Annotated in this window: 199 protein-coding genes, 1 tRNA gene, 1 pseudogene and 1 riboswitch (1 of these 202 only partly in view); of the genes and pseudogenes, 104 read left to right on the top strand and 97 right to left on the bottom strand. The window is 69.0% G+C overall.

Annotated features, from left to right (window positions below):
* Positions 1-947, bottom strand: the 5' portion of a protein-coding gene (locus IE302_RS24105; RefSeq protein WP_191256733.1) for a DUF445 family protein. Its footprint begins 283 nt before the window's first position; 947 of the gene's 1,230 nt are visible here — the first part of the coding sequence; it begins with the start codon at positions 945-947; the stop codon falls past the left edge of the window.
* Positions 948-1,070: 123 nt separating this feature from the next.
* Here IE302_RS24105 and IE302_RS24110 point away from each other — a divergent pair, with 123 nt between their 5' ends.
* Positions 1,071-2,054 (top strand): coiled-coil domain-containing protein, encoded by a 984-nt coding sequence (locus tag IE302_RS24110; RefSeq protein WP_191256734.1) that lies wholly within the window; start codon positions 1,071-1,073, stop codon positions 2,052-2,054.
* Between the two features lie 18 nt (positions 2,055-2,072).
* Here IE302_RS24110 and IE302_RS24115 read toward each other — a convergent pair whose 3' ends face one another.
* From IE302_RS24115 to IE302_RS24130, 4 genes are all read right to left on the bottom strand, one after another.
* The gene (locus IE302_RS24115) at positions 2,073-3,512 is read right to left on the bottom strand and encodes an FGGY-family carbohydrate kinase (protein WP_191256735.1); all 1,440 of its coding nucleotides are present in this window, start codon (positions 3,510-3,512) and stop codon (positions 2,073-2,075) included.
* Positions 3,509-4,843 carry an MFS transporter gene (locus IE302_RS24120; protein ID WP_191256736.1) on the bottom strand — a complete coding sequence of 445 codons (1,335 nt, stop codon included), beginning with the start codon at positions 4,841-4,843 and terminating at the stop codon, positions 3,509-3,511. The genes IE302_RS24115 and IE302_RS24120 overlap by 4 nt, the downstream gene beginning before the upstream one ends.
* A 316-nt stretch (positions 4,844-5,159) precedes the next feature.
* Positions 5,160-5,954, bottom strand: coding sequence for a DeoR/GlpR family DNA-binding transcription regulator (locus tag IE302_RS24125; RefSeq protein WP_191256737.1), 795 nt, complete (start codon positions 5,952-5,954; stop codon positions 5,160-5,162).
* Positions 5,955-5,959: 5 nt separating this feature from the next.
* Entirely contained in the window at positions 5,960-6,577 is a 618-nt protein-coding gene (locus IE302_RS24130) for a histidine phosphatase family protein (RefSeq protein WP_191256738.1), read from the bottom strand.
* 77 nt (positions 6,578-6,654) lie between these two features.
* Between IE302_RS24130 and IE302_RS24135 the strand changes: the two genes are divergently transcribed.
* The 6 genes from IE302_RS24135 to IE302_RS24160 all read left to right on the top strand — a co-directional run bounded on the left by IE302_RS24135 (position 6,655) and on the right by IE302_RS24160 (position 12,674).
* On the top strand, positions 6,655-7,341 hold the full coding sequence (locus IE302_RS24135; protein ID WP_191256739.1) for an HAD family hydrolase: 687 nt from the start codon (positions 6,655-6,657) through the stop codon (positions 7,339-7,341).
* A complete protein-coding gene (locus IE302_RS24140) occupies positions 7,338-9,023 on the top strand; it encodes a dihydroxyacetone kinase family protein (protein ID WP_191256740.1) in 1,686 nt (561 codons plus the stop codon). The genes IE302_RS24135 and IE302_RS24140 overlap by 4 nt, the downstream gene beginning before the upstream one ends.
* Positions 9,024-9,479 (top strand): ribose-5-phosphate isomerase, encoded by a 456-nt coding sequence (locus IE302_RS24145; RefSeq protein WP_005165292.1) that lies wholly within the window; start codon positions 9,024-9,026, stop codon positions 9,477-9,479.
* Between the two features lie 62 nt (positions 9,480-9,541).
* Entirely contained in the window at positions 9,542-10,576 is a 1,035-nt protein-coding gene (locus IE302_RS24150) for a 2-hydroxyacid dehydrogenase (protein ID WP_191256741.1), read from the top strand.
* Positions 10,573-12,021: an FGGY-family carbohydrate kinase gene (locus tag IE302_RS24155; RefSeq protein WP_191256742.1), complete on the top strand. Its 1,449-nt coding sequence runs from the start codon at positions 10,573-10,575 to the stop codon at positions 12,019-12,021. Before IE302_RS24150 ends, IE302_RS24155 begins: the two co-directional genes overlap by 4 nt.
* Positions 12,022-12,023: 2 nt before the next feature.
* Positions 12,024-12,674, top strand: coding sequence for a class II aldolase/adducin family protein (locus IE302_RS24160; RefSeq protein ID WP_191256743.1), 651 nt, complete (start codon positions 12,024-12,026; stop codon positions 12,672-12,674).
* Positions 12,675-12,696: 22 nt separating this feature from the next.
* Here IE302_RS24160 and IE302_RS24165 read toward each other — a convergent pair whose 3' ends face one another.
* The 5 genes from IE302_RS24165 to IE302_RS24185 form a co-directional block, all read right to left on the bottom strand.
* The gene (locus IE302_RS24165; RefSeq protein WP_191256744.1) at positions 12,697-13,380 is read right to left on the bottom strand and encodes an HD domain-containing protein; all 684 of its coding nucleotides are present in this window, start codon (positions 13,378-13,380) and stop codon (positions 12,697-12,699) included.
* Between the two features lie 66 nt (positions 13,381-13,446).
* Positions 13,447-14,085, bottom strand: a complete 639-nt coding sequence (locus IE302_RS24170; RefSeq protein ID WP_191256937.1) for a hypothetical protein — start codon at positions 14,083-14,085, stop codon at positions 13,447-13,449.
* A 40-nt stretch (positions 14,086-14,125) separates the two neighbouring features.
* On the bottom strand, positions 14,126-15,172 hold the full coding sequence (locus IE302_RS24175; protein WP_191256745.1) for a hypothetical protein: 1,047 nt from the start codon (positions 15,170-15,172) through the stop codon (positions 14,126-14,128).
* Positions 15,173-15,351: 179 nt separating this feature from the next.
* The gene (locus IE302_RS24180) at positions 15,352-15,927 is read right to left on the bottom strand and encodes a transglutaminase-like domain-containing protein (RefSeq protein ID WP_191256746.1); all 576 of its coding nucleotides are present in this window, start codon (positions 15,925-15,927) and stop codon (positions 15,352-15,354) included.
* The gene (locus tag IE302_RS24185) at positions 15,924-16,484 is read right to left on the bottom strand and encodes a TetR/AcrR family transcriptional regulator (RefSeq protein ID WP_191256747.1); all 561 of its coding nucleotides are present in this window, start codon (positions 16,482-16,484) and stop codon (positions 15,924-15,926) included. Before IE302_RS24185 ends, IE302_RS24180 begins: the two co-directional genes overlap by 4 nt.
* A gap of 87 nt (positions 16,485-16,571) precedes the next feature.
* On the opposite strand from IE302_RS24185, the gene IE302_RS24190 reads away from it, so the two are divergent.
* On the top strand, positions 16,572-17,273 hold the full coding sequence (locus IE302_RS24190; RefSeq protein WP_191256748.1) for an alpha/beta fold hydrolase: 702 nt from the start codon (positions 16,572-16,574) through the stop codon (positions 17,271-17,273).
* Here the strand turns inward: IE302_RS24190 and IE302_RS24195 are convergent.
* The 10 genes from IE302_RS24195 to IE302_RS24240 all read right to left on the bottom strand — a co-directional run bounded on the left by IE302_RS24195 (position 17,270) and on the right by IE302_RS24240 (position 24,917).
* The gene (locus IE302_RS24195) at positions 17,270-17,614 is read right to left on the bottom strand and encodes a hypothetical protein (RefSeq protein ID WP_191256749.1); all 345 of its coding nucleotides are present in this window, start codon (positions 17,612-17,614) and stop codon (positions 17,270-17,272) included. The genes IE302_RS24190 and IE302_RS24195 overlap by 4 nt on opposite strands.
* A 12-nt stretch (positions 17,615-17,626) precedes the next feature.
* Complete coding sequence (locus IE302_RS24200) at positions 17,627-19,060, bottom strand: MBOAT family O-acyltransferase (RefSeq protein WP_191256750.1); 1,434 nt, start codon at positions 19,058-19,060, stop codon at positions 17,627-17,629.
* A 100-nt stretch (positions 19,061-19,160) separates the two neighbouring features.
* Positions 19,161-20,117: a 23S rRNA (guanosine(2251)-2'-O)-methyltransferase RlmB gene (rlmB, locus tag IE302_RS24205; protein WP_191256751.1), complete on the bottom strand. Its 957-nt coding sequence runs from the start codon at positions 20,115-20,117 to the stop codon at positions 19,161-19,163.
* 36 nt (positions 20,118-20,153) lie between these two features.
* Entirely contained in the window at positions 20,154-21,551 is a 1,398-nt protein-coding gene (cysS, locus tag IE302_RS24210; RefSeq protein ID WP_191256752.1) for a cysteine--tRNA ligase, read from the bottom strand.
* Positions 21,552-21,597: 46 nt separating this feature from the next.
* Complete coding sequence (locus IE302_RS24215) at positions 21,598-22,284, bottom strand: HAD family hydrolase (protein WP_229907916.1); 687 nt, start codon at positions 22,282-22,284, stop codon at positions 21,598-21,600.
* A gap of 116 nt (positions 22,285-22,400) precedes the next feature.
* A complete protein-coding gene (locus IE302_RS24220; protein WP_191256753.1) occupies positions 22,401-22,796 on the bottom strand; it encodes a PPOX class F420-dependent oxidoreductase in 396 nt (131 codons plus the stop codon).
* A gap of 13 nt (positions 22,797-22,809) precedes the next feature.
* The gene (locus IE302_RS24225; protein WP_191256754.1) at positions 22,810-23,205 is read right to left on the bottom strand and encodes a PPOX class F420-dependent oxidoreductase; all 396 of its coding nucleotides are present in this window, start codon (positions 23,203-23,205) and stop codon (positions 22,810-22,812) included.
* A 28-nt stretch (positions 23,206-23,233) separates the two neighbouring features.
* The gene (ispF, locus tag IE302_RS24230) at positions 23,234-23,704 is read right to left on the bottom strand and encodes a 2-C-methyl-D-erythritol 2,4-cyclodiphosphate synthase (protein WP_191256755.1); all 471 of its coding nucleotides are present in this window, start codon (positions 23,702-23,704) and stop codon (positions 23,234-23,236) included.
* Positions 23,701-24,366: an IspD/TarI family cytidylyltransferase gene (locus tag IE302_RS24235; RefSeq protein ID WP_373308017.1), complete on the bottom strand. Its 666-nt coding sequence runs from the start codon at positions 24,364-24,366 to the stop codon at positions 23,701-23,703. Before IE302_RS24235 ends, ispF begins: the two co-directional genes overlap by 4 nt.
* Positions 24,367-24,425: 59 nt before the next feature.
* Positions 24,426-24,917, bottom strand: a complete 492-nt coding sequence (locus IE302_RS24240) for a CarD family transcriptional regulator (protein WP_005165253.1) — start codon at positions 24,915-24,917, stop codon at positions 24,426-24,428.
* A gap of 297 nt (positions 24,918-25,214) precedes the next feature.
* Here IE302_RS24240 and IE302_RS24245 point away from each other — a divergent pair, with 297 nt between their 5' ends.
* Positions 25,215-25,943, top strand: coding sequence for a copper chaperone PCu(A)C domain-containing protein (locus IE302_RS24245; RefSeq protein ID WP_191256756.1), 729 nt, complete (start codon positions 25,215-25,217; stop codon positions 25,941-25,943).
* Positions 25,944-26,052: 109 nt separating this feature from the next.
* Positions 26,053-27,411, top strand: coding sequence for a DNA repair protein RadA (gene radA, locus IE302_RS24250; RefSeq protein ID WP_191256757.1), 1,359 nt, complete (start codon positions 26,053-26,055; stop codon positions 27,409-27,411).
* On the opposite strand, the gene IE302_RS24255 is transcribed toward radA, so the two are convergent.
* Both IE302_RS24255 and IE302_RS24260 read right to left on the bottom strand, forming a co-directional pair.
* Positions 27,408-28,544, bottom strand: coding sequence for a CU044_5270 family protein (locus IE302_RS24255; protein WP_229907917.1), 1,137 nt, complete (start codon positions 28,542-28,544; stop codon positions 27,408-27,410). The genes radA and IE302_RS24255 overlap by 4 nt on opposite strands.
* A gap of 10 nt (positions 28,545-28,554) precedes the next feature.
* Positions 28,555-29,196 carry an RNA polymerase sigma factor gene (locus tag IE302_RS24260; RefSeq protein WP_191256759.1) on the bottom strand — a complete coding sequence of 214 codons (642 nt, stop codon included), beginning with the start codon at positions 29,194-29,196 and terminating at the stop codon, positions 28,555-28,557.
* A 158-nt stretch (positions 29,197-29,354) separates the two neighbouring features.
* Here IE302_RS24260 and IE302_RS24265 point away from each other — a divergent pair, with 158 nt between their 5' ends.
* Together IE302_RS24265 and IE302_RS24270 are read left to right on the top strand one after the other, a co-directional pair.
* Complete coding sequence (locus IE302_RS24265) at positions 29,355-30,020, top strand: C39 family peptidase (protein WP_191256760.1); 666 nt, start codon at positions 29,355-29,357, stop codon at positions 30,018-30,020.
* Positions 30,021-30,177: 157 nt separating this feature from the next.
* On the top strand, positions 30,178-31,134 hold the full coding sequence (locus IE302_RS24270; RefSeq protein WP_191256761.1) for a glycoside hydrolase family 6 protein: 957 nt from the start codon (positions 30,178-30,180) through the stop codon (positions 31,132-31,134).
* Positions 31,135-31,322: 188 nt separating this feature from the next.
* Here IE302_RS24270 and otsB read toward each other — a convergent pair whose 3' ends face one another.
* The 3 genes from otsB to IE302_RS24285 form a co-directional block, all read right to left on the bottom strand.
* Positions 31,323-33,851, bottom strand: coding sequence for a trehalose-phosphatase (gene otsB, locus IE302_RS24275; RefSeq protein WP_191256762.1), 2,529 nt, complete (start codon positions 33,849-33,851; stop codon positions 31,323-31,325).
* A gap of 39 nt (positions 33,852-33,890) precedes the next feature.
* Complete coding sequence (locus tag IE302_RS24280; RefSeq protein ID WP_191256940.1) at positions 33,891-35,330, bottom strand: alpha,alpha-trehalose-phosphate synthase (UDP-forming); 1,440 nt, start codon at positions 35,328-35,330, stop codon at positions 33,891-33,893.
* Positions 35,331-35,424: 94 nt separating this feature from the next.
* On the bottom strand, positions 35,425-36,990 hold the full coding sequence (locus IE302_RS24285) for a threonine/serine exporter family protein (RefSeq protein ID WP_191256763.1): 1,566 nt from the start codon (positions 36,988-36,990) through the stop codon (positions 35,425-35,427).
* Positions 36,991-37,139: 149 nt separating this feature from the next.
* On the opposite strand from IE302_RS24285, the gene IE302_RS24290 reads away from it, so the two are divergent.
* From IE302_RS24290 to IE302_RS24300, 3 genes are all read left to right on the top strand, one after another.
* On the top strand, positions 37,140-38,723 hold the full coding sequence (locus IE302_RS24290; protein WP_268246779.1) for an alkaline phosphatase D family protein: 1,584 nt from the start codon (positions 37,140-37,142) through the stop codon (positions 38,721-38,723).
* Between the two features lie 44 nt (positions 38,724-38,767).
* Positions 38,768-38,840, top strand: a tRNA-Thr gene (locus IE302_RS24295).
* Between the two features lie 835 nt (positions 38,841-39,675).
* Positions 39,676-41,103: a pentapeptide repeat-containing protein gene (locus IE302_RS24300; protein WP_191256764.1), complete on the top strand. Its 1,428-nt coding sequence runs from the start codon at positions 39,676-39,678 to the stop codon at positions 41,101-41,103.
* On the opposite strand, the gene IE302_RS24305 is transcribed toward IE302_RS24300, so the two are convergent.
* The 3 genes from IE302_RS24305 to IE302_RS43090 form a co-directional block, all read right to left on the bottom strand.
* Positions 41,045-42,103, bottom strand: coding sequence for a hypothetical protein (locus IE302_RS24305; RefSeq protein ID WP_191256765.1), 1,059 nt, complete (start codon positions 42,101-42,103; stop codon positions 41,045-41,047). The two genes, IE302_RS24300 and IE302_RS24305, sit on opposite strands and share 59 nt — an antisense overlap.
* A gap of 627 nt (positions 42,104-42,730) precedes the next feature.
* Complete coding sequence (locus IE302_RS24310) at positions 42,731-45,130, bottom strand: tetratricopeptide repeat protein (RefSeq protein ID WP_191256766.1); 2,400 nt, start codon at positions 45,128-45,130, stop codon at positions 42,731-42,733.
* A gap of 678 nt (positions 45,131-45,808) precedes the next feature.
* Entirely contained in the window at positions 45,809-46,756 is a 948-nt protein-coding gene (locus IE302_RS43090) for a cold-shock protein (protein ID WP_191256767.1), read from the bottom strand.
* A gap of 343 nt (positions 46,757-47,099) precedes the next feature.
* Between IE302_RS43090 and IE302_RS24320 the strand changes: the two genes are divergently transcribed.
* From IE302_RS24320 to IE302_RS24330, 3 genes are read left to right on the top strand one after another with little or no spacing between them, the layout of a single operon-like run.
* Positions 47,100-48,986, top strand: coding sequence for an AfsR/SARP family transcriptional regulator (locus IE302_RS24320; protein WP_191256768.1), 1,887 nt, complete (start codon positions 47,100-47,102; stop codon positions 48,984-48,986).
* Between the two features lie 3 nt (positions 48,987-48,989).
* Positions 48,990-52,148, top strand: coding sequence for a type 2 lanthipeptide synthetase LanM family protein (locus IE302_RS24325; protein ID WP_191256769.1), 3,159 nt, complete (start codon positions 48,990-48,992; stop codon positions 52,146-52,148).
* Positions 52,145-53,137 (top strand): LLM class flavin-dependent oxidoreductase, encoded by a 993-nt coding sequence (locus IE302_RS24330; RefSeq protein ID WP_191256770.1) that lies wholly within the window; start codon positions 52,145-52,147, stop codon positions 53,135-53,137. The genes IE302_RS24325 and IE302_RS24330 overlap by 4 nt, the downstream gene beginning before the upstream one ends.
* Here IE302_RS24330 and IE302_RS24335 read toward each other — a convergent pair.
* From IE302_RS24335 to IE302_RS24355, 5 genes are all read right to left on the bottom strand, one after another.
* Positions 53,116-55,302 (bottom strand): peptidase domain-containing ABC transporter, encoded by a 2,187-nt coding sequence (locus IE302_RS24335; protein ID WP_191256771.1) that lies wholly within the window; start codon positions 55,300-55,302, stop codon positions 53,116-53,118. The two genes, IE302_RS24330 and IE302_RS24335, sit on opposite strands and share 22 nt — an antisense overlap.
* On the bottom strand, positions 55,295-55,840 hold the full coding sequence (locus IE302_RS24340; protein ID WP_191256772.1) for a hypothetical protein: 546 nt from the start codon (positions 55,838-55,840) through the stop codon (positions 55,295-55,297). The genes IE302_RS24335 and IE302_RS24340 overlap by 8 nt, the downstream gene beginning before the upstream one ends.
* Positions 55,841-55,920: 80 nt before the next feature.
* Positions 55,921-56,136: a mersacidin/lichenicidin family type 2 lantibiotic gene (locus tag IE302_RS24345; RefSeq protein WP_191256773.1), complete on the bottom strand. Its 216-nt coding sequence runs from the start codon at positions 56,134-56,136 to the stop codon at positions 55,921-55,923.
* A 194-nt stretch (positions 56,137-56,330) separates the two neighbouring features.
* Positions 56,331-56,642 (bottom strand): hypothetical protein, encoded by a 312-nt coding sequence (locus tag IE302_RS24350; protein ID WP_191256774.1) that lies wholly within the window; start codon positions 56,640-56,642, stop codon positions 56,331-56,333.
* 70 nt (positions 56,643-56,712) lie between these two features.
* Complete coding sequence (locus IE302_RS24355; protein ID WP_229907919.1) at positions 56,713-56,937, bottom strand: hypothetical protein; 225 nt, start codon at positions 56,935-56,937, stop codon at positions 56,713-56,715.
* A gap of 131 nt (positions 56,938-57,068) precedes the next feature.
* Here IE302_RS24355 and IE302_RS24360 point away from each other — a divergent pair, with 131 nt between their 5' ends.
* The 3 genes from IE302_RS24360 to IE302_RS24370 all read left to right on the top strand — a co-directional run bounded on the left by IE302_RS24360 (position 57,069) and on the right by IE302_RS24370 (position 60,958).
* A complete protein-coding gene (locus IE302_RS24360) occupies positions 57,069-57,860 on the top strand; it encodes an ArsR/SmtB family transcription factor (protein ID WP_191256775.1) in 792 nt (263 codons plus the stop codon).
* A gap of 42 nt (positions 57,861-57,902) precedes the next feature.
* A complete protein-coding gene (locus IE302_RS24365; RefSeq protein WP_229907920.1) occupies positions 57,903-58,688 on the top strand; it encodes a DUF3800 domain-containing protein in 786 nt (261 codons plus the stop codon).
* A gap of 104 nt (positions 58,689-58,792) precedes the next feature.
* Positions 58,793-60,958 (top strand): terpene synthase family protein, encoded by a 2,166-nt coding sequence (locus IE302_RS24370; RefSeq protein WP_191256776.1) that lies wholly within the window; start codon positions 58,793-58,795, stop codon positions 60,956-60,958.
* Positions 60,959-61,323: 365 nt separating this feature from the next.
* Here IE302_RS24370 and IE302_RS24375 read toward each other — a convergent pair whose 3' ends face one another.
* The gene (locus tag IE302_RS24375; RefSeq protein WP_191256777.1) at positions 61,324-62,511 is read right to left on the bottom strand and encodes a beta-1,3-glucanase family protein; all 1,188 of its coding nucleotides are present in this window, start codon (positions 62,509-62,511) and stop codon (positions 61,324-61,326) included.
* A gap of 303 nt (positions 62,512-62,814) precedes the next feature.
* Here IE302_RS24375 and IE302_RS24380 point away from each other — a divergent pair, with 303 nt between their 5' ends.
* The 4 genes from IE302_RS24380 to IE302_RS24395 all read left to right on the top strand — a co-directional run bounded on the left by IE302_RS24380 (position 62,815) and on the right by IE302_RS24395 (position 65,642).
* Positions 62,815-63,438, top strand: a complete 624-nt coding sequence (locus IE302_RS24380; RefSeq protein ID WP_191256778.1) for a sigma-70 family RNA polymerase sigma factor — start codon at positions 62,815-62,817, stop codon at positions 63,436-63,438.
* Positions 63,439-63,723: 285 nt separating this feature from the next.
* Positions 63,724-63,999, top strand: a complete 276-nt coding sequence (locus IE302_RS24385) for an ANTAR domain-containing protein (RefSeq protein WP_229907921.1) — start codon at positions 63,724-63,726, stop codon at positions 63,997-63,999.
* A 30-nt stretch (positions 64,000-64,029) separates the two neighbouring features.
* A complete protein-coding gene (locus IE302_RS24390) occupies positions 64,030-64,674 on the top strand; it encodes a GAF and ANTAR domain-containing protein (RefSeq protein WP_191256779.1) in 645 nt (214 codons plus the stop codon).
* Positions 64,675-64,727: 53 nt separating this feature from the next.
* A complete protein-coding gene (locus IE302_RS24395; RefSeq protein WP_191256780.1) occupies positions 64,728-65,642 on the top strand; it encodes a LysR family transcriptional regulator in 915 nt (304 codons plus the stop codon).
* Here the strand turns inward: IE302_RS24395 and IE302_RS24400 are convergent.
* Positions 65,624-66,613 carry a small ribosomal subunit Rsm22 family protein gene (locus tag IE302_RS24400; protein WP_373308018.1) on the bottom strand — a complete coding sequence of 330 codons (990 nt, stop codon included), beginning with the start codon at positions 66,611-66,613 and terminating at the stop codon, positions 65,624-65,626. The genes IE302_RS24395 and IE302_RS24400 overlap by 19 nt on opposite strands.
* A 152-nt stretch (positions 66,614-66,765) precedes the next feature.
* Here IE302_RS24400 and IE302_RS24405 point away from each other — a divergent pair, with 152 nt between their 5' ends.
* Positions 66,766-67,182, top strand: a complete 417-nt coding sequence (locus IE302_RS24405; protein ID WP_191256782.1) for a YciI family protein — start codon at positions 66,766-66,768, stop codon at positions 67,180-67,182.
* A gap of 30 nt (positions 67,183-67,212) precedes the next feature.
* Positions 67,213-68,481, top strand: coding sequence for an RNA polymerase sigma factor (locus IE302_RS24410; protein ID WP_191256783.1), 1,269 nt, complete (start codon positions 67,213-67,215; stop codon positions 68,479-68,481).
* 97 nt (positions 68,482-68,578) lie between these two features.
* Here the strand turns inward: IE302_RS24410 and IE302_RS24415 are convergent, their stop codons facing one another.
* On the bottom strand, positions 68,579-68,974 hold the full coding sequence (locus tag IE302_RS24415) for a sigma factor-like helix-turn-helix DNA-binding protein (RefSeq protein ID WP_191256784.1): 396 nt from the start codon (positions 68,972-68,974) through the stop codon (positions 68,579-68,581).
* Between the two features lie 123 nt (positions 68,975-69,097).
* The gene (locus IE302_RS24420; RefSeq protein WP_191256785.1) at positions 69,098-69,970 is read right to left on the bottom strand and encodes a nuclease; all 873 of its coding nucleotides are present in this window, start codon (positions 69,968-69,970) and stop codon (positions 69,098-69,100) included.
* A gap of 149 nt (positions 69,971-70,119) precedes the next feature.
* Between IE302_RS24420 and IE302_RS24425 the strand changes: the two genes are divergently transcribed.
* Positions 70,120-70,530: a GNAT family N-acetyltransferase gene (locus IE302_RS24425; protein ID WP_191256786.1), complete on the top strand. Its 411-nt coding sequence runs from the start codon at positions 70,120-70,122 to the stop codon at positions 70,528-70,530.
* Here IE302_RS24425 and IE302_RS24430 read toward each other — a convergent pair.
* From IE302_RS24430 to IE302_RS24445, 4 genes are all read right to left on the bottom strand, one after another.
* A complete protein-coding gene (locus IE302_RS24430; RefSeq protein WP_191256787.1) occupies positions 70,511-72,202 on the bottom strand; it encodes an L-lactate permease in 1,692 nt (563 codons plus the stop codon). The two genes, IE302_RS24425 and IE302_RS24430, sit on opposite strands and share 20 nt — an antisense overlap.
* Position 72,203: 1 nt before the next feature.
* On the bottom strand, positions 72,204-72,986 hold the full coding sequence (locus IE302_RS24435; protein WP_005165190.1) for an IclR family transcriptional regulator: 783 nt from the start codon (positions 72,984-72,986) through the stop codon (positions 72,204-72,206).
* 280 nt (positions 72,987-73,266) lie between these two features.
* A complete protein-coding gene (locus IE302_RS24440) occupies positions 73,267-73,674 on the bottom strand; it encodes a CoA-binding protein (protein WP_191256788.1) in 408 nt (135 codons plus the stop codon).
* A gap of 34 nt (positions 73,675-73,708) precedes the next feature.
* Complete coding sequence (locus tag IE302_RS24445; protein WP_191256789.1) at positions 73,709-74,281, bottom strand: hypothetical protein; 573 nt, start codon at positions 74,279-74,281, stop codon at positions 73,709-73,711.
* A 132-nt stretch (positions 74,282-74,413) separates the two neighbouring features.
* Here IE302_RS24445 and IE302_RS24450 point away from each other — a divergent pair, with 132 nt between their 5' ends.
* Positions 74,414-75,211 (top strand): 2-keto-4-pentenoate hydratase, encoded by a 798-nt coding sequence (locus IE302_RS24450; RefSeq protein ID WP_191256790.1) that lies wholly within the window; start codon positions 74,414-74,416, stop codon positions 75,209-75,211.
* The gene (locus tag IE302_RS24455) at positions 75,208-75,969 is read left to right on the top strand and encodes a 2-keto-4-pentenoate hydratase (protein ID WP_191256791.1); all 762 of its coding nucleotides are present in this window, start codon (positions 75,208-75,210) and stop codon (positions 75,967-75,969) included. Before IE302_RS24450 ends, IE302_RS24455 begins: the two co-directional genes overlap by 4 nt.
* Here the strand turns inward: IE302_RS24455 and IE302_RS24460 are convergent.
* Positions 75,950-76,834, bottom strand: coding sequence for an alpha/beta fold hydrolase (locus tag IE302_RS24460; protein ID WP_191256792.1), 885 nt, complete (start codon positions 76,832-76,834; stop codon positions 75,950-75,952). The two genes, IE302_RS24455 and IE302_RS24460, sit on opposite strands and share 20 nt — an antisense overlap.
* Before the next feature lie 13 nt (positions 76,835-76,847).
* A complete protein-coding gene (locus IE302_RS24465) occupies positions 76,848-78,749 on the bottom strand; it encodes an ABC transporter ATP-binding protein (RefSeq protein WP_191256793.1) in 1,902 nt (633 codons plus the stop codon).
* Between the two features lie 397 nt (positions 78,750-79,146).
* Between IE302_RS24465 and IE302_RS24470 the strand changes: the two genes are divergently transcribed.
* Positions 79,147-79,575, top strand: a complete 429-nt coding sequence (locus tag IE302_RS24470) for a hypothetical protein (RefSeq protein ID WP_191256794.1) — start codon at positions 79,147-79,149, stop codon at positions 79,573-79,575.
* Here IE302_RS24470 and IE302_RS24475 read toward each other — a convergent pair.
* Positions 79,563-80,018, bottom strand: coding sequence for a cupin domain-containing protein (locus IE302_RS24475; RefSeq protein WP_191256795.1), 456 nt, complete (start codon positions 80,016-80,018; stop codon positions 79,563-79,565). The genes IE302_RS24470 and IE302_RS24475 overlap by 13 nt on opposite strands.
* Before the next feature lie 60 nt (positions 80,019-80,078).
* On the opposite strand from IE302_RS24475, the gene IE302_RS24480 reads away from it, so the two are divergent.
* The 4 genes from IE302_RS24480 to IE302_RS24495 are packed head-to-tail and all read left to right on the top strand — an operon-like array spanning position 80,079 to position 85,310.
* Positions 80,079-80,633 carry a TetR/AcrR family transcriptional regulator gene (locus IE302_RS24480; RefSeq protein WP_229907922.1) on the top strand — a complete coding sequence of 185 codons (555 nt, stop codon included), beginning with the start codon at positions 80,079-80,081 and terminating at the stop codon, positions 80,631-80,633.
* 38 nt (positions 80,634-80,671) lie between these two features.
* A complete protein-coding gene (gene boxC / locus IE302_RS24485) occupies positions 80,672-82,264 on the top strand; it encodes a 2,3-epoxybenzoyl-CoA dihydrolase (RefSeq protein WP_191256796.1) in 1,593 nt (530 codons plus the stop codon).
* A gap of 6 nt (positions 82,265-82,270) precedes the next feature.
* Positions 82,271-83,692 (top strand): benzoyl-CoA 2,3-epoxidase subunit BoxB, encoded by a 1,422-nt coding sequence (boxB, locus tag IE302_RS24490; protein WP_191256797.1) that lies wholly within the window; start codon positions 82,271-82,273, stop codon positions 83,690-83,692.
* Between the two features lie 19 nt (positions 83,693-83,711).
* Positions 83,712-85,310, top strand: a complete 1,599-nt coding sequence (locus IE302_RS24495; RefSeq protein ID WP_191256798.1) for a benzoate-CoA ligase family protein — start codon at positions 83,712-83,714, stop codon at positions 85,308-85,310.
* 94 nt (positions 85,311-85,404) lie between these two features.
* Here IE302_RS24495 and IE302_RS24500 read toward each other — a convergent pair whose 3' ends face one another.
* A complete protein-coding gene (locus IE302_RS24500) occupies positions 85,405-85,785 on the bottom strand; it encodes a VOC family protein (RefSeq protein ID WP_191256799.1) in 381 nt (126 codons plus the stop codon).
* Positions 85,786-85,831: 46 nt separating this feature from the next.
* Positions 85,832-86,293 carry a MarR family winged helix-turn-helix transcriptional regulator gene (locus IE302_RS24505; protein ID WP_191256800.1) on the bottom strand — a complete coding sequence of 154 codons (462 nt, stop codon included), beginning with the start codon at positions 86,291-86,293 and terminating at the stop codon, positions 85,832-85,834.
* Positions 86,294-86,392: 99 nt separating this feature from the next.
* Here IE302_RS24505 and IE302_RS24510 point away from each other — a divergent pair, with 99 nt between their 5' ends.
* Genes IE302_RS24510 through IE302_RS24525 form a run of 4 tightly spaced genes read left to right on the top strand, consistent with a single transcriptional unit; the run spans position 86,393 to position 89,540 of the window.
* Positions 86,393-87,352 carry a ring-cleaving dioxygenase gene (locus IE302_RS24510; protein ID WP_191256801.1) on the top strand — a complete coding sequence of 320 codons (960 nt, stop codon included), beginning with the start codon at positions 86,393-86,395 and terminating at the stop codon, positions 87,350-87,352.
* The gene (locus IE302_RS24515) at positions 87,349-87,981 is read left to right on the top strand and encodes an alpha/beta hydrolase (RefSeq protein WP_191256802.1); all 633 of its coding nucleotides are present in this window, start codon (positions 87,349-87,351) and stop codon (positions 87,979-87,981) included. Before IE302_RS24510 ends, IE302_RS24515 begins: the two co-directional genes overlap by 4 nt.
* A gap of 9 nt (positions 87,982-87,990) precedes the next feature.
* Positions 87,991-89,139 (top strand): dipeptidase, encoded by a 1,149-nt coding sequence (locus tag IE302_RS24520; RefSeq protein ID WP_191256803.1) that lies wholly within the window; start codon positions 87,991-87,993, stop codon positions 89,137-89,139.
* Positions 89,140-89,177: 38 nt separating this feature from the next.
* Positions 89,178-89,540 (top strand): LapA family protein, encoded by a 363-nt coding sequence (locus IE302_RS24525; protein ID WP_191256804.1) that lies wholly within the window; start codon positions 89,178-89,180, stop codon positions 89,538-89,540.
* Here the strand turns inward: IE302_RS24525 and IE302_RS24530 are convergent.
* Positions 89,528-90,460 carry an AraC family transcriptional regulator gene (locus tag IE302_RS24530; RefSeq protein ID WP_191256805.1) on the bottom strand — a complete coding sequence of 311 codons (933 nt, stop codon included), beginning with the start codon at positions 90,458-90,460 and terminating at the stop codon, positions 89,528-89,530. The two genes, IE302_RS24525 and IE302_RS24530, sit on opposite strands and share 13 nt — an antisense overlap.
* An 82-nt stretch (positions 90,461-90,542) precedes the next feature.
* Between IE302_RS24530 and IE302_RS24535 the strand changes: the two genes are divergently transcribed.
* Positions 90,543-90,941, top strand: a complete 399-nt coding sequence (locus IE302_RS24535) for a pyridoxamine 5'-phosphate oxidase family protein (RefSeq protein WP_191256806.1) — start codon at positions 90,543-90,545, stop codon at positions 90,939-90,941.
* On the opposite strand, the gene IE302_RS24540 is transcribed toward IE302_RS24535, so the two are convergent.
* Complete coding sequence (locus IE302_RS24540; RefSeq protein ID WP_191256807.1) at positions 90,922-91,764, bottom strand: maleylpyruvate isomerase family mycothiol-dependent enzyme; 843 nt, start codon at positions 91,762-91,764, stop codon at positions 90,922-90,924. The genes IE302_RS24535 and IE302_RS24540 overlap by 20 nt on opposite strands.
* Before the next feature lie 88 nt (positions 91,765-91,852).
* On the opposite strand from IE302_RS24540, the gene IE302_RS24545 reads away from it, so the two are divergent.
* The 8 genes from IE302_RS24545 (at position 91,853) to IE302_RS24580 (ending at position 104,269) form a co-directional block, all read left to right on the top strand.
* Positions 91,853-92,635 (top strand): Abi-alpha family protein, encoded by a 783-nt coding sequence (locus tag IE302_RS24545; protein WP_191256808.1) that lies wholly within the window; start codon positions 91,853-91,855, stop codon positions 92,633-92,635.
* Between the two features lie 7 nt (positions 92,636-92,642).
* Positions 92,643-93,887 (top strand): DUF445 domain-containing protein, encoded by a 1,245-nt coding sequence (locus IE302_RS24550; RefSeq protein ID WP_191256809.1) that lies wholly within the window; start codon positions 92,643-92,645, stop codon positions 93,885-93,887.
* A 269-nt stretch (positions 93,888-94,156) separates the two neighbouring features.
* Positions 94,157-97,129, top strand: coding sequence for a patatin-like protein (locus IE302_RS24555; protein ID WP_191256810.1), 2,973 nt, complete (start codon positions 94,157-94,159; stop codon positions 97,127-97,129).
* A gap of 223 nt (positions 97,130-97,352) precedes the next feature.
* The gene (gene ectA / locus IE302_RS24560; RefSeq protein WP_191256811.1) at positions 97,353-97,844 is read left to right on the top strand and encodes a diaminobutyrate acetyltransferase; all 492 of its coding nucleotides are present in this window, start codon (positions 97,353-97,355) and stop codon (positions 97,842-97,844) included.
* Positions 97,845-97,882: 38 nt separating this feature from the next.
* The gene (ectB, locus tag IE302_RS24565; protein ID WP_191256812.1) at positions 97,883-99,133 is read left to right on the top strand and encodes a diaminobutyrate--2-oxoglutarate transaminase; all 1,251 of its coding nucleotides are present in this window, start codon (positions 97,883-97,885) and stop codon (positions 99,131-99,133) included.
* A 44-nt stretch (positions 99,134-99,177) separates the two neighbouring features.
* Complete coding sequence (locus IE302_RS24570; RefSeq protein ID WP_191256813.1) at positions 99,178-99,567, top strand: ectoine synthase; 390 nt, start codon at positions 99,178-99,180, stop codon at positions 99,565-99,567.
* A gap of 24 nt (positions 99,568-99,591) precedes the next feature.
* Positions 99,592-100,491 (top strand): ectoine hydroxylase, encoded by a 900-nt coding sequence (thpD, locus tag IE302_RS24575; protein ID WP_191256814.1) that lies wholly within the window; start codon positions 99,592-99,594, stop codon positions 100,489-100,491.
* 988 nt (positions 100,492-101,479) lie between these two features.
* Entirely contained in the window at positions 101,480-104,269 is a 2,790-nt protein-coding gene (locus IE302_RS24580) for an AfsR/SARP family transcriptional regulator (protein ID WP_191256815.1), read from the top strand.
* A gap of 277 nt (positions 104,270-104,546) precedes the next feature.
* Here IE302_RS24580 and IE302_RS24585 read toward each other — a convergent pair whose 3' ends face one another.
* The 6 genes from IE302_RS24585 to IE302_RS24610 all read right to left on the bottom strand — a co-directional run bounded on the left by IE302_RS24585 (position 104,547) and on the right by IE302_RS24610 (position 108,961).
* Positions 104,547-105,197 carry a DUF4190 domain-containing protein gene (locus tag IE302_RS24585; protein ID WP_191256816.1) on the bottom strand — a complete coding sequence of 217 codons (651 nt, stop codon included), beginning with the start codon at positions 105,195-105,197 and terminating at the stop codon, positions 104,547-104,549.
* A gap of 162 nt (positions 105,198-105,359) precedes the next feature.
* A complete protein-coding gene (locus IE302_RS24590; RefSeq protein ID WP_093936499.1) occupies positions 105,360-106,244 on the bottom strand; it encodes a hypothetical protein in 885 nt (294 codons plus the stop codon).
* Positions 106,241-106,717, bottom strand: coding sequence for a DUF6932 family protein (locus IE302_RS24595; protein ID WP_093936498.1), 477 nt, complete (start codon positions 106,715-106,717; stop codon positions 106,241-106,243). Before IE302_RS24595 ends, IE302_RS24590 begins: the two co-directional genes overlap by 4 nt.
* Positions 106,718-106,809: 92 nt before the next feature.
* Positions 106,810-107,250 (bottom strand): hypothetical protein, encoded by a 441-nt coding sequence (locus IE302_RS24600; protein WP_191256817.1) that lies wholly within the window; start codon positions 107,248-107,250, stop codon positions 106,810-106,812.
* Between the two features lie 7 nt (positions 107,251-107,257).
* Complete coding sequence (locus IE302_RS24605; protein WP_229907923.1) at positions 107,258-107,974, bottom strand: OmpA family protein; 717 nt, start codon at positions 107,972-107,974, stop codon at positions 107,258-107,260.
* 147 nt (positions 107,975-108,121) lie between these two features.
* Positions 108,122-108,961 (bottom strand): SGNH/GDSL hydrolase family protein, encoded by an 840-nt coding sequence (locus tag IE302_RS24610; RefSeq protein ID WP_191256818.1) that lies wholly within the window; start codon positions 108,959-108,961, stop codon positions 108,122-108,124.
* Positions 108,962-109,233: 272 nt separating this feature from the next.
* On the opposite strand from IE302_RS24610, the gene IE302_RS24615 reads away from it, so the two are divergent.
* A complete protein-coding gene (locus IE302_RS24615; RefSeq protein ID WP_191256819.1) occupies positions 109,234-109,917 on the top strand; it encodes a DUF3159 domain-containing protein in 684 nt (227 codons plus the stop codon).
* Positions 109,918-110,001: 84 nt separating this feature from the next.
* Here the strand turns inward: IE302_RS24615 and IE302_RS24620 are convergent, their stop codons facing one another.
* Together IE302_RS24620 and IE302_RS24625 are read right to left on the bottom strand one after the other, a co-directional pair.
* Positions 110,002-110,976, bottom strand: a complete 975-nt coding sequence (locus IE302_RS24620) for an N-acetylglucosamine kinase (protein WP_191256820.1) — start codon at positions 110,974-110,976, stop codon at positions 110,002-110,004.
* Complete coding sequence (locus IE302_RS24625) at positions 110,973-112,016, bottom strand: SIS domain-containing protein (protein ID WP_039918896.1); 1,044 nt, start codon at positions 112,014-112,016, stop codon at positions 110,973-110,975. Before IE302_RS24625 ends, IE302_RS24620 begins: the two co-directional genes overlap by 4 nt.
* Positions 112,017-112,156: 140 nt before the next feature.
* Between IE302_RS24625 and IE302_RS24630 the strand changes: the two genes are divergently transcribed.
* Entirely contained in the window at positions 112,157-112,912 is a 756-nt protein-coding gene (locus tag IE302_RS24630) for a GntR family transcriptional regulator (RefSeq protein ID WP_005160527.1), read from the top strand.
* 290 nt (positions 112,913-113,202) lie between these two features.
* On the top strand, positions 113,203-114,714 hold the full coding sequence (locus tag IE302_RS24635) for an MFS transporter (protein WP_191256821.1): 1,512 nt from the start codon (positions 113,203-113,205) through the stop codon (positions 114,712-114,714).
* Positions 114,715-115,011: 297 nt separating this feature from the next.
* Here the strand turns inward: IE302_RS24635 and IE302_RS24640 are convergent, their stop codons facing one another.
* Positions 115,012-115,950, bottom strand: coding sequence for a threonine ammonia-lyase (locus tag IE302_RS24640; protein WP_191256822.1), 939 nt, complete (start codon positions 115,948-115,950; stop codon positions 115,012-115,014).
* A gap of 150 nt (positions 115,951-116,100) precedes the next feature.
* Here IE302_RS24640 and IE302_RS24645 point away from each other — a divergent pair, with 150 nt between their 5' ends.
* Complete coding sequence (locus IE302_RS24645; RefSeq protein WP_191256823.1) at positions 116,101-116,826, top strand: hypothetical protein; 726 nt, start codon at positions 116,101-116,103, stop codon at positions 116,824-116,826.
* Positions 116,827-116,961: 135 nt separating this feature from the next.
* On the opposite strand, the gene thiE is transcribed toward IE302_RS24645, so the two are convergent.
* Positions 116,962-117,627 carry a thiamine phosphate synthase gene (gene thiE / locus IE302_RS24650; protein WP_191256824.1) on the bottom strand — a complete coding sequence of 222 codons (666 nt, stop codon included), beginning with the start codon at positions 117,625-117,627 and terminating at the stop codon, positions 116,962-116,964.
* 30 nt (positions 117,628-117,657) lie between these two features.
* Positions 117,658-117,765: riboswitch (TPP riboswitch) on the top strand.
* On the opposite strand from thiE, the gene thiO reads away from it, so the two are divergent.
* The 4 genes from thiO (at position 117,759) to IE302_RS24670 (ending at position 120,345) form a co-directional block, all read left to right on the top strand.
* The gene (gene thiO, locus IE302_RS24655) at positions 117,759-118,832 is read left to right on the top strand and encodes a glycine oxidase ThiO (protein ID WP_191256825.1); all 1,074 of its coding nucleotides are present in this window, start codon (positions 117,759-117,761) and stop codon (positions 118,830-118,832) included. (Overlaps the previous riboswitch by 7 nt.)
* Positions 118,832-119,032: a sulfur carrier protein ThiS gene (gene thiS / locus IE302_RS24660; protein ID WP_005160548.1), complete on the top strand. Its 201-nt coding sequence runs from the start codon at positions 118,832-118,834 to the stop codon at positions 119,030-119,032. The genes thiO and thiS overlap by 1 nt, the downstream gene beginning before the upstream one ends.
* A 10-nt stretch (positions 119,033-119,042) precedes the next feature.
* Complete coding sequence (locus IE302_RS24665; RefSeq protein WP_191256945.1) at positions 119,043-119,801, top strand: thiazole synthase; 759 nt, start codon at positions 119,043-119,045, stop codon at positions 119,799-119,801.
* Between the two features lie 109 nt (positions 119,802-119,910).
* On the top strand, positions 119,911-120,345 hold the full coding sequence (locus IE302_RS24670) for a MarR family winged helix-turn-helix transcriptional regulator (protein WP_191256826.1): 435 nt from the start codon (positions 119,911-119,913) through the stop codon (positions 120,343-120,345).
* On the opposite strand, the gene IE302_RS24675 is transcribed toward IE302_RS24670, so the two are convergent.
* Together IE302_RS24675 and thiD (IE302_RS24680) are read right to left on the bottom strand one after the other, a co-directional pair.
* Positions 120,342-121,142 (bottom strand): ion transporter, encoded by an 801-nt coding sequence (locus tag IE302_RS24675; RefSeq protein ID WP_191256827.1) that lies wholly within the window; start codon positions 121,140-121,142, stop codon positions 120,342-120,344. The genes IE302_RS24670 and IE302_RS24675 overlap by 4 nt on opposite strands.
* A gap of 53 nt (positions 121,143-121,195) precedes the next feature.
* Positions 121,196-122,026: a bifunctional hydroxymethylpyrimidine kinase/phosphomethylpyrimidine kinase gene (gene thiD, locus IE302_RS24680; protein ID WP_191256828.1), complete on the bottom strand. Its 831-nt coding sequence runs from the start codon at positions 122,024-122,026 to the stop codon at positions 121,196-121,198.
* 141 nt (positions 122,027-122,167) lie between these two features.
* Between thiD (IE302_RS24680) and IE302_RS24685 the strand changes: the two genes are divergently transcribed.
* Complete coding sequence (locus IE302_RS24685) at positions 122,168-123,154, top strand: phosphatidylinositol-specific phospholipase C domain-containing protein (protein WP_229907924.1); 987 nt, start codon at positions 122,168-122,170, stop codon at positions 123,152-123,154.
* Positions 123,155-123,246: 92 nt separating this feature from the next.
* Here the strand turns inward: IE302_RS24685 and IE302_RS24690 are convergent, their stop codons facing one another.
* Positions 123,247-124,170 (bottom strand): NADP-dependent oxidoreductase, encoded by a 924-nt coding sequence (locus tag IE302_RS24690; protein WP_191256830.1) that lies wholly within the window; start codon positions 124,168-124,170, stop codon positions 123,247-123,249.
* Between the two features lie 88 nt (positions 124,171-124,258).
* On the opposite strand from IE302_RS24690, the gene IE302_RS24695 reads away from it, so the two are divergent.
* Positions 124,259-124,657, top strand: coding sequence for a winged helix-turn-helix transcriptional regulator (locus IE302_RS24695; protein WP_191256831.1), 399 nt, complete (start codon positions 124,259-124,261; stop codon positions 124,655-124,657).
* Positions 124,658-124,721: 64 nt separating this feature from the next.
* Here IE302_RS24695 and thiD (IE302_RS24700) read toward each other — a convergent pair whose 3' ends face one another.
* Both thiD (IE302_RS24700) and thiC read right to left on the bottom strand, forming a co-directional pair.
* A complete protein-coding gene (thiD, locus tag IE302_RS24700) occupies positions 124,722-125,537 on the bottom strand; it encodes a bifunctional hydroxymethylpyrimidine kinase/phosphomethylpyrimidine kinase (protein WP_191256832.1) in 816 nt (271 codons plus the stop codon).
* Positions 125,534-127,177: a phosphomethylpyrimidine synthase ThiC gene (gene thiC / locus IE302_RS24705; protein ID WP_167406268.1), complete on the bottom strand. Its 1,644-nt coding sequence runs from the start codon at positions 127,175-127,177 to the stop codon at positions 125,534-125,536. Before thiC ends, thiD (IE302_RS24700) begins: the two co-directional genes overlap by 4 nt.
* 294 nt (positions 127,178-127,471) lie before the next feature.
* Between thiC and IE302_RS24710 the strand changes: the two genes are divergently transcribed.
* Positions 127,472-129,640 (top strand): glycoside hydrolase family 15 protein, encoded by a 2,169-nt coding sequence (locus IE302_RS24710; RefSeq protein WP_191256946.1) that lies wholly within the window; start codon positions 127,472-127,474, stop codon positions 129,638-129,640.
* Between the two features lie 92 nt (positions 129,641-129,732).
* On the opposite strand, the gene IE302_RS24715 is transcribed toward IE302_RS24710, so the two are convergent.
* Positions 129,733-130,305, bottom strand: coding sequence for a peptide deformylase (locus IE302_RS24715; protein WP_191256833.1), 573 nt, complete (start codon positions 130,303-130,305; stop codon positions 129,733-129,735).
* A gap of 158 nt (positions 130,306-130,463) precedes the next feature.
* On the opposite strand from IE302_RS24715, the gene IE302_RS24720 reads away from it, so the two are divergent.
* The gene (locus tag IE302_RS24720; RefSeq protein WP_005160574.1) at positions 130,464-130,775 is read left to right on the top strand and encodes a DUF3263 domain-containing protein; all 312 of its coding nucleotides are present in this window, start codon (positions 130,464-130,466) and stop codon (positions 130,773-130,775) included.
* The gene (locus IE302_RS24725; RefSeq protein WP_191256834.1) at positions 130,772-131,416 is read left to right on the top strand and encodes a LytR C-terminal domain-containing protein; all 645 of its coding nucleotides are present in this window, start codon (positions 130,772-130,774) and stop codon (positions 131,414-131,416) included. The genes IE302_RS24720 and IE302_RS24725 overlap by 4 nt, the downstream gene beginning before the upstream one ends.
* A 58-nt stretch (positions 131,417-131,474) precedes the next feature.
* Here IE302_RS24725 and IE302_RS24730 read toward each other — a convergent pair whose 3' ends face one another.
* The 4 genes from IE302_RS24730 to IE302_RS24745 all read right to left on the bottom strand — a co-directional run bounded on the left by IE302_RS24730 (position 131,475) and on the right by IE302_RS24745 (position 136,604).
* On the bottom strand, positions 131,475-133,754 hold the full coding sequence (locus IE302_RS24730) for an AAA family ATPase (protein ID WP_191256835.1): 2,280 nt from the start codon (positions 133,752-133,754) through the stop codon (positions 131,475-131,477).
* 387 nt (positions 133,755-134,141) lie between these two features.
* Positions 134,142-135,113, bottom strand: coding sequence for a CDP-diacylglycerol--serine O-phosphatidyltransferase (gene pssA / locus IE302_RS24735; protein WP_191256836.1), 972 nt, complete (start codon positions 135,111-135,113; stop codon positions 134,142-134,144).
* A gap of 3 nt (positions 135,114-135,116) precedes the next feature.
* Complete coding sequence (locus tag IE302_RS24740) at positions 135,117-135,845, bottom strand: phosphatidylserine decarboxylase (RefSeq protein ID WP_191256837.1); 729 nt, start codon at positions 135,843-135,845, stop codon at positions 135,117-135,119.
* Positions 135,846-136,322: 477 nt separating this feature from the next.
* Positions 136,323-136,604, bottom strand: a complete 282-nt coding sequence (locus IE302_RS24745; protein WP_191256838.1) for a GlsB/YeaQ/YmgE family stress response membrane protein — start codon at positions 136,602-136,604, stop codon at positions 136,323-136,325.
* Between the two features lie 80 nt (positions 136,605-136,684).
* On the opposite strand from IE302_RS24745, the gene IE302_RS24750 reads away from it, so the two are divergent.
* Both IE302_RS24750 and IE302_RS24755 read left to right on the top strand, forming a co-directional pair.
* The gene (locus IE302_RS24750; protein WP_191256839.1) at positions 136,685-137,248 is read left to right on the top strand and encodes an ArsR/SmtB family transcription factor; all 564 of its coding nucleotides are present in this window, start codon (positions 136,685-136,687) and stop codon (positions 137,246-137,248) included.
* A complete protein-coding gene (locus tag IE302_RS24755) occupies positions 137,245-138,489 on the top strand; it encodes an MFS transporter (RefSeq protein WP_191256840.1) in 1,245 nt (414 codons plus the stop codon). Before IE302_RS24750 ends, IE302_RS24755 begins: the two co-directional genes overlap by 4 nt.
* 15 nt (positions 138,490-138,504) lie before the next feature.
* Here the strand turns inward: IE302_RS24755 and moeA are convergent, their stop codons facing one another.
* Entirely contained in the window at positions 138,505-139,698 is a 1,194-nt protein-coding gene (gene moeA, locus IE302_RS24760) for a molybdopterin molybdotransferase MoeA (RefSeq protein WP_191256841.1), read from the bottom strand.
* Positions 139,699-139,773: 75 nt separating this feature from the next.
* On the opposite strand from moeA, the gene IE302_RS24765 reads away from it, so the two are divergent.
* The 5 genes from IE302_RS24765 to groL all read left to right on the top strand — a co-directional run bounded on the left by IE302_RS24765 (position 139,774) and on the right by groL (position 144,797).
* Entirely contained in the window at positions 139,774-140,451 is a 678-nt protein-coding gene (locus IE302_RS24765) for a TIGR00266 family protein (RefSeq protein WP_184896357.1), read from the top strand.
* A 4-nt stretch (positions 140,452-140,455) separates the two neighbouring features.
* Positions 140,456-141,079 (top strand): AIM24 family protein, encoded by a 624-nt coding sequence (locus IE302_RS24770; RefSeq protein ID WP_005164264.1) that lies wholly within the window; start codon positions 140,456-140,458, stop codon positions 141,077-141,079.
* 114 nt (positions 141,080-141,193) lie between these two features.
* Positions 141,194-141,400: a cold-shock protein gene (locus tag IE302_RS24775; protein WP_005164266.1), complete on the top strand. Its 207-nt coding sequence runs from the start codon at positions 141,194-141,196 to the stop codon at positions 141,398-141,400.
* 56 nt (positions 141,401-141,456) lie between these two features.
* The gene (locus IE302_RS24780; protein WP_191256842.1) at positions 141,457-142,917 is read left to right on the top strand and encodes a serine/threonine-protein kinase; all 1,461 of its coding nucleotides are present in this window, start codon (positions 141,457-141,459) and stop codon (positions 142,915-142,917) included.
* Positions 142,918-143,168: 251 nt separating this feature from the next.
* On the top strand, positions 143,169-144,797 hold the full coding sequence (gene groL / locus IE302_RS24785) for a chaperonin GroEL (protein ID WP_005164277.1): 1,629 nt from the start codon (positions 143,169-143,171) through the stop codon (positions 144,795-144,797).
* Between the two features lie 380 nt (positions 144,798-145,177).
* On the opposite strand, the gene IE302_RS24790 is transcribed toward groL, so the two are convergent.
* A complete protein-coding gene (locus tag IE302_RS24790) occupies positions 145,178-145,402 on the bottom strand; it encodes a PspC domain-containing protein (RefSeq protein WP_007033414.1) in 225 nt (74 codons plus the stop codon).
* Between the two features lie 128 nt (positions 145,403-145,530).
* Here IE302_RS24790 and IE302_RS24795 point away from each other — a divergent pair, with 128 nt between their 5' ends.
* The 4 genes from IE302_RS24795 (at position 145,531) to IE302_RS24810 (ending at position 148,931) form a co-directional block, all read left to right on the top strand.
* Positions 145,531-146,301, top strand: a complete 771-nt coding sequence (locus IE302_RS24795) for a nucleotidyltransferase domain-containing protein (RefSeq protein ID WP_191256843.1) — start codon at positions 145,531-145,533, stop codon at positions 146,299-146,301.
* On the top strand, positions 146,301-147,095 hold the full coding sequence (locus IE302_RS24800) for a transporter substrate-binding domain-containing protein (RefSeq protein WP_191256844.1): 795 nt from the start codon (positions 146,301-146,303) through the stop codon (positions 147,093-147,095). The genes IE302_RS24795 and IE302_RS24800 overlap by 1 nt, the downstream gene beginning before the upstream one ends.
* 77 nt (positions 147,096-147,172) lie before the next feature.
* The gene (locus IE302_RS24805; RefSeq protein ID WP_191256845.1) at positions 147,173-147,865 is read left to right on the top strand and encodes an SCO2207 family protein; all 693 of its coding nucleotides are present in this window, start codon (positions 147,173-147,175) and stop codon (positions 147,863-147,865) included.
* Between the two features lie 157 nt (positions 147,866-148,022).
* Positions 148,023-148,931 carry a M23 family metallopeptidase gene (locus tag IE302_RS24810; protein WP_229907925.1) on the top strand — a complete coding sequence of 303 codons (909 nt, stop codon included), beginning with the start codon at positions 148,023-148,025 and terminating at the stop codon, positions 148,929-148,931.
* Positions 148,932-148,997: 66 nt separating this feature from the next.
* Here the strand turns inward: IE302_RS24810 and IE302_RS24815 are convergent, their stop codons facing one another.
* On the bottom strand, positions 148,998-149,936 hold the full coding sequence (locus IE302_RS24815; protein ID WP_191256846.1) for an o-succinylbenzoate synthase: 939 nt from the start codon (positions 149,934-149,936) through the stop codon (positions 148,998-149,000).
* 57 nt (positions 149,937-149,993) lie between these two features.
* On the opposite strand from IE302_RS24815, the gene IE302_RS24820 reads away from it, so the two are divergent.
* Positions 149,994-152,822, top strand: a complete 2,829-nt coding sequence (locus tag IE302_RS24820; protein ID WP_191256847.1) for an AfsR/SARP family transcriptional regulator — start codon at positions 149,994-149,996, stop codon at positions 152,820-152,822.
* Between the two features lie 120 nt (positions 152,823-152,942).
* Here IE302_RS24820 and IE302_RS24825 read toward each other — a convergent pair whose 3' ends face one another.
* The 3 genes from IE302_RS24825 to IE302_RS24835 all read right to left on the bottom strand — a co-directional run bounded on the left by IE302_RS24825 (position 152,943) and on the right by IE302_RS24835 (position 156,452).
* Positions 152,943-153,758, bottom strand: a complete 816-nt coding sequence (locus IE302_RS24825) for a DUF72 domain-containing protein (RefSeq protein WP_191256848.1) — start codon at positions 153,756-153,758, stop codon at positions 152,943-152,945.
* A gap of 49 nt (positions 153,759-153,807) precedes the next feature.
* Complete coding sequence (locus IE302_RS24830) at positions 153,808-154,563, bottom strand: DUF4253 domain-containing protein (protein WP_191256849.1); 756 nt, start codon at positions 154,561-154,563, stop codon at positions 153,808-153,810.
* A 242-nt stretch (positions 154,564-154,805) separates the two neighbouring features.
* Positions 154,806-156,452 (bottom strand): DNA repair helicase XPB, encoded by a 1,647-nt coding sequence (locus IE302_RS24835; protein ID WP_191256850.1) that lies wholly within the window; start codon positions 156,450-156,452, stop codon positions 154,806-154,808.
* An 85-nt stretch (positions 156,453-156,537) separates the two neighbouring features.
* On the opposite strand from IE302_RS24835, the gene IE302_RS24840 reads away from it, so the two are divergent.
* Positions 156,538-157,173 carry an LppU/SCO3897 family protein gene (locus tag IE302_RS24840; protein ID WP_191256851.1) on the top strand — a complete coding sequence of 212 codons (636 nt, stop codon included), beginning with the start codon at positions 156,538-156,540 and terminating at the stop codon, positions 157,171-157,173.
* Between the two features lie 10 nt (positions 157,174-157,183).
* On the opposite strand, the gene IE302_RS24845 is transcribed toward IE302_RS24840, so the two are convergent.
* Positions 157,184-158,143, bottom strand: coding sequence for an ABC transporter substrate-binding protein (locus tag IE302_RS24845; protein ID WP_191256852.1), 960 nt, complete (start codon positions 158,141-158,143; stop codon positions 157,184-157,186).
* Between the two features lie 191 nt (positions 158,144-158,334).
* Between IE302_RS24845 and IE302_RS24850 the strand changes: the two genes are divergently transcribed.
* The 3 genes from IE302_RS24850 to mdlC all read left to right on the top strand — a co-directional run bounded on the left by IE302_RS24850 (position 158,335) and on the right by mdlC (position 163,423).
* The gene (locus tag IE302_RS24850) at positions 158,335-161,055 is read left to right on the top strand and encodes a sensor histidine kinase (protein WP_191256853.1); all 2,721 of its coding nucleotides are present in this window, start codon (positions 158,335-158,337) and stop codon (positions 161,053-161,055) included.
* Positions 161,056-161,071: 16 nt separating this feature from the next.
* Positions 161,072-161,749 carry a copper homeostasis protein CutC gene (locus tag IE302_RS24855; RefSeq protein WP_191256854.1) on the top strand — a complete coding sequence of 226 codons (678 nt, stop codon included), beginning with the start codon at positions 161,072-161,074 and terminating at the stop codon, positions 161,747-161,749.
* A gap of 90 nt (positions 161,750-161,839) precedes the next feature.
* Positions 161,840-163,423, top strand: a complete 1,584-nt coding sequence (gene mdlC, locus IE302_RS24860; RefSeq protein ID WP_191256855.1) for a benzoylformate decarboxylase — start codon at positions 161,840-161,842, stop codon at positions 163,421-163,423.
* A gap of 83 nt (positions 163,424-163,506) precedes the next feature.
* Here the strand turns inward: mdlC and IE302_RS24865 are convergent, their stop codons facing one another.
* The 5 genes from IE302_RS24865 to IE302_RS24885 all read right to left on the bottom strand — a co-directional run bounded on the left by IE302_RS24865 (position 163,507) and on the right by IE302_RS24885 (position 168,280).
* Entirely contained in the window at positions 163,507-164,379 is an 873-nt protein-coding gene (locus tag IE302_RS24865; RefSeq protein WP_191256856.1) for an ABC transporter ATP-binding protein, read from the bottom strand.
* Positions 164,380-164,401: 22 nt separating this feature from the next.
* On the bottom strand, positions 164,402-165,235 hold the full coding sequence (locus IE302_RS24870; RefSeq protein ID WP_191256857.1) for an ABC transporter permease: 834 nt from the start codon (positions 165,233-165,235) through the stop codon (positions 164,402-164,404).
* Positions 165,232-166,002, bottom strand: a complete 771-nt coding sequence (locus tag IE302_RS24875) for an ABC transporter permease (RefSeq protein ID WP_191256858.1) — start codon at positions 166,000-166,002, stop codon at positions 165,232-165,234. Before IE302_RS24875 ends, IE302_RS24870 begins: the two co-directional genes overlap by 4 nt.
* Positions 166,003-166,010: 8 nt before the next feature.
* Entirely contained in the window at positions 166,011-167,015 is a 1,005-nt protein-coding gene (locus IE302_RS24880) for an ABC transporter substrate-binding protein (RefSeq protein WP_373308019.1), read from the bottom strand.
* Between the two features lie 248 nt (positions 167,016-167,263).
* Positions 167,264-168,280, bottom strand: a complete 1,017-nt coding sequence (locus IE302_RS24885) for an ABC transporter substrate-binding protein (RefSeq protein ID WP_191256859.1) — start codon at positions 168,278-168,280, stop codon at positions 167,264-167,266.
* A 674-nt stretch (positions 168,281-168,954) separates the two neighbouring features.
* Here IE302_RS24885 and IE302_RS24890 point away from each other — a divergent pair.
* The 7 genes from IE302_RS24890 (at position 168,955) to IE302_RS24920 (ending at position 175,975) form a co-directional block, all read left to right on the top strand.
* Positions 168,955-172,071: a sensor histidine kinase gene (locus tag IE302_RS24890; protein WP_191256949.1), complete on the top strand. Its 3,117-nt coding sequence runs from the start codon at positions 168,955-168,957 to the stop codon at positions 172,069-172,071.
* Between the two features lie 20 nt (positions 172,072-172,091).
* Positions 172,092-172,550: a roadblock/LC7 domain-containing protein gene (locus IE302_RS24895; protein WP_085939650.1), complete on the top strand. Its 459-nt coding sequence runs from the start codon at positions 172,092-172,094 to the stop codon at positions 172,548-172,550.
* 25 nt (positions 172,551-172,575) lie between these two features.
* On the top strand, positions 172,576-173,361 hold the full coding sequence (locus IE302_RS24900; RefSeq protein WP_191256860.1) for a DUF742 domain-containing protein: 786 nt from the start codon (positions 172,576-172,578) through the stop codon (positions 173,359-173,361).
* Positions 173,342-173,950: a GTP-binding protein gene (locus IE302_RS24905; RefSeq protein WP_007033392.1), complete on the top strand. Its 609-nt coding sequence runs from the start codon at positions 173,342-173,344 to the stop codon at positions 173,948-173,950. The genes IE302_RS24900 and IE302_RS24905 overlap by 20 nt, the downstream gene beginning before the upstream one ends.
* A 429-nt stretch (positions 173,951-174,379) precedes the next feature.
* Complete coding sequence (locus IE302_RS24910) at positions 174,380-174,799, top strand: roadblock/LC7 domain-containing protein (RefSeq protein ID WP_005156190.1); 420 nt, start codon at positions 174,380-174,382, stop codon at positions 174,797-174,799.
* Positions 174,800-174,805: 6 nt separating this feature from the next.
* Complete coding sequence (locus IE302_RS24915; protein ID WP_191256861.1) at positions 174,806-175,417, top strand: DUF742 domain-containing protein; 612 nt, start codon at positions 174,806-174,808, stop codon at positions 175,415-175,417.
* A 96-nt stretch (positions 175,418-175,513) separates the two neighbouring features.
* Positions 175,514-175,975 (top strand): hypothetical protein, encoded by a 462-nt coding sequence (locus IE302_RS24920; RefSeq protein ID WP_191256862.1) that lies wholly within the window; start codon positions 175,514-175,516, stop codon positions 175,973-175,975.
* A 131-nt stretch (positions 175,976-176,106) separates the two neighbouring features.
* Here IE302_RS24920 and IE302_RS24925 read toward each other — a convergent pair whose 3' ends face one another.
* On the bottom strand, positions 176,107-178,350 hold the full coding sequence (locus IE302_RS24925; RefSeq protein WP_191256863.1) for a helicase-associated domain-containing protein: 2,244 nt from the start codon (positions 178,348-178,350) through the stop codon (positions 176,107-176,109).
* A gap of 95 nt (positions 178,351-178,445) precedes the next feature.
* Between IE302_RS24925 and IE302_RS24930 the strand changes: the two genes are divergently transcribed.
* The 5 genes and pseudogenes from IE302_RS24930 to IE302_RS43195 all read left to right on the top strand — a co-directional run bounded on the left by IE302_RS24930 (position 178,446) and on the right by IE302_RS43195 (position 183,210).
* The gene (locus IE302_RS24930) at positions 178,446-178,628 is read left to right on the top strand and encodes a hypothetical protein (RefSeq protein WP_191256864.1); all 183 of its coding nucleotides are present in this window, start codon (positions 178,446-178,448) and stop codon (positions 178,626-178,628) included.
* Positions 178,629-178,729: 101 nt separating this feature from the next.
* Positions 178,730-180,121 (top strand): NAD-dependent malic enzyme, encoded by a 1,392-nt coding sequence (locus tag IE302_RS24935; RefSeq protein WP_191256865.1) that lies wholly within the window; start codon positions 178,730-178,732, stop codon positions 180,119-180,121.
* Between the two features lie 149 nt (positions 180,122-180,270).
* A complete protein-coding gene (locus tag IE302_RS24940; RefSeq protein ID WP_191256866.1) occupies positions 180,271-181,809 on the top strand; it encodes an alpha/beta hydrolase in 1,539 nt (512 codons plus the stop codon).
* 17 nt (positions 181,810-181,826) lie between these two features.
* A complete protein-coding gene (moaC, locus tag IE302_RS24945; protein ID WP_039917570.1) occupies positions 181,827-182,297 on the top strand; it encodes a cyclic pyranopterin monophosphate synthase MoaC in 471 nt (156 codons plus the stop codon).
* A pseudogene (locus IE302_RS43195) lies at positions 182,294-183,210 on the top strand (molybdenum cofactor biosynthesis protein MoaE). Before moaC ends, IE302_RS43195 begins: the two are co-directional and overlap by 4 nt.
* 214 nt (positions 183,211-183,424) lie before the next feature.
* On the opposite strand, the gene IE302_RS24960 reads toward IE302_RS43195, so the two are convergent.
* From IE302_RS24960 to moaA, 4 genes are all read right to left on the bottom strand, one after another.
* The gene (locus IE302_RS24960) at positions 183,425-184,060 is read right to left on the bottom strand and encodes a transglycosylase family protein (protein WP_191256869.1); all 636 of its coding nucleotides are present in this window, start codon (positions 184,058-184,060) and stop codon (positions 183,425-183,427) included.
* Positions 184,061-184,514: 454 nt separating this feature from the next.
* Positions 184,515-185,366, bottom strand: a complete 852-nt coding sequence (locus IE302_RS24965; RefSeq protein WP_191256870.1) for a phosphatidylinositol-specific phospholipase C/glycerophosphodiester phosphodiesterase family protein — start codon at positions 185,364-185,366, stop codon at positions 184,515-184,517.
* Between the two features lie 45 nt (positions 185,367-185,411).
* Entirely contained in the window at positions 185,412-185,666 is a 255-nt protein-coding gene (locus tag IE302_RS24970; protein WP_191256871.1) for a MoaD/ThiS family protein, read from the bottom strand.
* A gap of 1 nt (position 185,667) precedes the next feature.
* Positions 185,668-186,732, bottom strand: coding sequence for a GTP 3',8-cyclase MoaA (gene moaA / locus IE302_RS24975; protein ID WP_191256872.1), 1,065 nt, complete (start codon positions 186,730-186,732; stop codon positions 185,668-185,670).
* Positions 186,733-186,873: 141 nt separating this feature from the next.
* Here moaA and IE302_RS24980 point away from each other — a divergent pair, with 141 nt between their 5' ends.
* The 7 genes from IE302_RS24980 to IE302_RS25010 all read left to right on the top strand — a co-directional run bounded on the left by IE302_RS24980 (position 186,874) and on the right by IE302_RS25010 (position 192,118).
* Positions 186,874-187,347: a MarR family transcriptional regulator gene (locus tag IE302_RS24980; protein ID WP_191256873.1), complete on the top strand. Its 474-nt coding sequence runs from the start codon at positions 186,874-186,876 to the stop codon at positions 187,345-187,347.
* A 33-nt stretch (positions 187,348-187,380) separates the two neighbouring features.
* On the top strand, positions 187,381-187,785 hold the full coding sequence (locus tag IE302_RS24985) for a TOBE domain-containing protein (RefSeq protein WP_191256874.1): 405 nt from the start codon (positions 187,381-187,383) through the stop codon (positions 187,783-187,785).
* Positions 187,782-188,543: a molybdate ABC transporter substrate-binding protein gene (modA, locus tag IE302_RS24990; RefSeq protein ID WP_191256875.1), complete on the top strand. Its 762-nt coding sequence runs from the start codon at positions 187,782-187,784 to the stop codon at positions 188,541-188,543. The genes IE302_RS24985 and modA overlap by 4 nt, the downstream gene beginning before the upstream one ends.
* Before the next feature lie 85 nt (positions 188,544-188,628).
* Positions 188,629-189,396 carry an ABC transporter permease gene (locus IE302_RS24995; protein ID WP_191256876.1) on the top strand — a complete coding sequence of 256 codons (768 nt, stop codon included), beginning with the start codon at positions 188,629-188,631 and terminating at the stop codon, positions 189,394-189,396.
* Entirely contained in the window at positions 189,393-190,460 is a 1,068-nt protein-coding gene (locus IE302_RS25000) for a sulfate/molybdate ABC transporter ATP-binding protein (RefSeq protein WP_191256877.1), read from the top strand. The genes IE302_RS24995 and IE302_RS25000 overlap by 4 nt, the downstream gene beginning before the upstream one ends.
* Positions 190,461-190,470: 10 nt before the next feature.
* Entirely contained in the window at positions 190,471-191,265 is a 795-nt protein-coding gene (locus IE302_RS25005; protein WP_020631842.1) for an HAD-IIA family hydrolase, read from the top strand.
* A gap of 37 nt (positions 191,266-191,302) precedes the next feature.
* Positions 191,303-192,118, top strand: coding sequence for a metallophosphoesterase (locus IE302_RS25010; protein WP_191256878.1), 816 nt, complete (start codon positions 191,303-191,305; stop codon positions 192,116-192,118).
* 99 nt (positions 192,119-192,217) lie between these two features.
* On the opposite strand, the gene IE302_RS25015 is transcribed toward IE302_RS25010, so the two are convergent.
* The 5 genes from IE302_RS25015 to IE302_RS25035 form a co-directional block, all read right to left on the bottom strand.
* Complete coding sequence (locus IE302_RS25015; protein ID WP_191256879.1) at positions 192,218-192,592, bottom strand: YccF domain-containing protein; 375 nt, start codon at positions 192,590-192,592, stop codon at positions 192,218-192,220.
* Entirely contained in the window at positions 192,592-193,353 is a 762-nt protein-coding gene (locus tag IE302_RS25020) for a PhzF family phenazine biosynthesis protein (RefSeq protein WP_191256880.1), read from the bottom strand. The genes IE302_RS25015 and IE302_RS25020 overlap by 1 nt, the downstream gene beginning before the upstream one ends.
* Before the next feature lie 79 nt (positions 193,354-193,432).
* Entirely contained in the window at positions 193,433-193,780 is a 348-nt protein-coding gene (locus IE302_RS25025; RefSeq protein WP_191256881.1) for a hypothetical protein, read from the bottom strand.
* Complete coding sequence (locus IE302_RS25030; RefSeq protein ID WP_191256882.1) at positions 193,777-195,129, bottom strand: tetratricopeptide repeat protein; 1,353 nt, start codon at positions 195,127-195,129, stop codon at positions 193,777-193,779. Before IE302_RS25030 ends, IE302_RS25025 begins: the two co-directional genes overlap by 4 nt.
* A gap of 74 nt (positions 195,130-195,203) precedes the next feature.
* The gene (locus IE302_RS25035; protein ID WP_191256883.1) at positions 195,204-196,664 is read right to left on the bottom strand and encodes a DUF4331 domain-containing protein; all 1,461 of its coding nucleotides are present in this window, start codon (positions 196,662-196,664) and stop codon (positions 195,204-195,206) included.
* 197 nt (positions 196,665-196,861) lie between these two features.
* Between IE302_RS25035 and IE302_RS25040 the strand changes: the two genes are divergently transcribed.
* The 3 genes from IE302_RS25040 (at position 196,862) to IE302_RS25050 (ending at position 200,390) form a co-directional block, all read left to right on the top strand.
* Positions 196,862-198,520, top strand: coding sequence for an AMP-binding protein (locus IE302_RS25040; RefSeq protein WP_191256884.1), 1,659 nt, complete (start codon positions 196,862-196,864; stop codon positions 198,518-198,520).
* Between the two features lie 164 nt (positions 198,521-198,684).
* The gene (locus IE302_RS25045; RefSeq protein WP_191256885.1) at positions 198,685-199,065 is read left to right on the top strand and encodes a hypothetical protein; all 381 of its coding nucleotides are present in this window, start codon (positions 198,685-198,687) and stop codon (positions 199,063-199,065) included.
* 176 nt (positions 199,066-199,241) lie between these two features.
* Positions 199,242-200,390, top strand: coding sequence for a hypothetical protein (locus IE302_RS25050; protein WP_191256886.1), 1,149 nt, complete (start codon positions 199,242-199,244; stop codon positions 200,388-200,390).
* A gap of 57 nt (positions 200,391-200,447) precedes the next feature.
* Here IE302_RS25050 and IE302_RS25055 read toward each other — a convergent pair whose 3' ends face one another.
* Positions 200,448-201,419 (bottom strand): R2-like ligand-binding oxidase, encoded by a 972-nt coding sequence (locus IE302_RS25055; protein WP_191256887.1) that lies wholly within the window; start codon positions 201,417-201,419, stop codon positions 200,448-200,450.
* Positions 201,420-201,434: 15 nt separating this feature from the next.
* Complete coding sequence (locus IE302_RS25060) at positions 201,435-202,046, bottom strand: TetR/AcrR family transcriptional regulator (RefSeq protein WP_191256888.1); 612 nt, start codon at positions 202,044-202,046, stop codon at positions 201,435-201,437.
* A gap of 94 nt (positions 202,047-202,140) precedes the next feature.
* Between IE302_RS25060 and IE302_RS25065 the strand changes: the two genes are divergently transcribed.
* Positions 202,141-202,794, top strand: a complete 654-nt coding sequence (locus tag IE302_RS25065) for an HAD family hydrolase (protein WP_191256889.1) — start codon at positions 202,141-202,143, stop codon at positions 202,792-202,794.
* Here the strand turns inward: IE302_RS25065 and IE302_RS25070 are convergent.
* On the bottom strand, positions 202,730-202,975 hold the full coding sequence (locus IE302_RS25070; RefSeq protein WP_077241208.1) for a hypothetical protein: 246 nt from the start codon (positions 202,973-202,975) through the stop codon (positions 202,730-202,732). The two genes, IE302_RS25065 and IE302_RS25070, sit on opposite strands and share 65 nt — an antisense overlap.
* 131 nt (positions 202,976-203,106) lie before the next feature.
* On the opposite strand from IE302_RS25070, the gene IE302_RS25075 reads away from it, so the two are divergent.
* Entirely contained in the window at positions 203,107-203,493 is a 387-nt protein-coding gene (locus IE302_RS25075; protein WP_007033367.1) for a cold-shock protein, read from the top strand.
* Between the two features lie 85 nt (positions 203,494-203,578).
* On the opposite strand, the gene IE302_RS25080 is transcribed toward IE302_RS25075, so the two are convergent.
* From IE302_RS25080 to IE302_RS25090, 3 genes are read right to left on the bottom strand one after another with little or no spacing between them, the layout of a single operon-like run.
* Positions 203,579-204,043: a DUF2771 family protein gene (locus IE302_RS25080; RefSeq protein ID WP_191256950.1), complete on the bottom strand. Its 465-nt coding sequence runs from the start codon at positions 204,041-204,043 to the stop codon at positions 203,579-203,581.
* 53 nt (positions 204,044-204,096) lie between these two features.
* A complete protein-coding gene (locus tag IE302_RS25085) occupies positions 204,097-206,034 on the bottom strand; it encodes an MFS transporter (RefSeq protein ID WP_191256890.1) in 1,938 nt (645 codons plus the stop codon).
* Between the two features lie 51 nt (positions 206,035-206,085).
* Positions 206,086-206,856 carry a glutaminyl-peptide cyclotransferase gene (locus tag IE302_RS25090; RefSeq protein WP_191256891.1) on the bottom strand — a complete coding sequence of 257 codons (771 nt, stop codon included), beginning with the start codon at positions 206,854-206,856 and terminating at the stop codon, positions 206,086-206,088.
* 49 nt (positions 206,857-206,905) lie between these two features.
* Between IE302_RS25090 and IE302_RS25095 the strand changes: the two genes are divergently transcribed.
* Together IE302_RS25095 and IE302_RS25100 are read left to right on the top strand one after the other, a co-directional pair.
* Positions 206,906-207,988, top strand: a complete 1,083-nt coding sequence (locus IE302_RS25095) for a DUF3027 domain-containing protein (protein ID WP_191256892.1) — start codon at positions 206,906-206,908, stop codon at positions 207,986-207,988.
* Entirely contained in the window at positions 207,978-210,788 is a 2,811-nt protein-coding gene (locus tag IE302_RS25100; protein WP_191256893.1) for a sacsin N-terminal ATP-binding-like domain-containing protein, read from the top strand. The genes IE302_RS25095 and IE302_RS25100 overlap by 11 nt, the downstream gene beginning before the upstream one ends.
* Before the next feature lie 88 nt (positions 210,789-210,876).
* On the opposite strand, the gene IE302_RS25105 is transcribed toward IE302_RS25100, so the two are convergent.
* Positions 210,877-211,104 (bottom strand): DUF2530 domain-containing protein, encoded by a 228-nt coding sequence (locus tag IE302_RS25105; RefSeq protein WP_191256951.1) that lies wholly within the window; start codon positions 211,102-211,104, stop codon positions 210,877-210,879.
* A gap of 80 nt (positions 211,105-211,184) precedes the next feature.
* Here IE302_RS25105 and IE302_RS25110 point away from each other — a divergent pair.
* A partial coding sequence (locus tag IE302_RS25110) for a solute carrier family 23 protein (RefSeq protein WP_191256894.1) occupies positions 211,185-211,804 on the top strand: 620 nt, incomplete at its 3' end.

Consider the following 211,804-nt stretch of genomic DNA (forward strand, 5'->3'; position numbering starts at 1 on the left):
ACCAACGGTTTCGCGATGCTCGCCTGCGCGTCGATGGTCCGCTGCACCTCGCGGGTGATCATCGCGAACAGCTTGTCCGACTTCGGTCCGGTGAGGACGGCCTCCATCACGTTCCGGACGGTGAGGACCTCGTCCGCGATCAGCGCGCCGTAGTCCTTGGCGACCGCCTGGCGGCGCTTCTGGAACATGCCCTGCCAGCTGAAGAACAGGAACCGGCGCGGCTCACGAGGGTAGAAGATCATCTTCAGGGCCAGCCAGTCCGTGACGAACCCCGTGACGAAACCGAAGATCGGCATGATCAACGGCTGCTTCGTCAGCGCCCACGCGACGAACTGGACGAGACCGATCACGAACCCGAACCAGATGCCGGACCGGGCGATGAACCGGAGCTCCGGGGTCGCGACCTCCTTGATCAGGCGGCAGGTCAGTGATTTGTCCCGGACCATCGCGTTGATCAGCATCCCGTTGACGTCGAGGACCTCGTCGATGTTCGTCGACACCTCGCGCATCAGCCGCGCGACGACCTTCGGGGCCTGCGCGCGGACCTGGTCGACCAGCATCCGCTGCGCCCGCGTCGGCAGCAGCTCCCACAACCGGGGCTGGTACTGCTCCATCACCTCGCGGGTGACGTCCTCGACGGCTTTGAGGAGTGGCTCCTCCAGTTCCTTGACCACTTCGTCGGGATCCAGCCGGGAGAAGATCTCCTGCGGATCGACGAGGTTCTTGGTCAGCAGGTCGACGGCGGTGGTCGCCATCCGGCGAGAGTTGGCCGGGATGACCCCCTGCCAGCCGAGGAACGGTTTGATCCCGACGAACTCCAGCGGCCGGAACATCATCTCGATGGCCACGCGTTTCGTGATGTAGCCGATGAGCGCGGCGATGAAAGGCATCGTGGCGTAGACGTGCCAGTGCTCGCGGATGTCTTCGAGGATCGCCGAGATGTCCAACCGGGCCTCCTCTGCTTACGACCTGTCAACAATGCAGGATGCCATGTGACCTGCCCACCGCACGCCGAGTGCAGCCGTTTGGCGGTACTGCCTGACGGGTCCAAGCTCATTAAGGTGTCCGCCATGGTCGCTCCTGAGAAGACGGCGCCTCAGGCGCCCTCAGCGAAATCGTCCCAGTTCGCGGTCGCTGTCCGCGGTTACGACAAGCGTCAGGTCGACGAGCGTCTCGTCGAGCTGGCGGCCGAACTCAAGCAGACCTCGCGCAACCGCGACGAGGCCGTGGCGACCGCCGGTGAACTCACCAAGGCGCTCGGCCACGCCCAGAAGGAACTGGACGAGACCAAGGCCGCCCTCGTACGGATGAGCTCCAGCCCGTCCGGCGCCGGCGCGATGGCCGAACGCGTCCGCATGATGATGCAGCTCGCCGAGGAGGAGATCGCCGACCTCAAGGCCGCCGCGGAGGCCGACGCCAAGTCGACCCGGACCGAGGCGGACAAGTACGCCCACGAGACGCAGCGCGCGATCGAGAAAGCGGCCAAGGACGCGCAGACCGAGCGGGAGAAACTGCTCGCGGACGCCAAGGCCGAGATCGAACGGCTGAATTCCGAGGCGGCGCAGAAGCGTAAGGAAATGGACCTGGAAAGCGTCCGGACCCGCGCCGCCGCGGACAAGAAGGCCGAGGAGGCTTCGGCCGCCCGTCGCTCGGAAGCGGAGAAGGCGTCCGCGGACAAGATCGCGGAAGCCGACCGGGTGTCGGCGGAAAAGCGCACCGAAGCGGAGCGGATCTCGGCGGAGAAGATCGCCAAGTCGGAGAAGTCTTCGGCGGAGGACATCGCCGCGAAGCAGGAGCAGGTCGCGGAGGCTCTCACCGACGCGAAGACCCAGCAGGCCGAGGCTCAGCAGGCCCGGAAGCTCGCGCTGGAACTCCGGTCGAAGGTCGCCGCTCGGCTTTCCGCCACGGACGTCGCCGTCCAGGAGGCCATCCGGTTGCTGGCTCCTGCACCCGACGCCGCCACGGACGCTGCTCCGGACGCCGGGGCGGCCAAGCCAGAAGCGGCCGCGCCGAAGCCTGCACCTACCAAGTCCAATGGCCCACGCCCTTCCTGATCCCTCAGCCGTGTTCTCTCAACGCCGGACAACGGCGAACAGCTCGTCGTCGATCCAGCCCCTGGTGTGCAGTTCGGTGCAGAACCGCAGGTAGGACTCGGTGAGCGCGGTACTTTCGCGCTCGTCGGGTTCGACCAGCGTTCCCTTGCCGAGCCCTTCGGACGCTTCGGTGAGCCCGCCCGGCAGGATCCCGGCCGCGGCGAGCAGCGCGGCGCCGTAACCCGTCTCGGCCTGCGGTGACACCCGCAGGCCGAGACCGGTGACGGTCGCCCTGATCCGCGTCCACAAAGGACTCTTGCTGCCGCCGCCCGCCGCCAGCAATGGTTCGGTGATCGTGACACCGAGCCGGCGCAGATGGTCCAGAGCCAGCCGTTCGAGGAAGGCGACCCCCTCCAGCCTGGCCCGGTGCAGCTCCACCTCGTCGGCTTCGCCGGACACGAAGCCCTCGGCGTCCGCGCCGGCGAACGGGAAGCGTTCGCCCTTGCGCCGCAACGGATACGCGATCACCTTGGCCGGGCCCAGCGCGGCCGCCGCCGCGTCGAGTCCGGCAAGGTTCCGCTGCCCGGCGACGGCCTCGCCGCCGGTGTTCGACGCGCCACCGGGCAGCCACCAGCCGTCCGGATGGCGGTGGCTGTACATCGCCCCTGTCGGATCCGGCACCAGTTCTTCGGTGACCCCCTTGAGCACGTACGTCGTGCCGAGAATCCCGACGAAACTCCCGGGGGTGACCGCCCCGGCCGCGAGCTGACCCGCGCAGCCGTCGGTCATCCCGGCCACGACCGCGCAGCCCGCCGGGAGTCCGGCGATCGGTTCGGCGACCGTGCCGAGCACAGTGGCCGGCGCGACCACCGGCGGAAGCAGGCCCTCTGGCACGGCCAAGGCCTCGAAGACCTCGTGCGACCACTCGCGGGCGAGCGGGTCGTAGCCGCTCTTCAAGGCATGCGACCAGTCGCTCGCCACCGGTCCGCCGGTGAGCTTCGCGGCGATCAGATCGGGTGTGTGCCGGACCCCGGCGACGCCGGGGACGTGTTCGGACAGCCAGGCGATCCGGCCCAGCGCGGCCGTGGCGGACACACCGAAACCGAGTCGCCGCCAGCGATCCTCGCCGAGCTCGGTGGCCTTGCGGTTGAGCTCGGCGCCGCGCCTGTCGTCGTACATCAGCGCGGGCGTGACCGGCTCACCCGAGGTGCCGACCCCGACGATCGTCCCCGACGTCGCTGCGACGGCCACCGCGGCGACCTCGCCGCCCCTGCCCGGCAGCTCGCCGGTGACCTTCGCCAGCACCGTCTCCACCGCGGGCCACCAGGACCGGGCGTCCTGCTCGCTGTGCCCGCGCTCGTCGCGGACCGGCGCGGGCAGCGGCCCGGCGGCTGAAGCGAGGACGGTGCCGCCGCGCACCGCGAGGGCGCGGACCCCCGCGGTGGCGACGTCGATGCCGATCGTGACGGGTTGGTTCACGTGGTGACGACCTTCCCTCCGACTTCCTGCAGGCTCTTGTCCTCTTCGATCGCCTTCGCCGTCTCTTCGGGCAGCTTCAGGTAGCGCACCATGACCGCGGCGACCAGGTACAGCGCGGCGAAGACGATCACCACTCCGGCCGCGCCCAGCGGGCCGAGGAACACGCTGACGATCGCCGGCCCGACGAACGCCGCCGCGCCCGCGCCCAGGTTCAGCAGGGCCATCGCGCCGCCCTTGTTCTCCGGTGCGAGCGAGGGGAGCAGCGCCGAGATCGGCACGAACCCGGCGAGGGTGGCGCCGTACAGCGCGCCGACGAGCAGGGCGAGCCAGTAGTACTCCGCGCCCATCGCGATCGGGACGAAGTAGAGCAGCAGGATCGAGATCGCGCAGCCGATCGCGCCGAACCAGAAGATCGTGGTGCGCCAGCCGATCCGGTCGCTCAGCACGCCGAAGATCAGGTTGAAGAAGATGTTCGTGCCGTAGATGACCGAGACCAGCAGCAGCCAGCGGCTCTCCCCGAACCCGATGCCCTCGATGAAGATCGTCGGGAAGAACACGAGCATGCCGAACTCCGGCGCGGTGTTGATGACGCGGACGAGCATCCCGACGCCGACGCGGGGTTTCTTCCACGCGATCGACACGCTGGAAACCAGGCTCTGCACCGGTTTCACGTCCGGCGGCGCGAGCCGGGTGTACCCCGTCCGCTGCCGGACCCCGAAGATCGCCAGCAACCCGCCGAGCGCGAGCAGTGCCACCGACACCCAGAGCGTGCCGTACTGGCCCAGCACCGGGTTCGTGAAGCTCGCGACCAGCGCGCCCAGCGTCGGCAGGCCGCCGGTGAAGGCGAAGTAGAACCAGCCCACGGCCGCGCCCAGCCTGGCGACCGGCGCCACCGCGGTGATCCAGACCAGGAACCCGAACGCGAACATCGGATAGCCGAACCCGCGGAGGCCGTAGAACACCAGCATCAGCGCGTAGTTCTCACCGGAGACCGCGACCGCGAGGAACAGCACGTCGAACACCAGCCAGATGGCCAGGCCGATCATCATCACGCGACGCGGCCCCCAAAGGTCCGACAACGCGCCCGACAGCCACGACGCCAGCATCACGGCGACGCCGTACACCGTGATCACATACGAGGCCTTGATCTCGGTGCCCGCTCCGTTGTCCGCCATGAACGGCGCGATGAAGCCCGACTCGACCCCGTCGCCGATCATGAACAGCAGCAGCCCGGCGTAGCCGAGGAACAGCGGGGCGGGCAGGCCCCAGCGGTTCAGCACGCGGGCGAAGCCGCCCCTGGATCGCGATAACGGCGGTGTTACCTGGTTCATGCACGCCTCCATGACGTCGTGTTCAGCGTATCATGGATCGTGTTAACTTAACTTTCAAGATGTTACATCGGTGGATTTTCGTGTTAGCCTCGCGCGCCCGGGCCGGGCGAAGGGGACTTTCCCCTCATTGCACGAGTGGAAAGTCCCCTTCACTCCGGGTCTTGAGGTCCTCGTGGGTGTGGAGGCTCGAAGGTGTTGCGAAGGTGGCTTTCACAACGTTGAAGGTTGTGAAAGCCACCTTCGCAACGCGTTTCGGCAGGACCGCGTGCCTGGCGAGCTGTGATTCAGGTACTTCGGCGAGAGGTCGGCTCACCCCTCAGAGCTCCGCGACGTCCACTTCCACCTGGCTCCGCATCTCCTCGGCCAGGTGGTCTTCGACGCCGTCGTCGACGATCAGCACGTCGAAATCGCTCAGCGGCGCCAGCCGGTGCAGCGCGGCGCGTTCGGTCTTGCTGTGGTCCATCAGCAGCACCTTCGTCCGGGCGCTGGCCAGCATCGCGCGCTTCAGCATCACGATCTCCGGCTCCTGGTGGAAGGTCATCCGCGTGTTCATCGCGGAGGTCGAAACGAAGGTCGCGTCGACGTTGATCCGTTCGATCGCTTCGAGGCTCTGCATGCCGAGGAACGAGTCGTGGGTCGCCGAGTAGTCGCCGCCGATGCAGATGAGCCGCAGGTCGGGAACGCCTTTGAGGAGTTCGATGGCGCCGAGGTAGTTCGTCGCGACGGTCAGCGGCGTGACGCGGTGCAGCATTTTCGCCAGCGCGAGCGCGCTCGTCGAGTCGTCGAGCAGGATCGACATCCCCGGTTCGACGCGGGCGAGCGCGTGCGCGGCGATCGCCGCCTTCTCCTCCGAATGCACGTTCATCCGGTAGTCGGCGTTGCTTTCGAACACCGTCGACGGCATGGCGGACACGCCGCCCCGGTACTTCCGCAGCAGGCCCTGCCTGGCCAGTTCGTCGACGTCCCGGTGCACGGTCATGGTGCTGACGCCGGTGAGTTCCACCAGGTCGGAGATGGTGGCGGAGCCGGACGCGAAGACGTGTTCGGTGATCTGCCGCTGCCGCGTGTTACGAGAGTGTGCGCTCGCACCGGCCGTCTTCTCATCGCTCATGGGGTTCAGTATCGCGTGCGGGCCGGCTGATTGAGGCGCAGCAGGCCGGTGCGTGTGCCGTCGATCGCGATCTCGGTGACGGCCGCGTTGTCCAGCCGCGGGAACACCGTGCGGTAGGTCTCGAGCGGGATGCCGAGCAGTGCGCACAAGGTCAGCCTGATCAGGGTGTTGTGCGCGACGACCAGCACGGTCTCGCCCGGCGCTTCGGCGGCGATCCCGCGCAGGGCCTTCGCTCCGCGGGCGGCCGCGTCCGCCGTGGGCTCCGAACCGGGGAAGGCGCCGGTCACGGGATCGGCGAGAAACCTCGCGACCGCATCGGGATCCGTCGCCGCCAGTTCGTCCCTGGTGCGTCCCTCCATCAGTCCGAAGTGGACTTCACGCAATTCGTCGACCACTCGTAGCGGCAGGCCCAGGGCCTTGGCCGACGGCTCCGCCGTGCGACGCGCCCGGCTCTGCGGTGAGCAGAACACCGCGGTCGGCCGGGCCGCCGCGGCGAATCCGGCGAGCTCGTCCGCCTGCTTGAGTCCTTCCTCGGTCAGCGCGACGTCGCTGCTGCCCGCGTACCGGTTCTCGGCATGCCATTCGGTCTGGCCGTGCCGTGCCACTAACAACCGTGCGAACACGGGATCCCTCCTCGGGGCTTGTCCAGATCACATCATCGATGTTAACTTAACAGCATCGATGTGAAAGGAGATGCCGGATGGCACTCGCCGCGGTGGTGTTCGACCTGGACGGTGTCCTCGTCGACAGTGAACACCTCTGGGAGGAGAACTGGGTGGCGTACGCCGCCCGGCACCGGACCGAATGGACCGCTGAGGACACCGCGTCCGTACAGGGGATGAGCGCGCCCGAATGGGCCGCGTACCTCGCGAAGCGGTCCGGCACGCCGGAAAGCGCGGCCGACGTCGAGCGGGCCGTGGTGGACGGCATGATCGCCGCGATCGAGGCGGGAGAGGCGCCCCTGCTGCCGGGCGCCGGCGAAATGGTCCGCGAGGTGAGCGCGAAGTTCCCGGTCGCGCTGGCGTCGTCGGCCGCCCGCCGCGTGATCGACGCGGTCCTCGACAAACACGGCCTCACCGGCGAGTTCAGCGCGACCGTGTCCAGTGCCGAGGTCGCCAGGGGCAAACCGAGTCCGGACGTCTATCTCGAAGCCGCCGCCAGGCTCGGTCGGTCCGGCGAGGAGTGCCTCGGCGTCGAAGACTCCAGCAACGGCATCCGCGCCGCCGCCGCGGCCGGGCTCACCGTGATCGCGCTGCCGAATCCGGTGTACCCGCCGAAGCCGGACGCGCTGGAACTGGCCGCCGCGGTCGCGGAGAACAACGACGACGTGCGTCGCAAGCTGCTCGCGTACCTGTCCGGTGAACTCGCGGAGGCGAGCGGGCGATGACGGTCCTGGGTGCCGCGGAGACGTTCAAACGCGACTGGCTGGACGGGTTCGTCACCGCCTACGGGCGTTCGGTGCGCAAGGTCCCCGGCGCCTATGGAGTACTGCGTCGAGAAGAAGCCGAACGCAAGGTCGCGGTGGTGATCGGCGGTGGCTGCGGGCACTATCCCGCGTTCGCCGGCCTGGTCGGTCCCGGTCTCGCCGACGGCGCGGTGGTGGGTGACGTGTTCACCAGCCCGAGCGCTGAGCAGGTCTACCGCACCGCGCGAGCCGCCGAGAGCGGCGCCGGAGTGCTCTTCGGTTACGGCAACTACCAAGGCGACGTCCTGCACTTCGGGCTCGCCGCGCGCAGGCTGGCGGCCGAGGGCGTCGAGAGCCGCACGATCCTGGTCACCGACGACATCGCCAGCGGTCCCGCCGACGCGCCGGAACGGCGTCGCGGTGTCGCGGGCGACTTCCTGGTCTTCAAGATCGCTGGTGCCGCCGCCGAACGCGGTGACGACCTGGCCGCCGTGCACGCGGTGGCGGAGAAGGCGAACGCGAACACCCGGACCTTCGGGGTGGCTTTCGGTGGGTGCACCCTGCCCGGCGCGTCCGCCCCGCTGTTCACCGTCGGCGAGAGCGAGATGGAACTGGGGCTCGGTATCCACGGCGAACCCGGCGTGCGCACCGTCGGCAGGCTGAGCGCCCGCGAGCTGGCCGACGAGCTGGTCGACGGCCTCCTCCCGGAACTGCCGGAGGGCGACGGACGCGTCGTGGTCCTGCTGAACGGGCTGGGCCGCACCAAATACGAAGAGATGTTCGCGACCTACACCCGGGTGCACGAGCGGCTCGCCGAGGCGGGGCTCAGCCCGCTGCACACCGAGGTCGGCGAATTCGTCACGTCGCTCGACATGGCCGGAGTCTCGCTGTCGATCCTGGTGCTCGACGACGAACTCGCCGAGCTCTACGCCGCACCCTGTGACACCCCGGGCTACCGGAGCACCGGTGCGGCGCTGGCCCAGATCCCACTGGAGTCCACAGTGGACTCGTTGCTGGCGGAGACCGAGCCAGGGCAAGGCATCGTGGACCGGGCGCTGACGGCGGCTCTGCACGTCATCGAAGCCAGCGAAGCCGAACTCGGCCGGTTGGACGCGGTCGCCGCCGACGGTGACCACGGCCTGGGCATGACCAGGGGGATACGGGCCGCGGTGGCCGCCGCGAGGCGAGACGGGGATTCGCCGTCGACAGCGCTCTTGGCGGCGGGGACGGCGTTCGCCGACGCGGCGGGCGGCGCTTCCGGGGCGCTGTACGGAGTCCTGCTGGCCGAGACCGGCGCCGGAATCCAGGGCCGGTCCGGAGACGAGGTCACCGCGGAAGTGCTCGCGGACGCCGTGGACGGTGCCGTGGCGGCCTTCGTCGAACTGGGCAAGGCCGAGCCCGGAGAGAAGACCATGCTCGACGCCATCGAGCCGTTCCGGCTGGCGTTGCGCGCACAGGCCGAGGCGGGCGCCGATGTCCCGCAGGCCTGGCAGAAAGCGGCCCAGGTCGCGGTGAGCGCGGCCGAGGCCACGGCGGACCTGCTGCCCGCCAAGGGACGGGCGGCGCGGTTGGCGCAGCGGAGCAAAGGGCACCCCGATCCCGGGGCCACCTCGTTCGCGCTGCTCGTCACCGCGGTCGGCCAGGCGCTGGGAAAGGAAGACTGAATGCGGATCGTGGTGGCGGCGGACAACGCCGGGGTGGCACTCAAGGACCAGCTGCGTGACCTGCTCCTCGCCGACGACAGGGTGGACGAGGTCACCGACCTGGGTGTCGCCGACGGATCGGACGACAAGGCGTACCCGTTGCTCGGGCTCGCGGCGGCGGAAACGATCGCGCGAGGCGAGGCGGATCGCGGAGTCCTGGTCTGTGGCACCGGGATCGGGATGGCCATCTCGGCGAACAAGGTTCCCGGTGTCCGGGCCACGGTCGCGCACGACTCTTACTCGGCCGAGCGTTCGGTCAAGTCGAACGACTGCCAGGTGATCACCTTCGGCGCGCGGGCGATCGGCCCGGAACTGGCGAAGAAGATCGTCGCCGAATGGGTCGGCTACCGCTTCGACCCGGCCTCGGCCAGCGCGAGCAAGGTCGCGCACATCACCGAATACGAGCAAGCTCACTAGAGCCGAGCACGAGCAAGTTCATCAGAACTGCCCGAGTGCGGGCACGGAGAGAGGACGCAGAGTTGCGGATACTCGCTGCGGGAGACCATTTCGTCGGCACCGGCCTGCTGGCCGACGCCGTCCGTGCCGAGATCGGCGCCGGGCACCAGTTCTCGGAACTGACCCTGCCGTGGCCGGTGGAGCCGTTCGGCCCGGTCGCGAACGTGCACGAGGCCAGCGGCACCGAGGAGCAGGTGATCGAGGCCCTGGCCGGCGCCGAGGTCGCGGTGACTCAGATGGCGCCCTTCACCAAGCAGGTGTTCGCGGCCGCGCCGGGCCTCAAGCTCGTGTCGGTGTGCCGGGGTGGCCCGGTCAACGTCGACCTCGCCGCGGCCACCGAGGCAGGTGTCGCGGTGACCTACGCGCCCGGCCGCAACGCCGGTGCCGCCGCCGAATTCGCGGTCGGGATGATCCTGGCCGCGATGCGCCGGATCTCGACGTCCTCCGCCGAATTGCTGGGCGGGACCTGGCGCGGCGACTACTACGCCTACGACCAGACCGGCCTCGAACTCGACGGGACCACGGTCGGCCTGGTCGGCTACGGCGCGATCGGCGCGCGAGTGGCCAAGGTGCTCGTCGCGTTCGGTGCGAAGGTGCTGGTCTCGGACCCGTTCGCCGACCCCGCTCGCATCAGTGCCGACGGCGCGGAGCTCGTCGGACTGGACGAGCTGCTGCGCCGCAGTTTCGTGGTGAGCCTGCACGCCCGGCTCACCGAAGAGACCCGCCACCTGATCGACGCCGCCAAACTCGCGCTGCTGCCCCGAGGCGCGGTCCTGGTCAACACCGCGCGCGGCGGCCTCCTCGACTACTCCCCGCTGCCGGAGGCTCTGCGCTCGGGACGGCTCGGCGCGCTCGCGCTCGACGTGTACGACGTCGAGCCGCCGCCCGCCGACTGGGCCCTGCGGGACGCGCCGAACGTGATCGCGACCCCGCATCTCGCCGGTGCCAGCAGGCAGACGGCGGAGCGGGCGGCGAGCATCGTCGCCGCCGAGGTCGGCCGGTACTCCCGCGGGGAGGCACTCGCGAATCTGGCGAATCCCGAGGTTCTGCGGCCATGATCATCGGCGTCGACATCGGCACGTCACTGACCAAGGCGGTCGTCTTCGACAAGGCCGGGATGTCCGTGGCGAGCGCGTGCACCACGTCCGAGGTGCACCACCTGCCGGGAGGGCTGGTCGAACAAGACCTCGACCAGGTACTCGGCACCGTGGCGACGGTGGTGCGCGAGGTCGCCGCCGGACTCGACGGTCCGGTCACCGCGCTGGCGCTCACCGGCCAGGGTGACGGCCTGTGGCTGCGCGACGAAGCCGGAGAGGCCGTCCGGCCCGCGATCTCCTGGCTCGACGGGCGGGCGAACTCCCTGCTGGCCGAATGGCAGGCAGCCGGGGTGACCAGGGAAGTGTTCCGCCGCACCGCGTCGGGCATGTTCCCCGGCAGCGCGGCGGCGATCATGTCCTTTTTGGACACTCGCGAGCCGGAGTCGCTCGACAGGGCCGCGGTGGCGGGCTACTGCGTCGACGCGGTGCTCCAACGGCTGACCGGCGAGATCACCGTCGACGCGTCGGACGCTTCACTGCCTTTCCTCAACCCGGCCACCCGGCACTACGACGAAGGCGCCATCGCGGCCGTCGGTCTCTCCCATCGCCGAAGTCTCTTCGCGGAGCCGGCGGCGCCGAAGACCGTGTTCCGTCTGGACGAGCGCGGGGCCGGGCTGCTCGGTCTTCCCGTCGGGCTGCCGGTCACGGCGGGGCCGTTCGACCTGCCCGCGAGCGCCATCGGCGCCGGTGTGCGACGGGCGGGCGACGGCATCCTCACCGCCGGGACCACGCTCGCCTGCCAGGTCCTGACGGACTCGGCGGTGTTCGATCCGGAGGGCGAGCCCGCGGGGATGTTCCTCTGCACCCCGGAAGAAGGCGAGTTCCTCCGGGCGATGCCGGCGATGGTCGGCACCGCGGGAATCGACTGGGTGTGCCGTCTGTTCGGGATCGCGGTCGAGGAGATCGGCTCCCTGCTCGACACCAGTAAACCCGGCGCGGGAGGTGTTCGCGCACTGCCGTTCCTCTCCGCGTCCGGAGAGCGAGCGCCGTTCGTCGACGCCTCGGCGAGGGCGCAGTTCTCTGGGCTGAGCCTGGAGAGCGAACGTGGCGACGTCGTCCGCGCGCTGTGCGAGTCGATCGCCTACGCGGCGAAGCACTGCTTCGACGCGGCCGGGCTCACCGGCACGTTGTACGCCTGCGGAGGCGGGGTCCGCTCACTTGAGTGGACTCGCATCTTCGCCGACGTTCTCGGCCGTCCCATCGTGATCCCCGGCGATCCCGGGGTCGGCGCCCGGGGCGCGGTGATCGTCGCCGCGGACGCGCTCGGCGAACCGGTCGACAGGGAACTGTGGGCGGAGAGCGCCCGCGTCGTCGAGGTCAGGCCCGGGAACGTAAGTTTCTACGAGCAGGGCTACGCCGACTACCAGGCCTCACTGGCCGCGGCTCGTGGACTGTGGAGGTTGTGAGGGTGATCCTGGCCAAGGAGCGTTTGGCGGTCTGCGAATTCGCCCGTCGGATGACCGCCGACGGACTCGTGGTCGGCACGTCCGGGAACGTCTCCGCGAGGCAAGGCGAGCTCGTCGCGGTGACCCCGACCGGGGTCGACTACGCCGGGCTGCGTCCGGAGGACGTGCCGGTGGTCCGCCTCGACGGCGAGATCGTCGAAGGCTCCCTCAAACCCACCAGCGAACTCCCGATGCACCTCACGGTGTACCGGGACGCGGTGGATCCGGAAGGCAAGGCGATCTCCGCCGTGGTGCACACGCATTCCGTGCACGCCACGGCCGTCTCCACTCTCGTCACCGAGGTGCCGCCGATCCACTACATGCTCGCTGCGATCGGCCCGACGGCCCGCGTCGCGTCCTACGCGACGTACGGCACCGAAGAGCTCGCCAAAGCCATGCTGGAAGCCCTGGAGGGCCGCCGAGGCTGTCTCCTGGCCAACCACGGCACCACGACGTTCGGCGAGAGTCTCAGCGCCGCGTACAGCCGGGCACAGCAGCTCGAATGGGTCTGCCAGGTCTGGCTGACGGCCCGGGCGGCGGGAACCCCGAACCTGCTCCCGCCCGCCGAGATCGAGCACGTCGTGGAGAAGCTCCGCGGCTACGGCCAGCGCTAGACCGCCGGCCAGGAGACAGCGCCTATGAGGCCGCGGGCTCGGCTTCGAGATCCACGGCGTGCACCGCGTCGAGGAGTTCGACGACCGTCGGGTCGTCGACCGCTTCCTTGATGCACTGCCACAACTGAAGATTCGCCAACGCCCATCGTGAGTAGTTCTCCGCGGCCTTGGGGTTGTAGAAGTAGTAGCCGCTGTCGTGGACATCGCGTTGCTCACCGACGATCTTGTGTGCGAGCTCGCGGAGGCTCAGCCCGTTTTCCCGCAGATAGCGGTGGGCGAGGACGACAGGCGTCACCGGCAGCGCCTTGAACAGCGTGTCGGCGTCGCTCAACGCCTGTGCTTCGAGCGAGATGTGCCGGCCTCTGGTGGCCATTTCGGCCTCGTCGACGAGTTCGTCGATCCACCGGGCGACGGTGTCCTCGACCCCGCATTCCCGCAGGATGCCCATCCGGAGGTCTCGCCCGGCGGCCGCGGGGGAGTTCCGGAGCACGATGTAGTTCACGTCGTGCACCAGTGCCGCCACCTCGACGACGGTGCGGTCCGCACCGTTGTGTTCGGCGAACCCCGCGGCCTTGGCCCGGACGAAACTCACGTGGTGCCAGCCGTGGAACTGCAGTTTGTCCGCATAACGCCAGCAGAGTTGCCGGACGCGATGCTCGACGGCGTCGATGGTCTGGGAAGGAATCGTGCTCTTTCGCGCGCGCATACACCTCTCCGATCCCGTTTACAGACGGGTGGAGTAATGGTATGCGCCTTCGACGGCGGTGTGTAGTTAGATGCGCCCGGCCAGATCCCCCAATCGGACCTCCACCGGAACGTGACGGTGCCCTATTCCGGTCTTCGGGTCATAGGAAAGACTGAACTCGCTTACGGGGCGTGATTTCACCAAAAACGTCATAGTCCCTTCGGTGGCTTCGGGAATGCGGTGGAACTCGTCCGCGTACATGACGCCTACCGACCCCGTCTGACACAGCGTGCTACGTCGTAACCGAACCGATGTGATCAATCCGGAAAGTTGGTCACGCAAGGTCGAGTACCGCTCGTGGACATAGTTGCCGCGGAGGATCGTGGTGCAGAAGTGATACCTGTGGTTGTGCACGGAATCGGCGTAACCCTCACGCCAGTCCGCCGGTGCCTTGTACTCGTGCAACCAGACCGAAAAGGGGTCCGTCGGGGAATCGAGCAGGCACCAGGCGAAATGGGTGGTGGTCTCCCGGGATCGTTCGAGTACCGCGCTCGCCTCGTCCGGGCTCAGCGAATCCAGGTGACGGCGGAGATCGTCGCGCAGGTCGGGTCTTGACGTCCAGTCCCGGAAGATCTCGTCGACGATCTGCCAGTGCTGCGCCAGTGGCAGGTCCGTGGTCCGGAGCAGCGCGGAGAGCCGGGTGAGGGGGGACAAGCGAGTGAGCAACATCAGCTCCTCAAATCTAGTGCTCTGCGACGCCGAGAAGTCAGGGGTTCAACTCGGCGAGTTTGGTGAACTCCTTCCGGAAGGCGTGGAATTTCCCTTCCAGCTCCAGGAAGTTCTCTTCGGAAAGTGGAGATCCGGTGATTTTTTCGTACAGGGCGAGGAAATCCGTCCTCGTCGTGGTGGTGGAGATGCGGAAGTGCCGTCCGGAACGGGATTGGGAAATCCGCAGGAACTCGGACCGTTCCTTGTTGTACAGAAAGGAACCTTCGCTGAACCGCAGCGTTCGCGGATACAGCGTGGTCGCGCCGCGGATGTCGCTGTACAAGGTCACCCATACGCTCTCGTCGAACACTTCGAGGCGGTCCAGCGGCGGATCGGCGACGACGGTGATGTCCACCAGCGAGCACCGGCCACGCGCCAGGAACAGTCCGACCAGGCCGATGCTGATCTCGTCGTCGAGCCTGGCCTGGATCGTCTCGTAGTCCATTCCCGCTTCCTCGCTGCGGAGGAGATAGCGCGCCCTGCCACTGATGGCGCCCTCGTCCCGCGGGTCGGCGATGACCACGCGAAGCTCCCTTTCGGTGCGGGACAACAGCAAACGGGCCGCGGCGTGCCTGGCGGAGAACCCTCGGAAGAAGTAGTGCCTGGTCACGTCGAGGTCTTCGGTCATGACCCGGTTGAACAGCGGATCCGGATCGGTGGTCGCCTCGAAGACGTGGGTGGGGAAGAATTCCTTGTTGAGCGAACGGTATTCGGCGCTGAGCGCTTCCAGCGCGCGGCGGCTTTCCTCGATCACGGGGGTCACCATCGCGCGCTGTGACGCGGTGGCGGTGATCAGGGTCTGGCCGAAGCCGACCACCGCGGAGATCAGCGTGCCGGTGCCCAGCGAAGTGAGCAGCGTCTTGCCGGCGCCGGGATCCATCGTGCTGGAGATCCACAGGCTGAGGCCCGCGACGACGATCAGTACGGTGAGCAGCAGGCTTGTCCTGGTCCAGAAGATCTCTTGCAGTGGGGTACGGCGGAGCCGGTCGGCTTCCGCGGGCACGGGGTTCACCTCCTTGATCCGCACTCGAACGGACGAACGCATTGCGTATCTGTTCGAGTGCGGGGAGTTACTCTACGCGCATCGTGACAATGTCGAAATAAGAAATTCGGGGGAAAGGTACCAACAGCGAACGTGACGCACGGCTATACCTTATTCGGCACCGGGGTTTCCCCGAAACAGGAGAAAACCGCTCACGGAGAGTGCGGGAGGATCCCTTCATATCAAGCGGGGCCGGGCTTCGCCGACGACAGTGTTTCGACAACCGCCGAAGACGGCGCGGTGTACACCGTGGGGAAGTCGATCTCGCCCTCGGCGGGATCCAGGGTCCAGGCGAGCCGCTCATCCTCCGGCGAATTCCGTTGCAAGAAAGGAAAGTGGGCGTCCGCGCCGTTGTTGTTGCCCCTAGGGTCGAGCCGGATCCACCGGTCGAGGCCGGCGAGGTACACGCCGTTGAGCCCGTGCAGAACGCCGATCCGCTGATGGCAGAACCCGGCAGGGATGCCTTGGCTGCGCAGCAAAGCGGCCAGCAGGTGGGCCTTCGCGTAGCAAAGACCGACCCGCTCCCTTAGCGTCTCGGAGGCCAGAAGGGTGACCCGGGCATCGGCGGCGTCCACCGTATGGGCGATCTCGTCGCGCACGAAGTGAAACATCGAACGAATCACGTCGACTTCGGTGCCGCCGGTCGGTGACAGTCTGTCAGCCGTTTCGCGGATCAGCGGATGGTCGTGATCGATCACCGCGTCGGCGACGAGATAGTCTTCGAGGCGCTCGGATTCGATCTTCAGCGGGATTTTCACGCGACTCCGTCCAGCACGGCGTCGACGGCGTCTTCGAGGAATTCCGGGCCGGCTTCGCCGCCGCGCAGCAGCAGCCGGAACCAGATCGCCCCCGCGAGCAGATCCATCACCAGGACCGGATCGACGCCGTCGCGCAGTTCGCCCCGCGCGGTCGCGCGGGCGAAGATCGGCTCCTCGCGCGCCATGCGATCGGCGAAGAAACTCCGTGCGACCTCGCCGAGTTCCGGACGGCGTGGCCCGGCGGTGAGGGTCGCGACGACGGCGGGCGAGGTCTGTTCCGAAGTCAGCAGCCGCAGGATGTGTGCCGACACGGCGAGCAGATCGCCGCGCAGGCTCCCGGTGTCCGGGACGTCGAGGGCGAACAGTCCCGAATCGCGCAGCGCCGCCGCCAGTAGCGCGTCCTTTGAAGGCCACCACCGATACAGCGTCGTCTTGTTGACGCCGGACCGGGCGGCGACGGCCTCGATGGCGAGCTTGTCGTAGCCGTGCTCGGCCAGCAGTTCGAGGGTGGCGGCGAAGATCGCCTCGGCCTTGCGCGGACCGTTCTGCGTGCTCACGACCAGAGAATACAACGCACCGTTGCGTTGCATTCTGAAGAGGGCTACTTTGCAACGCAACGGTGCGTTGCATTCAGGAGGTCGTCCATGGTCCCCGTCGTCTTCGTCCACGGCATCCGGCTCAGCGGTGCCGCCTGGTCCGAACAACTCGAACTGCTGGGTCATCCCGCGAAAGCGGTCGATCTGCCGGGCCACGGCAGCCGCCGGGGCGAGCGGTTCACCCTGGACGGCGCGGTCGACGCCGTCGCCGAGGCCATCGACGAGCCCGCCCTGGTCGTCGGGCATTCCCTCGGCGGATACGTCGCGATGGCCGCGGCCGCGCGGCACCCGGAAAGGGTGGCCGGGCTCGTCGTCGCGGGCTCCACGTATCTGCCGGACAAGACGCTGGAGGTGCTCTTCGGTCTCGCGCACAAGGTCCTGATGCGGCTCCCGGATCGCGGCGAAGGACTCAGCCGCCGTCAGTTCCGGACCGCGCTGCCGCCGAAGATCGCCGAGGCCGTGATCGGCGGTGGCATCGCGACCGAGGTGATCCCGGGCGTCGCCGAGGCCCTCGCCGGTTTCGACGTGCTCGCCGAACTCGGTACCTACCCGGGCCCGGTCTGGCTGATCAACGGCTCACGCGACCACTTCCGCCGCCACCAACGCCGCTTCCTCGCCGCCTGCGCCGACGGCAGGCTGATCACCGTTCCCCAGGCTGGCCACTACCTGCCGATGGTGCGCGGCAAGGAATTCGCTCAGCTGGTGCTCGACGCGGCCCGCGGCCTTCCGTCGGTCATCCGCCCGAGCTAGCCGACCGGCAGGATCGAACCGCCTTGGCTGGTGAGCTGGGTGGCCAGCCGGACCGGTCCCTGATGCGGAGCCAAGACGATCGAGGCGAAGGAGGTCGCACTGGACCCGGCCCCGTAGTTGGTCTGGAGATGCACGCTGACGTGGACGTTCCGGTCGGCGGGAACCTCGAACGTGACCGAACCCCACGAGACCACGTACTGCCTGCCGTCGATGCTCACGAAAGGCACATAGGTCTGCCTCATGGTGGGGAACGGACGTACGTCGACGGTGAGCAGGCGGCGCTCGCCGTCGTGGTTGTCGACGTAGGGGATCACCCCGGGCTGGCTGGCTAGATCGGACATTCGCGGGCTCCCTCAGAACTGGTAGTAGAGGAACGGGCTGAACGTCCCGGTCGCGATCAGGATGGCCGCGTACACCAGCCCGACGGTCATCACGCCGATCCGCAGCGCCGTCGCCGGGCGGCTACGGGACGACTCCAGCAGCGGCCCGGTCACCGGATGCGCGGGCAGGAACACGATCGCCAGCGCGCACAGCAGGATGAGCAGCCGCTGGTTGGTCACCGCGCTTTCGACGACGTCGGTGAGGCCGGTGAAGTCCGGCAGCACCATGTGCCCGATCATGCCGAGCGCGTGCGGCAGATCCTTGGCGCGGAAGAACACCCAGCCGAACACCACCAGCACGAGCGTCAGCGCGCGGCGGCCGATGCGGGCGGCCTGGGTCTTCGGGGTGACGTCGTAGCCGAAAGCGCGTTCCACGATCAGCAGCGCGCCGTGGTAGACGCCCCAGATCAGGAACGTCCACTGCGCGCCGTGCCAGAACCCGGTCAGCACGAACACGATGCACAGGTTCCGGTACGTGTGCCCGGCGCCGGTGCGGTTGCCGCCCAGCGGGATGTAGACGTAGTCGCGGAACCAGCGCGACAGCGACATGTGCCAGCGCCGCCAGAACTCGGTGATGGTCACCGACGAGTACGGCCGCGCGAAGTTCTCCGGGAGCCGGAAACCGAGCATCCTCCCGAGCCCGATCGCCATGTCGGAGTATCCGGAGAAGTCGAAGAACAGCTGGAGCGTGTACCCGATCGCGCCGAGCCAGGCGATCGCGAAGGTCATCTGATCCGGTGGCGTGTTGAAGCAGGCGTCCACCATCGGGCTGAGCGAGTCCGCGATGATCGTCTTCTTGCACAGCCCGAGCGCGAAACGCGGGAAACCGGCGGCGATGTCGTCGAGGCGGTGTGACCGCTGCTGCGGCAGCTGGTCGGCGATCTCGCGGTACCGCACGATCGGCCCGGCCACCAGCTGCGGGAACATCGCGATGTACGCGGCGAACGCCACCGGGTTGCGCAGCGCGCGGCGTTCACCGCGGTAGATGTCCACCACGTACGAGATGTGGTGGAACGTGTAGAACGAGATGCCGATCGGGATGACCAGGTCGGCCACCGGGAATCCGCCGCCGAACCAGTGCGTCACGGCCGCGATCTGCTGCGTCGCGAACCCCGCGTACTTCCAGATCAGCAGCATGCCGACGTTGAGGCCGATGACCCCGAGCAGCAGCCGCTTGCGCCGCTTGTTCTGCAGGTCCCACGCGTTCGGCTCCAGCGCGGGCCCGGCCAGGTAGTTGACCACCATGCAGCCCAGCAGCACCAGCGTGTACGGACCGGCGCCGGTGGCGTAGAAGATCAGGCTGCCGACCGCGACGATGCCGTTCCGCCAGCTGCGTGGGCACAGCAGCACGGCGAGCAGTACCGCCGGCATGAAGTACCACAGGAACAGTGGCGAAATGAACGACATCGGTGCGGGGTCCCCCAGGGCGGTTACGCGTTATCCGCTGGTGACCTTAGCCTGAGACCCCCGCCCGGTGTCGATGAACTGCGTGTGACGAAGTGCGGGGTCAGACACGTCCCGCGATACGGCGGCGCCGCGCCACCTCGGCCAGCAGCACCCCGGCCGCGACCGAAGCGTTGAGCGACTCGACACCGGCGGACATCGGGATCGACACCGTGGCGTCGCAGGTCTCGCGCACGAGCCGGGAAAGCCCGCGGCCTTCCGAGCCGAGCACGATGACCAGCGGATCCGCCGCGAGGTCCAGTTCGTCGATGTCGACCGAGCCGTCCGCGTCGAGGCCGACGACCATCAGACCGGCCTCCTTCCACGCCTTCAGCTGACGGGTCAGGTTGGTCGCGACGGCGATCGGCAGCTTGGCGGCGGTGCCGGCGGAGGTCCGCCACGCGACCGCGGTCATCCCCGCGCTGCGCCGTTCCGGTAGGAGGACACCTTGCGCGCCGAACGCGGCGGCCGACCGGATCACCGCGCCGAGGTTGCGCGGGTCGGTGACGCCGTCGAGCGCGACGAACAGCGGGGTCTGGCCCGAGTCCTTCGCCACCGCCATCAGGTCGTGCGGGTCGGCGTACTGGAAGGGCGGCACCTGCAGGCCCAGGCCCTGGTGCATGGCCCGGTTGGTCTTGCGGTCGAGTTCCTCGCGCGGGATCTCCAGGATCGAGATGCCCTTGTCGCCCGCGAGCCGGACGGCCTCGTTGACGCGGTCGTCGATCTCGATGTTGATCGCGACGTACAGCGCGGTGGCCGGGACGTCGGCGCGCAGCGCCTCGACCACCGGGTTGCGCCCGGCGATCAGCTCCGGCTTGTCGGCCTTCTTCTGCCGGGCCTGTTCCTTGCGGTCACGCGCGTTGGCGGTGCGGTACGCCTTGTGCCCGGGCCGGTCCTCGGCCTTGGGCGTCGGGCCCTTGCCTTCGAGGCCCTTCCGGCGCTGGCCGCCGGAGCCGACGACCTGACCCTTCTTCGTGCCGGGCTTGCGAATAGCGCCCTGGCGCCGGGAGTTGCCTGCCATGAGTGAGAATTCCTTGAGCTAGAAACCGAGTAAGTGTCAGACGTCCTTGACGGTCCACTGTGGACCGTTCGGGGTGTCTTCCACCACGATGCCCGCCTGCTGGAGGCGGTCACGCGCGGCGTCCGCACGGGCGAAGTCCTTCTCGGCGCGGGCCTGCTGCCGTTCGGTGAGCAGCCCTTCCACGAGATCGGACAGTGCCTGCCGGGTGGGCGTTTCGTTGCCGCCCGCCTCGGACCAGCGCGCGGAGAGCGGGTCGAGGCCGAGCACGTCGGTCATCGCGCGCACGGAGGCGGCGATTTCGCGTGCCTTGGAATTGTCGGCCGCGTCGAGGGCCGCGTTACCGTCGCGGACCGTGTTGTGCAGCACTGCGAACGCCTGCGGGGTGGCCAGGTCGTCGTCGAGCGCGGCGGCGAATCCGGCCGGGATCTCGCCGAGGTGCACCGCGCCCGCGATGCCGGCCGTGCGCCGGAGGAACTGCTCGATCCGCCGGTAGCCCTGCGCGGCCTCGGCGACGGCTCCGTCCGAGTACTCGACCGTCGACCGGTAGTGCGGCTGGACCAGGTAGTACCGCAGTTCGGGCGCCCGGTAGTGCTTGAGCATCTCCGGGATCGACACCGTGTTGCCCAGCGACTTGGCCATCTTCTCGCCGGCCATGGTCACCCACGCGTTGTGCAGCCAGAACCGCGCGAATCCATCGCCCGCCGCGTTGGACTGGGCGCGCTCGTTCTCGTGGTGTGGGAACACCAGGTCGACGCCGCCGCCATGGATGTCGAACTCCGCGCCGAGGTACGCCGTCGCCATCGCCGAGCATTCGAGGTGCCAGCCGGGACGGCCGGAGCCCCACGGCGTCGGCCAAGACGGCTCGCCCGGCTTCGCGCTCTTCCACAGCGTGAAGTCGCGTGGATCGCGCTTGGCCTCGCCGCCGCGCTTGTCTTCACCCTGCTGGACCTCGTCGAGCTTCTGGCCGGACAGCTCGCCGTAGCCGTCGAACGCCTTGACCGAGAAGTACACGTTGCCGTCCGCGGCGTACGCGTGCCCGCCGTCGATCAGCCGCTGCATCAGCTCGACCATCTGCGTCACGTGCCCCGTCGCCCGGGGGGCGATCGAAGGCGGGAGGCAGCCCAGCGACTCGTACGCCGATTCGAAGGCGCGCTCGTGCGTGGCCGCCCACTCCCACCAAGGGCGATCCGCGGCGGCGGCCTTGACGAGGATCTTGTCGTCGATGTCGGTGACGTTGCGGACCATCAGCACGTCGAGTCCACTGTGGACGAGCCAGCGACGGAGGACGTCGTAGTTCAGCGCGCCGCGGATGTGGCCGATGTGGGGGATGCCCTGCACGGTGGCACCACACACGTACATGGACGCCGTTCCGCTACGGGCAGGGTGGAATTCCCGCACGCTCCGGGTCGCGGTGTCATAGAGGTGTAGTGCCACCCCAAAAGGGTACGGGGTCGGCGTGAGCGGCGTCGCAGTGACCGTATTACAGCACGTTATGGGTACGCAGGGCGTTGAGGAGAGCGTCCGGGCGCTCCGTCGTCGGCAACGGCTCTACCAGCGCGAACGCGCAGCCGATCTCGCGCGCGGCGCCGTCGGCCTCTTCGCTGTCGCCGACCATGAGCGTCTCGGCCGGGTCGACGCCGAGCCGCTCGATCGCCGTCCGGAAGATCTCCGGCTCCGGCTTCACCGCTCCGACCTCGAACGACAGGATGAACTCGTCGACGAAGGCGTCCCAGCCGCGGCGGCCGAAGGCGGGCCGGATGTCGAAGGCGATGTTGCTCAGCACCCCGACCTGGACGCCCTTGCCCGAGAGGCCCTTGAGGGCGGCTTCGGTGTCCGGGTACGGCGTCCACTGGGTGGGATCGATCAGCCGGGTGTAGAGCGCGACGGCCTGGTCGGCGTGCGGCACCCCGGACTGCTTCAGGACCTCCAGGTACACCTTGCGGTGGAGCACCGGGTCGCGGTCGCGGTTGTGCCAGGCGTGCAGATGCTCCTCGTCGAGATCGACGACCTGGCCGACCGGCGCGGTCATCCGGCGCATCAGTTCGGTCTGGGCTTCGAGGTCGAGCCGCTCGCCGTCGTGGTCGGTGAGGTCGGCGAGCCAGGTCTCGTCCTGCTCGAGCCGGAAGACCGTGCCGGAGAAATCGAACAACACAGCGCGAAAGGTCACGAGGTCCACATTAGCCACGATCGTGGGACCTTCGCCTCTCTTCGCGTGTGAGATGAAAGGCCCCTTCATTGCGAAATTTGCAATGAAGGGGCCTTTCATGTCACGCCGCGACAGGATCAGGCCGCGTTGCCGGTGATCTTGGTGGGCGTGATCCGGACCAGCACGCGGACGACCTCGGCGGGCTCGTCCGGGTAGTCCTTGTCGAGGTACTTGTGCGAGAGCTCGTTGATCAGCTCGCGCCCGCCCTCGTCGGTCATCTCCACGGTCCCGCGGATCTCGACGTAGTTGTACGGGTTCTCCTGCTCGAAGACCGAGACGGACACCCGCGGGTCCCTGGCCATGTTCCGCTCCTTGAGACGGCCGCGGACGGTCGCGAAGATCAGCGTGTCGCCGTCCCGCTTCGCCCACAGCACGGACGTCTGCGCGGAGCCGTCGGCGTTGATGGTCGCGAGGACCGGGAAGTTGTTGCCGTCGAGGAGTTTCTTGGTCGCGTCGTTGAAAGTCACACCCATGAAGGAAGCCTAATCAACGAACGTTCCCGGCGACCCGTTCGACCCGCAGGCGGACGATCACCCGTTCGACTTCCGGGCCCTCCGGCGGGGCGTCTTTGCCGAGGTACTTGTGGCTGAGCGTCTTCGGCAACGTCTTCTCGGGATCCGGGGTGATCGTGACCGTGCCGCGCAGCTGCGTGTGCCGGTACGGGTTCTCCGCGTCGGTGATCGACACGCTCGCGCGAGGATCGCGACGGAGGTTTCGCACCTTCAGCCTGTCTTCGGTGGCGCTGAAGACCAGATCGCCGTCGTCGAGGCCCACCCAGATGACCGAGGTCTGCGGGCCGCCGTCGGCGTCCAGCGTGGCCACGGTCGCGAAGTTCTTGCCGTCCACCAGTTCGCGGACCGGTTCGGGAAGTGTGACTGCCATGACAGCCCGAACCGGCTCCCGGCGCGGGCTATTCCTGCGACGGCAGCAGCAACGCCGTCGCGAACGCCGCGATGCCCTCGCCGCGTCCGGTCAGGCCGAGCCCGTCGGTCGTCGTCCCGGAGACGCTCACCGGTCCGCCGACGGCCTCGCTCAGCACCTTCTGCGCCTCTTCGCGGCGCTTGCCGACGCGCGGCGCGTTGCCGACGATCTGGACGGTCGCGTTCCCGACGGTCCAGCCGCCCGCCTCGACCAGGCGGCGCGCTTCGGCGAGGAACTCGACGCCGTGCTTGCCCGCCCACTTCGGATCACCGGTGCCGAACACCGCGCCGAGATCGCCGAGCCCGGCCGCGGACAGCAGCGCGTCGCACAACGCGTGCGCCGCGACGTCGCCGTCGGAATGCCCCGCGCAGCCGTCGACGCCGGGCCAGAGGAGACCGGCGATCCAGCACTCGCGGCCCGTTTCGATCGGATGGACGTCGACCCCGTTGCCGATCCTCAAAGCGTTTCCTCTTCTTCTCCGGCCACGGCGATCGCTTCGGCCAGCTTGAGTTCGAACGAAGTGGTGACGCGCATCGCGTCGGGGTGCCCGGCGATGGTGTGCGCGCCGTCGAGAGACGGTTTATCGGCATACGAGAGAAAAGTCTCACGAGTGAAGCCGAGCGGGGTTTGCGCCGTACGCAGGTGTGCGCGGTCTTCGGTTCCCGTGATCACCTTCGCCGCCTCGGTCACCTTCACGGTGTCCGCCATCGGCAGAACGGGAACCACGAAAGAAGAACCCGCACGGACAGCGTCCGCGACGGCACGGACCGTGTCCGCGGGAGTGAAAGCGCGCAAGGCGTCGTGCACGAGGATGACCGGATCCTCGGCGATTTCCGTTGCGACGGTGTCGAATACGTGCCGGAGTGACTGTCCGGGTACTATCCGGCATCGCTTGTCGAATCCGCTGTTCCCCAGACCGCCGAGAGCGGCCGAAAACAAATCAGCACACCGCTCGGGGGCCGCTACGACCACCAGATCGAGATCCGGCAGAGCGAGCAGCCCCCGCACAGTGTGCGTGAGTAGAGCTTCACCATTGACCGGCGCGAGAGCGAGCTCCGCGTCGGAGGCATGGTGTCGAACGACAGTGACGAACACGATTGTGCTCATATGGACGGTGCTCATATGTGCGCGATCGTAGTGGTATCCCGCGCAGCCTCACCTGGCGTGGGACATCCGCCGGTTCAGACTGCCGCGGTTTCCAGAACTTCGTCGAGGAGGACTTCAGCCTTGTCCTCGTCGGTGCCCTCCGCGAGCGCGAGCTCGCTGACCAGAATTTGCCGCGCCTTCGCCAGCATGCGCTTCTCGCCGGCTGAAAGTCCGCGGTCCTTCTCTCGCCGCCAGAGGTCGCGCACCACTTCGGCCACCTTGTTCACATCGCCGGAGGCGAGCTTCTCAAGGTTGGCCTTGTACCGACGAGACCAGTTGGTGGGCTCTTCGGTGTGCGGAGCACGCAGAACGTCGAAAACCTTGTCCAGTCCTTCTTGCCCGACGACATCACGAACACCGACGATCTCGGCGTTGTCAGCGGGCACGCGAACCGTAAGATCCCCTTGCGCGACTTTGAGGACGAGGTACTTCTTCTCCTCGCCCTTGATCACGCGGGTCTCGATGGCTTCGATGAGTGCGGCACCGTGGTGCGGGTAGACGACGGTCTCTCCGACCTTGAAAACCATGTGTCCTCTGCCCCTTTCGCTGAATTCATCTTAGCACGTGCCGACGAGGCCCACCTAGCGGCCCGCGATCGTCGTCGCAGGTCAGCGGCCTGACGGTGGTCCGCCCGGGGGTTGACAAACCCAATTCGCCCGTGCTCATGCAGGTGAGAAGCGAACGATTTCCAAATCCTTTGTGGACGGTTGATCTTGGGCACGTCACCGCATTGGTGGCGTGTCAACACGCACCGGGTTCTCCGCCCGCGAAGCCGCCCGGCTAGTCTTCGCGGTGAAGAGGCCGTGAGATGGAAGGACTCCGACGTGAGGCTGCAGAATCGTCGCGTGTTCGGCGCAGGTGTGCTGGCGCTCGGCGCCGCGCTCGTGCTCGCCGGCTGCGGTGCTGGTCAGATCACCCAGACCGACTCGCAGCAGCCCGCGGTCAACGGGACGTACGCGCAGGCGAAGGACCTGGTGCTGCGGAACGCCGCGCTCCAGTTCCCGACCGAGGGGCAGGCGTACCCGGCCGGTTCCGCCGCGCCGCTGACGCTGACCATCGTGAACCAGGGCAAGCAGGACGACGAGCTCGTCTCGGTCTCCTCCGAGGCCGCCACCGGTGACGCCAAGATCACCGGCGCCAAGGCCGTCGTCGCGAGCCACGCGCTCGTGATCGGCCCGTCCGACGCGGTCGAGTCGACGAAGGAGGTCGCTCCGACGAGCGCCCCGTCCTCCGCGCCGGCGTCCTCGGGTGCCCCGTCGTCCTCCGGTGCTCCTTCGAACAGCGAGTCCGGCGCCCCGTCGTCGAGCGTCGCCGGGACGGTCACGCCGTCCGCGGGCCCCGAGTCGTCCGCGGCGCCGGGCGAGGTGGGCAAGGCCACGATCGTGCTGCAGGGCCTGAAGCAGCCGGTGTGGGCGGGCCAGACGATCAAGGTCACCTTCGTCTTCAAGAACTCCGGTTCGATCACGCTGGAACTGCCGGTCGCCGCGCCGTCGCACCCGGGCAGCCGGGCCCCGGCGCCGGAGAAGCCCAAGGCCGAGGGCGGCGGGCACTAAGTCTCGTAAGTACATGAAGGCCCCCTTCCTTGCGCCTAGGTACAGGAAGGGGGCCTTCATGTACTTGTCGCTCCCCGGGTTTGTCGGTGGTGGCCGCTAGCCTCGCGGAGTGGTCAAGAAAGGCAGTACCTACCGCTGCGGCGAGTGCGGGTACGAGGCGCCGAAGTGGGTCGGGCGCTGTCCTGAATGTCAGGCGTGGGGAACCCTCGAAGAACGCGGCGACGCCCGTCCCGCGATAGCCAGGGTCGCCGCCGGCGCACCCAGCGCTCCCGCGCGCCCGATCGGCGAGGTCGACGTCGAGACGGCGCGGGCCAAGCCCACCGGAGTCTCCGAACTGGACCGGGTGCTCGGCGGCGGGTTCGTGCCGGGCGCGGTCATCCTGCTCGCCGGGGAGCCCGGTGTCGGCAAGTCGACCCTCCTGCTGGAGGTCGCCTATCAATGGGCGGCCACCGCGGGCCGCGCGCTGTACGTCACCGGTGAGGAGTCGGCCGGGCAGGTGCGCCTGCGCGCCGAACGCACCGGCAACGTCCACGACGAGATGTTCCTCGCGGCCGAGAGCGACCTCTCGGCGATCCTGGGCCACGTCGACGCGGTCAAGCCGGGCGTGCTGATCGTCGACTCGGTCCAGACCATGGCCTCGCCACAGGTGGAGGGCGCGCCGGGCGGGGTCACCCAGGTCCGCGCGGTCACCTCCGGGCTGGTCGCGCTGGCCAAGGAACGCGGACTGCCGATCGTCCTGGTCGGCCACGTCACGAAGGACGGTTCGGTCGCCGGGCCTCGCGTGTTGGAGCACCTCGTCGACGTCGTCCTCCAGTTCGAGGGCGACAAGCATTCGACGCTGCGGATGCTGCGCGGGATCAAGAACCGCTTCGGCGCCGCCGACGAGATCGGCTGCTTCGAACTCGTCGAGGAGGGCATCGTCGGCGTGCCCGACCCGTCGGGCCTGTTCCTCAGCCACACCTCCGAGCCGGTCGCCGGCACCGCCGTCACGGTGACCATGGAGGGCAAGCGGCCGCTGCTGGGCGAGGTCCAGGCGCTGGTCTCGGCGACCCAGTCGCCCCAGCCCCGGCGCGCGGTGAGCGGGCTCGATTCGGCGCGTGTCGCGATGGTGCTGGCCGTGGTCGAGAAGCGCGCGAACATCAAGGTCGGCGACAAGGACGTCTACGTGGCGACGGTCGGCGGAATGAAGATCACCGAGCCCGGCATCGACCTCGCGGTGGTGCTGGCCCTGATCTCGTCCGCCAGGGACACCCCGCTCTCGCCCAAACTCGTCGCGATGGGCGAGGTCGGGCTGTCGGGCGAGGTCCGGCGGGTACCGAGCGTCGGGCGGCGGCTCGCGGAGGCCGCCCGGCTCGGCTTCACCTACGCGCTGGTGCCGCCGGACTCCGGCAAGATCCCGCCCGGGATCCGGGTACTGGAGGTGGCCGACGTCGGAAGCGCGCTGAACGCCGCCAAGCACGCTCGTTAGGGCGGCCCGCCGTCGTCGGTGACCACGACCGACATCGCCGTGTCGAACGAGGCCGTCTCCGGCCCGCCCGGCTCGGCCGGGTTCGGGGTGGCACGGTTCCGCACGACCTGCGCCGTCGCGAGGTCGACGACGAACGTCCTGGTCCGGTCGGGCAGCGTGATGGAGAAGGAAACGCCAGGACGGTTGTCGGGTGTGGTCACGCTCGTGTCGACCGTGACACCCGGAACCCGCGCGAGCGCCTTGCACAGGGCCACCCGGAGATCGCCGAAACCGTGCCCCAGCCGCAGGGCGCCGAACACCATCTCGAAGATCTCGGGTGCCGTGTTCGCCTCGTCGAGGCGCTGCCCGGAGCGGTTGTCGTGGCGGAGCCGGTCGAGCAGTTTCGTCGGGTCGGCGGGGAGCTCGGCGAGGAACTCCTTCGACGGGTTCGTCCAGCCGCTTCCCGGTGGGTTCCGCCGGGTCGAGACCGGCGGCTCCGGCACATTCGGCGTGGTCGTGGTCGATAGGGGCGGGGCCATCGGGCTCGAGGTGGTTTGAGGCGTGGGCGGTCCCCAGGAGCCTTCCCAGCCCGTTTCGATCGTCGCGCCCGGGATCAGGTCGCCGTGTGACTTCGCCATCTCGTAGTTGCCCTTGATCCAGCGGATCTCGCCGGTCCGGGTGAACCGCGTCCGGGTCCCCCGGTCTCTCGCCGACGGAAACCATCGCTCGAGGATCTCGTGGGTCTGATAGACCACTCCGCTCCTCTTGCCGAATCGCGTCGTCCAGACCGACTCGGTGAGCAGCCGGTACTGACCGTCGGCCAGGGGGACATCGGCGCCGCGGAGGTACTTGAGCACGTCATCGTCCGACGCGACGGTCGCCGGGGCCGCGGGGTCCTGGCCGGTGCCGCCGATGAAGGCGTTCGTGGCGACGATCCCGCCGCCGGACACCAGCGCCGCGGCGGCCGCGGCCGCGATCCATCGCCACGCGCCGGTGCGTTTTTTTGCCGGGGGCGCCGTGACCGGGAACTCCGCCTCGGGCTCGCCCGCCGCGCGCAGGAGCGTGGCCCTGGCACGGGCCAACTCGTCCTGCCGGGTTTCCGGCCCGGAATGGAGGTCGGCCAGCGCCTCGTCGAGTTCGGCTTCGGACCACACCTTCCTGATGCTATCGCCGTGCACTTTCGCCCTCCTCCTCATGCCTCGAATCGTCCTTTGTGGACTTTGTGGTCATCTCCGGTGCGTTGGCGCGCAACCATCTTCTGATCCGGTGCAGTCTTGATCTGACGGTCCCGGCGGGAATCCCGAGCGCCTCGGCCACCTCGCCGGGGTCCAGGCCCGCCCAGGAGACCAGCAGCAGGGTGTCGCGGTCCGCGACGCTCAGTTCGGCCAGCGCGCCCGCCAGCTGGGCCGCGCGGGACTGCGCGTCGACCCGCTCGGCGACGCGGCCGTCGTGCCCGGCCGAGACCACCTGGTCGGTGGCCGCGAGCCGTGCCGTCGCGTTGAGCGCGCGGGTCTCGGTGCGGACGTGGTGCCTGAGCAGGTTGGTCGCGATGCCGTAGAGCCACGCCCGGGCCGTCCCGGCCTCCGGGCGGTACGTCTCCCGCCGCCGGAGCGCCACGAGGAACGTCTCGGCGACGAGGTCGTGCGCGGTCTCGGTGCCGACGCGGCGCGCGAGATAGCGCTGGAGCGGGGCCGCGTGGGCGTCGAAGAGCATGCCGAAGACGGGCGCGGGGTCGGGACCGCCGAGATCCGGCCTGTCCGGCCCGTGCGAGCCGGCCTGCTCGTGATCGTTCTTCATCACCTGCACGATCGCTATTGCCCGAAGGCCCCCAGAGCGTTCATCCGATCCTACTTTCGTCGTGGGCCGATCAGGGCAGGCACGGGTCGAGATCAAGACAAAAGTGTCCGGACGGGCAATCCTGTTCACTATTCACCATTGAAAAGTGAAACTGGGGAAGGATTACCATGCGTCGACTCAGGACCGCGGTCGTCGCCGCTCTCGCGGTGTCCGCACTGATCACCGCTCCGGCGGTGGCCGTCGCTCAATCCGAAAATGTCGTACCCGCGCCTGACTTCGTGAAGGCGATGGCGCCGCCCGCCAAGGTCGAAGGGGTCAGGGCGGCCGCCGAACTCAACATCCAGTACCAGATCCAGGAGACCGGGTACTGGTGCGGCCCGGCCGCCACCCGGATCGCCATCTCGGCCAAGAACGGCAATCCGCCGAGCCAGCAGCAGCTCGCGAACGAGCTCCCGACCACCACCAACGGCACCGACTGGATCGGCCAGGTCACCCGCGTCCTCAACGCCCACATCGGCGGCGGCTGGTACGAGACCAAGGAGATGCCGAACGACCCGCCGACCCAGGCGCAGCGTGACCTGCTCTGGCGCGACATCGTGCTGGACGTCGACAAGGGCTACGCGATCGTCGCGAACATCGTCGCCCCGGCGAACAACCACCCGCCGGGCTACCCGAACTACACGATCTACCACTACTTCACGATCATCGGCTACAACAGCGACAACATGACCGTGAAGATCGCCGACCCGGCCAACTTCGGCGGCAACCAGATCTACTGGCTCACCTTCAACCAGCTCGCCACCCTGATCCCGCCGAAGGGTTACTCGGCCTGATCCTCGTCGCGTTTCGTCCTCTGCTTGCGGTACTTGCGTGTGCAAGGACCGCAAGCAGAGGACTGATTGCGGTAGTCGGGTAAGCGAACTACCGCAAGCAGAGGACGAAATGTCGGGTTGTACGAATCTTGTACGAGGGGGCGGGAGGGTGCCCGACATGCGCATCAAGACGCTCGGTCTGCTGGCCGCCTCGCTGCTGGCCCTCATCGCCGCGCCGGCCCAGGCCGCCGACGGCAACCCCCTTGAGAAGACCAACGGCTTCTACGTCGACCCGAACTCCAACCCCGCGGTCTGGGTGAAGGACCACCCGGGCGGCACCGCCGACAAGATCAAGGCCGCCATCTCCACGAAGGCGGGCGCGCGCTGGTTCGGCAACTGGAGCGGCGACGTCAAGAAGGCCGTCGACGGCTACACCTACGCCGCCGACGTGGCCGACAAGCTGCCGATCCTGGTCGCCTACAACATCCCCGGCCGTGACTGCGGCGGTCACTCCGGCGGCGGCGCGGGCAGCCCGGAGGCGTACCGGACCTGGATCTCGAACTTCGCCGACGGCATCGGCGGCAAGCCCGCGGTCGTCGTCATCGAGCCGGACGCGCTCGCGCAGGTCGACTGCCTGCCCACCGGTGAGCGCCAGACCCGCCTCGACCTGCTCAAGTACGCCGCGGAGCAGTTCGCGGCCAAGGCCCCGAACACCTGGGCGTACATGGACGGCGGCAACTCGACCTGGATCCCCGCCGCCACCATGGCCGACCGGCTCAACGCCGTCGGGGTGAAGTCGATCCGCGGTCTCGCGATCAACGTGTCGAACTACAAGACCACCACCGACTCGGCGAACTACGGCAAGGCGGTCAGCGCCGCGCTGTCGAGCAAGTACGGCTACACCAAGCCGTTCGTCATCGACACGAGCCGCAACGGCAACGGCCCGCTCGGCTCCGAGTGGTGCAACCCGGCCGGTCGCAAGCTCGGGACGCCCTCGCAGACCGGTGGCGGCGCCGAGATGCTGCTCTGGGTCAAGGTGCCCGGTGACTCCGACGGCAAGTGCGGGATCGCGCCGAACGTCGAAGCCGGTCAGTTCAGCTCCGATCTGGCCCTGCGCCTGATCAGCGGGACCTGACCCGCCTCCAGCCCGTCGCGCCGGCTGTTCGTCTGTGACTTTCGTTCTCCCGAGAAGGCGAAGGCCACGACCCCTTGGACAGCAGCCGGCGCGACGCCTCCACTACGGCCGAAGGGGCCCTTCACCGCATGCCATGCGGTGAAGGGCCCCTTCGTGGCGTCTGACGCGGGGAAAGTCCCCTTCAGCCCCTATTGGGCGAGCAGGTTCGCGCAGCGGATCAGCCCGATGTGCGAGTACGCCTGCGGGTGGTTGCCCAGCGAGCGCTCCGCGATCGGGTCGTACTGCTCCGGCAGCAGACCGGTCGGGCCAGCGGCGTCGACGATCTGCGTGAACAGTTCCTCGGCCTCGGTGCGCCGCCCGGTGAGCAGGTACGCCTCGATGAGCCAGGCCGCGCAGATGTGGAAACCGCCCTCGCCGCCGGGAAGGCCGTCGTCGCGGCGGTACCGGTACACAGTGGACCCACTGCGCAGTTCCGCCTCGATCGCGGTCACCGTCGACTGGAAGCGCGGGTCGGCCGGATCGATCAGCCCGGTCAGCCCGACGAACAGCGACGCGGCGTCGAGGTCCGTCCCGTCGTAGGCGGTGGTGAAGGCCTGTACCTCTTCGTTCCAGCCCTTCTCCAGCACGTCGGCGGAGATCTCGTCCCGCAGCGACGGCCACGCGCCCGGCACCGCCCGGCCGTAGACGTCGCCGAGCTTGATCGCCCTGTCGATGGTCACCCAGCACATCACCCGCGAGTACACCCGATGGCGCGGCACGTGCCGCTCCTCCCAGATGCCGTGGTCCGGCTCGTTCCAGCGCCGCGTGACGGCCTCGGCCATCGCGCGCACCAGCTGCCAGTCCTCGTCGCGCAGCTCGCCGCGCGCCTCGGCGAGGGTCTTGACCAGTTCGACGACCGGGCCGAAGACGTCCAGCTGCACCTGGTGGTTCGCCAGGTTGCCGACGCGGACCGGCCGCGAACCGGCGTACCCGGGCAGCGACTCGATGACCGCTTCGGCGCCGATCACGCTGCCCGCCAAGGTGTACAGCGGGTGCAGCCGTTCCGGACCGGCCAAAGTGGACAGCACGCCGTGCAGCCAGCGGAGGTAGCCTTCCGCCTCTTCGGTCGAGCCGAGGTGGACCAGCTCGCGCACGGTCATGGCCGCGTCGCGGATCCAGCAGTAGCGGTAGTCCCAGTTGCGGACGCCGCCGATCTCCTCCGGCAGCGACGACGTCGCCGCCGCGAGCACGCCGCCGGTGTCGGTGTTGACCAGCCCGCGCAGCGTCAGCGCCGAACGGCCGACGAGGTCGGTCTGGACGCTGGGCAGTTTGAGCGTCTGCGCCCAGGTGCTCCAGTAGTCGCCCGCCCGTGCGCGTCGTTCCACTTCGGACAGTTCGTGTTCGCCGAGATCCGAGGTGCCGCAACGGAGTTCGAGCACCACCGGGTTCTCCGGGGAGGGTGTGACGAGCGCGGACGCGGTGTCGTGCAGGCCGTCGGTGGTGATCTCCCACTGCACGCCCGGCGAGCGCAGCGCGAACGGCTCCGAGGTGCCCTGCACCAGGATGCCGTCGCCCTCGGCGACCAGTTTCACCGGCACGCCACCGAATTCGGGCCGCGGCGCGAACACGATCTCCGCCGCCGTCTCGCCCGCGATCACCCGGACGAGATCCGTGCGGTGCGCCGGGCTTTCCGGTTCGAGGTAGTCGGTGACGAGCAGCCGGGACCAGCGGGTCTCGACCGTCATCGTGTTCGGCAGGTAGCGCTGCCCGAGCGGCAGGCCGTTGCGGTGCGGTTTGATCGAGAAGTGTCCCGCGCCGGCGCCGCCGAGCAGGTCCGCGAACACCGCGGGCGCGTCGGGGCCTGGGTGGCACAGCCAGGTCAGGCGGGCGTCCGGCGTGACGAGCGCGACCGAACGTTCGTTGGCCAGCAGGGAAAGCCGCTCGATCGGCGGCGCTTGCTCGCCGTAGAGCCAGTTGCGCCGCTCTTCGAGCAGGAAGGCGAGCGCCATCGCGACGTCGACGGTGTCCGGGACCCGGTACTGCGCGAGGCTCTCGCCCTCGCCGACCTTCACCCCGAGGTCCGGCCCGGAGATCCGGGCGAACGCCTTCTCGTCGGTGACGTCGTCGCCGAGGAAGATCGCCGCCGTCGCGCCGACCTGGTGGCGAAGGGTGTCCAGCGCGCGGCCCTTGTCCGTCTGGACGACCGCGAGCTCGACGACCTCCTTGCCGTCGGTCGTGGACACGCCCTCCCACGTCGAGGGTCCATTGTGGACGTCGCGCAGGACGCGGCGGCCCGCCTCGTGCTCGGCGCGGCGGACGTGCACCGCGATGCTCGCGGGTTTGACTTCGAGCGAGACGCCGGGCACGTCGAGCACCAGGTTCTCCAGCTCGGCTTCGAGCCGTCTGTGGAGCTCGCGGGCCTTGTCGTCGAGCGCGTGGATGAAGCCGATGTCGAACTCGGATCCGTGGCTGCCGACCAGGTTCACCTCGGCAGGGAGACGGGACAGGGTGGCGAGATCGCGCAACGCGCGGCCGGAGATGACCGCGGTGGTCGTCTCGTGCAGGCCGGCCAGCGACCTGAGTGCGCCTACCGATTCGGGCAGCGGCCGGGCTTCGTCCGGGTTGGCCGTGATCGGAGCCAGCGTGCCGTCGTAGTCGCAGGCGACCAGCAGCCGCGGCGTGCGGGCGACCTGAACGATCGCTCGCCGCAGCTCGGCGGGCAGTGCCTCGGCGGTCAACGATTCTCCTCGAGAGCTATGCGGGGTATGGGGGAAGTCTCAGTCGGCCGGTTCGGCACCGAGCGCCTGGAGGAACGAGCGCGCCCATCGGTCGACATCGTGCGTGAGGACTTGGCGACGCATGGCGCGCATACGGCGGCGGCCCTCTGCGGGGTCGAGCGTAATGGCAGTCTCCAAGGCGTTCTTCACCCCGTCCAGATCATGCGGGTTGACCAGTAGCGCACTGGTCAGCTCCGCCGCGGCGCCGGCGAACTCCGAAAGCACGAGCGAGCCGCCAAGATCGTGGCGGCAGGCGACGTACTCCTTGCAGACGAGGTTCATCCCGTCACGCAGGGGGGTCACCACCATGACATCGGCCGCCGAAAAGAACGCGGCCAGCTCCGTCCGGTTCACGGACTGGTGCAGATAATGCACGACCGGGTGACCCACGCGGGCGAATTCGCCGTTGATCCTCCCGACCATCTGCTCGATGTCGCCGCGCATCCGCTGGTAATGCTCGACGCGTTCGCGGCTCGGTGTGGCCAGCTGGACGAACGTGACGTCCTCCGGGCGGACCCGGCCTTCGTGCAGCAGCTCGTGCAGCGCCTGCAACCGCAGGTCGATGCCCTTGGTGTAGTCGAGCCTGTCGACGCCGAGCAGGACCTTCTTCGGATTGCCCAGGTCGTGCCGCAGCTGGGCGGCGCGTTCGGCGACGCCCTTGGTCTTGGCGAGTTTGTCGAGGCCGATGGCGTCGATGGAGATCGGGAACGCGCCGACCCGCACCGTGCGGTCGCCGACCTGCATCAGGCCGGGGCGGGTGCGGATGCCGACCGCGCCGCGGCTGGACTCGAGACCGGCCAGCTGCCGCGCCAGCCAGAGGAAGTTCTGCGCGCCACCCGGCCGGTGGAAACCGACGAGGTCGGCCCCGACCAGGCCGCGGACGATCTCGGTCCGCCACGGCATCTGCATGAACAACTCGACCGGGGGAAACGGGATGTGCAGGAAGAACCCGATCCGGAGGTCGGGCCGCAGCTCGCGGAGCATCGCCGGGACCAGCTGCAGCTGGTAGTCCTGGATCCACACGGTCGCGCCCTCGGCGGCGACCTTCGCGCTCGCCTCGGCGAAGCGTCGGTTCACCCGGACGTAGGACTCCCACCAGCTCCGGTCGAACACCGGCCGCGCCACCACGTCGTGGTACAGCGGCCAGAGCGTCGCGTTCGAGAAGCCCTCGTAGTAGTCGCGGACGTCGTCCGAGGTCAGGGAGACCGGGTGCAGGACCAGACCGTCGTCGTCGAACTCCTCGACCTCGACGTCGGGCACACCCGGCCAGCCGACCCAGGCGCCTTTGCGGGATCGAAGGAACGGTTCGAGCGCCGACACCAGTCCGCCGGGGCTCGCCGTCCAGCGCCTGCTCCCGTCGGCGGTCCGTTCGAGGTCCACCGGGAGCCGGTTCGCCACCACCACGAAATCCGCGGAGGCCGTCCTGCTCGTCTCGGCCATTGCTTCGTCCACCAGCCGCTCCCTCAAACTCGCGGGTCGCTGCCCTAAGGGGAAACCCTATCGCGCGAGGAGGTCGCGGCCGGTCGACGAGCGATCACTCCAAGCGTCGTTCGGCGGGTTCCATCGGCCCCGCCATCCGCGGCCCGGCGAATTTGCGTTCCAGCCTGCCGAGTCCCGTGCGCACCGGCTGCGCGAGGTATTCGCCGAGCACGACGCCCGCTGCCAGGGCGAGGCCCACGGCGACGGCCGTCATGAGCGTCGAGATGTTGCCGCCGGGCTCGACGCCCAATTGGTATAGACCACGATAGGTGGAGAGACCGGGGAGAAGGGGCGTGATGCCGGACACAGCCACCACGAGCGGCGTCACCTTGAGCCGCCTGGCGAGCACGCCGCCGCAGAATCCGACCAGCGTGGCGGCGATCGCGGACGAGCTGACCGCTTCGAAATCGGTCAGCATCAAGGCGCCGTAGACCGCGCCGCCGATCGCGCCCGCCGCTCCCGCGACGAGCATCGCGCGCATCGTCGAGTACGAGGCGAGCGCGAAGCAGGCCGAAGCGCCGACGCTGCCGATGACGATGATCGGCAGGTCCTGCGGCGTCGAGGAGACGACCTCGGGCAGCGGGGTGAGCGGCATCTTGAGCAGCAGCGCGATCTTCAGCGCGAGCACCACGCCCGCGATCAGCCCGGCACTCATCAGCGCGGTTTCCATCGTGCGCCCGGCCGCCGTGACGTAATAGCCGGTGATGGCGTCCTGCACGGCGGAAACCGTGGAAAGACCGGACAGCAGCACGGTGACGGCCGCCGCGACGACCAGCGTGGGTTTGTCCGTGGTGAGCAGGCCGCTGCTGACTATCGCCATCGCCGACAGGGTCGCGACCAGGCCGCCGATCACCTGCTGGAAGAAGAACGGCAGCGCGTAGCGGTTGAGGAAGCGGCCGAGCCGGTCGATGACGGCGCTGATCACCATCGCGACCAGCGCGACGTCGATGCTGCCGCCGAGGATCAGGGTGATGAACCCGGCCAGCCCGCCCCAGGCGGCCGTGGCCACCCAGCGGGGGTACGGGTGCGGCGCGGTGGTGATCCGCTGGAGTTCCTGCTGGGCCTCTTCGGCGCCGATGTTCCCGCGGACGATCCGGCGGACCAGCGTCTCCGTCTGGGTGAGCCGCGTGTAGTCGAGGCTGCGTGAACGGACCACACGCAGGGCCGTCACCGGTGCCATGTCGGTGCCGCGGTGGCAGGTCACCGTGATCGACGTGAAGATCACGTCGACCTCGCAGTGCGGGAGACCGAGCGCGGAGGTCAGCGCGATGATCGTCGCCGTGACGTCGGAGGCGCCGGCGCCGCTGGACATCTGGACCTCGCCGATGCGCAGGACGAGATCCAGGACGAAGTTGACCGTCGTGTCGTCGGGCGGCTTCGGCCCCATCGTCTCTTCGCCGTCGACGGCGGGCTGCTCGGCCGTCGGGGCTTCGAGGATCTGCCAGGCGCGGCGGCGCAGCAGGTTCGGCCGGTGCGAGCGAGCCTGGTGGATCGATCGCTCTCCGTCACGTTGGCGTGGTGCTTCCAGCAGCCATTCGCCGCGTTCGGGTGTTTCGTCCTGGTTCTTTCCGACACCGCGTTCGCCGCGCTGGGCCTTCTTGGTGTGCTCGTTGATCTTCATGATCGATCCACCTCCTCACTCGTCTCATAGGGACTTTCCCGAGGACCATCGGGGCCGGTGGCCCGACTGTTGCAGGAAACCCGAAGTGGCGTCCGCCACGTCCGAGGAAGATCATCGCGACGTCGTCGGTCTGCGGCACACTGCAAGGTATGGCGTCCTCTGTGAGCAGGCGATCCGTTCTTCGTGCGGCCGGTGTCACCGCGGCCGGGACAGCGGCGACATTCACCCTTTCGGGGGCATCTAGCGGGGCGGAGAGCCCGGTTTTCGCGCATGGGGTGGCGTCGGGTGACCCCATGCCCGATTCGGTGCTCCTCTGGACCCGGATCACGCCCTCGCCCGAGGCCGTTCCGGGATCCGGAAAAGGCGCGGTGGCAGACGTCCGGTGGGAGGTGGCTAAGGACGCCGGGTTCGCGGACGTCGTCGCTCGCGGTCACCTCCGGACCGGGCCGGACCGTGACCACACGGTGAAGGTGACGGCCGGCGGGCTGTGCCCGTCGACCGCGTATTGGTACCGGTTCACCTCCCGGGGGACGGTGTCGCCGACCGGGCGGACGCGCACCGCGCCTTCGCACGACGACGACGTCGCGAGGCTGCGGTTCGGCGTGGTCTCTTGTGCGAACTGGGCTGTCGGTCACTTCGCCCCCTACGGCTATCTGTCCGGCCGCGACGATCTTGACGCCTTCCTCCACCTGGGTGACTACCTCTACGAGGGAAACCCCAACCCTGCTGGCGATCTCCGGCCCTCGGTACCGCCCAACGAGTTGATCACCCTCGCGGATTACCGGCAACGTCACGCGATGTACAAGACCGATGAGCAGCTGCGGCGGCTGCACGCCCGCCATCCGATGATCGCCACCTGGGACGACCACGAGGCGGCCGACAACGCCTGGTCCGGCGGTTCGCCGTCACACGACCCGGCGACCGAGGGCAGCTGGCTCGACCGGATGCGGGCGGCGCACCAGGCGTACTTCGAATGGATGCCCGTGCGGCATCGCGGTGACCGGCTGTACCGGCGGCTGAAGTTCGGGAAGCTGGCCGATCTCACCATGCTGGACCTGCGGACGTACCGGACCCGGCAGCCCGGTCAGGGGGAGCCGACGGACGGCACGATCCTCGGCGCCGAGCAGCGGCAGTGGTTCCTGGAGGGCCTCGCGCGCGGGACGGCGTCGTGGAACCTGATCGGGAACTCGGTGATGGTCACGCCGATCAAGGTCCCCGCGCTGCCCGCTCGCGAGAAGCTCGCGCTGGACGGCCTGCTCGACGGCCAGCCGACCACCGTGAACACGGATCAGTGGGACGGCTACACCGCCGACCGCCGCCGGGTCCTCGACACCATCGCCGCGCAGGGGCGGGGCAACACGGTGTTCCTGACCGGCGACGTCCACTCTTCGTGGGCGAACGACGTGCCGCGGGACGGTTCTCTGGATGGGACCAGCGTCGCGGTGGAGTTCGTCTGCCCGTCGGTCACCTCGGACAACATCGACGAACAGCTCGGCGTCCCGCCGCGAACCGGCTCGCTGAAGGTCGAAGCCGCGCTCCGCGCGCTGAACCCTCACGTGCGCTTCGTGGAACTGGACTCGCACGGCCCCTGCGTCCTCGAAGTGACCCCGGAAGCCGTCCGGATGAACTGGCACTACGTCGCCGACCGCCGCGACCCGGCGACCGCGGTGACGTTCGCGCACGCCTTCCGGACGGTGGCCGGGGAGCCCTGGGTGCGGCCTGCGGACGGCTGAGGAGGCGCCGATATACTGGGCTCGCCCGGGCTGTCCTGGGCAAGGCCGCTATAGCTCAGCTGGTAGAGCATCTGTCTTGTAAACAGAAGGTCAGGGGTTCGAGCCCCCTTGGCGGCTCAAGATCAAATATAGCCCCGAGCAGTACGTTTCTTCTGAAAAGACGGTGACGAACCGCCGCGAAGTGGATCTTGATCCACATTCTGATCCACCAACCCTGCTAGCTTGAGTTCCGTGGCGACCACGGACTCGATCGAAGGCGGGCGGCAGCGCGGCAGTGTTCGCCGTTTTCGTGACGCGTTCCAGGTGGTCCCATTGCATGATGCGGCTGACTGGTTGTTGAGCGCCCCCTTCAGGCTGGGGTAAGTGACCGTCCGATGGTTGGCGGAGAGGATGCTCTGGGCCTGTCTCGTCTGGGGCGTTGGGCTCGACTGGCTGCCGGTTCGTGACAGGGGGCCTTCCCAGTCGGGATGGCAGGGTCAGGGAGGGGTTGTCGGCACGCCGTGGCCGCAACGCCTCCGCTAGGATCCATTGCGCGTGTCGCGCTCCGCCGTGGTCGATGTCGCCGATCGTGAAGACCACCCAGCCGACCCAGTGTCCGGTGGTGGTCGCCTGCCACATGCCGAGAAACCCAGGAACCGTGGCCTCAAGATCAAGCTCGTCCGGCAGGGTAGGTCGGCATTCGCTGACCTGGTAGACCTTGCTCAAGTCGACCCAGACAGGGCGGCTCAGCCGCACCATGTGCAGGTACGGCGGCCCTGGTGAGGTCGTGCCGCCGGTATCGAGCATGTGTTCGATTATGTATCTCTCGGTGCTGATCTCCAGTCTGCGAGGTGCACCTGAGACAGTCGCGAGTTGCTGCTGTCCGGAGAGGAATGGCCCCTGGTCAGGCCGAGCGGGCTCGGCCTGACATGTGACGATGTAGCGGTCGCCGGGGTTCGGCAAACTACGAGGCGTGAAGTCGAAGAAGCTGGACGCGTCGAAGACCGTGCTGACGCGGCGGTGGCGGAATCGCGGGGGTACATGGTGGTGGGCGATCGTCGTTATCGTCGTCCCGGTCGCGTTGATCGCGGCCGCGGCTCTGACCATGCTGCTGATGTTCGTCGACCCCGGCAGCGACGTGAAGAACAAGATCGAGCTGATCAAGGTCGGCCTCGCAGTCGCTGCTGGTACTGGCGGCGTGGTCGCACTGGTGCTCACTGGGCGCCGGCAATGGTCCACCGAGCACGACGCTACTGAACGACGGCTCACCGATTTGTACGTCAAGGCCGTTGACCAGCTGGGGTCCGACAAAGCTGCCGTCCGTCACGGCGGGCTTTACGCGCTGGAACGGGTGGCCCAGGACAACCCGGATCACCGCCAAGTTGTGGTCGACGTGATCTGCGCCTACCTTCGTGCCCCATTTCAAGTACCCGGTTTCCGAAGGCCCCGTAAGCGACCAGGGATCCACCGCCCTCTGGTACCCAGAAGGGGGCCTTCCCTGCAAAACACCGCTAGTGGAGACCGGACCGAGTCGCCGAACGTGGCCGAACTCGAAGACGACGCCAAGGATGAACTGGAAGTCCGCCTGACAGCCCAGCGCATCCTTGCCAAACATCTGAGACCAGGCGACGATCCGAAACATCCCACAAAAGCCTTCTGGAAAGACATCAATCTCGACCTGGCCGGTGCCACACTCATCGACTTCAACCTGGAGTGCTGCCAGATCAACGAGGCCAGCTTCATCAGGGTGACCTTCGTCGGCGACGTCCAGTTCCGCGAGGCGACGTTCACAGGCACCGCCTGCTTCGACAGTGCGGCCTTCGCAGGCACCGCCTGCTTCGCCGGGGCGGCCTTTAACGGCGCGGCCTGGTTCCGCGAAGTGATTTTCATCGGTACTGCCTGGTTCGACGAGATGGCCTTCACCAGCGACACCGACTTCAACAAGGCGACCTTTGCCAGTACCGCATACTTTCGTGGGACAGACTTCGGCGGGTTCACCCAGTTCGACGAAGTGACCTTCGCCAGCGATGCCGACTTCGATAGTGCGACCTTCATGGGCGACGCCTCGTTCGCCATGGCGACTTTTACCCGCGACGCCGGTTTCCACGTCGTGACCTTCGCTCGCGATGCGCGGTTCTACGAGGCAACCTTCGAAGCCGGACCGGGTGCCTTCCTGGCGCGTATCCGCCCGAACAACCTAGACTTTTGGGGCTCATCATGGCCGCTCGGGTGGACTGTCGAACTAACAGACGATGCGGAACAGGAGTGGCTACTGCTGGTTCCCGTGCCAGTGGTTCTCGATCAGGAGCAACCTCAGGAAAGACACCGAAGCAGTCGGGACATCACCTGGTCGGGTTTTGACCGTCCAGCACTCGGCTGGCCTGGAAGCGGGTGCCCGTAGCTGGTGAAACGAGCGCGACGGAGTCTTTCGGCAGGGTCGCCGAGCCGGGCCGATAGCCGTTGAACGTGACATCTCGTGGAGGTTTGTTCGGCCACTGGCCAGATGGTTGCACTATCTGGTCTGGATGATCTCGTCGATAGGCCCAGAGCTGTTCGCAGGCAACGAATGTGCCAACGACCGCACTGTTCAGGGAGTCGACAATCCCGGCAAGTGTGTCGAGTGAGTCCTCTTCGAGGAAGAGTTTACGGGGATCGCTGGCCGTGCGGTAGGCGTGCGCCTCGGGGTAGTCGGGCTGCCTTGGCAGCGGCCGCGCGATCTTGTCTTTCTGGATGTAGTTGACCGCAATGCGCGCGCCGCGATGAACGCGGTCGTTGCGGCTCCATCTCGTCCAGTCCAGCCATCCTTCGGGTCCCGCGTGGTGAAGCGAGGATCTAGCAGCGCGGAGAAGAGTTCCCTGCTTGTCGGTCGGGTCGAGGACCTTCTTCTGCAGCTTGAGCTGTCCTCGGACGTCCGGTCCCGGATAGTCCGCCCCGTCGGTCAGCGGGAGTAGCTTGCCGAGGTCAGCCTTCACGAGTTCCATGTCAAACCCGCCAACGGCAATGATGATGCCCGCCAGGTTGTCCAGTGTGGATCCAGCCGCTCGAAGAACGCCCGCGGTGTGCGCGTCGATGCGCGCTTCGCGGCGTGCTTCTTGGTCGCCTCGGATGAGGCTTTTGCTTCGGCCAGCGCCGTTCTTGAACTGTGCGATGGTCCAACGGTCGTCGCTGAACCGGCATTCACGCAAGTCGTAGAGGTGGATCGCCCCAATGCGAAGGTTCTCTCCGACGCCGAGGACGAGGCCGTAGAGGTAGTCCATGATTCCGGTAACCGCGTCGATATCGAGGCCGTAGTCGTGCCACCAGGCGCATCCTCCTCGCGTGGTGTCGAAGTCGGCCTGGATAAGGGCTGTCAGGTCGTCGGCAGCCTTGAGTGCTTTGTGGACTGGCTCGTGGTAGCGCATGGTCGGTCCTACCTTCGGCGTGGTGCCGGTCAGCGGAACATTGTATCGGTCGAAACCGTTCCAAGTCTCCCGATTTCAACGCTGGCCGCGCGAGCCGCACTTGACCGCCTTGGCGGGCCGGGCTCGTCCGGGCGGTAGGGTGCCTACCTAATCGGGGGTGTTGCTTCCTGCGCTTGCGGCAAATCGTGATACTTGAGCAAAGGCTGCGACTCAGGAAAGAAATTGAACTGATTACAACAAGTACGGCAAGGACGACGACGCCTTCGCGACGTTCCCCGAGGACGAGCTGCCGCTCGACGAGGACCCTGACGAGGAACAGGACGACGAGGAGGAGTACGACTTGGACGACGAGGACGCCTGATCCTGCGCTGAACGTGCCACCCGACGGCGGGCACGCGATCACCCATAGCGTGTCTAAGGTGCCTGGTCTGTCGACAAGGCGAAGCAGCCAAGGTCGCCGACAGGATGGTCGGTGAGTCCACCTCAGGGAGAGGCGATGCCTACGAACCCCGAGTTCTTCGGCCTTACCGCGTTAAGCACGATGGTCGCGGTGTTCGCCTTCATAGTTGCCCTGACCATCAGGCCGTGGCTAGCTAGCAAGCGTGACCACATACCGCTCACACAAGACTATCGGCCATCAGAAGCTCCCTCCCAGTAGGCGAGGTTGTTTCGGGTCATGTGGGTGTCGGGGTGGTCGGGGCCGAGTACGCGTAGTCGGTCGGCGAGAAGTTCTTCGTATGCGGTGGCGGCGCCGGCGGGGTCGCCGGCCTCGCCCCGCCAGTAGGCGAGGTTGCTTCGGGTAGTGAGGGTGCGAGGGTGGTTGGGCCCGAGTATGCGCAGGTAGTCGGTGACGAGCTTTTCGTATGCGGTGGCGGCGCCGGCGGGGTCGCCGATGTGGCCCCGCCAGGAGGCGAGGTTGTTTCGGGTGGTGAGGGTGTCGGGGTGGTCGGGGCCGAGTAGGCGTAGTCGGTCGGTAAGGAGTTCTTCGGTAGCGGTGGCAGCGCTGGCGGGGTCACCAGCACTGCCTCGCCAGGAGGCGAGGTTGTTTCGGGTGGTGAGGGTGTCGGGGTGGTCGGGGCCGAGTACGCGTAGTCGGTCGGCGAGAAGTTCTTCGTGAGCGGTGGCGGCGCCGGCGGGGTCGCCGGCCTCGCCCCGCCAGGTTGCGTGGTTGCTTCGGGCGGCAAGGGTGTCGGGGTGGTCGGGCCCGAGTACGCGTAGTCGGTCGGCGAGAAGTTCTTCGTATGCGGTGGCGGCGCCGGCGGGGTCGCCGATGTGGCCTCGCCAGGTTGCGAGGTAGCTTCGGGCGGAGAGAGTGTCGGGGTGGTCGGGGCCCAAGTAGTTATTTGCTTCTTCGTGGAGTCGAGTGCTCTCGGTAGTAGCAGAGTTCAGAAGTCCCGCGTTGCCTAAGCTCATTGCGTTGAGAAACAGCAAAGGGTGCCCATCAGGTTGCCAGAGGTATTGCTCGGCAACGTCATGTAGGACGACCGCGTTTGCTCGTAGCGCCTGGACCAGTTCGCGGTCGGTTTCAACGTCCGGCCACATGGACGAGAAGGCTTCCGCAGTTGTACGAGCGAGCTCTCCGAGCGAGTCAGCGGAGAGCGTGTCGCGGACGGCGCGCTGGACCAGGCCGTGCACTCGGACTCCCCGGTGAGTTTCGGTAAGGTCAAGTGTGAGCAGACTGAACCTGCTTAAGCACTCCAGCCCGCCTGTCGTAACACTGGCACTGACTGCTTGGCCCAAGCGGTCAGAGAGATATCGAGTGATGGCTTCAGTTGTGAAAATTGCTGCGGGGATACCCGCGGGGTCGAGCAGTGACGCCAACTCCAGCATGGGACGTGCTACGCCTACAGGGTCCAGCTGGTCTGCCGCGTCGATCGATACAGCCCAGGTGGCCGCTACCGTTTGCTCGTGTCCGTCTGGGAGATCTTGTTCCTTGGGAAAAACTTCGCGCAACGCGGTTCGGTGCTTGCCTACTTGGTCGAGGTAGCCGGTAGTGCTGAGTAGCGGTTTGTTCGATAAGTAGGCGGTAGCCTGTGCCAGCGCTAGTGGCAGATACCCAAGGTCTTTCGCCAGCGCCGCCAGGTCCCGCTGCTCTTCTTCGGTACGCGCACGATCGGGGAGCTTTTCGAGCAGATAGGTCGAGGCTTCGTCGATGGTGAAGAGGTCGACGTCGACAGTCTGGCGGCGATACCCGTGGAGAGCAGCATCGCGTCGGCGAGTGGTGACGATGACCTGTCCCGCGGCGGAGTGTGGTGGCCAGAGTCCGGATAGGTGGTCGGGGTGTTGCAGATCGTCGAGGACGATCAGCCATCGACATGAGGTTTCAGCCAACCATTCCAGTAGCCGGCGCCAGGCGCGCTCCGGTTTGTCCGGTGCCTGGCCCAGCATCTCCACGGCCACTTCGATGTAGGAGGCGATGATGGCGTCGCGGCTGCGGGCGGGAATCCACACCAACAGGTCCACATCCTCGGTGTCCCAGCGCGTGTGTGCGTGATCCGCTGCGATCTGGGTCTTGCCGACTCCGCCCAGCCCGATCAGCAGGCTCGTGGGGCTGGCCCCGGTGACAACCACGGTGCCCCCGTCCCCGGCCGACCGGGCAAGCCGGTCGGACACGGCACGGCGTTGGTACGCGTGTGCCAGTACTGGCACGGAGCCGAACAACCGCGGTTCAGGCTGGCCAGTGACCGTTCGCGAGCGCGGCGCTTCAGAGGGGGATCTCCGAGCGGAGGTTTCGAGCATCTGCGTGAGCGTGCCGTGATGGCCGCGCATCTCCGTGAGAATCTCGTCCCTGCGAAGCCCGATACCTTTGGTCCCTGCCGCCTGGATACAGGCGATCGCGTAGACCGCGACTCGCTCCCACGGCGGCGCCTTGACGAACTTGCCCTTCAGCAGGTCCGAGAGAGAAGACTTCGTCAGCTTCTCTCCGGCCTTCCTGGCATGGTCCACGAGTTCAGACTGCTGCGGGTTCCCAGCCTTCGCGCGCAGCTGCTGCAACTGGCTGACGAACCAGTCCTGCGGACTCGTCACCGCGCGTCCTCCCACCCCTATCTCCGGATTCCGGAACCGTCCGGATTCCGGATCTCGGAACCTACTGGATCCAGCAGACCGACCCGTGCTGATCCGGGCTCCGCCGAGAACAGCACCCCCGAACGGCCCAACACCTCATCGTTGTCCTCAGCAGGCCTGCGACCCCAACCTTCACCGACACCTGCGAGGAGCAACCTTCATGTCCCACACACGCAACCGGCAGCCCCGGCCCCTGGTCCGTACGGTTCTCAGCGGCGTGATCTCCGGCCTCACCCGCACCATCCTGGACTGGCTGATCAACCAACTCCACCTGTGACCGGATAAAACGGCCGCCAGCCGGTACTCGTTACAGAGTGCCGGCTGGCCCGGCCGCGGAGATAACGTCGAGCCGTGGATCCTGATCCACACTCTGAGCCACGAACTGATGCCCACCCATGCCAACGGAGCCCAATTTCGTCCAACTGGCGCCGCTCGTGACCAGGGGATCCACGTATCAGCACAGGAGCGCTGGAACTTGTAAACAGAAGGTCAGGGGTTCGAGCCCCCCTTGGCGGCTCCCTTCTAAAGGCACCCCTGAGCAGGGATTTTCATTTCGGAAAGATCCGTGGACTCGTACTGAAGTGGATCTTGGTCCACGGATCTCGCCGGGAAGTGATCGGCCATCGGTGGGCCGCCTCTTCAGAGGCGTTCGACGCGGTCGGCCTGCGGGCCCCGGTCGCTCTGACGCACCGCGTACCGGACCCGGTCACCCTTCTGCAGCGGCTCCGACCCCATGATCACGGACGCGTGGGCGAAGAGATCGTCGCCGCCCGCGTCCGGGGTGATGAAGCCGAAGCCGCGGTCGCCGTCGTAGCGCGCGACGACGCCCTCGCCGCCTCGTACGGGCACGTCCCGCGACGCCGGCCCTGCGGCCGCGGCAGGTGCCGGCCGCTGCGGCGCCGTCTGGGGCTCGGCGCCCCGGACCAGGTGCACGTCGCGGGCCTGCGGGCCCTTGTCTCCACTGGTCACCTCGTAGGCGACGCGGTCGCCCTCCGCGAGCCACGTCAGCCCCTCGGCCAGGGCCCGGGCGTGAACGAAGACGTCCCCGGCGCCGGAGTCGGGGTTGATGAAGCCGAAGCCCTTGTCCTCGTCGTACCAGGCCACCGTGCCGTCGGCACCGTCCGCGACACCGGCCGCAGCGGGTGAGCCGGCCCCTGCTCCCAGCGGGATCACGTGCCCGGCCTGCGGGCCGCGCTCGCCTTCGACGATCACGAAGGCCACCCGCTGCCCCTCGGTGACCACGCCGCCGGTCACGATGGCGGAGCTGTGCACGAAGATGTCGGCGCCGCCGCCGTCCGGCGACGCGAAGCCGTACCCCTTGCCCGGCTCGTACCAGTTGACGGTGCCGAGCAGGCCCACGGCGCTGCCGGCGGCCGCATCGGCGGTGACGCGAACGCGCAGCGCCTGGGGCCCGCGGTCGTTCTCGCCGACCTCGAACACGACGGCCTGACCCTCGCGGAGCACTTTCCCGCCGCCGTCCCCGACGATCTCGGAGGCGTGCACGAACACGTCCGGCGAGCCGTCCTCGGGCGCGAGGAAGCCGAAACCCCGTTCGGCGTCGAACCAACGGACGGTCCCTTGCGGCATAAAAGGCTCCAGGTCGAGAGGGCGGGCACTGGCCCCCAGTCTCTCTGACCGACCTCCGGTCCGTCAGGCCGGGCCCACCGGCGGGCGGTGCGGAGCCAGGGGCGGGCCTTCGGTTCACCTAGCGACACACCGAGTTTTGAGTCATCGGCCGTTCGAGCCGGTGGCCGCCGCAAGGTGAAGCGGGTATTTCGGTCACCACAACACAATCACAACATTTCCCCCGGCGGTGCCGGTAAGAATTCCTCCCATTGCGGGGGGAACAGCAGAAAGAGCCGGTATTCGGTCGCCGGCTGACGGGGGCCCCGTGTCCGAAGGGGCGGGTTGGTCGTGAGCGGGGAACGGGATGAGATTCGGGATTTTGGGTCCGCTGGAGGTGTGGGAAGGCGGTGAGCGGCTTTCCCTTGGGGGACCACAGCAGCGGACCCTGCTCGCCGTGCTCCTGCTCAACGCCAACTCGGTCGTGTCGGCCGACCGGCTGATCGACGAGTTGTGGGGGCAGGGCGCGCCGCCGTCCGCCCGCGGTCTGCTGAAGGGGTGCGTCGCCATGCTGCGGCGGGCGCTGGGGGTCGGGCGTGACGAGCGGCTGCTGACCCGGTCTCCGGGCTATCTGCTTCAGGTCGGGCCCGGCGAGTGCGATCTGGACCGGGTCGAGGAACTGGCCGGAGCCGCGACGACCCGGTCCGCTTCGGAAGCGGACCAAGCCGCCGCCCTGCTGCGCGAGGCGCTTTCCTACTGGCGCGGGCCCGCGCTCGACGGTCTCGAGGCCGAGGTCTGCCGCGCGGAGGCCGCCCGGCTGGACGAACTGCGGCTTGCGCTGCTCGAAGAGCGGATCGCCGTGGAACTGCGGATGGGCCGGTTCGCGGAGCTGGTCACCGAGTTGCAACCGTTGGTACGCAAGCATCCGCTGCGGGAACGGATGTGGGCGCAGCTGATGCTGGCGCTGCACGGCTGCGATCGGCGGGCCGACGCCCTCGCGGTGTACCAGCGGGTCCGGCGTTCGCTGGTGTCGGAACTCGGTGTCGAACCGAGCGCCGGCCTCCGCCAGGCGCACCGGCTCGTGCTCGTGGGCGCGGATCCCGCACCGGAGAGAAAGCCCGTGCGCCGGGCGGTACCCGCGCAGTTGCCGTCGGCCGTCCGCGGCTTCACCGGACGGGAAGCCGAACTCGCCGAACTGGGTCGCCTCCTTACCGCGTCCGAATCGCCGGGGACGGATATCGCCGTGGTTTCGGGCACCGCCGGCGTCGGCAAGACCGCGTTGGTACTCCGATGGTCGCATCTGGTCCGCGAGCGGTTTCCCGACGGACAGCTCTACGCGGACCTCGGTGGCCACGGCCCGGACGAGCCGGTGCGCCCGGGCGCCACGCTGGCCGCTTTCCTCGGCGCGCTGGGGCTCGGCGAGCGGGAGATCCCCCGCGATCCGGCCGAGCGGGCGGCCCGCTTCCGGACGGAGGTGGCCGGCCGCCGGATCCTGATCGTGCTGGACAACGCGGCCTCGGCCGGGCAGATCCGCCCGCTGCTGCCCGGTGCCTCCTCCTGCGCGGTGCTGGTGACGAGCCGGGATTCGATGGCCGGTCTGGTCGCCTTGCATGGCGCCCGGCGGCTCGGTCTCGGCCGTCTGCCCCGGTCCGACGCGGTCACCCTGCTGCGTGTGCTGATCGGTGACCGGGCCGACGCGGATCCGCGTTCGACGGCCGCGCTGGCCGAACTGTGCGCCCGGCTCCCGTTGGCCCTGCGGGTCGTCTCGGAACTCGCCGCCGCGCATCCGGACGGCACGCTCGCCGAACTCGTCGACGTCCTCGGCGCGCCACAGGACCGGCTCGAACTGCTGGAGGCGGGTGACTATCCGCACGCGTCGGTGCGCACCGGGCTGTCCTGGTCCTATCGGCGGCTCCCGCCCGAGGCGGCCCGGGTGTTCCGGCTGGCCGGACGACAGGCCGGTGCGGAACTCGACGTCCGGACGACCGCCGCGATCGCCGGGCTCAGCGTCCGCGAGGCGCGCCGCGCACTCGACGTGCTCGCCAGGGCGAACCTGGTGGACGCTGTCGCTCCCGGCCGCTATGTCATGCACGGCCTCCTGCGCGATTACGCCGTCTGCCAGGCAGGCGACGAGCCTTACCACGCGGCCGCCACGCTGGGCCTCCTGCCGACCGCCGCCCACCGGCCGCCCACCGGATACCGACCGCCGGGCCTCACCGTGGTCCCCGTAAGTACTGGGGAGAACGGAGACTGACCGGTGCGACTCGACGATTCCTCTTGGTATCGCGCGCTTTCCCTCACCGAGCGGCTGCCGGCCGACAGCGCCGGGCCCAGCGGTGACCACGGGCCGCGCAGGCTCGACCGCTGGCGGGCACAACGGCCGTTCGACCGCGAAGACTGGTTCGCCCGGCGGCTGGCGTCGGACGGGATCACCGAAGCGGAACTCGGCGCGCTGCTCGGCGAAGACGACGACGGACTGCGCGACCGCTTGCCGATCCCGCCGTGGCTGGCCGATCTGGGGGTGTACACCGACGCGGATCGCGGCGACGACGAAGAGCCCCGCGGGTTCGCGGTACTGGCGGAGCCGCTGTTGCGTGACGCCCGGGTGCGGGTGAGGGCGGAACTCGACAGGCTGGCGGCGGACGGCGGCCCGGTCGACCCCGGGAGCGCGGCGGAGCTGGTGCGGACGAACGTCGAACACGGCGTCGCCGCCCTCGTCGAGCGGACACTGGTGCTCGAACTCAACGTAGCCCGGGTGCGGGGCGAACTGGACGGCGACACCGCGGCGGACCGCTATCGCGCCTTCCTCCGGCGGCTGCGCGAACCGGCCACGATCGACGCGCTGTTCACCGAGTACCCCTTGCTCGGCAGGCTGCTCAGCGAACATGTCGAGCGCCGGGCCTTGGTGCTGCTCGAATTCCTTCGCAGGCTGACCGAGGACTGGCCCGACATCAGGGAGCTGTTCTTCGCGGACGATCCGGGCACGTTGACCGCGTTGGCGGGCGATGTCGGTGACCGGCATCGAGGTGGACGGGCGGTGCTCATCGCGTCGTTCACCGGCGGGGACCGGCTGGTCTACAAGCCCAAGTCCCTGGCGATCGACTGGCGTTTCCAGCAGCTGCTCCGCTGGCTGAACACCAAGGTCGACCGGCTGGAGCTGCGCGCCTTCGCCGTACTGGACCGAGGCGAGTACGGCTGGACCGAATTCGTCGAGCACCAGCCGTGTCCGGACGAACGGCAGGTGGCGAGGTTCTACCGGCGGCTCGGCGGGCAGCTGGCACTGGTGTACGCCCTGGGCGGCACGGACCTGCACCACGAGAACCTCATCGCGTCGGGGGAACACCCGATGGTGGTCGACCTCGAATCGTTGTTCCAGCCCGATCTGTCCCAGCTGGTCGACGCGTCCGCGGCGGATCTGGGCAAGCAGGTGGCGCTGGACTCGGTGCTTCGAGTCGGTCTGTTGCCGCAGCGGGCCTGGGGGTACGAGGACGCGCCCGGCGTCGACATCTCCGGCCTCGGCAACGCCGAGGAGCAGTTGACGCCCCGTGCTTCGCCGTACTGGGCGGCCGCGGGCACCGACGAGATGCGCATCGAACGCAAGCGCATGAAGGTCGGCGGCGGGCGCAACCGGCCGACACTGCGGGGCGCCGCGGTCGACGTGCTCGACCACGCCGAGGATCTGCTCGGCGGGTTCCGTGACACCTATCGCGCGCTCAGCGCCGATCGCGACGAGCTGATCGAGGCGGGCGGCTGGCTGGACCGGTTCGCCGACGACGAGATCCGGGTGATCCTGCGGCCGACCCATCTCTACAGCCTGCTGCTGCGCGAAAGCGTCCATCCCGATCTGCTGCGGGACGGCTTGGACCGCGAACGGTTCTTCGACAAGTTGTGGGTGCCCGTCGAATACTCCGGCTTCCTGCGTGCCGTGATCGCGGCCGAACGGGCGGAGCTGTGGCGTGGCGACGTCCCGATGTTCGTCGCCCGGCCGTCGTCGCGCGACGTCTGGAGCGGTTCGGGAGAGCGGCTCCCCGATCTGCTCGACCGCCCGGGTCTCGACCGGGTCAGGGAACGGATCGCGGGGTTCTCCGAAGGGGATCTCGAATGGCAGAGCTGGGTCATCCGGGGCTCGCTCACCGCGCTGGCCATCGGCGATCCCGCTGCCAAGACGGCCCGGCCCGGCGGAGGTGAGCGCAGCCGGATCGGGAGCACGGGAGACCACCGCGCGGCCGCCGAGGCCGTCGGCGACCGGCTGGAACGGCTCGCGATCCGGCACACCGAGGGCGTTTCCTGGCTGGGGCTGACCGCTTTCCGTGAGAAATACTGGGATCTCGCCCCGCTGGGTGCCGATCTGTACAGCGGGTTGTCCGGAATCGCGTTGTTCCTCGCGTATCTCGGTGACACCGTCGGCGAAGATCGCTACACCGAGCTGGCGGAGGGTGCCCTGGCGTCGGTGCGCTACCGGCTCGACCGCCGAGAGGTGGAGCCCGGACAGCTGGGCGCCTACTCGGGCTGGAGCAGCACGGTCTACCTGTACACCCACCTCGGCGTCCTCTGGCGGCGGCCCGAATTGCTGGACGAGGCGGTCGGCCTGGCCGCCTGGCTGGACGGGCTGATCGACGAGGACGACCAGCTGGACGTGCTCGGTGGCGCCGCGGGCTGTATCGCCGCCCTCGCCGGGCTGTACCGGCATCGGCCGGACGAGAGACTGCTCGAGGTCATCCGGCACTGTGGTGCCCACCTGCTGGGGAAGGCGCGCCCGATATGGGCCGACCTGCCCGCGTCGGTAGGCACCGAACGGCGAGAGGAAGCCCGGCTGGCCTTGGGCTGGGTGACGCCGCTGGCACCCCGGCCGCTGACCGGATTCGCGCACGGCTCGGCCGGAATCGGCTGGGCGCTGGCCATCGCCGCCGAGGCGACCGGGAACGTCCGGTTCACCGACGCCGCGGTCGCGGCGTTCGCCCACGAGCGCGCGCTGTATCAACCGGCGCGGGGGAACTGGCCGGACCTGCGCGAGGACGGCACGGGGGAGCCGATGACCGCGTGGTGCCACGGGGCCGTCGGTATCGGGCTGGGACGGCTGGCGTTGCCCGCCGCGCTCCGCGATCCCGAAACGAGCGTCGAAATCGCCCATGCGGCGGAAACGACGGTGGACCGCGGTTTCGGCGCGAATCATTCACTGTGTCACGGCGACCTCGGTGGTCTCGAACTGCTGATGGCCGCCGGTCACGCCGCGGCGGGCGAACGGAGCGCCACCGTGCTGAAAGACATCGAGACCAACGGCCGGCGGTGCGGCGTCCCGAACCACGCCGAGACACCCGGCCTCATGACGGGGCTCGCCGGTATCGGCTACGGCCTGCTGCGAGCCGCGGATCCCACCCGGATTCCCTCAGTACTCACCTTGGAGCCACCGGCATGACCATTCCGTTGTCCGTGCTCGACCTCGCCGTCCTCGGCACCGAAGCCACCAGCGCCGGCGCACTGGCCGACACCACCGCGCTCGCCCGCTGCGCCGACACGTTCGGCTACCGGCGCTTCTGGGTGGCCGAACACCACAACATGCGCAGTGTCGCGGCGACTTCGCCGCCGGTGCTGATCGCCCACCTCGCCGCCGCCACGCGGCGGATCAGAGTCGGCTCGGGCGGCGTGATGCTGCCCAATCACTCACCGCTCGTGGTCGCCGAGCAGTTCGCGACGCTCGAGGCGCTGTATCCCGGCCGGATCGATCTCGGGATCGGCCGTGCGCCCGGCGCCGACCCGGCCATCGCCGCCGCGCTCCGGCGTTCGGACACCACCGACTTCTCCGGTCAGCTGCTGGACGTCATGGGCCTGCTCGGCGATCCGCGGTCGAGCGAAGGGATCTGGGACCACTTCTCGGCGACACCGGCGCCGGTCAGCGCGCCCGGCATCACGTTGCTCGGCTCGGGGGACCGGGGCGCGCGGCTGGCCGGGGAACTCGGCATCCCGTTCGCGTTCGCGTATCACCTCCGGACGGCCGGCAGTTCCTTCGAGCCGCTTCAGGTGTACCGCGACGCCTTCACCCCGTCCGCCGCGCTGGCGAAGCCGTACGTCATCGTTTCGGTCAGCGTGCTCGTGGCGGGCACCGACGACGAGGCGGACCGGCTGGCCGATCCGCACCGGCTCCGGATGCTGGAGATGGTGACCGGGGTGCCTCCGCTGCTCCTGCGGTCACCGGAGGAGGCCGCCGCGCATCCGCATCTCGGCAGGGCCCGGCGCCTTCCGCTCAGCCTGGTCATCGGCGCGCCCCCCACCGTCGCCGCGGCACTGGCGGAGCTCGCGGACGTCACCGGGGCCGACGAGTTCATGGTGGCCCCGGTGACCCGGGGCGAAGCCGCCGTCCGGAGCCTCAGCCTGCTCGCGGGCACTCAGCTCCTGGGCGCCAGCTGAGTGCGGACGAGATCCGCGTAGCGCCCACCGAGTTCCAGCAGTTCCTCGTGCCGCCCGCGCTCGACGATCCGCCCGTGTTCCAGCACCAGGATCAGGTCGGCGTTCCGCACCGTGCTGAGCCGATGCGCGATGACGATCCGCGTGCACGGCAGCGCGCTGAGATTCGCGTCCACGAGGGCTTCGGTGGCCATGTCCAGATGGCTGGTCGCCTCGTCGAGCAGCAGGAAGGTCGGCTCCGTCGCCAGCGCGCGGGCGAGCGCCAGCCGCTGCCGCTGGCCACCGGACAGCCCACCGCCGCCCTCGCCGAGCAGGGTGTCGTACCGCATCGGCATACGTTCGACGTCTTCGTGGATTCCGGCGAGCCTGGCCGCTTCGGTGACCCGGTCCAGGCTCATCCCCGGGTCGTTGAGCGAGATGTTGGCCTTGATGGAACCGTTGAACAGGAACGGTTCCTGCAGCACCACGCCGAAATGCCCGCGCACCTGCCGCAGGTTGAGGTCCGTCAGCGGCCGCCCGTCGTAGCGGACGACGCCGCTCGTGGGCTGATACAGGCCCAGCATCAGCATGGCCAGCGTGCTCTTGCTGGCCCCGGTCCGGCCGACGAGGGCGACCTTCTGCCCTGGTTCGACGGAGAACGACAGGTCTTCCAGCACCCGCGGCCCGTTCGGGTCGTAGGCGAACGAAACGCCGGACAACTCCAGCCTGCCGCCCAGCCTCGTCGGCGTGTCCGGTGGGTCGTCGGGCTCCGGCGTCGCCTCGATCACGTCGACGATCCGGCGGAAGTGCACACCGGCGAGATGGAGTTGCTGCCCCGTGGTCACCAGTGAGGCCAACGGGGACAGAAAGGCGACGGCGATCCCGTTCAAGGCCAGCATGGTGCCCAGCCGCATCGATCCGTCGAGCACGCTCATCGTGCCGACCGCGAGCAGCAGCAGGGGAGCGAAGGTGCGCAACGCGTGCAACACGGTGTTGACGACGGCCGTGAGCCGGTTCCGGCGAAGCGAGGCCTGCAGTTCTTCGAGGAAGAGCGAGGACCAGTAGTCCAGGATCTGGCTCTCGGAGCCGGAAGCCTTGAGCGTGCCGATACCCCTGATCACCTGGACGCCGAAACTCTGCGATTCCGCCTGTGCCATCAGATACCGCTGGGTCAGCTCACGCAGCGGCCGGGCGGTGAGCAGCAGCGCCAGTACCTGGGCGGCGCCGATCGCCAGGGCCAGCGACCCGAACAGCGGGCTCTGACTGAACAGCACCACCAGGAAGACCACCACGAACCCGCCGTCGAGCAGGACCGACAGGGTCTGGTTGGTGAGCATTTCGCGGATCATTCCCGAACTGCTCAGGCGGAGCAGGAGGTCGCCGCTGGTCCGCTGCGCGAAGAAGCCGTAGGGGAGACTCAGCAAATGCCCGAAGAGACCCAGCATGATCTGGGTGTCGAACCGGCCTTGCAGATGGATCAGGATGGACGCCCGCAGATACCCCGCGACGAGATCGGTCGCGACGATGACCACGATGCCGAAGACGACGATGCCCAGCACGTCGGTCAGGTGCAGGGGAATGACGTGATCGACGATCACCTTGGTGAACGCCGGTATCGCGAGAACGGACAGCTGGATGATCAGGGAGACCGCGAAAACCTGGGTGAGCAGCCTCCGCCAGCCCGGCAGGCGGAGCACCTGCCGCAGATACGCCATCACCGGTGATCGCGAGCGCCGTCTTCGGGAGAACGCGGGGCCCGGGGTCATGGTCATCGCCACGCCGGTGAACTCCCTGGCGAATTCCGCGTCGCCGACCCGTCGCCTGCCGCTCGCGGGATCGATGATCTGGTAACCGTTTCTCCGCCGTTTCTCCACCACGACGAAATGGTTGAACGACCAATGCGCGATCAGCGGCAACCGCAGTCCGCTGAATCCGGCCAGTTCGACGGAGAACGCCTTGACGTGCAGGCCGAACGCCCGAGCCGCCTGCACCAGTGCCCGTGCGGTGATCCCGTCCCGGGTCACCCCGAACAGGTCGCGGCATTCGGAGACCCGGGTACCGCGGCCGTGGAAGCCGAGCATCATGGCCAGACAGGCGGCTCCGCATTCGGTCGTGGTCAACTGCAGGACCACCGGCACCCGGCGCCACAGCCGGGCGAGTCTTCGACGGCGGCTCTCCGGCTCACTCATCGGTCCGCCCGGTGAAATGGTCGAGCAAGGAGGCCGTGCCCACCTCGACCCAGGCGGGGTGGTGGCCGCCCGGCTGAACGACCCCGGTGTCGAGCCGCACGATCGCCACGGTCGCCGGATCCGGCAGCTCGCCGGTCACCGGGATCCCGAACCGAGCGGTGAGCGCACCGCGGGACACGCCGCCGAAACGCTGGATCACCCGGCCACGCACCGTGCCCTCTCGAAGAACGACCGCCGCCCCCTCGGCAGGCCCGCCCGCGCGGGACACCGGCATGACGACGACGAGCGACATCGGCTCGGCCGTCCGGGCCACCGCGGTTCCCTGCCGATGGACCGGCACCGGCATCGTCGCCACCCCGATGGCCAGAACCGCGGCCAGAGTTCCCAGGACGGCCCACGGCCGCCGAAATGTGGTGGGTGGCGCCTCCTCGGGCAGAGCCGGCTTCTCCTCCCGGCCGAGCCGGTGGTGGGCCACCGCCTCGGCCCGGAAGATCGGTGGCTGTTCCCGTTGTCGTGCCGCGTTGATCGGCTCGCCCACTACGTCCTCCCGAACCTGGATGGGACCCGGGCGACGTACGGGGTTCGGTCGCCCGTCCCGTACGCCGCCCGGGCTCGGTACTACTGGATGTCGGCTGTCGGTTCCTTGACGACGAAGCAGCTGACGACCACGCACGAGCCCAGCACCATTTCCGCGCCGGCACCGGCGACGAGCGAGTCGAGCGCCTCGTCGGTGAGTTCGATGATTCCGGCGGGGTTCGCGGGCAGCAGGCTGCCGCCCACCGCGGACCGGTAGTTCTCGTCCTTCCAGTAACGGACGACGTCGTAATCGGACATTCGTTTGTCTCCCTTGGTGTTCGGTGACGACCGGGATGACCGGCCTTGGCCCACCGTGCGGTGCGCCGGTGGGCGGCCGGTGTGCACGCGGTAGAAGTCCGGTGGGGCGTGGCCGGCGGAAAAGCCACCGGCATCGACGTTTTCGGCCGCATCGAACAGACGCACGCGATCTCCGGTGCCGTCAAGGGGGTCGATCAGCCCACACTGCCCGGCGGATTCGTCGGATATTTTCGGAGAAACGCCGCTGCCGCCGGCGCACCGCCTCCTGGTCCGCCACCGTTTCCCGGACCATGGGCGGTATCGGTCACCGGGTTCCGGATCGCCATCACGATTCCGACGTTGTACGAGGTCGCTCCGGAATCGTGGAAATGACCCGAGAAATTGTAGTTCCCGTTGGGATAGACCGTCAGATTCGCCCAGCCGCCGACCAGTACCCCGTTGTCGAAGTTGATCCGCGCGGGAAATGACGATGTGATCGCGTACCAGGCGGCCGCCTGCCTGGGCATTGTCCTCTTTGGCTTGATCTCGCCGCGCGACGACACAGACGCGGTCGTTCGCGACGGTTGAGCGAGGCCGTCAGGCCGTCACCGTTCCGGCCACTTCCCGGGCCGGGCGAATGCGGGTCAGCTGCACGAGGCTGAAGCCGAAAAGCAGTACGCCGAGCGGGACGTGGACCGCCGTCACGTGCGCGATGCCGAGAAACACCTGCGCCAGCGTGAGTCCGAGGAACACGACCGCGGGCAGGATCGGCTTGGCCGAGGCGCCGCCCGGGCGCCACACGAGGATCGCGGACAGCGTCAACGAACGCCGAGTTCGAGCAAGGCGCCCAGTGGACGCCGTCCTGGGGCCGATTCGCACTGAGCTTGACATGTAGCCGTCCGGCTGCCTAATCTGCAAAGGCAGCCGGGAGGCTGCATATCAGGGAGAGCGACATGGACGAGGTGTTCAAGGCGCTGGCCGACGCCAGCCGCCGCAGGTTGCTCGACGACCTGAACGCCCGCAACGGGCAGACCCTGCGCGAGCTGTGCGCGGGGCTGGACATGGCGCGGCAGTCGGTCAGCAAACATCTGGCCGTGCTGGAGGCCGCCAACCTGGTGACCACGGTGTGGCGTGGTCGCGAGAAGTTGCACTACGTGAACGCGGAGCCGATCAACGCGATCGCCGAGCGCTGGATCGACCGGTACCACCAGGGCCGGGTCGACGCGCTGTCCGACCTCAAGAAGGCATTGGAGCAGGAAACCGTGGCTACCGGCGAATTCGTCTACACCAGCTACATCAGGACGACACCCGAGCGGCTCTGGAAGGCGCTGACCGATCCGGCCTTCACCAAGCGGTACTGGGGCTGTGAGTTCACTTCGGACTGGAAGCCCGGGTCGGCGATGGCCTGGGAACAGCTCGGCGTGAAGCTGGAGGATCCCGAGCAGGTCGTGCTCGAGTCCGATCCGTACCGGCGGCTGTCCTACACGTGGCACACCTTCACCCCGGAGTTCGGCAAGTCGGTGGGGCTCGACGACGACGTGTCGGCGAAGCTCCAGGCCGAGTCGAGGTCGAAGGTGACGTTCGACCTCGAGCCCGTCGGCGACACGGTGAAACTGACCGTGGTCCACGACGGATTCGACGAGGGCAGCACCGCGCTGGAGATGGTCAAGGGCGGCTGGCCGTCGATCCTGTCGAGCCTCAAGACGCTGCTGGAGACCGGCGAACCGCTGCCCGAACCCGCGTAAACCAGGTCGACCGCGCCGCCGTGATCGGGCACGATCAGCATCGTGCCCCTGGAGATCGCCTGCGACGAGTCCGGGTCCGAGGGCGAGAAACTGATCGGCGGGCAGACCGACGTCTTCGCGCACGCGGGGGTCCGGCTGAGCGTGGAAGAGGCCGCGGGCTGCCTGGCGGAACTGCGGCGCAGGATCCGCTCGCCGGCGGTCGAATACAAGGCCAACCATCTGCTCCGCGCGAAGCACCGGCGGGTCCTCGAATGGTTCCTCGGCCCGCGCGGTCCGGTCCACGGACGGGCGCAGGTGTACCTCGTGGACAAGAAACTGTTGCTGGCGAACGAACTCCGCGCGCTCGCCGGACCCGGTGTCCCGCCGGACGACGAGGTCCTTGCCGCGTTCAACGACGTGCTGCGGACCCGTAACCGGCGGGATCCGGTGGCGGGATCCTTCTTCGCGATGGCCGCGGACACGATCGCCGGGGACATCACGGAACTGCGGGCGAAGGTCGCCGAGCTGCGCGAGGCCAAGGTCCTCGATCCGCTCGTGCCCGCGATCCTTCGCGCCGTCGAGCACTGGAGCGCGGGCGGGGAACAGGTCTTCCTCGTTCACGACGAACAGCCGTCGCTCAAGGGAGAACGGCTCGCCCGGATCGAATCGAGTCCGGGGCTGGCCGGGATGGAATTCGTGGATTCGCGGACGGACCCCCGGGTCCAGGTCGCCGATTTCCTGGTCGGTGTCGCCCGCCGGATCGCCGAAGACGAACTGAACGGAAAAGGCGACGCGATATTGACCGCATTGCTCGCACCGTATATCGACCAGGCGTCACTCTGGGGCTGATTCACCCTTTGGCACACCGAATCGCTCGGGTGGCCGTAGCCCCGCGTGGCGCCGGGCTGGAAACGTCGAGGCGTATCCGACACCGGCCCGGGAGGCAGTCGCAGATGCAGGCTTTCACCTTGCCCGAGTTCTACGTGCCGCATCCGGCCAGGATGAATCCGCACCTCGAAGCGGCGCGGGCGCACAGTATGGCCTGGGCCAGGCAGATGGGCATGCTCGATTCGCCCGCCCCGTCCGGTGACGTCGTCTGGACCGAGCAGGCGCTGGCGAAAATGGATTACGCGCTGCTCTGCGCGCACACCCATCCGGACTGTGACGGGCCGTCCCTCGATCTGGTCACGGATTGGTACGTGTGGGTGTTCTTCTTCGACGACGATTTCCTCGCGCAATTCAAGTACACGCGGAACACCGAAGGCGCGAAGGCTTATCTGGACCGGCTGGAACTGTTCATGACCGGGCCGGGTGAAACGTCACCGGAACCGGGTAATCCCGCCGAGGCCGGGCTCAAGGATCTCTGGGCGCGCACCATTCCCTCGATGTCGGAAGCCTGGCGACGGCGTTTCGTCACCAGCACCCACAACCTGATGGTCGAATCGCTCTGGGAACTGGACAACATCGACCGCGGCCGGATCGCGAATCCCATCGAGTACATCCAAATGCGCCGTCGCGTCGGCGGGGCGCCGTGGTCGGCGAACCTGATCGAGTACGCCGTCGGCGCCGAAGTACCGGACCGGATCGCGGTGACCAGGCCGATGGAGGTCCTGCGCGACACCTTCGCCGACGCCGTCCACCTTCGCAACGATCTCTTTTCCTACCAACGTGAAGTGCGTGAGGAAGGCGAGAACTCCAACGCCGTCCTCGTCTTCGAGGAATTCCTCGACCGCTCGACGCAGGAGGCCGCCGACCTCACCAACGACCTGCTGACCTCGCGGTTGCAGCAGTTCGAGAACACCGCGCTCGTCGAGGTGCCCGCGTTGCTGGCCGAGTACGACGTCTCGCTGCCCGAGCAGATCGCGGTCGGCCTGTACGTCAAGGGCCTGCAGGACTGGCAATCCGGCGGCCACGAATGGCACACCCGGTCGAGCCGGTACATGAACGAGAGCCCGGACGGCACCGAATCGCGGCTGCTTTCGCCGAACCGGCTGGGGCTGGTCCAGCGGGCGAGACAGCAGGCGCCCGCGCCGTTCGCGAAGGTGGGATCGCTGCCGCTGCCGGAATTCCGGATGCCGTACCCCGTCCGCACCAGCCCTCACCTCGCCGCCGCGCGCGAGTACGCGCCGGAGTGGGCGCGGGAGATGGGGATGTTCGAGGAGGGGGTCTGGGACGAGCGCCGATGCCGAAGTCTCGACCCGGCGCACTGCGCCGCGATGATCGACGCGGACGCGGACCTCGAACGGCTGAAACTGTCGACCGACTGGCTCACCTGGGGCACCTACGGCGACGACTACTTCCCGCTGATGTTCGGGCTGAAGCGGGACCCGGTGGCCGCGAAGCTGAGCAGCGACCGGCTTTCCCTGTTCATGCCGCTCGACGGCGAGCCGGTGCCGAAGCCCGCGAATCCGTTCGAACGGGGGCTCGTGGACCTGTGGAACCGCACCACCGGACCGCTGACCCCACACGCGCGGGCGGGGTTCCGGCGGGCGATCGAGAGCATGACCGCGAGCTGGGTCTGGGAGGTGGCGAACCGGGCGCAGAACCGCGTCCCGGACCCGGTCGACTACGTGGAGATGCGCCGCCGGACGTTCGGGTCGGACCTGACGAAGAGCCTCGCCCTCCTCGAAATCGGCGACGTCGTGCCGCCCGAGCTCCATCAGAACCGTGTGCTGTCCGAGCTCGACACCGCGGCGCAGGACTACGCGGCCTTCTCCAACGACCTGTTCTCGTATCAGAAAGAGATCGAGTACGAGGGCGAGACGCACAACCTGGTCCACGTCGTCGAACGGTTCCTCGCCGTGGACCGGGACGAGGCCCGCGACATCACCGCCCGGCTGATGAACGCGCGGATGGACCAGTTCCGGCAGCTCGCCGACGAGGACCTGCCGCGGATGTGCGACGACCTCGGGCTCGACGACGAGGTCCGCGTGGCTGTGACGAGGTACGCGGATCATCTTAAGGACTGGATGGCCGGGATCCTGGAATGGCACCGGAACTGCGCGCGGTACACGCCTGAGGAACTGGAACGCGCCCACGCTCCCGAGCCGCCGTCGTTCTCCCGTGTGCCGAGCGGGCTCGGGATGTCCGCGTGGCGGATCGGGAGCGGGGCGCGCTAGATCGGAGCGACGCCGCGTGAAGGCCCCCTTCACGCGGCTCAGCCGAGGGAACTCGACCTTCACGGACTGGCCGGCGCTCGGCGGCGAGAGACGCGGCGAAGGGGACTTTCCGCTCGTGCGATGTGGGGAAAGCTCCCTTCACCACGCGTTTCGCCGACCGGTCAGGCACCTGACACGACACGTTTGCCTTACCTCTCGAGAGAACCCGTATCGCCACTCACGACCCCGATCTCCTGGACCGATGTGGTCTGGCGGCAGGGCGATGGTGCGAAGGTGGCTTTCACAACCTTCAACGTTGTGAAAGCCACCTTCGCAACATCCGAGGCCGACCCAATGCCCTTGGCGGCCTTGTCGCGAGCCTGGACTCAGAAAGCCGTCAGGGTGATCTTCGCGGTCTTCGGGTCCCCGTCGTGCACCAGCGACTCGAAGTGCCCGACGTCGTCGAACGCGAAGCCGTACGCCTTCCCGTCGACCATCTGCTCGTGCACGATCCGCGAGTAGTGGTCGGTCACGGGCTGCTTGTAGAACGGGCCGGCGTCGTAGGTCGGCTGGGTGTGCAGGGTGCCGAGGGTCGACCGGTGCAGCGCCGCGCACAGCGTCCGCGCGATCGGGCCGACGACCTGGTCGTTCGGTGCCTGCAGCCGCCCGTCGCAGTTGAAGACGTCGCGAGTGCTCGGCTTGCTGAACGACGCCACCTCGGCGCCCGAGGGGTTCGTGAACCGCATGACGTCGTCCCCGCCGGTCTTGCCGGTGAACTTCTTGCCGGGTTCGGCCTCGAACGGGACCACGGTCAGCGGTGTCGACTTGTAGGTGTTCCAGGCGCTCGTGACGTAGCCGTCGAGGTAGGTCCCGCTGAACTTGCCCGTGTCCAGCCCCTTGCCCGGAGCGAGGACCCGCAGGTCGTTGTACACCAGGTTCGCGAAGCCGGACTGTCCCTTGACGCCGTTGAAGATGTTCGCGCGGCCGCCCGGCTTGAGGCGTCCCGCCTCCTTGTTCTGGCCGGCGCCGTTGGTCAGCCCGACGGCGTGCGGCACGCTGAACATGTCCACCTGCGAGCTGTTGATGAACAACCCGCCGTTGTCGTAGGTGAACTCGCTCCAGTCGAACAGGATGTCGCGGTTCGGGTCGCCGTCGGCCCACGGTGCCGGCTGCACCAGGCCGTCCGGGGTCAGGAAGAACTTGATCTTCTGCCCGAACGACATGTAGACGCGGCCCGAGAGCATCCGCGGGATCTTCAGTGTGGTCGAACCGCCGTTGCCGGGGCCCGCGATCGAGACGTCCGGCGCGGGGCTCGGCGGGTTCGCGCCCGGCGGCCACGGGGTGAAGGCACCGGCGGCGTTGACGTAGCCGAGCTTGCCGGTGTTGAGGTTCGTGCCGAGCACGTAGAGGTGGACCGCGTCGGAGCGGCCCGAATCGTTGGTGACGGTCAGCGGCAGCGGGTCGGGACCGGCGGCGACGGCGGCAGGAGCCGAAAGCGCCGAAACTCCGGTGACCAGGGGGAGGGTGACCGCCAGCGCGGTCAAAACGCGCCGGATTTTCTTACGGATGCGCACAGTTCACTCCTCGGCGGAATCCCGCCGCGGAACGCGAACGCGCCGCGGCGGTGCTTGCGGATGTCGGCCGGGGGCGCGTTCCCGGCCTGGGTGTGACCTTGGCGAGGGGTCTCAGCACGGGAAGTTACGGTCCGGTGGGCAACGTGTCCAGACCACTGGTGAGAATCTGTCCGATTCCTTGCCCGTATGGACATTTGGTCGCGGACTTTCGTCGATTGAGGTGGCCGGATATCTCGACTACCGTGGTCCGCGTTCCGTCCTGGACCCCGGCGGCCGGGTTTTTTCATCCGTGGGGAGCGGGGCATGGACGGCGATGGGTTTCCGGTGCGAAGAACCGGCGGCGGTGAGACGTGGATTTCTCCTGCCTGCTGGGACGATCTGGCCAGGACGGCGGCCGAGGGGGCGCCGCACGGGATGGACGACCTCATGGCCGTCCTCGTGCCGTGGGCGCGGCAGTACACCGAAGCCCGTCTTCGCGGCCATGACCTGACTTATCTCGAACCCGCGGACGTCGCGCAGGAGATCTGCCTCGCGGTCTTCATCGCGGTTCCCGGTTACGGCCTGCGCGGCGGGTCCTTCCTGTTCCTCATGCGCGCCATCGCGGCGAACAAGGTCGCGGACGTCTTCCGTAAGGCGGCGCGGAGCAGGCAGGTACTGACCGGTGAACTCCCCGAGCGCCCGGCGGTGGCCGCGGAAGAACCGGAACAGCGGGCACTGCAGACCGATCTCGGGGTCCGGCTCGGCAGGCTGATGCGGATGTTGCCGGTGTCCCACCGGGAAGTGCTGGGAATGCGGGTGATCGGCGAGCTGTCGTCGAACGAGACCGCGGCGGCGCTCGGGACGACGTCGTCACGCGTGCGGGTGACCAAACACCGGGCGATCAGCAGGCTGCGCGCGTGCGCTCAGCGCCAGGACGCCTTCAGCTGAATACGGACCAGTAGCCGGAGTAATCGATTCTCCCGCTTGGCCCGGGTCTCGAGAATGCGAACGCACATGGCCCCTCCAGAGCTCGCCGACGAGCGCCGTCACCGAGGGCCAGGGCGAGCGGTCGCGGGTTCCACCCTAGGCGCGGAACGGGGACCCGGAACCGGCTGAACGGAGGATCGGCGATCGAGTGGGCCGTTCCGACGATCATCGCTCGGCTCTTCGGGCTACTGCATTGGTGCGTAAGAAGCCTTCGCGGGCAACGTAAAGCGATGGAAACATGCGAGAATGAGCGGTGGCCCGGCCGCTGAAGCCGCGATCACTCTCGCCGTCGCCGCTATCGACGTCGGCAAGCCCGGTCTGGCCGAATTGATCGATCTCGAATTCACCGAACACCGTGCACAGGTGCATCAAGCCACCGGCATGGTGTCGGTCCAGCTCGACATCGGGCTCCCGGATGCGCTCGTCCGCCTGCGTGCCCGTGCCTATGCCAGCGACCGGAGGCTCGACGAGGTCGCCCAGGACATGGTGTTAGGCAGGCTCACGTTCCGGCCCGATTCGTGATGGGTCGTGTGCCAAGGAGATATTCGAACGATGACCGACCCGGCGACCGTCCTGCGGGAAACCTTCGTGCAGCTGGCGGACACCCTTGTCGACGACTTCGATCTCATCGAGTTCCTCGATCAGCTCGTGCTCGGATGCGTGGAACTGCTCGACGTCTGTACCGCCGGGCTGTTGCTCGCCGACGCTCGCGGCAGCCTCACCATGGTGGCCGCGTCCGACGAACAGACCCGGCTGCTGGAATTGTTCCAGTCGCAGAACTCGGAAGGCCCGTGCCTGGACTGCTATCGGAGCGCGGAGCCGGTCGTCTGCCCGGATCTGGTGCGTGCGCGCGGAAGATGGCCGAAGTTCGTGCGGGAGGCGGAGGGCGCGGGGTTCCGGTCCGTGTACGCCGTGCCGATGCGACTGCGGCTGGGGCAGGCGCTCGTGGACGTCGCCACGATCGGCATCCTGCACAACCGCCTGGTGCAGCGGCAGGAAATAATCACCGCGCAGCTGCAGACCGCGTTGAACAGCAGAGTGCTCATCGAGCAGGCGAAGGGCGTGCTCGCCGAACGGCTGCGGGTTTCGGTGGACCAGGCGTTCGGCGTATTGCGCGCCCACGCGCGGAGCAACAACCTCAAGATCCTCGCGGTGGCGACCGGAATCATAGACCGCACAGTGGAAATCCCGCGCTGAACGATACCGCTTCGGCGCTTGTCCGCCCTTTGGTGATACCCAAAACTGGGTGGGTGTTCTCCCTGGAGCAGCTGGTGAGTTTCGTCGCGGTGGCCGAGGAACTGCACTACGGCCGGGCGGCGGAGCGGCTCTCGATGACCCAGCCGCCGCTGAGCAGGCGGATCCAGTTGCTGGAGCGCGAACTGGGCGTCGAACTTTTCGACCGTACGCACCGCACCGTCCGGCTGACCCCGGCCGGACGGGTTTTTCTCGCCGAGGCAAGAAAAATACTGCGTTCGTCGCAAGAGGCGACGCTGTATGTCCGCCGGGCGAAGAAGGGCGAGGTCGGGGCCGTCACGCTCGGATTCACCGCCACCGCGGCGTATTCGTATCTCGAACGCGTCCTCGCCGCGGTGAACGCCGAGATGCCCGGCGTCGATCTGGTGCTGCGGGAACTGGTGACGGCCGCGCAGGTGGAGGAGCTGCTGACGGGCGGGGTCGACCTCGGCATGGTCCGGCCGCCGGTGACCGGCGGCGACATCGTGACCCTGCCGCTGTGGCGGGAACCGTTGCTGGCGGCGCTGCCGTCGTCGCATCCTTTGGCGCGGCGCAAGAGGAATCCCGACGTCCGCGACTTCGACCGCGAGCCGTTCATCATGTACTCGCCGTCGGAGTGCCGGTACTTCCACGACATGCTCGTGACGGTCTTCCGCGTGGCGCGGGTGCTGCCGGAGTACACGCAATACGCCGGTCAGGCGCATACCGTGCTCGCGCTGGTCAAGGCGGAGCTCGGGGTCGCGCTGGTCCCGGCCGCGGCCGCCGCGCTGCGGTTCGAGGGCGTCGTGCTCCGGCCGGTGGACGGGATCGAGGGCCGTCCGGTGGAACTGGAACTGATGTGGCGGCGGGGCAACGACAATCCGGCGCTCGGCGCGTTGCTCACCGTCATCGGCAACCTCGCGCGGCGGGCACGTCAGTCCACAGTGGACTGACTGGTCCAGCCGTCGCCCCATTCGGCGTCCCTGGCCGCGCGGTAGGCGCTGCCGTGCCGTTTGGTGACGATCGTTTCGGTGAGCCCGGAGCCGGCGCACAGGGACAGGCTGACCATGCCCTTGCGTTTGGCCGGATGCCGCAGGATCCGGCTCCCGGCCCGCTCCGGTGTCGTGCGCGAGGCGACGACGTAGGAGAACTTCTCGTCCTCGAAGCCGAGCGTCCCGGACTTGAGCTGGCGATGCAGGCCGGTGCGCGGGAGCCGCGCGGAGAAATGGCACCAGTCCTTGCCGCGCGGGATCGGGCAGGCGCCTTCGTGCGGGCAGGGCGCGACCAGGGAGAGGCCGAGCTCGACGAGCTGATCCCGCGCCTCGACGATCCGTTCGTAGCCCGCGGGAGTGCCCGGCTCGATCAGCACCAGCATCCCGGCCTTCGCCGACAGCCAGTGGACGACGTCGGCCCGGCGGGCATCGGGCAGCTCGCCGAGGACATAGGAGAGGGTCACCAGGTCCGCGTCCGGCGCGGGGGCGGTCGGGTCGATCAGGCCGCGCCGCCAGGTCGAGTCGCGGACGGCCTGGTCGCCGGCGTTGCCCGCGAGCCGCCGTCCCAGCGCGATCGCGCCCGGGACCTGCTCGACGACGGTGCTTTCCTCCAGCGACCGCCAGACGTCGGCCGCCGCCCAGATCGCGGCCCCGGTCCCGCCGCCGATGTCGATCTGCGTGCGTGGAGCGAACCCGGGAGTGCGGAGGGCGGCTTCGGTGAGAACGGCGTGTACGGCCGCGTAGGTGGCCGGCATCCGGTAGCCCGCGTACGCCGCGATGTCGGCTTCGGAGGCGAGGATGGGCGCGCTCGCGGGGGCGTTCTCGCGGTAGCGCGTGCTGAGCCGCTCGACGGACTGGGTCAGCCTGTTCTGCGGGTACTTGCCCAGCTCCTCGTCGAGGGCGGAGCGGAGGGTTTCGGGGAGAGGCGACACGGGGGAACACTCTCTCATGGGTGGTTGACCTGGGGTTTTCCGGCTGCTCGAATACTCGCGGAAAAAAGTTCGGGGACCGTGTCGAAACCCGGGGTGCCCGATCGACGCGTAGATGTGGCAGGGACGAGCCCCGCCGGGAACGGAGACTTCTGATGCGGTTCATGGTGATTGTCAAGAGCGACGAGAAGAGCGACGTGGCCGGTGCGCAGCCGAGCGCCGAGGACCTCCAGGAGATGGGGAAGTTCAACGAGGAGCTGGTGAAGGCCGGCGTCATGCTCGCGGGTGAAGGCCTGCTGCCCAGCGCCCAGGGCTTCCGTATCCAGTACTCCGGTGACACCGAGGCCAGGGTCGTCGACGGTCCCTTCGCCGAGAGCAAGGAACTCATCGCGGGTTTCTGGATCCTGCAGGTCAAGGACCGGGCCGAGGTCGTCGAGTGGATGAAGCGCGCGCCGTTCCGCGAGGGTGAGATCGAGATCCGCCAGATCGCCGAGATGGAGGACTTCGACAACGCCACCCCGGAGATCGTCGAGCACGAGAAGAAGCTGCGGGAACAGGCCGAGGGGAACTAGTGGTTGCGGTCGTCGCGCCGACGATGTTGATTGGTCGGCGTGACGGCTACAGCAGACCCCCGTTCGGCGATCGACGCGGTGTGGCGGATCGAATCGGCCCGCCTCATCGCCGGCCTCGCGCGGATGACGCGCGACGTCGGGCTCGCGGAGGAACTGGCGCAGGACGCGCTGGTCGCCGCGCTCGAACAGTGGCCTGAGTCGGGCGTCCCGAGGAATCCGGGCGCCTGGCTCATGACCACGGCCAAGCGCCGGGCGGTCGACACCTTCCGCCGCAACGAGCGGTACGAGAAGAAACTCGGCGAGATCGGCCGCGAGCAGGAGACCGAGGAAGAGCCCGACTTCACCGCGGGCCTCGACGACCACATCGAGGACGATCTGCTGCGGCTGGTGTTCACCGCCTGCCACCCGGTGCTGTCGACCGAGGCCAGGGTGGCGCTGACGCTGAAGATGATCGGCGGGCTGCAGACCCACGAGATCGCACGGGCGTTCCTCGCCAAGGAAACCGCCATCGCGCAGCGGATCGTCCGGGCGAAGAAGACGCTCGGCGACGCCAAGGTGCCGTTCGAGGTGCCGGAAGGCGCGGACCGGGTCGCCCGTCTTTCTTCGGTCCTCGAAGTCATCTACCTGATCTTCAACGAGGGGTATTCGGCGACGGCGGGCGAGGACTGGATGCGCCCGGCGTTGTGCGAGGAGGCGCTGCGGCTCGGCCGGATCCTGGCCGGGCTCATGCCGCGGGAACCCGAAGTGCACGGGCTCGTCGCGCTGATGGAGATCCAGGCGTCGCGGTCCGCCGCGCGCGTCGGGCCGAACGGCGAACCCGTGCTGCTGATGGACCAGGACCGGACCAAATGGAACCGGCTCTTGATCGGCCGCGGCCTCGCCGCCCTGGAGCTCGCCGAGTCGCTCACCGGCGGCGCTTTCGGCGTCTACGCGGCACAGGCCGCCATCGCCGCCTGCCACGCGCGGGCACGGACGGGCGAGGAAACCGACTGGGGACGCATCGCCGTTCTGTACGAAGGGCTCGGGAAGCTGAACCCGTCGCCGGTGATCGAACTGAACCGCGCGGTGGCGCTGTCGATGGCAGTCGGGCCGGAGGCGGGGCTGGAGATCGTCGACAAGCTGACGTCGGAGCCCGCGCTGAAGGCGTATCACCTGCTGCCGAGCGTCCGGGGCGACTTCCTGGCGAAGCTCGGCCGTCTCGACGAGGCCCGCGCCGAGTTCGAGCGCGCGGCGGAGATGACCGGGAACGACCGGGAGCGCACCCTCCTGCTCGGCCGCGCCGCGGAGTGCACCCCCTGACCCCCCCGCGTTTCGTCCTCTGAATGCGGTAGTTCGTAGCGCGAACCACCGCATTCAGAGGACGAAACGCGAAAGGGGCGGGAGCGGCGGGGCGCGGTCAGGCGGGGGCGGGGCGCAGGGTGGTCAGGGCCCGGTGCTGCGCCAGCCGGACGGCCTGCACGGAGCAGCCGAGCGCGAGCGCGGTGTCGTCGGCCGAAAGCCCGACGAGCGACCGCAGCACCATGATCTCGCGCTGCTGCCCCGGCAGCCCCGAAAGCGGGTTCGGCAGTTCCGCGGCGGACCGGTGGAACTCGTCGACCAGACCGCGCGTGACGTCGTAGGCGTACGTGAGCAGCGCCGGCGCCCCGGCGGCTCCGGCGATGATCTCGCGGCAACTGTTCTTCGCGACCGCGTCCGCGGTGTCGTAACTGCCCGAACGGCGTCCGATCCGCGCCCGGCAGTAACGCACGACCAAGACGCGGACGGCGTCGACGATCTTCGAACCTGTCTCCATCCGCCCGCCGGCCTCCTCCGACCGCCGCGAACCGTGTCCTTGCATCGGCTCCCTCTCCCACCTTTCAGATGAGCACGGCGGAAGGGGAGGGAGGTACGGTCTTTTTGCCCACAAGGGGCACGGTCAGGCCTCGATGAACACGATCCGTTCCGGCTCGATCGTCAGGCTCACGGTCTGCCGCTTCACGCTCACCAGCGTCTCGAATTCCGTGGCGTGCCCGTCCGGGACGGTGAACAGGCGGTCGTTGCGGGAATCGAGGAAGTCGGAGAAGCCGGTCAGCGACACCCCGCCGGTTTCGTCGAGCGCGAGATAGTCGACGAGCCTGCGGAACAGTTTCGGCAGGATCACCAGTTCGTCGGCGAGCTGCCGCCGGGACGAGAGCTTGAAACCGGAGTTCGTGACGTCGCTCGGCCACAGCCCGAGCCCGTCCTGGCGCGCCTGGACGGCGGCCTCGGCCAAGGCGTCACGGAGATCCGGATAAAGCAGTGAATAGAACGTCGGGTAGACGAGTCCGTCCGCGATCTGCCGGTAGTTCGCGGAGTTCTTCAGCGTTTTGACGTCGAGATGGACCTTCGAAAGGTCCGCCGACCGTCCCGGCCGTTGCCCGGGAAAGGCGAACGCCACCGCCCGTCCGTATTTGTCGGCGAAACGCGTCAGTATGTGACCCGGTACCTTGATCGGGGTCGACGAAGTGACCGTTCCCCGGTCGTTCCGTTCGACGGTTTTGAAGCCGAGGATCTTCAGCAGGTTCGCCGCCGCGGCGTCGGCGAATTCCGCGGGCTGGTGCCACATCCCGCCGGTTCCCCTGGCCTGGTAGTGCGTTTCGAGCGCGTCGATCGCGTCGAGCCGCAACTGCATCCCGCCCCGCGAATTGAGCCGGACCTTCAAGCCCGCCTTCTTGGTCGCCTGGGGATCTTCGGGATAGAACCGCACCGAATCGCCGTCCGGCGAAGCGCCGACAAGCTGGAAAGTACCTTTGATCAGCGTCATGGGCATGAGGACAACGGTAGTTCTCATTCCGGTGAACGAACCATGTGTTCATCCATCCAGACCAGTCGCCGGTTAAGATCGGATGACCATTGTGGACATTCTCGGAGATCTTCCGACGATTGACGTGAAATGATCACATCGGGGATGCTGACCGGATGACCGACTTCTCCTATCGCTGGCGTGACCCGGTCACCGACGACGAGATGTCCGATCTCGTCCGTTCGCACGGCGGGCAACCCGAGCCCGGCTGGTGGAACGGCATCCGGCGGTTCAGCCTCGGCTGGGTCACCGCCCGCGACACCGCCGGGACGCTGGTCGGCTTCGTGAACGTCGCCTGGGACGGCGGGGATCACGCGTTCCTGCTCGACACGAAGACCCGCGGGACCCATCAGCGCCGGGGGATCGCGACCGCCGTCGTCCGGCTCGCCGTGACCCACGCGCGAGCGGCGGGCTGCGAATGGCTGCACGTCGACTTCGTGCCCGGACTGCGTTCCTTCTACTTCGACGCCTGCGGTTTCCGGCCCACCGAAGCAGGCCTGATCCGGCTCACGGGCTCGGGATCATGAAGCTCAGCACGGTCGCCTGAAGCAGCGAGATCACCCCGACCACGGCGGTCAGCACGACCGACCACAGGAACGTCTGCCGCAGCAGCGCGCCTTCCTGGCCGGACTGTCCGATCGCGGTGGCGCCGATGGACAGGTTCTGCGGCGAGATCATCTTGCCCATCACGCCACCGGAAGTGTTCGTGGCGCCGGCGAGGATCGGGTCGACGTGCAGTTGCTGCGCCGAGATCACCTGCATCGGCCCGAAGAGACTGTTCGTCGAAGCGTCCGAACCGGTGAGGAAGACGCCCAGCCAGCCGATGTAGGCGGAGAACAACGGGAACAGCACGCCGGTGGTCGCCAGCGCGAGACCGAGGGTCTGCGTCGCGCCCGAGTAGTTCATGACGAACGCGATCGCGAGGATCATGAAGATCGTCGCCAGCGCCCACCGCATCTGGTGCAGTGTCCGGCGATAGGTCGCCAGCAGCAGCCGGGGTTTCGCGCCCATCGCGAAACCCGCCACGATCGCCGCGATCAGGGCCACGGTTCCGGGTGAGTAAAGGAAATCGACGGTCAAAGTCGCCGCGTACGGGGTGTCCTTCGGCGTGATCGGCGCGTGCTGGACGACCTCTTTGTGCAGTCCCGGCCACGCGAACACCCAGTCGGCCTTGTGCAGCAGCTTCGTCAGGTCCAGCCAGTCCGGCAGGTTCTTGAAGATCGTGCCGATCCGGGAAAGGAAGATCGCGGCGATCAGGACGATGTACGGCGCCCACGCGTACAGCGCGCCGCGTCCGGCCTTCGCGGCACCGAGACTCGCCCCGGCCCTCACCGGTTCTTCGCCGTCGAAACGCCAAACCGCCGCCGGCTGCCAGAACCGCGTCAGGATCCACAGCGACGCCATCGCGGCGAGCGCGGCGACGACGTCGACGAGGCTCGGGCTGATGAAGTTCGAGGTGACGAATTGCATGACCGCGAACGACAGACCGGCCGTCAGGACCGCGGGCCAGACCTCGATCATCCGTTTCCAGCCCGCGAGGACGACGATCAGGAAACCGGGGACGATCAGCGCCAGCACCGGGAGCTGGCGGCCGACCATCGACGAGAACAGATCCGTCGCCTGTTCCTGTTTCATGCCGAGGATCGGCGCGGTCAGCCTGCCCAGCACGATCAGCGGGTTGCCGAGGCCGCCGAACGCGACCGGCGCGGTGTTCGCCAGCAGCGCGAGCACGACCGCCTTCACCGGCGGGAAGCCGAGCGCGGCCATCATCGCCGCGGTGATCGCGATCGGCGAGCCGCCGCCCGCGATCCCTTCCAGCAGCGCCCCGAACCCGAACGCGATCAGCAGCGCCTGGAGGCGGCGGTCCTCGCTGAACCCGGCGAGGACCGCCTTGATGCTGTCGAACCGTCCGGTCGCGACGGTGACGTTGTGGAAGTACACGGCGTGGAACGCGATCCAGGCCACCGACCACACCCCGAACACCAGCCCCATGGCCGCGGAGTCGAGGGCGAGCCCGGCAGGCATGCGGTACAGCAGGACCGCGACCAGCAGCGCGGTGATCAGCGCCAGCGCGGCCGAGAGGTGCGCCGACCGGCGCAGGACACCCAGTGCCACCAGCAGCACGATGATCGGGAGCGCGGCGAGCGCCGCGGACAGCCACAGCCCGCCGGCCGGCTGGTAGTCCTGGATCCAGCCCACTTCAGCCCCTTTGCGCGCGGACGTAACCCAGCCGCAGCGACAGCGCGGCGGCGGTCCCGGCCACCGTCGCGCCCAGTTCGTCGGTGCGGCGGAGCACGCGTCCGGCAGGGCCCGCGATGCTGATCGCGGCGATCGGCCGTCCGGTGTGGTCGCGGACGGCGGCGGCCACGCAGCCCACGTCCGGTTCGTTCTCGACGTCGTCCACGGCCCAGCCGCGACGGCTCGTCCTGGCCAGGTCGTCGAGCAGCCGGGCCGGATCGTTGATCGTCTTGAGCGTGAGGCTGTCGAGTTTCATCCGGCGGATGCGTTCGACGCGGTCCTGTTCGGGCAGTGCCGCCAGCCACGCCTTGCCCAGCGACGTCGCGTGCTGCGGACGGCGGGTGCCGAGACGGCAGGCCAGCGTGACGGCGTTGGCGCTGCGTTCGGTGGCGACGTAGACCATCGTGTCGTTGTCCGGGACCGCGAGGTACGTCGTCTCGCCGCTGCGCTCGGCGAGCGACGCGAGATAGCGCGGCGCGCAGCGGTGGAGGTCGGTCGCCGCCATCGCGCGGGCGCCGAGTTCGACCAGCCGGGTACCGAGCCGCACGCGGCCGGTGGCGCGATCGGCTTCGAGGTATTCGAGATTCTTGAGGGTGCCGACGATGCGGTACGCGGCGCTCCGGGAGAGACCCAGTTGCCTGGCGATCGCGTTGGTGGAAATCTCCTGGTTCTGGCCGACGTGCTCGAGAACCGCGAGCCCGCGCTCGAGAGTGCCACTGGAATCCAGGCCGCGTGGTGTGCCCACTTCGCCCTCCGTTGGACCGGGGTACCGATGACCGGCACCTGTTTCCGTTAAGCGGATTCGGACGTTAACAGCTCCGCCGACCCTTGGGAAGGTTTCTTAACAAACTGTCGACCGGACAAGTTTTCCCAGCTCGGGGGCTTCCGGTCAAGATCACCGGTTTGGACCAATCCTTTCGGCGGTTCCGATTCGGCGTATGACTTCAGGGGTCATTTTTCTGTTCACGGATATGAAAGGACCCCCGCCGGAAAATCGCGGCGAGGGTCTTGCCCGGAGTCTGTTTCTAACGGACCGAGAGGTTTCCGACCGCTCGGACGACCGCCGTGCAGCGGTCCTCGACGTAGTCAAGACCGCCTTCTTCGGCGATCCGGCGGGACTCGGCGGAGACGATGCCCTGCTGCAGCCAGAGCGCCTTCGCGCCGATCGCGACGGCCTGTTCGGCGATCGGCGGGGTGTCGGCGGACGGGCGGAAGACGTCGACGAGGTCGACGGGCTCCGGGATGTCGGTGAGCGAGCGATAGACCTTCTCGCCCAGCAGCTCGTCGGCCGAAGGATGGACGGGGATGATCCGGAAGCCGTGTTCCTGCAACACGGCGGCGACCCCGTGCGAGGCCTTGGCCGGATCGCGGCTCAGCCCCACGACGGCGATCGTCTTCGATCCGGCGAGGATCTCGGTGGCGCGATCGGTCATACCGGGTTCAACCGCGCCGGGCCCCGGGGAATTCCTAGAGCTTCCACAGCCGCAGGCCGCGTACCCGGTACACCGGCCAGACGACGTGCCAGGCGCGGCGCCGCAGGAAGACCGCGGAACAGGTCAGGACGCTGCGCGCGGACGTCGTCGCGACGTCGTGCCGGTCCGGCCAGATCTCGCCGTGCCGCCCGGCCGCGATCCGGAAGACGTTGACCAGGCCGCGGCCCTGCAGGTCGAACTTCGCGCCGGTGTCGCCGGAATCCGGGGTGAGGGAAGCGATCTCCGGGCCGAACGCGGCCGCGGGCGCCGGCCCCGCGTCGGCGGGGAGGTCGCCGACGGTCGCCGAGATCGCCTTGCCGTAGAGGCGGCGGGTGTAGCGCGCGAGCAGCAGCCGTTCCCACAGCGGCAGGACACGGCGGTGCTTCAGCAACGCCGAACACTCCGCGTGGCCGATGGCGAAGATGTCGGTCAGCTCGTCGTAGGCGTTGTGCGCGGCGGGCTCGTTGAGGTGCACCCGGACCTCGTACCGGATGCGCGCGGTGAGCTCGTCGAGCTCCTCGCGGCGGTCGATCCTGGTCTTCGCCCGTGAGAGCGTCCAATCGGACATGGGAAGCAGGCTAGGTGATGATCGGGGCCGTGCGAGACCCTTTCGGCCTAATCTGGTCGTACCGGCCAGTGGAACGGGCGTCTTGTGCGGCCCCTGCCGACGGGGCAGAGTTCGGCTGGTCGGAAGGAGCCCATGGACGCCAGCACGCTGCAGGAGGCCGCGGCCGCGCTGCTCAGCGCGTACGAGACCGGCAAGCCGATCGCGCCCCTCATCGAGACCTATCCCGCCGCGACGCTGGAGGACGCGTACCGCATCCAGCAGCGGCTCGTCCGCCATTGGGCCGAACGCGGCGACGGTGTGCGCGGGCACAAGGTCGGCCTCGCGTCCGCCGCCATGCAGCGGCAGATGGGCGTCGACCAGCCCGACTACGGCCACCTGACCGCTTCGATGTTCCATCTCGAACATCAGCCGATCCCGATCGGCGACTTCCTGCAGCCGAAGATCGAACCGGAGATCGGGTTCGTGCTCGGCTCGCGGCTGCGCGGCCCCGGGGTCACGGTGGCGGACGCGCTGCGGGCGGTGGACTTCGTCGTCCCGGCGCTGGAGATCGTCGATTCCCGTATCCAGGACTGGAAGATCAGCATCGTCGACACCATCGCGGACAACGCGTCCTCGGGTGGTGTCGTGCTCGGCAGCAGGCCCACCGCGATCGGTGACCTCGACCTGCGGCTGGTGGGCTGTGTCCTGCACCAGAACGGCGAGATCGCGGCGACCGGCGCCGGTGGCGCGGTGCTGGGCTCGCCGGTGAACGCGCTGGTGTGGCTCGCGAACACGGTCGGGCCGCTCGGTGTCGCGCTCGAACCGGGGCACGTCGTGCTGCCGGGCTCGATGACGCGCGCGATCCCGGTGAGCCCCGGCGACACCGTCGTCGCGACGATGGCGAGGCTCGGCAGTGTCACCGCGAAGTTCTCCGGGGAGGAGCGGCCGTGAGCCTTGACCTGCGTGAGGCGGCGGAAGCGCTGCTGTCCGGGGAAGAACGCGATCCGCTGACCGACGCGTGGCCCGCTTTGGACGTCGAAACCGCGTACGCGATCCAGGACGAGGCGCTCCGGATCCGGCAGGAACGCGGCGAGACACTGATCGGCGTCAAGCTGGGCCTGACGTCGCGGGCGAAGCAGCAACGGATGGGCATCGACTCGCCGTTGCTCGCGTGGCTGACCGACGCGATGGTGCTTCCCGCCGGTGTCCCCGTTCCCTCGCTGATCCACCCGCGTGCCGAACCGGAGCTGGTTTTCGTGCTGGGACAACGGCTTGCGGGTCCTGGCGTGACCTCGGCGACGGCGCTGGCGGCGGTCGAGCGGGTCCACGGCGGCGTCGAGATCATCGACAGCCGGTACCGGGACTATCGCTTCTCCCTGCCGGACGCCGTGGCGGACAACGGTTCTTCCGCGTACTTCACGCTCGGCCCGGTGGGCGCCGAGCCGGCTTCGCTGGACCTCTCGCTGGAGGCGGCGCTGCTGGAGGTCGACGGCGCCATCGTCGACACCGCCACCGGCGCGGCCGTGCAGGGACATCCGGCGGAAGCGCTGGCGCTGGCGGCCAACGCCCTCGGCGCGCGCGGGCTCGCGCTGGAGCCGGGCTGGATCGTGCTCACCGGCGGGATGACCGACGCCGTCGACGTCCGCCCGGGTTCACGGGTGGCGGCGCATTTCTCGCATCTGGGCTCGATCACGCTCGCCGGTTCGTGATCTCGGCGCGGTCGGCCGTCCGGAGCAGACCGCGGGTCAGCCGCGGCCAGATCGCGCGCGGGAGGTCGTGCCCCATGCCGGGGACGACGTCCAACTCGGACTCCCGCAGCGCGCGGGCCGTGGCCCGGCCGCCGGAAACGTGCACGAGCGGATCCTTCGAACCGTGCACGACGAGGGCGGGAACCTGGAGTTTCCGCAACGCGCGGAAGCGATCGCGGCCCGACATGATCGCCGCCAGCTGCCGTGCCGTGCCGCCGGGGTCGACGCCGCGGTCGTAGGACCGTTCCGCGCGCTCGCGCATCCGGGTCTCGTCGAAGGGATAACCCGGCGAGCCGATGACGCGGAACGTGCGCACGAGGTAGTCGACGTACTCCTCGCGATCACGCGGAGGAGCCGAAAGCAGCATCGCCAGCGCCTTGGCGCTCGGCCGCCCGACGAACCGGTTCCCGGTGGTCGACATGATCGACGTCAGCGAGCGCACCCGTGAGGGATACTCGATGGCCAGCGTCTGCGCGACCATCCCGCCCATCGACGCGCCCACGACGTGCGCGCTCCCGACGCCGAGTTCGGTCAGCAGCGCGGCGGCGTCGCCCGCCATGTCCGCCAGGGAGTACGGCGCCGCGCGCAGGGTGTACGCGAGCGGCAGGTTCACCCGCCCGGTCATCCGGCTGGAGCGGCCGGCGTCCCGGTTGTCGTAGCGGATGACGAAGAACCCCTCGGCCGCGAGGTTCTCGCAGAGTTCGTCGTCCCACCAGATCATCTGCGAGGCCAGGCCCATGATCATCAGCAGTGGCCTGCCGTCCGGCGGGCCGAACGTCTCGTGGCACAACTCGATGCCGTTCACCGCGGCGATCGTCTCCGGCATTCCGACAGTGTGACTACTCGCCGCGATACGCGCGAGCCTGGATCTCGTAGAGCTCGTGGTAGAGGCCTCCTTCCTCGATGAGTTCGGCGTGCGTGCCCTGTTCGATCAGCCGCCCTTTCTCCAGTACCAGGATCCGGTCCGCGGAGCGGATGTTGGCCAGCCGGTGGGTCACCAGGATCGTCGTGCGCCTGCCCGCCCCGGAGACACTCGCGTGCCGGAGCCCGGCGAAGACCCGCGCCTCGGCCTTGGCGTCGAGCGCGGCCGTCGGCTCGTCGGCGACCAGGACGGCGGCGTCGCGGTAGATCCCGCGGGCGATGCCCATCCGCTGCCACTGCCCGCCCGAGAGGTCCTGCCCGTCGTCGAACTTCTTCGACAGCACCGTTTTCTCCTTGGCGGGCAGGGATTCGATCACCTCGTCGGCGCCGGAGGAGGTGATCGCGTCGAGCCAGGCGACGCTGTCCGGGTCCTCGCGGCCGAGCCTGCCGACGATCACGTTGTGCTCCGCGGTCATCGGCCATTCGGCGGGATCCTGCGCGATCACGGCGATGTTCGTGTGCACCGACTCGTGATCGGCGCCCGCGAGATCGACGCCGTCCCAGTACACCTTCCCTTCCGAGGGTGGATAGAGCCCGGTGAGCAGCTTGCCCAGCGTGGTCTTGCCCGAACCGTTCTCGCCGACGAGGGCGACCACCTCGCCGCGCCGGATGGTCAGCGAAACCTCGCGCAGGGCGGGGTTTTCCTGACCGGGATAGCTGAAAGTGACGTTGTCGAGCCGGATCTCCGCCGGATCCGGCGGGGCGGCGACGCCGTCCTTCAGCGGGCCGCGTTTCCCGGATTCCACGAGCAGCTTGTGGAAGAAGGCGATGTAGAACGACTCCTCGTACAGGGAGTTCACCGCGTGCATCGTGATGGACAGCGAGTTCGACGCCGTCCGCATGGCGAGCGCGGCCGTCCCGGCGAGGGCGAGTTCCATCTGGCCGCTGTAGAGCAGGAGACCGAGTACGAGGTACGCGATCGCGGTGCCCACCCCGGCGGCCGCGCGGCCGGTCAGCCGGACCAGGTTGCTGCGATGCGCGAGCCGGACCTCCTCGCGCATCAGGCTTTCGGTGATCCGCCGGTACTCCTGGAGCAACGGCTCCTGCAGGGTGAGGGCGTGCCGTTCGAGGGCGAATTCGCGGTACGTGGCGACCTCCTCGACGATCCCCTTCCGGATGTTCCGGCCGACGGTGTCGAGATAGTGCCGGTAGTTCAGCCGCGCGACCTTGGCCGCGGCCCAGCCGTCGGCCGCCGCGGCGAGCAGCAGCACCGGCGCGAGCCACGGGTTGAGCAGGCCCGCCGCCACCAACGCGGCGATCAGCGAGATCAGCGCCGACGTCAGATCCGCGAGCCAGCGCAGGCTCATCTCGATAGAGCGGACGCCGTACCGCGCGCCCTGCCTGGCCAGTTCGCGGAAATCGGCGTCCTCGAAGGCCAGCAGCCGGACCCGGACCATCGCGGCGGTGACCTCGTCACCCGCCGAGGTCACGATCCGCGGCCGGAGCGCGCCCTCGACCGCGGCCACCGCCGTGTCGAGCAGCGCGCGCACCGCATACGTGCCGACGACGATCACCAGCGCGGGCAACGATTCCAGCACCCTTTCCGGCGTCGGCCCGCTTTCCAGCAACGCGACGAACACGTTGGCCGTCGCCAGCAGGCCGAACGCGGTGACACAACCGGACAGGACGTGGACGACGCCGGCGAGCAGGGTCAGCCGCGGCGACGTCCGCCAGGCCAGCCGCAGCACGATGGCCACGGCCGACGGGAGCGCGCGGATGGCCTCGGCCATCCCCGCCTCGGCCACGGTCTCGTCGACCGCGGCCCATTCGGGCATCTTCAGGTTCTCGACCCCGATCAGGGGCACCGGCGCTTCGGGCACTCCTTCTTCTCTACGCGCCCCCACCGACATTTCCGAGAGCCGATGGGGCTGCGGTGACGCGTCGGCCGGGTGGGTCGTGAGTGGTAAGTGACGTTAGAACGTCACTTACCACTCACGACCACCTCGACCCGAGGCGATCCGTCGGGATGGCGGCGTTTGCGGAAGCCACTTTCCGTGAAGGCCCCCTTCCCTCGGCTCAGCCGAGGAAACTCGACCTTCACACGTTCCCAAGTACATGAAGGCCCCCTTCCTTGCGCCAGGCGCAAGGAAGGGGGCCTTCATGTACTGCAGGTGGGCATGCCGCCTGTACCGATGCCTCACCGCGGTCCCTTCAGCTCCAGCCCGCCATGGGCTACCCTCTCGCTAGAGCGATCTATCAAGTCGCAAGGGGGCGAACATGGAAGCTCTGCGAAACCAAGGGCTCACCGCGCTACGGCTGATCCTGGCCTTCACGCTGCTGTCCACCACGCTGCACTACGCGCACAACGTGATCAGAGCGGCGGACTACCCGCAGATCGAAGGGATCCCGGTCGGCGTCGCCGCCACCTTGGTCGCCATCGTGTACTTCGTCCTGACCGCGATCGGCCTGCTCGGCTACCGCGACTACCTGCGCGGACGGTACTGGCGGGCGCTCGGGTTCCTGATGGTCTTCTCGCTGTCGGGGCTGGCGAGTCTCGGCCACTTCCTGGTCGGCGTTCCGCAGGTCCCGGCGTTCTGGTTCGCCACGATCTTCACCGACGGCGCTTCGGCGCTGATGCTGTGGGGCTTCGTGATCTGGGCGTCGGCGAAGCTCAATCGGGTGCCCACGCCCGCTTATACGCCGTAAGTGATGTGGTGGGGCGCGGCGACCTTGTTGATCTTCTCGGGATCGATCGCGCCCTGGGTGAAGACGGCGGGCCCGGCCTCGAACAGGTCCTCCAGGTAGTGCTCCCAGCCGCCGGGGGACGAGATCTGGAGGACCCGGGGCGGCTCGGAGACGCGGCGCAGTGCGTGCGGGACACCGCGCGGCAGCAGGACGAAAGTGCCCTTGGCCGCGACGTGGCTCTCGTCGTCGAAGTCGATCCCGAGCTCGCCTTCGAGTACGTAGATGCACTCGTCGGCCTCGTGGTGCACGTGCCGCGGGATGTCCATGGCCAGGGTGACCTCGAGCAACGAGAACCTCGTCTCGGTGTCCTCGGTCATCGCCTTGACGCTGAACGCGGGCGGTAGCGGCACGCGGCCGGGCCGTGCCTCGCCGGGTTTGAGCAGCAGAAAACGATCCTTCGGCATGCTATGCTCTCCTTCATACGGAAGTGGATTCCGTTTCCACTTAATCGCGAGGGAGGCAGGTTGTCAATCAAGCCGCGAGCGGACGCGGAGCGCAATCGGGCACGGGTGACGGAGGCCGCGCGGGCGTTGTTCGCCGAACGCGGGGACGACGTGCAGATGCCGGAGATCGCCCGCGCGGCCGGTGTCGGCGTGGGGACCGTGTACCGCCATTTCCCCGATCGCCAGGCGCTGGTCGAGGCGGCCGCGGAGTATCGGTTCGCGGAGATCGAGGAGTACGCCCGGGCGCACTGCTTCGGCGAAGATTCCGGTCTGGAGCGCTACTTCCGGTATGTCGGCGAGCTGCTGTCCGGCGACCGAGGTCTCACTGCCGCCATCGACTCGGCTCGCGGGCGGCCTGGAAGCGAGCCCCGAGGTACCGCGCGCGGGCGCCTCGAAAGTGTGGTCGCGGAGATCATCGCCCACGATCAGGCGGCTGGTCTCGTTCGCCGGGACTGCACCGTCGCCGACGTCTATCTGCTGGTCGGCGCGCTTTCGTCCGTCATCCGTACGGGTTCCGACTGGGGTCGCTTCCTCGAACTGACGCTTTCCGCGCTCCGTGACCAACTTTCTACATAACATTGACGGTAGTTAGTGCAATGTAGACAATCGATGGGGTGACGCGGACCACATCGGTGACGTTCGAACGTCATCCCAGCGGCTACCGGCACTGGAAACTGTCCACCGACGGCGACGTCGCGTGGCTCGAACTCGACGTCGATGCCGGCGGAGGGCTCGTACCGGGTTACGAGCTCAAGCTCAACTCGTACGACCTCGGCGTCGACATCGAGTTGTACGACGCCACGCAGCGGCTGCGGTTCGAGCATCCCGAGGTCCGCGTGGTCATCGTGACCAGCGCGAAGGACAACGTCTTCTGCGCCGGGGCGAACATCCGCATGCTGGCGTCGTCGACGCACGAGTGGAAGGTGAACTTCTGCAAATTCACCAATGAGACCCGCAACGCCATGGAAGACGCCACCGCGCATTCCGGGCAGCTCTACGTCGCCGCGGTCAACGGCACGTGCGCCGGCGGTGGCTACGAAATCGCGCTCGCCTGCGACAGGATCCTGCTGGTCGACGACAACTCCTCGACCGTCGCGCTGCCGGAGGTCCCGCTCCTCGGCGTCCTCCCCGGCACCGGCGGGCTCACCCGGGTGGTCGACAAACGCGGCGTGCGGCGGGACCTCGCCGACGTCTTCGCCACCCGCCCGGACGGGGTCAAGGGGCGGACCGCCGTCGGCTGGCGGCTCGTCGACGAACTCGTGCCGCGCCAGGGTTTCCGCGAAGCCGTGCTGGCCAGGGCGAAAGAACTCGCGCGGACGACCGGGCGGCTCGACGGCGAAGGCGTCGAACTGACGCCGCTGAAACATCGTTATGTCGACATCGTCCAGGGCGAGACCGAAGCGACCATCACCGTCAAGGGGCCCGAAGACGACGACGGCTGGTTACTGGACGTCACCCGCGAACTGGACGACGCGATCCTCCGCCTGCGCACCAACGAACCCGGACTCGGCACGTGGGTGCTCCGCACCGAGGGTGATCCCGCGAAGGTCCTGGAGCACGAACGAGCCGTTTTCGACGCGAAAGACTGTCTGAGCAACGAAATCGTCCACTACTTCAAGCGGACGCTGAAACGCCTGGACGTCACCAGCCGCAGCCTGATCGCCCTCATCGAGCCGGGTGGCTGCTACGCCGGGCTCCTGCTGGAACTCGCGTTCGCCGCGGACCGCCAGTACATCTTGGACGGGCCTCCGATCGACGACGAAGAAAGTGACGAACGTGCGTCGATCACGTTGTCCGAAGCCAACTTCGGCCGCTTCCCGATGGGCAACGGCTTGACCCGTCTGGAGTCTCGCTTCTTCGGCGACCCGGACCACGTCACGAAGCTGGCGGAACGACGCGGCGAACCGCTGAGCCCGGTGGAGGTGAACGAACTCGGCCTGGTCACCGACGCTCCGGACGACCTCGATTGGGAGGACGAGATCCGGATCGCGCTGGAAGGACGGGCTTCGCTCAGCCCGGACGCCCTGACCGGAATGGAGGCGAACCACCGGTTCGTCGGTCCCGAAACGACGGAAAGCAAGATCTTCGGCAGGCTCGCCGCCTGGCAGAACTGGATCTTCACTCGTCCGAACGCATCCGGTCCCGAAGGCGCGCTGCGTCGCTACGGTACTGGTCAGAAGGCCGTCTTCGACAGGAAGCGGGTTTGAAAGTCCATGCCCACCAAGATCGATTACGACGCCAAGATCCCCAACAACGTCGATCTCTCCGGGGACCGGCGGCTCCAGCGGGCGCTGGAGGGCTGGCAGCCGAAGTTCCTGGACTGGTGGGGCGAAATGGGCCCCACGCTGCGGACCCAGGGCGTCTACCTGCGCACCGCGGTCAGCGTCGGCCGGGACGGCTGGGCGCATTTCGACCACGTCAACGTGCCCGACTACCGCTGGGGGATCTTCCTCGCGGAGCCCGGCCCGGACCGCGTCATCGGCTTCGGCGAGCACAAGGGCGAGCCCGCCTGGCAGCAGGTCCCCGGCGAATACCGCGCCGACCTGCAACGGCTCATCGTCATCCAGGGCGACACCGAACCCGCGTCGGTCGAGCAGCAGAAACTGCTGGGGCTCACCGCGCCGAGCCTCTACGACCTGCGGAACCTTTTCCAGGTCAACGTCGAAGAAGGCCGTCATCTGTGGGCGATGGTGTATCTGCTGCACGCCTACTTCGGCCGGGAAGGCCGCGACGAAGCGGAAGGCCTGCTGCTCCGGAATTCCGGAAGTCCGGACGCCCCGCGCATCCTCGGCGCCTTCAATGAGGAGACCGCGGATTGGCTCGCCTTCTACATGTTCACCTATTTCACCGATCGCGATGGCAAATATCAGCTGGGCACCCTCAAGGAAAGCGGCTTCGACCCGCTTTCCCGCACTTGTGAATTCATGCTCAAGGAAGAGGCGCACCACATGTTCGTCGGCACCACGGGGGTCGACCGCGTGGTCACCCGCAGTGCCGAACTGATCCGTGAGCACGACACCTTCGACATCGCCGGGCACGGCGGGATTCCCCTGGAAGTCATCCAGCGTTATCTCAACTTCCACTACACCGTTTCCCTCGATCTGTTCGGCAGCGAGACCTCGACCAACGCGGCGAACTACTACACGGCCGGGCTGAAAGGCCGCTGGCAGGAGACCCGCCGCAAGGACGACCACCGGCTCACCGACGCCGCCGGGTCGCTGTCGCGGCCGCGAGCGGACGGCACCTGGGAGACCGAGGAACACCAGGCCATCCTGCTGCTGAACCTTGATCTGCGGGAGGAGTACCGCGCCGACTGCCAGACCGGGGTCAACCGGTGGAACAAGATCCTGGACGAGGCCGGTATCGACTTTCGATTCGTCCTCCCGCACCCTGGATTCAACCGCGAAGTGGGCATAAACTCCGGCCACCATGTGACGCCCGACGGCACGGTTGTCGACGAGCGGACCTGGCTGGCCGGCAAACGCAAGTGGCTGCCCACTCCCGAAGACCTGACCTTCGTCCGATCGCTGATGCACCCGGTGTACGAGCGAGGAAAGATCGCGAGCTGGGTGGCGCCGCCACGCCAGGGCATCAATGGGAAACCGTTCGATTACGAATACGTTTACCTGAGCTGAGCCGATAGAAGGTGGCCCCGTGACCGCTGCTGCTACCGGGTTCAACGCGGCGAGCTATCTGCTCGACCGGCATCTGGCGGAAGGTCGCGGGGCGAAGCCCGCCGTCGTCTCCCCGCGGCGAAGTCTCACGTACGCGGAGCTCGCGGCGGAAACCCGCCGTGTCGCGGCCGGGCTGAAGGCGATCGGCGTCCGGCCCGAGGAACGGGTCCTGTTCTGCATGGTCGACGACGTCGAGCTGCTCACCGGGATCCTCGGCGCGATGCTGGCCGGAGCGGTCGCGGTGCCGGTGTCCACCATGGTCACCGGGATGGACCTCGGCAAGGTGCTCGCCGATTCGCGGGCCAGGGTGCTGTGCGTCTCCGGCGAGTTCGCCGCGCAGGCGACGATCGCGCTGGGGCTGGCGCCGGAGGTCACCGACGTCGTGCTGGACCGGGCCAAGGCCGCCGAACTCCCGGCACGGGTACGCGCGCACCAGTGGAGTGATCTGTCCACAGTGGACGACGTTGGTTTCGCGCCGGCGCCGACTTGGGAGGATTCGCCCGCGCTCTGGCTGTACACCTCGGGGACCACCGGCAAGCCGAAGGGCGCGATGCACCGGCACGCCGGCATTCGCGCGGTCTGCGAGACGTACGCGCGCGGCGTGCTGGACATCGGACCGAACGACCGTTTCCTTTCCGTTCCGAAGCTGTTCTTCGCCTACGGCTTGGGTAATTCGGCGTTCTTCCCGCTCGCTTCCGGCGGGACGGCGCTGCTCGAACCGGCGCGGCCGACCCCGGGGCTGATCGCGGCCAGGGCCCGCGCGGAGCGGCCGACGTTGTTCTTCGCCGTCCCGACGTTCTACGCGGCGCTGCTTGCCAGCGACATCCCCGACGACACGTTCGCCTCGGTACGCCAAGCGATTTCGGCGGGCGAACCGCTGCCCGCCGTGCTGTACGAACGGTTTCGCGACCGGTTCGGCGTCGAGATCCTCGACGGGATCGGCTCGACGGAGGCGCTGCACATCTTCCTGTCCAACCGGCCGCGTCAGGTGCGTCCCGGCAGCACCGGCGTCCCGGTACCCGGCTACGAGGTCGTGCTGCGCGACGAGCACGGCGACCCGGTGCCGGACGGGCAGCCCGGTGAGCTGTTCGTCGCCGGGCCGTCGATCGCGACCGGGTACTGGGCGCGGTACGAGACGACGAAGCAGGTCTTCCAGGGGGAATGGCTGCGGACGGGCGACAGTTTCGTGTGCAACGCGGACGGCAGCTACACCTGTCTCGGGCGTTTCAACGACATGCTGAAACCGGGCGGGATCTGGGTTTCGCCCGCCGAGGTCGAGGACAGGCTGCTGCAGCATCCGGCGGTCGCCGAGGTCGCGGTCGTGGCCGCCTTCGACGCCGACGGCATCGAGAAACCGGTCGCGTGCGTGGTCGGCGTCCCCGGGCACCGGCTGGACGCGGACGAGCTGATCGACTTCTGCCGGGCCGGGCTGGCGTCGTTCAAACGGCCGCGGGGCGTCGTCGAGCTGGGCGAACTGCCGAAGACGGCGACCGGGAAGATCCGGCGCAACGTCATCCGGGAGCTGGTGCGGGACATGTACGAGGTCCGGGCCCCCGCCCCGCCGCATTTAGTCCTCTGAACGCGGTCCTTGCACACGCAAGTACCGCATCCAGAGGACGAAATGCGGTCTTTCGCTCGCTCGAATGACCGCGTTCAGAGGACGAAACGCGGGGTCAGCCGACCACCTCGTGCAGGCACAGGACGTTCCCCTCGCTGTCGGAGAACCAGGCCGCGCGTTCCTTGCCGAGGTCGGCGATGTGGCCGACGGTCTTGATGCCGTCCGCCTCGAAGTCCTGGAACCGCACCCCCCGGCCTTCCAGGGCCTGCACCTCGGCGGCCAGGTCGCCGACCTCGAAACTCAGCGCGGTGTTCTCGCTCTGCGATCCGGCGGGCATCGGGCGCAGGCCGATCACGCCCGCGCCCGCCTCGAAGTAGACGGTCCCGTCCTCGCCGGTGGAAGTCCGGCGCAGGCCAAGGGAATCCGCGTAGAAGCGGCCGGCGCGTTCGGCGTCGGTCACCGGGAGCATCGTCGTGATCGTCGACTCGGTGAGCATCCCCAAAGCTTGCGCTTCGAGGAAGCCGCGGGCCAGCGCGGGTTTTTCAAGAACCGTTGACGGTGCGCAGCGTCCGCATGGCTTCGGCCAGGCCGGGCGCGCCGTCACCGAGCGGAGCCAGGACGATGCGCCGCAGGATCTCCGCGCACGCCTCCCGTGCCCGCTCCGCGACGTCGAGACCGTGTTCGGTGAGCGCCGCGAACGTGACGCGGCGATCGTCCGGGCTGGGCACGCGGCAGATCAGGTCCGCGGCGACCAGCCGGTCCGCGACCTTGGTGAACCCGCCGCTGGACAGCGCCGCCTCGACCGCCAGCCGCGTCATCGGCATCCGGTGCTCGGGTGACCGCACGAGCCGCAGCAGGATGTCGAACGACGCCGGCGCCAGGCCGAACCGTTCGGCGATCTCGCCCATCAGCTTGTTCTGCGTGGCCAGGTAGCCCTCGATCACCAGGCCCCACCACGTGACCACTTCGTCGTCGTTCGGTACTTCCGATTTCGCCACAGTCACGCGAGCGAGGGTACACCCAAAACTCTTCCAGGAATATATCTTGCGCGCGAGAGGTTTCCGGGTTAGCTTGATTTCACCGGCTACCGGAGGAGGGGCACCATGTCGATCAAGACCTCGGGCCTGCATCACGTCACCGCCATCGGTGGCGATCCCCAGCGCAACGTGGACTTCTACACCCGGGCCCTCGGCTTGCGGCTGGTGAAGACCACCGTCAACTTCGACGACCCAGGCACCTTTCACCTCTACTACGGCGACGAGCACGGCAAGCCCGGCTCGCTGATGACCTTCTTCCCGTGGCGGGACGCGCCGAAGGGCCGTCATGGCACCGGCCAAGCGACCACGACGTCGTTTTCCGTGCCGGAAACCTCCCTCGGCTGGTGGAAGCGGCACCTCTCCGAGAACCGCGTCGAGACCAGCCAGATCCGCAATTCCGACGGCGAGGAGACGCTCACCTTCGCCGACCCGGACGGCTTGAAGCTCGCCCTCGTCGCGCATCCGCAGGGCGACCCGCGCGACCCTTGGGACACGAAGCTCGTCCCCGCCGAGCACGCGATCCGCGGCCTGCACTCCGTCACGCTTTCGGTGTCCAAAGAGGACGCGACCGCCGGGATGCTGACCGACGGGCTCGGCCTGACCTTCGTGGGCCAGGAGGAGAATCGCCTACGGTTCTCGGCCGGTGAAGGCGGCCCCGGCGCGCTCGTCGACGTCCTCGTGACGCCCGACGCCCCGCGCGGGCTGGTGGCGGCGGGCACCGTGCACCACGTCGCGTGGCGCGCGCCGGACGAGGCGACCCAGGCCGCGTGGCGCGACGAGCTGATCGACGACGGCGTGAACGTGACGTCCATCCTGGACCGTCAGTACTTCCGCTCGATCTACTTCCGCGAGCCGGGCGGCACCCTGCTCGAAGTCGCGACGGACGAACCCGGGTTCGCGATCGACGAGCCGCTGCTCGAACTCGGCCGCGCGCTGAAGCTGCCGCCGTGGCTGGAGCCCAAGCGCGAGGACATCGAGGCCATGCTGCCGAAGCTGGACCTCCCGAGCGAGAACAACCCGCGATGAGCGCCTTGGAACACCAGTACGTCGAGGGGGCGCCGGACGAGCCGGTGCTGCTGCTCCTGCACGGCACCGGCGGCGGTCCGGACGATCTCGTGCCGCTCGCCCGGCGGCTGAGCCCGGATTCGGCGCTGCTCGCGCCGGCCGGGCCGGTGTCGGAAAACGGTGCGGCGCGGTGGTTCCGGCGGCTGGCGGAGGGCGTTTTCGATCACGAGGACGTCGTCTTCCGCGCGAACCAGCTGGCCGATTTCGTGGTCGCTTCGCGTGCGGAGTACGGCTTCGGGGACCGGCGGCTGGTCGCCGTCGGGTTCTCCAACGGCGCCAACATCGCCGCCGCGGTGACCCTGCTCCGCCCGGACGCCGTCCGGGAGGCCGCGCTGTTCGCGGCGATGTCGCCGCTTCCGGAGCCGCCGCGGCACGAGCTGACCGGTACCCGGGTCTTCCTGTCGAACGGCGAACACGATCCGATGGCGCCCCTGGCGTCGGCCGAAGCGCTCGTCCGTGACCTGCGCGAACGCTCCGCGGACGTCGTCGCCCACCGGCATCCCGGCGGGCATCAAGTGACCGGTGACGGTTTGGCGTCGGCCGCGGAGTGGCTCGACGGTGGGCGGGGAGAGCAAAGCACGCGAACGTAGCATCGTCGGATGACTAACGGGGATCTCGTCCGGGCCCAGGCCCTGCTCGAACGGGTGCTGCTCGCGGACGGGCACAACGATCTGCCATGGGAACTGCGGGTCACCACCGGGCCGGACCCGGTCGAGGCCGTCGCCGGTACGGATCTCACGGTCCGTCAGCCGCATCTGCACACCGACTTCCCGAAGCTCGCCGAAGGCAGGCTCGGGATGCAGTTCTGGTCCGTCTACGTGCCCTGCCAGTTCGAGGGGCACAGCGCGGTGACGGCGGTGCTCGAACAGATCGAGATCGTGCACCAGATGGCCGAGCGCTACCCCGATCGCCTGGCCCTCGTGGACACCGCCGACGAAGCCGAAGCCGCCTTCCGCGACGGCAAGATCGCGTCGCTGCTGGGTGCCGAGGGCGGCCACAGCATCGCCGAATCCCTTGGCGTGCTGAGGATCCTGCGCCGCCTCGGCGTCCGCTACATGACGCTGACGCACAACTACAACACCACCTGGGCCGACTCCGGCACCGACGAACCCGCGCACAACGGGCTCACGGACTTCGGCCGTGACGTCGTCCGCGAGATGAACAAGATCGGCATGCTGGTCGACCTCTCGCACGTCGCGCCGAGCACGATGCGCGACGCGCTGGAGGTCAGCTCCGCGCCGGTGATCTTCAGCCACTCCTCGTGCGTCGCGGTCAACGACCATGCCCGCAACATCCCCGACGACGTCCTGGAAATCCTCGCGGCCAAGGACGGCGTCGCGATGGTGACGTTCGTGCCGGGCTTCATCTCCCCGAAGGTCTCCGAGTGGGACGACCGGCTGCGCCAGGACATGGAAGCCGCGGGCCGGGACTACCGGAACATCGACCAGCGCACGAAGTTCACCGCGGAGCGCGGTGGCCCCGAGAAGCCGAAGGCCTCCATCGACGACGTCGTCGCGCACATCGAGCACGCGCGTGAGGTGGCCGGTGTCGACCACATCGGTCTCGGCGGGGACTACGACGGAGTCGCGACGCTGCCCGAAGGCCTCGAAGACGTTTCGAAGTACCCGGTGCTGTTCGCCGCGCTGCTGGAACGCGGCTGGAGCGAAGAGGATTGCGCGAAGCTGGCCGGTAAGAACACCTTGCGCGTGCTGCGCGCCGCGGACGAGGTCACCCGTTCGGACGCTTGAGGGCGCGAGAGCGCGGACTTCGGCGGACACTGTCCTGCATGACGCAGCCGCAGGAGGGTGCCGCCGAGGTTCCGGTCGAGCCCGCTTCGCCGCCGGAAACCGGCGGTGCGCGCCACAGCGGGAAATTCGAGGCCGGTCCGAAGCTCAAACGGACCCGGGTGAGCGGCACGTGGATCGCCGTCGTCGTGGCGCTGATCGTGCTGGTGTTCCTGCTCGTGTTCATCCTGCAGAACCAGGACACGGCCACCGTCCACTTCCTGGGCACGTCCGGCAGCATGCCGCTGGCCGTCGCGATGCTGTTCTCCGTGATCGCCGGCGGCGCGCTGGTCGCGCTCGTCGGCGGTGCCCGGATCCTGCAACTGCGCAAGCAGGCCAAGAAGTCCCGGCATCAACTGCGCTGAAGGGTCCCGCGCCGGAACTCGCTCGGGTTGACGCCGCGCACGCGTTTGAACGCCGCGCTGAACCCGAAGGGATCGGAGTAGCCGACGGTGCGGGCGATGTCCGAGATGGTCGCGGATTCCTTGCCGGTCAGCAGATCCGCCGCGAGGGTCATCCGCCAGCGGGTGAGGTAGGTCAGCGGCGGTTCCCCGACGAGATCGGCGAACCGCTTGGCCAGCGTCGACCGGGACACCCCGGTCCGTCCGGCCAGCGAGCCGACCGTCCACGGCGCCGCCGGTTCCGCGTGCAGCAGGCGCAACGCGTCGCCGACCACCGGATCCCGCTGGGCCGCCCACCACGCCGGTGGCTCGCCGCCGGGCCGGTCGAACCATTCGCGCAGGGAACAGACCAGCATCCAGTCCAGCAGCCGGTCGAGGACGACCTGCTGACCCGGCGCGTCGACGGCGACCTCGGCAGCGAGATGGTCCAGCACGGGATCGCCCGCGCCCCCGGCGTCCACCCGCAGCACGACGGGCAGCGCGTCCAGCAGCGGGCGGCCGATCTCGCCGCGCACCGGATACGCGCCGACGATCAAGGTCGTCTCGCCGCCGCCGGCGTCGTCGACCCAGCCCAGACGATGCCTGGTCCCGCCCTGTTCGGGCGTCGCGCAGTGCTCGCCGCACGCGATCGGCTCGGCCGCGGTGCCGACCTCGTCGACGAAGGTGAACGTCGCCGGTCCGCGCACGATGATCGTCTCGCCCGCGCGAAGCGGCTCGGGCGGACCGTCCTCCGGCACGATCCAGCCCCCGCCGGTGAGCACGGCGCACAGGGTCAGCGGCGCGCCGTCCACGAAGTGCAGTGACCAGGGCGGGGACAGCGTCGAGCTGCCGAAAAGCGAGCCGTGGGAGCGCACCCCGCGGATCAGGTCACTGAAGACGTCCACGCCCCCGACATTAGACGAATACACAGGCGATCCGGCTTCTCGCCTATGGGCACGTCCAGGCTCGCCGGGTTGAATCGAGCCCATGCTGACCGCCGAAGACCTCGAATTCCTCCGCCGCCCCCTGCACGGCTTCCTGACCGTGGCCGACGGTCCGGTCCGGCCGGTGTGGTTCGAAGCCACCGACGACGGCACCGTCCAGCTGTTCACGCCCAAGGACTCGCCCAAGGTCCGGAAGCTGGACGGCGATCCCCGCGCGTCGATCGTCGTCGCCGCGCCGGTCGGTGAACGCGAACGCTGGGTGTCGGTCGCCGGGAGCGCCACGGTGGAGCCCGACGGGGCGCACGAACTGGCCGCCCGCCTCGCCGAGCGTTATTGGGACCTTGAGGACCCGGCCCACGCGGGCGAACTCGCCGGGATCCAGAACTTGGATCTCGTCCGGCTCGTCCTCCGTCCGGAGAAGGTCAGCCGTTACTCGATGTGATGATCGACGTCATCCCGAGCACGGCGGCGCAAACGTTTTCGTCGCCCTTGGCGGTGACCCGATCCCGGTCTGCCGGGTTTCGGGTGCACAGCCGCCAGAAGGTGTCCGCGTCCGTCGTCACTGAGGCCAAAGGTGCCCGTGACGTCGGCGCGACGCGATCGATCGCCCAGCCGTCCGCGGTCCGCTGCGCCGTCCACTTCCCGCCGCCCTGGCCGGTGACGGTGTAGGCGACCTGCCGCCCTGTCCGCGTTTCGATGTCACGCAGGGTATGCGGCAGCGCCCGCATGAAGGTGTCGATGACCGGCCCGCGGAACTCGCTCTCGTCGAGCATCCGCGCCCCGACGGCTTCACGGATCTGCTGCTGGTGCACCCAGAACTCGGTGTACTCGCGGGCGACGTCGAGCCAGACCGGCGCCCGTTCGTCACCGGCCCAGCTCACCGGATCGCCGACGGCGTCGAGGTCGGCGCGGCCGAACATCTCCGCGATCTGCGAGGTGCTGTCCACCAGCATCGCGAACAGCACCTCGGGAGACAGCCGTCGGCAAGCGACCACCCATTCGTCGTTGATCCGGTCGATGAAGTCGCCGAACCGCTCGCCCTCGCGCGGCGCCGTCGTCCGGTAGTCGTCGCGATCGCGCGACAGCCTGCCGAGTTTGTCGCCCAGGATGTGGGCGGCGAGATCGTGCACCGTCCAGCCCGCGCACACCGTCGGCGCGGCCCACTGCTGGCCGTCCAGACCGGTGAGGACGTCCATCAAGGCCTGCTCCTCCCGCGCGAACAACGGGAGGACGTCGATCGGCGGACCCCAGCGCGTGAAGCTCATGAAGCCATCCAAACACCCTCGTCGATCACAATTTCGGCCGTTCGGCCTACTCGCAGGTAGCATCAGCGCGAACGTGAGGGGAGTGCCCGTGAGCAACGATCGACCCGCCGGTGACGACCTGGCCGCTTTCGCCAAACGCGCGGGGCAGCTGGCGGGCTGGGCCGCCCGCACGGGGTTCGAGTTCACCCGCAAGCTCCCCGGCGTCGAAATCGCGGAGCAGGTCATCAAACAGGGTGAGCGGCAGCTGCTTTCGGAGCTGCGCCGCCGTCTCGACGAGGTCGACGATCCGTACCACGCGGCGCTCACCGCGGCGTCCGCGATGAACCGGCCCGACACCAGCGGTGCGCGCCCGGTCGAAGCGACCATCACCCTCGTGCACACGCGCGCCCAGCTCGAACCACTCCGCGCGGCGATGGCCGAACTGCTCAACCACTCGATCGGCTTCGGCCGCGAGCGGGCGCGCGAGTACCTCTACGCGATCATCCTGCGGCAGCTGACGCCGGACGAGGCCCGCATCCTTTCCGCGCTCTCCGACGGCTCGCCGTTCCCCGCCGTCGACGTCGCCGAGCGGACCAACCTCGGTGGTGCCGGGCGGTTCGTGCTGCGCAACGCCTCCACCGTCGGCAAGGCAGCCGGGGTGTCGCTGCCCGACCAGGTGCCCGGCTACCTGACCCGGCTGATCGGGCTCGGCCTGGTCGAGCTGGACGAAGAGGTGCCCGCGCTGGAGACGCAGTACGAGATCCTGCTGACCGACGAGACCGTCCGCGAGGCGGAGAAGTCGGTCAAGCGGGCCAAGTTCGTCAAGCGGACGGTCCACATCTCCCGGCTCGGCGCCCAGTTCTGGCAGGCCTGCGACCCGAGCGCCGGCTGACCCCGGCATGGGTGCGTTCCTCGACGGGATCCTCGCCGATTTCGGCCGCCACTGGCCGATCTACGTCTCCATCCCGATCGTCGCCGCCCTGATCGGCTACACCACCAAACTCGTCGCGATCCGGATGATGTTCCAGCCGGTCGAGTTCATCGGGATCAAACCCTTCCTCGGCTGGCAGGGCATCGTGCCCAAACGCGCCGCGCGGATGGCGAGCATCGCCTGCGACACGATGACCGAACAGCTGATCAAACCGGCGGAGATCGTCGCCCGGCTCGATCCGCAGAGAATCGCGCGGGAGATCGAAAAACCGCTCCAGGCCGCCGTCGAGGACATCGTGCGCGACGTCGCGGCCCAGTACCAGCCGGGGCTGTGGGAATCGCTGCCGGTGGGGATGCAGCGGCTGGTGATCCAGCGCGTCCAGGCCGAGACGCCGAAGATGGTCGCGGCCGTGCTGGAACTGATCAAGTCCGATGTGGACAGTGTGTTCGACCTCAAGGGCATGGTGGTCACCGCCCTGGTCAAGGACAAACGGCTGCTGAACCGGATCTTCCAGGAGGCGGGCGACAAGGAGTTCAAGTTCATCGCCCGCTCCGGCATCGTCTTCGGCGGGCTGATCGGCGTCATCCAGATGGTCGCGTGGGTGCTGTTCAAGTTCCCGCTGATCATGCCGCTGTTCGGCCTCTTCACCGGCTGGTTCACCGACTGGCTGGCGCTGCGCATGATCTTCTACCCGATCGAAGAGCGCCGGTACTTCGGCGTGCGCTGGCAGGGCCTGTTCCTGAAGCGGCGCGGTGAGGTCGCGGAGGCGTACGGCGCGCTGATCGCGAAAGAGATCATCACCCCGCACAACGTGATCGAGGCGGTGCTGCACGGGCCGCTGTCGGACCGGGTGCTCGGGCTCATCCAGCGTCAGCTCGACGAACAGCTCGGACGCCGCGTCGGCGTCGGGAAACCGCTGGTGGTGTTCGCCGTCGGCAGCAGGCGGTATCAGGACATGAAGCTGAACATCGCCGAGAAGATCATGGACAAGCTGCCGGAGACCATGCGCTACATCGAGGACTACGCCAACGACGCGATGGACATCCGGAACGTCCTGGTGACCAAGATGAAGGAGCTGTCGCCGCGCGAGTTCGAGGGCCTGCTGCGGCCGGCTTTCCAGCAGGACGAATGGATCCTGATCGCCACCGGCGCCGTCCTCGGCTTCGCCGTCGGTGAGGCCCAAGTGCTCCTCCTGGAACACTTCGCCGCCTGACGCCCACCCTCTCTCCGCTCCTCGCACCCTCTCCGCTCCTCGCACCCTCTCCGCATTTCGTCCTCTGAATGCGGTAGTTCGCTTACCCAACTACCGCGTTTCGTCCTCTAAATGCGGTCCTTGCGTGGGCAACTACCGCATCCAGAGGACGAAACGCGGGAAGGTGAAATTGCCCTTACGGGTGAACGAATTTCGGCACCAACGGCGGTACACCGGTTCCCCCGTCCGGTCTACAGTGCTCGTGCACTTAAGCCTTGGGGAGGGCGCACATGGCCGACGCGGGGAGCCCGTGGCCGCAGGAGATCCGGCTGGCGATGACCATGGTGGGCGGGGCGAGCCTCGCGGTCTGGATGGGCGGGGTCGCCACCGAGACCTCGCATCTGCTCCAGGCGTCGAGAGCGCCGGAATCCGAAGGGCCGTACCGGGCCCTGCTCGATCTGCTCAACGCCACCGTCTCGCTCGACGTGCTCACCGGCACGAGCGCGGGCGGCATCAACGCGGCCTGTCTCGGGCTGGCGGAGGCGTTCCGATCGAGTCCGCAGGTACTGCGCGACACGTGGATCAGCACGGGATCGCTCGACAACCTGATCCGCGATCCCGGTGAGAAGGAACCGCGCTCGCTGCTCGACGGCGACAAAGTCCTGCTGGGGGACCTGAAGGACGCGCTGCACCGGATCACCGACAAGGCGACGGTGAAACCCGACTGTCCCGACATCACCGTGCTGCTCACCGGCACGATGATCGACGGCGAGACGACCAGGTTCGACGACGCGCTCGGGAACCTGGTGCGGGACACCGAACATCGCCTGCTCTTCCGTTTCGACGGTCCGTTGTGGACGGATGACGTGGTGGGACCGCTCGCGCTCGCGGCCCGGTCCACCGCGTCGTTCCCCGGCGCGTTCGAACTCTCGCGGATGCCGATCGGCGAGAAGACCGGGCCGCTGCATCCGGACATGACCAAGTACACCGACGTCTCGCGGTCGCATTGGCTCACCGACGGCGGTGTGCTGTTGAACAAGCCGTTGCGCCCGGCGCTGCGGGAGATTTTCGAACGGCAGTCGCATTCGGACGTCCGGCGCCTGCTGCTGTACGTGGTGCCGACGGCGGAACGCGAAGCCGAGCGGCTCGAGGTCGATCCGGAACGGCCGCCGTTGCTCGGCAGCGCGATGAGCAAGGTCGTCGGCACCGTGCTGAGCCAGACGATCAGCGCCGAACTCGAAGACCTGACCCGGCACAACGACGCTGTCGTCCGCACCAGGGGGACCCGCGTTTCCCTTGCCGCGATGGGGGTTCGCGGTGGTCCGGACACCTTGGTCGACCAGCGGCTGATGAACGACTACCGCGACAGGCGGGTCCAGGAGGACGCCACCGCGCTGGTCCGCGAGGCGACCCGCAGGCTTTCACTGTCCGATGTGGAGGATCAGGGGCGCCAGTGGGCGTCCGGTACGGCGGCGCAGCTGCGCGCGGCCGCGGCGGCGGGACTGCGTGACGGCCTGCCCGCCGAACCGCCGGAGGACACCTGCGAACTCGACGATCTGATCGCCTTCCGCACCACCGCGCTCGACGATTCCGTCGCGACCGGCCTGCAACTGGTGAACGCCGGCTTCCGGCTGGACCCGTCGCCGGAGCAGGCGGCCCAGCTCAACCGGTGCCGGGTGCTGCTCCACGAAGCCCGGCACAAAGCCGCCCGGGGCAACCGGATCGCGGGCTGGGTCACCCAGCAGGAGCCGCCGAAGTCCGAGGACACGCTGGCGGCCTGGATCGAGGGGCTCGCCAGGAAATGGGCCGGGCTCGGCCGGTCGGACACGCTGAAGGAGGCGTGGCCGCGGGTGGTCGCCGCGCTCCGGCAGGCGACGCCGATCCTTTTGCCGCTGGCGCAAGGGAAACCCGACACCGAGGCCGCCGACACGGTCAGCACCCTGCTGGCGTGGACGGGGCTCACGTCCGACGACGAGAGCGCCGGTGACGCGGTCGTCTCCTCGCGTCTGGTCCGGCTGCACATCGCGACGCGGGGGCTGCTGGCGCAACCGCCGTCGGTCGATCAGCGCGTCGACCTCGTCCAGGTGAGCGCCGATTCCCGGACGCTGCTGGACATGAAACGACGCCGGTCGTGGAGCAAGCTCACCGGTATGCAGGCCGACTACTTCGGCGCGTTCTACAAGGCGTCCTGGCGCGCCAACGACTGGATGTGGGGCCGGGTCGACGGCGCGGGCTGGCTGGTCCAGTGCCTGCTCGACCCGAAACGCCTGCGGCTGCTGCGCGACGTCGTCGGGCGGGAGGCGTTCCGGACACAGGTGCGGGACACTTTCACGAAGATCGGCTGGCGCCGCCCCGGGACGGAAGACGGGCTGTCCCAAGAGGAAGCGGACGCCCTGTGCGCGCAACTGGCCGAGGAGCTGGCTTTCCTCGGCCTCGACGGCGAACTCGCCGACGTGGAAGGCGAAGCCGCACTTCCGATCAGCATGCCGGTGACGGCGATGGTGCTCGCGCGGGTCCGGCAGCTGGAGATCGCGCGCGAGGAACTGCCCTGCGTCGGCCTCCACAGCGGACACGACGCGAAAACGGCCAAGGGGAACGGGAAACCGTCGGAACGGTTCAGGAAACTCGTCGAGAACGAGCCGGAAACTGACGAACAGACCCAGCGCGCGTTCCAGGCCTGCCAGGTCTCCGGTGAGCGGTTCGAACACGAACGCGGGACCATGCTGCTGACGAAGACGCTGGTCAAGGCGGGTGCCGCCGGGCTCAACGCGGCCGCGGGGGCCACCAGGGTGCCGAAATCGGTCCAGCCCGCCGCGACCTTCGCCCAGGCCGCCGGGCGCAGCGCCTGGTGGATCACGCGCGGCGCGGCCGCCTTGCCGTCGCCGTGGAACGTGCTCGTCGCGCTGATCACCGTGCTGGCCGGTTTCGTCATCGGCGGACAGGGCGGCCCCGTCCTGCAGTGGGTCGGCGTCCCGGTGGCCGCGGGCGCCGTGGTGTTCCTGGTGGTCAGCCTGATGACGTTGCGCAAGACGTGGCGGATGGTGCTCACGGTGCTGGCCGTGCTGGTGGGAGCGGCCCTGCTGTTCGCCGCCTTTCTGCCACCGGTCCGTGACCCGCTGTTCGGCTGGCTCGGCGACGTCGTCGCGGGGTGGCGGCGCGGCGAGGCGCCGGTCTGGTGGCTGATCGTCTGCCTGCTGCTCGTGCTGCCCGCTGTCTGGACGCCGCTCGGTTCGCTCACCCGTCGCAGGCGAGGTCGTAAATAGCGGAATCGAGCCCCGAATCGCGCCCTGACCGTGCGACGAAGTGGTAACGGTTGGTATCGTCACATGCAGTGAGACCGCGTCGAAGCGGCCTTACCCACGCGTGCTGCGTTTCAAACGTTACCGTTACCTTTGTCACGTGTGTTTCGGGGTTGTTGCAGGTAGCCGCGTTGCCGCCGCCGCGCTGATCTGACCGCGCCCGAATCCTCCGGTACGTTTCTTGAACATGTCCGGAAAGCACTTGATCGAAAATCCGACCAAGGCAGACGGTGCCGCGCTCTGGAGAATCGCCCGCGATTCGAAGAAGCTCGATCTCAACACGCCTTATGCCTATTTGCTGTGGTGCCACGATTTCGCAGACACCTCGGTCGTCGCGAAAGTCGACGGCGAGCCGGTCGGGTTCGTGATCGGGTATCGGAAGCAGGACACCGGCTTCGTCTGGCAGGTCGCGGTCGACGCGTCCCAGCGCGGAAAAGGGCTGGCCGGGGCACTGCTCGACGATCTGTTCGGCAGGCTCGCCGCCCAGGGTGTGCGGTACCTCGAAACGACGATCACCCCGGACAACGAGGCTTCGATCCGGTTGTTCGCCTCGTTCGCCAAGCGATGGGACGCCACCTTGGAACGCCAGGATCTGTTCTCCGCGACGGATTTCCCGGCCGAGGAAGGAACGCATGAGCAGGAGGACCTGTACCGAATCGGTCCGCTCAGCAACAACTAGGACGTAAAACCGGGGATCCCAGGGAGAAAGAAAACGTGATGAGTATTTTCGAGGAACTCGAATCCGAAGTACGCAGTTACAGCCGTGGCTGGCCCGTGGTGTTCGACCGGGCCCAGGGCAGCTACCTGTACGACGAAGACGGCAAGGCCTATCTCGACTTCTTCGCCGGTGCGGGCGCGCTCAACTACGGGCACAACAACCCGGCGCTCAAGCGGGCCCTGATCGACTACATCGCCCGTGACGGCGTCACGCACGCGCTCGACATGTTCACCGTGGCCAAGCGGGACTTCCTGGAGACGTTGCAGGAGAAGATCCTCCGGCCGCGCGACCTCGACTACAAGGTCGTCTTCCCCGGCCCCGGTGGCGCGAACGCGGTCGAGGCCGCGCTGAAGCTCGCGCGCAAGGTGACCGGCAAGGAATCGGTCATCAACTTCACCAACGCCTTCCACGGGATGACACTGGGCGCCCTTTCGGTGACCGGCAACTCGATGAAGCGCGGCGGCGCCGGTGTCCCGCTGGTGCACGCCACGCCGATGCCGTACGACAACTACTTCGACGGCTCCATCCCGGACTTCCTCTACTTCGAGAAGCTGCTCGAAGACTCCGGCAGCGGCCTGAACGAGCCCGCCGCCGTCATCGTCGAGGGCGTCCAGGGCGAGGGCGGCATCAACGCCGCGCGCATCGAATGGCTCAAGGCGCTGGACGACCTGTGCAAGAAGCACGGCATCCTGCTGATCCTCGACGACGTCCAGATGGGCTGCGGCCGCACCGGCCCGTTCTTCAGCTTCGAGGACGCGGGCATCAAGCCCGACATCGTCTGCCTGTCGAAGTCCATCGGCGGCTACGGCATCCCGATGGCGCTGACGCTGATCCGCCCCGACCTCGACGTCTGGGAGCCGGGCGAGCACAACGGCACCTTCCGCGGCATCAGCCCGGCCTTCGTCACCGCGACCGAGGCGCTGCGCGTCTACTGGAGCGACGACGAGCTGGAGAAGTCGACCAAGGCCAAGGGCGAGCGCATCGCCGCCGCCTTCCAGGGCATCGTCGAGGCGTACCCGGACGCGAACCTGTTCGCGAAGGGCCGCGGCCTGGCCCGCGGCATCGAGTTCGCCAACGGCGACCTCGCGGGCAAGGTCTGCGCCGCCGCGTTCGAGCGCGGGCTCCTGATGGAGACCTCCGGCCCCGACGGCGAGGTCATGAAGGTGCTCCCGCCGCTCACCCTGACCGAGGACGAGCTCACGAAGGGCCTGTCGATCATCGACGAGGCCGTCGCCACCGTCCTCAGCTGACCCGAACCGACCGCCCACAACCAAGAACGCGAAGGAGTTTTCCGTTGCTTGTCAGAACTCTCGACGAGATCACCGACACCGACGCCGACATCAAAACCCCGAACTGGCGCAGCAAACGCATCATCCTCGCCAAGGAGGGTGTCGGATTCTCGGTGCACGAGACCACGCTCTACGCCGGGACGGTCAACGACTTCTGGTACGCGAACCACATCGAAGCGGTCTTCATCACCTCCGGTGAGGGAGAGCTCGAAAACACCGCGACCGGCGAGGTCTTCCAGCTGAAGCCGGGCACGTTGTACCTGCTCAACGACCACGACAAGCACCAGGTCCGGCCCCGGACCGAGATCAAGTGCGTCTGCGTGTTCAACCCGCCCGTCACCGGCCGTGAGGTCCACGACGAGAACGGCGTGTACCCGCTCGTAACCGAACCCTAGGAATCGCTCGAGGAGGCGACCGCTTTGACGCTGACCGACACCCGAGTCGACGACAGTTACCCGACCCGCATCACGGGTAAGCCCGAACACCTGCCCAGGACGCACCCCACCGTCTGGGGCGGCGAGGCCGACGGACCGCTCGACGCGGCCACCCTCGCCAACCACGAGACCCGTGGTTACACCGTCGTCGACCAGTTGTTGTCGCCTGGCGAGATCCAGACGTACTGGCAGGAACTCGTGCGGATGTCGTCGGGGGACCACCGCGACGACGAGCGCGTCATCACCGAAGCCAAGACCGGTGAGGTCCGCTCCATCTTCGACGTCCACGAGACCAGCGAACTGATCGCGGAACTCGTCCGCGATCCGCGCGTGCTCGACCGCGCCCGGCAGATCCTCGGCTCCGAGGTGTACATCCACCAGAGCCGCGTGAACTACATGCCCGGCTTCAAGGGCACCGGGTTCTACTGGCACTCGGACTTCGAGACCTGGCACGCCGAGGACGGCATGCCGGCGCCGCGGGCGGTCAGCTGCTCCATCGCGCTCACCGACAACTACCCGTTCAACGGCGGGCTGATGGTGATGCCGGGATCGCAGCGGACCTTCGTCCAATGCGCCGGGCAAACCCCCGAGGACAACTACAAGAGTTCACTGAAAGAGCAGCGAGTCGGCGTTCCCAGTGAGGATGACATCACCAAACTCGCCGCCGAATACGGAATCGACCAATTCACCGGACAGGCCGGTTCCGCGCTCTGGTTCGATTCGAATGTGATGCACGGTTCCTCGAACAACATCACGCCGTACCCGAGGTCGAACATCTTCGTCGTGTTCAACAGCGTCGAGAACGCGCTGCAGGAGCCGTACTCGGCGATCGAACGCCGCCCCGCGTTCATCGCCGGTCGCGACTCGACCCCGCTCACGCGCTGACGAAACCGCAGGTAGCGAAGGCCATACCGGGGCGCCTGTAGCCACCAGTGTGCGCCCTGTTACGTTGTCGCCACGTGAGCGGGCCAGTGGGCTCGCTCACGTAGGTGTTGTCGACGGTCGAACGGGTTCTTCGCTCGGGGTGAGCCCACCCGGACGGACGTGGACGCCGATGTCCGGTGTGGGTCGCGCCCCCAGGCGGCCCAAATCGGACATCCCCCGGCTCCGTGCCATCAGATCGGGACTGATGGCACGGAGCCTTTTATTTTTCCGCGCGCTGACGAAGACGTTTCGCAGGGCGCTGGACCGAAGATCGCCGGCGGTTGACAGGTGAGGGCGCCCTACAAAACGTCTTCGTGGGCCTTCGGCCCGAAAGAGGGCGCGCGGGGTGAAGTCTCACCGTCGCGCTGGCGCGCTTCCGGGGAGACGGTCCGCCGGTTCCATGCCCAAGTGCGGCAGGTGGGCGGGCGCCAGTACCGCGCCGGTCCAGGTGGTCGTGAGTGGTGAGTGTCGTTCTAACGTCACTTGCCACTCACGACCAACCCGGCCGTGCGGGGTCCTGTGCGGTCGGTCCGTGAAGGGCCCCTTGCCTACCCTGAAGGTAGTGAAGGAGGCCTTCGCGGACTCGGTATCGCCACGTTCGCCACAGGCGCACCAGAGGTTACAGAGAGAGCGCGGGAAGGCCCCCTTTCCTCGGCTCAGCCGAGTGAAGGGGGCCTTCGCGGACAGCCAAGAAGGACTGCGGAGATGGGCCCTCGGTCCAGGTGGTCGTGAGTGGTGAGTGTCGTTCTAACGTCACTTGCCACTCACGACCAACCCGACCGAGCTGGGTCCGCGCCGGCCCGCGAAACCGTGACGACTTTGGTCATTTTCGGTTGGTCGCTTCTGCCCTGCTATGTCTCTCTTTCCTCGTGTTTTCTGGTTGGCGGCGTCTTCGCGCGGTAGGTTGGCTACTCCGGTAAGGGGAGAGATCGGAGGAGGGGTGCTTGCCATGGGCGAAAACGGTTCCCCTGCCCGTTTCCAGCTCCTCGGTCCCGTACGCCTCCTCGACGGCGGACGGCCGGTACCCGTCGGCGGCCCCGGCGTCCGCGGCCTGCTCGCGCTGCTGGCGCTGAAGGTCAACAAGGTCGTCGCGCTCGACGAGATCATCGACGCGCTCTGGGGTCACGACCCGCCCGCCACCGCCCGCACCATCGTCCACGGCAACGTCTCCCATCTGCGGCGCGTGCTGCGCGACATCCAGGGCGACCATCCGCGCGGCGCCCGGATCCTCACCGCCCCGCCCGGCTACCAGCTCACCGTCGAACCCGGCCGGATCGACGTCCACCGCGCCCGGTCGCTGCTCGACCGGGCTTCCACGGAAGACCCGGAGAAGGCGTCCGAGCTGCTCGCCGAGGCGCTCGCGCTCTGGCAGGGACCCGCGCTGGCCGGGGTGCCGGGTTCGGTCCGCGCCCCCGAACTGGAGGATCTGCGGCTCGCCGTCCACGGCGCCCGGGTCGACGCGGACCTCGAACTAGGCAGGCACGCGGAACTGATCGTCGAACTCAGCCCGCTGGTCCGGGCGGCCCCGCTCGCCGAGCGCACGGCCGGACAGCTGATGCGCGCGCTCTACCACGCCGGGCGCCGCGGCGACGCGCTGGAGCTCTACCGCACGGTGTCCCGGGCGACGCTGCGGACCCTCGGCGTCGAACCCGGCGCGGACCTGCGCTGGCTGCACGAACGCGTCCTGAACGACGACCTGCCGGTCAAGGTCGTCGAGGAGGCGAAGGCCGACACGACACCCGTGCAGCAGCTGCCGCCGGCCGTGCCGAGCCTCGCCGGACGCGAGGCCGATCTGGCCTGGCTCGACGAACTCGCCGAGCGGGCCGAAGCGGGCGAGACCGCGGTCGGCGTCGTCACCGGAACCGCCGGGATCGGCAAGAGCAGCCTGGTGGTGTGGTGGGCGCATCGCGCCGCCCGCCGCTTTCCCGACGGCATCCTTTTCGCCTCACTGCGGGGTTTCGACCCGCATCACCCGCCGCTGGAGCCCGCCGATCTGCTCACCCAGTTCCTGCTCGGGCTCGGCGTACCCGCCGAGGGCGTCCCGGAGCAGGTCCACGAACGCGTCGCGCTCTATCGCTCGATGATCGCCGGCCGCCGGATGCTGGTGATCCTCGACAACGCCCGCTCAGCCGAACAGGTCCGGCCGCTGCTGCCGCCCGGTTCGCGGTCGATGACGCTGGTGACCAGCCGGTCGCGGCTCGACGGGCTCGCCGTGTCCAACGCGGCCAAACTGCGTGTCCTCGGCACGCTCGCGCCCGGCGACGCCGTCCGGCTGATCGAGGAACTCGCCGGACCCGCGGGCTTCGACCTCAACCACGCGCTCGCCCGGCTCTGCGGCTATCTCCCGCTGGCGCTGCGGATCGCGGGTGCCCGGCTCGCCGCGAGCGCGCAGTGGTCCGCACAGGACCTGGTCGACGAACTCGGCAACGAACGCACCAGGCTGGCCGCGCTCGACGTCGAGGGACCGGACGACGGGGTCCGCGCCGCGTTCGACGTTTCGTTCCGCGGGCTGCCGTCCGAGGTCGCGAACACGTTCCTGCGGCTCGGTGTCGTCCCGGTCGTCTCGGCCGGTTCCCATCTGACGGCCGCGGTCGCCGGGATCACCGTCGCCGAGGCGCGGCGGCATCTGCGGGTGCTCACGGCGCACAACCTGCTCTCAGAAACCGGCCGCGACTCTTTCGTCCCGCACGACCTCGTCCGCTTGTTCCTGCGCGAGCTGGCGGAGAACGAGCTCGACGAGAACGACCGGCAGGACGTGCTGACCCTGTCCGTGCGGTACTACCAGGCCGTCGCCGACCGGGCCCGGCGGAAGATGCTGCGGATCGTCGATCCCCTCGACTTCACCGGTGTGCTGACCGACGCGCAGACCCCGCCGCTGAGCTCCTTCACCGAGGCGCAGGACTGGTTCACCGCGGAATGGGAGAACCTCGTCGAAGTCCTCGAAGCGGCCGGTGCCGGCGGACGCCACGACGACGTCTGGCGGCTGGCCAGGGTCGCGCACACCTACCGCGCGGTGTACCCGCTGCTGGACGAATGGACGAGGCTGGTCGAGATCGGGCTGGAGGCCGCCGAGCGGGCCGGTGACGTCCTCGGCCGGTGCTGGATGCTGATCTCCCGCTGCGCGATCGCGCTCACCTTCGAACTGCCGCAGGGCTGCCTGGCCGACGCCGAACTCGCGCTGGAACTCGCGAGCGCGATCGGGGACAACCGGCTGGTGGTCTCGGCGAACATCCACCTCGGCTCCGCGCTGACCCTGCTGGGGCGGCACGACGACGCCATCAGGACGTTGCGGCAGGCGGTCGAGGAGACCGACCGGACCGGCGACCTCGAACTGCGCGGCCAGGCGCTCAACAACTGCGCGGAGGCCGAAAAACGGGCCGGACGGTTCATCGAGGCGATCGGCCACCAGGTCGCGTCGCTGGAGATCGACCGCACCCTCGGCGACGACAGCTACGTCGTCGTCTCGCTGAACAACCTCGCCGAGCTGAGCATGCGGATCGGCGAACTCGCCGCCGCCGAACACTACGTTTGGGAAGCCGTCGACCTGACGATCAGCCGCCGCTTCGTCCTCCAGGAAGGCGTGCTGCGGCTGACCCTGGGCAGGATCCTGCGGGCCGGGTCGGATGTGGACGGTGCCCGCGAGCAGTTCGCGATCGCGTTGAAAATCCTGGCGGACGCGAATCCGAAGCTCGCCGCCCTGGTCCGTGCGGAACTCACGGACCTCGGCGAAGGTCCGTGAGTGATCCTTAGCGGATTCTTAGTGGCCTCGCCGTTCACGCGCGTAGGGTCCCGTTCAGCGTCGATCGAGCCCTAGGGGAGGGGCGCGCGACAGGGATCGGCGCTCGGGCGGCCCGAAAGGGCCGTCTGAAGAGTCGCCAGGAGCGGCTCGTGGCGGTCCGGCCGGTGGAGGTGGGGGCGATACCGGCCGGCCGCCAGGCGGGAATCCGCCTTTCGTCCTCTGAATGCGGTACTTGCGCGTGCAACTACCGCATTCAGAGGACGAAACACGTCGAGGGTCAGCCGGTGCTCGCGGTGCACAGGGCGATGGTCTGGCCCTTGTTCTCCGCCACCTTCTGGCCGTTGACCAGGATCGTGCAGGAGATCTGGTTGCTGACCGACGCGTTCCGGGTGTCCGCGGTGACGGTGAGCAGGTAGTCGCCCGAGTTGAACGACGCCGTGCCGCGCCATTCGTCGGTACTGGCCGGGGTCGTCTCGCTCCGCTGGTCGTTGAGCGAACCGAACCGGACGGTCGCCCCGCCGGAAGCGCTGACGACGAACTCGACGGTGTTCTTGTCGCCGGCGACCGCCGGGATGTGCAGTCCCGACTGACCGGTAGCAAAGAAGTTGGTGTAGACCAGTAACCCGCCCGCGGCCAGCAAACCGGCGACGGAAAGCGCGAGGCCCGCGATCCCCATTCCCTTCTTGTCTGCTTCACCCTTCTTGATTTTGGTAAGACCGATCACGGAAAGAACCAAGCCGGTCACGGCGAGCGGCCACGCGGCTATCCCGGCGACCGGGACGAAGGCGACCCCGAGTGCCGCCAGTCCGACCAGGAAACCGGCGATGACCAGGCCGTTCTTGGGCTTCCGATGACGGGTTCCATGCGCGGCGAACCCAGGTCCGTAGCGGGTAGCCGGCGGGTGCGGGAGAGGTGGATCGGTCGGCATGCGTGCCCTTTCGGAGGCTTCCGTCCGAAGACGTTAACCCATCGTTCGGGGCAATGGCCGAAATTGTTACCTGCCGGAAAAAGTCATCATTCCACGATGATCATGCGGTCATCGATATTTTCTGACGGGAAATGTGGCATCACCGAAATATCGGAAACCCGATCACTGATCGAACAGGCTGACTTCCGGCGTGATCTCCAGCAGTTCGTGCACCGGGCGGCCGCGGCGGCCGTCGATGGTCGTGGTCCGCACGACACGCAGCCGGGCGGTCACCGGCCGGTCCAGGTTCTCCTTGATCTCGTCGAGCAGATCCGGCGCGACCGCGCCCTGGATCGTGCCGCCCGATTCGCGTTCGAGATAGAAGATCCGGCGCCGGGTGCGGACGCCGTCCAGCCTGCCGCTGACCGTCTCGTAGCCGACGGCCTCCCGCGACTCGCGCAGGCTCCCGGACAGGATCCGCGCCTGTTCGGTGGTCATGCTGCGGGTCAGCTCGTCGCCGGCCGTCGGGGTCAGCGCCATGCCGATCCCGGCGTGTTTGCTGACCGCGTTGACGATGTCGCTGACCGCGTTGCGGACGGTGTCGCGCTGCAGCAGCACCGCGTCCAGCGCGCCGTCGTCGGAACCGTTGGCGGGCAGGAAGTCGCACAGTTCCTTGACGGCGCGTTCGGACAGCGACTCGATCCCGTCGTGGATGAGCGCGTCGTCGAGCGCCGGTTCGGGGAAGCCGAAGAAGATCGCGTTGCCCGCCTGGCCGCGCTGGATCAGCGGGGCCTTCTCGCGGTCCGCCGGCTGGACGAAGGTCACCTCGCCCGACGGGTTGCGGATGATGTGCCCGATCTTCGCCGTCGCGTCCTGCAGCGCGCGGCTGATGTCCGAGAACGTGTACGCGTCGAGATGCGACTCGCCGATCACGGACACGCGAAGCAGCGGAGAGCGCGACGTCCGCTCGAACTTCGCGTACGCGGCCATCGCCGAAGCGCGGGCGAGGTCGTCGAGCCAGGTGCCGCCGGGAATCTCGTCGGCGATACGCCGGAATTCGTTCCTCACCAGATCACTTCCGGAATCCCTCTGCCACCGGCTGCCCACACTTCCTCCCAGATCTCCTCGTCGCCGGGGCGGCAGAGGAAGCCGTCGAGCATGCCGCCGACGGGCTGGACCTGGTCGAGATACATGGCGGGCTGGCCGACGATGACCCCGCGCAGCGTCAACAGTCCGTACAGTGCCGAGCGGCCCGCGTCGTCGAGCCGTTTGAGCGCGCCCCATTCGTCCGGGATCAGCACCACGTCGAGCCCGAGCGGCGCGTGCGGGGTCCTGGCGGTCAGGCCGCCGCCGATCCACGCGCGGCCGGTCGGCATGATCCGCCGGGCGACCCCCAGGTAGCTGTTCAGCGCGCTGAACAGGATCTCCCGGTCGTTCTGATGCGGCGCGTCGAACACCAGCCGCTCGTAGACGTCGGCCAGGTCGGCGGGATGGCGGCCCGGAGGCAGCAGGTTGTGCGGCGTCCAATAGGGGAGCGCCAAATCGGAGCCTCCTTCGTGTGCCGGAGCTCCCGAACGAAGAAACGTACCCGGCGTCACGCTCACAGTGCGTAGCCGAATTTACCAGGCGAGTGTCAGCCGCTCTGCCCCGGCCGGTGCCCGGCGGGCGGCCAGTCCTCGTCGCTCGGCCAGACCGGCTCGGGTTCGTGCCCGCTCTCGCCGTTGCGGGCGGCGGGTTCGGGCTGCTCCGGGCGGTAGGCCCGTACCGGTTCCGGGGTCAGCTGACCCTCGCGGTGGCCCTCCGCCTCCTGGTCGTACGGCTCGTCGTCGTCCGGGATCCGCGCGGGCGGGAGGAACTGCGTCTGTTCGGACGAGAGCAGTTCGGGCACCGGCTCGGGATCGGGCTCGGCGTAGGCGACGGCGTCGACGGGGACGGCGCGTTCCGGCTCGCGGACGGCAGGCTCGGACGCGGTGCGCTCACTTCGTTCGCCGCGCATCAGCAGCCACGTGACCCCGCAGCCGAGGGCGAAGGAGATGAGCAGCCAGAGCCAGATCTGCCCGAAGAGCCAGAGCATTGAGCCATCACCTCTGTTCTGCCGTGATGTCGACGCGGCGGCCCTCGCCGCTCGCGCCGTCGGAGGTCCTGCGTTGGGTGGAGTACGCCTGGTCGCGCTTGACCCCGTTGCGCTCCAGCAGCCGCTCCACCGTCAGCGCCCGGTTCAGGGAGAGCTTCTTGTCCGAACCGGTCGCCACCGTGCCGGTGATCCGGAATCGCAGCTCGCGCGGCGCGTCCGTCAGGAGCTTCGCGATCTCCAGCGCACCGCGTTCACCGTCCGCGGTGAGATCGGTGGTGTCCGGTTCGAAGGTGATCGGCGTCGCGGCCAGCAGGCGGTCGATCTCGGCCTGGAAACCGGCCTTGTCCGTCGGCTTGGCCGGAGCCGTGGGGCTGGGCGGCGGGCTCGGTGGAGCGGGCGGGCTCGACGGTTCGCCGCTGGTCGTCACCGGCCCGGCGGGCGGCGCGGTGTCACCGGAGATCTCGACCGTGCGGACCCCGTCGATCCGCTGGATGGCGTCCATCGCCTGCGCGGCCTTGTCGGGCGGGAAGCCGGTGAGGTTCGCGTCGCGGCCGGAGAAGGTCACCTCGCCGCCGGAGACGCCCATGTCGGCGAGGGCGTCTTTCGCGCGCGCGGTCAGGCCGGCCTCGATGTCGTCCGAGGTCGACCAGACGGAGATCGCCGTCAAGGCGAGCGTGACCAGCAGCGCTGTAGGCAGCAAGCGGCTCCAGCGTGTACCGGGCATGAAGGGACTGTAAGCCGCGTACGGCGCGGGTGCACTGGACGATCAGGACATAACCCGGTCGGGTGACGTAGACGCCGAAGGGGCCCTTCCCCGCTTCTCAAGCGGTGAAGGGCCCCTTCGTGGCGCCAGATGAGGGGAAAGTCCCCTTCAGCTCGCGTGGTGGTGGATCTCCCGCAGGTCCTTGGCCGGGAGCGAGACGCCTGTCGACTCGATCTGCTCCAGCGGGAGCAGCGGCGCGAGCTCGGGACGCTTCGGGGACAGGCCGTCCCCCATGGACTCGCCCTTGAGCTGACGCCGGATCCACGGCAGCAGATGCGCCTTCGTCCACTCCAGGTCGGAGCGGCGCGAGGTGATCCAGGTGCTCGGCTGCTCGGACGCCGGCCACGGCTCGCGCCAGTCGTCGGCGACTGGGACGCCGAGGACCTCGGCCGCGCGCAGCGCGATCCGCCGGTGGGCCTCGGGGGTGAAGTGCAGCCTGTCGTCGCTCCAGGCGCGGCGGTCGTGCAGCGGGGCCATCGCCCACATGTCGACCATCTTGGCGCCGTGCCGGTCGGCGATCGCCCACAGATGCGCGTTGTAGATGCCGACCTTCCCCCGGAGGACGTGCATCACGGACAGGTACTTGGTGTCCGGGCCGTTGAAGATGAGCACCGGGATCCCGGCCTCGCGCAGCTTGGCGACCCCCGCCTCCAGCCGCGCGGCGACGGCGTCCACGTCCGCGCCGGGCACGATGATGTCGTTCCCGCCCGCGCACAGGGTGACCAGGTCCGGCTTCACCGCGAGCGCGATCGGCAACTGCTCTTCGAGGATCTCGTCGAGCATCTTCCCGCGGAGGGCGAGGTTCGCGTACTGGAAATCGTGCCTGCCTTCGGCGAGGATCTCCGCCAGCCTGTCCGCCCAGCCCCTGAAGGTGCCGTCGGGCAGATCATCGTTGAGTCCTTCGGTGAAGCTGTCACCGATCGCCACGTAGCTGTCGAATCCGTACACGTTGGGTCCCCTTCCGTCCGTGTGCCCCCGGTTGGTACTTGTACACCACAACTAACAGCTGAGAGCGCCCCTGCAATCCCACTGGCCGAAACCCGTGGTTCAGCCCGCTGACACAGTCTCTTATTTTGTCGGACGTCCATGCATCTCCATTACTGGGATGTACACTCCTGGGCTGCGCAGATTCACCTCAAGCAGGTGTGAAACGGACACGGTATGTGGCGAACGTCTCCCCGCCCGGGTGTCCGGGGTCATGGATCCGGCAGGCTGTAAGGGTGACCTCACGACCCCCGCGCGAGTCGCTCGCCCAGATCCTCGGCGGGCGGCGTGGCGCCATCGACGCGAGTATCCCGCCCGCGGCCTTCGTCCTGGGCTGGCTGATCGCGGGCCAGTCGATCGCCTGGGGTGCCGGGGTGGCCATCGGGGTGGCGGTGCTGCTCGGCGCGTACCGGGTCGCGCGCGGCGACAAGGCGCGCGCGGTCGTGGTGAGTCTCGCCGCGGTGATCGCGGCCGCGCTGATCGCGCTGCACACCGGCCGCGCCGAGGACTTCTTCCTCATCCAGCTGCTGTCCAATGTGGCCAGCGCGCTGCTGTGGGCGGCCAGCATCGTGGTCCGGTGGCCGTTGCTCGGCGTCGTGGTCGGGCTCGTCATCGGGCAGAAGACCCGCTGGCGCCGCGATCCCGCGCTGCTGCGCGCTTATTCGCGGGCCAGCTGGGTGTGGGTCTTCCTGCAGTACACGCTGCGCGTGGTCGTGTACGGCTCGCTGTGGTGGAGCGGGCAGGTGGTCGCGCTCGGCATCGCGCGGACGGTGCTCTCCTGGCCGCTGGTCGCGGTGACCGTCGCCGTGAGCGGCTGGGTGCTGTACCGGACACTGCCGCCGGAACATCCCGGTCTGCGGGTCGTGGAGGAGAACGGAGACCCCTCGGATTCGGAGCCCGACGGGCTACCCAGGACATAAGGCGGCCCCCGGCGAGGGGGGAGGGTCCGGGGGCCGGGTCCTACGGTACCCGGAGTTCGCCCCCGGAGTCGATGGTTTGGTCTTTTAGGGCGCGTTTTTGGTGTTTTCCGCTGCTGACACCGGTCGTGGCGCCCCTTCTCCGTACGCGTCGACGGCGGCGAGCCACGCCGCCCCCAGAACACCGTCGGTGCTGGTCAGGACCTCGACCCCGGCGAGTTCGGCGCGGACTTTCGCCCCGACCGGGCCTTCCGGTGACAGCACGCTGCCCACGAGGACGATCGGCGTGGTCTCGCCGGGATCCCGCGCGGCCATGACGTTCGTCACCAGATGGGCCGCCGCACGGGTGGTGATCCCGTCCGCCGCCGGGTCGCCTTCGCGGTCGGCCTCGCTGACGAACGGGGCGAACCTGGCGAGCCGGATCGGTGCCTCGGAGTTGGCGCTCGTGATGAGCGCGCGCCACAGCGCACCCCGGTCGCCCGGGGAGTCCACAGCGGACGGACCGAGCGCTTCGGCGAGCACGGCGCGCGCGAGCGGACCGGGTTCGCTGCCGAGGCTCAGAACATCCAATGTGGAGCGAACGGCCTCACGGCCCAGCCAGTACGCCGAACCTTCGTCACCCAGCAACCAGCCGTAGCCGCCGGCGGTGGAAACCACGCGCCTGCCGCGGACCCGGCCCGCGATCGACCCGGTGCCCGCCACGAGGACCGAACCGTCCGGCGAGGAAGTGGCCGACGCGTAGGCGACCTCGGAGTCGGGGACCGTCCGCACTGGACTGATCCCCGCGTCCTTCCACGCGGTTTCGAAGATCCCCGCGATCGCCGGATCGCTCAGCTTGCTGACCCCGGCCATGCCGACGACGCACGCCGCGGTCGCGGCCGGGTCCAGCCCGCCCAGCGCCGCGGTGATCGCGCTCGCGATCCGTGCCGCCGCTTCCGACGGCGGATGGGAGTTGGGGTTCGCCCCGCCCGCGCGCCCGGCGCCGAGCACGACGCCGGAGGCGTCGACGGCGATCGCTCGCGTCGACGTGCCCCCGGCGTCCACCCCGATGACGTGAGTCACCGGGTCTTGGTCACCTTGAGCAGCCCGCGAGGGCTGTCCGGGTCACCGCCGCGCGCCAGCGAAAGGCCGAGCGCGATCCGCTGGATGGGCAGGATCTCCAGGATCGGGGCGACCTCTTCGGCGGACGGCGCGACACCGATCCGCAGCGCCGCGGGGACGTCGGCCGAAGCCGAGCCGACCGCGAGCACGTCCGCGCCGCGCTTGCCGACGGCCTCCAGGACCTCCTGCATCGCGCCCACGCCGTGTCCCTGGCTCGTCACCGCGAGCACCGCGGTCTCGCCGTCGACCGCGGCGACCGGGCCGTGCAACAGGTCCGCGCCGCTGTACGCGCGGGCCGCGAGGTAGCTCGTTTCGGCCAGCTTCAACGAACCTTCCAGCGCCGAGGCGTAGGAGTAGCCGCGGCCGGTGGTGAGCACCCGGTCGACGAAGCGGTAGCGGTCCACCGCGCGCTGGACGCCTTCGTCCGCGCCGTCGAGGGTCTGCTGCGCGAGTTCGCCCAGCTTTTCCGCGTCTTCGCCCTTGCCGCCGCGGACCGCGTCGATCAGCAGGTAAAGGGAGAGCAAGGTGGCCGAGTACGTCTTCGTGGCGGCCACGGCCTTTTCCAGCCCCGCGCCGATGTCGACGCCGAGTTCGGCGGCGGCGCGCAGCGGCGACTCCGGGGTGTTGGTGACCGAGACGGTCAGCGCTCCCTGGCGACGCGCGGTTTCGGTGACCTCGATGAGATCCGGCGAACCGCCGCTTTGGCTTACTGTGATGAAGAGAACGTCCCGCAGATCGGGACGGGCGCCGTACAAAGTCGCGGTGGAGGGCGAGACGAGACCGCAGGGGAGACCGAGGAGTACTTCGATCAGGTACTTCGCATACAGGGCGGCGTGGTCGCTGGAGCCGCGGGCGGCGAGCAGTGCGAACCTGGGCGGGCGCTTGGAGATGGCTTCGGCCACCTCGGCGATTTCGGCCTGTCGCTCCACGATTCCTGCCAGAATGGCGGGTTGCTGGGAGATCTCCGCGGCCATGTGCTCGCCGGGGCGCTGTTCGGTCATCTCGTTCCCTTCCACCGGGACGTCCTTCGTCCCCCGAGTAGGTCTAGACCAATGCTAGCCCGAATGGACGTTTGTGGTGAAGGGTACGTTTCCTAGCGGGGACGGTGCGCGTTTGAGTGGGAAGGCTTAGGGAGTCGGTCATGTTGGAGACAACCACCGCGAGTGAGGCGGGCGCTACGGCTGGGATGCGCGGGCAGCGCGAACCCAAGTACTGGGCGCTGAAACAGCATCTGCTCGATCTGCTCGACGCGTTGCCGCCCGGGTCGCCGATCCCGACGGAACGGGCGCTCGCGGGGGAATTCACCGTTTCGCGCACCACGGTCCGCCAGGCGCTCGCCGACCTCACCGCCGAGGGCAGGCTCCACCGCGTGCAGGGCAAAGGCACCTTCGCCGCCGAGCCGAAGCTCGCCCAGCGCCTGCAGTTGTCGTCCTACACCGAGGACATGCGCAAGCAGGGCCTCAAACCGTCGTCCAAGCTGCTGGAGATCGACGAACTCCCGGTCGAGGCCGATCTGGCGAAACTCCTCGGAATCCGGGTCGGCGCGAAGATTCTTCGTCTTCGCCGCCTCCGGCTGGCCGATTCGCAGCCGATGGCACTGGAGACCACGCATCTCCCACTCGGCCGCTTCCGCGGTTTGCGCAAACACGTTTCCGCAGGTGGTTCGCTGTACGCCGTGCTGAGGGAGCACTACGGCGTCGAGCTGGAAAGGGCCGAGGAAACGATCGAAACCGCGCTCGCCGGACCACACGAGGCCGAGATGCTCGGCGCCGACGTCGGAATGCCGATGTTGCTCCTTTCGAGGCATTCTTTCGCCACGGACGGAAAACCGGTCGAGTTCGCGAGGGCGATCTACCGAGGCGACCGTTACAAATTCGTCACCACGCTGCTTCCTTGAGGCGCGCTGACGGAAACGTTTCGCAGGGCGCTGGACCGAAGAGAACTCGCGTGATCTTGTAAGGCGCCCTACAAAACGTTTCCGTGGCCTTCGGCCGAAAGAGGGCGCGCCTGTGCGGACTCCCCGTCGCGCTGACGCGCGTTCGGGGAGTCGGGTCCGCCGTTTCCATTGTTTCGGTCCCGAAATCTCTGACGTGTCAGGTATCTCTGGGTGTCGGAAGAGATCGTTTTTCCGGGGAAAGTGCCGGTTTCGCGGTGGCTTGGGGCGGGGTGGCGTGCTTCAGTCGACTTATGACTGACGGGGCGGGAATCCGCTGGGGGACGCCGGTGGCGCGCGGTGTGCTCGCGACGACCATCGTGGGCTCGGGCATGGCGATGCTCGACGGGACGATCATCAACGTCGCGCTCCCGAGGATCGGCGAAGAACTCGAAGCCTCCGTCGCGGGCCTGCAATGGATCCTCGACGGCTACCTGCTCGCGCTCGCCGCGCTGATCCTCGTCGCCGGTTCGCTCGGCGACCGCTACGGCCGCCGCCGGATGTTCCTCGTCGGCGTCGTCTGGTTCGGGATCGCCTCCGGGCTGTGCGCCGCCGCGACGACGACCGAGATGCTCGTCGCGACCCGGATCCTCCAGGGGATCGGGGGAGCTTTGCTCACGCCGGGCTCGCTCGCGATCCTCCAGGCCTCCTTCACCCACGACGACCGGGCCCGCGCGATCGGCGCCTGGTCCGGGCTCGGCGGCATCGCGGCGGCGGTCGGCCCGCTGCTCGGCGGCGTCCTGGTGCAGGTGTGGTCCTGGCGGCTGGCGTTCCTGATCAACCTGCCGCTCGCCGCCGTCTGCGTCCTGCTCGCCCGGCGCTACGTGCCCGAGTCCCGCGACGAGGAGGCGACCGGGCATCCGGACTTCACCGCGGCCGCCGTCGGCGCGATCGGCCTCGCCGGCCTCACCGGCGCGCTCGTCGAGGCGCCCGGACGCGGCATCGGCGACGTCGTCGTCCTGGTGGCCATCGTGCTCGGCGTCGCGGGGCTCGGGGCGTTCCTGGTCATCCAGCACCGCTCGGCCGATCCGCTGGTGCCGCCGAAACTGTTCCGCGACCGGACGTTCAGCCTCGCCAACGCGCTGACCTTCGTCGTCTACGCGGCGCTCGGCGGCGTGATGATGCTGATGGTGATGCAACTCCAGGTGTCGCTGGGCTATTCGCCGACCGCGGCCGGGCTGGCCGGGCTGCCGATCACCGTCATCATGCTGCTGTTCTCCGGCCGGTCGGGCGCGCTCGCGCAAAGGATCGGGCCGCGCGCGCAGCTGGTCATCGGCCCGATCCTGGTCGGCGTCGGCATGCTCCTGCTGATGCGCGTCGGGCCGGGGTCTACGTACCTCGGGTCGGTGCTGCCCGCCGTCGTCGTGTTCGGCGCCGGGCTGGCGACCGTCGTCGCGCCGGTGACCGCGACGGTGCTGGCCGCCGCGCCGGACCGGTACGCCGGCGTCGCCTCCGGGGTCAACAACGCCATCGCCCGGTCCGGCGGCCTGCTCGCGATCGCCGTGCTGCCCGCCGTCGCCGGGCTCTCCGGCGCCGCCTACACCGATCCGGTCGCGCTGACCGCGGGCTGGCGGACGGCGTTGCTGGTGTGCGCGGCGCTGGCGATCGGGGGCGGGCTGATCGCGCTCGGCATCCACAACGGCGTCCTCGACGCGCCTTCCGCCCCGGAAGCCGAGCCCGACGAGTCACCGCATCCGGGTGAATGTCTCCATTGCGGGGTCGACTCGCCGCCGACGCACGTGCGGCCCGCCGGTCACCCGAGCTAGCCGGTGCGGGTTGCCCACCTGCTTGCAGTACATGAAGGCCCCCTTCCTTGCGCCAGGCGCAAGGAAGGGGGCCTTCATGTACTTGGGAACGTGGCGATAGCGACCCCGAGCCACAGCTCGCCAGGCACGCGGCCCTGCCGAAACGTGTTGTGAAAGCCACTTTCGCAACCTTGAACGTTGTGAAAGTGGCGTTCACAACGCTGCCTTGCCGACGGATCGCATCGGGTCGAGGGGGTCGTGAGTGGTAAGTGACGTTAGAACGTCACTTACCACTCACGACCACCTGGACCGAACGCGTCAGGCCAGCAGGTCGGCCAGCGTCGCCGGGTCCAGGTTGCCGCCCGAAACGACCGAAACGACCTTTCCCGGCGGCAGCGCGTCGCGGTGGGAGAGGAAAGCGGCGGTCGCGGTGGCCCCACTCGGTTCGGCGATCAGGCGGGCACGGTGCGCGAGCGTCCGGACGGCGTCCCGGATCTCGGCCTCGGAGACGGTGATGACGTCGTCGAGCACCGTCTGTAGGTGGGCGAAGGTCAGGTCCGACGGCTGGGCGCGCAGACCGTCCGCGCTGGTGCGTGCCCGCAGGTCCATCGGCCACTCGATCCGCCTGCCCGCGCGCAGGCCCTCGGCGGTGTCGGCCGCGAGCTCGGGTTCGACGCCGATGACCTTCGCGCCGGGGAGCAGCGCCTTGATCGCCGTGCCGACGCCCGAGGCCAGCCCGCCGCCGCTGAGCGGCACGAGCACCACGCCGGCGTCCGGCAGGTCTTCGGCGATCTCCAGGCCGACGGTGCCCTGTCCGGCGATGACGTCGCGGTGGTCGAACGGCGGGATCATGGTGAGCGCCCGCTCTTCGGCGACGGCGAGCGCGGAGGACTCCTGGCGGTCGATCGGGACCTCGATGACCTCGGCGCCGAGCGCCTTGGTGGCTTCGACCTTGGCGCGCGGCGCGACGTCCGGGACGATGATCGTCGCGGGGATCCCGAATCGCTTCGCCGAGTAGGCGACCGCTTGCGCGTGGTTGCCACTGGAGAACGCGCAGACGCCGCGAGCGCGCCGATCCTCGTCCAGCGCGGCGATCGCGTTGTAGGCGCCGCGCACCTTGAAAGCGCCGATCGGCTGGAGACTCTCCGGTTTGAGCCACAACGGCGCCCAGGATTGTTCCAGTAACGGTGTGCGCACCGCGGCGCCTTTGACACGGCTCGCCGCGTCGCGGATTTCCTCGATCGAAACCAGGTCCATACGTCCTATTATGTCAAGGAGTTGTGAACCATGGACAGTCCTTTTTGGACGGACGGCGTGGCGCTCCTCACGTGTGGACAACGAAGGGAGCATCCCGCGCGCCTTAATCGTTGGAACCGGGTGAGGACCGACTAGCTGCAGAACGGGATCATGACCAAGGAGACCTCCGAAAAGGACGCCGAGAAGACCGAAAAGACGGAAAAGCAGGGCAGGATCGTCCAGGTGACGGCGGCCGCGATGGCCGCGATCACCGCGGCGCTGCTGGGTTCCACGCTGGGTGTGGCGGGAACGGTGGCGGGCGCCGGGCTGGCGAGTGTGATCACCACGCTCGGCGGCGAGTTGTACCTGCGTTCGCTGCAGCGGACGAAGGACGCGGCGCTCAAGGCGGGGATGGTGCTGACCGTTCCCGGACGCCGCAAGGTGATCGACCCGGCGGAGCAGGAGACCGTCCGGCTCACCCCTGCGGAGGAGGAAGAGCCTGCCGGGCGGAAGTTCAAGCCGCGCTGGGCGGTGATCGCCGGGGTCAGCGTGGTGGCCTTCGTGGTGGCGCTCGTCGCGATCACCGGGTTCGAGGGCGCGACCGGGAAGACCTTCGGCGGCGGGACCGGCACGACCCTCGGGAAGATCGTCGGCGGCGGGCAGGACCAGGAGCGGCAGGACAAGCACGACACCCCGCCCGCGACGTCCCCCTCGGAGACCCAGGACAACCAGCCCGACACGACGCCGTCGACCACGCCGACCCCCTCGACGACGCCGACCGCGCCGACGACCACCCAGGCGCCCCCGACGACGCCGTCCACGACGCCTTCGACCTCTCAAGCGCCCTCGACGACCCCCTCGGCCCCGGCCCAGGCCTCGGGTACCCCCGCGCCCTGACCCTCCGGGACCCCTGATTCCCCGCATTTCGTCCTCTGGATGCGGTAGTTCGCATCCCCGACTACCGCATCCAGAGGACGAAACGCGGTAGTTGCGCGCGCAAGGACCGCATTCAGAGGACGAAATGCGTGGGCGTCAGGCGAGGGCGGAGCGAAGTGCGCGAGCGGCCGCCTCGGGGTCTTCGGCCTCGGTGATCGCCCGGACGACGACGATCCGCGACGCCCCCGCGTCCAGCACCTCGGGCAGCCGGACGGCGTCGATCCCGCCGATCGCGAACCACGGCCGTGACGTGCCGAACGCGGCCGTCGCGCGCACCAGGTCGAGCCCGGGAGCGGAACGACCCGGCTTCGTCGGCGTCGGCCAGCACGGGCCGGTGCAGAAGTAGTCCACGCCGGGTTCCCCGGCGGCGGCCTCGGCCTGTTCGGCCGAATGGGTGGAGCGGCCGATCACCACGTCGTCGCCGAGGATCCGCCGGGCCAGCGTCACCGGGATGTCGTCCTGACCCAGGTGCAGCACGTGCGCGCCGACGGCCAGCGCGACGTCCGCGCGGTCGTTCACCGCCAGCAGTTTGCCGTGCTTCTCGCACGCCTCCGCCAGCACTTCCAGTGCGGCGATCTCGTGTTTCGCCTCGATCGGCGCACCGCCGGTCTTGTCCCGCAACTGGATGATGTCGACCCCACCGGACAGGGCCGCGTCGGCGAATTCGGCGAGATCGCCGCGACCGGACCGGGCGTCGGTGCAGAGGTACAGGCGGGCGTCCGTGAGGGCGGCGCGGAGCTGAGGACCAGACAGGGTGGGCATGGCGGCGACGGTACCCGCGCGCTACGGTGGGGTGGTCCGCACGGGAGCCCGAGGACGGGCTGAGAGGGAGCCGAAACCGCTCCGACCGTGGAACCTGATCCGGGTCATGCCGGCGCAGGGAGCGTGATCGCATGAACGAACTTTCGGTTGTCGGCGGCGGGGTCATCGGCCTCTCGGTCGCTTGGCGCGCGTCCGCGCGCGGTCGTCGCGTCACCGTGTACGACCCCGAGCCGGGACGCGGCGCGTCGTGGCTCGCGGGCGGCATGCTCGCGCCGGTCACCGAGGCCTGGCCCGGCGAGGAGGACGTCCTCACCCTCGGCGAGGCGTCGCTGCGGCGCTGGCCGGATTTCGCCCGTGACCTGGCCGAAGAGGGTGCCGACCCGGGCCTTTCGCCGCACGGCACGCTCGTCGCCGCGCTGGACAGCGCCGACGCGGGCAACCTCGAAATGCTCGCCGCGTACCTCACCGAACTCGGCCGCGAGGTCGAGCAGCTGACCGGTCGCGAGGCCCGCCGCGCCGAACCCGGTCTCGCCGGGTCCGTCCGAAGTGGACTCTTGGTGCCCGGCGATCTGGCCGTGGACAACAGAAGGCTGCTGAACGCCCTCAAACAGGCTTGCGGCAAGCACGGCGTCGAGTTCCGCCACGAGACGGTCACCGCTCTCGAACACCTCGATGGTGACGTCGTCCTCGCCGCCGGCGCCTGGACCGGACGCCTGCACCCCGCGCTCGCGGACGCCGTCCGCCCGCTGAAGGGCGAGATCCTCCGGCTGCGGCCGCGCCGGGGCTGCCTGCCGCCGCCGACCCGGACCGTCCGCGCCATGGTCGAGGGCCGTCCGATCTACCTCGTCCCGCGTGACGACGGCGGGCTGGTGCTCGGCGCGACCCAGTACGAGGCCGGTTTCGACGAGACCGTCACCGTCCGGGGCGTTCGTGAGCTGCTCGAAGGCGCGGAGCGCGTCTTCCCGGGCATCACCGAGTACGAACTCGTCGAGACCGCCGCCGGGCTTCGCGCGGCGAGTGTCGACACGATGCCTTTCATCGGTGAGCTGGGCGAAGGTGTCTTCGCCGCTACGGGTCACCATCGCAACGGTCTCCTGATGGCCCCGGTCACCGCGGACGCCGCGGTCGCCTGGCTGGACGGCGGGCCGTTGCCGGACGAGGTCGCGGCGGCCGCGCCGTCGCGGCGCAGCGAGGAGCGAGTGTGATGGAGATCCAGGTCAACGGCCAGTGGCGTGAGTTCCCCGACGGGACCACCGTCGAGGGGGTACTGGAGGCGCTCGGCACGGCGACGAAGGGCGTCGCGGTCGCGGTGGACGGCGTCGTCGTCCGGCGCGGCGAATGGCCGGAAGCCGTGGTGCGCAAGGGCGCCAGCGTCGACATCCTCACCGCGGTCCAAGGAGGCTGAAATGTCCGGCATGGACGGCGACCACCTCGTCATCGGCGAGCACAAGCTCTCGTCGCGGCTGATCATCGGCACCGGCGGCGCGGCGAACCTCGCCGTGCTGGAACGCGCGCTCGTCGCGTCGGGCACGGAACTGACCACCGTCGCGATGCGCAAGGCCGACGCCGAAGGCGGCTCCGGTGTGCTCGAACTGCTCCGGCGGCTCGGCATCCGGCTGCTGCCCAACACCGCGGGCTGCCGGACGGCCGCCGAAGCGGTTCTCACCGCCCGGCTCGCCCGCGAAGCCCTCGAAACTGACCTCGTCAAGCTTGAGGTCCACGCGGACGACCGCACGCTCCTGCCGGACCCGTTCGAGACCCTCGAAGCGGCCGAGCAGCTCACCGCGGACGGCTTCACCGTGCTCGCCTACACCAACGACGACCCGGTGCTGGCGCTGCGGCTGGAGGAGGCGGGCTGCGCGGCCGTGATGCCGCTCGGCGCGCCCATCGGCACCGGTCTCGGCATCCGGAACCCGCACAACATCGAGCTGATCGTGTCGCGCGCGGGCGTCCCGGTGATCCTCGACGCCGGGATCGGCACGGCTTCCGACGCGACGCTCGCGATGGAGCTCGGCTGCGACGCCGTCCTGCTCTCGACCGCCGTGACCAGGGCCGCGGATCCGGAGCGGATGGCTTCGGCGATGCGCGCCGCCGTCACCGCGGGCCGGCTGGCCGCCGGCGCGGGCCGGATCCCCCAGCGGTTCTGGGCACACGCTTCGAGTCCGCCTCGATAACCCTTTTGTACGGTTCACGGCCTTAACCGGGAGTACGCACGGGGAGCCCGTATGGTTGACGGCACTCTCCGGCGGCGTACCCGCCGCCGTGTACCCAGAGGAGCCAGTGGTGACCACGTCAGCGGTCCAGGATGTTTCGGGCAGGTTGTTCCTGGCGGTGGGCCGATTGTCACGGTCACTGCGCCAGGCGGGTGTGCCCGGACCGGGCCATGGTGCGATCTCCGCGCTCGCGACGCTCGTGAACTACGGACAGCTCCGTCTGGGTGATCTCGCGGCGAAGGAAGGCGTCGCCGCGGCCACCATGTCGAGGATCGTCGCTTCGCTGGTCGAAGCGGGCTACGTCAGCCGTGAATCGGACCCGATCGACAGGCGGGCCTGGCTCGCGAAGGCCACCGAAGAGGGCGAGCGGCTGGTTTCCGGCGTCCGTTCGACGCGGGTACGCGAACTGGGCACGCGCCTCGACCGGCTGACCCCGGAGCACCAGGCGGCGCTCGCGGCGGCCCTGCCCGCCCTCGAAGCCCTTATCGCGGACGACGATCGCTAGACGTTCTGACGTAGCTCCGCGACTTCCGCACGAAGGGCGCGGAGCTCGTCCAGGATCTCCGTGTTCGCCCGAGCCTGGGCTTCGGTCTGCTTCGCCTCTTCCTCGCGGATGTCCTGGCGAAGCTCGTCCTCCATCCCGCTGACCACGACGGCGATGAAGAGGTTCAGCACCGCGAAGCTGGACACGAGGATGTAGACCACGAAGAACACCCAGGCCATGGGTGCTTCCTTCATGATCTCCTTGGCGATGTCCGGCCACGCCTCGCCGGTCATCACCTGGAACAGCGTGAACAGCGACGTGCCGAGATCCCCGAAGTTCTCCGGCGAGATCGCGCCGAACAGCTTCGTCGCCATCACGCCCGCGACGAAGATGATCAGCGCGAGGAGCGCGGCGATCGACGCCATCCCGGGGATCGACGCGAGCAGACCGGTGACGACCTTCCGCATCGACGGCACGACCGAGATCAGCCGCAGCACCCGCAGGACCCGCAACGCCCGCAGCACCGCGAACGGACCGGTCGTGGGGATCACCGCGATGCCGACCACGAGCAGGTCGAAGATGTTCCACGGATCGCGGAAGAACTTCCCGCGATAGGCGTAGAACTTCGCGGCGAGTTCGAGCACGAAGATCGTGAGCGCGACGTAGTCGACCGTATGCAGCAGCCGCCCGTACTCCGCGAGCATTCTCGTCGAGGTCTCCAGGCCGAGCGTGACGGCGTTGAAGACGATCACCGCGATGATGAAATTCTGGAATGCGCGGGCCTCGACGAATTTGGCCACCCGCTCGCGTCCGGACACGCCCCACCCTTGTTCGTTGGCCCGTTTCGGGCAGATCGTAACCGGCCGGGTACTCAGTGCTCCGGTGCAAGCCGCCAAAACGCCGAAACCGGACCGACCTTCGCGCCCATGGGGTAGGCGTTTTCGACCGCCTGTGAGACGAACCACTTGCCGTAGCGGGCGGCCTCCACGACGGACATCCCTTTCGCGAGACCGGCCGTCAGCGCCGACGCCATGGTGTCCCCGGCGCCGTGCGTGTGCTGCGTCGCGAACCGCTCGCCCGGCAGTTCGACGAACGTAGAGCCGTCGAAGAGCACGTCGACGCATTCGGGGTCGGAGACGAGATGGCCGCTCTTCACGAGCACGTACTTCGGCCCGAGCCGGTGCAGGACGACCGCGGCCTGGTGCATCTGTTCGCGGGTGGTCACGGTCATGCCGGTCAGCAGGCGGACCTCGTCGAGGTTCGGCGTGAGGACGGTCGCGCGCGGCAGGAGCTCGTCGCGCAGCGCCACCAGCCCGGCCTCGTCGAACAGCGGATGCCCGTGCATCGACGCCGCGACCGGGTCGACCACGAAGGGCACCTTGGCGTCGCGGCCGATCTCGGCCTTGTCGCAGGCCGCGGCGACGGCGTGGATGATCTCCGCCGACGCGAGCATGCCGGTCTTGGCCGCGTTGACGCCCATGTCGGCGGCGACGGCCTCGATCTGCCCGGCGACGATATGCGCCGGGATGTCGGTGCGGTCGTGCACGCCGAGGGTGTTCTGGACGGTCACGGCGGTGACCGCGACCAGGCCGTGCACGCCACAGGTGAGGAACGTGCGCAGGTCCGCCTGCAGGCCGGCGGCGCCGCCGGAGTCGGACCCCGCGATGGTCAGCGCCGACGGCGGGCTCGGGTTCTCGCTCATGAGTTCATTTTCCCGACTGGTCCTTTTGGATCAACAGGGGTTCGGCCGCACCTGATCACGGTGGCACAGTGTGTGAGCCAGTGCACTTCCCGCGTGCGAAAGGGCTCGGATGAAACTCCTCCCGCGGTATCCCTCGCCGTCGTGATCGTGGCGGCTTCGCTGTCCGGAACGGTCGCGAACGCCGAGGCCGCCAAGGTCTCCCACGTGACCACGGTCGGCGTCCACAACACCTACGAGACCGGCGCCTACGACTATCTGGCGCGCTCGCTGGACGCCGGTACCTCGCTGATCGAGCTCGACGTCTGGCCGAACATCATCACTCGCGAATGGAAAGTGAGTCACTCGAACCCGTTGGGGAACAACAACAACTGCGTCGCGGCGAGTACGCCGTCGCAGCTGTACTCCGGTGGGCGGAACAAGAACCTCGAACACTGCCTCGACGACATCCGCGTCTGGCTGGGCGCGCATCCGGACAGCGAACCGGTCACGCTCAAACTGGAGATGAAGACCGGGTTCGCGGACAACCGCGGCCTCGGCCCGGACGAACTCGACGCGTCCATCCGGGCACATCTCGGCAGCGCGGTCTTCCGTCCGGCGGACCTGCTCGGCGGCTACGCGACACTCGACGACCCGGCCAAAGCGGACAACTGGCCTTCGCTGGACGCGTTGCGGGGCAAGGTGATCATCGAGGTCATCCCCGGCACGGTCGAAGAGGGCAATCCGACGGACACGCTCAAGACCGACGTCGAGTACGCGCGGTACCTGCGGTCGCTCAAGGACGCGGGCCGCGTCGGAGAGGCGCAGATCTTCCCGACGGTGCACGGCGCGGCGCCCGGTGACCCGCGGACGAAGTACGCCGACACCGGGCTGCGGCCGTGGTTCGTGGTCTTCGACGGCGACGCGAACACGTTCCTCACGCAGACCGGGCCAGGTTGGTACGACGACAACCACTACTACGTGGTGATGACCGACGCGCACAAGGTCGCGCCGGCCATCGATTCCCGTGCGCCGTCCGTGGAGGAGGCGAGCGCGCGGGCGGCTCTGCTGGCGAAGAACCACGCGTCGGTGCTGACCTCGGACTGGACGGGGCTGACCACTGTGCTTCCGCTGGTCCTTCCGCGCGGCTAGTTCACTATCCGCACGTGAAGCCCCGCATTTAGTCCTCTGGATGCGGTAGTCGCGCACGCAAGGACCGCATCCAGAGGACTAAATGCGTGGGGTCAGACGGTCAAGACGAGCTTCCCGGTGACACGGCCGCCTTCGCCGACTTCGTGCGCCTTGGCGACGTCCGCCAGCGGGAAGGTCTGCTCGACGTGGACGCGCAGTTCGCCCTTCTCGATCAGTTCGGTCAGCGCCAGCAGGCCGAGCTGATCGGGTTCGGCGAGCATCCCCGACGTCCGCACGCCGAGCTTTCCGGCCTTGGCGGCGACGGCCTCGCTCACGCCACCGGGGACCGCGATGAGCAGGCCGCCCGGCTTCACCGCGTCCAGCCAGCGGAGGTCGCTCTCCTCGCCGACCAGCCCGAACACGACGTCCACGCCGGACGCCGTCGCGTTCTCGTCGCGGTAGTCGATCGGCTCGTCGACGCCGAGCTCGCGGAGGAAGTCGTGCTTCCCGGCGCTCGCCGTGCCGAGGACGTACGCGCCGCGCGCCTTCGCCACCTGGACGGCGAGGTGCCCGACGCCGCCCGCGGCCGCGTCGATCAGCACGCGCTGCCCTGGCCGGACGTCGGCGATGTCCACCAGGCCCTGCCACGCGGTGAGCCCGGCGAGCGGCAGCCCGGCGGCCTGCTCGTGGCTCAACGCGGTGGGTTTGCGCACGAACTGGCGGGCGGGCGCGGTCACGTATTCGCCGTAACCACCGGCCTGCCGGGGGAACCACGGGAAGCCGAGGACCTCGTCGCCCACGGCGAAGTGGGTCGTGCCGACGCCGAGTTCTTCCACGACCCCGGAGACGTCCCAGCCGAGGACGAACGGCGGCTCGCCCATGAAGACGCCGTACGCCCGGGTCTTCCAGTCGACCGGGTTGATCCCGGCGGCGCGCACCCGCACGAGCACCTCCGTCGGACCGGGGGCCGGACGGTCGGTCTCGGTCACCTCCAGCACTTCAGGGCCACCAAGCCGCTGCTGGGTCACGACGCGCATCGAAAGCTCCTCCGTTGTTGGTGCTTTCCATGTTCGGCTGCATGGTCACTTTTCGCCAGAAGGCACTTAAAGGTAAACTAGGTACCTGATGGAAACTACCTGTGAAGTGCCGGAATCGCCGTGGGACATCTATCTGCGGAACTGTCCGTGCCGCGACGTCCTCGATCTGCTCGCCAACAAGTGGACCGCGCTGGTGCTCGGCGCGCTGTCCCGGCGGCCGCACCGGTTCGGTGAACTGCGCCGCGCGGTCGGCGGGATCAGCCAGAAGATACTGACCCAGAACCTGCGTGCCCTCGAACGCGACGGCCTGGTCACGCGCACGGTCTTCCCGACCACGCCGCCGACCGTCGAGTACGCGCTGACCGAACGCGGTTCGAGCGCGAGCACGCTGCTCATGGCGGTCAGCGAATGGTCGGTCGCCAACTTCGACGGGATCCTCGAATCCCGGAAGGGCTACGACTCGCGGGTGATGGAGCCCGTCGGCTGACGCATTTAGTCCTCTGAATGCGATCGTTGCTCACGCAAGGACCGCATTCAGAGGACGAAATGCGTTACTTCAGGCGCCAGAAGGGCGAGACGGGGCCGACGCCCGCGCCCAGCGGGTACGACTCCGCCACACACCGCTCGATGAACCGTTTCCCCTCGGCGACCGCCGTCGGCACATCGGCCCCCTTCGCCAGCGAAGACGTGATCGCCGAAGCCATCGTGTCCCCGCCGCCGTGCGTGTTCCGCGTGTCGAACCGCGGCCCGCTCAGCTCGACCCAGGAAGTGCCGTCGGACAACAGGTCCACGCAATCCTGAGCCGCGTCGAGATGCCCGCCCTTGACCAGCACCCACTCCGAACCGAACTCCAGCAGCGCTTCCGCCGCCTCCCGCTGGGACGCCGGGCCGGTCACGTCGACGCCGGTCAGCAGTCGCACCTCGTCGAGGTTCGGCGTGATCAGCGTGGCGCGCGGGAACAACTCGGTGCGGATCGCCTCCAGCGCCTCCTCGCGCAGCAGCGCGTGCCCGGTCATCGAAGCAGCGACGGGATCCACGACGAACGGCGTGCCCGAAGGCCGTCCGATGTGGACTTCGTCGAGCGTCTTGGCGACGGCGTTGATGATCTCGGCCGTCGCGAGCATCCCGGTCTTCGCCGCGTCGACGCCCATGTCCCCGGCGACGGCCTTGATCTGGCCGGTGACGACGTCGACCGGGATCTCGCTGAAGCCCTGCACGCCCAGCGAGTTCTGCACGGTGACCGCGGTGAGCGCGACCATCCCGTGCACCCCGTTGGCGAAGAAGGTCCGCAGGTCGGCCTGGATGCCCGCACCACCACCGGAATCCGATCCGGCGATGGTGAGGGCGGTCCGGGGTGTCGCTGTCACTGATTGACCACCGGCAGGTACACCTTGTTGCCCTGCTCGGCGAACTCGGTCGACTTCTCCGACATGCCCGCCTCGATGGCCTCCACAGTGGACAGTCCGTGTTCCTCGGCGTACTTGCGGACGTCCTGGGTGATGCGCATCGAGCAGAACTTCGGCCCGCACATCGAGCAGAAGTGCGCCGTCTTCGCCGGTTCCGCGGGCAGGGTCTCGTCGTGGTACGCGCGGGCGGTGTCCGGGTCCAGCGACAGGTTGAACTGGTCGTTCCAGCGGAATTCGAAGCGGGCCTTGGAAAGCTCGTCGTCCCACTCCTGCGCGTACTGGTGCCCCTTGGCGAGGTCGGCGGCGTGCGCGGCGATCTTGTAGGTGATGACGCCGGTCTTGACGTCGTCGCGGTTCGGCAGGCCCAGGTGCTCCTTGGGCGTGACGTAGCAGAGCATCGCCGTGCCGTACCAGCCGATCTGCGCCGCGCCGATGGCCGAGGTGATGTGGTCGTACGCCGGCGCGATGTCGGTCGCGAGCGGGCCGAGGGTGTAGAACGGCGCCTCGCCGGTCAGCTTCTCCTCGAGTTCGACGTTCTCCTTGATCTTGTGCATCGGCACGTGGCCGGGGCCCTCGATCATCACCTGGACGTCGTGCTCGCGGGCGATGTGCGTGAGCTCGCCCAGGGTCTCCAGTTCGGCGAACTGCGCGCGGTCGTTCGCGTCGGCGATCGAGCCGGGACGCAGGCCGTCGCCGAGGGAGAATGTGACGTCGTACTCGCGCAGGATTTCGCAGAGCTCCGCGAAATTGGTGTACAGGAAGGATTCCTTGTGGTGCGCGAGGCACCACGCAGCCATGATCGAGCCGCCGCGCGAGACGATGCCGGTGACCCGGCGCGCGGTCAGCGGGATGTAGCGCAGCAGCACCCCGGCGTGCACGGTGACGTAGTCGACACCCTGTTCACACTGCTCGATGATGGTGTCGCGGTAGACCTCCCACGACAGCTTTTCCGGCTCCCCGTTGACCTTTTCCAGCGCCTGGTAGATCGGCACGGTGCCGACCGGGACCGGCGAGTTGCGGACGATCCATTCGCGCGTCTCGTGGATCCGCTTGCCGGTGGAGAGGTCCATGATCGTGTCGGCGCCCCAGCGGGTGGCCCACACCATCTTGTCGACCTCTTCCTCCACCGAGGACCAGACGGCCGAGTTGCCCATGTTGGCGTTGATCTTCACCAGGAAGTTCTTGCCGATGATCATCGGCTCGGTCTCCGGGTGCTTGCGGTTGGCGGGGATCACCGCGCGGCCACGCGCGACCTCGTCCCGCACGAATTCCGGCGAGCAGCGCTCGCGTGCCGCGACGTACTCCATCTCGCGGGTGATGACGCCCTGTTTCGCCCAGCCCAGCTGGGTATTGTGCTCACGACCGTCGGCCCAGCCGGCGCGCAGCCGGTGCAGTCCACTGTGGACATCGATCTGCGCGTCGTCGTCGGTGTACGGGCCGGAAGTGTCGTAAACGTCGAAATGCTCGCCGTTCGAAAGATCGATCCGCCTCGCGGGGACCCGGAGACCGGATTCCGTCTGGTGGTAGACCTTCCGCGAACCGGTGATCGGTCCGGTGGTGACGGTCGGCGTGATGGCAGACTCGTTCTCAAGAGTCGTCAACGACGTTCACTCCCTACGCCGGCATTACCCGGTCAGGTTCATGCGGTCGGCGGCGCCGGGTCTTCTAGAAAGACTCCAGCCGCCCTCTCAGCCCGCCATGGCGCGAGCTCCCGCGGTTGTTTGGTTGTGCCCCGACCATGCCACGCCGGGGCCGCCGCAATCAACCCGCCTCGGGGTGGATCGTGTGACGACAAGTCGACAGCGTTGATGGTTCACCGGTTCGGGTCCTGTGCCTGCACGGGATTCACGACAGAATCCGGAGGTTCTGCACCGTTACAGAAGTCTGGGGTGAAGATGCGAAAACTCATGCTCCCGGCGTTGGCGGGCGTGCTGATCGCGGGGCTGGTCCCTGCGGTGGCCGCGGCCCAGGGCAGTGAGGCGCCAGGAGCGCCCGGCGCCCATCCGAGCTGGCTCCCGGCGGACAAGACGGGTTTCGGCACCGCTCGCGAACGGGCGAGCAACGTCTGGTTCACCCTGCAGGGCGGCCGGATGTCCGAGGTCTACTACCCGGATCTGTCCACGCCGGGCGTCCGGGCGCTCGACCTCGTCGTCACCGACGGGAAGAGCTTCGCGACCGTCGATTCCTCGGCCAAGGCACAGCGGGTGCGCCGCACCGAGGGCCTCACCTACGAACAGACGATCACCGACGACCAGCGCCGCTGGAAGCTCCGCAAGACCTACGTCACCGACCCGGCGCGCGCGAGCGTGCTGATCGACGTCGACTTCGTTTCGCTGACCGGCAGCCCGTACCAGGTGTACGCGGTCGCGGATCCCGATCTCACCAACGAGGGTTCCGACGACTCCGCGCGCACCGACGGCACGAGCGCGGTGTCCTCCGACGCGAAGACGGCGGCCGCGCTGACCGCGGAACCGGCGTTCTCGCGGACTTCCGTCGGCTACTCGGGTTCCTCCGACGGCATCACGCAGTTGACGAAGTCCTTCACCCTCAAGGACTACGCGACCGCGGCCAAGGGCAACGTGCTGGTCACCGGGCAGACCTCCGCCGACGGGGTCCGGTCGCGGGACTTCACGCTTTCGCTCGGAATGGGCGCGAAGGGGTCCGACGCGCTCACGAACGCGAAAGCCTCGCTGCGACGCGGATTCGCCGACACGGCCCGCGCGTACGACCGCGGCTGGAAGCAGTACCTCCGCCAGGTGAAGGACGCGCCGTCGTCGCTCAAGACCAAGCAGGAGCGGGACCTCTACCAGGCGTCCGTGCTCATGCTCGCGGCGAGCGAGGACAAGATCCACCAGGGGGCGCTCATCGCGTCGCCGAGCATGCCGTGGCGGTTCGGGAACAACGACCCCGAGTGGTCGCCGTCGGGCACGTATCACCTGGTCTGGCCGCGTGACCTCTATCAGATCGCGACCGGCCTGCTCGCCGCCGGCGATCGCGCCGCCGCCGACCGGTCGGTCGACTACATGTTCGGCACGCAGCAGCTGCCGGACGGGCATCTGCCGCAGAACAGCCACGTCGACGGCACGCCGTACTGGACGTCCATCCAGCTCGACGAGACCGCGCTGCCGATCGTGCTCGCGCAGCAGCTCGGCCGCACCGACGCCAAAACCTGGCAAGGTGTGCGCAAGGCAGCGGAATTCCTGTTGTCCTACAAGGCCGAAAACGGGCACGCGTCGCCGTACAGCCAGCAGGAACGCTGGGAGGAACAGGACGGCTACTCGCCTTCGACGATCGCCGCCGTGATCGCCGGGCTGGTCTGCGCGGCGGATCTCGCCAAGGCGAACGGCGCCGCCGCCGACGCGAAGCGCTATCTCGACACTGCCGACGCGTTCAAGGCGAAACTCGCCCGCTGGACGGTGACCACGAACGGTCCGCTGTCGAAGGACCCGTACTTCGTCCGGCTGACCAAGGACGGCAACGCGGACAACGGCACGAAGTACAACCTCGGCAACTCCAGTGTGACCATGGACCAGCGTGCCGTGACGGACGCCGGTTTTCTCGAACTGGTGAGGCTGGGCATCTACCGGGCCGACGATCCGGTGATCCTCAACAGCATCAAGGTCACCGACGCCGACATCGCGTTCACCACCCCGACGGGGCAGTTCTGGCACCGCTACACGAAGGACGGGTACGGCGAGAAGGCCGACGGCTCACCCTGGGACTACACGTTCCCGGCCGAGAGCCGGACCACCTACGGGCGGCTGTGGCCGCTGCTCGCGGGCGAACGCGGCGAGTACGACCTGGCCGCCGGTGACCGGGGTACGGCCGCGAAGCGCCTTCGCGACCTGGGGCGCGTCAGCAGCTCCGGGGACACCATGCCGGAGCAGGTCTGGGACGAGAACGCGCCTTCGGGACAGCCGGGCTTCCCGGCGGGCACTCCGACGGCGTCCGCGACGCCGCTGGCGTGGACGCACGCGCAGTACCTGCGGCTGGCTTGGTCGGTGCAGGCCGGGAAGGTGATCGAGCAGCCTCGGGTCGTGCGCTGTCACTTCCTGGGTTGCTGACCCTCGCGTACGCGACTGCAATGAAGGGGCCTTTCATAGCAAAATTTGCTATGAAAGGCCCCTTCATTGCAGTGGGGGCAGGTGCGAGAGGGTCAGTCGTCGGCGGACTCGGGCTGCGCCTCCGGCAGCCACGAGTTGCCCGGAACGCCCCACTTGTTCGCCTTGAGCATCTTCTTCGCCGCGCGCGCGTGCCGCCCGACCAGCCGGTCGAGGTAGATGAAGCCGTCCAGGTGGTCGGTCTCGTGCTGCAGGCAGCGCGCGAAGTACCCGGTGCCTTCGACCTCGATCGGATTGCCGTCGACGTCGAAGCCGGTGACCTTCGCCCACGAAGCGCGTCCGGTCGGGTACGACTCGCCGGGAGCCGACAGGCAGCCTTCCCAGTCGTCGTCCGGATCCGGCATGGTCTCCGGGATCTCCGACGTCTCGAGCTTCGGGTTCACCACGACGCCCTTGTGGCGCGTGCCCTCGTCGTCGGGGCAGTCGTAGACGAACACGCGCTGGTCGAGGCCGATCTGGTTGGCCGCGAGGCCGACCCCTTCGGCGGCGTACATGGTCTCGAACATGTCGTCGATGAGCGTGCGCAGCTTGTCGTCGAACTCGGTGATCTCCCGAGTCGGGTTGTGCAGCACGGGCTCGCCTGCGATCACGATGGGATGGACGGTCACGCGCGCAGTTTAGTCGGACCCTTCTGGTAGACCCTTACCCATGACGCGCCGACGCCGATACCGAGGCCGGGCGCCGCATCCGTGGTCTAATGGCGCCGCGGAATGACAAGCCTGTGGTTTCACGCCCGCCGAGCACTGACCTGATTGCGAGGAGTCGGATGGACGCCGCGGAGTCGATGGCTGAGCCCGACCAGCCGTCCCCGTCGGAGACCGTGAACGGCCTCAGCGAGCGCGAGCTCGACATGCTCGCGTTCGAACGTCAGTGGTGGAAGTACGCCGGCGCGAAGGAACAGGCCATCCGCGAACGCTTCTCGATGTCGTCGACACGCTACTACCAATTGCTGAACCGGCTGCTCGAGAAGACCGAAGCCATGCAGGCCGATCCGATGCTGGTGAAGCGCCTGCGCAAGACGCGAGCGGCCCGGCAGCGCAACCGCGCGGCCCGGCGACTGGGGATCGATCTCTCATGAGTCTGTTTTCGGGTCTGTCCCGGCCGATGAAGGCCGCCGGACTGGCCTTGGTCGGTGTCGCCGTGATCGCCGCCGTGATCGGCGGGATCACCCTGACCAGCGGCGGCGGTGACTCGGACACCGCCACGCCGCCCGGTACGCCCCCCGCGACCTCGGACGGCGCCACCCCGCCGTCACCCCAGCCGTCGGGCACGCCTCCGGCCAGCTCACCGCCCGCCTCGTCGGCACCGCCGTCGAGCGCGCCCGCGAGCTCCGCGCCGCCCGGGAGCCAGCCGGGTCAGCCCGGCCAGACCGGTCAGCCGGGCCCGGGGCAGCCCGGTGGCGACCAGCAGGCATCGCACAAGTGGGTGACCGTGCGCGTCTACAACAACAGCATGATCACGGGGCTCGCCGAGCGGGCTGCGAACGACTTCCGCGCCTCCGGCTGGAACGTCACCGAGGTCGGCCCGTACAAGGGTGCGCTCCCGAAGTCCGCGGCCTATTACCGGCCGAACACCGACGAGGAGGCCGCGGCGAAGGCGCTGGCGCTGGAGTTCGGCATCGAAGCCCAGCCGAGGTTCAAGGAGATTCAAGACGCCGCGCAAGGCTTGATCGTTATCCTCACCAAGGACTACGACGCCAACGACAAAGACGGCTCCTAGCAGTACATGAAGGCCCCCTTCCTTGCGCCAGGCGCAAGGAAGGGGGCCTTCATGTACCTCAGACCTGAGCCTGCGCGTAGGACTCCAGGGCCGCGAGCTGCGCCGGGTCGAGCGACGGCCGCACCGTCTCCGCCGCCTTCGTCAGATGCGCGGCGGTGACCTCCTTGGCCTCCAGCGACTCCCGCATCGCGGTCAGCGCGGCCTCCCTGATCAGCGCCGCGCAGTCCGCCGCCGAGTAACCGTCCAAAGTGGCCGCATACGCCGCCAAGTCCACATCGGACGCTAGCGGCGTGTTCTTGGCGCTGGCGGCCAGGATCGCCTCACGCGCGTGCGCGTCCGGCGGCGGGACGTAGACGCGGCGCTCCAGCCGTCCCGGCCGCAGCAGGGCCGGGTCGACCAGCTCAGGGCGGTTCGTCGCGCCGAGCACGACGACCTCGCGCATCGGCTCGACCCCGTCCAGCTCGGTCAGCAGGGCCGCGACGACCCGGTCCGACACGCCGGAGTCCGAGGACTGGCCGCGGCGCGGGGCGAGCGCGTCGATCTCGTCGAGGAAGATCAGCGACGGCGCGGCCTCGGCGGCGCGGCGGAACAGCTCCCGCACCGCGCGCTCGGATTCGCCGACCCATTTGTCCATCAGTTCGGCGCCCTTGACCGCGAAGACGTTCAGCGCGCCGGTGCCCGCGAGCGCGCGGACCAGGAACGTTTTGCCGCCACCGGGCGGCCCGTACAGCAGCACGCCGCGCGGTGGATCGACGCCGAGGCGGGCGAACGAGTCCGGGTAGCGCAGCGGCCACAGCACCGCCTCGGTGAGCGACTGCTTGACGTCGGTCATGTTGCCGACGTCGTCGAGGGTCAGCCCGCCGGTGGCCAGATTGTCCGAAGTGGACATCGAGATGGGGCGGACGGTGGTCAGCGCGTCGAGCAGGTCCTGCTGGGAGATCCGCGGCTCGTCGGCCTCACGCTGCCGCAGCGCGGCGCGGAGGGCGGCGTCCCGGCGGAGCGCGATGAGGTCGGCGGCCACGAAGCCGGGGGTGCGTTCGGCGATCGGGCCCACGTCGACGCCGGACTCCAGCGGGGCTTCGCGCAGGAGTACGCGCAGCAGTTCCGTGCGGGTCTTCGCGTCCGGGAGCGGGAGGCCGAGTTCTCGGTCGAGCAGGTCGGCGGCGCGCAGCCTCGGATCGGCCGACTCGGCCCGCCCGGTGGTGGCGACGACGGCGAAACCCTTGTTGCGCAAGGCTTTGCGCAGGTCGTCGAGGACGACCGTCGCGAGCGGTGGCGGCTGGGACGCGGGGAGCAGTGAGTCGATGTCGGTGATCATCAGGACGGCGGGATCGTCGTCGCGGGTGGCCTGCTCGATCGCTTCCCGCAGCCGCGCGGCGGCCACGTTCGGGTCGAGGACGGCGATGTTCGGCGCCGCGATCGACACCACCCGCACCTTCTCGGCCTGGGCCACGGCGCGGACCAGCGTCGCCTTCCCGACGCCCTCCGGTCCGGACAGCAGGACCCCGAGATGCGCCGACGTCCCGAGCTTGGCCAGCAGTTCCGGGCGGTGGAACGCCAGGTCGAACCACTCCGCGAGCTTGCGCGCGGCCGATTCGGATCCGGCGAGATCCGACAGGGGCGGCACGGCCTCCTCGGCGACCTCGTCGATCTGCTCGTCTTCGACGATCTCGGCGTCGATGAAATCCTCGTGCGGGGTGGCGGGTGTGCTGCGGACCAGCGTCGTCCCGGCACGGGCCGGGGCGGTGGCGGGCTCGGCCTCGCCGGTGCGGGCGCCGTCGCGCCAGCTGACCACAGTGGACGGTCCGACGGCGACCGGGCCCGACGGCTCGGTCGCGGTGACGGTGAGCAGCTCGTTCGTCCACGTCATGCCGATGGCGCGGGAAAGCTGGCCGCGGACGGCGGGGACGTCGGAGCCCGGAGGGGGCGCGAGGTCCTGGGGGAGCAGGGAAACCGCGTCGCCGACGGTCAGCACCTTGCCGATCAGGGCGAGCCGCAGGGTGTGCGGGGAGAGCGACACGCTCGCGATCCGCGAGCCGGCCACGGTGACCGTCTTCGCGGCCGACACCTCCGCCGGCGCGACGACCACCTCCGAGCCCTCGGTCACGCCGAGGTTCGACATCGTGACGTCGTCGAGGAGGATCACGCCCGGGATCCCCGCCGCGTCCGACGGGGCGGCCAGCGCCGAGCTGACCCGCGCGCCGGTGACGCGGACCGCGTCCCAGGCCATCAGGCCGAGCGCGTCGAGGACTTCGGGGTGCAGCCGGACGACGCCGCGGCGGGAGTCCAAGGCGGACGGGGTGTGCCGGACGGTCAGCGTGATCTGGGGTGCGCTCACCCCGCCACCCTATCTACGCGGACCGTTCCCAGCGGTCGAAGGACAGGATCTCGCGGGCGGGTCGCCGGGGCGGCCGGGGCGAAGTCGCGCTGGGTCGTGTACGCGACGGCAGATGTCGCGCTCTGGGCGCGTTGCGAAAGCCACGTTCGCAACCTTCAACGTTGCGAACGTGGCTTTCGCAACGTCCGGGACCCGGCGGGCGGGTGAGCGATATTCGCGTTTGCCCCCAGGTTGTCCACAGGTTCACCCACTTGTGGACAAGTCCCGCTCCCCGCCCCCGTTTCCCCAGGCCCCGTCGGATACCCCCGATACGCTGGGCGCGGGGCCGTCCCCCAGGGACGGGCGGGGGGGCTGGGGGTGTGGGCTCGGCGGGAAATCGGCCGGGGATCAGCGTTTCCGGAGGCCGATTCGCCGCCATGAGCGGCGTCGCGGGCCCCGGCTGCCGTCCCGGTCCTTGTCGCTGGTGAGGGTGCGCGGAGCCCGCGCGACGTGCTGTTCGCCCCGCTGCAGCCGGACACGCTGAGCGGCACCGGCCACCACGCGCCGCAGCGGCGGGCGCAGGCCCAGCCGCCGCCTGCTCGAAGAACGCCGGATCGCGCGCCGTTCCCGCGGCGGCGCCATCCACGCCTCCGGGTGGCTGGCCAGCCAGCGCTGCCGGTACACCGAGTACGGGATGTGCGCCAGGTACAGCACCAGCGCGATCGCCAGCGCCACCAACGGGAACTGGATGATCGCGGCGGCCAGCAGGCCCACCCCGACCAGCAGCGGCGCGATCGCCTTCGGCGGCGCTTTCACGGTCTTCAGCGAAAGCGTCGGGATCCGGCTGATCAGCAGCGCGGCGACGGCGATCGTCCACACCCACACCGTGTACTGGTGCGACCACCAGCCCTGCCCGAACTGCAGCTCCAGGATCAGCGGCAGCATCGCCAGCAGGCCACCGGCGGGCGCGGGCACGCCCACGAAGAACTCACCCGCGTACGGCGGCTGCTCGGTGTCCTCGATCAGCGTGTTGAACCGCGCCAGCCGCAGGATCATGCAGACCGCGAAGATCAGCGACGCCACCCAGCCGATCCGCTCGCCCTCCGCGTGCCACACGTACAGCACCAGCGCGGGCGCGACACCGAACGAGATGCCGTCGGACAGCGAGTCGAGCTCCTGCCCCATCTTCGACGTCGCGTCCAGCAGCCGCGCGATCCGGCCGTCCAGGCTGTCGAGCACCGCGGCGATCCCGATCGACGCGATCGCCATCGGATAGTTGCCGATCAGCGCGAACTGCACCGACGACAGACCGGCGCACAGGGCGAGCACCGTGATGGCGTTCGGCAGCAGCCGGACACCGGGAGTGGTCACGCGGACCATGGATCAGCCTTCCGGGTGCGGCGCCGCGGGCAGCTCCGCGATCGGGGTCTCGCCGCCGATCGTGCGCTGGCCCTTCGAGACGAGCACCTTGCTGCCCGGCGGCAGGTACAGGTCGACTCGCGAGCCGAAGCGGATGATGCCGTACGTCGCGCCGACGACGGCCTTGTCACCCTCGCGGATCTCGCAGAGGATGCGCCGCGCCACCAGGCCGGCGATCTGCACCACGACGAGCTCGTGGCCGTCTTCGGTGCGCATGAGCACGGAGTTGCGCTCGTTGTCCTCGCTCGCCTTGTCCAGGTCCGCGGACAGGAACTTCCCGGGCCGGTACGCGACCCGTTCGATCACGCCCGACGCCGGGATCCGCTGGACGTGCACGTCGAACACCGACAGGAACACGCTCACCCGCATCCGCGGTTCGGCGGGCAGCCCCAGCTCGGGCGGCGGCACGGCCTCCTCGATCAGCGAGACCAGACCGTCGGCCGACGCGACCGCGAGGCCGGACTGGGCGGGCGGGACGCGCTTGGGCTCACGGAAGAACGCGGCCGTGGCGGCCGTCGCGAGCGCGCCGACGACACCGAGGCGCTTGGAGAACTTCCGCAGCACCAGTGTCGCGGCGAGACCGCCGAACACGAACGGCCTGCCGGCCGGGTGCATCGGCGGAACGGTCTCGCGGGCCAGCTTCACGGCGTGCGCGAGGGGGTTACCAGTGGCTTCCGGCCGGTTGCCGCTCATTGGTCGGGTTCACCGCAGTTCGTGTCGGGGGGTCGGGACAGGAAGAGCCACCACGCTACCGCCCTGTCCGGGGCCGGGCCGTGGCCTCCCCCGGAAGGGTTTCCCCGGGCCGGGTGGGAGGGACCACATCCCGGTAACGGAAGGTGGAAATAAGCGATAACTCTAGGTAATTGATGCCGATAGCCGACCTTGAGGACCCGCGAATGCCCGCCAGCCCGGACCCCGCAGGCGAGCGACTCGCCGAGCTGTTCCGAGCCTGGAAGAGGGACATTTCGGCGGCGCCCATGCCTTCACTCGTCGACCCCGTCCGCGCCGCCTCGCTGATCGCCGAAGCGCGGGCGTCCGGACGCATATGCCCCCCGACGGCACATGCGCCCGGCCGCGGCCGCTGGAACTGAGCGAACGTCCCACTCTAGTGCGCCGAACGCCGATGATCACCGGTCGCGAGTAAACCGTTACCAACGGTTACTCCGCTGGTCATCGGCGATATGAGTCGTTCCGCCCGGAGCCGCGCACCAGCCGCAGCAGGGCGAGCAGCACGATCGAACCGAGAATGGCGACGCCGAAGCTGGGGAAGTCGAATTCGAAGGACCGCTCGGTGCCCGTCGCGAGCCGATAGAGGAAACCGCCCAGCGCCGCGCCGAGCACGCCGACCAGGATGCTGAACAGGCAGCCGCCCCGCCGGTCCGGGCCGCCCACCACGACGTTGGCCAGCCATCCGGCGATGGCGCCGAACACGATCCACGAGAAGAAACCCATACCCCGAGGCTACCGACCCGGATGGAGTAGCGCACAACGACACTTGTACAAGAACTCTTGTGCAACTACTGTTGTGCGTCATGGCCGACCGTGAAGTCCACGAAATCCACGATTCCAAGGTGCTCGCCGCGATGTCGCACCCGCTGCGCCGCCGCCTGCTCGACGTCCTCCGCCTCGACGGCCCGTGCACGGCGTCCGTGCTCGCCGAGCGGACCGGGCAGGCGGTCGGGAACGTCAGTCACCACCTGAAGGTGCTGGCCGCCAGTGATCTGGTCGAAGAAGCTCCGGAGCTCGCCCGCGACCGGCGTGAGCGCTGGTGGCGCCGGGTGGGATACGCGGTTTCCTGGTCGCCGTCGGACTTCCCCGACGACCCGGTCGCGGCCGCCGCCGAATCCCTTGCCCTCGAACGCCAGGTTTCCATGGCGCGCCAATGGTTCGCGGAGCGCGAGACCTACCCCGAGGAGTGGCATCGCGCCGCCTTCGCCACCGACAGCTGGGCGAAGATGTCCGTCGCCGAACTGGCCGAACTGGAGCAGAAGGTCCATGAGCTGATCAAGTCCTACAGCGGTCGTGAGCTCCCCGACGACGGCCAGGAACGCCGTCCCGTCTTCATCTCCACCCGAGCCGTCCCGGCCCGGCCGTGAGCGTCCGCGAACGCGGCGGATTGCTGCGTTCCCGCGACTTCCGGCTGCTGTGGACCGGCGAGACGACCAGCGTGCTCGGCAGCTCCATCGCCGTCGTCGCGTTGCCGCTCGTCGCGGTGGTGGCCCTCCAGGCGAGCACGTTCGCCGTCGGCCTGCTGACCGCGGCCGCCTGGCTGCCGTGGCTGCTGATCGGCCTGCCCGCCGGCGCCTGGGTCGACCGGTGGCCGAAACGGCCGATCATGCTGGCGTGCAACACCTTCTCCATGCTGGTGTTCCTGAGCGTCCCGGTCGCCGCGTGGTTCGGCCTGCTCACGATGACCCAGCTGCTCGTCGTCGCGTTGGCGGGCGGCGCCGCGAAGGTGTTCTTCAATGTCGCGTACCGCGCGTACCTGCCTTCGCTGGTCGACAAGGAACAGCTTCAGGAAGCCAACGAAAAGCTGCAGGGCAGCGAATCCGCCGCGCAGATCGGCGGACCGGGGCTGGCCGGTCTGCTGGCGCAGGGGTTCGGCGCGGTCACCGGGGTGCTCGCCGACGCCGTCAGTTTCGGGATCTCGGCGCTGTGCCTGCGATCCATCCGGTACCGCGAGCCCGAACGCCCGGCGAAGACGCGTTCGCGGCTGCGGGACGAGATCCGCGACGGCCTCGCTTTCGTCGTCCGCGACCCGTACTTGCGTGTCTTCGCGGTCTTCGGCGCTGTCTCGAACGTCGCGCTCATGGGCTACCAGTCGATCGAGGTCGTGTTCCTCGTCCGCGATCTCGGCGTGGGAGAGGGGACCGCCGGGCTCGTGCTCGCGCTCGTCGGCGCGGGCGGCATCTTCGGCGCCGCGTTGTCGGGCAAACTCGCCGCGCGGATCGGCACCGCGCGCGCCTTCGTGCTCTGCGAGGGCGCCGGATCGCTGATGATGGTGCTGGGCCCGCTGGCGAACGGCGGCTGGGGACTCGCCTTCTTCGTCGTCGCCGGATTCTCGATCAGCGCCGGGGTCGTCGGCTCGAACGTCCTCAACGCCACCTTCAAACAGCGCTACGTCCCGGCGGAGATGTTCGGCCGGGTCACCGCGAGCATGTCCATGCTGAGCCTCGGCGCGATCGCGCTGGGCGGTCTGCTCGGCGGGCTCCTGGGGGAGATCGCCGGCGTACGGCAGACGCTCGCACTGATGGCCGGACTGGAGGTCGTCGCCGTCTTCGCCCTGCTGTTCACGCCGGTCGGCCGTCGCCGCGATTTCCCGGAGGATCGCGTTTAGCCCGCTAAACGCAGGTCAGAGCAGGAGGACGTCGACCTCGTCGCCCTGCTCCGCCGAGTCGACGTCCTCCGGCAGCACGATCAGGCAGTTCGCCTGCGTGAACGACGCCAGCAGATGCGAGCCCGGCCCGCCGCGCGGTCCGACGATCCCGGTGACCTCGCCCTCGGAATGCGTGTAGAAGCCCCGCCGGAACTGCCGCCGTCCGGCGGGGGACTTCATCGCCTCGGTCAGCCGGGCCCGCACCTTCTGCCGGTCCACGCCCGTATGCCCCATCGCCGCGAGCAACGCCGGCCGCAGGAACGCTTCGAACGAGACGAGCACGCTCACCGGGTTTCCGGGCAGCGTCACCACCGGCACGCCGTTCCACCGGCCGCAGCCCTGCGGCCCGCCCGGCTGCATCGCGACCTTCCGGAACTCCACGCCCTGCCCGGTCAGCGCGTCCTTCACCACTTCGTACGCGCCCGCGCTGACCCCGCCCGAGGTCACCAGCAGATCGACGTCCGCCAGCCGCGGCTCGATCGCCGCGCGGAACTCGTCCACGTCGTCGACGACACTGCGCACGACCTCCGCCTCGCAGCCGAGCGAGCGGATCGCGGACGCCAGCATGATGCTGTTCGACTCGTAGATCTGCCCGTGCCGCAACGGTTCCGGCGCGTCGACGAGTTCGGTACCGGTGGACACGACGAGCACCTTCAACGGCCTGCGCACGGGGACCTCGGCGAGTCCGACGGCCGCCGCGAGCCCCAGTTGCGCCGGGCCCAGCACCGTCCCGGCCGAAAGCGCCAACGTGCCCTCGACGACGTCTTCGCCCTTGCGCCGGATGTGCGCGCCCAGGACGGCTGTCCTGAGAATCCGGACGTCTGTCACACCGCCGTCCGTGTGCTCCACCATCACCACCGCGTCGGCGCCGGGCGGCAACGGGGCGCCGGTCATGATCCGGTGAGCGGTACCCGGCTCCAGCTTCGCGATCTCGACCCGGCCCGCAGGGATGTCGTCGGCGACCGGCAGCGTCACCGGAGCGTTCGAGACGTCCTCGGCGCGGACGGCGTACCCGTCCATCGCGGAGTTGTCGAACGGCGGCAGCGAAACCCCCGCGAGGACGTCCTCGGCCAGGACGAGCCCGGCGGCGGAGGCGAGCGGGAGGCGGATGACGGGGGCGTTTCCGAGCAGGCCGGTGACGGTCTCACGGTGGGCGTCGACGGAGATCACCGGACCATCCTCCCGCCTCGGGCCCCGCGTGCAACACTCTGCGCGTCACAACGAACCACCCGGGGAGAAGAAGACATGCAGGTTCAGATTCGTCACCAGCCGTCGTTCGCGGTGGCGAGGCTCATGCTCGCGCCCGGCGAGCCGGCGCAGGTCGAGTCCGGCGCGATGATGGCGACGAGCTATGGCGTGCAGGTCCAGTCCCAGGCGCAGGGCGGCATCATGAAGGGCCTCGGCCGCGCCTTCCTCTCCGGCGAGTCCTTCTTCATCTCCACCTACACCGCCCCACAGAACGGCGGCTGGGTCGACGTCGCCGCGAACCTGCCGGGCGACATGCAGGTCATCAACCTCGACGGCCGCACCGGCTGGTGCGTCACCCGCGGCTCGTGGCTCGCGTCCTCCCACAGCGTGCAGACCGAGACCAAATGGGGTGGGCTCAAGAACCTCGTCGGCGGCGAGGGCGGCTTCCTGACCCACGCGACGGGACAGGGCCCGCTGGTCGTGGCCTGCTACGGCGCGCTGGAGACGGTCACCCTCCAGCAGGGCGAGGTGATCACCATCGACACCGGGCACGTCGTCGCGTTCGCCGACACCGTCCAGTACCAGATCCGCAAGGTCGCCACCGGCGTCATCCAGTCGATGAAGAGCGGTGAAGGCCTCGTCTTCGACTTCGCCGGGCCGGGCCAGTTGCTCACCCAGACCCGCAACCCGTCGGCGCTGTCCGCCTGGGTGATCGCCCAGGTCCCCGCCCGCTGAGCGCATGCGCGTCCAGACGAGGCACACCCCGAACTTCGGGGTCGCACGCGTGCTGTTGTCCCCCGGCGAGGCCGTCCAGGCCGCCGGGGACACCATGCTGGCCAGCAGTTTCGGCATCACCGAAACCGTGCCCGCGCGCGGCGGCTCCCGGGCGGGCAAGGCGGCCCCGTCGGTGTTCAACGCGCCCGAGGGCGGCGGCTGGATCGACTTCGCGCCGCTGACCGCCGGGGACGTCTACCCGCTGGAATTCACCGGCGGCGCGGGCTGGTGCGTGAGCCGGGACGCGATCCTCGCCCGGCCGGCGACCATCCGGCAGGACCCCGGCTGGGCACCGCTGCAGAAGCTCTTCGGCGCGGACTCCGGCTTCCTGGAGCACTACAGCGGGAGCGGTCCGCTCGTCCTGGCCGCGCAAGGCCCGGTCGACGCCTTCGAACTCACCGCGGGCGAACTCGTCACCGTGCGGCCGGACTTCCTGCTCGCGTATCCGGACACCGTGCAGTGCCGTCTCCGCGCCGTCGACCAGTCCGGACCGCAGTCGGTCCGGACCGGCGAGGGGCTCGCGCTCGACTTCGCAGGACCAGGACGCGTCCTCGTGCAAGCGCGCAATAGGCGGCTTTCTCGCGGGTGACCTTGGGACGAATTGAGCATTGCCGACGCCGGTAATTCGGGTAGCGTGAACTGCACTTCAAACCGCCGACCGGGGCAGACGAGGGCGGCGGGTCCCGTGCTGAGGGAGGGCGCCGTGGCAGTCGGCACCGTCAAGTGGTTCAACTCGGAAAAGGGCTACGGATTCATCGAATCCACTGAAGGGCCCGACGTCTTCGTCCACTACTCGGCCATTCAGGCCGATGGATTCCGGACGCTCGACGAGGGGGATCGCGTGGAATTCGAAGTCCAATCCGGCCGTGACGGGCGGAGTCAGGCTGCGGACGTACGCAAGGTCTCATAAGAGGACTTCGGGCGACCCCCGGCGGCCTCGGGAACTGGCGCGTTAGGCTGCGCTGCGTGACAGGCGATGAGTCGGGGGACCTGACCGGTCGCCGGCTGGGCAACTACCGCATCGACGGTGTGCTCGGCAAGGGCGGCATGAGCGTGACCTACAAGGCCACGGACGTGCGGCTCGGACGCAAGGTGGCACTGAAGGTCATCGGTGATCACCTCGGGGCCGACGCCGAGTTCCGCGAACGCTTCGTCGACGAAGCGCGGAACACGTCCGCGATCGACCATGCCAACGTCGTGCCCTTGTACGACTTCGGCGAGCTCGAAGGCATGCTCTACATCGCCATGCGGATGGTCGACGGCGGGGACCTCGCCGGGCTGATCTCCGGTGGACCGATCGCGCCCGCCCGCGCGCTGACCATGCTCGACCAGGTCGCCGACGCGCTCGACACCCTGCACAACCGGGGTCTCGTGCACCTCGACGTCAAACCGGCGAACGTCCTGGTCACCAGCAAGGAGACCTCACGCGAGCACGTCTACGTCGCCGACTTCGGCCTGACCCGCCGCGGCGCCACCGGCCACCGCACCCGCGGCGGCGACTTCCTCGGCTCGCCGACCTACGCGGCCCCCGAGCACCTGCGCGGTGAGCCGCTCGACGGCCGCACCGACCAGTACGCGCTCACCTGTGTCCTCTACGCCTGCCTGACCGGCAGCCCGCCCTTCAAGGGCGACGTGCAGACCGTCATCAAGGGGCATCTGAACGGCGAGCCCCCGGCCATCTCGCGGATCGTCGGCCTGCCCGCCGGGATCGACGAGGTCGTCCGGAAGGGAATGGCGAAGAATCCCGCCGATCGCTACCCGAACTGTGTTGAGATGATCGCGGCCGCCAGGCGTGCCCTGGGTCCGCTCGCGACGTCGAACGAGCCCCCGGGCCCGCCCGGGCAGGCGGCGGCCGCGACCGTCCAGCAGGCGGTACCGCAGCAAGCGCCACGGCAGAACACGCCGCCACAGGGAGAGGGGGGCCCCGTGCACCCGTACGGAGGACAGCAGCCCGGCTACGGCCAGCAGGGACCGCAGGGTCCCCCGCCGCAAGGCCCGCCCCCGCAGGGCCCGCCGCCCGGCTACGGCCCGCCGCCCCAGCAGGGTGGCTTCCAGCAGGGCGGGTTCCAGCAAGGCCCGCCCCCGGGGTACGGCCCGCCGCCGCAGCAAGGCGGTTTCCAGCAGCAGGGTGGCTTCCAGCAGGGCCCGCCGCCGGGGTACGGCCCGCCGCCGCAACAGCAGGGCGGTTTCCAGCAGCAGCCCAAGAAGGGCGGCGGCGCCAAGTGGATCTGGATCATCGTCGGCGTCCTCGTGGTCGCGGGCGCGATCGTGGCGGCGATCTTCATCTTCGGTGATTCGAGCAGCGGCAACGGCCCGCAGACCACCGCGCCGAACATCCCGGTCGGTCCCGGCAACTCGCAGTCGCAGGCCCCGGGTACGTCGGGGAAGGCTCCGCCGACGTCCATCTCGATCAAACCGAGCAGCTGACACGTCACCCCCTCTCACCTGCGGTTCTTGCACTCGACCCTGGAGAGTGCTAAACACGGCATTGGCACTCGACGCCGTCGAGTGCCAGGCAGGCGGTCACCGACCGCCCGCCTGAAGGTCGGGACGGTGAGGCCGCACCCTGAGAACGGGTGGGTCGTCCGTCGCGGGCACCGAGCCTGGCCGAGGAAGAGTCCTGCCGCCGCGCTGTAGTAGGCGTGCGGCGGCGCCCAATACCGGAGGACCACACCGCAATGGCCAAACTGATCGCGTTCGACGAGGACGCCCGCCGCGGTCTCGAGCGCGGCTTGAACACCCTCGCCGAAGCCGTCAAGGTGACCCTCGGCCCGCGGGGCCGGAACGTCGTGCTCGAAAAGAAGTGGGGCGCGCCGACGATCACCAACGACGGTGTCTCCATCGCCAAGGAGATCGAGCTCGAGGACCCGTGGGAGAAGATCGGGGCCGAGCTCGTCAAGGAAGTTGCCAAGAAGACCGACGACGTCGCGGGTGACGGCACCACCACCGCCACCGTGCTCGCCCAGGCTCTCGTCCGCGAGGGTCTGCGCAACGTCGCCGCCGGGGCCGACCCCATCAGCCTGAAGCGTGGCATCGAGGCGGCCGTCGAGGCCATCACCGAGCAGCTGCACAAGGCCGCCGTCCAGATCGAGACCAAGGAGCAGATCGCCGCCACCGCGTCGATCTCCGCCGCAGACCGCACCATCGGCGAGCTCATCGCCGAGGCGCTGGACAAGGTCGGCAAGGAAGGCGTCGTCACCGTCGAGGAGAGCAACACCTTCGGGCTCGAGCTGGAGCTCACCGAGGGCATGCGCTTCGACAAGGGCTACATCTCCGGTTACTTCGTGACCGACCCGGAGCGTCAGGAAGCCGAGCTCGAGGACCCGTACGTCCTGCTGTTCGGTTCCAAGATCTCCACCGTCAAGGACGTCCTGCCGCTGCTGGAGAAGGTCATCCAGTCCGGCAAGCCGCTGCTGATCATCGCCGAGGACGTCGAGGGCGAGGCCCTGGCCACCCTCATCGTCAACAAGATGCGCGGCACCTTCAAGTCCGTCGCCGTCAAGGCCCCGGGCTTCGGTGACCGCCGCAAGGCGATCCTGCAGGACATCGCGATCCTGACCGGTGGCCAGGTCATCTCCGAGGACGTCGGCCTCAAGCTGGAGAACGCGGACCTTTCCCTCCTGGGCAAGGCGCGCAAGGCCGTCATCACCAAGGACGAGACCACCATCGTCGAGGGTGCGGGCGACGCCGACCAGATCCAGGGTCGCGTCAACCAGATCCGCGCCGAGATCGACAACTCGGACTCGGACTACGACCGCGAGAAGCTCCAGGAGCGTCTGGCGAAGCTGGCCGGCGGCGTGGCCGTCATCAAGGCCGGTGCCGCCACCGAGGTCGAGCTGAAGGAGCGCAAGCACCGCATCGAGGACGCGGTGCGCAACGCCAAGGCCGCCGTCGAAGAGGGCATCGTCGCCGGTGGTGGCGTCGCTCTCATCCAGGCCGCCGAGGCCGCCTTCGCCGGTCTGAAGCTCGAGGGCGACGAGGCCACTGGTGCCAACATCGTCAAGGTCGCCGTCGAGGCGCCGCTCAAGCAGATCGCGATCAACGCCGGCCTCGAAGGCGGCGTCGTGGCGGAGAAGGTCAAGTCCCTCCCGCAGGGACACGGCCTCAACGCCGCCACCGGTGTCTACGAGGACCTGCTCGCCGCCGGCGTGCCGGACCCCACGAAGGTCACCCGCTCCGCGCTGCAGAACGCCGCTTCCATCGCGGCGCTGTTCCTGACCACCGAAGCCGTCGTGGCGGACAAGCCGGAGAAGGCCTCGGCCGCTCCCGCCGACCCGTCCGGTGGCATGGGCGGCATGGACTTCTGAGTTCGAGCCCGTAACACCGGAAAGCCCGGACGCGCCTCGCGCGTCCGGGCTTTTCCTTTGTGGAGGTGGGTGTGTGGGCGCCGGTACCGCATCGGCCGGGGTGGTCGTGAGTGGTAAGTGTCGTTCTAACGTCACTTACCACTCACGACCACCTTGCCCGACGCGGTACCGCCGCTTGCCTGCTCGCTGTCCGTGAAGGTCGAGTTTCCTCGGCTGAGCCGCGTGAAGGGGGCCTTCACGCGCACCCGTCGTGACGTGCCCTCCTGCGGTCGGTGAAGGCAAAGCGAAAGGCCCGGACATCCCCATGTCCGGGCCTTTCGTCCATCCCCCTGCCCCCTTGGGCGGACGCCGCGTCCCCTGCGCGCGACGTCCGCCCTCGATCAGGATTCGCCCGGTTGCTCCGGAGTCAGGAGCCAAGCGGCGGCGTAGAGCGGGATCGCGAAACCGGCGGTGAAGAACACGCCCGCCACGAGGGCGATGCGCAGGATCGCGGCGTCGACGCCGAGGTAGGCGGCCCAGCCGCCGGCGACGCCCGCGAGCATCTTGTCGGTCCGGCTGCGGTAGAGCTTCTTGGTGGCCTGAGGGGTGTACACGCTGTTCGTCATGGATCGATGTTCGCCCGGGACCGACCCTCGGCACATCGGGGAACGGCCCTGGGGCGACCCTGGAATCCGACCCTGAGGAGCCGAAAATCGGATGCCCGGCGCGTGTCCCCGCGGGTATGACTTCTGGGGTGAAACACGACAGCCCCGAATTCGCCGCCATCGCCGAGCAGGGCACGATCCTGCGCTGCCAGGTCGGGTCCGGGCTGCACGGCACCGCCGTGCTCGGCCAGGACGACCGGGACGAGCTCGGCATCTGCGTCGAGCCGCCCAGCCACGTGATCGGCCTGAAGCGGTTCGAGCAGTACATCTTCCGCACGCAGCCGGAAGGCGTCCGGTCCGGTCCCGGCGACCTCGACCTGACCGTCTACTCGCTGCGCAAGTGGATGCGCCTGGCGCTCAACGGGAACCCGACCGTCCTGTTGCCGTTGTTCGTGCCGGAGAGCGAGATCGTCGCGATCGACGAGCTCGGCGCCGAACTGCGCGAGAACGCGCACCGGATCGTCTCGCGCGTCGCGGGCCTGAGGTTCCTCGGCTACTCCCGCGCCCAGCGCGACCGGATGCTGGGGTTGCGCGGCAAGGCGGGAAGGGCGGAGCTGATCGAGAAGTACGGCTTCGACACGAAGTTCGCCATGCACATGGTGCGCCTCGGCGTGCAGGGTGTGGAGCTGCTGGAGACCGGGCGGATCACGCTCCCGGTGCCGGAACCGTGGCTGGGCTGGCTTCGTGACCTGCGACAGGGCAGGAAGACCCGCGACGAAGCGCTGGAGGCCGTCGAGTCTCTTGAGCACCGGCTCGACGAGCTGGTGCGCGGGGCGTCGCCGCTGCCGGAGGAGCCGGACACCGGCTGGGTCGACGCTTGGCTCGTGCAGGCCTACGTAAGGGCGTGGAAGATGCCTTGATGACGATCAAGGCGAAAACGCTCACGTTCGGTATCGCGGTGCTGACCGTGCTGGGAATCGGCACGGCCAGTGCCGCGCCCGAGGACCATGGCGCGCGGAGCAGGCTCGACGTCGTCCAGGCGCGCGGGGAGATCCGCGTGTGCTCGACGGGGGACTACCGCCCCTTCACCTATCGCGACGCGGCAGGCGTGTGGAGCGGGATCGACATCGAGCTCGCGGGCGACCTGGCCGGGCGGCTCGGCGTCCGGCTTCAGCTGGTCCAGACCACTTGGAAGGCCATTGCCGACGACATCGGGCGGAAGTGCGACCTCGCGATGGGTGGTGTGTCGGTGACCCTGGACCGGGCGAAGAAGGGGTTCTACACCGTTCCCTACCTTCGGGACGGCAAGACGCCGATCACCTTGTGCGAGAACGAAAAACGATTCCGGACGCTGGAGCAGATCGATCAGCCCGGCGTCCGGGCGATCGTGAATCCGGGTGGTACCAACGAACAGTTCGCCGATGCCAACCTCAAGCGGGCGACCATCATGCGGCATCCTGACAACAACACGATCTTCGCCGAGATCATGGCCGGGCGGGCCGACCTGATGATCACGGACGCGACCGAAACCCGTTGGCAGGCAAAGCAAAATCCGCGGTTGTGCGCTGTGCATCCCGAAGAGCCGTTCACTTTCTCGGAGAAGGCGTACCTGCTGCCGCGGGACGTCGTGTTCAAGGAATGGACCGACCAGTGGCTGCATCTCGCGCTGAACGACGGCACCTACGCGCGGATCGCGAAGCCGTGGCTCGGCTGAAATCGGTTTGAACCACTTTCGTTATCCGGCCGTATCCCTGGATGTGGGTGAGGAGGAACCAGACCGGAGGAACACGGATGATGAACAGCGCCGGGAAACACCGCAAGCGAGCGACGATCGGCATCGCGTCCGTCCTCGGGGTGGCCGCGATCGCCGCGGCGATGTTCGCGGTCAGCACACCGGACGGGCAGGCCGCGGAAAGCTGCCAGGGACTCGACACCGCCCTCCGGAACAACCTCAACTTCATCGCCGGTCAGCAAGCGAAGCCGGACGCACTTTCCGAAGCGCGGATCGCGAACCGGCAGGCCGTCGTCGACCTCATCCAGCAGCGCCGCCAGACCGCCGGGTGCACCGAGGACGTGCAAGCCGATGGCGGGAAGCAGGAGCGGAACCAGGCCGCCGACGAGGCCGAGAAGGCCGCCGAAAAGGACGCCGGGATGAACGATGCCATGGCGGGCGAGGACGAGGCGGCCGAGCAGAAGGACGAAGCGGCCGGGGAGGACGCGGCCGCGGGTGGGGGCGGCGAGGTCGTTTGCCAGGGCTCCACGGTGACGCTCTCCGGCGAGGGCGGCGCGCCCGCCGCGTCCAGCGGTGAGTTCCCCGCGGGCACCAAGCTGAAGGTGACGAACCTGGACAACGACAAGTCCACGACCGTCGAGGTCACCGGCACTTCCGGCAGTTGCGCGCTGCTGAACAACGCGGCCTTCGAACAGGTCCGCGAACCGGGGAAGTTCCTGATCCGCCGGGCCACCATCGAGCGGGTCGGCTGAACCACCCGCACCGGAACGGGGAAGGCGCGGACGTATCCGGTGCGGCGACGACACGAGTCCTCCCGGTCCCCTCGGCCGGGAGGGCTCGTGGCCGTTTGTATCTCGCTTGTACGCCCTTTCGGGACGCTTCTCGCGAAACGCCGAGAAAGGACATCCGATGAGATTCAGACGAGTGGTCACCGCGGCCGCCACCGCCTTGCTGGGCATGGCCGGGCTGGCGATCACCGCGACGTCGGCCGAAGCCGCCGTCGGGCCGCGTCCCAACTTCCAGCTCCCGTTCCCCTGCAACCAGGTGTGGAACGGCGACAACGACAACAGCAGCGCGCACAAGGCCTACGAAATCGACTTCAACCGCGGCAGTTCCGCCGGAGCGGACCTCGGTGACACCGTCGTCGCGGCGGCCGCGGGCAAGGTGGTCATCTCGGCACACCAGGGTTCGGACAACGGCTTCGGCAACCTGGTGAAGATCGACCACGGTGGGGGATGGTCGACCTACTACGCGCATCTGAAGGTCCGCTCGGTCGCGCTCAACGCGCAGGTCGCGCAGGGGCAGAAGATCGGCGAGGTCGGCAACACCTCCAAGCCGGGCAACAACATCAGCCCGCACCTGCACTACGAGGTCCGCACCAACGACTCCTCGTGGCCGAGCAACATCAAGCCCGCGTACTTCAACGGCGTGAAGTTCGGCTACCCCAACGCCAACGTGACCTCCAAGAACACGTGCAGCGGCAGCGGGAACCCCAACCCGTACGACGCCGTCGAGGTGTGCGGCGACGGCTACAAGGTGATCGACTCGCAGGCGCTCGGCAGCGCCGCGACCACGTACCTGCTGTACAACAGCACGAACAAGAACAACTGCGTCACCACCATCAAGTCCACCTCGGTGGGTGCGGCCAGCGCGGTTTCGGCCTTCCTCGAAGTGGAAGGCTCGGCCAGGAAGACCGACTCGGGCAGCTTCGAGTACTACGCGGGTCCGGTGAGCGCGGCCGCCGGCGCGAAGTGCGTCAGGTGGGGCGGCTCGGCGGGTTCGTCCAGCTACGAATCACCGCTTGAACACTGCGGCTGACCCTGTCCCCAACGCGCAATGAAGGACGCTTTCATAGCAAAATTTGCTATGAAAGCGTCCTTCATTTCACGAGAGGTGGGCGCGGACGCGGGTGAAGCGGTCTTCCCAAGCCGCCCGGACGTCCGGGGCGGCGGCGTGAGCGGCCAACAGATCGGGAGCAGGAGCCTGACGCGGCACCGGCAGTCGTCCGTCCACAGGGGACAGTGAGTCGGCGCAGACGTCCCCCGTCAGCAAGGACATCGTGCCCAGTCCGCAGGCGAAGTCCAAAGTGGGCAGTGCGCCCGCGAGCGCCAGCCCGGCGGCGAGCCCGACGCTCGTCTCGACGGCGGAGGACACCACGCACGGCAGGCCGCAGGCTTCGGCGACCTCCAGCGCGCGCCGGACCCCGCCCAGCGGCGCGACCTTCAGCACGGCGACGTCGGCCGCTCCCGCCACGGCCACCTTGAGCGGGTCTTCGGCCCGGCGGATCGATTCATCCGCGGCGATCCGCACCCCGACCCGGCGCCGGACGTCGGCCAGTTCTCCGATCGACGGGCACGGCTGCTCGGCGTACTCGAGCCCGCCCGCCGCGCGGTCCAGTTCGCCGATGGCCTTGACCGCGGTGTCCACGTCCCAGGCCATGTTCGCGTCGACGCGGATCGCGCCCGCGGGCCCCAGCGCCGCCCGCACCGCCTCCACCCGGGCGCAGTCCTCGGCGAGGCTCACCCGGGGGTCGGCGACCTTGACCTTCGCCGTGCGGCAGCCCGACGCGGACACGAGTTCGTACGCCTTCTCCGGCGACACCACCGGGACGGTCGCGTTCACCTCGACGCTCTCCCGCACCGGCGACGGCCACCCGCGCTCGCTCGCTTCCAGCGCGGACGTGAGCCACGGCGCGCTTTCGGCGTCCGAGTAGTCGGAGAACGGGCAGAATTCGCCCCAGCCCGCTTCGCCGCGGATCAGCAGTCCTTCACGGACCGTGATGCCGCGGAAGCGCGTGCGCAAGGGGATCGAGTAGACGTCCATCGACACCGATCATGCCACCGGCGGAATCACGTGCCGTTTCACCCGATTACGGACAGAATGAGCGGCGTGGCACTCGACTTTCGCGTGCTGGGACCCACCGAGGTCACGGCGGACGGGCTGCCGGTGCCCTTGGGCGGCAGCAGGCCGCTCATCGTGCTGGCGGGCTTGTTGCTGCGCGCGAACACGGTCGTGTCGGTCGAGGAGCTGGGCCGCTGGCTGTGGCCGGACGATCGGCGGCGCTCCAAGGGCGCCCTGCAGACCTACGTCCTGCGGGTCCGGCGCGCGCTCGGCGACGAGGTCGTCCTCCGCACCGAACGCGGCGGCTACCTGCTCGAACTCGACGAAAACCTGCTGGACCTCGCCCGTTTCCGCGCGCTCGCCGCGGCGGGAGCGGAGGCCGCGGGGGACGGTGACCTCCGCCAGGCGGCCGATCGGTTCGCCGCCGCGCTGTCCGAATGGCGCGGCCCGGCGCTGCAGAACGTTCACTCCGAAGCGCTGCTCCGGGACGAAGCCGACCAGCTGGGCGAGGAGCGGCTACGCGTGCGCGAGCAGTGGGCGGACGCGCTCATCGCCCTCGGCGACCACGCCACCGTCATCCCCGAGCTGACCCGGTTGTGCCGGGAGAACCCGCTTCGGGAGCGGCTGCACGAGCAGCTCATGCTCGCGCTCTACCGCTCCGGCAGACAGGCCGAGGCGCTGAACGTCTACCGCCGGATCGGCGCGGTGCTGGCCGAAGAACTCGGCCTCGACCCCGGCGCGTCGCTGCAGCGGGCGCACCAGGCGATCCTGACCGGCGAAGAGTCCGTCGAGACCACATTGGACTCCGAGCTGACGCGGTACCGGCTCGGCACCGAACCGCTGATCCCGCGTCAGCTCCCGGCGGATCTCCGGGTGTTCTCCGGCCGTCAGCGCGATCTCAAGGCCCTGCACGGACTCGTCCCGGAGGCGCTGGACACCGAGCGGTCGACGTCCATCGCGTCGATCGAGGGCATGGGCGGCATCGGCAAGACGACCCTCGCCGTCCATTTCGCGCACGAGGTCGGGGACCGCTTCCCCGGCGGCCAGGTGTACCTCAACCTGCGCGGATACGGTCCCGGAGAACCCGTCGAAGCCGCCACGGCGCTGGAGACCATGCTCGTTTCCGTCGGCGTCCCCGCCGACCGGATCCCCGCCGACGTCGACGGCCGCGCGGCCACCTGGCGCAGCTACAGCGCGGGCCGCCGGATGCTGATCCTGCTCGACAACGCCGCGAGCACCGAGCAGATCCGGCCGCTGCTGCCCGGCCCCGGGTGCCTGGTGGTGGTGACCAGCCGCTGGCAGCTGCAGGCGCTCGTGGCGACCCACGGCGCGCGGCGTGTCGCACTGGAGGAACTGCCGGACGAGGACGCGATCGCCCTCGTCGCTTCGACGATCGGGCTGGACCGGGTCGCCGAGGATCCCGAGGCCACCGAACGATTCGTCCGGTACTGCGGCGGGCTGCCGCTGGCCATCCGGATCCTCGCGGTGCGGGCGGCGCAATTCCCGGACCTCCCGCTGCGGGAGTTCGTCCGGCTGCTGGAAGCCGAACAGGACAGGCTGGGGTCGTTCGACCTCGCCGACGGCGACGAGACGAACATCCGGGCCGTCTTCTCGTACTCGTACCGGGCGCTCGACGAACGGGCCGCGCGGATGCTGCGGCTGCTCGGCCTGCCCACCGGTGGCGATTTCAGCGTGCCTGCGGCCGCGGCGGTGGCCGGGGTCGACATCGCCGAAGCGCACGCGGACCTGGCGAAACTGACCTCCGCGCATCTGATCGCGCGGTCCAGACCAGGCCGCTACCAGTTCCACGACCTGATCCGCGCGTACGCGGCCGAGCTGTCGGCGAAGGTCGACGGGCCCGAGGCGCGGACGGGGGTGCTGGACAGGCTGCTCCACGCGTCGCTGGCGTCCGCGCTGAACGCGTCGAGACTCTTGCGTTCGGACCGGCACTACCGGCTCGTCGAGCCGGAGCGGTTCGACGGCGCGGGCCTGAAGTTCGGGCACTACGAACAGGCGCTGGACTGGTTCGACGAGGAGGCGGGAAACCTCATCGCCGCGGTGAACGTCGCCTACCGCGAGCGGCGGTTCCGGGAGTGCTGGCAGCTGGCGTGGCTGCTCCAGTCGTACTTCATCGTGCGGGCCCGGCTGGAGGACTGGCGTTCGGTGTTCGGCGTGGCGCTCCGCGCGGCTCGCGATCTGGAGGACCGCCCGGGCGAGGCCGCCATCCTCAGTGGACTCGGCGTGGCCTGCGGGGTCGCCCGCCAGTACGACGACAGCATCGTCTACCTCAAGCAGGTCGTCGAACTGCAGCGGCAGGTCGGGGACCGGCAGGGGGAAGCGCGGGCTCTCTACAACCTGACGCTGGCAACCCAGGACCCCGACACGGGGTGGGAGTACGGGACGCGCGCCTTGCGGCTCATCCGGGAGAGCAACGTCGGCGCCGGTATGGAGGCCAGCGCGTTGCAGGCCCTCGGTGACATCTGCACCCAGGCCGGCCGCTTCGAGCAGGCGCTCGACTTCGCCGACCAGGCCTTGGCGCTGGAGTCGCACGCGCTCCCCGACGAAGCCCGCTTCACCTTGCACACCAAGGGGACCGCACTGGTCGGGCTCGGCCGCCAGGACGAGGGCATCGCCTGCATGCGGCGGGCCGTCGAGATGTTCTTCGCCCACGGCGAGCTTTACGAGGCGGCCGACGTGCTGGCCCAGCTCGGCGGAATCCATCTGCGGTTCGGCGATCCCTCGTCGGCGCGGGAATGCTGGCTGCGTTCGGTGCGGGTGCTGACCGAACTCTCGCATCCGGACGCCGAGGACGTCCGGACGAAGCTCGCGTCGCTCGTCGGTGAAGCCGTCAGAGCCGAGCAGGCGTGAGTGAGGCCACGGGCGCCCGGCGTGCCGACCCCCAGTCGCAGCACGCGAGTACGCCCGTGACCTCGCGCGCCACTTAACAGGACACCGCTCACTGTGCGCTGACTGTGCAGCTCGCGCGGTTCACGACAGGAGTTTCGCGAGCGCGATCGCGTTCTTCGGGGCCTCGGCCTCGACGTCGTTGTCGAAGTAGACGTACGTGTCGCGACCCCAGCCTTCGATTCTGCGGGCCCACCGCTTGAGCGCCTTCTCGCCGTAGCCGCTGACGTACAACTCCTCCGCACCGTGCAGGCGGACGTACGCGAAGTCTTCGCTCGTCATCTCGTCGACGAACGGGAACTTCCCGGCTGTGTCGGCGACCACGAGCGCGATGCCGTGCTCGCGGAACAGCTCGATGCTCTCGGGTTCGGCGAAGCTCGGATGCCGTACTTCGAGGGCGTGCCGGAGCTTCCGGCGAGGCTTCGCGTCGGTGTGCGCTTCGGCCTTCAGCTTGTCGTCGTGCCCGCTCGCGAGCTTGGCCGCGGCGTGACTGGTGCGCGGGAGGAGCTTGAAGAACGCCTCGACGCGCTCGGCGTCGAACTCCAGCCGCGGCGGCAGCTGCCAGAGGATCGGCCCCAGTTTCCGGCCGAGCGCCAGCACGCCGGACGCGAAAAAGTTCGACAGCGGCGTTTCGACGTCGCGCAGTCGCTTCTGATGCGTGATGAAACGGCCGCCCTTGACGGCGAAGACGAAGTCGTCCGGTGTCTGCCCGGCCCACGCCCGGTATCGCTCGGGACGCTGCAAGGAGTAGAACGTGCCGTTGATCTCGGCCGAGTTCATCCTGCTCGCCAGGTACTCCAGCTCGCGCCGCTGCACCAGCCCGCGGGGATAGAAGTCCCCGCGCCAGGACGGGTAGCGCCAGCCCGAAGTGCCGATCCTCAGCTCCGCGACGTCGATCACCGCCTTCCGGTGCCCTGATTCCCCCTCTCGCTCCGGCGCAAACGCCCGCTCACGCCCACGAGAACCGCCACCGGCGGGTCTGGACCAGGCTGGAGGCGAACTCGCGCAGATTGCCCGGCTGACCGGCGAACGACGACAGACAGAACGAACGGTGCTCGGCGGCGACGGTGAGCGCCCGGCCCTGGGTGCGCGGCGGCGCGGCCACCGACAGCTCCATCGAGTCGAAGCCCAGCACCGTGAGCGTGGCGCCGAAGCGGTCTTCCCAGCTGCGCAGGACCGCGGACAGCTCGTGGACCTGATCGGTCGCCTTGATCATGCCCGTCCAGCCGAGGATCGCCGGGATGTCGGCGGGCCGCTCGGTCTGCACCAGCGCGAGCCGGTGCTGCCCGCGCGCGGCCAGGATCGACCCGGTGTTGCCCGCCTCGGCCAGCGGATCCGCCCGGCGCGACGGACGACGCGCGAGACCGGGGAACTTCGCGCCGAACGGGCGCAGGCAGGCGCCGTCGCAGCACGAGGTGTCCCACCAGCGGGCCAGTACCTCGGCCGGGTCCACCGAGGAGATCCGGTGGTCGGCCGGGGCGAGCCTGCCGCGGTCGTCGATCCAGTCCTCGCCGTTGGCCGCGAACCGCTGGTCGTGCGGGATCAGCACCGGCCACAGCCCGGACCGGTCGAACTCGGCGACACAGCCGGTGTAGCGCTCCGGCCTGGCCAACGGCAGGTCGGAAACCCAGATCCGGCCGTGCCAGCGGCCGGGCGGCAGGGTCTGGACGGGCGGCGTGCCTGGTCGGAACGGTGCGATCGTCATCGGCTTCCCCTCGAACTGGTGTTCGGTCAACTCTACCCGAACACTAGTTCGAAGCACTGACAGTTTTCGATACCCCGTTTGCGGGATCTCGCGGTCGGCGTCCCACCCGTCCCTGGTGTCACATCGGTCCCGGCAGCACCGTCCACAGTGGAGCTTGAGCGTTGACGCTCCCCGCGTTTCGTCCTCTGAATGCGGTTTTTCGCGTGCGCAAGAACCGCATCCAGAGGACGAAACGCGCGGGGCTACATCGGGCGCAGCAGGTCGTCCGCGTCCACGATCCGGTACGCGTAGCCCTGTTCGGCCAGGAACCGCTGCCGGTGCGCCGCGTACTCGGTGTCGACGGTGTCCCGCGAGACGACCGAGTAGAAGTGCGCCTGCCGCCCGTCTCCCTTGGGGCGCAGCAGCCGTCCGAGCCGCTGGGCCTCCTCCTGCCGCGAGCCGAACGTCCCGGAGATCTGGATCGCGACCGAGGCCTCCGGCAGGTCGATCGAGAAGTTGGCGACCTTCGAAACGACCAGCGTCCTGATCTCGCCGCGCCGGAACGCGTCGAACAGTTCCTCGCGTTCCTTGTTCCGCGTGGCACCCTGGATCACCGGCGCGTCCAGTTCGTCGCCGATCATCTCCAGCTGGTCGAGATAGGCCCCGATGACCAGCGTCGGCTCGCCCGGATGCCGGTCCACCAGGGATTTGATCACCTTGGTCTTGGTGTCCGCGGTCGCCGCCAGTTTGTACCGCTCCTCGGCTTCGGCCGTCGCGTACGCGAGCCTCTCGGCGTCGGTCAGCGTCACCCGGACCTCGGTGCATTCCGCCGGCGCGATCCAGCCCTGCGCCTCGATGTCGCGCCACGGGACGTCGTACCGCTTCGGGCCGATCAGGGAGAACACGTCGCCTTCGCGGCCGTCCTCGCGCACCAGGGTCGCGGTCAGCCCCAGCCGCCGCCGCGACTGCAGGTCCGCGGTCATCCGGAACACCGGCGCGGGCAGCAGGTGGACCTCGTCGTAGACGACCAGGCCCCAGTCGCGCGAGTCGAACAGGTCCAGATGCTTGTACTCGCCCTTGGTCTTGCGCGTGACCACCTGGTAGGTCGCGATGGTGACCGGCCGGATCTCCTTCTTCTCCCCGGAGTACTCGCCGATCTCCTCCTCGGTGAGCGAGGTCCGCGCGACCAGCTCCCGCTTCCACTGCCGTCCGGCGACGGTGTTCGTCACCAGGATCAGCGTCGTCGCCTTCGCGTGCGCCATGGCCGCGGCGCCGACCAGGGTCTTGCCCGCGCCGCACGGCAGCACGACGACGCCGGACCCGCCCGCCCAGAACGCCTCCGCGGCCTTGCGCTGGTAGTCGCGCAGCTCCCAGTCGTCCTCGGCGAGGTCGATCGGATGCGCCTCACCGTCCACGTAACCGGCGAGGTCTTCCGCGGGCCAGCCGACCTTCAGCAGCGCCTGCTTGAGCCGTCCGCGTTCGGAGGGGTGCACGATGACGGTGTCCTCGTCGATGCGCGCGCCCAGCATCGGGCTGATCTTCTTGTGCCGGAGGATCTCCTCCAGCACCGCGCGGTCGATGGTCGACATGACCAGGCCGTGCGCCGGGTGGTTGGCGATCTGCAGGCGCCCGAACCGGCCCATCGTGTCCACGATGTCGATGAGCAGCGGCTGGGGCACGGGGAACCGCGAGTACGTCGTCAGCGCGTCGACGACCTGTTCGGCGTCGTGGCCGGCCGCGCGGGCGTTCCACAACGCCAGCGGCGTGATCCGGTAGGTGTGGACGTGCTCGGGCGCGCGTTCCAGCTCGGCGAACGGCGCGATGGCGATCCGCGCGTCGTCGGCCTGGCTGTTGTCGACCTCGAGCAGGACGGTCTTATCGGACTGGACGATCAGCGGGCCATCGGTCACATCCTCCTTTATACGTTCCGGCCCCACCGGCTCCCGTCGCGGCACCGCTGGTGGAAGGATGTGCGGCAGGTGACTGGAGGGGACCTTGACGACTACACCGACCGGCGGGACACCCGAGTACGACCCGTTCAACGCGCCGGCCCCGATGCCCGCGATGCCGGAGGCGGGGCCGCCGACGCCGTTCCCGAAGCCGGCGCCGCTGAGCGTCCTGGCCAGGGTCTCGATCGTGCTGGGCGTCGTCGTCGCGCTGGGCGTGGGGAGCCTGGTCGCCTGGGGGATCTCGCAGGCGGGCAAATTCGCCACGGTCGAGGCGGGGAAGTGCCTGTACCTGAGCGACGAGGCGGGCGGTGCCCAGAGCTACACGACCGCCAGCTGCACGTCGAACCGCGCGACCTTCCGCATCGACGAGGTGCGCACGGGCTCGTCGGAATGCCGCGATCCGGACTACGTCCAGTTCGAGCTGTACGGGAGTTCGTCCGCCAAGCGGGCCGAAAAGACGCTCTGCCTCGCGCTGAACGTCGAGACCGGGGACTGCCTGCGCGACGTCGTGCACGAGACGCGGATCGCGAAGGTCCGCTGCACCGACATCAGCGCGGAGGCGCGGGCCGTGGTGACGCGGGGAGCGTCGGAGGCCGCGTGTGCGTCGGACGACACCGAGCTGCACTACACCGGGCCGCCCGAGCGCACGGTGTGCCTGAGGCCGACCGGTGAGAACATCTAGGCGAGAACAGCTAGGAGCGCGGCACCATCGACTGGACGTCGAGCCGGGCGCCGATCATGCCGGAGTTGTGCATCAGGTCGGCGACCCGCTGCAGCCGGATGCCGTTGAGGGAGACCGGGTAGGACCCGAGCGAGATCAGGGACGCCGTGGTCCGGTCGATGTCGGAGAACGACGGCAGCGCGTCGCGGACGGTGACCGGGTCCGCGGCCCGCACCTGCGCCTCGCCGAGCACTTCCCGGAAGGCCGCGAGCGTGCGGGCGTTGCCCTGGCCGAAGGCGCCGGTCGAAACGTAGGACGACATCGGGAAGTCGAGCGTCGCGCCGCGGGCGCCGTCGGCGAGGATGCTCGCCCCGAGTTCCTTCTCGGCCCTGGTGATGTACGGCTCGACCATCCACGCGGCGTCGACCTCGCCCGCCTGGAGCGCCTGCGGCATCCGGTCGAACGGGTTCTGCTTGAACTGGATCCGGTTCACGTCGACGCCCGCGGTCCCGAGTACCGAGCGGGCCACGAGCACGCCGGTGTCGTCGAGCATGTTCACCGCGATCTTCGGTGACTTCTTGAGCGTCGGCTCGGTGTAGTCGGAACCGGGAAGTGTGACGAGCGCCATGGTGTTGCGGCCGGCGGTGTAGGCCTCGCCCTGCAACTGCAGCGCGGTCCCGGCCGCGGCGGCGCGGAAGATGGAGACGTCGCTCGCGAACGCCAGGTCGATCTCGCCCGCGGAAAGCTTGCCGATCGCCTGGTCGGCGGGGACGTCGACGAGGGTCACGGACAGGCCGGCGGCGGTGAATTTCCCGGCGGCCACGGCGACCCGCAAAGGCGCCGTGTCGATGGGGCTCCCGACACCGATGCGCAGTTCCGTCCGTTCGAGTGGCGCGTCGGTGCTTGCGTCACCATCGGAAAACACTCCGCAACCGGCCGTCGCCAGCAGAGCCGCTACCAGCGGAATCGCCAAGACGCGCATCTTCGTCACCGCTCACCTACCGAGAGAATGTGCTCCTCCTTCTGGATCGTATGGTCCGGGCCCCATACGATCGCGTGCGGGAGACGCCGGATTGCGCGGCTTTCGATCGTTCTCGAACCTTGTTACTCTACAGTAGGTTCGGGCTCTCGTCCCCGATATCAGCCATGGGAAAGGGTCCCGTGGTGGGAAAAGGAAACCAGGTGGCCCGTCGCGACAAGCGTCCCCGTGGGGGCGACGCGACGGAACGGCACCCTCGCGTCGGCGGCCGCTGGCGGCTGCGGAACTGGCACCTGCGTACCAAACTCTTCGTGGTACTCCTGATTCCCGCGCTCGCGGTGGTCGCCCTCGTCGGGCTCCGGGTCGACTCGGATCTGCGGGATGCCCGGCAGCTGGCCGAATTCGCCACCCGGGGCCGGGTCGACAGCACCGTCGCCGAGGCCGTGCACCAGCTTCAGCGCGAACGGGACCTCACCGTCCGGTTCGTCGCGGGCGATCGCAAGGGCGACCTGTCCGAATTGATCGAGCAGCGCAAGCGCGTCGACACGGCCATCGGCACGTTCGACCGCACGCTCGGCGAGAGCAAGAGCAGGCTCGGCGACAAGGCCGCGACCAGTCTCCAGCTGACGAGTGACCGGCTGCGCGTGCTGACCGGGCTCAGGTTTTCCGCGGAACACTCGGCTTTTCCCGCCGACGCGGTGCTGCGCTCCTACAGCGAACTGATCTCCGGCCTGCTCGACATCAGCGATTCCACCGCCGCCGACGTGTCCGATCCGGATCTGGGGAAGCTCCGCCTCGCGGGCAACGCGCTCGCGCGGGTCAAAGACCAGATGTCGGTCAAGCGCGCGATCCTGGCGGCCGCGCTCGCCCAGGGCGGCCTGAACCGGGACAGGACCCGCGCGCTGCTCGGCGCCGAGGCCGAACTCGCCGCCGCCCGCAACGACTACCGCACCTTCGCGACGCCCGAACAGCAGCGGATGTACGACGACACGGTCATCGGCCTGATCGTCGACATCGGCAACGACATGGTGGAGTCGGCGCTCATCCGCGCCGAGAACGACCAGGGGCTCGGCGGCCTGGACCCGAACCAGTGGGACACCTCGGCCACCTACACGGTCAATCTGGCCCACCAGGTGCAGCAGGCGCTGCTCGTGCAGCTGCAAGAACGTACGGACACCCTTGCGGCACAAGCGAGAACGTCCGCGATCTGGGACGGCGGCATCGTGCTCGGCGTCCTGCTGGTCGCCGGGGTGCTCTCCGTGATCATCGCGCGTTCGCTGCTGCGGCCGCTGCGGATCCTGCGCCGCAGCGCGCTCCAGGTCGCCGAGCACCAGCTCCCGGCGGCCGTCGAGGGCCTGCTCAGCGATCCCGAGCCGCAGCCGGAGAACCTGCGGCGACGGCTGGCCGTCGCGCCGGTCCCGGTGTTCAGCCGCGAGGAACTCGGCCAGGTGGCGCGGGCGTTCGACGCGGTGCACGGCGAAGCGGTCCGGCTCGCCGGGGAACAGGCCATGCTGCGGGAGAACATCAACGCGATGTTCGTGAACCTGTCCCAGCGGAGCCAGGATCTCGTCGAGCGCCAGCTTTCCGTGCTGGACCGCATGGAGGCCGACGAACAGGATCCCGACACGCTCGCCGGGCTCTTCGAACTCGACCACCTCGCGACGCGGATGCGGCGCAACAGCGAGAACCTGCTGGTGCTCTCCGGGACCGACGTCGTCCGCGAGGACGGCGGTTCCGTCGTCGCGGACGAGATCATCGGCGCCGCGCTTTCGGAGGTCGAGCACTACCAGCGCATCGAACTCGGTGCGGCGCCGCGGATCGCGGTGCGCGGCGAGGCGGTCAACGACCTCGTGCACGTGGTGTCCGAGCTGCTGGAGAACGCGACCCGGTATTCGGACCAGAGCACGATGGTGCAGGTCGAGGGGCACGAGACCGACCGCGGCGAATGGCAGATCGAGATCACCGACCACGGTGCCGGGATGCCGCAGGCGGAGATCGACCGGACCAACACGCGGCTGGCGAACCCGCCGGACGTCGACGTCGAAGTCTCCCGGCGGATGGGCCTGTTCGTGGTCGCGACGCTGGCCGTCCGGCACCGCATCGACGTCCGCCTGCGGTCCGCCGACGGCGGCGGGATCACCGCCGTGGTCGTCGTGCCCGCCGGGCTCATCGTCGAAGCGCCCCGGCCCGCCCCGATGCCGGAACCCCCGCCCGTCGTCGTCGCCCCCGAACCGGAACCCGAACCGCCGCTGGAAGTCCCGCCGCTGGCCGAACCGGAGGAGAGCGCGGAGGAGTCGCGGTTCGCGCCCGTGCTGGACCCCGGGCCGCTGCGGCGCGCGCCCGTCGTCGAGCGGGAGACCCAGCCGGAGTGGCCGTCGGCGGACGACGACGCCGTCAACCATCTCGAACTGGACTCGCCGACCGAGCGGATGCCCAAGTACCAGAGCGTGCTCTCGCAGTGGTTCGACCACGGCGGCCCGCGCGAGGGACCTTCGCCCGCCGAGCCCGGCCCGCCTTCTTTGCCGTCGTTCGAACCGGTGAAGGCGGCGGAAGCGGCTGAAGCGAGCGCCTCGGGCGAGAAGCCCGCGGAGGATCCGGACGAGCCGACCGAACCGACGCTGAAGCCGCTGGAGCCGAAGGCTCTGGAGTCGCAGGAAAAGGCGCCGGAGCCCGAGCCCGCGCCCGAGCCCGCCTGGCCGACGTCCGCCGAGCTGGAACAGGAGGACGGCGCGGAGGACACGTGGCCGTTCCTGCCCGCCGTCGTCCCGGAAGCCCGGTCGCAGGACGACAGGCCGGAGAAGCCGCGAGGGGAGAGGCCGATACTCTCACTTTCCCCCGAAGCGGTCCGTGAACGGATGACCAGCCTGCAAGGCGGATTCCGGCGCGGTCGCCACGCCAGGGGTGAAGACAACCCCTCGGCTTAAGCGAATTGGAAGGTCCATGAGTTCGAAAACCGGCCTGCTGGAAGTGATCGCGCTGACCGCGGCGGACGCGGAGCGCGCACAGGAGGGCGGGGCCGATCGCCTCGAACTGGTCAGCGACATGGCCAGCGACGGTCTTTCGCCGTCGGTCGGGACGCTGCGCGAAGTACTCGCCGCCACCGATCTCCCGGTGCGGGTCATGGTGCGCGACAACATGTCCTTCGCCGCCGGCGACCTCGACGGGCTGCGCGCGGACGCCGTACGGCTGATCGAAGCGGGCGCGCGGGAGTTCGTCTTCGGCTTCCTGGACCTGGACAGCGAAATCGACGTCGACGCCTGCGAGACGCTGGTCAAAGAGCTCGACGGACTGCCCTGGACCTTCCACCGGGCCATCGACCGCGCGCGGGACCCGTTGCGCGCCTACGACCAGCTGGCCGCGCTCGGCTGCGACACGGTGCTCGCGGCCGGGCATCCGCACGGTGTGGCGCACGGGCTGTCGGTCCTGCAGCGGCTCGCCCGGCGTGAGGACGGGCCCCGGCTGCTGGTCGGTGGCGGCCTGCGGGCGCAGCAGGTGCATCTGCTGCGGGCAGGCGGGGTGCGCGCGTTCCACGTCGGCAGCGCGGTCCGGCCCGGCGGCTGGGAGTCCGATGTGGACGTCGCCGCCGTTCGCGAATGGGCCGCCCTGGTCAAGGAGTAGGCCGCGAACACCGGGTCAGGTCCAGACCACACACGGTGATATAAGGTTGCATCTTCAACTATCGCCATCCGACCAGATACCGTGTGCGCCATGGCTACCCGCACCGTACGTGACGCGACCAGGGAACTGCTGCGCGAACTGGGCCTGACCACGGTTTTCGGCAACCCCGGTACGACCGAGATCGCCTTCCTCACGGAATGGCCGGACGACTTCACCTACGTGCTAGCGCTCCACGAGGCGTCCGTCGTCGCGATGGCCGACGGGTACGCCCGCGCCGCGCGACGGCCGGCGCTGGTGAACCTGCATTCCGCGGGCGGCGTCGGCCACGCGCTCGGGCACATCTTCACCGCCTACCGCAACAACGCGCCGCTGATCATCCTGGCCGGTCAGCAGACCAGGTCGCTGCTGCCGGACGACCCGTTCCTCGGCGCCGTCGAGGCGACGAACTTCCCCAAGCCGTACGTGAAGTGGAGCTGCGAGCCCGCCAGGGCCGAGGACGTCCCGGCGGCGCTGGCGCGGGCGTATCACATCGCGACGCAGGCACCCATGGGTCCGGTGTTCGTCTCGGTACCGGTGGACGACTGGGACGTCGAGACCTCCAAGCCGATCGTCTCCCGGCCGCCGATCCGCGGCTTCGCGCCCGATCCGTCCGCTGTGGACGAACTGGTGTCCGCCCTGGACGCCGCCGAGCGCCCGGCGATCGTGGTCGGCCCCGGCATCGACGGTGAAGGCGCCGTGCCGGACGTCGTTGCGCTGGCCGAGAAGGTGGGCGCCGGGGTCTGGGCGCCGCCGATGGGCGCGCGCTGCTCCTTCCCCGAGGACCACCCGCAGTTCTTCGGTTTCCTTCAGCCGGAACGGAAAATGCTCGCGAGCGCGCTGGTCGAGCACGATCTCGTGGTCGTCATCGGTGCCCCGGCGTTCACCTACCACGTGTACCGGGGCGAGTCGGAAACCGCGCTGCCGCCGCTGTTCCTGATCAGCGACGACGAGCAGATCCTCGCCAGGGCCGCCGAGGGTACCGGGATCCGGGCGACGCCGAAGCTCGCGATCCGCGCACTGCTGGACCGCGTCGCGCCCCGGGAGGCGCCGAAGGCCCGCACCCGGCTGGAGAAGCCCGCCGCGGCCACGCCGATCACGCCCGGCTTCGCCTACGCCACGATCGCGGAGGTCCTGCCGGACGACGCGATCGTCGTCGAGGAGACACCGAGCCACCGCAACGAACTGCACGATCACCTGCCGATCAAGTCCACCGACTCCGGCTTCCTCACCGTCGCCAGCGGCACCCTGGGCTACGGCCTCCCGGCCGCCGTCGGCGCCGCGCTGGCCCGGCCGGACCGCAAGGTCGTCGCCATCCTCGGCGACGGTTCGAGCATGTACTGCGTCCAGGCACTGTGGACGGCGGCGCAGCACAACCTGCCGGTGACGTTCGTGATCTTCGACAACTCGGAGTACGCCGCCGTGCGCATCCTCGGCGAGGCGGCCGGTGGCGAGAAGGTGCCGGGCGTCGACCTCGGCGGCATCGATTTCCCCGCGCTGGCGAAGAGCCTGGGGCTGGGGACTTCGGTCGTCGAGAAGGCCGAGGACCTCAAGCCGACGCTGGAAGCCGCGCTGCCGGACGAGCGGCCGCATCTGGTGCACGTCCGCATCGACGCGAACCCGCGCACGCTCTACTGACGAGCCTCCGGAAGTACCTGAAGGCCCCCTTCCTTGCGCTAGGCGCAAGGAAGGGGGCCTTCATGTACCAAGGCGGAAGAGCGTCAGCTCTTGGCGCGGACTTCGGCCTCAGCGGCGTCGGCGGCGGCTTCCTGCTGCGCCAGTTCGTACTCGGCCGCGTCCGAAGCCGCGGTGACGGCCTCAGGCGCGCCACCGTGCAGCAGCCGCGCCACCTCACCGCGCAGCGTCACGAACTCGGCGGATTCGCGCGTGGTGATCTGGTCCCGTTCCGCGGGCAGCCCGACCGGCAGGTCCGCGACGATCTTGGCGGGCGACTTCGACAGCACCAGCACCCGGTCCGACAGGTAGACGCTCTCGTCGATGTCGTGCGTGACCACGAGAACCGTGCTCCCGTTCTCGCGCTGCACGCGCCGGGTCAGGTCCTCCAGCTCGAACCGCGTCTGGGCGTCGACCGACGCGAACGGCTCGTCCATCAGCAGCAGCGCCGGCCGGCTGGCCAGCGCCCGCGCGATCGACACACGCTGCTGCATACCGCCCGAGAGCTGCCACGGGAACTTCGAGCCGACCCCGGACAGGCCGACGGACTCCAGTGCCTCCTGCGCCCGCGTACGGCGCTCGGAGCGGCTCAAGTTACGCCACCGCAAGGGGAACTCGACGTTCTTCGCGACCGAGAGCCACGGGAACAGCGAGCGGCTGTAGTCCTGGAACACCACGGCCAGGTCCTCCGGCACACCGGAAGAGACGTCGTCGCCGTGCAGGCTGACCCGGCCGGACGTCGGCTTGATCAGCCCGGCGATACAGCGCAGCAGCGTCGACTTGCCGCAGCCCGACGGGCCGACGATGCTCGCGAGCTGTCCCGCTTCCACGGTGAACGACAGGTCGTTGACCGCGACGTGTGCCTTTTCTCCCGCGCCGTACCGGTGGTTCAGCCCGGAGACTTCGAGCATGGTTGACATCTTTGCTGACCCTTCGAAAGAACTAGATACGGCCGTTGCGGGTGGGCTGCCAGCGAAGCACTCTCTGCTCCACCGCCAGGAAGGCCGCGTTGAACCCGAAGCCGAGGAGCCCGAGCAGGACCAGCCACGACCACATGAGCGGGAAGTCGAACGCCTGCTGGGCGTCCATCAGGGACCGGCCGATGCCGTTGTAGGAGCCGACCAGTTCCGAGATCACCATCAGCAGCAGCGAAATGGAGAGGCTCAGCCGCAGGCCCGCGAAGATCTTCGGCCCGGCGGCGGGCAGCACGATCGAGCGCACCCAGTACGACCGCGGCGTCCGGAACGACTTCGCGGTGTCGATCTTCACCTGGTCCACCGAGCGGACGCCGTCCACGGTGTTGAGCAGCACCGGCCAGATCGCGCCGAAGATGATCGACCCGGTCTGCATACCCGGTCCGAGTCCGAAGAGGACGATGAACACCGGGATCAGCGCGGGCGGCGGAACCGAGCGGAAGAAGGCGAAAAGCGGGCCGACGTAGTCCATTCCGTGCTTCGACCGGCCCAACGCGACACCCAGCGCGACACCGAGAACGCCGGCCAGCAGCCAGCCGCCCAGTGTCCGGCCGAGGCTGGGGAGGACGTTGTCGAACACGGTGTCGGTCAGGAACAGCTGCGAGGCCGGACCGGTGAACCAGAGCTTGGCCGAGCTGGCCACGATTTCGGTCGGCGGCGGGAAGAACGGGCTTTCCGCGAGCCGGGTCCCGAGCTCCCAGAGCCCGAGCAGGGCGAAGAACAGCAGCCAGTTGCGGACCAGGATGCCGAGGCCCCGGCCCACGCGCCTGCCGACGCGGCTGGTCAGCGTGAGGGTCGTCACGAGACCGCCTCCCGGTCGACCGTGCTCCAGCGGAACGCCCGCCTGCCGATCATTTCGAGTCCGCCGTTGATGAGGAAGCCGAGCGCGCCGACCACCACGGTGCCGGCGAGCACGAGGTCGAACCTGGTCGAACCGGTACTGGCCTGCATGATGAAGTTGCCGATGCCGAGTTTGGCGCCCGCCAGGAACTCGGTACTGACCACCGCGATCAGCGCGATGTTGGCGGACAGCCGGACCCCGGTGAACACGAACGGCGCGGTGTGCGGCAGCGCCACCGAGGTGAGCGTCCGGAACTTGCCGGTGCCGCAGGCCTTCGCGGTCTCCAGCAGCACGGGGTCGATCTCGCCGAGGGCGTAGATCGTGTTGAACATGATGGGCCACAGCGACGCGTACACGGCCAGCGTGATCTTCGCTTCGGGACCGCCGCCGATCAGCAGGAGCACCAGCGGGATCAGCGCCACGGCGGGGATCGGCCGCAGGAACTCGACGATCACCGCGGTCGCGGTGCGCAGGCCGGGGATGCTGCCCAGCAGCAGACCGGCGGGCACGGCGATGGCGACGGCGATCAGCAGCGCGATCGCCCACGCGAGGAACGTGGCGACCAGGTCCCGGATGAACTGCGTCTCCCCGAACTGTTCGACGATCGTCACCAGGACGACGGACGGCGGGGGGAGGAACTCTTTACGGACCAGGCCGGCCTGGACGATCACTTCCCACAGGAGGAAGAAACCGGCCAGACCGGCCAGGGCACGGAGAAGTCGTGGCACCTTGACCTTTATCCAGCTTGAGGGGCGAGCATCGGGGCGGCGTCGAGCTTGGCCGTCAGCACACCGGTCTGCTGCAACAGGTCCGGCACGCGCTGCAGGCGACGCGGGTCCAGAGTGGATCCGAACGTCGGCAGCGTGAGCAGTGACGCTGTTTCGGCGTCGACCTTGGCGTACTTGACGATCAGCGGCTCGATCTTGGAGCGGTCGGCCGAGTCGCGCACGGCCTTGCCCAGGGCGCGTTGGAACGCGGCCAGGGTCTTGGGGTTCTTGTCCACGAATGACCCGAGCGAGCCGAAGCCCGCCAGGGGGAAGTCCTGCGTGGCGCCGGTCGCGATGTCGACGACCGGGGTCGCGCCGACGACCTTGGAGGCCTGGGTCAGGAACGGCTCGGGCAGGTAGCCCGCGTCGACCTGGCCCGCAGCCAGCGCGGCGCCGATGTTCGGCAGCGCCATCGGCACCCACGTGACCTTGCTGGTGTCGACGCCGTGGTCCTTCATCACCGAGACGGTCAGCAGGTGGGAGGCGGTGTTCTTGTCGGTGATCGCGATCTTCTTGCCCGCGAGGTCGTTGATCGTCTTGACCGACGACGTCGGCACCGTGACGACCGCGTTGCTCTTGGGGCTCGCGGAGACCGCGTCGGCGACGAGCCGGATGTCGGCCGCGCCCTTGCTCTTCGCGACGAAGAAGGGCATATAGGTGGAGAAGGCGATGTCGACCTCGCCACCGATCATCTTGGTCATCGACGCCTGACCACTGGGGGCGTCGACCGCTTCGACCTCGAGACCCTCGGCCTTGAAGTAGCCGCCCTCCTGCGCCAGCCGCAGCGGCGCGAGGTCGACGACGGGCAGCAGGGAAACCTTGATCTTCGGCTTCTCCAGGCCACCGTCACCACCGGCCGCCTTGGACGTGTCTTCGCCGCCGAGGGCGCCACAGGCGCCCAACGTGGCCAGCATGAGCGCGCTCAGGGCGACGCCGATGGCACCCCGGCCTCTACGTGCACCACTCCTGCTCATGGCGTTTCGAAACAAAGCCAGCTCCTCGGAAACAATGAATCACCGTTGGGGTTTTTTCATCCGTGTCGTGGCTCCATTTCGCCAGGCACGCGGTCACCTTAGAGATTTGCCCACCTGCTCACAATGGGTGTCGTGTGCGGGTGATCATTTTAGGCCATTCGCCCGATACCATGATCACCCGCTTGGACAACATTACTTTCAGTGAGCGAATTCCGCGTGGAACGGCTATTCGGAGTAACCGCGCGTCATCAACTCGTGGCCTGGGCCGCGATCATCGGGCCGACGTCGATCTTGGTCGGGATCGCACCCATCTGCAGGAGCAGATCCGGCACCCGCTGGATGCGGCGGGGGTCCAGGGTGGACTGGAAGGTCAGCAGCGTGGTCAGCGCGGCGGTGTCCTGGTCGATCTTGGCGTACTTGACCAGCAGCGGCTCGATCTTGGAGCGGTCCGCCGCGTCACGGGTGGCCTTCTGCATGGCGCGCTGGAAGGCGGCCACGGTCTTCGGGTTCTCCGTCACGAACTTGCCGAGCGAGCCGTAGCCCGCGGTGGGGAAGTCCTGGGTGGCGCCGGTGGCGGTGTCCACGACCGGGACGGTGCCCGCCTGCTTCGCGGTCTGCGTGATGAACGGCTCGGTCAGGAAGCCGGCGTCGATGTCGCCGTTCTTGAGCGCGGCGCCGACGTTCGGCAGCTGGATCGGCACCCACGTGACCTTGCTGGTGTCGACGCCGTGGTCCTTCATGACCGATTTGGACAGCGTGTCGGACACGGTGTTCGGCGCGGTGATGCCGATCTTCTTGCCGGCCAGGTCGGCGACACTCTTCACCGACGACGTCGGCAGCGTGACCAGCATCGTGCTCTTCGGACCGGCGGAGGAGGCGTCCGCGACCAGCTTGATGTCGGCGGTGTTCTTGCTCATCGCGATGAAGAAGGGTGTGTAGCTCGCGTACGCGATGTCGACCTCGCCGCCGATCAGCTTGGTCAGCGAGATCTGGCCGGTACCCGCCTCGATCGCCTCGACATCGAGGCCTTCGTTCTTGAAGTAGCCGCCGTCCTGGGCGAGACGCAGGGGCGCGAGGTCGATGGTCGACATCACGGCGACCTTGATCTTCGACTTCTCGAGGTTCCCGGAGCCGCCGGAGGAGGACGACTCGTCCCCGCCGAGCAGGCCGCAGCCACCGACCGACGTCGTGACGACGGCCGCCATCGCGAGCGCGATCGCCCCGCGCCGTCCCAGGCGGGCGCTCAAGGCCTTCTTCGAAAGCAAGTGGTGCTCCTGATCGAGGGAAGGTCACGTGATGACGTGGCCTGGTACGGAATTCGGAAGTGACTCTTTGTCCGGAGTCACGGGCCCACTGTAGAGAACGGACAACGCGCTCACAATGGGTGGTCATCCCATGATCCCAAGTGGTAACAATCACCCGAACAGGCTGTTTGTCAGAAGTGAACACAACTCGGCGTGTTCGCGACGGGGACTTGTTGACAACTGAGCGCGGACAGGTCAAGACCCGTCCGGTGTCTTCTTGGAGGTCTTGTCCAAAGGGTTACATCTGGGCCTACCGTTCGCTACCCTCATGCACCGGTAGTGAGGTGTGGACCACTGATGTAGTGAAAGAGAGTGCCTTGGATGGCCGAACGCTCTGGACCTTTCCCGAGGTGCAAGGCACTCTGTGTTGAACAAGAACCCGGTGTTGAACACTTCGGACACGTCCGTGCTTCACTGGTGCGCGCCCGTGCACTGGCGGGTTAGGCCGAACAGACCAATGACGCAAGGCGGGAATTCGGCCAAGTGCACTTGAGAGACCGCGTCGAAGACGACTTCCTCATTCGCCAGGGTGAGCACTCGCGTCAAGCATCCGCCTGCCCGACGGCAGGAGAGTGCGGGTAGTGGTCTCAGACAACCGGCCCAGACAGCAGCAGTACGGCCAGTACGAGAACGGCATGTCCAAAATGGGCTTTCCCGGCCCGGATGAAGATGATGGTGGTGCGGCGGTGCCGAACGAAGACACCGCGGGGGTGGGAGGGGCCCCTGCGCGGGAAACCGGAGACGGTCCTGGCGGGAAGGCCGGGTCGTTCCTGGGCCTGCGTAACTGGCGTCTGCGATCCAAACTCGCGGCCGTCCTGATCATTCCGACGCTGACCGCGCTCGCACTCGGCACGCTGCGCGTGATCGACGACAGCAGCGAGGCCGCCCGGTTCCAGGACACCGCCGACCAGGTCGCGTTCGCCGACAAGATCACGCTCGTGGTCCACGAGCTGCAGAGCGAACGCGCGCTGGCCGTCGCCTCGAAGGCTTCGGACGACCCGTCGCGCCAGGCCGGTCTCGACGCGCAGATCGCCAAGGTCGACCGCGCCATCGACGACCTGCGGGCTTCGGCGAACCAGATCAACCCGGACGACCAGGACACGAGGGACCGCTACGCGCGGGGTCTGCAGCGGCTCGACGGCCTGCGCCCGCTGCGCGGCGCGATGAACACCTCGCTGCTGAGCGACACCCCGGTCCTGATCGCCTACACCGGCATCCTCGACTCGCTGGTCCAGCTCGGCCGCGAGGTGACCACCGCGGTGGCGAACCGCGACGTGCTCCGGCTCGGCGTCACCGTGCAGGCCATCAGTGAGAGCAAGGAGTTCATCGCCCGCGGTGACGCGGCGCTGCTGATCGCCTCCTTCCGCTCGTCGTTCCCCGGCGACCTGTTCGACCAGGCCCGTTCGGCGGTCGCGAGCGGCGACGCCTCGACGGCGGCCTTCCTCGCCAACGCCAGCCCCGAACAGCGGCAGCTCTACTCGGACACCTTCTCCGGTCCCGAGGTCGACGACCGCCGCCGGATCACCACGATGGCGTTCTCGCTGTACCAGCAGAACCAGACGCCGTCGATCGACAACGTCGCGCTCGGCAACGACAGCCGGGTCGCGCTGGACAAGCTGCGCGCGGTCGAGACCAACCTGCTCGGCCAGCTGCGGGCCCAGGCCGACGACCTGGCCACCGACGCGATCAACTCCGCCTGGATCGGCGGCGCGATCGTGCTGCTGGCCCTGCTCGCGGCGCTGTTCCTGATGCTCGTCATCGCCCGCCTGATGCTGCGCCCGCTGCGGGTGCTGCGGAAGACGGCGCTCGACGTCGCCTACACACGACTGCCGGAAACCGTGCAAGCGATCCTGGACGACCCGGATCCGGTCAACGCCTCGAAGCGGTCGGTCGAGCCGGTGCCCGTCACTTCGCGTGACGAGATCGGTGAAGTGGCGCGCTCGTTCGACGTCGTCCACGAACAGGCCGTCAAGATGGCCGCCGAGCAGGCCCTCCTGCGCGAGAACGTCAACGGCATCTTCGTGAACCTGTCCCGCCGGTCGCAGCGGCTGGTGGAACGCCAGCTCGGCGTCATCGACCGGCTGGAGGCCGACGAGCAGGACCCGGACCACTTGGCCAGCCTGTTCGAGCTCGACCACCTCGCCACGCGGCTGCGCCGCAACGGTGAAAGCCTCCTGGTGCTCTCGGGCGCCGGTCTCGCGAAGTCGGTGCCCAAGCCGGTGCCCGCCGCCGACGTCATCGGCGCCGCGGTCTCGGAGATCGAGCAGTACGCCCGGATCGAGATCGGGATCGTCCCCGAGGTCGCCGTCCAGGGCCTGACGATCCACGACCTCGTGCACGTGCTCGCGGAGCTGCTCGACAACGCCACCTACTTCTCCGAGCCGGAGACGAAGGTGACCGTCCGCGCGGTGATCACCCGCAAGAAGGCGCTCGCCATCCAGGTCACCGACCACGGTGTCGGCATGACCGACGAGCGGCTCGCCGAGGTCAACCAGCGGCTGGCCGACCCGCCGGACCTGGACGTCTCGGTGACCCGGCGGATGGGCCTGTACGTGGTCGCGCGCCTGGCGCGCCGCCACGGCATCGAGGTCCGGCTCCGGGAGAACGAGGACATCGAGGGCGGCGTGATCGCGCGGGTCGTCGTGCCCGCCGAGCTGCTCACGCAGATGCGGCCCGGCGCGCGGAACACCCCGCCCCCGCCGAACCGTTCGGAAACGTCGATGCCTTCGATGCCGTCGGTCTCGGAGATGTCGAGCTCGCTGCCGAACATCCCGGCCTCCGACCGCGGCCTGGAGATGACCCCGCCGCCGCCGTCGAAGCCCCCGGCGCCGCAGCCGGTCGCGCAACAGGGCGGGCTCGTCCCGCTCGACCAGCCGATCAGCCTCGACGACCTGGTCGCGGGCAAGAACGCGGCGGGGCCGTTCCTCAGCCCCGCGGCCCCCGCCGAGGAGACCCCGGCGTGGCCGACGGCCGACGACCTCCCGTCGTCGAACGGCGACGGCGCCTCCAGTGACACGGACACCCAGTTCGCGCCGCTCGTGCTGCCGAAGCGGGAGCCGAGGTACGTCCCGGTGACCCCGCCGGAGCCGCCGCGGCAGCCCGAGGAGCCCGTGGACGCCGGCAAGTCGGCGCTCGAGGACGACGTCCCCACCCGGCGGCTGCCGATCTACCAGTCGGTGCTCTCTCGCTGGTTCAGCGAGGGCGACGAGGCCGGGTCGGACACCCCGACCACGTACACCGAGCCGGTCGATTCCGACGTGCCCGAGCAGACCCGCAACGGCGGCGGCGAAGCGGCGGAATCCGCCGTCGAGGACGCCCCCGAAGAGGCATTGCCCACTCGGACGCCGCAGAGTGTTCCGCCGGAGACGGTGCTCCAGGACAATGGCTGGCGCAGCGCGTCGGACGACGGCTGGCAAGCGGCACAGGTCCTGTACGAAGATCGGAACGACGAGATCACCCCGGCGGGCCTGCCGAAACGGGTGCCGAACCAGTACCTCGTCCCCGGCTCGATCGGCGGGAACGAGCCGAAGAAGGAAGACTCGTTCGCCGACAAGACTTCCGGGATGCCCGGAACGGGTGCGATCGCCCGCTCGGCGACGGCGGCCCGGAGTCGGATGGCAAGCTTCCAGAAGGGCTACACGTCGGGACGGCACGCGTTGAAGGAACGCCCGCTCGATGCGCTGGATGACAACGGCGTTCCGGTGACTGGCAGGGGTGCGGGTTCCCCTGCCGATGACAGCAGTAAGGAGTGACAGTGACACGGGCGGGTGCGATGCAGCCGGGTGGTCCGGCGCAGCCTGGCGGCCAGGCGCAGGGTAAAGGACACACGAGCAGCTTTGCCTGGCTGATCACGGATTTCGTGCACCGGGTCCCGGGCGCGGCGCATGCCGTGGTGGTGTCGGCGGACGGTTTGCTGCTGGCCTCCTCGAAGGGGCTTCCCAAGGACAGGGCCGATCAGCTGGCCGCTGTCGCGTCGGGGCTCACCAGCCTCGCGCGCGGTGCGGCCAAGGTGTTCGAAGGCGGCACGGTCGCGCAGACGGTGGTCGAGATGGCCAATGGCTTCCTCTTCCTGATGTCGGTGTCCGACGGTTCCTGTCTGGCGGTCCTCGGGTCGCCGGAGAGCGACATCGGCCTGGTCGTCTACGAGATGACCTTGCTGGTGGAACGGGTGGGGCAACAGCTGACACCGGAGATGCGCGCGCAGCTGCAGGGCGCGTCGGTCCGCCGCTGAGCGACCGGGAACCGAGGAGATTGCCGTGGACGACGGGCGCTTGAGGGGCGATGGCCGGCTCGGTGACGACTTCAACGGCGGGTGGTCGGAACGTGACGACGGCCGGGAGGACTGGACGTCCTTCCGGGACCGGGTCGACCGCGAATGGCGATCGCGCCGGGCACAGGGGTCGGACAACGACCCCGTGTCCTCCGACGATGCCTCCCGCTGGCTGACCGATTCGAACGCGGGACAGGGACCCGCCGATTTCAGCGTCTCCGACTACCGGGAACGTCTCCTCGGTGGCCCCGGGGCGGAACTGTTCGGTGGTGGCAGTGGTCCGCTCTACGACTCGGGCGAGTTCGCCCGGTTCTCCTTCGACAAGGAGGAGGAGCGGAGGGCGGCGGCGGCCGCCGCCGACCCGCTCGCCGCGGCCTTGCCGCAGCAGGCGCAGAACGAGTTCGTCGACGAGCAGTACACCACCGACGTCGAATCCTCCGGCTTGGTCCGGCCGTACTTCCGTACGCGTGGCCGGACCAAGCCGACGTACGACCTTGCCATCGAGGCGTTGATCTCGACCAGCGAACAGGGACGCGTGCTCGACCGGGTGCGCGTCCCCGAACACCGGTCGATCTGCGACCTTTGCCTGGACACCCGTTCCGTCGCCGAAGTCGCGGCGCTGCTGCGCCTGCCGCTCGGCGTGGTCCGGGTGCTGATCGGAGACGTGGCCGGCCTCGGCCTGGTCCTGGTGCACACTGCCAGCCAGAACGTGGGTGACCGGCCCAGTATCGAGTTCATGGAGAGGGTGCTCAGTGGGCTTCGGAGAATTTGACTCCGACGCGAATGCGCCGCAGGTGACCGGACCGACTTCGTCGGCCAAGATCGTGGTCGCTGGCGGATTCGGCTCGGGGAAGACCACGCTGGTCGGGGCGGTATCGGAGATCGATCCGCTGACCACCGAGGCCATGATGACCGAGGCCAGTACCGGCGTCGACGACAATTCGGCCACCCCGAACAAGTCGACGACGACCGTGGCCATGGACTTCGGCCGGATTTCGCTGGACTCGGACCTGGTGCTGTACGTGTTCGGTACGCCGGGCCAGCACCGGTTCTGGTTCATGTGGGACGACCTCGCGGTCGGCGCCATCGGTGCCGTCGTGCTGGTCGACACGCGGCGGCTCGCCGACGCGTTCCCGTCGATCGACTTCTTCGAGAACCGGAAGCTGCCGTACGTCGTGGCGATCAACTGCTTCGACCGGCTGCTGCACCACCAGATCGAGGACGTCCGGCACGCGCTGACGATCTCACCGTCCGTGCCGATCATGGCGTGTGACGCGCGGGAACGTGAGTCCGCCAAGCAGGTGTTGATCTCGGTCGTGCAGCACGCCATCGCACACGATTCGGCGTTGCGCGCGGGATAAAACAGGACAAAAGCCCGGAGCGGATGCGGCCGTTGGAGTGAACTCGGCAGGCTTCACCCGCTTCGGGGAGCAGCGCCACCTGCCGGATTGAACGCGGGGCGATCCCTTTCACGCGATCCGGTGCCGGTAGTGCCGGATCGGGTGAGCGGAAAGCCGGTGACCTGCGTGGACACCGATTCACGCCTGGTCGCACCAGGCCACCACGGGGTGACCCACGAATGCGTGGTTCGCGATGTGTCGACGCGGTGAGCGGCTGGACGTTCACGTTCGGTTAACACCCTCGGCCGGGTGGCGGGCTCGACACGATCGGCGGGACGAATACGCTGGGTGGAGGCGTCTTTGGGCTCGGCGGTACCGGATCGGTGCTGGTCGGCGGGAGACGCCCGGACCACGCCGCCCAGGTGGTCTTGACGCAGCGAGGAGGGACTTGTGACGGCATCCGGGCAGCAGAGCTCGTTCGGCTGGCTCATCACGGATTTCGCGCGCCGGGTTCCCGGTGCGGCGCACGCCGTGCTGGTCTCCGCGGACGGGCTTCTCCTCGCGCCGTCGGACGGGCTGCCGCAGGAGCGCGCCGAACAGCTGTCCGCGGTCGCCTCCGGACTGATCAGCCTCACCGCCGGCGCGGCACGCTGCTTCGACGCGGGCGGGGTCAACCAGACCGTCGTCGAGATGGAACGCGGGTACCTCTTCCTCATGTCGGTCGCCGACGGCTCGTCACTCGCCGTCCTGGCGGCGCCGACCTGCGACATCGGCACCGTGGCCTACGAGATGACGCTGCTCGTCGAGCGGGTCGGGCAGCAGATCACCCCCGAACTGAGGGCGCAGCTGCAGGGCGGCGTACGTGGGTAGCCGCCGATGAAGATCACCGGATTCACCGAACCGGACCCCTCCGGCTGGGACTCGCTCTATCAGGGCACCGAACGCGAGGCTTTCGATTCACCGGGCCGGTTCGAACTGAGCTCGATCAGCACGATCATGCCGCGGCGCCCGGCCAAGCCGCCGGAGCCCGTCCCTTCGCCGGTGTCGCCGCCTCCGCTGCCCGCGTCGATGCCCTCGCCGATCCGCCAGTCGCCGCCGCCGTCCAGGACGGAGAGCGCCGCCGCGCCCGCTTCGGTCTACCTTCCGTCTTCGGGCTCCCGGGTCCGGCCCTACACGCGCACCGGCGGGCGCACCCGCACCGCGCACGACCTGGCGCTGGAGGCACTGGTTTCGACCAGTGACGACGGCCGCCGGTATCGCGGCGTGCGGACCATGGAGCACCGGCAGATCTGCGACCTCTGCCTGGACACCCGGTCGATCGCGGAGATCGCCGCGCACCTGCGGCTGCCACTGGGCGTCGTGAAGGTGCTCGTCGGCGACATGGCGGACGCGGGCCTGGTGCTGATCCACCAGACCGAGCTGATCCTGGGCGACTCCTCCTCGCGCGCTTTCATGGAGCGCGTCCTTCAGGGCCTCCGGGCCCTCTGACCGCCTGCATTTCGTCCTCTGAATGCGGGCTTCGCTGCCTCGTAGCTGGCAGCCGCGGTCTTCGACCGAGCGGTCCACGACGAGGTCCGTCTGGTCATGTCGGAGCTTCGAGGCAGGCGGCGCATCCCGAAACTCCACTGGAACGAGATGGATCCGGCGGAACAGGAGGCTGCTGTCAAGACACTCGCCGGCCTCGACGGCTTTCACCTCGTCGCGATCGGATCCCCGGTACCCCGGCGACGGCAGGAACGTGCCCGTGCCCGCTGTCTCCGGCGGTTGGTTCTCGAACTCTCCGCGTTCGACGTCGAGCTGCTCGTCCTCGAGTCACGCACAGCCACGTTGAACGCTCGGGACGTCGAAACGGTCAAAGGCGCCCGGTTCGACCTTCCGAAGGGCACCGCTTTCCGGGTCGCCCACGAGCCGGGCAAAGACGAACCTTTGCTTTGGGCGGCGGACATCGTCGCCGGTGCGATCAAGGCAGGGAAGGACGGGCGCCTCGGCTACCGCCGGTTGATCGAGGATCTCGTGTACGAGATAGCCGTCGAGACGGACTGCTAGCGGACATGCGTAAGGCCAGGGTCCCGGTCTGCCCCGGGTGCACCTGGCCTTGCGACTCGCCTGACGTCCGCGACGTCACGCTCCGAACACAGTTTAGACCAGTCGTCGCGGCAAAGCACGCCACCGCGAAGTCAGTCTTCGACGAGGGCGGCCGAAGTGATCCGGTGCAGCGGGTACCGCTCGTTGTCGGTCCCTTCGAGCACTCCGCCGCCGACCCGCATCGGCCGCACGACCCGCTGGCTCGCCGTCCCGCGTGAGTCGACGAATCCGATCCACACCTCGCGGCGCTCCATGGTCGCTTGGGAAAGCAGCGCCAGCGTCGCGGACGTGTCCCCGGCACCACCGCCCTGTGGCGCGCGCACCGTCTCGCCGCGACGACGCGCCGAAGCGGCGTCACCGGCCCGGACGTGCGCGACGATCTTGCCGACCTGATCGTCCGTCAGCCCGGCTGGCTCTCCAGGGGCCCGACGCGCGGCACGCGCCTTCGCGGGCAGGCGACGTCCGGACGGCCTGATGTCCATGACACGTCCGTCGGGGCCTTCGGCGGCCGGAGCGAACCCGGCGGCGCGAAGGGCGTCGAGGACTTCGGCGAGCGGGTACGCGCTGATGAGCACCGTCGGCGCGATCATGCGCAAGCCGTACTCGGTCGCGACAGGGCTGCCCATGACCTCCGCGAGCAGCGACGCGTCGTCACAGCGCAGGAAAGACTCGGCGGCCCCGCCGCGCAGCCGCCCGTGCCGCCGGGCGACGTCGTCGATCAGGTAGCTCAACGACTGGGGTACCGGCGTCGCCGACTTCGCGGTGAACAGCTGGTGCAGTTCGCCCGCGGTCCGCCCGGTGTCGAGCGCGCGCCGCACGGAGGTCTCGGTGATCCGGTAGACGGTCGCGTGCCCGGCCGATTCGATGTCGGCGACGGCGATCATCTCGGCCGCGAGGTCGGCTTCCAGCGGTCCCGGCGCGACCACCGTCAGGTCGGCCTGGACCAGGACGTGGTCCACCGGCCGCGGCAGCGCGTCCAGCATCGCCTCGACGGCGCCGGGCCGGTCCTCGGCCAGCAGGGCCCGCGTCGCCGTGGTCAGCCCGCCGAGCCCGATCAGGCCGAGCGCGGCCCCCTCGGCCATCGTCCAGCGCACGGTCTCGTCCCGCAGCCGCCCGCCTCGCCGCGGCGCGCGCCAGGCGAGCGACGCGACCAGTTCGTCGGTGCTCTTCACCCCGGCGCCTTCGGGCAGCGCGGCCAGGGCGAGCAGGATCCGCCGCCGCGACGTGGGCGCCAGCGGACGGCGCAAGTCCTCCGAAAGCGGCGCGATCGGCTTGTCCTTCGCGTCCCGCCCGCCGGCGAGACCGGGCAGCCGGGGCAGTTCGAGCCAGGCCTGCGCGACCGTCATCCAGCGCTGCGCCGTCGGCGAGGCGAGCCACGAATCCGTGAGCGTCGTCGGCACCCATTCCGGCGCGGTCGCCTCGCTGTCGGCCACCAGCCCGGCGCCGACGGCGATCTCCGCCAGCAGGGTCACCCGCGTCTCGTCGACGTCGAGATCCTTGGCGAGCTTCTTCAGTTCGCGGACCCCGAGCCCGCCGGACTTCAGCACCGGCGGCGGCGTCTCCGACCAAGAGCGGAGCATGGTTTCGGTCTGGCGCAGGAACTCCATCGCCTCGCCCGCCGCCGTCGAGTCCACTGTGGATGACTGATGCGGGTGGACGGGGAGTTCTGGTTCGCGCAGCGACGCACGATCGAACACCGACCCGCCGCGCAGGGCGATCCCGATCTCGCGCGGCAGTTCGACGGTCTGATCGTCCCGGCGCAGCAACAGCCCCCGGGCGAGCAGGCGCTGGACCGGGTTCTGCGCCCGCTCCAGCGGGACGTCGGCCGACGCGTCGCGGGTGCGGCCGATCGGCGGTCCGGCGGCCAGCGTCGTCAGCAGGGCTCGCTCGTCCTCGCCGACCTCCGCGAGCGCGGCCTCGATGTCCGTCCCGGCGAGCGAGGGCGAAGACGATCCCAATCCGGCGGGGAAGGGGCCGAGCGCGTCTCGGGCCGACGGCGGGACGCGCAGCGCGTCGTCCTCGCCCCAGACCAGCGCGCGTGCGCGCAGCAGGGCCAGCGCCTCGCCGATCTCGGTGCCGGTGAGCCGCGCGACCTCGGCCGCGGCGACCGGATCGGTGTCCGCTCCGGCGAGCAGCAGCGCGTCGAGCACGGCGAGGGTGAAGGTGTCGAGGTCTTCGCAGGCGCGCGCGACGGAACCCGGCGTGCCGGCCCGGGTGGCGAGCACGATGGTGTCGGACGGGGGCGGCGTGGACAGGTCGCGACGCGTGCGCAGCAGTGCGGCGAGGGCGTCGTCGGACTCCTGGCGCAGCCAGTCCGCCAGGGAGGGCGCGGGCATAGAGGACCAGGATACCGGGCGGGTGCGGGCCCGGCAGCCACGTTCGGGCAGACTGTGCCGGAGAGAACGGCTTTGACCATGCTCGGGAGGACGTTGTGGCGAAGGGCGAGAACAAGAAGCGCGCGGGGATCGACCCGACGTGGCCCGGTGAGGACGGGGAGCACCCCGTCACCGAGCTCGCATCGGATCGGCAGGGCGCCCTGTCCCCGTTCGGCGACGTGACCTTCCCGCTCGACGCGGTGCCCTACGTGCACCCCGAGACCGAGATCAACCGGTAGAAAGCTACTGATCAGTTACCCCCTGCGAGGGTTCGTGGCGGTCGTCACGGGAGTAGGTTTTCGATCGACCTATTCGAGCGTTCCTCAGCGGGGGTAGTGCCATGCCGGTTCCCGGTCCCGGATATTCGATCACCGTCCGGGTGGAGGCCCCCGCGTCGTCCACCGCGGCGGGTGACCTGACCACCGCCGTCGGCCGGGTCGGCGGCGTGCTGACCGCGTTCGACGTCGTCGAGTCGCACCCCGACTCGATCGTCGTCGACATCAGCGCCAACGCCCTGTCGGAGAACCACGCGCAGGACATCACGCAGACCCTGGACTCGATGCCGGGCGTCCGCGTCCGCAAGGTCTCCGACCGGACGTTCCTGATCCACCTCGGCGGCAAGATCGAGGTCAGCCCCAAGGTCGCGCTCCGCAACCGTGACGACCTCTCCCGCGCGTACACGCCGGGCGTCGCCCGCGTCTGCCAGGCGATCGCGGCGAACCCCGAGGACGCGCGCCGCCTGACCATCAAGCGCAACACGGTCGCGGTGCTCACCGACGGTTCCGCGGTGCTCGGGCTGGGCAACATCGGCCCGGCCGCCGCGCTCCCGGTGATGGAGGGCAAGGCGGCGCTGTTCAAGAAGTTCGCCGACGTCGACGCGTGGCCGGTCTGCCTGGACACCCAGGACACCGAAGAGATCATCATGATCGCGAAGGCGCTCGCGCCGGTCTACGCGGGCATCAACCTCGAGGACATCGCCGCGCCGCGCTGTTTCGAGATCGAGAAGCGCCTGCGTGAGCAGCTCGACATCCCGGTGTTCCACGACGACCAGCACGGCACCGCGATCGTCGTGGTCGCCGCGCTGCGCAACGCCCTGCGCGTGGTCGGGAAGAACATCGAGGACTGCAAGATCGTCGTCAGCGGCGTCGGCGCGGCGGGCTCGGCGATCATCCGCCTGCTGCTGCGCAAGAACCCGGGCGACATCGTGGCCGCCGACATCGATGGCATCGTGCACTCCGCGCGCGGCAACCTCGACGAGAACCTGACCTGGATCGCCGAGCACACCAACTCCGAGCAGCAGGCGGGCACGCTGCACGAGGCGCTCGTCGGCGCCGACGTGTTCATCGGTGTCTCCGCGCCGAACCTGTTCGGGGCCGAGCAGGTCGCGACCATGAAGTCCGACGCCGTCGTGTTCGCGCTGGCCAACCCGGACCCGGAGATCGACCCCCTCGAAGCGGGGAAGCACGCCGCCGTGGTCGCCACCGGCCGCAGCGACTTCCCGAACCAGATCAACAACGTGCTCGCGTTCCCCGGTGTCTTCCGCGGTCTGCTCGACGCGCAGGCACACCACATCGACGACTCGATGCTGCTCGCGGCGGCCGACGCCATCGCCGACGTCGTGGACAACGGCAAGCTGAACGCCTCGTTCATCGTGCCGAGCGTGTTCGACAGCGCCGTCGCCCCCGCCGTCGCCGACGCGGTCAAAAAGGCTGCCAAAGCAGGTCAGCAGTAGGGCGCGATAGCAAATCTCCCTTGCTCCATTCGGCCGCATCGTCATCACTGAGGCCGACCCCGGGGGCCGACTCCAGGGTGACGACTCCGCACATGCCCCGCTCCTAGGCTCGATTTCGACCAAGAAGTCGATCATGACAGGGGTTGGGGATGAATCGCTCTGTCCTGAGCAGAATCGGGACACTGACGGCCGCGGTGGTCACCACGGCGGTACTCGTACCGGCCTCGGCGTCCGCCGCGGCCGGTGCGCTGGACTGGGAAGCCTGTCCGGACGCGCCCACACTGCAGTGCACCACCTTGAAGGTCCCGCTCGACTACCGGAACCCGGGCGGGCCGACCATCGACGTCGCCGTGTCGAAGCTCGCCAGCACCAAGCCGGCGAAGCGGCGCGGCGTCATGCTGACGAATCCGGGCGGCCCCGGTGGCCCGGGGCTGACGATGCCGGAATCCCTGCGCGCCGCGGGTATGCCGGCGAGTGTGCTCGACGCGTACGACATCATCGGGTTCGACCCGCGGGGGATCGGGCACAGCACGCCGGTCACCTGCGATCTCAAGCCCGAGCAGCTGGTCAGCAACGTCCCGCCGTACGCGCGTGACGCGGCGGCGGTGGCGGATCGGGCGACGCAAGTGGCCGGTGTCGCGAAGCAGTGCGGTGAGTCGAAGACCGCGGGGATCCTGCCGTACATCACCACGGCCAACACCGCCCGCGACATGGACCGGATCCGGGAAGCCCTGGGCGAGAAGAAACTCTCGTACTACGGCGTCTCGTACGGCAGCTATCTCGGCGCCGTGTATTCGACGCTGTTCCCGCAGCGGACCGACCGCATCGTGCTCGACAGCGTGGTCGGCCCGGGCGGGCTCGACCCGTCGACCTCGCGCCGGCTCGCGGAGGGTTTCCAGGACCGCTTCCCGGACTTCGCGAAGTGGGCGGCGGCACGGCACGCCAGCTACGGGCTCGGCAGCACTCCGCGGCAGGTGACGGCGAAGTTCTACGAACTCGCCGCCAAGCTCGACGGCGGCGCGGTCCCCGGCGTGGACGGCGCGGCGTTCCGGATGGGCACGTTCGGCGCGCTGTATTCGACCGGGTCCTTCCCCACGCTGGCGCAGCAGTGGCAGGCGCTCGACGGCGAAGGCGTGCTGAAGCAGTCCGCTCAGGCCGCGCAGATCGACATGGGCAACGTGCTGTCCGGCCAGCTGCACGTGGTCTGCAACGACGCGAACTGGCCCGAGAACGTCGGGACCTACCAGCGCAACGTCGAGAAGGACCGGGTCAAGTACCCGATGTTCGGCGCCGCCGGGGCCAACATCTGGGCGTGCGCGTACTGGCCGTCCGAGTCGATCGAGCCTGCCGTGCGGATCGGCGACCGTGGCCCGTCGAACATCCTGGTGGTGCAGAACCTGCGTGACCCCGCCACTCCGCTCAGCGGGGCCAAGGAGACACGGCGCGCGCTGGGTGACCGCGCGCGGATGGTGTCGGTCGACGACGGCGGGCACGGGGTGTGGCTGAGCTCGGAGAACGCTTGCGGCAACAACGCCGTCAACCGGTTCCTCGTGGACGGCAAGCGTCCCGCGCACGACACGGCCTGCGCCGCGGACAACGGCGGGTACTTCGGTTCGATGTCGCCGGAGCGGCGCCAGGAACGCGAGAAGGCGCTCGACGAGGTTCGCTCGAAGCAACTGATGTTCTGAGGACTAGCCTGCTGGGCGTGAGTGAACTCAGCCACGTCGACCATACGGGCGCCGCCCGTATGGTCGACGTTTCCGGCAAGACGCCCACCGCCCGCACCGCGCTGGCGGGCGGCACCGTGCACACCACGGCCGAGGTGCTCGGCCTGCTGGCGACGGACGGGCTCCCCAAGGGCGACGCCCTCGCGACCGCCCGGATCGCGGGCATCATGGGCGCGAAGAAGGTGCCTGAGCTGATCCCGCTCTGCCACCAGATCGCGCTGTCCGGGGTGAAGGTCGAGTTCGCCCTCGACGAGACCGCCGTCCACATCACCGCGACGGCGAAGACGAACGACCGCACCGGCGTCGAGATGGAGGCGCTGACCGCCGTCGCCGTCGCCGGGCTGACCTTGCACGACATGATCAAGGCCGTCGATCCGGCGGCGACCCTCGACGACGTCCGCCTGATCCGCAAGGACGGCGGCAAGACCGGGACCTGGGAGCGGCCGTGAACCGGGTCGCGAGGGTGATCGTGGCGTCGAACCGCGCCGCGAAGGGTGTCTACGAGGACACGACCGGTCCGGTCATCACGGCCTGGCTCGCCGAACGGGGCTGGGACGTGCCGGAACCCGTGGTCGTCGAGGACGGGGAACCGGTCGGCGAGGCCCTGCGGGGCGCCGTCGCGGCCCGGGTCCAGGTGATCGTGACCACCGGCGGCACCGGCATCTCGCCGACGGACCGCACCCCGGACGTCACGCGCGCCGTCCTCGACTACGAACTCCCCGGCGTCGCGGACGCGATCCGGGCCGCCGGACTGCCCAAGGTGCCCACGGCCGTGCTCTCGCGCGGGGTCGCCGGCGTCGCCGGGCGGACCCTGGTGGTGAACCTGCCCGGCTCACGCGGCGGCGTGAAGGACGGCCTGGGCGTATTGGACGGGATCCTCGACCACGCCGTCGACCAGCTGGCGGGCGGCGACCACCCACGGGAGGCACAGCAGTGAGCGTTCGGGTCGCACGGACCGCGGTGGTCGACGAGCCGCTTTCGGTCGAGGAGCACGCCCGGCTGGTGGACGACGCGGCCGCGGGCGCCGTCGTCACCTTCGGTGGGGTCGTGCGGGACCACGACGGCGGCCGGTCGGTGGAACGGCTCGCCTACGAGGGCCACCCCTCCGCCTCGGAGGTGCTCGCGGAGGTCGTCGCGGATCTCTCCAGGAAGTGGGAGGGCGTGCGGGCGGTCGCGGTGAGCCACCGGCTGGGCGCGCTGGCCATCGGGGACGTCGCGCTGGCGTGCGCAGTGGCGGCCGAGCACCGGGGCCAGGCGTTCGCCGCCTGCTCGGAGCTGGTCGACGAGGTCAAGGCGCGGCTGCCGGTGTGGAAGCACCAGCACTTCAGCGACGGCAGCGACGAGTGGGTCAACTCGCCGTAGCGGGTGACCGGGTGTCGCGCCGGTCGTGAGCGACTGCAATGAAGGGGCCTTTCATAGCAAAATTTGCTATGAAAGGCCCCTTCATTGCACGCGGGAGCCCTCGAGACACGACAAAGCCCCACCGCCGGGGGAATGGCGCGGTGGGGCCTTGTCAGCCGTGACGTGGCCACGCGGGGAATCCCGCGGGCATCACGACTTACCGGTGCTCAAGAGCTCACTTGGTGGCGAGCTTCTGACCGACGACGATGAAGTCGGCGTTCGGCACGTATTCCTTGTTCAGCTCCTGCAGCTTCTGGAAGCCGCCCTGGACGTTGAACTTGGAGGCGATCTTGGACAGCGTGTCGCCGGCCACGACGGTGTAGTCACCCGCCGGGTTGGAGTTCGCGACATTGGCGGCCGGAGCCGGCGCCTGCTGCTGCTTCTGGACCGGAGCGGTCGACTTCTTCGGGGTCACCTTCTTGGTGGCCTTCGGGGCGGTCGACTTGGCCTTGGCGGGGCTGGCGGAGCCGCCCTTCTTGCCGCAGTGCGGCCACGCGCCGATGCCCTGGCCCTGGAGGACCCGCTCGGCGACGGCGATCTGCTGCTCGCGCGAGGCGTTGTGCGCGCTGCCGGTGCCACCGTAGGCACGCCAGGTGCTCTGCGAGAACTGCAGACCACCGTAGTAGCCGTTACCGGTGTTGGTGTTCCAGTTGCCGCTGCTCTCGCACTGCGCGATGGCGTCCCAGTTGGTCGCCGACGCGGGGGTCGCGGCGATCGCGAGGGGAGCGCCGACCGCGACGCCCGCAATGGCAACGCGAGCGATGTGACGGGTGGCGGCGGACATCTTGCGGTGCTTGCCTCGGTAAGACATGTGAGTAAATCTCGCTCCCTGCGCCTACGAGCCGGTGCTGAGGGAAGACCCGTGGGTCTGGCCGGCCGTTTCAGGCCGGCTGACTTCGCCTGACGCACGACGCGTCGGCTCGGTCCCCTCGTCCCTGTCCGGAAATGCTTTCGCTCGGGGTTGGGTCCGGGAATCCGTCGGACAGGGCTAGGCGCTACGGGTTCCCGGTGTTGCGCGGTCGGTCGGGGCCAACCGAAAAGCGACGGTACGTAACGAACGAGCCCAACGGAAATTATTCGAGCCGTGACCTACGTCACAGTAACAGCACGCAACCTCTGGCGATTCGACTGTTTGTGCAGGTCAGATGGCCGTTACCGGACCGTTTCCTGGCCGAGATAATTCACGGATCGTGAGGCTTGCATCACGTGGATTAAGGGATGACTGGCCCATTCGTGCGCCTTCGCGCGCGAATGGGCCGCGCACTTTAGCGAGCCCTCAAGAAGTTCGCCAGCCCTGACAGGTCATCCGTATTCAGGTGGTCGACTCCGGCGGCGGCCAGTACCTTCCAAAGCGCCTCACGCGCAGGTCCAGGCGCATCCGGCGTCGCCCAGAAACGGACCCGCTGGCCCGCCTTGTGCGCCCGTTCGACGATTTCGCGCAGCTTCGCGCGCTCGGCGGCCGGGAATTCACCGGCGCCGGTCCAGGTGAACAGTCCCGTCCACGAGTCGGAGACCAGCGGGGTCACCCGGCGGTCCGAGCCGATGCCGAGGTCGTTCTCGTCCTTGACGCGGCCGTCGTAGAAGGCGAGCCGGAACTTCTGCCCGAGCATCACGTCCTTGGGCCGCCCGCCGGAGATCACCGCGGTGACGGCCCGCTTCTGGACGTGCCCGAACGCGTACAGAGAGAAGAGGAAGGAGTAGCGCGGGTCGTACAGCCGCTTCTCCAGGGCCGCGTAGGTGCTGTTCGCGTCCCCCTTGACGTCGATCAGCAGCTGGAACTCCGCTCGCTGCCGGTAGACGCCCACGCCGTGGTTGGCGAGGACCCGCTTGCGCAGCGGCTCCAGGTAGAGCGACTCCAGGGTGCGGTCCGGCCGGGTGTCCGCGAGGTCGTGGGCGACCAGCAGCTGCCCGTCCACCAGGTAGATGTCGGCCTCGACACTGGTGAAGCCCTGGTCGAGCGCGTCCTGGAGCGGACGCGTGTGCTCGTAGTCGTTGTGGCTGTGCGCCTGCGGCAGCGGCCGGACACCGCGTTCGTGGGCGGAGGCCGGCGCGGTGGCCAGGCTCGTGGCGGCGACCGCGACGAGCAGCGCGGCGAGGATACGGCGGGGAGTGATCACTGGCGCATCCTCGGTGGCTTCGGCGTCCGGACGGTGAACTCCGGGTCAGCCTCCGGCGAACGGGGGCAGGACGTCCAGTTCGGACGCGTCGCTCAGGGGCTTGGTGAGATCCCGCACCGCGACGCCGTCCAAGAGATAGGAGACCGCGTCGAGCAGCTTCGCCAGCTTCTCCGGGTGGAGTTCGCGCAGGTGGGCGACGGCGTCGGCGACGCGGGCGCCGTCCGGCAGGGCCACCTTCTCCTCGTCGAGGCCCACGGCCGCGCGGGCCGAGGCGAAGTACCGCACCACGATGGTCACCATGTCAGCCGCCGATCGCGCTCATGGGCCGGATCGGCTGCGCGAAGCCGGCCTCGTTGATCTCGTGCCCGGCGAGCTTGCCCCACATGGTCGCCCGCCAGGCGTCCGCCACCTCTTCTTCGCGCGCGCCCGCGCGCACGAGGGCTCGCAGATCGGTCTCGTCGTTGCTGAACAGGCAGGAGCGCACCGCGCCGTCGGCCGTCAGCCTCGTCCGCTCGCAGGCGCCGCAGAACGGCCGCGTCACCGACGCGATCACGCCGACGTCGCCGGGGCCGCCGTCGACCAGCCAGCGTTCGGCGGGCGCCCCGCCCCGCGCGGCGGGGAACGGCGACAGCGAGAACTCCTCGCCGAGCATGCCGAGGATCTCCTCGGCGGTGATCATGTCGCGCCGGTTCCAGCCGTGCTGCGCGTCCAGCGGCATCTGCTCGATGAATCGCAGGTGGTAGCCCTCGGCGAGGCAGAACTTCAGCAGCGGCACGGCCTGGTCCTCGTTCAGCCCGCGCATCAGCACCGCGTTGACCTTCACCGGGTCCAGTCCGGCCTCACGCGCGGCGGCCATGCCCGCCAGTACGTGCGACAGCCTGTCGCGGCGCGTGATCGTCTCGAACAGCGCGCGGTCGACGGTGTCCAGTGACACGTTGATCCGGTCCAGCCCGGCGTCGGCGAGCGGTTTCGCGCGCTTCGCGAGCCCGATCCCGTTGGTGGTCATGGAAAGCCGCGGCCGCGGTTCGAGCGACGCGATCCGCTCGACGATCTTCTCCAGTCCCTGCCGCAGCAGCGGTTCGCCGCCGGTGAGCCGGATGTCGGTGATCCCGAGCCGTTCGACGGCGATCCGCAGCAGGAGCACGAGTTCGTCGTCGGTCAGCACGTCCGCGCTCGGCATCCACTCCAGCCCTTCGGCGGGCATGCAGTAGGTGCAGCGCAGATTGCACTTGTCGGTGAGCGACACCCGCAGGTCGGTCGCCACGCGGCCGAAGGTGTCGATCAGAGCGGGGTTGTCCGGCCTGGGCACGCTGGGGCGGCCGCGTGTACCGGGGACACGGGGAAACCCGAGATCGACTGCTGTCATTACCACCAGACTAACCCCGAAGCGGGCGAAAGCCGACTGTCCATCCATGCCCCCGCCGCCACCCTCAAAGGAGAAGCTTCGCTTCGCCTCGATATTCTGCCCCATTCGCAGCGAATCGGTTTCTTCCCGAAGGGTTTCCGGATGGTGAAATATCCGCTTTCGGCGGAGGAATTGGCCCGGTTCGCCCACCTCGGCAGGGAAAGCAGCACCTTGACCGTGCTCCGGCACGCCAGGATCGCCGAGCGGATGGGGCTGTCGGCCACCGATCACAAGGTGCTCGAACTGGCGGGCCAGACGCCGGGACCGTTGACAGCGGGCAGGATCGCCGAACTGACCGGGTTGTCGACAGGCGCTGTGACCGGCGTCATGGACAGGCTGGAGAAGGCGGGTCTCGCCCGCCGCGTCCGCGACACCGCCGACCGCCGGAAAGTCCTGATAGAGGTCGTTCCCGGTGCCATGGAGCGCCACGCGCCGCTGTTCGAATCCGCGTACACGAACATGAAGACGGTGCTTGAGGAGTTCTCTCCCGAGGAACGGAAAGTGCTCGAACGTTTCCAGAGCGCGGTGCTGGATGGCCTCCGGGACGAACTGCCCGGCAATTCCTCTCGTCCGTAGCTTTTCCGCATCTGCGGAAGTAACCTTCCGGTCATGCCGCAATTCCGGTTGTCTGAAGCCGCTCGTCTGCTCGGCGTCAGCGACGACACCGTCCGCCGCTGGGTCCGCGCCGGCCAGTTGACCGCGTTCGACGACTCGGCGGGCCGCAAGGTCGTCGACGGCGCCGAACTCGCCGCGTTCGCCAAGACGCAGGCCGAACAGCCCGAGGATCCTTCGAACGTCGGCCGCTCCGCGCGCAACCGGTTCGTCGGCCTGGTCACCGAGGTCGTCACGGACAAGGTGATGGCACAGGTCGAACTGCAATGCGGCCCGCATCGCGTGGTCTCCCTGATGAGCGCCGAAGCCGTCCGTGAACTCGGGCTGCGGCCCGGGGTGCTCGCGGTCGCCGTCGTCAAGGCGACCACCGTCGTGATCGAAACCCCGGAAGGAAGCCGATGAGGAGACTCGTCCCTGTCCTGTTCGCGCTGGCACTGGCCGCGACGGCCTGTGGTTCCGAGGAGCCCGCCGCCCGGCAGGCGGAGGCCAAGACGCTGACCGTGTTCGCCGCGGCGTCGCTGACCGAGTCCTTCGGCGCGCTGGGCAAGCAGTTCGAGGCGCAGCACGCCGGGGTGACGGTGAAGTTCAGCTTCGAGGGCTCCTCGGCCCTGGTCCAGAAGCTGACCCAGGGCGCGAAAGCGGACGTGTTCGCCTCCGCCGATCAGGCCAATATGGACAAAGCCACGAAGGGTGAGGTGATCGACGGGCAGTCTTCGGTGTTCGCCACCAACCGGCTCGCCATCGCCGTCGGCAAGGGCAACCCCAAGGGCATCAAGGGGCTGGCGGATCTCGCGAAGGACGGGCTGACCGTGGTCGTCTGCGCGCCGCAGGTGCCGTGCGGGTCGGCGACGAAGAAGGTCCAGCAGTCGTCCGGGGTCACGCTGAAGCCCGCGAGCGAGGAGCAGGACGTCAAGTCGGTGCTCGCGAAGGTGCAGACGGGCGACGCCGACGCCGGACTCGTCTATGTCACCGACGCGACGTCCGCGGCGGCGAAGGTGGACAAAGTGGACTTCCCCGAGTCGGCGGGCGCGATCAATGACTATCCGATCGCGGTGGTGAAGGACGCTCCCCAGGCGGCTCTGGCGAAGCAGTTCACCGACTTCATCCTCGGCGCCGAGGGCAAGAAGGAACTGGCGAAGGTCGGTTTTGGCGCGCCCTGATCCCGCATTTCGTCCTCTGGATGCGGTAGATGTACGCGCAAGTACCGCATCCAGAGGACTGAACGCGGGAGGCGGGGTCCCGTGGGTGCTCTGGCCGCCGGCGATCTGCGCGCTGGCGCTGGTGGTGCTGCCGGTCGTCGGCCTGCTGGCGCGTTCGGACCTGACCCGCTTCCCGAGCCTCATCACCTCGACGTCCTCGCTGAACGCGCTCAAGCTCTCCCTGATCACCGCGGGACTGTCCACTGTGGCCTGCGTGCTGCTCGGCGTCCCGCTCGCCGTGGTGCTCGCGCGGTCGGGGGCGCGCGGCGTCCGCGTGCTGCGCGCGGTGGTCCTGCTGCCGCTGGTCCTGCCGCCGGTGGTCGGCGGCCTGGCGTTGCTGTACCTGCTGGGCCGCAAGGGTTTCCTGGGTGTCCTGGTGACCGCCCTGACCGGCGAGCAGGTGCCGTTCACCACGGCCGCGGTGGTCATCGCGCAGACGTTCGTCGCGATGCCGTTCCTCGTGGTCAGCCTCGAAGGAGCCCTCCGTGGCGCCGGTGACCGGTACGAACGGGTCGCGTCGACACTGGGCGCGAAGCCGTGGACGGTGTTCCGCCGGGTCACGCTGCCGCTGCTGCTGCCCGCGCTCGGTTCGGGCATCGTGCTGAGCTTCGCGCGGGCGCTGGGCGAGTTCGGCGCGACGATCACCTTCGCCGGCAGTCTGGAAGGTGTCACCCGGACGCTGCCGCTGGAGGTCTACACCCAGGCCGAGGTCGACGTCGACAGCGCCGTGGCGCTCGCGTTGCTGCTCATCCTGGTCGCCGTCGCGGTGATCGCGCTGGCCCGGCCGCGCGCGCTCGAAGGAGTCCGCTCGTGACTCTCGATGCCGAGATCGTCCTCCGGCGCGGCGAGTTCACCCTGGACGTCGGGTTCGAAGTCCCCGACGGCGGCGTGCTCGCCCTGCTCGGGCCGAACGGTTCGGGGAAGTCCAGTGTGCTCGGTTGCCTGGCCGGTCTGCTCCGGCCCGATCGCGCGCGGATCACGTTGGCAGGCCGGGGCCTGGCGGGCCTGCCGCCGCACGCGCGCGGCATCGGCCTGCTGTCCCAGGACGCCCTGCTCTTCCCGCATCTGTCCGCTTTGGACAACGTCGCCTTCGCGCCGCGCTCGACCGGCGCCGGGCGTGCCGAGGCGAAGCGGCGTGCGCGCGAGTGGCTGACCGAAGTGGACGCGCTCGACCTGGCCGGACGGCGTCCCGCGCAGCTCTCCGGCGGGCAGGCGCAGCGGGTCGCGATCGCGCGGGCCCTGGCGGCCGAGCCGGGACTTCTGCTGCTCGACGAGCCCTTTGCCGCTCTCGACGTCGACGCGGCGCCCGCCATCCGCGGCCTGCTTCGCCGCGTCCTGCGGACCGGACCGCCGACCGTCCTGGTCACCCATGACCCGCTCGACGCGCTGGCGCTGGCCGATCACGTCGCCGTCCTCGACGGTGGCCGGATCGTCGAACGCGGGGAGACCCGCAAGGTCCTGTCCGCGCCGCGCACGGCGTTCACCGCGCGGATCGCCGGGCTGAACCTGGTGCCCGGAACCGCCGTCGAAGGCGGTTTGCGCACGTCAGGAGGGCTGTCGCTGGCCGGGATCCCGGCGGACGACGTCGCCGACGGCGAAGCGGCGGTCGCGGTGTTCCCGCCCAGCGCCGTCGCCGTGTACCTGAAGGACGGCGAGCACCGGGGAAGCCCGCGCAACACCGTCGAGGGATTCGTGGACGCGCTCGAACCCCACGGACCGGTGATCCGCGTCCGGTCCCGCGGCGACGGCTGGGCGGCGGGCCTCGCCGCCGACCTGACCCCCGCCGCGGTCGCCGAACTGGCGCTCGAACCCGGCACACCGGTCAATCTTTCGGTCAAGGCGGCCTCGGTGGCTGTTCACGCCGTCGCCGATCATTAGGGTGGGACCTATGAACGAGCGCCGTTGGACATACCTCAGCGACATGGATGGCGTGCTGGTGCAGGAGGAGCACCTCGTGCCCGGCGCGGACGAGTTCCTCAAGGAACTGCGCGCCAACGACATCGGCTTCCTGGTGCTGACCAACAACTCGATCTACACCCCGCGTGACCTGCGGGCGAGGCTTGAGCGGACCGGTCTCGACATCCCCGAGGAGGCCATCTGGACCTCCGCGCTGGCGACCGCGAAGTTCCTCGCGTCGCAGCGGCCGAACGGCTCGGCGTTCGTGATCGGCGAGGCCGGGCTCACCACCGCGCTGCACGAGGTCGGCTACGTGCTGACCGAACGCGACCCGGACTACGTCGTCCTCGGCGAGACGCGCACGTACAGCTTCAGCGCGATAACCCGCGCGATCAGGCTGATCGAGGGCGGCGCGAAGTTCATCGCCACCAACCCCGACGCCACCGGCCCGAGCATGGAGGGCTCCATGCCCGCCACCGGCTCGGTCGCCGCGCTGATCGAGAAGGCGACCGGCCGCTCGCCGTACTACGTCGGCAAGCCGAACCCGCTGATGATGCGCTCCGCGCTGCGGCGGCTCGGCGCGCATTCGGAGTCGACGCTGATGATCGGCGACCGGATGGACACCGACGTCCACTCGGGAATCGAGGCCGGATTGCAGACGATCCTGGTGCTGACCGGCATCTCCAGCCGGGAGAGCGCCGAGCACTACCCGTACCGGCCGACCAAGATCATCGACTCGATCGCCGATCTCGTCGGGCGGACCGGTGACCCGTTCGGCGAAGGCTGAACGACGCGGCGGCGGGCGGAGGGCTTATCGTCACAAGATGCACGACGATCAGCCCGCGCCCCCGACCTACGTGGTCGGTGACGTGCACGGACACCGGGACGAGCTGGCCGAGGCGCTCCGGGAGAAGGGGCTGCTCGACTCCGACGACGACTGGGCCGGTGGTGAAGCGACCCTCTGGTTCCTCGGCGACTTCGTCGACCGGGGCCCCGACGGCGTCGGCGTCATCGACCTGGTGATGCGGCTGGAACGCCAGGCCGCGGCGGCGGGCGGGCACTGCGGGACGCTGCTGGGCAACCACGAGATCCTGCTGCTCGGGATGTACCACTTCGGGGACACGGAGGTGCCGTCCGACTTCGGGCCGCGCAGCTTCGCCCGCAGCTGGGAGATCAACGGCGGGCTGCTCGCCGACCAGGACAGGCTCACCCCGCAGCACATCGAATGGCTGACGTCGCGCCCGATGCTGACCCTCGCCGCGGACCACCTGCTGATGCATTCGGACACGCTCGAGTACCTCGACTGGGGCGAGGACATCGACGGCATCAACGCGCGCGGCCGCGAGATCCTCGAAGGCAGCGACATCCAGGCCTGGTGGGACGTGTGGCGGCGGATGACCACGCGCTACGCCTTCCGCGGGCCGGACGGCGCCGACGTCGCGCAGCAGCTCATGGACCGGCTCGGCGGCGAGCGGATCGTGCACGGGCACAGCGTCATCGCCGACCAGCTCGGGATCCACCCCACGCAGATCGAGGGGCCGTACCTCTATGCGGGCGGGAAGGCGCTGGGGATCGACGGCGGGTTGTTCGTCGGCGGCCCCTGCCTCATCATCTCGCTGCCCTGGGAGCCCGAGGACTGAGCCTCACCCCTCCCCACCCCCCACGCGCAAGCGCAATGAAGGACGCTTTCATAGCAAATTTTGCTATGAAAGCGTCCTTCATTGCACGGCCGGAGCGTCTTACGGGAGTTCGACGATCTCCTTGCCCAGCGGCATCAGCGACACCGGGATCATCTTGAAGTTCGCCACGCCCAGCGGGATCCCGATGATCGTGATGCACAGCGCGACCCCGGTCAGCACGTGCCCGATCGCGAGCCACAGCCCGGCGAAGAGGAACCAGATGACGTTGCCGATCGTCGACGCGGCCCCGGCGTCGCGCCGGTCCACCACGGTGCGGCCGAACGGCCAGAGCGCGTAGGCCGCGATCCGGAACGACGCCAGCCCGAACGGGATGGTGACGATCAGGATGCAGCAGATGACGCCGGCGACGATGTAGCCGAGTGCCATCCACAGGCCGCACAGCACGAGCCAGATGACGTTCAGGATCAGGCGCATCAGACGTGCAACTCCCCACTGGCCACGGTGACCGCCTGCCCCGAGAGCAGGACGCGGTCACCTTCGAGACTCATGCGCACGATGCCACCGCGCGCCGAGGCCTGCTCGCCGACGAGCTCGTCCCGGCCGAGGCGAGCGGCCCAGTACGGCGCGAGGACGCAGTGCGCGGACCCGGTGACCGGGTCTTCGTCGATGCCGACGCCCGGCGCGAAGAACCGGGTGACGAAGTCGATCCCTTCGACGTCGCCCGGGGCGGTGACCATCAGCCGTCCGGTCCAGTGCGCGCGCAGCGCGGCCAGGTCCGGCGCGAGCGAGCGCACCACGGCGGCGTCGTCCACCACCGCGAACAGGTTCTGGAGGCTGCGCCCGACGTAGTCGAACCGAAGGCCCGGCAGGATCGACGACAGGTCGTCGTCCGACTCGCGGGGCGGATCCGACGGGAAGTCCATCGACACCCAGCTGTCCTCGGCCCGGCAGCGCAGCTCGCCGCTTCTCGTCGCGAAGGTCTGCTCGCCGCCCAGGACGTGCGTGGTCGCCAGCGTCGCGTGCCCGCACAGGTCGACCTCGGTCTCCGGCGTGAACCAGCGAAGCGACTTCGGGCCTTCGCCACCGACCTCGACGAAGGCCGTCTCGGCGTGCTTCAGCTCGGCGGCGACGGACTGCATCCAGCCCGCGTCGCCCGGGGAGTCCAGCAGCACGACGCCGGCGGAGTTACCGGCGAAGGCCTCGGAGGTGAAGGCATCGACGATGTAGAGGCGCATGTCTTCGACGATATCGGGCACGGCCGGACCCGGCCTCCGGGTTTCCCCCGAGGTGTCGCGGGTCTCCCCGCGCCGGAGGTCACGGGCGTTCGACTTTCGCCTCGTCCGCGCCCAGCCCGAGGTAGACGTCGATCCATTGCCGGTCGATCTCGGTGAGTTCGTTGCCGTCGCAATAGGGTTTGGCCCCGTTCGCGGTGTAGTAGCGGAGCAGGGCGAGTGTCTCGTCGGTGCGCCGGATGTTGTCGTCGGTGTAGCGGGGACCGGGTGCCCGCGGCTGGTGCTTCATGCAGGTCAGCTCGGTCACGACGCCGTTGGCGGTCTCGTCGTCGAATCGCGGGCCGGGGTCGGGGGACGAGCCGGAGCAGGCCGCGACGACGGCGCAGAAGAGCAGTGTGCCCAGTACGGTTGCGGTCGTACGCCCGCTCATCCGGCACCTCCCAGTTTCGCCAGCGTGGCGCGTGCCGTCCGGACGTCGGTCACGGAGAAGTTCGGGTTGATGCGCAGGGCTTCGCCGAGCGCCTTGACGGCTTCGGCGTTCCGGCCGAGCCTGGCGAGGATCATGCCGCGGTGGTAGGCGAACGTGGCGCTGCGCCAGCCGGTGCTCGCCGCGCGATCGGCGTAGGTCAGGGCCTCGGCGTCCCGTCCGTTGAGGTGCAGCGCCCAGGCCAGGGCGTCCGCGACGAACACGGGTTGCCTCCGGCCCCATTCCGCCTGCGCGTACCGGAGCGCCTGCACGGCGTCGCCGCGGTCCGCGGCGACCAGTGACGCTTCGAGGTCGACGTTCGCACCGGAGTCGACTTCGAGCCGTCGCTGCTCCTCGAAGAGTTCGTAATGGCGCGCGGCGGCGTCCGGCGCGCCCGCCGACGTCAGGAGGAGGGCGTACTCGCGCAGGTTCCCCACGTTCGGCTGGCGGTCCACGAGGTCCTGATACCCCGCGAGGGCTCGTCCGGTCTGCCCGCGTGCCGCCGCGACCTTGGCTTTTCCTTGCTGCAGCGAGGTATCCGTCGGCACCGCGCGCCCGCCCGCCTCGAAATGGCGCTCCGCGGTGTCGAGGTCCCCGTTCTCGAAGGCGAGCTCGCCGAGCAGGTTGCGGCAGAAGGCGACGTCGCCGGGATCGATGGCGTCCGCCAGCGCGCGATCGAGTGCGCGCCGGGCGTCGTCGACCCGGCCGTGGATCTCGAACTCGTAGGCGGCGCGGGTGAACGAGGAGACGCCCGGCTTGAGGTCGAGCATCCGCTGCAACGCGTCGGTGGCGGCCGCGGTGTCCCCGAGCTGGGTGTAGGCGTCGTTGAGCACGCCGTAGACCTCGGCGTTGTACGGAAGCGCGGCCTTGGCCTTCTCGCCCCAGTCGCGGGCGGCGGCGAAGTCGTGCCGCGCGTTGGCGAGCGCGCCCATGCCCGCGAGCGCGATCCCGTTGCCGTCCGCCTGCTGCGCCAAGGACTTCCGCAGCGCCTCCTCGGCCTTCGGGAAGTAGGCGGGGTCGGCCTTGACCCGCCCCATTTCGACATAGGCGGCGCCGAGTTCGGCCCAGGCCTGTGGATCCTGCCCGCCTTTCGCCAGCTTGGCTTCCGCCGTCCGGATCGCCCTGTCGAGGGTGCTCGCACCCCCTGGCGCTCCTTCCGAGACGGCCGCGGGCGGATCGGCCGGGACGAGCGCGACGGCCCCGACGGTGAGCAGGCTCGCGCTGAAGACCACCACGAGAACGGCCCGGCGAGGGGGCTTCCTGAAGCGAGGGCGGCTGGTGGCTGTCGTGCTTTCGGGGATGTCGCGTGACATCGGGTCGGCCTTCCGGAGGTCGGGGGTGCGGTGGCCGCCGCCGTCGCGACGGCGGCCACCTCGAGGGAGGGGAGTCAGCGGCTGGACGAGTTCACCGCTTTGGTGTTCGGCAGGGCGACGTACGGGAACTTCGCGCCGAACTGGACGTCGTTGCGGTCCACCCGGTCTCCCGCGGCGAGTGCCTTGACGATGCCGGTGACCGCGGCGCCTTCCAGCGCCTGGACGCTGATGTCGAGCGCGTCGTCGGCCAGCCTCCGGCCGTTCGGGAACCCTTGGAGGTCGCCGCCGAGGACGCCGAGCCGGTTCGGCTGCGCGGTGACGGGGATCGACGTGTTCAGCCGCAGCTGCTCCGACGGCGCGAACCGCGCCGGGTCGACGTCGGCGTTGTTGAGCTGCGAGTTGAGATCCAGGTTGATCTGATCACCGGATTTCTTGGTGATCCCGGTCAGGAAGATCTCGAACAGATCGTTTCGCGGCTTGGCGGGCGCGGGGATGCCGTAGATCCGCTGGACGAGGTCCGGCACCTCCGGGTTGAGCACCTTGTTCACCAGCGCGGGCACCGCCCGGTCCTGCTCCGGCAGGAGCGAGTTGAACCGGTCCTTCAGCCCGGCGGGCACGACGACCTCGTTCACCAGCGGGTTCCCCAGCCGCGAAACCTGGACGTCGGGGCCGAACGAGCGCTGCGCGCCGGGGGTGCGCAACGTGATCGAAGTGCGCTCGGTGTCACTCCAGACGCCGATGACGGGGTTCCGGGTCGGGCTGTTCGCGAGTGTCAGCGCGCTCTTGGGCACCTGCAACGCCAAGGTGTTCACGTTGAAGCCCGCCACCGTGTCCGTCCCGACCTCGGACAGATCCTTGCCGTAGAGCAGGTCGAAGATCCGCAGGTCGAGGAAGAACGGGTCGTCGGCCTGCCCGGCGAACGTCTGGCCGCCACCGGGGACCGCGGTGATCGCCTGGTTCCGGAGCGTGCCGTAGTTCGGCATCGACGCCGCGCCGACGTTCGACGGCGCGACCTTCCCGTTGGTGACCAGGTTCGTGGTCCGCCCGGTGTCCCGGTGGATCACCGAGAGCGTGTAGGTCTGCCGGAACAACAGGTCCTCGTCGTCCAGCGAGGTGACCGGATCGTCGTTGTAGAGGAAGGTGTCGTTCCCGCGCCGGTCTTCGGTGCGGAAGTCCCACCGGTAGGTCAGGTCCGCCTTCGCGTCCCCGTCGTTGTCGATGTTGATGTCGTGGTGGGCGTCGGTGGCCCACGGGTAGAAGTTCGGCCCGCCGTTGGGTTCCTCGAACGGGTACCAGTTCGCGATCAGCGTCACGGTGTCCGGCTTGTCCGGGCTGACGAACGCGTACACGTCGGTGTTGTCCGCGGGCGGGTCTTCCGAGATCAGCGGGGCTTCCCGGTGACTCGAAGCGAGCGCAGGACCGGACGCGAGCCCGGCGACGGTACCCGCCAGCACCGTGGCCGTGACCGCGATGACCGAGACGGCCGCTCTCCGCCGCGAGAAGTGACGACGGCGAGCGGGATGGGGTATAGCCATTTCCATTCCCTTTCCGAAAAGCGTGGCGGAAGATCCTCCGCCGGACGCCGGGTTCCGATGGTGCGCGCCGTCGTCAGTGGGGATGTTGTGGAAGTGTTGTGGCGGGGAGGCCGGTCGACGTCTCCACTTGCAGGTGGCCGCGGTCACGCCACATTCCTAGACTCGACGCGTCGCTACCGCCGAACGCAGGAGTCTCCATGCCCGACGCCCCCGCAGTACCGAGCTACGCATCGGGAATCTCGGACACCCCGCTGCTGGGGGACACCATCGGCGACAACTTCGATCGCACCGTCGCCGCCTTCGGCGACCGGGACGCGCTCGTCGACCGCGCGGCGGGAAAACGCTGGACCTACACCGAACTCGCCGCCGAGGTGAACGCGCTCGCGCTGGGCCTGCTGGACCTCGGGATCGCCAAGGGCGACCGGGTCGGCATCTGGTCGCCGAACCGCTGGGAGTGGACCTGCGTCCAGTACGCGACCGCGAAGATCGGCGCGATCCTGGTCAACATCAACCCGGCGTACCGCTCGCACGAACTCGAGTACGTGCTGAACCAGGCCGGGATCAAGCTCATCGTGGCCGCGTCGTCGTTCAAGACCTCGGATTACGCGGGCATGATCGCCGAAGCGGGCCCGAAGTGCCCCGGACTGGAACACGTCGTGCTGCTCGAAAGCGCCGAGTGGACGGCACTGCTGGAGAACGGACGTGCCGCCGACCCGGCGCGGCTCGCCGCTCGCCAGGGCGAGCTCTCGGCGGACGACGCGATCAACATCCAGTACACCTCCGGCACCACGGGCTTCCCCAAGGGCGCCACGCTCAGCCACCACAACATCCTCAACAACGGCTACTTCGTCGGCGAGCTCTGCAACTACACCGAAGCCGACAAGGTGTGCATCCCCGTGCCCTTCTACCACTGCTTCGGCATGGTGATGGGCAATCTCGCGGCGACGACGCACGGCGCGTGCATGGTCATCCCGGCGCCCGCGTTCGAGCCGAAGGCCACCCTCGAAGCCGTCGCGGCCGAGAAATGCACGTCCCTGTACGGGGTTCCGACGATGTTCATCGCCGAACTGGCCGACCCGGACTTCGGCTCGCACGACCTGTCCTCGCTGCGCACCGGGATCATGGCGGGCTCGCCCTGCCCGGTCGAGGTGATGAAGCAGGTCATCGACCGGATGGGCATGGCGGAGGTGTCGATCTGCTACGGCATGACCGAGACCTCACCGGTGTCCACGCAGACCCGCGCGGACGATTCGGTGGAGCGGCGGGTGTCGACGGTCGGGCGGGTCGGGCCGCAGCTGGAGGTCAAGGTCGTCGATCCGGAGACCGGGCTGACCGTGCCCCGCGGCGAGCCGGGCGAACTCTGCACCCGCGGCTACTCGGTGATGCTCGGCTACTGGGAGCAGGCCGACAAGACGGCCGAGGCGATCGACGCGGCGCGGTGGATGCACACCGGCGACCTCGCGATCATGGACGCGGACGGGTACGTCAACATCACCGGCCGGATCAAGGACATGGTCATCCGCGGCGGGGAGAACCTGTACCCGCGCGAGATCGAGGAGTTCCTCTACACCCACCCGGACATCCTCGACGCGCAGGTCATCGGCGTCCCGGACGAGAAGTACGGCGAGGAACTGATGGCGTGGGTGCGCATGCGCGAGGGCGCGGCGCCGCTGACGGCCGAAGCGGTGCGGGGGTTCTGCGAGGGGAAGCTCGCGCGCTACAAGATCCCGCGCTACGTCCACGTCGTCGAGGAGTTCCCGATGACGGTGACCGGCAAGGTGCGGAAGGTCGAGATGCGGGAGCGGTCGATCAGCATCCTCGGCCTGGAGGCGGCGGCCGCCACGAAGCACGCCTGACCGCGCCTTCGGAGGCCTGCCCGGGTCGGATGGGCCACTCGCGCGGTGTGATCGTTCACCGCTTTCGGACGCATGAGTTCCCGCGACGGCGGGCAGCCTGTGATCAGGACGGTGACAGCGTCCTGAACGAAAATCCCGTAACCGTAAGGAAAAGGGGAACTCACATGCGTACGATTCGCCGCACCTTGGTCGCTTCGGCACTGGCGCTGCCGCTGACGCTCGGAGCTGCCGGCATCGCCTCGGCGGACAGCTTCGGCAGCACCGAGGTCCAAGCCGGACCGGACGGCGCAGCGACGCACAGCGTGCAGTCCGACACCCATCGCGGGTCGAGTTCGTTCCACGAGCACTCGGCGGCCGCGGGGCCGGACGGGGCCGCGAACAGCAGCACCTCCGCCACCGCCGGCGAGAACGGCGGCAGCCAGTACCGGCAGCACAGCGGCTGGGCGGGCCAGGACGGTGCCGGATCCAGCGAGACCCACTCCAGCACCGACGGCGGCCATGACCAGGGCGTCCTGAGCGGCACCCTCGGCGCTATCGGGCTCTGACCGTAAGGGAGCCGAAGGGCCCTTTCACCGCATGCGATGCGGTGAAAGGGCCCTTCGCCGCGTTGGACGTGGGCATGGGCGCCTTCAGCCCAAGTTGACACTTCGAGGCAACCTGTCACAGTTGTCGCGCGTGTCCCCTTCGCGGTGGATCCGAACCGCCGCGAAGGGGAGAAGACATGTCACACAAGCTGAGCAGGCGAATTCTCGCTTTGGGTGTGTCGCTGGCGGTCCTGCCGCTGGTCGTGCCGGGAGTGGCGGCCGCGGATCCCGCGATCGCGCCGATCGACCTCGGAACGCTGCCGGGGGACCAGTACAGCGAGGTGAACGCGGTCAACGACGCCGGGGTCATGGTCGGCTCTTCGACGCCGCTCGAAGGTCAGATCAAGTACCACGCGGCGAAATGGGACGCGCAGGGCCGCATCTCCGCGCTACCGGGGCTGGGCGGGGAGCAGAGCAAGGCGACGGACGTCAACCGTGACGGGGTCGCGGTCGGCTGGGCCCACAAGGACGCCGCTTGGAACCAGGCCGCGGTCAAATGGTCGCCCGGCGGGGCCGTCACCGCGCTGCCCTACCTGCCCGGCGGGGATTACGCGATCGCGAACGCGATCACCGACGGCGGGGTGATCGTCGGGGCCGGGCGCGCGGCGGACGGGACGATGCACGCCGTCCGATGGAACCCGGACGGCAAGGTGGTGGATCTCGGCGGGCTGCCTTCCGGGGCTTACTCTTCCGCGGAATGGATCACCCCGGACGGCAGGACGATCGCCGGGACCGCGACCGACTCCGCCGGGAACAACCACGTCGTGCGCTGGGATCTCGCCGGGACGATCACCGACCTTTCCCCGGGCAACCCGAACAGCACCCCGGAGGACATGAACGACTTCGGCGTGATCGTCGGGAGCGCCGACGTGAACGGCGAGCCGAAGCCCGTGCGGTGGGAGCGCGACGGGCGGATGACCTCGCTCGACTGGCCGGAGCGGGACCCGGGCTGGGCGCGCGCGGTCAACAACGCCGGTGTCGCCGCCGGCGGCGGCTACCTGGTGTTCGGCACGACGAGCCCGGTGAAGTGGAACCGGGCGGGAACCCGGACGACGCTCTCGGCCGAGAGCGGACTGGGCAACGACATCGACCGCGCCGGGACCGTCGTGGGGCTGGAGAACGGCATCGCGGCCAAGTGGGACGCCGCCGGCACGCGAACGGTCCTCGGCGTCCTGCCGGGCGGCGACTACAGCACCGCCACCCACATCACCGCGAACGGGACGATCGTCGGCCTGTCCTACAACGAGAACAAGCGCTCGCACGCCGTCTACTGGCCCGCCAAGTAGGTCCGTGAAGGCCTCCTTCCCTACCTTCAAAGCAGGGAAGGAGGCCTTCACAGAACGTCAGGCCGCGGAGTTGGCGGCGACCTCCGCGATCGCCTTCGCGTCTTCCTCGCCGAAGGTCTCTTCGAGATTCTCCGGCGAATAGTCGAGGTCGATCTGCTCCACCGGCATCCCGCGCGCGGACTCGATCGCGCCGAGCCGCCGCTGCGCCCGGTCCGCCGCGTACTGGATGATCTCCTGCGGATCGTTGTCGAACGGGATCTCCTCGAACTGGTCCTGCACCCACTGGATCATGTCGAGCGCGTGCGGAAGCAGCTCGCCCATCCGCTGCTGCACCGCGTCCCACAGCGAGTCGTCCGCGGCGACGTGACGGCGGCAGGTGAAGGTGCCCCAGGCCATGTGACGGCGTTCGTCGTCGCCGATGCGGCGGATCAGTTCCTGCATGCCCGGCAGGATGTCGTGCTGCGTGCAGATCAGCTGCCACGTGTAGTACCCGGTCAGCGCGAGACTGCCTTCGATGACGTGGTTGTAGGTGACGCTCGCGCGGATCTGGTTGAGCGGACTGGGATCCGCTTCCAAAGCGCGCAACGACTGTGGCAGCTCCTCGTAGAAAAGCTTGCGGTAATGCGGATTCTCCGCGACGTAGGGATGCAGGTCCGTGGTCAGGCCGACGGCGTCCATCCAGCGGCGGAACACCTCGGTGTGCTTGGCCTCTTCGAAACAGAACTGCGTCAGGTACATCTCGTCGCCGAAGCGGCCGGTCGCGGACATCGCCCGCATGAACGGCTGGATGTCTTCGGTGACCGCCTCTTCGCCCGCGATGAACTGCGCCACGAGATACGTCGTCGACCGCTGCTGTTCCGGATTGAGGGTGTCCCAGCCCTCGCGTTCACGGGAGAAGTCGATGTCGGCGGGGTTCCAGAACTTCTTGTTGCCCTTGGCGAACAGCCGCAGCGGGAACGAGTCCCAGTTCAGCCCGCCCTCACGCAGCGAGGAGAACCCGGTCCGCAGCTCGGGAAGCGTATCGGTCATGACGTACCCTTCGTGTCACTCCATTGTGGACGAATCGGTGGTCAGCGCCCGGACGGACGGCGCCAGCACGGCGACGACCGAGGCCGCCGCCTCGTCGGCCGAATGCGTCGGCATGACGAGGTGGGACAGGGAAAGCCGCACGACGGTCTCCGCCAGCAGCGCGGCGGATTCGGGGGAGAGTGCCGGCTCGAACTCGCGGTACTGCCCGGCCGCGACCTCGGTGGCCGCGGTCAGGATCGGTTCGCCCTTGGTGGTGAGCAGGGGAAGGAGGTCCTCGCCGGCTCCGGTTCCCAGCGCGGCGGCGACCAGACGGTTCTCCCGCGCGTGTTCGATGGTGTAGACGACGGCCTCGCGGATGCCGTCGAGCAGGTGCGGCGCGTCCTGGACGCGCAGCCGGATGCCTTCCAGGAACTCCGACGTCGTCCGGAGGACCACGGCCTCGGCGAGCGAGGCCTTGTTGCCGAATTCGTTGTAGACGGTCTGCCTGCTCACCCCGGCGCGCGCCGCGACGTCCGCCATCCGCAAGGCCGTGAAGCCGTGTTCGGTGAGCAGCTCGGTGGCCGCGTCGAGCAGTGCCTCCCGCAGAGAGGCCTTGGTCCGATCGGAGAAGCTCGTGATCTCGCCCACATTCCCAGCTTGACACAGATCGTGTCCATGTCAAAGGCGTTGACGAGAACCCATCCTATGTAAATCAGTCGGTGGCGGCGGCTACCGTGATCTCGTGGGCATCACCGTGGGGTTCGACCTCGACATGACACTGATCGATCCGCGGCCGGGCATGGTCGCGGTGATGAACGCGCTCGGCGTGGAGTCCGGCCTGCCGCTGGACGGCGAGTTCTTCGCGGCCAACCTCGGCCCGCCCCTCGACGACAGCCTGCGCGGCTTCGGGGCGCCGGAGGAGCGCATCCCCGAGCTGGTGACACGGTTCCGCGCGATGTACCCGGAGACCGTCGTCCCGGTGACGGTCGCGCTGCCCGGCGCGGCCGAAGCCCTGCACGCGGTCCGCGAGGCGGGCGGGCGCACCGTCGTCGTCACCGGGAAGTACGGGCCCAACGCGAAACTCCACCTGGACGCCCTCGGCATGGAGGTCGACGTCCTGGTCGGAGAGCTCTGGTCAACGCAGAAGGCCGCCGCGCTCACCGAGCACGGCGCCCAGGTCTACGTCGGGGACCACCTCGGCGACATCCGCGGCGCGCTCGCGGCCGGGGCGGTTCCCGTCGGTGTCACGACGGGCCCCTGCACGAAGGACGAGCTGCTCGCGGAAGGGGCCGACGTGGTGTTCGACTCCCTGACCGAGTTCCCCGCGTGGTTCAGCTCTTTCGGCGAGCTTCGCGCACCAGGGCGATCAAGCCGAGAGCCAGACCCAGCGGGGTGACGACGCCCGCCGCGGCGGACAGCCACACCGGCAGGTTCTCCAGCCCGGCGGCGAACATGACGAAAACCGCTGTGACGGCGATCATGCCCAGCGCGAAAAGGCCGATGCCCACGCGCATGAGGATCGGTTTCCGGGGCTTTTCGGGGACGGCCACAGCGGCCTCCTTAACTGCGGTCTCCATGAAGCAGAGGGTATCCGCCGGTATCCGCTTCTCCACAGGGCATGTGTCGAGATACGCTTATGCGACGCGCGCCCTGGGTACGCCCCGGGCGCGTTCGTTGTGAGCAGGACAGCAAAGGATTGGTGAGGGAAGTGCCGACCGGCAAGGTCAAGTGGTACGACGCGGAGAAGGGTTTCGGTTTCGTCACCCAGGATGGGGGCGCCGACGTCTACATCCGTAAAGCCGCGCTGCCGCAGGGCGTCGAAGGGCTCAAGGCGGGCCAGCGCCTCGAGTTCGGTGTCGCCGACGGCCGCCGCGGCCCGCAAGCGCTCTCCGTCCGGCTGCTGGATCCGCCGCCCTCGGTCGCCGAGGCGCGCAGGCGTCCGGCCGAGGAGCTGCACGGGCTCATCGAGGACATGATCAAGCTGCTCGAACTCAAGGTGCAGCCGGATCTGCGGCGCAACCGCTACCCGGACCGCAAGCACACCAAGCAGATCGCCGAGATCATGCGCGCCGTCGCCCGGGACCTCGATCCCTGATCGGCGGCCCCTCGGCAAGCGCTATGAAAGGCCCCTTCATCGCAAAATTTGCGATGAAGGGGCCTTTCATGTCGTCTGGTGAGTCTCAGACGGCCGGTGCCTCGACCTGCAAAGACCAGATCGCCGTCGTGACCGCCTCCGCGTCCTCCGGACGCCCGGTCTGGCTGATCACCGAAGCCTGCGCGACCTCGACGACGAGGATCTGGTCGTCGGGTCGCGGCGTCGTCACGGTGTAGGCGAACCGGTCCAGCGACGTGATGATGTCCTGCTTCAGTTCCTGCGGCTCGCCCTTCGCGTTCACGTACTGCACCGTGACCTTCCACGGCGTTTCCGCGATCGCGCTCGGCACCGAGATCTGCACCGGCTTCCCCGGCCGGACGCGCAGCTTGCCCGTGGATTCGGGCCGGGTGACGCACTGCGAGCTCTTGACGTCGCAGGACGCCAGCGGGGCGACGTTCACCGTCTTCCCGTCGGCGAAGAAGGTCACCTCTTCGGGCCCGGGGGCCGAACAACCGGCCACCACGAAACCACCCGCCGCGAGCAGGGCCAAAATACGAAGTCGCCGCATAGGGTGCAGATTACGAGCCCGGCCGCCACCGGGAGTCATCGGCCTGGCGAGGGGATGGGCGATTCGCTGGTCGGCTCCGGGCGCAGCGGCCGGTCGCCGCCGAGTCCCGGGACCAGCGAGGTGCCGCGCCGCACCAGGAACGTCTGCGTGAACCCGACGGCCAGCAGGATCGACAGCACCAGGAACCCGATCCAGTACGTCGGCGGCAGCAGCAGGCCGACGGCACCGCCGAAGCACCAGCACATCTGCAGCACGGTCTCGGACCGGCCGAACGCCGACGCGCGCGACTCCTCCGGGAGGTCTTCCTGGATGACGGCGTCGAGGCTGATCTTCGCCAGCGCGCTCGCGGTCGCGCCGACGAGCGCGACGATCGCCGCCGTCGCCAGCCCGGCCGCCACGGTCGCGATGATCGACATGCCGAGACAGGCCCCGACGCAGGCCAGGATCACCTGATCCGGTTTGCCGAAGTGCAGCCGTGAACCCAGCGCGTTCCCGAGGAACCCGCCCGCCCCGGCCGCGGCGCCGATGACGCCGAGCAGCAGCAGCTGGTTGAACGGGCTCTGCCCGCTGCCCTCGGTCTGCGCCTTCACCGCGAACGCGGAGAACATCATCAGGAACCCGGTCAGCACCCGGACGGAACCGTTGCCCCACAGCGAGACGACGATGTGCCGCCCCATCGGCTGGCGCTGCTTCTTGACCCGCCGTTCCGGATGCGCGGACAGCGACGCCGGCACCTCGCCCTCGGTCACCTCGACCCAGGACGGGATCCGCATCGACTGCACCGCGGCCGCGACGCAGATCGCCATGGTGAACCACAGCGCGCCCTGCGAACCCCACAACGCGTTGAACCCGCTGGCCAGCGCGCCGAACACACCGGCCGCGACCAGACCGAACACGGTGAGCCGGGCGTTCGTCTTCGACAGCGTGATCTCGGGTGGCAGCACCCGTGGGGTCACCGCCGATTTGAGCACGGTGAACGACTTCGACAGCACCATCATGCCCAGCGCGGCCGGGTACAGGAGCCAGTCGTCGAAGTGCAGCGCCATCACGACGGCCATCAGCGCCTGCCCCGCCGAGGCCACGCACATCGCGAGCCTGCGGCCGCGCTGGATCTTGTCCAGTGCCGGGCCGATCACCGGCGCGACCAGTGCGAACGGGGCGATCGTGATGAGCAGGTAGAGCGCGACCTTGCCCTTGCTCTCCCCGCTGGTGGCGGCGAAGAACAGCGTGTTGGCCAGCGCGATCGCCATCGCGGCGTCGCTGGCGTAGTTCAGCATCACCGCGTACGTCAGCGACGTCAGGCCCGACTTGTCGGCGCCGTCCGCTTTCGTCGCGCGCTGGAACGCGTCGACGGCCTGCCCGGTGAGCTGACGGCTGCGCATCGCCGCGACCCGGGTTACCGTGATCTTCTTCGGCATCTTCGGCAGGGAGCCGGCGCGCGGCGGGACCGCGGTGGTCGGGTGTTCCTGCTCGGGCTCCGGCACCTCACGCGGTTCGCCCGCGTAGCCGCCGGTGTCGTAGTGCTCGTACTCGCCGCTGCCCGGCGGTTGCTCGTCGTAGAACCCGCCCGGACGACGCCGGACGGGTTCGGTCTGCCGCTGCGAAGGATCCGGGTACGGCCGCGCGCCGCGAGGAGGCGTTTGCGGTGGCCGGGGCGGCGGCGGTGGCTGATGCTGATGGTGCCCCATCGGGATCGCGCCGGTGCGCGCCTCGTCGGCGGTCGGCCCGGCCGGTTGTGGCTGGTACCGCGGCTGAGGTGGGGGCTGATACTGGGGCTGCGGGCGGGCCGCGCGCGGCGGGGGCGGCGGCACCGGCTGCTGTTCGACCCTGGTCGGTGGGGGCGCGGACCAGCTGCGTGCCTGCGGAGCGCCGGGCTCCGGTGTCCACTTGCGCTTGCTCTTGCGGCCGCGCTCCTTGCCCGGCCGGCCGGAACGCGTGCCGTCGGGTCCAGAGTTCGAGCCGAAGATTCCCACGAGTCAATCCTGCCTTACCCGGGGGCCGCTTCGCGCGCTCACCACTGCTTTCTAGGGGTTCGCGACGAATTTCACCCGGAACATCTTGGGCCAGAGCTTGCCGGTGAGGAGGAACTCGTCGGTCCCCGGCACCGCCGCGATGCCGTTGAGGACGTCCGCGGAGCCCCGTTCCCCGGGAGTGAGGAGCCCCGAAGCGTCGATCTCGCCGGTGACCCGCCCGGACGCGGCGTCGATCCGCAGGATCCGGTCGGTCTGCCAGACGTTCGCGTACACCGAGTCCCCGACGCATTCCAGCTCGTTCAGCTGGTCACGCCCGACGTCGACGCCGCCCGTCGGCGCGAAGGACACGGGGTCGCGGAAGGTCAGCTTCGCCGAGCCGTCGCTCATCACCAGCTGCCCGGTGCCCTCCCGGTGGCACAGGCCCCAGCCCTCGCCGGTGTAGTTCACGCGCCGGCGTTCGGCCAGGGTCTTGGCGTCGCGTTCGATCGCGACGCCGTCCTGCCAGGTGATCTGCCAGACCGTCGGCCCGAGCACGGTGATGCCCTCGCCGAACAGTCCCGGCAGCTCCTGCCGGACCGACGGCGCCGCGCCCGCGGGCCCGGCCCGCATCGACGACTTCCCGACCAGGCCGGTCCCCTCGTACAGCGTCCCGCCGGAGAACTCGAGGCCTTGGGTGAAGGCACCGGGATCGTGGGGCAGTGTCGAGAGGACCTGCACCTTCAGTTTCTCCGGAGCGGGCGGCGCGGCGTCGCTCACCGGCGCGGCGGCGCAGCCACCGAGGACGGCGGCCAGCAGGAGCGAGGTGGTCGTCAGCGTGCGCACGCGGACAGCCTGACACGGACCGCGATATCGCGTGCGGCAGAATGGGGGCATGACCCTGCTGTTGACCCTGGACGACGGCTCTATCCAGCGCAAACTCGCCGAGGCGGTCGATCTGGCCCGCGCGGCGGTGCTGGAGGACGCCGGTGCCGAACAGGTCGGCGCGCACGTCGGCGTGGACCGGGAGGACGCGGTTTCCGCGAGCCACCTGTTCGAGGCGACCGTGACGGGGTATCGCGGCTGGCGCTGGTCGGTGACGGTCGCGCTCGCCGGTGAAGACGAGCCGGTGACGGTCAGCGAGGTCGTGCTCATCCCGGGTCCGGACGCGCGGGTCGCGCCGGCGTGGGTGCCGTGGGACCGCCGCGTCCAGGCGGGCGACCTCGGTGTCGGCGACATCTTCCCGGTGGAGAAGGACGACCCCCGGCTCGCCCCGGCGTACCTGGAGTCCGACGACCCCGCGGTCGAAGCGGTCGCCAAGGACGCCGGTCTCGGCCGGGTCCACGTGCTGTCCCGGCACGGCAGGCTCGACGCCGCCGCCCGCTGGCACGGTGGCGAGTTCGGCCCGCGTTCGGACATGGCGCGCAGCGCGCCGGACGTCTGCGGGAGCTGCGGGTTCTTCGTGTCGCTCGCGGGGTCGCTCAGCGCGGCCTTCGGCGCGTGCACCAACGACATCTCCCCGGCGGACGGCCACGTCGTCGACGTCGAGTACGGCTGCGGCGCGCATTCCGAGATCGAGGTCGAGGTGACCTCGTCGGTGCCGGTGGCGGAACTGGTCTACGACGACTCGCTGATGGACTTCGAGCCCGCGCCGGAGACGCCCGCCGAGCCCGAGCCCGCCGCTGCCGAAGCTCCCGCGGTCGAGGCTGCCGAGGCTGTCGAGGCCAAGGACGAGGCTGCCGAGCCCAAGGCCGAAGCCGCTGAAACCGCCGAAGTGGTCGAGCCCGAGACCGCGGAGCCCGCCGAGGCCACGGTCGTGGACGAGTCCGAGGCCCCGGTGGCCGAGGTGCCCGAGACCGCCGAGGTCCAGCCGGAGGTCGAGCCCGAGGCCGCCGAGCAGGCGACCGCCGAGCCCGAGACCAAGCCGGAAACCGCCGTCGAAGCGCAGGCCGAAGCCGAAAGCGCCAGTGAGCACTGACCCGTTCGGCACCGAGCGGTTACGCGCCGCCGTCCTGCGCGCGTGGGCGGATTCGCCGACGCGGTTCACCGAGGACACCAACACCGAGAACGATCTGCGCGTCGGTGGTTACCGGGACCGGCTGTTCGTCGAGCTGGCGCAGAACGCCGCCGACGCCGCCTTGGCCGCCGGTGAGCGTGGCAGGCTCTGGGTGTCCGTTGTGGACGGTGAGCTGAGGTTCGCGAACACGGGCGCGCCGCTGGACGCCCGCGGTGTCGAATCCCTTGCCTCCCTTCGTGCTTCCGGCAAGGGCGAGGAGACCGTCGGCCGGTTCGGCGTCGGGTTCGCCGCCGTGCTCACGGTTTCCGCCGAACCACGGATCGTCTCGGCGACCGGCGGGGTCGCGTTCTCCGCGGAACGCACGCGGGCCGAAGCCGGTCGCACCGGCGACGTTCCCGTACTCCGGCTTCCGTGGCCGGTCGGCGACGGCGAACCTCCCGTACCCGAAGGCTTCGCCACCGAGGTCCGGCTTCCGCTGCGCGAGGGTGTCGATGTCCCCGCGCTGCTGGCGGATCTGAAGAACGACATCGGCGATCTCCTGCTCACGCTGTCCTGGCTGGAGAGCATCGAGATCGAAGGTGGCGCTTGGCGCCGCACCGATCTCGGCGACGGCGTCGTCGAACTCTCGTCGCCGGACGGTTCCGCCGAGCACTGGCAGGTCCATCGCGGCGACGTCGTCTGGGCCGTCCCGCTGGACGCGTCCGGTTCGCCGAAGCCGCTCGGGGACGATGTCCTGCACGCGCCGACGCCCACCGATGACGAGCTTTCCCTGCCCGCGCGGCTGATCGCGACGCTGCCGATCGAGCCGTCCCGCCGTCGCGCGCTGCCGGGGCCGGATCTGACGGTGGCGCTGAAGAACGCCGCACGCGAGTACGTCGCTCTCGTGTGCTCCTTGCCCGCCAAGGAACGCCTGACGCTCGTGCCCGGCGCGACCTTCCCGCGTTCCACTGTGGACGGAACACTGCGGGAAGCCATCCTCGAGAACCTCGCCGAGCTGCCCTGGCTCCCGGCGCAGGAAGGCGACGACTTGCCGGGCCGCCGGGCGCGGGTGCTTTCGGTGGACGTGCCGGGGCTCGCGCCGCTGCTGGCCGATCTCGTGCCCGGCCTGATTTCACTGTCCGGTGTGGACCTTCGCGCGGTCGGCGCGCAGTCGCTTTCGCCCGCCGAAGCCATCGAACTGCTGACCGGCGCCCAGCGTGAACCCTCCTGGTGGCGTTCGCTCTACGACGTCCTGCTCCCGGCGCTCGAAGCGCACGACCTCACCAAGGACGACCTCGGCGCCCTGCCGGTGCCGATGTCGGACGGCCGCACCTTGCCCGGCGTGCGTGACGCGTTGCTCGTCGGCGGCTCGGCTGAACTGCTCGAACTCCTGTCCGATGTGGACATCATCGGCCTGCGGCTCGTGCATCCGGCCGCGGCGCATCCGCTGCTGGAACGCTTGGGCGCCAAGCACGCCGAGGCGAGCGACCTGCTCGAAGCCGACGCGCTGAGTGCCGCTGTCGAGCGCAGTGCCGAAGACGTCCGGTCCGGTTTGGACGGTATGGCGCTCGCGGGCGCGGTACTCCGCCTGATCGCCGAGGTCGGCGACGAGGCCCCCGAATGGGCGGGCGCGCTGGCCCTGCCGAGTGAGGACGGCTGGCGGCGCGCGGACGAACTCGTCCTGCCGACGTCGCCGCTGGGCGACATCTTCGACCCCGAGGTGTTCGAGGAAGACGGCGCTTTGTCCGTACTGGACGAGGAATTCGCCGAAGACTGGCCGGTCGCCACGCTTGTCGCGGTCGGCGTTCTCGATTCGTTCGCCGTCATCACCGACGACGAACCGCTGGAGCCCGAGCACGGCCTGCCCGAAGAGCACGACTGGTGGGACTCGCGGGAGCGGCCGCCGTCGCGAGTGCTCGCCGTGCGCGACCTCGACCTCGTCGGCGACGACGCCTGGCCGGAAGCGCTGCGCCTGCTCGCGGCCCGTCCCGAAACCTGGCGCGCCCTCACCGAACCCGGCGGGCACACCGGCTGGTGGCTCGCGCGGTACGCGCTGCTGGACGGGCACGCGCCGCTCGATTGGCGTATGCCGGAAGCGGCCGCGTTGACCGGGCTTTACGACGTCGTCCCGGATTCGGGACTGAGCAAGGAAATCCTGCTCGCCGCCGGTGTCCGGACCGAACTGGGGACGGACGCCGAAGACGTCGAGGATCTCCTGGATCGGCTGGGCGATCCCGAGCGCGAGGTGAGTCCGGGTCTCGCTTCCCGCGCGCACGCGGCGCTCGCCGAGTACACAGTGGACGTTCCGGCGCCGGATCGCGTCCGTGCCGCGGACGGTTCGGCCGTCGACGCCCGCGACACCGTCGTGCTCGACGTGCCCTGGTTCGCCGCCGTGCTGGCGCCGGAACGGATGGTCGTCGCGGCGAGCGGCGCCGTCGCGCTGGCGGAGCTGCTGGACCTGCCGGTGGCGAGCGGTCTCGACGCCAAGGTCACCGAGGACGGCGAGTACGTGCCGTGGACGGAGCTGTCCGCGCTCCGGCTGGCGGCCGATCAGCTGGGTGTCGAACTGCCCGAGGGCGGAGTGCTGCTGCACGAGGCGCTGACGGTGACTTTCGAGGACGCGGAGCACGACGTCGCGTGGTGGTCCGACGGCAGGCTGCACGCCGCCGACACCCCGGAAGGCCTCGGGCGCGCCTTCGCCTGGGCCACGGACCGGTGGGCCGACCGCCACGTCCTCACCGCGCTGCTCGAAGACCCCTCACCCTCGGCGCTCCTCAACTGACGCGTTTCGTCCTCTGAATGCGGTAGTTGCACACGCAAGTACCGCATTCAGAGGACGAAACGCGGGCTACCGAAGTCGCTGAGCGCTTTTACAGTCGTTGAGCGCTCTTCGAGCCACGCCGGGCGGCGGCACGCTGCCACGCGATGATCGCGAGGCCGATGAAGCCGAGCACGAGGCCGGCGAACGACGTCTGCACCCAGATGCCGTCGGTCACAAAGAACAGGACCACGGTCGCGACCGCCCAGAGCGCGGTACCTACGATCACGACCGGCGTCAGGTCGGTCAGCCGCTTCGGCAGCTCCGGCGTTGGCCGCAATGAACCGTTTACTTCCCCGGAATTGATCGATTCGCCCACGTGGGGAAGGGTACCCGGCAACGGGCGAAGGGTGGTACGCGATGGCGGAGCAGCGCACCCGGTCCACACTGGACCGGTTCTTCAAGATCAGCGAGCGCGGCTCGACACCGGGGCGGGAGATCCGCGGCGGCGTCGTCACGTTCTTCACGATGGCCTACATCGTCGTGCTCAACCCGCTGATCATCGGCAGCTTCTCCGCCGACGACGCCGGCGCGCACAAGGACGTCCTGGGCAACATCCTCCCCGTACCGCAGGTCGCGGCGGTGACGGCGCTGGTGGCCGGGGTGCTGACCATCGTCATGGGGCTGGTCGCGAACTACCCGTTCGCCATCGCCACCGGGCTCGGCATCAACAGCCTGATCGCGGTCACCTTCGCCTCGCAGATGAGCTGGCCCGAGGCGATGGGCCTGGTGGTGATCGAGGGGCTGGTCATCGTCCTGCTGGTCTTCGCCGGGATCCGGACCGCGGTGTTCAACGCCGTGCCCGCGCCGCTCAAATCGGCCATCGCGGTCGGTATTGGCCTGTTCATCTGCCTGATCGGCCTGGTCGACGCGGGTTTCGTCCGCCGCGTCCCGGATGAGGCGAAGACGACGGTGCCGGTCGGGCTCGGCATCGACGGCTCGATCGCGTCGTGGCCGACGCTGGTGTTCGTCGTGGGCCT

The sequence above is a fragment of the Amycolatopsis oliviviridis genome (genome assembly GCF_014654365.1).
In the GTDB taxonomy this organism is placed as follows: domain Bacteria; phylum Actinomycetota; class Actinomycetes; order Mycobacteriales; family Pseudonocardiaceae; genus Amycolatopsis; species Amycolatopsis oliviviridis.

Excerpts from the sequence above, each read along its gene's own strand:
- IE302_RS24920 (WP_191256862.1), top strand. The coding sequence starts at position 175,514 with ATGTCGGAGCTTCGAGGCAGGCGGCGCATCCCGAAACTCCACTGGAAC.
- IE302_RS24415 (WP_191256784.1), bottom strand. The coding sequence starts at position 68,974 with ATGGAGACAGGTTCGAAGATCGTCGACGCCGTCCGCGTCTTGGTCGTG.
- IE302_RS24450 (WP_191256790.1), top strand. The coding sequence starts at position 74,414 with ATGGACGCCAGCACGCTGCAGGAGGCCGCGGCCGCGCTGCTCAGCGCG.
- IE302_RS24125 (WP_191256737.1), bottom strand. The coding sequence starts at position 5,954 with ATGAGCGATGAGAAGACGGCCGGTGCGAGCGCACACTCTCGTAACACG.
- IE302_RS24370 (WP_191256776.1), top strand. The coding sequence starts at position 58,793 with ATGCAGGCTTTCACCTTGCCCGAGTTCTACGTGCCGCATCCGGCCAGG.
- IE302_RS24600 (WP_191256817.1), bottom strand. The coding sequence starts at position 107,250 with ATGCTCTGGCTCTTCGGGCAGATCTGGCTCTGGCTGCTCATCTCCTTC.
- IE302_RS24770 (WP_005164264.1), top strand. The coding sequence starts at position 140,456 with ATGCGCGTCCAGACGAGGCACACCCCGAACTTCGGGGTCGCACGCGTG.
- IE302_RS24810 (WP_229907925.1), top strand. The coding sequence starts at position 148,023 with ATGAGATTCAGACGAGTGGTCACCGCGGCCGCCACCGCCTTGCTGGGC.
- IE302_RS24460 (WP_191256792.1), bottom strand. The coding sequence starts at position 76,834 with ATGCCGGAGACGATCGCCGCGGTGAACGGCATCGAGTTGTGCCACGAG.
- IE302_RS24970 (WP_191256871.1), bottom strand. The coding sequence starts at position 185,666 with ATGGTGACCATCGTGGTGCGGTACTTCGCCTCGGCCCGCGCGGCCGTG.
- IE302_RS24240 (WP_005165253.1), bottom strand. The coding sequence starts at position 24,917 with ATGGTTTTCAAGGTCGGAGAGACCGTCGTCTACCCGCACCACGGTGCC.
- IE302_RS24555 (WP_191256810.1), top strand. The coding sequence starts at position 94,157 with ATGGCCGACGCGGGGAGCCCGTGGCCGCAGGAGATCCGGCTGGCGATG.
- IE302_RS24330 (WP_191256770.1), top strand. The coding sequence starts at position 52,145 with ATGACCATTCCGTTGTCCGTGCTCGACCTCGCCGTCCTCGGCACCGAA.
- IE302_RS24550 (WP_191256809.1), top strand. The coding sequence starts at position 92,643 with ATGGGTGCGTTCCTCGACGGGATCCTCGCCGATTTCGGCCGCCACTGG.
- IE302_RS43090 (WP_191256767.1), bottom strand. The coding sequence starts at position 46,756 with ATGCCGCAAGGGACCGTCCGTTGGTTCGACGCCGAACGGGGTTTCGGC.
- IE302_RS24605 (WP_229907923.1), bottom strand. The coding sequence starts at position 107,974 with ATGCCCGGTACACGCTGGAGCCGCTTGCTGCCTACAGCGCTGCTGGTC.
- IE302_RS24695 (WP_191256831.1), top strand. The coding sequence starts at position 124,259 with ATGGAAACTACCTGTGAAGTGCCGGAATCGCCGTGGGACATCTATCTG.
- IE302_RS24360 (WP_191256775.1), top strand. The coding sequence starts at position 57,069 with ATGGACGAGGTGTTCAAGGCGCTGGCCGACGCCAGCCGCCGCAGGTTG.
- IE302_RS24345 (WP_191256773.1), bottom strand. The coding sequence starts at position 56,136 with ATGTCCGATTACGACGTCGTCCGTTACTGGAAGGACGAGAACTACCGG.
- IE302_RS24380 (WP_191256778.1), top strand. The coding sequence starts at position 62,815 with ATGGACGGCGATGGGTTTCCGGTGCGAAGAACCGGCGGCGGTGAGACG.
- IE302_RS24265 (WP_191256760.1), top strand. The coding sequence starts at position 29,355 with ATGCGTCGACTCAGGACCGCGGTCGTCGCCGCTCTCGCGGTGTCCGCA.
- thiD (WP_191256828.1), bottom strand. The coding sequence starts at position 122,026 with ATGAGCGAGAACCCGAGCCCGCCGTCGGCGCTGACCATCGCGGGGTCC.
- IE302_RS24140 (WP_191256740.1), top strand. The coding sequence starts at position 7,338 with ATGACGGTCCTGGGTGCCGCGGAGACGTTCAAACGCGACTGGCTGGAC.
- IE302_RS24470 (WP_191256794.1), top strand. The coding sequence starts at position 79,147 with ATGGAAGCTCTGCGAAACCAAGGGCTCACCGCGCTACGGCTGATCCTG.
- IE302_RS24790 (WP_007033414.1), bottom strand. The coding sequence starts at position 145,402 with ATGACGAACAGCGTGTACACCCCTCAGGCCACCAAGAAGCTCTACCGC.
- rlmB (WP_191256751.1), bottom strand. The coding sequence starts at position 20,117 with ATGGCAGGCAACTCCCGGCGCCAGGGCGCTATTCGCAAGCCCGGCACG.
- IE302_RS24940 (WP_191256866.1), top strand. The coding sequence starts at position 180,271 with ATGAATCGCTCTGTCCTGAGCAGAATCGGGACACTGACGGCCGCGGTG.
- IE302_RS24390 (WP_191256779.1), top strand. The coding sequence starts at position 64,030 with ATGACCGACCCGGCGACCGTCCTGCGGGAAACCTTCGTGCAGCTGGCG.
- IE302_RS24740 (WP_191256837.1), bottom strand. The coding sequence starts at position 135,845 with ATGAGCGGCAACCGGCCGGAAGCCACTGGTAACCCCCTCGCGCACGCC.
- IE302_RS24320 (WP_191256768.1), top strand. The coding sequence starts at position 47,100 with ATGAGATTCGGGATTTTGGGTCCGCTGGAGGTGTGGGAAGGCGGTGAG.
- IE302_RS24405 (WP_191256782.1), top strand. The coding sequence starts at position 66,766 with ATGCGGTTCATGGTGATTGTCAAGAGCGACGAGAAGAGCGACGTGGCC.
- IE302_RS25045 (WP_191256885.1), top strand. The coding sequence starts at position 198,685 with ATGCGTACGATTCGCCGCACCTTGGTCGCTTCGGCACTGGCGCTGCCG.
- IE302_RS24290 (WP_268246779.1), top strand. The coding sequence starts at position 37,140 with ATGGCGTCCTCTGTGAGCAGGCGATCCGTTCTTCGTGCGGCCGGTGTC.
- IE302_RS24855 (WP_191256854.1), top strand. The coding sequence starts at position 161,072 with ATGAGTTCGAAAACCGGCCTGCTGGAAGTGATCGCGCTGACCGCGGCG.
- IE302_RS24305 (WP_191256765.1), bottom strand. The coding sequence starts at position 42,103 with ATGCGCTACCACGAGCCAGTCCACAAAGCACTCAAGGCTGCCGACGAC.
- IE302_RS24335 (WP_191256771.1), bottom strand. The coding sequence starts at position 55,302 with ATGAGTGAGCCGGAGAGCCGCCGTCGAAGACTCGCCCGGCTGTGGCGC.
- thiO (WP_191256825.1), top strand. The coding sequence starts at position 117,759 with ATGAACGAACTTTCGGTTGTCGGCGGCGGGGTCATCGGCCTCTCGGTC.
- IE302_RS24520 (WP_191256803.1), top strand. The coding sequence starts at position 87,991 with ATGACTAACGGGGATCTCGTCCGGGCCCAGGCCCTGCTCGAACGGGTG.
- IE302_RS25095 (WP_191256892.1), top strand. The coding sequence starts at position 206,906 with ATGACCCTGCTGTTGACCCTGGACGACGGCTCTATCCAGCGCAAACTC.
- ectA (WP_191256811.1), top strand. The coding sequence starts at position 97,353 with ATGTCCGGAAAGCACTTGATCGAAAATCCGACCAAGGCAGACGGTGCC.
- IE302_RS24200 (WP_191256750.1), bottom strand. The coding sequence starts at position 19,060 with ATGTCGTTCATTTCGCCACTGTTCCTGTGGTACTTCATGCCGGCGGTA.
- IE302_RS24865 (WP_191256856.1), bottom strand. The coding sequence starts at position 164,379 with ATGTCAACCATGCTCGAAGTCTCCGGGCTGAACCACCGGTACGGCGCG.
- IE302_RS24765 (WP_184896357.1), top strand. The coding sequence starts at position 139,774 with ATGCAGGTTCAGATTCGTCACCAGCCGTCGTTCGCGGTGGCGAGGCTC.
- IE302_RS24225 (WP_191256754.1), bottom strand. The coding sequence starts at position 23,205 with ATGGCAGTCACACTTCCCGAACCGGTCCGCGAACTGGTGGACGGCAAG.
- IE302_RS25005 (WP_020631842.1), top strand. The coding sequence starts at position 190,471 with ATGAACGAGCGCCGTTGGACATACCTCAGCGACATGGATGGCGTGCTG.
- IE302_RS24635 (WP_191256821.1), top strand. The coding sequence starts at position 113,203 with ATGACTGACGGGGCGGGAATCCGCTGGGGGACGCCGGTGGCGCGCGGT.
- IE302_RS24880 (WP_373308019.1), bottom strand. The coding sequence starts at position 167,015 with ATGAGCAGGAGTGGTGCACGTAGAGGCCGGGGTGCCATCGGCGTCGCC.
- IE302_RS24165 (WP_191256744.1), bottom strand. The coding sequence starts at position 13,380 with ATGCGCGCGCGAAAGAGCACGATTCCTTCCCAGACCATCGACGCCGTC.
- IE302_RS24445 (WP_191256789.1), bottom strand. The coding sequence starts at position 74,281 with ATGTCCGATTGGACGCTCTCACGGGCGAAGACCAGGATCGACCGCCGC.
- IE302_RS24425 (WP_191256786.1), top strand. The coding sequence starts at position 70,120 with ATGACCGACTTCTCCTATCGCTGGCGTGACCCGGTCACCGACGACGAG.
- IE302_RS24980 (WP_191256873.1), top strand. The coding sequence starts at position 186,874 with ATGGTGAAATATCCGCTTTCGGCGGAGGAATTGGCCCGGTTCGCCCAC.
- mdlC (WP_191256855.1), top strand. The coding sequence starts at position 161,840 with ATGGCTACCCGCACCGTACGTGACGCGACCAGGGAACTGCTGCGCGAA.
- IE302_RS24895 (WP_085939650.1), top strand. The coding sequence starts at position 172,092 with ATGCAGCCGGGTGGTCCGGCGCAGCCTGGCGGCCAGGCGCAGGGTAAA.
- IE302_RS25025 (WP_191256881.1), bottom strand. The coding sequence starts at position 193,780 with ATGAGCGGGCGTACGACCGCAACCGTACTGGGCACACTGCTCTTCTGC.
- IE302_RS24925 (WP_191256863.1), bottom strand. The coding sequence starts at position 178,350 with ATGCCCGCGCCCTCCCTGGCGGACTGGCTGCGCCAGGAGTCCGACGAC.
- IE302_RS24540 (WP_191256807.1), bottom strand. The coding sequence starts at position 91,764 with ATGAGCTTCACGCGCTGGGGTCCGCCGATCGACGTCCTCCCGTTGTTC.
- moaA (WP_191256872.1), bottom strand. The coding sequence starts at position 186,732 with ATGACAGCAGTCGATCTCGGGTTTCCCCGTGTCCCCGGTACACGCGGC.
- IE302_RS24580 (WP_191256815.1), top strand. The coding sequence starts at position 101,480 with ATGGGCGAAAACGGTTCCCCTGCCCGTTTCCAGCTCCTCGGTCCCGTA.
- IE302_RS24145 (WP_005165292.1), top strand. The coding sequence starts at position 9,024 with ATGCGGATCGTGGTGGCGGCGGACAACGCCGGGGTGGCACTCAAGGAC.
- IE302_RS24135 (WP_191256739.1), top strand. The coding sequence starts at position 6,655 with ATGGCACTCGCCGCGGTGGTGTTCGACCTGGACGGTGTCCTCGTCGAC.
- thiS (WP_005160548.1), top strand. The coding sequence starts at position 118,832 with ATGGAGATCCAGGTCAACGGCCAGTGGCGTGAGTTCCCCGACGGGACC.
- IE302_RS24830 (WP_191256849.1), bottom strand. The coding sequence starts at position 154,563 with ATGACGATCGCACCGTTCCGACCAGGCACGCCGCCCGTCCAGACCCTG.
- IE302_RS25010 (WP_191256878.1), top strand. The coding sequence starts at position 191,303 with ATGCACGACGATCAGCCCGCGCCCCCGACCTACGTGGTCGGTGACGTG.
- IE302_RS25070 (WP_077241208.1), bottom strand. The coding sequence starts at position 202,975 with ATGGAGACCGCAGTTAAGGAGGCCGCTGTGGCCGTCCCCGAAAAGCCC.
- IE302_RS24935 (WP_191256865.1), top strand. The coding sequence starts at position 178,730 with ATGCCGGTTCCCGGTCCCGGATATTCGATCACCGTCCGGGTGGAGGCC.
- IE302_RS24820 (WP_191256847.1), top strand. The coding sequence starts at position 149,994 with ATGAGCGGCGTGGCACTCGACTTTCGCGTGCTGGGACCCACCGAGGTC.
- IE302_RS24690 (WP_191256830.1), bottom strand. The coding sequence starts at position 124,170 with ATGCGCGTCGTGACCCAGCAGCGGCTTGGTGGCCCTGAAGTGCTGGAG.
- IE302_RS24280 (WP_191256940.1), bottom strand. The coding sequence starts at position 35,330 with ATGGCCGAGACGAGCAGGACGGCCTCCGCGGATTTCGTGGTGGTGGCG.
- IE302_RS24420 (WP_191256785.1), bottom strand. The coding sequence starts at position 69,970 with ATGCCCATGACGCTGATCAAAGGTACTTTCCAGCTTGTCGGCGCTTCG.
- IE302_RS24285 (WP_191256763.1), bottom strand. The coding sequence starts at position 36,990 with ATGAAGATCAACGAGCACACCAAGAAGGCCCAGCGCGGCGAACGCGGT.
- modA (WP_191256875.1), top strand. The coding sequence starts at position 187,782 with ATGAGGAGACTCGTCCCTGTCCTGTTCGCGCTGGCACTGGCCGCGACG.
- pssA (WP_191256836.1), bottom strand. The coding sequence starts at position 135,113 with ATGGTCCGCGTGACCACTCCCGGTGTCCGGCTGCTGCCGAACGCCATC.
- IE302_RS24745 (WP_191256838.1), bottom strand. The coding sequence starts at position 136,604 with ATGGGTTTCTTCTCGTGGATCGTGTTCGGCGCCATCGCCGGATGGCTG.
- IE302_RS24510 (WP_191256801.1), top strand. The coding sequence starts at position 86,393 with ATGTCGATCAAGACCTCGGGCCTGCATCACGTCACCGCCATCGGTGGC.
- IE302_RS24640 (WP_191256822.1), bottom strand. The coding sequence starts at position 115,950 with ATGGACCTGGTTTCGATCGAGGAAATCCGCGACGCGGCGAGCCGTGTC.
- IE302_RS24175 (WP_191256745.1), bottom strand. The coding sequence starts at position 15,172 with ATGCGTTCGTCCGTTCGAGTGCGGATCAAGGAGGTGAACCCCGTGCCC.
- IE302_RS24585 (WP_191256816.1), bottom strand. The coding sequence starts at position 105,197 with ATGCCGACCGATCCACCTCTCCCGCACCCGCCGGCTACCCGCTACGGA.
- IE302_RS24535 (WP_191256806.1), top strand. The coding sequence starts at position 90,543 with ATGCTGACCGCCGAAGACCTCGAATTCCTCCGCCGCCCCCTGCACGGC.
- IE302_RS24190 (WP_191256748.1), top strand. The coding sequence starts at position 16,572 with ATGGTCCCCGTCGTCTTCGTCCACGGCATCCGGCTCAGCGGTGCCGCC.
- IE302_RS24625 (WP_039918896.1), bottom strand. The coding sequence starts at position 112,016 with ATGACCGAACAGCGCCCCGGCGAGCACATGGCCGCGGAGATCTCCCAG.
- IE302_RS24720 (WP_005160574.1), top strand. The coding sequence starts at position 130,464 with ATGGACGCCGCGGAGTCGATGGCTGAGCCCGACCAGCCGTCCCCGTCG.
- IE302_RS24645 (WP_191256823.1), top strand. The coding sequence starts at position 116,101 with ATGACCAAGGAGACCTCCGAAAAGGACGCCGAGAAGACCGAAAAGACG.
- IE302_RS24195 (WP_191256749.1), bottom strand. The coding sequence starts at position 17,614 with ATGTCCGATCTAGCCAGCCAGCCCGGGGTGATCCCCTACGTCGACAAC.
- groL (WP_005164277.1), top strand. The coding sequence starts at position 143,169 with ATGGCCAAACTGATCGCGTTCGACGAGGACGCCCGCCGCGGTCTCGAG.
- IE302_RS24725 (WP_191256834.1), top strand. The coding sequence starts at position 130,772 with ATGAGTCTGTTTTCGGGTCTGTCCCGGCCGATGAAGGCCGCCGGACTG.
- boxB (WP_191256797.1), top strand. The coding sequence starts at position 82,271 with ATGCCCACCAAGATCGATTACGACGCCAAGATCCCCAACAACGTCGAT.
- IE302_RS24350 (WP_191256774.1), bottom strand. The coding sequence starts at position 56,642 with ATGCCCAGGCAGGCGGCCGCCTGGTACGCGATCACATCGTCATTTCCC.
- IE302_RS25030 (WP_191256882.1), bottom strand. The coding sequence starts at position 195,129 with ATGTCACGCGACATCCCCGAAAGCACGACAGCCACCAGCCGCCCTCGC.
- IE302_RS24915 (WP_191256861.1), top strand. The coding sequence starts at position 174,806 with ATGAAGATCACCGGATTCACCGAACCGGACCCCTCCGGCTGGGACTCG.
- IE302_RS24500 (WP_191256799.1), bottom strand. The coding sequence starts at position 85,785 with ATGCTCACCGAGTCGACGATCACGACGATGCTCCCGGTGACCGACGCC.
- IE302_RS24515 (WP_191256802.1), top strand. The coding sequence starts at position 87,349 with ATGAGCGCCTTGGAACACCAGTACGTCGAGGGGGCGCCGGACGAGCCG.
- IE302_RS25040 (WP_191256884.1), top strand. The coding sequence starts at position 196,862 with ATGCCCGACGCCCCCGCAGTACCGAGCTACGCATCGGGAATCTCGGAC.
- IE302_RS24800 (WP_191256844.1), top strand. The coding sequence starts at position 146,301 with ATGACGATCAAGGCGAAAACGCTCACGTTCGGTATCGCGGTGCTGACC.
- IE302_RS24815 (WP_191256846.1), bottom strand. The coding sequence starts at position 149,936 with ATGGACGTCTACTCGATCCCCTTGCGCACGCGCTTCCGCGGCATCACG.
- IE302_RS24710 (WP_191256946.1), top strand. The coding sequence starts at position 127,472 with ATGCGAAAACTCATGCTCCCGGCGTTGGCGGGCGTGCTGATCGCGGGG.
- IE302_RS24110 (WP_191256734.1), top strand. The coding sequence starts at position 1,071 with ATGGTCGCTCCTGAGAAGACGGCGCCTCAGGCGCCCTCAGCGAAATCG.
- IE302_RS24960 (WP_191256869.1), bottom strand. The coding sequence starts at position 184,060 with ATGTCTTACCGAGGCAAGCACCGCAAGATGTCCGCCGCCACCCGTCAC.
- ectB (WP_191256812.1), top strand. The coding sequence starts at position 97,883 with ATGAGTATTTTCGAGGAACTCGAATCCGAAGTACGCAGTTACAGCCGT.
- IE302_RS25015 (WP_191256879.1), bottom strand. The coding sequence starts at position 192,592 with ATGCGCCTGATCCTGAACGTCATCTGGCTCGTGCTGTGCGGCCTGTGG.
- IE302_RS24985 (WP_191256874.1), top strand. The coding sequence starts at position 187,381 with ATGCCGCAATTCCGGTTGTCTGAAGCCGCTCGTCTGCTCGGCGTCAGC.
- IE302_RS24475 (WP_191256795.1), bottom strand. The coding sequence starts at position 80,018 with ATGCCGAAGGATCGTTTTCTGCTGCTCAAACCCGGCGAGGCACGGCCC.
- IE302_RS24155 (WP_191256742.1), top strand. The coding sequence starts at position 10,573 with ATGATCATCGGCGTCGACATCGGCACGTCACTGACCAAGGCGGTCGTC.
- IE302_RS25035 (WP_191256883.1), bottom strand. The coding sequence starts at position 196,664 with ATGGCTATACCCCATCCCGCTCGCCGTCGTCACTTCTCGCGGCGGAGA.
- IE302_RS24630 (WP_005160527.1), top strand. The coding sequence starts at position 112,157 with ATGTTGGAGACAACCACCGCGAGTGAGGCGGGCGCTACGGCTGGGATG.
- IE302_RS24220 (WP_191256753.1), bottom strand. The coding sequence starts at position 22,796 with ATGGGTGTGACTTTCAACGACGCGACCAAGAAACTCCTCGACGGCAAC.
- IE302_RS24805 (WP_191256845.1), top strand. The coding sequence starts at position 147,173 with ATGATGAACAGCGCCGGGAAACACCGCAAGCGAGCGACGATCGGCATC.
- IE302_RS24665 (WP_191256945.1), top strand. The coding sequence starts at position 119,043 with ATGGACGGCGACCACCTCGTCATCGGCGAGCACAAGCTCTCGTCGCGG.
- IE302_RS24270 (WP_191256761.1), top strand. The coding sequence starts at position 30,178 with ATGCGCATCAAGACGCTCGGTCTGCTGGCCGCCTCGCTGCTGGCCCTC.
- IE302_RS24440 (WP_191256788.1), bottom strand. The coding sequence starts at position 73,674 with ATGACCGATCGCGCCACCGAGATCCTCGCCGGATCGAAGACGATCGCC.
- IE302_RS24120 (WP_191256736.1), bottom strand. The coding sequence starts at position 4,843 with ATGAACCAGGTAACACCGCCGTTATCGCGATCCAGGGGCGGCTTCGCC.
- thiE (WP_191256824.1), bottom strand. The coding sequence starts at position 117,627 with ATGCCCACCCTGTCTGGTCCTCAGCTCCGCGCCGCCCTCACGGACGCC.
- IE302_RS25020 (WP_191256880.1), bottom strand. The coding sequence starts at position 193,353 with ATGCGCCTCTACATCGTCGATGCCTTCACCTCCGAGGCCTTCGCCGGT.
- IE302_RS24385 (WP_229907921.1), top strand. The coding sequence starts at position 63,724 with ATGAGCGGTGGCCCGGCCGCTGAAGCCGCGATCACTCTCGCCGTCGCC.
- IE302_RS25055 (WP_191256887.1), bottom strand. The coding sequence starts at position 201,419 with ATGACCGATACGCTTCCCGAGCTGCGGACCGGGTTCTCCTCGCTGCGT.
- IE302_RS24750 (WP_191256839.1), top strand. The coding sequence starts at position 136,685 with ATGGCCGACCGTGAAGTCCACGAAATCCACGATTCCAAGGTGCTCGCC.
- IE302_RS24890 (WP_191256949.1), top strand. The coding sequence starts at position 168,955 with ATGTCCAAAATGGGCTTTCCCGGCCCGGATGAAGATGATGGTGGTGCG.
- IE302_RS25050 (WP_191256886.1), top strand. The coding sequence starts at position 199,242 with ATGTCACACAAGCTGAGCAGGCGAATTCTCGCTTTGGGTGTGTCGCTG.
- IE302_RS24235 (WP_373308017.1), bottom strand. The coding sequence starts at position 24,366 with ATGAGCACCGTCCATATGAGCACAATCGTGTTCGTCACTGTCGTTCGA.
- IE302_RS24525 (WP_191256804.1), top strand. The coding sequence starts at position 89,178 with ATGACGCAGCCGCAGGAGGGTGCCGCCGAGGTTCCGGTCGAGCCCGCT.